Below are 230,686 nucleotides of genomic sequence, written 5' to 3' on the forward strand. Positions count from 1 at the left end.
GATGTTAACAAAGTATATACATACTACTTAATTATCAACTCAGTATTTAATACCATTATCTCGCTTGCAAATGGTGATGCTAAGGCCGAGCTATTTCATTTAGGACAATTTAGAAATTTTATTTTTAAAGCGCATCATAAATCAACATTTCTAAATTATTTGATTAACAGTGACTTTCTCTATCAAAAAGGAAATTTCAGATGTTGTGTAAGCAATATTAACGAAAATACAATTGAAAACCCTTGGGATATATATAATAAAATACCTAATCCTATTAGTACTCTTCTAAGAAAACCTCGTGTCTATGAAGGCGAGCTTTATCGTGCAAAATCTAAGCATAATCACGAGATAACTCTTCGTGCATTTGATTTGAATGAAGATCTTGAAAAGTTTCATGAATGGCATAATAAGAAGTATGTTTATGAATTTTGGGAAATGAATAAGTCGATAGAGGAACTAAGAGCTTATGTACAGGGCCTGAAAGATTCTCCATACCAACTTCCAATGATTGTGGATATCGATGGAGAACAAGCTGGATACTTCGAAGTTTATTGGAGCTTTGATGATAGGATTGCTCCTTATTGTGATGCTTCACTATATGATAGAGGAATCCACATTTTAATTGGAGAAGAGAAGTTCTTAGGTACTCGTGCCGTTTTTGATTCAATTTTTCATTTAACTAAATTCTTATTTGAAGATGATGAAAGAACTCAAAAGGTGTGGGGGGAGCCTCGTGTTGATAATAAGAAGGTCTTAACTTTAGCAAGGCTTCTTCCGGGATGGGAACATAGAGGAGTTTTTGATTTTCCACATAAAACATCAAATCTCTTAGAAGCTGATCGTACAAGGTTTTTGCGCGAGGTTCAATCATGATCAATACTCAGCTATTCTATGAATTACATAAAAACCTAATCATTAAGGCCATTGAAGAACTTCAGTTTGAAGAACTATTTAATGTTGAGTTTATTGATGATCGTTTTAATTTTAGGATAAATGATAGCATCTATTATAGCTTTCATGGCCGTATTGGTGCATGGGGAAACCTTCAAATTGATAAAAGTACTTTTCACAAAGTAAGTGGTGAAAAGGTTATCGTGGAATTTACTCTGGCAGATTTCTTCTACGAGACTCAATACCTTACAAAGATGAGTGATGAAACATTGGCACAATTTATCGAAGAAGGTAATCAGACTATTTATGGAGATATCCTTCATTATCACTCTCTAGAGAATCTTTCTCTTAATGAGATTGCACAGTTTAATTTTAATAAAATTGATCAAATTCTTTCAGGGCACCCAAAAATTATTATGAATAAGGGACGCCTCGGATGGGGAAGTGATGAACTCTTAAAATATGCACCAGAAACACGAAACAGCTACAAGCTACATTGGTGTGCAATAAAAAAAGAGTATCTTGAATTAGGCCTTGATCAAGAACAATTAAAACTAAATGATCTCTATAAAGACTCCCTGTCGATTAGCGAAGTTGAATTTGCTAAAGGGCTAGTTCATGAAACTGGCGCAAATAGTGATGATTTTGTTTTCATCCCTGTACATCCTTGGCAGTGGAGTAAATATATAAGTGTTCAATTTGCACACTTAATTTATCAAAATGCCCTTATACCACTTGGAATCATGGGAAGAGAATATACTCCACAGGTTTCTATTAGAACCTTATCTTCTAATTCTCGTGAGAGTAAATTTGACTTAAAAGTCGCAATTTCAATTTTAAATACATCTAGTGTAAGAGGAATTCCTCAAAAATATGTCTCAAAAGGACATCTTTTATCACAGAAGGTTGAGAGCATCATTAAGTCAGATAGCTTTCTTGTTGATAAGGTCGATATATTAAAAGAAGTTGCAGCAATGAGCTGTCCGCTACCTGAGTTTAACCGTATCGACGGTGGCTCATATCGCTATAAGGAATTACTTGGGTGTGTATGGCGAGAAAGTGTAGAGAATAAGATTGCTGATGATGAGCTCGCAATTCCTACAGCGGCACTATTATTCACTAAAGATGACCAATCTCTTGTTAGTGAATATATTAAATTATCGGGCCTAGGTACTAAAGAATGGTTAAAAGAATACTTTGAAGTTGTTGTCATTCCTCTTTATCACTTACAAGTAGAACATGGATTGGGCCTTGTTGCTCACGGACAAAATACGATACTGACTCTTAAAGGTGCAAGACCTAATAAACTTATTATCAAAGACTTTCATGGTGACTTTAGAATGGCATCTGATTCAAAGCATAGCGAAGCTGATTTTGGTGTTGAGCTTGATAAGTTACCACCAGAGTATTTGATTCACGATCTTATCACAGGACACTTTATCACAGTCTTACGCTACTTCTCGAGAGTTGTTGAAGAATGTCTAGGTTTTAAAGAAAAGGACTTTTATCACTTACTTGGTGAAGTTATAGCAAACTATCAAGTCGATTGTTCTCCTGTTGGTAAGGTTAATTTATTAAGAAATGAATTTGAAAAGGTATTGGTTAATACTGTTCGCTTTGTAGCTGGTTACAGCGAAACAGGGGAAAGGCTTAAACCAATGCTTGGAAGTAATATTAAAAATCCTCTTGTTAAAAATAGTTAGGGTTGAGTTGAGGTAGTTAAATGCAGAATATATATGACATTGTTGGAATCGGTTTAGGACCGTTTAATTTGAGTTTAGCAGCTCTTTTAAATCCTTTAAGTGAAATTAATAGTAAATTCTTAGATAACAAACCAGAATTTAGTTGGCATCCTGAGTTGATGTTTGGTGATGCGATGATGCAAACTTCTTTCTTAAAGGATCTTGTCACACCTGTTGATCCTAAAAGTATCTTTAGTTTTCTAAATTACTTAGTTGAAAATGGACAATTTTATCACTTCTTAAATACAGATCGTAAGGCGATTAACCGCTATGAGTTTCAAGACTATTGCAAGTGGGTTTCAAAACAACTTTGTGATGATATTGATTTCGACTCTAAGGTAATTGATATAAAGCACGATGGTGAAAAATTTGAGGTGATTAAGGAAGGTGGGAGTTACTTTACAAAAAATATTTGTGTCGCTTCTGGCCCAACTAAAAATATACCAGAATGTGCAAGGCCATTCCTGTCTGAGACTCTTTTTCACGCTAAGTCTAAGCAAATGAAGAAACTTGATCTTAAAGGTAAGAAAGTTGTTGTTATCGGTGGGGGACAGACGGGAGTCGAAACATTTAGAAATGCTCTAAATGGAATGTGGGGAAAAGTAGAAAAGGTTACCTTGTTAAGCGGAAGACATAATTTACAACCACTTGATGAAGCTCCATTTACAAATGAAATATTTACACCTGAATTTGTACTTAATTTTCACTCTCTATCTCAAGAGCAAAAAGATTCATATACTCAAAGCCAGTTATTAGCTAGTGATGGTAACACTCCTCAATACTTACAAGAAATGTATAATGAACTATATCTTGACCGATTCTATTTAAAGAAACTTCCTGATTATACAATTTCTCCAATGCGCTGGCTTAAGGCGATTGAGAAGCAAGGGGCATCATATAAATTAGTCGTTGATAATTTACTTAATCAAAACGAAGAATTTATCGACGCCGATATTGTTATCTTGGCGACAGGTTTTAAAAGTGTTCTACCTAGTTTTCTGGATGGAATTGCGGATAAGATTACAAAGGATTCTAAGGGGCGCATAATTGTAGGACAGGATTATAGCATCCAGACTACGATTGAAAACGGGAAGATCTATTCAATGAATTTTAGTCGCCATGGCCATGGTGTAGCAGATCCACAAACAAGTTTAATGTCTTGGCGCTCGGCCATGATTGCTAATGACCTCGTTGGCGAAACTAAATACAAAACTACAAATAATAGCGAAAGCTTTTTAAGCTTTTTTAACTAACGGAGAGACAATGAAGCTAGTAACGTTACTATTTTTCTCAATACTTTCAATTACTATATCTGCTGCCCCGGCAAATGAGTCAAAGGCAGAAGTAAAAAAAGCCGAATCTTTTAATACAAAGGAAGAGGTAATCGAAAACCCAACTTTAAAGACTTTGTCGGGCTCACTTAAGCGTTGGTCATTTTACTCAACTTTTGCTTACAAAGGTGGTGCAATTAATGACTTAACAAGTGCAGAAAGACCTAATATTAAGAATGCAGAAGGTAATCCTTCTTTGACAAATATATCTGGTGTCTTTGGTGCTAAATATCGCCTCACGAAATCAGATAATATTTCTCTTCAAGCTGGAATGTATATGGCAACTCCATTTCATTCAAACCACACGGCATCGACAGCTTCTATTCAAAAAGAATTTGATGACAACTCACAAGAGCTTGATATTGATAATCCTGTTCTTTCATACTTTAAAACATACACAATTGGTGAATTACAAAATGTTTCATTTCTAAAGTATCAGTATGTAACTCGTGGAACAGAAAAAGATTATGGTTATCATTCTGCTGCCGCTTTTTCACAAGCAATGGCGTACCGTATTTCTAAATTCGCTTATATTGCGGCAACTGCCACTTTGACTCAGTACTTCTTTGATAAGTCGACGACAAAGTATATGGGTTTTGATATCTCGCTTCTTCCATATCAAAGAGAAAGAGAGTATCAGATAAGTTTATCAACTGAAATGTACTTGAAGCGCAATATTTCTTTAAGACTTATTTCAGATATCTTCTCTCGCTATACACTAAGACGTGAGAGTAAACTTGAAAAGCGCGTTCTTCAACAAACTATTGCAGCTACATACTTCTTTAATCGCGATATCTCAATTGCACCTAATATTCGCTTCATTGCAGAAGATATTCGTGCCGATCGCACAAATGTTGGACTAACACTTAATGTGAATTTATAAAAAAAGGGGGATTGAATCCCCCTTGGTTTTTTTTATTTCTCTGAAATTTCAAAATCATCGTGGCCAGGAATTTCTTCCGGTAATGCTTCTTTTAGGTCTACTCCAAGGTGCACAATACGTTGTCCTGCCTCGCAGTTAGGTCTAACATTCTTTCCAATAACAACTCCAGAACGGTCAGCACAAATCACTTCTTTAACTTGTCCAAAGACATCGTAAACTTTTGCGATGACTTCGCCTTTTTGCACTCGATGAGTAAGTTTTGGAAGGACATCAACAATTCCACCTTTTGTTGAATAAATCCAGTAAGAATGGTCACAAATTGTTGCATCAGTAATCATATCTTTCACATCGCCTTCAATCATAGAGAAGTAGCGAAGTGTGTTCTTAATTCCATCGAGAGTCTCATCAATTAGAGCATGTTGGAAAGCATTTGGATTACCGATTTCAACAGTAATAGCATGAATTCCTTGTTCATTCGCCCATGCTCTTAGCGTTCCTTCTTCATCATATTTTTGAACAATAATTTGTGGGTTTTGCAAGAAGGCCAGGGTTCTTGTTTCTTCTTTTTCAAGATCGGCCCTTAAGTAAAGACTGTTCACACGGCCATGACTTGCTGTATGAAGATCGAGTAGGTAGTCAAACTTCGAAACAATTTTTTGAGTGAAGTAGTAAGCATAAACATTACTAGGGTTCCCAGTAAGTTTACCTGGCATAATACGATTTAAGTCAACATTATCAATAAAGCGACGCTGATTTGTAAGGTAACCAGGTACGTTACTAATAGGAACCATGATGAGAGTTCCTTTCAAGTTCTTCGGATCAATCTCTTCAATAACTTTAAAAATTGTTGAGATACCATTTAGTTCATTTCCGTGAACAGCTGCTGTAATCCCAACAACTGGCCCATCCTCAATTCCTTTCATAATAATGATCGGCACGCGCCAAGGTACTCCTAGTGCGTTATCTGAAAGGTGTATTTGTAAACGGTGTACTTCACCTTTTGCAAAAGAGTTTAAATCAATTTCTTCAGTGGTCTTAATGACTTGTATTCCACCCATTGTACTTCCTATGCTATGAGATCATGATCTCGTTAAAGAGAGAGTTATCATTATCTAAACTTCTAAAAAGTTTTGTTCTGAAAGTCCCTTTCTTACTTATAAGTTGTTCTGCCATCTTATCAATGGCCACAATTGTTAGAATTGTTTGTATGTAGGCCTCAATTAGATCGTCAGTACCAATTCCTAGTGAATTAAAATCTTTTTGATCCATTAGCATTAGTCTTGATGTGTCAGAGTCCCATAGGTTTTCACCTTTCTTTACTGATAAGTTTGTTCCTAGAACTTCCCAACTATTTTTTGGGTATGTTGCTTCAAGAGGTTTACTCGCTCGACGAGCATAAACTGCACATGGCATAAAGCCTTTAGGTGAAGAGTAGACCATAAGTCTTAGATCGGCGATATAAATATTTCCTTTCTTATTTGGAACCGTCCCAATATGGAAGAATTTCCCATACTCACTTGTTGAACTCCACTCATAGTGACCAATTAAACTTTGAACGATAAATTGGTCATATGGATAATCCATTTGCATGAAGGCATCTAGCTCATCTTGGTTTGTGATTGTAAATACACCTTGGCCAGCATTTGAATAAGGAATTTTAATAACTGCTTTTCCACCAAACTTTTGAACCCATAAAGGAATTTCTAATTTATTAACATCCTTAATTGTTTCAGGCATATTGATTTTTAAACCTGATTCTGCAATTTGTGAGTTATAGAGTTCGTAGGCTTTATTTGCGAGAAGCTTATTGCGTCCACCTGAAAGACAAACAAGAGTCGAGTTAAAGATGAAGGTCTTCGTTGTCGTTGGAATTCTATTCCATGGCTTTTGAGTTACATATCTAAAAGCCGCACGAATAGGAATTCTTTCTCCTGTTTCAAGAGTGATGTGAAGAACTCCGTTTTCAAAATCGGCCATTTGTTCTTCACCATTGAAGTGAGGAACGAGATAAACTTCTTCTCCTGTCAGGTCTGCAATAGTTGAAGCATATCCCGATGTTTCCATGTAGTTCTTATCATAGATAACAGCTAGTGCTCCGGGTGGGAGTTTCTTCTTTCTTTTCTTTAGTGCTGGTATGAATGAGTTTTCGATTAGAAATTTATAACCTCTGTGCTCATCTGCATCTGTTCTTGGTGGCATCGACTTCTGTCCTGAAGGGCAAGAGTTTGTTTCAAGAACTACCATGCGGCGATTACCAGCTTGAGTTGTTACATAAAATAAGTCAGAGCCACCCCAGAAGAAGTGCTTACTTTCATAAGATAGAATTTCTCTCAACGTGTCAGTACAAATTTGTGGATTTAAATGACTATATCTTTTGATAATTCTTTCGTGATCTAAATTAAAAAAGTGACTCACAAGAGGGTGTAGTTGTGAGTTCAAGGCCTTCGGATAAAAGTGATTCTCTTGTTCAAAATTATCAGGCTTAATAACTTCAATTCTTCTTTTCAAGTTCTCTCCAAATTGTATTTTCTAAAGCATAAGTTAATGGAAATATTATAATCTCAATCCCTAATTCTGTAGGGAATATTTTGTAATTTTTATTAAATTTTTAAGAGCTCTAAACAATATACTAGTATATGTTGACTACTCTAGTCAGAGACTTGTTAGTTCGGTTATCCCTAATCTTGAAATCTCTCACTTTTGGTTTATTGGAATTTATGTCATGTTGTTTTTAAACAAGATAAGGGGAAGGAATGAGACTTCGTAAAGAACTACAGGGTGTGAAGCGCCTTGTTGTAAAAGTTGGAAGTAACGTTATTACAAAAGACAGCGGAAAATTAGATACAAGGAAGGTTAGAAAAATAGTAGAGGATATATGTGAGCTAATTGATGAAGGGATCGAAATCGTCCTAGTAAGTTCTGGTGCAGTTAGTGTGGGGAAGTCTTTTCTTAAGGAGCACTTACCAAGAAGAGGTCAAATTGATCTTCAGCACTCTGCAAGTGCCGTGGGGCAACCAAAGCTTATCAATACATACTCAAGACTATTTGAAGAGAATCAAAAAATATGTTCACAAATTCTTCTAACCCATGATGACTTTAGAAATAGAAAGCGCAACCTACATGCAAAGCAAAGTATAAATGTACTTTTGAAAAATAATATTACGCCTATTCTTAACGAAAATGACACGATCTCTTTTACCGAAATTGCCTTAGGAGACAATGATCACCTTGCTGCGCAAACTGCTCAGATGATTAATGCCGATGCATTGCTTATGATCACTTCAACAAATGGCCTATATGATAAAGATCCTGCTTTTAGTGATGCAAAGAGAATCGCTATTGTTCCATTTGGAAGTGATGTTCTAGAGGACGTGGATTATCAAGGAAAGACTGCTGTAGGAAAAGGTGGAATGGAATCAAAAGTTCACGCCATCACAAAAATTACTCCTATAGGTATAAAGGCGATTATTAGTTCAATGGAAAATGAGCGCCTAATTTTAGATCCACTCACTAAAGACATAGGAACCTACTTTGCACCTAAAAATGCCTATGACCCGGAAGAGCGCAAAGCATGGCTGCTCTCAATGAAAAAACCAAATTGTTATATTGAAGTTGATCGAGGTGCATTTGAAGCTCTTAATGAGAATAAGTCACTCTTACCAAAAGGGATTATTGATGTTTTTGGCCAATTTTATAAAGGGGACTGTGTTGATATTCTTTGTGATGGAGAAGTTTTTGCTTCCGGGGTTTGTGAGTATGGCCACTGTGAAGTTGAACAAATTATGGGACGCCATAGTGATGAAATCGAAGAAGTTATTGGTTTTCGAACATCAATCGAGGTTGTCCATACAATAAACTTAATTTTAGAAAAGGAAATAATTGATGAAAAAATTAGCTAGTACAGTAAAGAAGGCTTCAAGAGAATTGCTACAATTGAGTAGTGAAACAAAAGAAATGATTTTTGATGATCTTATTAGGGCCCTTGATAAAAATCGTGATTTAATTCTACAAAAGAATCAACTTGATTTAGATGCTGCTTTTAAAAATGATCTTTCTAAAGCAATGGTTGATCGCCTAAAGCTCTCTAATGAAAGAATTGATGACATTATCTCTGGAGTTAAAACGATTAAGGAACAACCTGAAATCGTTGGTACTTTTTATAACGAATTTACTAATGATCTCGGTTTAAAGATAAAGCGTCAGAGGGTTCCACTAGGGGTGATCCTAATGATTTTTGAAAGTCGACCAAATGTTGTTGTTGATTGCGCTGCCTTGGCGCTTAAATCTTCAAATGCCATCATCTTAAAAGGTGGAAAAGAGGCCAAGCATTCAAATGAGGTTCTAGGACAGATCATTCAGGAGGCGATATCGAAATATGTTGATAAGAGTGTCGTTGAAGTTTTAGCATCAGATAATCGCGAAGTTTTAAATGATTTACTAAGTCTTAAAGAAGAGATTGATGTTGTTATACCACGTGGTGGACATGGCCTAATTAATCATGTTTTTGAAAATGCCAAAATGCCAGTCATTGCTCATTACCAGGGCCTTTGTCATATGTATATTGATAGCGAAGCTGATATTGAGAAGGCCGTGACTTTAGTAGAGAATGCAAAAACACAAAGAACCGGTGTATGTAATGCAATTGAAACACTACTAATTCATAAAGACATTCTTCCTAAAGTAAATGAAAAAATTGCGAAAAGACTTTTGGCAAAAGGATGTGAATTAAGAGTTGATGAAGAATTTGCAAAACAGACAAAAGGTTCATTCATTAAAGCAACTTCTGAAGACTGGGCGACAGAATATTTAGATAATATTTTATCAATCAAAACAGTTTCTTCTCTTGATGATGCTATTGAGCATATTGGAGAGTATGGAAGTAATCACTCAGAATGTATTATTTCAACTAATGAAGACAATTGTCTTAAGTTCTTAAAAAGCGTTGATGCAAGTTGTGTCATGGTTAATGCCTCAACTCGTTTTAACGACGGTGCTCAACTAGGCCTTGGTGCTGAACTTGGAATCTCAACAACGAAACTACATGCTTATGGGCCAATGGGTGTCGAACAAATGACGACTTCTCGCTATGTTGTCGTCGGTGATGGACAAGTCAGATCATAATTTAATAGAGCAAGGAGAGTAGTGATGAAGAAAATTGCAGTAATTGGTTGCGGAAATATGGCCAGCGCAGTTGTTCGTGCAATGTATAGAGGCCAAAAAGTAAAAAATGAATTTCTCACTTATACGCCAAGTCACACTCGAGCAGTTGAACTAGCTAAAGAAGTAGAGGGAAAGGCAATTGTTGATTTAGAAGAAGCTTGTGATGCAGACTATTTCTTGATTGGCTGTAAACCTCAACAATTTGAAGAATTAGCAAAGTCTCTAAAGAGTATGGACCTTTCAAAGAAAGTTATCATTTCTATCATGGCCGGAATCGATCAAGAAAAGATTTGTAGGCTCTTAAATACGACAAAGGTAATCAGATTGATGCCAAGTTTACCTATGGAATACTCTGAAGGAATCTGTCTTCTTAGTTCTTCGAAGAATGTGGAAGTAGATGAACTCGATTTTATTAAAATGCTTCTCTCTGATAGCTCTTTAATTTTAAAAATGAGTACCGAGGAACTCTTTGATCAGGTAACCATTGTTTCGGCATCTGGCCCGGCCTTTGTTTATTATTTTATGAATACTCTAGAAGACTCTTTGAAGGATTGGGGATTAGGATCAGTTGAATCCAGAGCAATCGTTAGCCAACTATTTCGAGGAAGTGCAAAGAGTGCATTGATTAATTGCGAGAGTGAACTAGATGAATTAATCGGGAAAGTAACGTCTAAAAGGGGCGTTACGATAGAGGCGATTGAAAGTTTTAAGGATAATGGTGTCGATGCATTTGTGAGGATGGGAATTGATAAAGCGATCCTTCGCTCGGCCCAACTACGTGAGTCTTAGGGATAACCTAATTAGTAAATTAATCAATTCTTAATGAATCTAGACAATGTTAAGGTAATTAAATGAACAATAAGAAATCTGAAAAATTAGTACAATTAGTAAGTTATAGTATCGTTGATAAGAAACAGTCCCGCAAAACTAAAGTACAAAAGAAGACTTCTATTTGTGAAGAGGGGCATGGTAAGGCGCTAAGAGAGACATCTTTCCTTCGTCGAAGCCTAATTGAAGATGAAGAGAATTGCCTCTCGATACTCTAATGAATAAGTTTTTAATTTAGTATTTTATTAATAAGCAAGAGCTCATCTTGTTCGCTAGCGCTTTGTATTCTTTAAGTGAACGGATAGCTGTGCCAAAAAAAGGATTGTTAAATGATTGTTTACAGTTTCCTCTTTTTTTTACTCCTCTTTGTTTTGATTGGAGTTTCTTCAAGTTTAAAAAGTAAGAAAAATAATTCTGACTATTTATTAGCAGGACATTCCACACCACCATGGCTTGCAGCTTTATCTGCTGTGGCAACAAATAATAGTGGATATATGTTTATTGGCCTTATTGGCTATACCTATACGAGTGGACTTCAGTCTTCTTGGGTAATGATTGGTTGGATTGTTGGTGATATGGTCATGAGTTTCTTTGTTCACAAGAAGCTAAGAGATGTTACTGAAAAAGAAAACCTATTAAGCTTTGGAGGTGTTCTTTCTCGTTGGCAACGTGGAACAAGTTTTAAGAAACTTAGATTATTAGTCGGTATCATTACTATCTTATTTTTAGGTGTTTATGCTGCTGCTCAATTCAAGGCAGGGTCTAAGGCCTTACACGTTCTCTTTGGATGGGATTATAGTACTGGTGCTATTATCGGTGCAGTCATTGTTTTTGCTTACTGTCTATCAGGTGGGATTCGCGCATCAATTTGGACAGATGCAGCTCAATCATTTGTCATGATTATTGCAATGGGGCTACTTTTCTTTGTTGGAATCAATGAAGTTGGTGGATTTAATTCATATGTGACAAAACTAGATTCTGTATCTCCTGGGTTTTTGAGTTTCACTCCAACTGGACTTAATGTACCAGGTGGAACGGGAATCGGTTTATTTATATTAGGTTGGGTATTTGCTGGTTTTGGTGTTATTGGACAACCACATATCATGATTAGATTTATGACAATTGATGATACTAAGAATATGGCAAAGACTAAATTGTATTACTATGCATGGTTTATTGCTTTTACAATTTTAACAATTGGTGTTGGTCTAACTGCAAGACTTCTCTTACCAAGCTCAGCAAATTTTGATGCTGAACTCGCACTACCTTTAATGAGTCAAAAACTTCTACCTGAATTACTGATTGGTGTTGTCCTTGCAGGTATTTTTGCTGCAACAATGTCGACTGCCGACTCTCAGGTACTTAGTTGTTCTGCAGCTTTTACGAGAGATATTTTACCTAAAAAATCAGATAATATTTATCTAACAAAGCTAGCAACAGCAGGTACGACAATTATTGCTCTTTGTGTTGCCCTTTTTGGAAGCAAGAATGTGTTTGAGTTGGTTCTTCTTTCTTGGTCAATACTAGCTGCTTGCTTTGGCCCACTCCTTTTTATCTATGCAATTGGTAAGAAGGTATCTGAAATAACTGCTATTTCTATGGTTATTGTTGGTGGAGTCGTGACAATCGTTTGGATGAATCTTGGTTACGGTGCGACTATCTATGAAGTTGCCCCAGGTATCATGGCAGGACTAATCACATACTTTGTTCTTTCAAACACACCATTAAATGAAATCGTTTCTAGTAATAAGGTTGTTGATAATCGAATGAAAAATTCAAAGCTTGTAAATGAAGCCAATAGCTAACTCCTTGGTCGATTATTTATACCCAATTACGGTTACCCTCCTATTTTTAGGAGGGTACTTTCTTTCTCTTTTTAATATTAAAAGAGTGCAAAAAAGAAAGCTCAAAAATATTCGCAAAAGAGATATTTCTGATGCAGTTGAAACAGATTCACCTGTTGACGATCAAGAAAAAGAATTAAAGTCTCATGGTGCTGAGGGCATAGAAGGTCGCTTCTCATTTATGATGAAAGCACTGCCAGTCTTATTTTTTATTTTATGGTCTCTATTTGTTTCAATCCCGTACTTAGGTGAAATTCCAACAGTCTACGTTTCAATTATCGCTGCCATTGTATCTGTGATTGCTGGTTTTTCTTTAAGGCCTTTTCTAGAAAATCTCTTTGCAGGTGTCATTATCTCTTTTTTTAAATCAATCAAGATAGGAGATACCGTTACGATCGATGGACATTATGGGCTGATCGAAGAAATTGGATTGACTTATTCAGTAATAAAAAAATGGAATTGGATTAGATTAGTAATTCCGAATTCAAAGTTACTCCAGAAAGAAATCCAGAATTTTACAATGAATGATCATTATGTTTGGACACACGTTGAATTTTTCGTTGCGCCAAATGTCGATTTGAAGTTGGTAAAGGAAATAGCTCACAAGGTTGCAAAAAGATCGGAATATTTCAGCGATGTTGAAGAGCCAACGATGTGGGTCATGAAATTAGATAAGGATGCTATTGAGTGTTGGTTAGCTGCTTGGGCCGATAATCCAAGTGATGCTTGGGAGTTAAGAAATGATATGCGCACACAGCTCTATATTGAGCTTCAAAGTGCAGGGATTGAGTTTCATAAACTCAATATTAAGAGTTAATAATTTAGAGGTTGATATGATTTTAAATATAATAAGTAACTTATTTGAACAGGTTTTAAAGATGATCATTTTCATTTTAGACCAATTTTTCCCCCTTTCTTCCGACTCCTAGGTACTTAGCGCGACTAGGTAGTTCGGTTTTTGCTAATTGATGATCGTCTTGTTAAGGTAAGGAGCAAAGCTAAATGAATCGAGGAATAAACTTGGAAAAACTAAAAGATATTAATTGGAATCATCTCTATTGTTTTTATGAAGTCGCCAAAGTTCAATCTTTAAAAAAAGGTGCCGAAATCATAGGTACTTCATCACCAACACTTAGTGAACAATTAAAGCGTCTTGAAAATAAATTCAATATGAAGCTATTTAATCGCAGCTCAAAGGGGCTATCTCTAACACCTGAAGGCCTACAATTATTCGAAAGAACAAAAGGCATTTTTGAAGAGGGGAGTAAGTTACTTGAACACTTCTCAGAAGATGTTGTTGGTGGTTATCCTGTTTCAATTGGTATTGAAGAGACTATTTCATATGATCTTGCTACTGAGTTTGCATCTCAATACTGGGATCTTTATACGAAATATGGAACAGTTAATACAATACGCCAGGCCGACCATGAAGTTCTTGTGGATAATATTTTACGAGGAAATATCGATTGGGGAATCTCTCTTCGAAAACCTAAGAGAAAAAGTCTAAATGTTGCTGAAATAGGTTCATTCGAAATTGTCTTCTGTTGCTCAACAGAACTTTATGACAAGTTTAAGGATGAAAAGGATCTACTTGTAAATATTCCATTTGCAGAGAGTAATTGGGATAAGAATCTAAATCGTGTTATTTACCAACACTTAAGAAAGAATGGTGTCATACCTAAAGAGAAGGTCTATAGCGATCATATCGACTTTGTTCATAAGTTGTGTTTGAGAGGACGTTGTGTGATGTTCTTGCCAAAGAATCCGCTTGAAGAATACCTCGGACTCAAAACATTTAATCTTGGAGAGCCTCTCAAAATGTCTCTCTATGCTATTTGGAAGAAATCAGATGAAGGCCTTATTTCTATTCGTAAGCTACAAGAACTCTTTCAGTCAAAATTATCTAATGTTCCTGACCGTTATGAAGATGTGGATTTACAGATTGAAGTGTCTGATGTTTCAGATGATTTATTGAATTAGGATAAAACTAATTTGTGTTTGATCATATTTTATTTCGTGAAAATTCCCTTAGAATTTTTATATGAAAAAAAATACTCTTTTAAATTCAATTAAGTTCTTCTCTATTTTTACACTCTTATTCACTTTGTTCTCATGTGTTTCTTCAGAGAAGGAGAATATTACACCTGCTGTTGCTGGAAGCAATACGATCTCTTATCAAGATGAAGATACAATTAAGCATGAGATGGAGCTCTATCAAAATGAACGTGTCCAAAAATGGATAAATTATTTTGCAGTAAAAGATCGTGCTCGTTTTGAACAATTTATTAAAAAGGGAATGTATTACAAAGAAGTTATTCAAACAGTACTTGAAGAAGAAGAGCTTCCATATCAATTATATTACCTACCTCTAATTGAAAGTGGCTATAACAAAACTGCACTGTCTCATGCAGGGGCCGTTGGGCCATGGCAATTTATTAAGGCCACGGGAAAGAGATATGGACTAGCTGTTAACCGAGTTGTTGATGAAAGAAGAGACCCTGTTCATAGTACAGAGGCCGCAACGAAGTATCTAAAAGATCTATATACCGTTTTTAATTCTTGGGAGCTTGCAATTGCAGCTTATAATTGTGGGGAGCTTCGAGTTTTACGTGCCATTATGAAGGGGAGAACACGTAACTTTTGGGAACTTGCAGATCGAAAACTACTTCCAAGAGAAACGAGAAATTATGTCCCTAAGTTTTTGGCAGCAGCCTACGTTGGTGAAAATCTTGCTCAATTTGGCTTTGACGAAGAGATGATTGCACAATCTCCGACTTACCCAGATTTAAAATTAGTGGAGGTTCCTGGGGGCGTGCACATTAAAGATGTTGCAAAACATTTTAATATTGATCGCAGTGAAATTGAAAAAATTAATCCCGCCCTTAAACATAAGCGTACACCTAATTGGATTAAGCAATATGCGATTTGGATGCCTCGTAAGGATTATGAGAATATAGAAGAAATTCAACAGAAATTGGCAAGTAGTCGTCAATGGGGAAAACTTAATTCCTTTCCAACTCACTATCGAGTTAAAAGAGGGGACTCATTAACAAAGATCTCTCGTCGTTACAAAATTTCACTTAACAGGCTCAAGCGAATTAATAATTTAAGAAGCAGCCGAATTTATCCAGGTCAAAAACTTGCCCTAAGAGCAAATGAGTATAAGAGTGTTGTTGGGAAGAGATTCTACTTTGTGAAAAAGAATGATTATCTAGGAAAGATTGCAAGTCGCTCGGGCCTAAGCGTGTCTTATTTAAGACGCTTAAATGGAATTCATGGCAATAATATCTACGTAGGGCAAAAGTTAGATATCACTAGAGGTGTAAGAGTATTTCGCTATCGTGTTAAAAAGGGTGATAACTTAACACGTATTGCCAAACTCTATAATACGACTACATACGAAATAAGAAAGAGAAACTCTCTTCGATCGAGTAATCTCTTTATTGGACAGATGTTAAGTATCTAAATAGATTGTCTTGTTAAAAAAAAACGAGACAATTTAAATTTAGTATTGCTAGTATTGAGCTAATGCAGAAATTTTTTAGATTCATATTTGCGGCAACCTTTCTTGTAAGCTTTCTTACAGCAAGCATCCATTTCCATGAAAATGAGCATGAGACTAGTAAGTTAGATCAAGCTTGCCATTTCTGTATTAAAGTTTCTCAATTCAAATATGATGCTAGTAATTCTGATTTCTCTGAAGAACTTGAAGCAAGTTTTCTTTTTCTCGTTACAGATCGTTATCAGACCCTAGTCGGTCACACATTACAATCTCTATTTATTCAAACAGCTCCTCGTGGGCCACCAACTCATTGTTAATTTAATTACATTCACTTTTTATTTTTTAAATTTAATTAATTAATTTTCAATGAGGTTTATTTTGAAAAACTTATTTTATATTTCTATTTTATTACTAGGCTCAAACACTTTTGCGCAATCTCTTTCTGACAATTCAAGAGGCAATGGGTTTAATCCTGCCATCGGTTTAAATGCTTTAACTATCTATAAAAACTCGTCTCGTGATAATGATCACGATGGATTTTCTCTACAAGAAGCAGAGCTTCAGTTTAGTGCAGATGTTGATGCATACTTTAGAGCTGAGGCTACTTTTGCTGTTCACAAGGAACATCATGAAGAGGGTGGCGAGGAAGAGCATGGTTATGCATTTGAGCCTGAAGAAGTATTTGCTGAAACAATTTCAATTCCTGATTTTACAGTAAAGTTAGGGAAGTTCTATGCCCAATTTGGTAAGTACAATATGGTACATACTCACGCTCAGCCATTCATTTACCGTGGTCTTGTTCAAGAGTATATGTTTGGAGAAGAAGGACTAAATGAAGTTGGTGTAAGTGTATCATATCTAGCGCCACTGCCATGGTATAGTGATTTAACTGTTCAGTTTCTTCAGCCAACAAATGAAGAATTATTTGTTGAAGATCCACACTCGATCACTACTGTCGCTAACCTAAAAAACCTTTGGGATTTATCTGAGTCACTAACTCTAGAGTGGGGTCTTTCAGGTCTTTATTTTGAAGAACAAGCTGAGAAATCAACTGTCCTAGGAACAGACTTAACATTAAAATGGCGTCCAGTTAAAAAAGGTAAGTATTCGTCATTTGTTTGGTCAACTGAGTTTATCCACAAAGATGTTCAGGGAACAAACGAAGTTAAAAATGGTGGTTATTCGACATTCTTACGTTATCAATTTGCACCACGCTGGTTTGCTCAAGCACAATATGAATTCCTAGGTGTTGCTAAGGATGAGTCAATTGCAGATCAAAATGCATATACTGCACTTTTAGCATTTGTTCCTACTGAATTCTCAGCTGTAAGAATGCAATACGATGAAATTCATGATGGTGAAGATCGTCCTGAAAAAAGAGTAAGTCTTCAGTTAAGCTTTAGTATCGGTGCCCACCCGGCACACCAGTACTAGGTCGCTAAAATGAAGTCAATTCTTATAGGGTTGTTACTTGTTCTAGGTATGAGCTCTTACGCTCAATTGAGAATTGTAACAACGACGACAAATTTAGCAGATATTGCAAAAAAAATTGGTGGAGAGAGTGTGAGTGTACACTCTCTTGCTAAAGGTACTCAAGATCCTCACTTCCTAGAAGCAAAACCTAGCTATACTTTTAAAGTTGCTAAGGCCGGTCTGTTAATTAGTATCGGTGCGGGCCTTGAAGTCGGTTGGCTCCCGCTTGTTGTTAGAGGAAGTCGCAATCCAAAAGTTCGTATCGGACAAGAAGGAAGACTTGAAGCATACGCTCTTGTGAAACTAACAGATGAGGTTAAGGGGAAGCTAACGCGTGCTCATGGTGATGTTCATCCGGAAGGAAATCCTCACTTTATGCTTTCACCGAGTAAGGCCCTAGAAGTTGCGAAGGGAGTTCGTGATCGTTTCATTAAGTTAGATGAAAGTAATAGGCAGGCTTACGAAAATAATTACATAGCATATGAAAAACGCACTAAAGAATTGATAAAAGATCTTAGCGCCAAGATTAAGAAAGGAACTAAGATTATAACGTTTCACCGTACGCTAACTTATTTTTTAGATGAATTTGGGATTCAAGTTCAAAATGTTCTTGAACCTAAGCCAGGAATTCCTCCAACTGCTTCACACATTATCAGTGTTATTGAACAGATGAAAAAAGAAGGAATTCGTCATATCTTAGTTGAAAATTACTTCGATGATAGTGTCGCTAAAAGAATTAGTAAGAGTATCAAAAATGTAAAAATCAATAATGTCGCAGTTGCTGTTGACGGTAGCTCACAAGTGAAAGATATTTTCTCTCTTTATGAGAGCCTCGCTCTAGCACTGGAGGATTAATGGAAGTTATTTCTTTTTTAGCTGCACCATTTGTCATGTGTTTAATTCTTGTAGGGATACACTGCTATCTAGGATTACATGTCTTAAGAAGAGGAGTTATCTTCGTTGATCTCTCCTTAGCACAAGTGGCAAGCCTAGGCTCAACGGTAGCTTTACTCCTTCATCTCGATCACCATAGTGGCCTTAATTACTTTGTTTCTTTAGGTTTCACTTTTGTGGCCGCAGCTTACTTTGCTTGGGCCAAGAAGTTTGAAAAGTATATCTCGCAAGAAGTGTTAATCGCTCTTGTTTATGCTTTCGCTTCTTCCGCTGTTATTCTCGTTGTTAACATGATGGCCCATGGTGCAGAACATATTAAAGAAATACTCATTGGTAAGATCCTCTGGGTAACTTGGGCAGATGTTATAAAGACAGGTGCTATTTATAGTATTGTTGCTACAATTCACTATATTTTTAGAAAACAAATTCTTAGGTCAACTTTAGATAAAGATAATAGTTCTGCATTTTGGGATTTTATTTTCTTTTCGTTGTTTGGTGTTGTAATTACCTCATCTGTTGGAATAGCTGGTATTCTACTTGTTTTCTCATTTCTTGTTGTCCCTGCATTGATCAGTACATTACTCTCTCAACGTATTCGATCACAGCTGTTTATCGGTTGGGGGATTGGCTTAATTTTGAGCTTACTTGGAATGGCCCTCAGTTACTTCTTTGATCTTCCTGCTGGAGCAATTATCGTGGTGGTCTTTACTATTGTTCCAATAGTGTTCCTACCATTTTTGATAAAATTTAAAATGAGTCGCACTTAATTTAGTGCGACTTTTTTATTTTCTCTCATTTATTTCCATTAAAAACGACTATCACGATTGTTTATGCAATATGTCCAAGTAATCTTTTGATTTGAAAAACTTAACCTATTTTAAATTCTCAAATCTCAATGTTTTGGCGATAACTTTTCTATTGTTAATTTAGTTCCCGGCAACTGATTGTCGGTCTTGGAAAAAATAGGGAAGAATATGAATACAGAGCAAACAGGTAAAGTTAAGTTTTTTAATGAAACAAAGGGTTTTGGGTTTATTAAACCAGATAGTGGGGAAGGGGACTTATTTGTTCATATCTCTGCTGTTGAAACTGGCAATAAGTTAAACAATAATGATAAAGTTACTTATATGCTTGGGGAAGGTAAACGTGGACCTTGTGCAACTCAAGTTAAAAAAGTTTAATTTTTGAAGAGGGACATTTATTGTCCCTCTACTGCCTTACATGACCAATCAAATGAATGAATATCATATTCTGGAATACGGACAAAGGCCCAAATATTTCCATCGATACCACCTACGACATGATCAAGTCTTATTCTGAAACTTCCAGTTGTGAAAGACTCAACTTTGGCATCATATTTTGGAATATAGTTAACTTTTTTACGGTATGAGAATTCCTTGTTTTGATTAGTATCTTCAACATAAACTTCAATTTCATGAAAGATTGGCCCTCTTCCGTATTGTGATTCATATATCATCGCATCAGTAACTTTTGATTGCCCATCATAATTCACACAATGATAGAGAGGTTGAGATTTTGATCCAAATTTTGCCAGTGTCACACTAGAAATTAGTATTAAGAAAATTAGCTTAAGACTATTCATAACAACTCCTTTTGTTATCTTTCTATTTTACTGCAAAGCTAAATTTAAGGGAATTTAACTTAGCTTAAATTAAACACAAGCCGAAATGAGCTGATAGAAGGAGTCTGTATGGAATTTTTAGAAATGGTACTGTTAATAATTGCCGGTTTTCTAGTATGGAAGAAGCCTCAAAATCAAAGGCAAGCAGAAAAGTTTCTTTATAGTGCTACATTCTTAATGTTCTTAATTTGGTTTGTTGCAACAAAATCGATGATTCTTCCGCCTGGTAACTACTAGAGGTGTCCATGACAAATAAATCAGAACGTTTCTATAATATCGTGGCCCTGGCATCAATGGCCCTGATTATTCTACCTGTTGGAATCGCATGTCTCATTCTAGGGTTTGGTTTAGGTGATAATCCTTGTATTCTCTGTTGGCAGGAAAGAGCAATCCTAATTTTTGTTACATTAACAACTCTCTTTATTATGCGCTATGGCCTTAGACCAAAATATCTCGGTTTATTAATTCTGTATTGTACGATTGGAATCTTCATGACCTTAAGGCATACAGGAGGTCATTTCTTAAGAGATCTTGGTCAGGGATTTTCTTTAGAAATATTTGGACTCCACACATATACGTGGGGTGTTGTTATATGCTGGTCAATTTTATTAATTCTCTCAATTATACTTATATTCTTTGGTAATAATTTAGTTGATAATGAAGACGGAGAAGTTCGCTATCTTAGTAAGTTTCAATCATTGGCATTTATCTCTTATTTCATTATTTTATTTTTTAATTCGGTACAAGCATTTACCCAAGTTGGTCCTCCACCATTTATTGGACATAGTGATCCCGTGAGATTTTCTTGGGTTCCTAAAAACTGGAATTGGTCGACTAAGAATTGGAGTGGCCTATTAAAACCATTTAGCTTAAGGGGAAACTACTCAATTGATAAACCTTACTTTAAGTATGATGAAAGACGAAAGATTGCAATGTTTCAAAGTGGTGATGAATTAATGAAGGTTAAGGAGGTTAGTCTTCCTAGTGAGATTAGGGGGGGGATTAGAGATATCGATTATAATAGTGAGTCAAAGCTTTTTGCCATCGTTACAGATCAATATTTTATTTATATCTTAGATGATAATTTAAAAAGTATTCTCTACTACGTACGAATAGATCCTCTTTATAGTATCGATATAAAAACTCTTGTTGGTATAAGCTTCATTGGCCCACGTCGTCTTATGGTTACAGGATATAATAAGTCATATGTCGTCATCCGTATTGATGAGGGAGCGAAAATTGTTGACCACTATGCAGGTTTTTTAGAGGGAACAAATGGAATTTCTGAGAAATATCGAGGACGTCTTTCAAGTGTTCGCTCGAAATACTCTTATATTCGCTGTTTAGCATATGATAAGAAAACTCAAGAACTCGTTATCGTTTCAATACCCAATGAAAAGAATAATAAAGTTATTGCAACTAGATTTTCTAGTGCAGATTTTCTTTTGAATAGTGAAAAAGAAATCTTCATTGATGATAATGATCTAGGCCCAGTTATCTCAAGCCTTAAGGTTATTGACTCAATTTTATATGGCCTAGATCCAAATAGTAGTGAAATACTTATTCTCGATAATGAGCTAGATGCATTCTCTGGCTCTATAAAATTACCTAAAGGTAATTATCATGGCCTTGCTGTTTTTGAGGGCAAACAATTTGTTCTCATTGAGCAAAAGCGTGCAACATTTTATACAAAGTAAGCTTTATTCTAGCGCTGCTAAAATATCATCATTCTTTGTACGATCTTTATATTCTTTGTGTATATCTTGATAAGTGATTTTACCATTTCTTATGACAAAAACTGCAGGGTGAGCAACCATGTGATGTGTCTGCCCTGAGTCTCCTTCAATATCAATCTTATAAGACTGCTTATATTTTTGAACAAGTTTGTCGTCGAGTTTGTTAACAATATTAAAGGCCAAGAGAAGACTCGCTTTAGGATCTGAGACAATGTCAAAAGTGTATTGATATTTCTTTTTCATTTTATGAGCAATCATCTTCTTATCCACACTAATGGCCACTAGCTTAGAGCTTTTATCAAGTTTTGGCATAACTTCTGTTTGAATACTTTGAAGTTGTTTCATGCAATATGGACACCAAGAACCGCGATAAAAAACAAGTACCGTTTTCTTGTCGCTATCATCTAGAATTATTTCCGTACCTTCAATATTTTTAATCTCTATATTAGGGGACTTGGTTCCGACACCTAGGCCAAGTTCTTGGGAAAAAGTAAGAATTGAAAATAAGCTGATTAATAAAACTTTCATAATTGACCCCTTTTGATTCTTTAGCATGGACTATATGTGTTAATTCTTATAATGTGACTTGGTGAAGCAGTCATTTTATCAACTTACATTCAATGAGTTACAGCAGTTACTAGAGCAAAATGGGCTCAATGTATCGGCCGCTAATCTACTTTATAATTGGTATTATAAAAGAAAAAATCATTACAGCAATTCAATCACTGATATTGCTAAGAGTACGTTGTCTTTTATTGATGCTAATTTTAACTTTATTTTACCTCGTCCTGTAAAAGTTCAGCAGGCAGACGATAAAACGGTAAAATTTCTTTTTGAATTATCAGATGGTTCTAAAGTAGAAAGTGTTTTAATTCCTTTTAATAAGAAGTATTCAATTTGCCTCTCTTCTCAAGTTGGTTGTGCCATGAAGTGTTCTTTTTGTTTCACTGGTACGCAAGGGCTAAAAAGAAATCTTTCAGCTAGTGAGATTATTGGTCAATTTCTAGCTGCCTGGCATTGGCTAAGAGATCATCGCCCAGGTGAAGAGAGAATTCTTAATATCGTTTTTATGGGACAAGGCGAGCCATTACATAATTTTGATGAAGTAAAGAAGGCCTGTGATATTTTTACTTCTCAGTATGGAACTTCGATTGGCCATCAAAAGATAACGATCTCGACAAGTGGCTATATCCCAGGACTAAAAAGATGGAAAGATGAGATACCTGGAGTTAATTTAGCACTTTCCCTACATTCACCATTTGATGAAATACGTGACGAGCTAATTCCAATTAATAGAAAGTATCCTCTTAAAGAAGTACTTGATTACATTGATGGTATACCTCTTCGTTATAAGCAATTTGTTACATATGAGTATTTGATAATTAAAGATTTAAACGATGGAAATGAAGATGCGAAGGCCTTAGGTGAGCTTCTTAGAGATCGACGTGCTTTAATAAATCTCATTCCTTTCAATGAATTCCCTGGCACAAAATATAAGAGGCCAGAGCTTCAAAGTGTTCAGGATTTCAAATTAATCCTGGAAGAATTCAAAATCCCGACGATGGTTCGTACCACTAAAGGTGATGACGTCCTTGCGGCCTGTGGCCAGCTAAATACTAAATGATCTAAAGTTAGAACAAGTTGATCTGGTAAATGATCTTTTAATCGATCCATTTGTTCGTTATTCTATACCCGTTAATAATCAAACAAAGGTTTAGTAATGGGACGTTTAGTCGATGGAAAATGGGTCAAGTCTTCGGTCATCACAAGTGACGAAAGTGGGGCATATGATCGCGTACCACGCTCGTTTAGAGACACAATAAGTAGCAATCACTCAAAGTATCAACCCGAAAGTGGGCGCTATCACTTATATGTTAGCTATGCTTGTCCTTGGGCCCATCGTACTCTTATCTATCGCAAGTTAAAATCACTTGAGTCTCATATTAGTGTAAGTGTCGTTTCTCCTGATATGTTAGAGATGGGATGGACTTTTGATAAGTCAATCGCTGGTGCAACAGGGGATGATCTATACGGCTTAAACTATCTTCAAGAAATTTACTTGAAAGCGGATCCTAAGGTAAGCACAACTGTGACAGTACCAATCCTATGGGACAAGAAAACACAAACGATTGTTAATAATGAGTCATCAGAAATTATTAGAATTTTTAATTCTGAGTTTAATGAACTTACTGGTAATCATGAAGATTTTTATCCTGAAGATTTAGCAGATAAAATTGATGAGTTAAATGAATTTATATATAGCAATATCAACAATGGTGTCTACCGTAGTGGCTTTGCAAAAACTCAAGAAGCTTATGAATCAGCTGTGACGAAGTTATTTACATCTCTTGATCGAGTCGAAGAAATACTTGAAGGCCAAAAATACTTACTAGGTGACAGGTTAACAGAAGCTGACCTTAGGTTAGTGCCAACTCTTTTACGCTTTGATTGTGTTTACGTAACTCATTTCAAGTGCAACCTAAAGAGAATCAAAGATTATAAGAATCTTTCTCGCTATGTGAGAGACCTTTATTCAATCGAAGGTATTAAAGAGACTACTAATATTGAACATATCAAAAGACACTACTTCTATAGCCACGATGATTTAAATCCATATCGTATTGTCGCTTTAGGGCCAAGTGAAATTTTTTAAGGATAATTAAATGAAACAAAAAGCTATTAAATATATTTTAAATCCTCCGCAAAAACATTGGGTAGGAAATGGATTTCATGTTCACACAATGTTTCACCCAGGTTTTGATATTTACTATTACACAACTCCATTTTTAATGATGGACTTTGCTGCTCCTAAAAAGTTTTCACCAACGCAAACAAAAAGAGGAGTGGGTGAGCACCCGCACCGCGGTTTTGAAACTGTAACTTTTGCCTTTGAAGGTGAAATTGAACATCGCGACTCTGCTGGTGGCGGCGGTATCATTGGCAGTGGAGATGTCCAGTGGATGACTGCTGCAAGTGGTGTTGTACATGAAGAATTTCATTCTCAAAAATTTGCAAGGGAAGGTGGACTATTTGAGATGGTTCAAATGTGGGTAAATCTTCCTAAGAAAGATAAGATGACAGCTCCACGCTATCAGGGGGTAAAGGGGGAGAAGTTCCCTGTAATCAATCCTAGTGAAGGTGTTGAGTTAAAATTAGTTTCAGGAAAATATGCGGATAAAGTAGGGCCTTGTCAGACCTTTACACCAATAAATCTTATTCAAACGAAAATGCAAAAAGATTCTAACTTCCTACTTTCATTAGATGATAAAACAAACTTACTTGTTCTTATTCGAAAAGGAAGTGTTGCAATAAATGGTAATCAAGTTAACGAACACCAATTAGTGATCTTTGAAAGAGATGGCCAAGAGGTTGAGTTATCAAGTAATGTAGGCGCAGAGCTATTGATCTTAAATGGTGAGCCTATTGATGAGCCTGTCTTTTCACATGGCCCTTTTGTCATGAATACAAGAGAAGAGATCATTCAAGCTTTTGAAGATTATCAATCAGGAAAAATGGGACATTTAAGCTAGTGGATTTATCAGTAGAAGAAGTTGGAAAAAAAATTGGTCGTCGTGAATTTATAACTCTGATGGCAGCACTTATGTCATTTGCAGCATTATCAATTGATGCGATGTTGCCGGCGCTTAATCTTATTGGTCAGAGTTTAGGAGTTCAAAACCCTAATGATAACCAGATGATTATTTCCTTCATTTTCTTGGGCATGGGTGTTGGTCAACTCTTTTTTGGTCCAATCTCTGATGCCATTGGAAGAAAGCCTGCAATGTATATTGGTATAGCGATCTTCTTTGTTGGTGGACTTATTTCTTTAAATGCTCATACTTTTACAATGATGTTAGTCGGACGCTTTACTCAGGGCTTAGGAGCGGCATCAGCTAAAATTATTTCAACAGCAATGGTTAGAGATCGCTTTAGCGGAAAGCTAATGGCCAAGACGATGTCGTTAATTATGATTATCTTTGTTCTTGTTCCGGCCCTTGCTCCAACTATTGGACAAGTTATTTTAAGTTTTGGTGGATGGCGTGATATCTTCCTTATTATGCTTGTTCTTGCAGTTCTGTGTCTAGCTTGGTTTACTGTGAGACAAGAAGAAACTTTACACGAAGAGTATCGACGCCCTCTTTCTTATAAGAAGATTAAAGATGCTGCCATTGAAACTTTAAGCCATCCTATAACAATTAGTTATACTCTTGCTTCTGGTCTAGTTTTTGGTGCTTTTATTGGTTATCTAAATACTTCTCAGCAGATTCTACAAATTAAATATGGACTAGGTGAGGACTTCCCATTGGCCTTTGGTGTACTGGCTTCATTTATCGGTCTTTCTTCATTTTTAAATTCTAGACTTGTGGAAGAGTTTGGAATGAAAAAATTATGTCGCCTAGCTCTAACGACAATTTCTTTTATCGCAATTACGTTTAATATTATTTTATTCTTTACTGGAGGACTTCCTCCATTTTTCCTTTTTTATGGCTTTTTACTATTAAGCCTTTTCAGCTTTGGTCTTCTTTTTGGAAATTTCATTGCTTTAGCATTGGAGCCAATGGGACATATTGCGGGAACTGCAAATTCGGTTGTTAGCTCCGTGCAGATTATCATTTCTGCGACAATAGGTGGGGTAATTGGTCAGATGTATAGTGGTGATGTAACGCCAATTGCATTAGGGTTTTTAATCTGCAGTACTCTTTCTTTATTTATCGTTCTAAAAGTAAAATAAATAGACGAATTAGCTGTTTTTTGTTTTCATTAATAGATGTTAAAAGCATTTATTCTTTGTATATTCATTAGCTTCAGCACAAGTGCTTTCGTTGCACCATCCGAGCATATTAGAAAATCTAAGTGGGATATTTCTCCTATTCAAATTCGCTTTATGTCGGCCTTCTTTGCTTTAGAGCTCATTACTTACTCAATCATCTCTCCATCTTTTGTAAAAACAGAATTTGAGGGAGGAGACTTTGATTATAATGAAGATGATCTATCTGTCCCAAAGTGGTTGTATGAGTTAGGTAATCATGGACCTGAGTTATTAACGGTTGGTATGTATGGTTACTACTTACTTGGTAGCGATGAGTATGCTCTAGAGAAAGCATTTGTTTTTACGGAGTCGTTGCTTATTTCTCAAGGAATAACTTTTGGTATCAAGTATACGGCCAATAAAGAAAGACCTGATAGTTCAAACTATCTTTCTTTTCCTAGTGGCCATACCACTCATGCTTTTGCTGTTGGAATGTGGATGAGTAGGGATATCTTTAATAGTGAAAGATTTTATCGAAATTACCTGGTTGCTTCACTTCCTCTTGTCTATGCTTCATATATTGGTTGGAGTCGTATTGATGCAAAGAAACACAGTTTTAAAGATGTCTCTATGGGGGCATTCATTGGCGGGCTTACAAGTTATTTAATGTATGACTTCCATTTTGATAATCGTGGCAATTATCGCTTTAATGAAAAGAGTAAGATTGTCGTAGCGCCAGCAATTGATATAATCAATGAACGCTATGCTCTAAGCTTTGGGATGATGTTATGAGATATTTCTTAATCTTTTTCCTGACAATTTCTACATTCGCTGAAAATAGATTGGATTACCTTTATCGTTTTCCTCAAAAGGGAGAGAGTGTTTTAACTTATTCACTCTATTGGTCTATTGACGAGATGGAGTTTGATAATCGTAGTGCAGGAGTTGAAGAGTTTTTTGAAGTTGACCGCTCTGTTCTTGTTGCCGGACTTGAGTATCGTTATGCTTTTTCAGATAACTTCTTGGCTGCTTTTAGTACTCATGCTGAAATTGCTGATTTTGAAACGCATCTTGAAAATGAGTTGGATGAAGAAACTCCTGAGCAGAGCCCTTTTGGAATTTACGATCCTGCCATAGAGCTTAGATATCGCTTTATCGACTTAAATGAGGTTTTCTTCGACTTGAGTACTAAAGTCGTATGGGGAGCAACAAACTCCGGGAAAACACCACTTAGTAAAACTGTTAGCCCCTTTGATGGACAAGATTACTATCAAGTAAGTGCCATTGCAGGAATTGATTTTAATACTTTCTATCTACTTAGTTATGTCGGGGCCATTTTTTACAATGGTGGATTAAATCAATTTGAATTTGGAAATGAGAGCTTAAAGGCCGAAGATAGTTATCAAGTTGCAATAGGATTTCAAGCACAAATTGATCTTTCAAAGCACTTGAAAGCAAGTCTTGGAATTTCATTTTTATCTGCTGATACTTTTTCGCTTTCAGGTCAGACTCAAAACGTTAATGTTGAGAAATCAACTCAACAAAACTATTTTCTTAAGTTTGATTATCTAAAATATGAGAATAGAATTGGAATATTAACTTTTAAAGTTAATCAGAGAATCGATCGCTATGATCTTCAAGTTGATAATAGTGACCTTTACGTTGCTGATAATTCTTATTTAGATTTTATCTTTCAAGTTGAGAAGTGGTTTTAAATGAAGTTATTTATTATCTTCCTATTTATATTGAGCTGTTCTGAATTTGTTGTCAGAAGGAAACCTAATACTTGTTTAACAAGTAAGGAGTATCCAGAAATTTACCAAGTTATGCGACAATGGGGATGGGATGTTTGGCTAAAGCAAGTCGATATTGAAAATGCTCCGACATTTCGTTATACAAATGATTCTAAATGGAAGGAAGTTGAGTGTCCAAAATAGTTGTTAAGTTTCTCTCATTATTACTTATTCTCTCCCTTGCTAGTTGTAGTTATCGTGAAGTTATTTTAAAAAAGGCTCCTGATTTCTTAAGCGAGAAGATTGATGACTATCTTTCTTTAGATGATGAACAAGAAAAAGAATTAAGAGTTAAAGTGACTAATGCCTTCTTTGAACATCATAAAGAAGTTCTCGAGTTAAAGGCAATTATTAAAAACTATGAAATTCAAAATGACTCATTAAAAGCAGCTATTGTGAAAGGTTATCCTCCGTATTCTCTTATCATGAAGAAAGTAAATATAATATCTGTGGAAGTATTGTCAGGACTTAGTTTTGAACAAAGACAGAAACTTGTAAAAAAGAGAGTCGAAGACCGTAAGGACTATGAGGAGAGTTATGAGCAAAGGGGTGTGAAACGCCTTGAGAATGTATTTGGGAAGCTCTCAGAAAATCAAATTAAACTCGTCAATGAATTTGCTCTTGAATATCAAAAAGATCGTGTTGAGAACCGAAGCTGGCATAATGAATTTATTTCGGCGCTAAATTTTAAAGACCAAAAAGCATATCAGGATTACCTTAAAAAGAATTTTCAAGACATTGTTCCATTAAAAGAAGTTTTAAAACAAAATAAGTCTTTCTTTAAGTTCTTTGATAAATTTTCAAAAACACTAAGCCAGGAGCAAATTGCACTTTTTAATAAAAAGAGAAAAGATTTATTAAATTGGATTGAGCTTTACTTAAAAATCTACCAGGCCCCTATAATTCGTAGCGCATCCTAGCAATTAGTGAATTATTTCCAAAATTGAGCTCTCCACCAACCTCTGCATCAAAGACATCGGAGCTTTCTGACATATCAACTTTTAACTTGAAAGCTTCAAAACCAAGTCCAATAGAGAATGATTTATAGAATTGATAGTCAACAAAGAGGCTTGTTGCAATTACACTTCCGGTATAATCTCCGATTTGTATGTAGAAGATATTAAATTCATTTGAAAGGGTCCATTTAGGGGTAATCTTAACTTCTGATTTGAGCTGAAGAGTAGGTAGTGGTGCTATAAAGTCACTTTCAGTCTTGGTTGTGCCTGTTTCACCAATGCCAAATTCAAGGGGCATAATATAGAAACCTATTCCGGTAGAAATATTAATGCGATCATCTAGGAAAAAGGCGTAAGAATAGGCGAGTCGAACGATGTCAAAATTTAAGATTGTTTCTACTGAAGTTCCTGCGCTAATGACTACTTCGTTATTATTCTTATCGAAGTATTTTATATCTTGATCAAGAATTCTTCTTCCACTCCTATGCTGACTATACCAGCCTGTCGTTAATGAGTGCCTCTTGTTCTGACTAAATCGCCATTCATAATTTAAGCGTATCGAAGATTGGGTGTCATCAAGTCCTAGTGTGTCTTCGGTACTCAATATGAGTGCACCTAAGGATTTCTTTCCAACCTGTATTGTCGTGTCATGATATGTGTATCCTAGACCTAGAGAGAAACGATGAGTACTCCACTCTGCGTATGATAAAAATGGGGCCAGTAGTAGAATGAGTATTAAGGGCTTAGTCATGAAAACTCCTAAACCCTATCTTCTCAGGATAGGAGTTTAGGAGAAAGTTAATTTTAATCTATTCTGTATAGTAGTTCGTTAATTTGTTTTTGATCCTCTTCTTTAGTCGGAGCATTTGCTAGAATTGACTTGGCCTCTTCTAATTGCTGTGCGGTCGCATTTGGATCTTTTAATGTCTTACGAGCATTCTCTTCTTTTTCAAGTCTAAGAAGTCTCTCTTCTTTGAAATCGATAATTTTCTTTCCTTCTGATAGAACTTCATCATAAGAGATCCCACCAGTCGGTCTTTGTGAAGGTGTTTGTGGTAAGAAAATATAATCTGTTCTTTTAAGCTTTAGTCTTTTACTTTGATAAACCATTGCCTTAGCAAACGATTCAAATGCTTTTCTTGGTACATAATGCTCAGTATCTCTCTTTAAGATATAACGTAGCTGAGATAGAGTTGATGCATTTGTTCCATCTTTTGGTGCTTTCGAGCTCATTGGTAAATATGTTTGGTAATCAAGGATATTACTAATTGCAAATTCATGTGCTCCCTTAATCCCAATTGTTCTCATTGTATCATTTGATGTTGTTGTACAATTATAGAAAGGAGTAATTTCAAGTCCTACTTCTGTACGCACTCGGTGTAGTTGCTCTTCAAATATATCTCTAACTTTAAGCATATCTTCTTTTGAGCGTGCGTATCCAATAAGAGTATAAGTTGGCCTATAGTTAACTTGACCTTGAATTAAGTGGCCATAGTAACTTACTAGATCAGTATTACTTGCTAGAACTTCTTTTTCACCTTTAAAGTAAAAGTTAAATGTTTCACCTTTTATCGATAGGTCATTTTGAACTTCTCCCATACCAATAGCAAAATGTCCTGCTGCCGCACCTGGTTCATCTCCTTGGCGTCCGCTTAGAGTTACGATAAAGACATGATCACCTGGAGTTGCTTCGTAATTATCACGATATCTGATTGTGCCTCTAAAAGGCACCTTAGATTGTGAGTTCTTATTCTTTGGCATCTCATTCAAAATATACTTTAGAGGATTCTTATTAAATTTTTCACTTGCTGGATATGGGTTCTCTCCAACAGTAAAAAGATCCGCTGGAATAATTGCATTGATAATGAAGGTATCATCTTGCATATGTCCTTGAGTGTGAACTTTCTTATTTTCAAAGTAGTGGCGTGAGATATAATCAAACTCACTTCCGTAAATCTTTTTTGAACGTCCAAACTCAACACGTTGATCATCGATATAATAGTTGCCATCTTTTGCTCTTGTAAGAACACCGATACGATCTTCAAGATCAGCGACAACTCTTGGCATTTTATCAATTACTAACTTGTCTCCTGAAATTTCACCGTCAAATTCAAAGACATAATCTGGAGAGTTCTTAAGAACTTTATCCATATACCTGTCATAGCGCTTATCGAGCTCTAGTGAGAGGTCTTGGTTTTGGCCGTCTACTTTTACAATTGCTCTGGCCTTGCCATCTTTATCATAAATCTTCCCACGTAGATTTTGCGCATACGTGTTTGTATTTAAGAATAGAATGGTAAGAAGTCCCAAGCAGTAGACGTTTTTCATTTCTCTCTCCTAATTTAGTTAGTCTTTATATTTAATGCAATGATAGTGCCAATTAGGTTATGTGATTTGAGGAGTTTAGGGGAGGATAGTGTTTAGAACTTAAACAATAGGCCCTAGAAGAGGGCCTATTATTTAAACACTTATTAAAGTTGATTATTGATGTAGTTACGGATTTCTGACATAGACATCATATCATCAACGTCCATACAGAATTCACCACGAGCATCAGCTACGCGGATTTCGTCAGCAACTTGCTCAGCAGTAACTTTATCATTTGAAGATCTTCTATCATTTAGATCTTCTGTAAACTCAGCTAGAGTTGATCCTGTCACTTTTGGTGAAAGTTGTGCATCTTGGATTAATTCAATTTGTCCTCTAAAGTTTCTCTTACTGTCATCAATAACACCAGTTGCAGCTAGTGTACTAGATGATCCGTGGTAAACAGCATGAGTTGAAGATGAAAGTCCATCCTCAATAATATCAAGAGCGATTAGATCGATAATGATATTTCCTGAATCTTCTAGAAGCGCAGTTCCTGCAGCGATTGTTGTTGAAGCGAGCTCAACACCACCATAGATCACGGCCACACCAGTTGTACTTAGGGCCGCACCAGTTGCAAGGGCCTTGTCTGTTGGAGCATTATTTCTTTCTTTGTATAGCTCAAGGCAAGATGCTTGCGTTGAAGCTGCTACTGAACATAGTAGTCCAAGGGCAATTAACGATTTTTTCATTGTTTTCTCCTTTATAGTTGTTCACCAATATATTTTTGTATTTGATCTACTGTCATAAGATTTTCACTATCGAGACAGAATTCCATTCTTTCATTTGCTAGTTGAATTTCATTTGCAACTTCATTAACTGAAACTCTCTTATCTAGAGGACGTGTATCATTGATCATTCCTGTCATTTCGATAATGTCGCCACTAATAAGCTTTGGAGCAAGCTCAGAAGCTTGGATAAGCTTAATTTGCTTTCTATAATCTCTGTCTTTAATGATTCCCATGGCCGCAGATGTACTTGAGGCACCATAAAAAAGTGTATCAACAGTTGAAGAAGCTGCGCCTTTGATTGACTTTGAAATTGTAAGGTCACTAAGAGCACTATCGGGATGAAGAATACCCACGGCACTTGTCGTTGATAGACCTAGAGCAATCTCTCCACCAGCAACTGTGACTCCTGAAATCGTAGAAGAAATCCCAACGACGGCCCCTAATTGTTGATAGTCAGGCGCACGATGATTTTCTTGATAAATTTCAAGGCATGATGCTCTTGTACTAAATCCCATTAAAATAGAAATTAGACATGTTAAAAGCATAATCTTTCTCATTGAATTCTCCTATTTCTACCACCTCGAATCGAGTAGGTAGAATCTCTTTTGATGATCTAATATTTTCTTATTAACTAATAAACCTTTGTAAGGGCGAGTGATGACCCTCTCTCTTCTTTTTGTGTCGTGATCTCGCTTCCATCTTGTGATGGACTTTAGAGATTTCTCTTTATTAATCTCTTTGATCTTAGAAAAGCTACCTGTCCCGTAAAACTCTTCTAGTCCTTTAATCACATCTTGTTCACATTTAGAGTTATTGCATATTTCATAAAGTGCATCTGGTGCTTTAGTAATGCCATGAAGCTCGTCAAATGAAATGGCCTTCGTTTCTTGAATTTGAGATGCATAATACTTGAAAGCTTCTAAATCAAGAGTTGCGATTTCATTAAGTTTTCTAAACTCATTAAGGCTAAGTTTTTTCTGTAGTTTCTTTACTTGAGCTGTGTCGATATCGTATTGCAGATATGTCTCATCTTTTAACTCAAGAATATTAGCGACTTTATCTTTAAGCTCTCTTAGAGAGTGAATCTTAATAATAGGGTATGGGTTAATTAAGGCCCTTTGCAAATAATCTGGAAGAGCGAGAGGAATACGTCCTTTAAAGCCCATCTTCTTATGATATGGATAACCAACTTGCTTTAGAAAATTAACAAGTGCTCCAGCACAATTATTAGAGAAGAAAGTGTAGTCTCCTAATTCACTACTTTCAGGTAGTTCATATTTAACAGGAAAAACTTCTTCGACAGTTGTCTTAAATGTTGAAGTCAGATTATTTGGAACGGGTGTTAGGGCAAATACCGAACCTGTACCTGAGCGTAGCGGAAGGATTCCATAATTACCTTGGCCATACTTTTCAGTTGAAAACTTATTCAATTCATCAAGGGTATTTTGAAGTACCGACTTTTGAGTTTCTACTCTGTGCTTAGTAACTTGTTCCCACTGAGTTTTAAGTTCTCTAATGATATTACTTCTAATTTCTTCATTAGAAATTATGATGTAGCGATCAAGGTCACGTCTTTGCTTGTTATTGTATTCATCCATAAACATACGAAGACTTTTCACTTGAGGAAAGACAGGATAGCCACCAAAAATTCCCTTAAAGTAATTAAGCTTTAAAGTGTCGACGTTTGCAACGAAGCTTAGAACAACGTCATCTGCCTCTGTTCCTACATTGTCGACAAAACGTAGCATTGTGTGGCCAAAGCCACTTTCAATATTAGACCAAGAGCTTGAGGCAATAACGAGCTCAAGTCCTACGATATTTCCATTTTCATAGCGATCAAATAGTCTTTTGAAGAAGCGAGAATTCTCGTTTAGAAGGTCTTGGTAATTTGCTCCCCAATTGATTTGATTGGCCCTCTTTTCGAGTTCTTTCTGCTTACGACGCTCCTCCATACGTTCACGCTGCCTTCTTTCAAAAGGCGATTCGTCTCGTCTGGCCTGAGTTGTCAGTGAGCTAAGAAGTGCCATGAGCACTACTGAAAGTAGAGTAATCTTCTTCATATTTTCTCCATTTAATCTGCTTCAATATAAATTGATTACAGAGGTTTCACAGAGAAATTGAAAAAAAGACGAGCGTGTAAAAACAGTGAACAGTGTCTATATAACTGAATTTACTGTATCGAGATCGAGACCTTGCTCTTTAAATTGTTCTTTGAGATAGAGCTTCTTGGCCTGTAATCCACCTTTTTCAATAAGGCCAAAAATCTCACCCTTAAGCTCAACAAAAGCAAAATCACACGAATTTGATTCTGTTATTGTTAATTTCTTAGGCTTGCTACCGCCAAAAGCTGCACCCATTAAAGAAGAGGCAACAGATAGAGATTCTTGTTGGTTGGCATCGACGATGGCCTGGGCCTTCGTTATGTCATTTACTGAAATTTCTTGGCTTTGAATACCGTGTTTATTTAAGGTAAAGCCGTAAGGGCAGTGAAGACATGAAGTCTTACAGCAAGAGCCGCGATTTTTTAAGAACTGAGAGGTTTTCACCTCTCGTCCTTGTTCATTTGTATATGTTAGTTTTGCTTTATCCATTATAAACTTTCGAAACGCTCATCAAATTCAATATTGTGGTAAACCTTTAGAACGTCTTCATCACTTTCAAGGCCATCCACCATCTTCATTATAGTTAAATACGTTTCATCATCAACTTCTTTGAATGTTTGTGGAATTTGTTCAAGAGTCGCTTCTTCTGGAGTAATTCCCATCTCTTCTAATTTCTTAGAGATAGAGCCGAATACTTCCATTGGCCCAGTGATTGAAAAGTAGCCATCTTCCACTTCAATATCTTCCGCTCCAGCATCTATCATCTCAAGAGTGAATTCATCTTCATCAAGGTCTGCAACTGGAACTTCAAAAAGCGCCTTTCTAGAAAATACATATTGTAGAGTACCTGTTGTTCCAATTGAGCCGCCGGCCTTCTTGAAGTGAACTCTTACGTTAGCAATTGTACGAGTAGGGTTATTTGTTGAAGCTTCTACAAATACCGCAACACCATTTGGCCCATAACCCTCATAGTTGATTTCTTCATATCCATCATCTTCTCCGCCAAGACCTTTCTTGATGGCACGATCAATATTATCTTTTGGAACGTTATTTGCCTTACACTTATCAAGAGCAATTTTAAGGATAAAGTTTGAGCCTGGGTCGTCGCCACCTGATTTTACTGCTTTTGTTACTTCAAATAATAGCTTTGTGTAAATCTGACTTTTTGCCTTATCAAGAGCGCCTTTCTTCTTGACGATATTGGCCCATTTTCTTCCCATAGAATCCTCGTTTAATAATAAAGTATTGTTAATAGTAGCTAGTGAGGAACTATTTGTCGAGAATTCTACTTCTTAGCAAGGTATTGCTCTGCGCGCCAAATACCAATAAAGCTTAATCCTGAACTCATGGAACTAACGTGTGGGCCTTCAAGTAGAATTGTTGTCGGCGTTGATTTTACATCAAGAGTTTTTACTGCGTAAGGTGAAGAGATAAAGCGAAACTCGTATGGAGATTGACCGATAAATCTTCTGATTGTTGATTCATTTTCAAATGAGTTGATGGCATAGATCTGATCTGGCGAGAGCTTGCCCTCCAAAACAGATTGATGAAGTCGTTTCATTTCCACTTTACAAGGAGCGCACCATGTCGCCCAAAAGATAGCAAGGCTTCTATCTCTTAAATCCTTACTAGGGAAATCGACTTTTTGATTTGTGCGAAGGTCAACATACTCTTGTGGAGTAAGAGTGCTTCCTTCTTTTTTAAAGTTATTGAGTACAGCAGGTGCCTGCTTGTAAATAATAAACCCAATAAGAAGGATGGAGATGAAATTTGTGGCAATATTCCACTTCTTTTTCATGGCAGTAATTGTACCATGTAAAGGAAGGGGAGTTATTAATAAAATCCTAATATTTTTGACGTCTGTAAGCGCCCAAAACTACAGTATTCATCGACTAAGAAATGGACGCTACTTGAGTAATGTAGTATTTTATAGACATGAATAATGAAGAACTTGAAAAGAAAATAATCGCATTAGAAGAAAAGTTTTGTCACCAAGATCATTTACTTGGCCAACTAAACGAAGTTGTCACGAAACAAGAATTTATCATTGATGAACTTGTCACACATATTAGGAACCTCCTTGCTAATCAAGGAGAGGATTCTGCAGAGCAATTGACACTTGATAATCTTAGGGATTTCAAGCCACCACATTATTAGGTAACTATGATTAAGTTAGAAACTGCATATAAAGGACTACGTGAGTTTAAAAATCTCACAGGTCGTCCACAACAAACTCCTGGTGCACACTTTAGTCGTGTCACACCAGAAAAATCTCCAGCTCCTAAAGAGCTTTGCTGGTCTGGGGATCTTGCTAGGGCCATGGGAATAACTGAAGAACATAAGTCATCTTGGCTTTCTCTGCTAAGTGGCAACCAAGAATCATATAATCCAGCTCCAATTGCAACTCGCTATGGTGGTCATCAATTTGGTCACTGGGCCGGCCAGCTAGGTGATGGCCGTGCCATGACTTTAGGTCTTTATGAAGGACTTGAAGTACAACTAAAAGGAGCAGGTCTGACTCCTTATTCAAGAGGTGCCGATGGTAAGGCAGTTCTTCGCTCATCTTTAAGAGAGTATATTTGTTCGGAGGCCATGTATAATTTGGGTGTTCCAACAACCAGAGCACTATGTCTTGTTGAAACAGGTGAACAAGTCTTACGTGATATGTTCTATGATGGAAATGCTGCTTATGAAAAAGGTGCTATTTGCACAAGAGTTGCTCCTAGCTTTCTTCGCTTTGGGCACTATCAGATCCATGCGGCCAATCACGAATTAGAAGAGTTGACTGAGCTCGTAAACTTTACGATTGATAATTACTTTCCAGGCATGAGCATTGCCCAAATGTTTAAAGAAGTTGTGCGCAGAAGTGCATTTCTTATGAGTGAGTGGATGCGTGTGGGCTTCGTCCACGGTGTCATGAATACTGATAACCTTTCAATGTTAGGACTAACAATTGATTACGGGCCGTATGGTTGGCTTGATCGCTTCGATCCAAATTGGACGCCAAATACGACGGACTTTAGAGAAAGACGCTACCGTTTTATTAATCAAGTAAGTATTGCATATTGGAACCTTGCTCAGCTTAAAGAGGCCCTGCAAGCAGTTTGCCTTGAAAGTTTAGATGAAGCTCTAGATCAATACCCTGAGTATTTTCACAGCTTCTATCAGGAGAGTGTGGCAAAGAAACTAGGACTTAAAACTTGTTCTCGAGAATTTATCGATGAGCTCTTTGATTTAAAATATGAGCTACAGGCCGATATGACTCTTTTCTACCGTACTCTTATGAGTGTGATGGAAGGCAAGGATATTTCTTGGCAAGATGCTTTCTATAAAAGCTTAAGTGATGCAGATCTTACACGAATTAATACTTGGGTCACTAAATGGCAAAGAGAGCAGAAACTTCAAAGAATTGATCCAATGATTGCATTTGGAATTATGAATGAAGTGAATCCTGCTTTTATTCCGCGTAACTATATTGTGCAGATGGTTTTAGATGATTTAGAAAAAGGGGATGAGACATCTCTTAGAAATCTTGAAAAGGCCATTGCTAATCCATATGAGTTAAATGAATTCACAAGACCTTTTCTTGTTAAGGCACCTGATTGGTCCACATCAAGGCCAGGTTGCTCGACATTAAGTTGTTCGAGCTAGTGGGTAACCTTCTTAGTTACAAAACTGAGAAGGTGCACGCATCCAAGTTGGTTCACACTGAGTTAGCCATTCTCCACTATCGTAGTGAGCATAACCAAACCACCACATCACATGATCACCATTTCCTAGTGGAACTTCATCTGGATATACTTCTGGGCTTTGGCCATTAACAGAATAGCACCAACCGTGAGCATTCATTTGTGTATCACTTAAGACTTCCATGGCATCAAGTCCTGTTGGCGTATCAAAGATCGAGTTCATTGCTCTTTGAGTTCCTTTATAAGCAATACCAAAATTATTGAGAAGATCAATCGTAGCACTTCCTACAGTTGAACCTTTTTTAAGCTGCATCTCAGTCTTAAAAAGAGCTCCTCTTTTACAAGGGCCAACAAATTCAAAAGTTGCGGCAAAGCTAAAAGTTGAAATAAGTGCTAAAAGTGCAAATTTGTACATAATCTCTCCTAAGTATAAGGCTTTCTAACACCCTAGGTTTTCATTGCCATGGCACTGTGCGCAAGCATATGATTTTTTACATGACTGATTATGTATGGGGTAGTGAAGAAACCCAATATTTCTTCCAATTGAATCCAGAGGCCATTCTAGACGCTATTGATGCTGTCGGTTTTAAGACAACAGGGCGCTGCCTACCACTAAATAGTATTGAAAACCGCGTTTATGAGATTGAGGTGGATCGCCCAGAAGCAGAGATTAAGTCTCCAAGTGATAATTTCATTGTGGCCAAGTTCTACCGTCCTGGACGCTGGACGAAAGATCAGATCATTGATGAGCATGACTTCATAAAGGATCTAGATGATGCGGAGATTCCTGTAATTGCTCCACTTAAAATTGACGGCACAACTATCTTTGAAATGCCGAACCACAAAATTTTCTATTGTCTCTATGAAAAGAGAGGGGGACGAAACCCTGAAGAGATGAATATCGAGCAGCTTGAAATTATGGGCCGCTCACTTGCTCGTATTCACAGTGTTGGTGCCTTAAAAAGTGCTGACCACAGAATTAAGCTTACTCCTAAGACGTATGGAGTCGCTAACTTAAAGTTCTTAGCTTCGACAAATTATATTCCAACTGATATTCGCGAGCACTTCATTACAATTTGCGAACAAATCATTGCTGAATCAAAACCACTTTTTGAAAATGTAAGTTATCAAAGAGTTCACGGAGACTTTCATAAGGGTAATATCATCTTAAGAGGTGATGACTCATTCTTTGTTGATTTTGACGATATGGTAATGGGCCCAGTGGTTCAAGATGTTTGGCCTATTTGCCCTGGGGATGACCAACAGTCTGTCATTGATCGCAATATCTTTCTAGAAGCCTACGATAGCATTCGCTCATTTCCATACGAGCAACTAAAGCTCATTCCTTCTCTTCGTGCATTAAGGCTAATTCACTTTAGTGCCTGGATAGCAAAGCGCTGGGATGACCCTTCATTTAAGTATACTTTTGGCTATTTTGAATCGCCAAATTACTGGTATGGGCAGATGAATGATTTAAGGGCCTTACTATCTAAGATAATAGAAGTTAAGAATCCTTACCAGTACTAGACGTATCTTAAAAGTTGCGAGAAAATTTACCTCTGACATAAAAAATTAATAAGTAATTTAGCGAGGTAATGAATATGGATATTCGTTTAAAGACTTTCGAAGAATATGAAGCTGCCTATGAGCAGGCCAAAAATAATCCAACAGAATACTGGGGATCTATTGCAGAAAATTTTAAATTTTCTAAGAAGTGGGATGAAGTAACTCTAGGTAATTTTAAAGACGGAGATATCCGTTGGTTCCATGGAGCAAAATTAAATATCACAGAAAATTGTCTTGATCGCCATCTTGCAACGAAGGGTGATAAGAAAGCGATGGTCTTTGTGGCCAACGATCCAAATGAGGCCAATCAAGAATTTACATATAAAGAACTTCACGCTCAAGTTTGTAAAACTGCAAATATGCTAGAAGGGCTTGGCGTAAAAAAAGGGGATCGCGTTTGTATTTATATGTCGATGGTTCCAGAGCTTATGTTTACTGTTCTTGCCTGTGCAAGAATTGGTGCCATCCACTCAGTTGTCTTCGGTGGATTTTCTGCACAAGCACTTGCTGGAAGAGTTGAAGATGCTCAGTGTAGTGTTCTTGTCACTAACGATGGGGGACTTCGCGGAACGAAAGTGACAGAGCTTAAGCCTATTGTTGATGAGGCCCTAGAAGATAGTGCATGTAAGAGTGTAAAAACTGTCATCGTTCATAAGCGCGCTGGAAATGAAGTGGCCATGAAAGAGGGACGCGATATTTGGTGGCATGATGTTTTTGATAAAGCATCAGACAAACACGAGGCACCTCAGCATGATGCCGAAGATCCATTATTCATTCTTTATACTTCTGGTTCAACAGGAACACCTAAGGGAGTTCTTCATACTCAAGCTGGGTATATGGTTTGGGCAGCATATACTTTTGCAAACGTTTTTCAGGTAGAAGAAAATGATATGTACTGGTGTACTGCCGATATTGGTTGGATCACTGGTCACACTTATATTACTTATGGGCCACTTCTAAACGGCGCCACAACAATGATGTTTGAAGGTGTTCCAACATATCCAGATGCGGGACGTTTTTGGGACATTGTTGAAAAGAATAAGGTAACACATTTCTATACAGCACCAACTGCGGTTCGTGCCCTTATGGCCGCGGGAGATGATGTACCTGCTAAGTATGATCTTTCAACTCTTAAGGTTCTAGGTTCAGTTGGTGAGCCAATTAATGCGGAAGCTTGGCATTGGTATAATGAATTTATTGGAAAGAAGAAATGCCCAATTGTTGATACTTGGTGGCAGACTGAAACTGGTGGGATTTTAATCTCTCCACTTGCAGGGCTTACGAAAACAAAACCATGTAAGGCAACTCTTCCTCTTCCGGGAATCGTTCCAGTGTTAGTTGATGATAATGGGCATGAAATTGGTGAAACAATGGCCGAAGGAAAGCTTTGTATTAAGTATCCGTGGCCAGGAATGCTACGTACGGTTTACAAGAATCATGAGCGTTTTATGAATGCTTATCTCAGAACGTACAAAGGCTATTACTTTTCAGGTGATGGCGCAAAACGTGATGTTGAAGGATATTTTAGAATCACTGGACGTGTTGACGATGTTATCAATGTTTCAGGACACCGCTTTGGAACGGCCGAAATTGAAAATGCTATTGGTAAGAATCATGCCATCGCTGAAAGTGCTGTTGTCGGTTTTCCACATGACGTTAAAGGTGAGGGGATCTACGCATACGTTGTAACTAATCTTACTGACGAGGCCGAGGTAACAAAGCTTATTAACGCAACTGTTGTAAAAGAAATCGGCGCTGTTGCTCGCCCAGATAAAATTCAAATTGTTCCAGGACTTCCAAAAACTCGCTCTGGAAAAATTATGCGTCGAATACTTAGAAAGATTGCGGCCCATGACTTCAATAACTTTGGCGATACTTCAACACTTCTTGATCCATCAGTGGTTGAAGAAATTAAAAATGGTGTGAAGTAGCACTTAATTTAAGTTAAGTTTTCAATTCTTATATTATGTATGTCTCTCTTATGTGCTAGAAAAGTATAATGAGAGAGACAACTATCAAAAGAGATGACATTCAGTTAATGAAGGAGATCTTAAAGAACCATCATACCTTAAAAAAAGGTAGGATTTGGTTTGACCTTCTTTCTAATGCTCTAATTGGATGGAGTGCTTTCTTTTATACTTGTTTTCACTTTAATATCTTCACATTCATTCTTGCTATCTTCTTTATCTATCGTGGAACGATCTTAGTTCATGAAGTAAGTCATATTGCAAAGAAGGTAAAAGGCTATCGTACAGCCTTTAATATCCTGTTTGGATGGCCTAATGCTTATCCTGTCTATCTTGGAGATGCCCATCTGTTTCACCATGGTAAGAAAACATATGGCACTGAAAGAGACCCTGAATATAAGTATATTTCTGAGTTTCGATTCCTAACCTTAACAAGGCCGTTCTTAGCTTCAGTTGCTTTACCAATCATTCAAGTCATCCGTTTTGGAATTCTCCCTCTGACATATATCTTTTTAAATTCAGAACAAAAGAAATGGGTCTATCAGAATATTTCAACTCTTGCATTTTCGATGGACTATAAAAGGCCAATAAGAAATGAAAAAAAAGATATTGCTCGCATGGTAAGAAATGATCTTATGTGTGTACTTTATAAAGTTGCAATTGGACTATTGATTTTCCTGGAAGTTCTTCCTTTGCAGACGATATGGATTTGGTTTTCAATCGTTGTGATTTCTTCGACGCTGAATATGTATCGAGCACTCTTTAATCATCTCTATACGAACGAGAGTCTTGTTGCGATGACATGGGAGGAGCATTTACTTGATACAGTGACAATTGAGTCTGGATTAAGTTCATTTTTCATCTTTGTTAATGGACTTAATTATCATGCTATTCACCACCTCTTTCCAGAGCTGCCGTATACGAATTTAGCAGCTGCCCATAAAGAGTTAATGGAGAAACTTCCTGCGGATCATATTTATAAAAGTAATACTTATTCTAGTATTTTCCATGTTTTAGTGACTTCTCTCTCAATACAAAGATTTGACAAAGAAATGATTAGGCCATAATTAGGCCAGCGTGTATACTGTTAGAATGAAACGATTTGTAATTCTACTAATTTTAATTTCTTCACTCGTAAGCTGCTCTAAACCTACTCCTGAACAAACAGTTGAAACTGTTATTAGAGAAACTTTTTCAGCGAATTTTGAAGAAACTTTTAATTATTATGATCCTGGTTTTGGTAGTCAGCAGCAGATCGCAGACTATCGCGGTTTTGTAAATGATGTCGTTGCTTGGGAAAAGAATATCAAGAAGACAAAGAAAGAGGTTCTTTCTGCTATTCAAGGTTTACTGTCTTTCAAAGTGGTTGATGTCAAAGTTGAAGGAAATCGAGCGACAGTAAGAACTGTCATTATTGTTCCAGAGTTTGATAATAAATTTGATATGCAAATTGCCTTATTGAAATTAACTAGGCCACCACTTGTTTCCAATCGTGCGGAAACAAATGCAATTATTTTGAAAAATATCAATGAAGGCCAATATGAGCTTAAGCCAGTTGAAGTTATTTTCAGCTTAATGAAGAAAGATAAGTGGCGCGTAAATGGCGTAACAAATGTTAGAGGACTATGGCGCTTTGAAAATTAAGCAAATACTTCTATTTAGCTGGATCTTCTTTCTTGGAAGTATCGCAAGTGCATCTTCAACTCAAATTGATGTTGAGGATAGTGCAAAAATATTCTTAGACTTTAATCATGAGACTAGCTCTTCTATCGAAAATCGAACAAGGGCGCCAGAGCTCAAGTCTTTGGAAGACTTTCCTGATGATTATTCTCATTTAAAAAATGATGAAAGTGATTTAGTTATTTCTGTCTTTGGTCACTTTTCATTACCTTATATCAATCTCGATTCAAAATTCTATCAAGGAATTCATTCTGGACTCAGTCCACCATTGTCTTAGATCAATTTATAACTTTTTATTTTTTATTTTTTTGATTTAAATCCAATGGAGGATGTATGGAAAACACATCAGTAGATACTTCTGTCGAAGTAAAGAAATACGATTATGAAGGTAAGGTTAAACAACACTATAATAATGATGAAGAGCAGGGAAGTGTCTGGGGATTCTATTTCTGTGTTGGCCTTTTTCTAGCAATCTTTTTTGCGGTAATCATTGTTCAAATGTATTCCCTATAATTACAATTACTTAAGGGGGCGTTGCCCCCTTGTTTAAAATCTAATCACCATAATATTTCTTACTTACTTCATATGATTTGAATTTGATTTCTGTTAGATTCAAAAAAAAATTATGAGGTTCACAATGAAAATTACTTTAGTAACATTACTTGCGCTAGTTTCACTTAATTCTTTTGCCGCAAAATTAGAAGGCAATTATGAGAGCTCTAGTGGCTGTGCCGTTAGTATTGAATGTGAAGATGGATACTGTCATGCAACTGTTGAAAAAGGAGATAAGTCTCTTGTGCTTGAAGGCGAGCTAGAAACAGATAAGTCAGATGAGTTTAGACTCTATCGTCAGTATACAGGGATTGAGACTCGTTGGTTTCATGATGACGAATTCACAGGCTTTAATGATCTTGTTTTAGAGAAACAAAAGAATGGTAAATTCATGGTTGATTCTCTTGATTCAAAATATAATCTCTTTCCCCATTTCCCAAAGAAAGAGAGAAATATCATCGTTTGTAAAAATCTTGTAAGAGTTCAATAAAAAAGGGCCAGAATCTGGCCCTTCTTTTTTCTAAAATATTACTTCAGTCTCAACTGGATCTGTAATTACAATATCCCCATCATGATCACCGTCATGATTGTCACCATCTGTATGATCATTAGGCTCAGTTGGTTCTACTGTCGGTTCAGTTGGCTCAGCAGGCTCAACAACTTCATATACTGGAGTTCTCTTAATATACTCCGGTCTAAAACCTTGATTTACAGCAATTTGTACTAATTCTTCATATTTTGACTCAGCAATTTCTCTGTCACGAGTCAAAATGAAGAGCGTATTTCTATTTCTATCAGCTACGATAGCTTCAGTATATTCTTCATCGAGGTGGATGATTTGGTAGTCGCCAGCGCCAACACCAAAGTATCCAAGTAGAGGAACAAAGCTAACCTTAAGTTTTGCATTTGAAATCTTATCCACTACTTTTGCATAAGCTTTATCAACTTTTTCTTCACCATTAACTAGCTGACATGAGTTTTTAACTCTAATGCGGTTGTGCTTAAGCTTATACTCTGCTTTTGTTCCCTGACATCTTAGGTTAAAGAAGGCGTCATATGCACCTTGTTGGTACCAAGTACCAAGGTAGCGAGATAGGTCAACATACTCAACTGTTTGGAAGTTGTTTGCAGGAAGCTCTTCAGAAGGTAGTAATACTTCATTGATTTCATGAACAATGATATTTCTATCGTGTTTCTTTAATGTTCCAAGACGTAGTGTACTTGAGTTTAGGATAAACTCTTCACTGTCTTGATCCACAAGAATAACTCTTCCGTGGAATGTCTTAACTTCTTTCTTTTGTCTAAGATCGCTTTTTTCGTGGCGGCCATATCCAATGTGATAAAGTAAAAGCTTTCTTAGCTCAAGTGGATTTGCTAGAAGGTACTCAACTGTTTCAGGTGGTAACTTAGCAAATGCTGCATCATTCGGTGCAAAGATAGTGATCGGGTGATCGATTGTTACGATATCATCAAGGCCTGCAATTTTGGCCGCGCTTAAGAAATTTCTAAAACGTTTTGTGTGCTTCATTGCACCGACTGTCTCTGTTGTTGATAATTTTACTTCTTCTCCGCTTTTTCTTTCTGCAAGAGCAGTATTAAAGAAAAATGGTAGTGTTGCCAAAAAGATTAATACTTTTTTCATGAATCCTCCCATAAGTTATGGATGGAAATGTAGCTTTTTATTAACAATTTAGAAGTTTAAGTTTGGTTAAGAAAGGTTATGAGTGAGTTAAGAAAAAAGGGCCAATGACTTGGCCCCTATGAAACTTATACGTTTGCTTTGATAAGTTGTACTTTGAAAATAAGAGTTGAGTGTGGAGGAATCTTTGCTCCTGCACCGTGCTCACCATAAGCAAGCTCAGATGGGATTGTTAGTTCCCAAGAGTCTCCCTCTTTCATCAGTTGAAGAGCTTCTGTCCAACCCTTAATTACACCACCAACAGGGAATTGAATTGTTTGTCCTCTTTGGTATGAAGAATCAAAAACAGTTCCATCAATTAGTTTACCTTCGTAGTGAACTTCTACAGTAGACTCTGCAGATGGAGTTGCTCCTGAACCTGCTTCTAGAACTTTATATTGTAGACCTGAAGCTGTTGTTGATACACCTTCGGCTGCTTTATTAGTTTCAAGGTATGCACGACCTTCTTCAGCTAGCTTGTTCGCTGCTTCAGCAAGTTGTCTTGCCATGTGCTCTTGGAACTCAGTCATTGTTTTTTGAGTTTCTTCTGGTGATAGTTGGCTTGCTTCACCTTTCATTGCAGATGCTACAGCATTTGCGAAAATTTCAGCATTGATTTCCATTCCTTGTGCAACAAAATCAGATCCAATTTGGCGACCGATAATGTAGCTTACTTTTTCCATATGAGTTTCCATTAAATACCCTTTGTTTGGTTAAAATCTACTAATAGTGGGCACCTTAGCATTTAATGGAGAACATGTCGAAAAATAGGAGGTATTTAGCGCAATGTTCCGTTTTTCTCGCCACCTGGGTACCAACATTCTGGACGCTCTAGGTCTAAGATTCCGTTAATCATCGTATCAAAACGACATTGGGCACTAGGATAAAATGACGGGGCAGTATTTAGCTCAGTCGCTACATTTGAAGAGTATGTCGAAAAACTTACTTCATCACCATTGCTTTTAAAGAAGGCCTGATCTGCTTCCATAGCAGTTAGAAGTCTTAGACAAGTAAAGTACTCATGCTTATCTTGTTTTGAGCATAGATCTTTGTAGATTGATTTCTCTTTTACTTCACGTAATTCTGGAAGGTATTTAAAGACGATCGCCAAGCAGTCTTTTGTTGCAAAGTAATCAGATTGACCTTCCATTGAAGAGTGATAGCCCATATTCATTGGATCATCTTTCTTTGGAGCTCCACCGATACCGTGTCCGATTTCATGGCATGCTGTTAATGCAAGTCCATCTGGAGTCATTCCTGCTAGACGGCCAAAACCACCCATTAAGTAAATACGGTGTTCAATTTGATCTTCTTGATTTGTGGCCTGAACATATGAGGCATGGATCATATCAATATCCCACCAATACGAATCAGGTAAACCTGCAATTGGTAAGTTAATTTGTAAAACTTCATTTTGTGACGGGGCAAGTTCACTATAAGCTTGGTAAAGAGCAGTTTTTACTTGCTCATACTCATCCTTGCTAACGGCCGCAAAGACTGATTTTGTTAATGTAAATAAACACGCTAGAAGGATTAATTGTTTCATGACAAGGTTCTACCTAGATTTCGAATTTTGAACAAGATATCGGGTAATTTTTCATTAAGTAGGAGAGTTTATGTATCACGAAGTACTTGATTTTTGGTTTGATGAGCTTACTGAAGAGCAAAAGTGGATGAAAGATGCTCGAATTGATCGCGAGATTGAAGAGCGCTTTGGCAGACTTCATACAAAGGCAGCAAAAGGAGAGTTATTTGAATGGAGGGAGGAGCATCTGGGTCGTTTGGCCGAAATTATTATCCTCGATCAATTTTCTCGTAATATCTATCGTGGTGATGCACGCTCTTTTGCAAGTGATGATATGGCCTTGGTTTTAGCTCAGGAGGCCATTTTGCAAAAAACAGATGAAGGTTTTACGACTAGAAAGAAACACTTTCTCTACATGCCCTATATGCACAGTGAATCTCTTACCATTCAAAAAGAGGGATTAAGACTATTTGAAAAATTAGATAACGACATGGCCCTTCAATATATGCATCAGCATATGGCCATCATTGAGCGCTTTGGCCGCTATCCACATCGCAATGGAGTTCTTGGTCGAGAGTCAACACCAGAAGAGATTGAATTTTTGAAAATGCCAAATTCTAGTTTCTAAGTTATGATTAAAGAATGAAAGATGCAAAATTAGTATGGTCTGATGAGGCCGGTGATTTAAGAAAAAAAAATAGTAAAAATAATTCTAATGAAGAAGTTAACGAGTCTGAACTTGTTCTTAAAATTAGAAGGCTTACTTCTGGAAAAGGAAGAGCAATCGTTGAAATAAGTGATCTTCCAGCAAATAAGAAGTGGTGTCAGAAACTTGCTAAAGATTTAAAGAAGTCTCTAGGGGTTGGTGGCGCTTTTAAGAACGACTATATTGAAGTTCACGGTGAAAAGCTTGATCAAGTTAAGGCGCACTTCGATAAAAATAATTTAAAGTGGAAACAGATTGGAGGCTAGACTCCAATATCTGAGCATGTTAGTATTTTACTCATGATGCGAATTCTACTTTCACTATTCACAGTCTTTATGATTTTTGTGAGCTTCACTCATGAGGCCCATGAAATTAAATTGTCTGTAAATAATATGGAGAGTACCAAAGTCGAAAAATCTAAATTGGACCATCCAGATCATTGCGACGATCACGACAGCGGTTCTGATCACTGTCATATTCATTGTACAGGTCTTCACTTCTTGGCCAATCTCGAACATACTGTCGAAATTAAATTACCTCTAATTGAAATTAATATCACACAAACACCAAGATTGGATTTCTTCAAATCCCCATACCTCGACCCGGCAAAGAAGCCACCTTCTTTATCGTAACATTACAAATTTAAAGTTTTAACATTCTTATTTTTAAAGGATTAATGCGATGAATACTAGTCGAAGTAGCATCGTGATTCTCGCTTTGTGCATGGGCATAAATACCTATGGACAGAGTTGTCGTATCACAGATGCCAATGAATTTTTGAAGCAAATTAAATCGAATCATCAAGTGAATCTCTTGGCAAAGGTCAATGAGGAGATGCTTGATGGTGAAATCAATTCGGCCAATCAGGTTTATAACCCTGAGGTTGAAACAGAAATTGTCACGCCTGGAAAAAATGAGATTTCCTCGATGATTAAAGTCACTCAAACTTTTGAGTTAGGGGGCAAGAGGGGATCGCGTAAGACGTGGGCCCAGAGAATGAAAGAGCTTGGTAGCCTTGAATTTAAAGGGGAGAAAGAAAAGGTCGTTTTAGAAAATATTCTAAATATGTATCGCCTTAGACAAGTTCAAGAACTTATACCTGTCTATCAAGAGTCATACGATTCTCTAAAGAAAGTTCTTGATAAAAAGAGCAAGATTAGGAAAGCGCTTTCGCCAAGCCAAGAGGTTGAGTATGAAACACTTTCTTTTGCCATGGATGATTACTATATCAGGCTATCTGAATTACATGCTGAAAAGTCTAAACTCCAAGTTCATCTGAAATTGAATGCGGGAAAGAATTGTGTCGTCACAAAAAGTGCTCTTCCTGAGTTGTTCCAATTTAAGAAGATAAACCTTAAGTCATTAGAGTTAAAAGATAGCACTGACTATAAGAAAGGACTCGCACAACTTGCTGTTGCAAAAGCTGAGTACGATGTCGCCAAGTCTAATGCTTATAGTGATCTCAGAATTGGCCCGATGTATGAATACTCCAAAGTTGATGATGAGAAAGAGCATGCCTTTGGTCTAAGCCTTACTTTTGACTTACCAGTATTTAATACAAATGATGGAGCAAAGGCCAAGGGGATGGCCGCAGTTAAAAAGGGTGAGTACCAAGTTCGCTACGATGAGCTTGATCTTCAAATCGATCTTAGGAATTGGATTCAAAAATATCAACGTTACAAATCAGTTTACAAGAAAATGATTTCTCAGGCGGTCTTAGAAAAGAAGCATAAGAGAATAGAAAAGCTCTTTGATCGCGGTGTGATTTCAACATCGCTAATTATTGAGGCCCACAGGCAAATGGTGGACTTTTCCATTAGGCGAAACGACTACGAAATGGGAGCAGTCGAAGCTTTATGGAATATCTATTTACTAAGAGGAACAATCCTAGAGGAACAAATATGAAAAAAATATTCTTAATAATATTACTGATCGGTTTAGTTGGTTGTGAATCTCATCATGACGAACACAAGCATGACGAACACAAGCATGAGGAACATTCTGACCACGACGATCATGATAAGCACGATGACCATGAAGAACACGGCGATCATGAAGAACATGGCGACCACGACGATCATCATGGACACGGGGAAGAGAAAACTGGTGAAGGCAAGGCCATCACGAAAGTTGATGAAAGGCACGGTTTTCAGTTGTCTAATGAAGCGCAGAAGAGACTTGCTATTAAAACAACTACGTACACAAAGGGATTTGTAAATATCCCAGATAGTGCCTACGTTGTGGTTGGTAAAGAGCGTGCGCTTTATCGTAAAAGAGCTGGCTTCTTTAAGTTAATAGACGAGCATGAGCTGACTGGAGCATTCACTAAAGGGGATGAAATTGTTGTTAGCGGAATTGGTCTTCTTCGCGTTTCAGATATCTTCTCAACAGATGAGTCTGAATATGGCCACGCACATTAAGGACGGGAGCAAGAATCATGATGAATAAAATAATTGAATTCAGTGTTCATAACCGTCTCTTTGTTTTTATTGCCACAGCAATTCTCATCATTGGCGGTATTTACTCTTTTGATAAATTATCAATTGATGCTGTTCCAGATATCACAAATACCCAGGTGCAGGTTAATACTCCTGTTGAAGGGCTAACTCCTGAAGAAATTGAAAGAATGGTAACGTTTCCAATTGAGTCAGCTTTAACGGGAATGCCTGGTGTTGAGCAAACCCGCTCAGTTTCTAAATACGGAATCTCTCAGGTTACTGTTATCTTTAGTGATGATGTGGATATATATCGCGCCAGACAACTTACTTCTGAAAAACTTGTTAATATCGATCTTCCTATAGGAATGAAGCCAGAGATGGGGCCAATCAGTACGGGCCTTGGAGAGATCTTTCACTACTCCTTAAGTTTTAAGGGAGAAGTAAAAACTGAAGAAGAGGAGATGCTGAAGCTTATGGAGCTTCGCTCAATCCAAGATTGGTTGATCAAGCCAAGACTTCTAACTGTTAAAGGTGTGACAGAAGTTAATACAATTGGTGGTTATGAGAAGCAATATTTCATCCAACCAGATATTAATAAAATGGCCCGTTTTGGAATTCACTTTGATGATATTGAAAACGCCATTGAGAGTACGAACCAGAATGTTGGGGGAGGCTATATTCCTCAAACAGGAGAGCAGCTACTTGTTCGCGGAGTTGGCCTATTAAAGAATATTTCGGACATTGAAAATATTGTCATTAAGCGACTTGGTTCTCTTGATATCATTCGCGTAAAAGATGTTGCAAAAGTTAAATTTGATAAGGAAATACGAACTGGAGCGGCGACTCATAACGGTAGAGAAGTTGTCATTGGAACGGCCTTCATGCTTCTTGGGGAAAACTCGCGTGCAGTCTCAACTAGGCTTGAAGAGCGTATTAACGAGATTAAAAAGGATCTTCCTTCATGGGTAAATCTCGAAATCGTTTATAATCGTTCGAATATGGTTAATGCTACCTTAAGTACAGTTGAGCATAACTTAATTGTAGGTGCCGGACTTGTGATGGCCTTTCTCATGCTTCTTGTGGGAAATATTAGGGCCGCAATTATTGTTGCTGCTACCATTCCAATATCTCTTTTAATTACTTTCATTCTAATGCGCTGGCAAAATGTTTCAGGAAATTTAATGAGTCTTGGTGCTCTAGATTTTGGGATCATTGTTGACGGTGCCGTTATTGTTATTGAAAATTGTGTCCACCGCTTACAAAAGAGAACAAAGGAAATTGGGCGCGCCTTAACACGCGCTGAAATCAAAGATCTTGTTGTCGAAAGTGCAATAGAAATTCGTTCTGCCGCAGGCTTCGGTGAGATCATTGTCATTACTGTTTTCATCCCTCTATTTGCCCTAACTGGAGTTGAAGGGAAGATGTTTGGTCCAATGGCGACAACTTTCATTATGGCCCTTGGTTCGGCCCTCGTTCTATCTTTTACTTTAGTACCAGCATTGGCCGCAACATTCTTAAATTCAAATACTAAAGATCGTGAACCTAAGATCATGCTTCTTGCCAAGCAAGCTTTTGCTCCAATTTTAGAATTGGCCCTTAAGTTTAAAAAGACTGTCCTTGGCCTTGGCGTATCTGCCATTGCTCTGGGGGGAGTTCTTTTTATGGGCCTAGGATCTGAGTTTATTCCTCAATTAGATGAGGGGGACTTTGCGGTTCAGTTTATTCGCCCAGCAAACATCAACATTGAAAATTCCATCCATCTTCAAAGATTAAGTGAAGATGTCATCAAAGAATTTCCACAAGTCAAAACAGTTTTTGGGAGAACTGGAGCAGGTGAGATTAGTACTGACCCTATGGGGGTTAATATTTCGGATTCATATGTCATGCTTAAGCCAGTTGATGAATGGCCAAAAAGTGATCTTATTCAAAATAAGAATGATCTAATGGAGGAAGTGAAGAAGGCCCTCGCCTTAAATATACCAGCTCAAGTGGCAATGTTCTCTCAACCAGTAGAACTACGTTTTAACGAGTTACTTGAAGGAACAAGGGCATCTGTTTCAGCGAAAGTTTACGGGGAAGATTTAAAAGTCATAGAAGAGATTGCCAATAAGGTTTCTGAAGCCATTGCAAAAACACCTGGAGCAGGTGAGGTTGAAGTTGAATCAAAGGGGCTTTCTCCAATGATTCAATACACGCCAAAGCTTGAGGAGCTTGCAAAGTTAGGTGTTAGTAGCAAACCTGTTCTTGATGTTATCTCAACGGCCATTGGTGGCAGCAAGGTTGGTGATATTTATGATGGTGTTAAGAAGTATCCAATCATGACTCGCTTATCTGCTAATGAGAGATCTGATGTGGAAACAATTTCAAATCTTCCGGTGGGGATTTCTGAAGGGTACACTGTTAAAATAAAAGATGTCGCAGATATTGAACTTTCTGAGACATACTCATCGATTAATCGTGAGAATTCAACTCGAAGATTGGCCATTTTAATTAATCCACAAACTCGTGATATTGAAAACTTTGTTAAGGTAGCAAAAGAGATTGTTGAGAAAGAAGTAACTCTTCCTGAAGGTTATTATATCGAATGGGGTGGAAGTTTTAAGAATCTTATTTCTGCTAAAGAAAGACTAAGTATTCTGGTTCCATTGGCCCTGCTTCTCATTTTAGTGATGCTCTATGCGGCTTTTAAAAACTACGCCCAAGTCTTATTGATTTTTCTATGCGCACCAATGGCCCTCATCGGTGGAGTTCTATCACTAAAGATTTTAGGATTACCATTTAGTATTTCTGCTGGTGTTGGATTTATCGCTCTGTGCGGGATTAGTATTCTAAATGGTGTTGTTCTTGTGACTTACTTTAATCGACTCTTAGCAGATGGAAAATCACCTGATGACGTTGTGAGGGAGGGGACAATGGTTAGACTTCGTCCAGTTCTTATGACGGCCTTAACGGATATCTTTGGTTTCCTACCGATGATTTTTTCAACTGGGCTAGGGGCAGAGGTTCAAAAACCGCTAGCGACAGTAGTCGTTGGAGGGATTATTTCAGCAACTCTTCTGACTCTTGTCGTTTTACCTTCATTATATCGGTTATTTATTGAGCAAATGAAGACAGAATAAGCTCTAAGGTCTTGAAATTTAAGAATATTCTTAAGTTTCAAGACCACTTCTCCTTGTTTAAAATAGGCGTCTAAATCTAAGACATCCATTGGTAAATTTTCAAATTACTCGATAGATTTGCTGGATGTGCTATTTTATTGCCAATCTTTTAAGAAGGTAGCAGGGAGCCTGAATTGAATAAATTTATTATTGCCACAGCAATCACTTTATTAAGCACTCAAGCATTTGCATCATTATCTGTTAATGATGGATTATCAAGTTGTCGCTTTTCAAATAATGAGGCCGCAATAAATTATGCCCGTGCCTTAGACGGCTCTACTAAGGCGGCAGCTCTTTTAAAGAGAGGAGATCTTGGTCAGGTTGAATCATGTTCGACGGCCATGACAGAAGCTCTTGCAAAGGGTGTAAGTTATAATGAATTAGCTAAGACTGTTAACACAAATTTCAATCACCTTGAAAATGGAATGGAAATTACGATCGAGCTTCGTGGTAAGGACTTCTATGAAGTTAAGGGAGATGCTCTTACTGGAACAAAGTCGACAATTGAAGGTGACTTCGACATGGTTATTAGTGTTGAAGGCTCACGTAATGAAATCTCGCAAGGAGTTCCTACTAAGCAAATACTTAATAAAATGAAATTAAACGTTGTCTCTAAAAAAGCAGTTCAAATTATCTTTGAAGAGCATGAAATTGATATTGTGGTACCAGCAGTGGTTAAGAAGACTTTATTTGGTAAGCTAAAACAAATCTCAATTAGTGCAGAGAACTTAGAAAGAGCAATCGCTCCAGCTCTTACGGCCCAAGGCCTTGATTTAGCAGAGGGCTTCAAATTGAATACGGAAAAAGGGTCTTTCACAATGGACTACTCTGTTTCAGCAATGGATTGTGGAGTCAATCAGCTCGATGAATTCGAGTGTGGCTCATCTTTTATCTTTCAATTATCAGCACAATTTTAATTGGCATAACTAGGGCGAGGCCATGTCGATGGCCTTGCTATCTTACTGATATCTTTAGATCTCTGACATAAATATTTAATAATTGATATAATTACTCCGTTAAGCGTATGGGAGATAATTATGAGGAATTCAGTTATTAAGTTCTTGGTACTTGTTGGCCTTTTGGCGACAGTGTCCCAATCTCATGCAAAAATGATTGTGGAGAAAGAAGAATATTCTGGAGAAGCAATCGTTGAAGACTTCGCTTTAAAGAATTTTTACCGAAGGTTTGTGAATATCACAGATAGTTACAATCAGAGGCGCAAGGATCCAGAGTCTTATGCGCAATCCTTTAAAAATATCAAAGAACAGCATAAGTACTTTCGCTGGTTAAAGAAGAACAAAATTGGTGAACTTCCACCAGCAACTATTAGTAATGGTATAGCTACCATTAGGGTTGGAAATTATAAATTACAATATTCGATTCAAACCCTAGTTAAAAACCAGTTCCTCTTAAATGAGCGTCCTATCGACCTTCAGAAGCTCGACTTTAATAAGGCGTTTAATGAGTTAACGGATAAAGTTAAGGCCACTCGTAGGTTTACTGTCCTTGATTTATTAATTCCGACGGCCCATGCTGATGCCATGAGTGGACTTGAAAATACTCTCTTAGCAACCATGCTCTATGTGAATTCTGACTTCGCAGAAAGAGAGTGGTGTATTTCTTGTGATGATGAAAATGCAGAGGTGACTAAAAAGAATCTTGAGAGACTTCTAACAAGAGTCGATCAAATGCTTAATTCTTGTGAAAACGAAACAGCTAAGATTGAAGATATTTATTCAAACCTTTCATTCTTTGCAGGGGACGATGATCAAGGTGGTTTCCGTTCTCAATCAGCATCAACTTTAAAGAATCACTTTCCTGCTATTGAAGGAGAGCTTAAGGATGTTTCTTGCGAGAAGCTCGTTTACAATGTGTACAAAGATGAAATTAATCCAGCGGATAGAAATCTCTTTGTTGAATACTACCGCTTAACACCAGAAAGACAGGCCCGAAATCAAAAAGCGGTGGCCAATTATAAAAGAATTGTTAAATCAAAATGCGATCGTATCGCAGCTCTTAATGTCTGTATGATCAGTAATTATTATGGAGCTGAGGATATTTACAATGATTCACGCTCTCCAGGACAAAAGGAATACGATCGCCGTCGTAAGCCTTCGAAAGAGTATCAGATTCGCGGTATTACTCAATAGGCAGCTTAGGAATTATGTGATAAAAAGACGACTATGGAACAATTACAAGAAACATTAGAAGAAATATTAGAAAGAGTAGAATTTAAGAAAATGGATCAATTTGAAGAACTTCTTCATAAATGTATCCACGTCTCTAATGACTCATCAAAAAGTACATATGCAATCTATGAAAATATGGTTTTCAAATTAGATGCATTCTTTAAAGGCTTTGTTAATTTTCAAAACGAATTCGGTAAGGATAAGAAATACATTGCTGCAGTTCATGCACTAAGTGCCATCTGCTATGGCCTAGGAATTGATCTTGAAGACGAAGAGCTTTTCATCATTTACCATCTAAAAGACCAAGGTAAATTCAGAAAAAGAGAAAAAGATCTTCACGCTGAGCTTAAAAATCTTTGGGCCGGCTATCCTTACAAAGAATTTGCTATGGCCGATGTGGACTTCTCTCACTCATTAAAAAACTTAATGCGTGCAAAATTCATCGACTACCGTCGCGGAAACCTTCATATCAATCAATCTTTGATTATACGTTTTAAAGATCGCTATTAAGCACCCGCAAAATTGGCCGCCCTAAGGCGGGCTATTGTTTGCGGTGCTAGGCCCCCAACTCTTTAGCTAGAGATTAGCGTCGAGAGCGAGGGTCCAAGCCCGAGCGGTTCGTCTCAAGGCCACCCGCAAAATTGGCCGCCCAAAGGCGGGCTATTGTTTGCGGTGCTAGGCCCCCAACTCTTCAGCTAGAGATTAGTGTCGAGAGCGAGGGTTCAAGCCCGAGCGGTTCGTCTCAAGGCCAATGGGAAAGTTAACGCATAAAAAGAACGACATTTTCACGAAGTGAAAATCAGCTAATAACTCTCAAAAATTATCATAAATTTAAATATATAGAAGATAATTCTATTTTAATCCTAAAGCGATTAAATCTATTGAATTTATACCTGTATAATGTCGATAAGCATTCATGATTTATTTAAGATTGAGTAACGCCGAGTCAATGAGTAAGCACCAGGAAACGAATGTAAAATTTACTCTCAATAGGGAGATTTGAATGAATAAATTAATAATAGTCAGTTTAGTTGCTTGTTTATGTTCTAGCGTCTATGGACGTGATCTTTTATATGGAACTTTTGAGCAGCGATTCTCTGGTGATCTCAAAAAAAGAGTTGATAAAAATATATCCGAATTTAAGACAGAAGCCGATAAGATAGAGAAGAAATATGAGATATATATTTCTAGCTGCGTGAGTAGTCTGAAAAAAAATCAAAACCTTAAAGAGTTTACAGACTGCGAAAGGAGGCAGCGTTATTTATTTAAGAAAAAGTTTGGAGAGAGTCCTGGTTACATCATTTCTAAAATTGATTTGAATATTGAGAATATCTATGTCGCTGATATATTTAAGAGCGCTAAAGGAAAAGAGTCTATTGGGAAACTAGGAATTAAATTTGAGAAAGAACCTGGTTCAAGAAATGGAGTTCAAGTTAAGATTTATGTAAAGCTAAAGAACGAACATTACTCTGATTTTGTGTTTACGTATGGAGTAGTGGAGAAGTTTGAAAATGGACGTGTAAAACTTTTATCAAATCAAGATATGTGGATAAATGTTGATGATGTGAAAGAAGTATTTAAATTTAAAGACGATGTTTTTAAACTTACAAGAGAAGAGTTGAAAAAGAAGTACACGTTTGCTGGAAAAAGTTTAGGTTGCGAAGGTAAGAAGTTTGCATGCGTTGATAGTTGCGGCGTTAGCAAGGTGAAGGACGATCATGTGATCATGTATCTTGAGAGTGATGATGACCTATTAGATGAGGACAAGGTACTGATTATTGAGTTGTTAAATTCAAATGGTGAGTTTGCTTGTTATGTAAATTTACTTCTTTAAGTAAAATGGCGGAAACTCCGTTTACTGCCTTTTGATAGACTGGAACCGAATGCTAAAAAATGAAAATTTACTCTCAGCAGGGAGATTTGAATGAATAAATTAATAATAGTCAGTTTAGTTGCTTGTTTATGCTCTAGCGTCTATGGACGTGATCTTTTGTATGGAACTTTTGAGCAAGAGTATTCTGGCAGCATTAAAGCGCAAATTGATAAAAATATAACCGAATTTAAGACAAAAGCCGATAAGATAGAGACGCAATATGAAAAATATATTTCTGATTGTAAAAGTAGTTTTAGAATTACTCGTAATTATAAAGTATATGCAAATTGTAAGATGAAGCAAGGTTATTTGTTTGAGAAGAATTTTGGAGGCAGTCCTGCTTACATCATTTCTAAAATTGATTTGAATATTGAGAATATCTATGTCGCTGATATATTTAAGAGCGCTAAAGGAAAAGAGTCTATTGGGAAACTAGGAATTAAGTTTGAGAAAGAACCTGGTGCAAGAGATGGAGTTCAAGTTAAGATTTATGTAAAGCTAAAGAACGAACATTACTCTGATTTTGTGTTTACGTATGGAGTAGTGGAGAAGTTTGAAAATGGACGTGTAAAACTTTTATCAAATCAAGATATGTGGATAAATGTTGATGATGTGAAAGAAGTATTTAAATTTAAAGACGATGTTTTTAAACTTACAAGAGAAGAGTTGAAAAAGAAGTACACGTTTGCTGGAAAAAGTTTAGGTTGCGAAGGTAAGAAGTTTGCATGCGTTGATAGTTGCGGCGTTAGCAAGGTGAAGGACGATCATGTGATCATGTATCTTGAGAGTGATGATGACCTATTAGATGAGGACAAGGTACTGATTAATGAGTTGTTAAATTCAAATGGTGAGTTTGCTTGTTATGTAAATTTACTTCTTTAAGTAAAATGGCGGAAACTCCGTTTACTGCCTTTAAACTTTGTGATTTTTTTATGCAAGGAAAGCGCAAAATTACTTCAATACAAATTCTTATCGGTAATGATCAGAATTATAAATCGTTATTAAGGGCCTCAAGGAAAATCTTCCCAAAGCGCTGAAGCTTCTTAGGTCCAACCCCATAGATGCTTTCGAGATCGTCGAGAGTTTGTGGGCGTTGGGCGGCCATCTCCATAAGAGTCTTGTCTGGAAAAATCTTAAAGGCCTGTGTGCGTTTTTGTTTGGCAAGCTTTGATCGTAGAACTTTTAAATTCTCATACATTGCTTTATCAGTTCCATCATTTGGCCTATATGTGGCGACAGCTTTCTTTCTTGTGGTGGCCTTCTTGCGAACTGCTTTCTTCTTTGTTGCTTTTGTTTTTGTCGCAGTCGACTTCGAAGCAGGTGCACCTTTTTTAAAGTCTGCACGAATCATGACTTCCTTGCGATCTTCGATAACATCGATGGCCGATTGAGTAAGTTTAATTTCTGAGCTTCCATCCATAATCATCTTAAGATGGCCTTGGGCAATTAGTTGGCGACAAAGAGAATAGAGAAACCCTTCGTCTTCCTTACTTGCATAACCAAAGCTTGTGATATGGTGGTGGCCATTTTTTTGAATGACACCAGAGATATTTCCTTTGAGAACATCGACGATATAGTGGACGTTGTAGCGCTGGTCAGTTTCATAAACACAAGTGAGAACGGCCTTGGCTATTTCAGTTGCATTAATAAGCTTCTGCTTAGTCTGTTCACTTAAGCAGATATCACAATTTCCACATGGCCCTTGATAGGGGTCATTAAAGTAATTAAGAAGAACTTCGCGGCGACAAGTTGTGGCCTCGCAAAAACCAAGAATGGCATCAAGCTTTTCTTCATTTACTCGGCGACGAGCTGCTGCGCCAACGCCTTTATTAGCAATTCTTTTTAAAAGAACAAGATCTCTTAGTCCATAGAACATAAGAACTTGAGAAGGGAGTCCATCTCGTCCTGCTCGTCCCGTTTCTTGATAGTAGGACTCAAGACACTTTGGCATATCCATATGGGCAACAAAGCGTACGTCGGCCTTATCAATTCCCATTCCAAATGCAATGGTTGCCACAACGATGACATTCTTTTGAGTGATAAATTTCTCTTGAACTTTTTCGCGGTAATTGGCACTCATTCCCGCATGGTAGGCATAGGCCTTAAAGCCCGCTTTAACTAATTTGTCGGCACATTCTTCAACACCCTTGCGTGAAAGGCAGTAGACGATTCCTGATTGGCCATCAAGATTATCTTGAACAAATTGCGTGAGACGATAGAAGTCTTTTTCTTTCGTTGTCTTCTTTTGAACTTCGTATGTAATATTTGGTCGATCAAAAGAGCTGATAAAGAGATTTGAGCCATGGAGGTTTAGACAGCGAATGATCTCACCACGTGTTGCTTCACCGGCCGTAGCGGTAAGAGCAATGCGAGGGATGTCGGGAAATTTCTTTGTGATCATGCCAAGCTGCATATACTCAGGTCTAAAATCATGGCCCCATTGAGAAACACAGTGTGCCTCATCAATGGCAAAGAGAGAAATCTCAATGCGCTCCAAAATTCTCTGAAAGTATTCATTCATCATACGCTCTGGCGAGACATAGAGGATCTTAATATTTCCGTTGAGAAGATTTCCCACAATATCATCCTGTTCACTATGAGAAATTGAAGAATTTAAGTAGGCTGCTTCGACGCCTTTTTCAATAAGGGCGTCAACTTGGTCTTTCATAAGAGCGATTAGGGGAGAGATAACAATGGCCGTCCCAAAGCGGGCAAGTGCTGGAATTTGATAGCACAAGGACTTCCCACCACCTGTTGGCATGAGGACCAGTGCGTTATTTCCTGCAATGACACTTTCCACAATCTTTTCTTGATTGCCGCGAAAGGCATTATAACCAAATATTTTTTGAAGTATCTCGATTCCTTGACTCACTTATCTAGTTTAACTGATGAAAGAGGGCCAGCAAAGCATTAATAAAGGCTTTGTTAAATCTTTGTAAAAAAGCGAAATGAACTTCGCTATTTTTGCTGTGATGCCCTAAAATAAGATGATTGGAGTTGTTATGAATAAATTTTTACTAGTTCTATTAATTAGTCTCTCAACATTTGCTGCGCCAAAAGTTCTCTTCCTCGGAGACTCTCTTACTGCCGGTTATGGAGTTGATCCAGAGAAGGCCTACCCAAATCTTGTGAAAGATATCTTAAAAAAAGAAGGTATTGAAATTGAAGTGATGAATGCAAGTATTAGCGGTTCTACTTCAGCTTCTGCTGTTTCTCGCCTTAAGTGGTCTTTAAGAGGAAAGCCTGATGTTATGCTACTTGCTCTTGGGGCAAATGATGGACTTCGTGGAATTAAACTTGTGAGTACAAAAGAGAATTTAAAAAATGCTATCAAGCTTGCAAAGAGTAAGGGAGTAAAAGTTATTTTGGCCGGAATGCAGATTCCACCAAATTATGGGCCTGAATACACAAAAGAATTTCAAAAAATGTTTCCTGATTTAAAAAAAGAAGAGGGAGTTACACTACTGCCATTCTTACTTAAGGATGTAGCAGGACAGCGTCAGTATAATATTGACGATGGCATCCACCCAAATGAGGAAGGACACAAGATTATTGCAAAGACGGTCGCACCGTTTATAAGGAAAGCTTTATAATGACTGAATTAGTATTATCACTTAAAGAAGTGAGAAAGGATTTTTCTCAAGGAGAAGAAATCCTCAATGTTTTAAAAGGTGTTGAGCTTGGAGTTAGCGAAGGGGAGACCATCGCAATTCTTGGAAAATCTGGTAGTGGAAAATCAACTCTCTTATCACTCTTATGTGGAATTGATGATGCCACCAGTGGTGATATTTCATATCGCAATAATTCACTCAAAGATCTAAATAGCGAAGAGATCACAGATCTTAGAGCAAAGCATATTGGTGTGGTCTTTCAACAATTTCATTTATTAGAACATCTAAATGCATATGAAAATGTCCTCTTACCGCTCGAAGTAAATGGTAATGGCCATCAGAAAGATCGTGTGGATTACTTTCTTGAAAAAGTAGGGATGAGTCACCGAAAGACGCATTTTCCAAATCAGCTAAGTGGTGGAGAGAAGCAGCGAATTGCCATTGCTCGCGCTCTCGTTACTCACCCAGGTGTTCTTCTGGCAGATGAGCCAAGTGGAAGTCTTGATGAGAATACTGGTGATGAAGTCATGAATCTAATCTTTGATATTGTTCGCGATGAAAAGATGAGTCTTGTTCTTGTCACTCACGATAAGGATTTAGCAAAGAGGTGTGAGAAGATTTATCACTTAGAAAATGGAGTGCTAAGTCTTGAAGCTTAAAATGGTTATGCGAGAGCTTAGAAGCTCTCCAATGTTCTTTATTATTTTTATTCTAAATCTCTCTATTGGAATGGTTGGACTATCAACTATTGAAGTTTTTAAGTCTTCATTTGATAGTGCTCTAACAGCGAAATCAAAATCACTTCTAGGCTCTGATATATCGGTTAGTTCACGAATTGCCATTACTAAGGATACTTTAGAAATCGCAAAGTCTAATCTCGATTATAGTGAAATGACTCGCAATCGCTCTTTGTATTCGATGCTCTTTAACGGTGAAAAAAGTCGACTCGTCAATATAAGAGGACTTGGTCAAGGGTTTCCTTTCTATGGTGATATCCGATCAAAGAGTGGCAAGAGCTTTCGCGATTTAAAAGAGAATGAAGTCTTTATTTATCCTGAACTTGTTGGTCAACTTGGACTTGATGTAGGCAAGGAAATAAAGATTGGATCACAAATGTTTAAAGTGGCAGGAATCGTCGAAGAAGATGGCTCTGCAGGCTTTTCGATGGGACAACTAGCACCAAGACTTTATTTGAAAAATGAAGTTCTCGATTCAACTGATCTTATCAAGCCTGGAAGTACAATTTGGACAGGTCTTCATTTTAAGATGGCCAAAGAACTAAGTGACAAAGAACTTGTTAAAACCGAGAAAAATCTAAAGTCTAAAATAATCGATTCTTCAATTCGTATTCGCTCTCCTCAATCTAACTCTGAAAGAGTGGGGCGCTCAATGGATTATCTAAGTGATTTCTTAGGTCTTGTTTCATTATGTGGACTATTTCTTGCGGGGCTTGGACTCATTTATCTTTTTAGAGGATTTCTTTTAAAGCGAAGAAAGGATCTAGCAATTCTTGGCTTCATTGGGATGAAGAAGAAGGATATCTTTAAGATCTACACGCTTAAACTTTTCTTTTTAGGTTTATTTGGATCACTTCTTGGAATTGCTATTGGTTCGGCCTTCAGTCCAGTTATTCAAACCATGGTCAGTAAGAATCTTGGCATTAATATTGAGTTACAATTTAGTCTAGCGACTTTCTTTGTCACGATGGCCGTTGGGGTTGCTTCAACTATTGTATTAGCTCCGGCCTTAATTATTCCTTATTTAAGAGTTGATCAAAAAGCGCTCTTTGATCACGATACAAGCTTATCTAATAATATTTCCGATTACCTGCTATTTATCCCAATTGTACTTTTCTATTGGGTGATGGCCATTTACTTGTCTGAGAGCTTAATTATTGGAAGTGCTTTTATTGTAGTCTTCTTAATTATTATCGGAGTTTTCTTTCCTGTAGGAAGTCTTGTGCTTTCATGGCTTGGAAAACTTAATCCTAAACTAAGTCTATCTTCTAATATGGCCTTTAAGTATGTGACTCGACATAAGATTTCGACTCTCTTTATCTTCTTATGTCTGTTCATTTCAACAAGTCTCATGACGCTAATTCCTTCGGTGAAAAATATTATCGGCGCGGAACTTTCGATGCCTGCAGAGGAGCGTCCTGTTTATTTCCTCTTTGATATTCAGCCTGAGCAAGTTGAAGAGTTGAAGACTTTTGTCACAGATAAAAAGCTAGATCTTCTAAATATTAGTCCGATGGTACGTGGACGTCTGGTAAAAATTAACGGTGAAGGTTACGATCCTGAAAAACTTGGGGATTTAACACGAGAGGAGCAAAGGGAGCAGCGAAGTCGTAACCGAAGTGCAAACTTAAGCTACCGCGATCATCTTGTAAGGGGTGAGGAGATTGTCGAAGGACGTTTGCCTAAGCGTTTTGATTTTGAAACAGATGAGGTTGCAGAAGTATCTCTTGAGCAGCGCTATGCGAGTCGACTAGGTATTAATCTTGGAGATGAGCTAGAGTATAATATTCTTGGAATGCCTATTCTTGCTAAAGTTGTAGGCTTTCGCTCGATTCGCTGGACGAGCTTCTTACCAAATTTCTTTATTTCATTTGGCCCAGGTATTCTAGAAGATGCACCAAAGACTTTTATTGCGGCCATTGGCAAAGGTGAGGGGGATGTTAATGATCAGCTTCAATCTGACTTTGCGGCCAAGTTTCAAAACGTGTCTTTAATTGATATTCAAAGCTCTCTTAAAAGAGTGGCAACAATTATGGAGAGTATCACAAAGATTCTTGTTACGATGAGCTTCATCGTCTTTCTTGTGGGGCTGCTTGTGATTTATTCTCTGATAGCTCATCAGTTAGAGTCTCGAAGAGATGATATCTCTCTTATTAATATTATTGGGATTCGTTTTAGCGAGATTAGAAAATCAATTATGAAGGAGATGGCGCTTATGTCAGTAAGTGCTGTTGTGGTAGGAATTACGTTAGGTCAACTTGTTACTTTTGCTGTTGCTAAATTTCAATTTGATTTAAATTATATTTTTAGTTCTACTGAAATTATTGGCTTTGCCATTTTAATTATTGTTCTTTCAATTCTAATTTCTTTTTCTTCATTTAATCGATTCATTCGAAAATAAAAAAGGGCCACATAATGTGGCCCCATATAAGTATTGAATCTACCAGTTATATCTTTCGGCACAGAAATAACGGTAATTGTATTCGTAGTCATTTAATTCATCACGTAAATCTGCACAAAGGTCATATCCAGTTGAACAAGAATACGTGTAGAAAGTTCTTTCGACTGTATCACTCCAGCTATCAACAAGTTCATAGTTACAAGTATCGTAAGCACTGTAGCGATGGCGGTAACCATTGTAGATAAAGTATGGATAGTCGTAATCCCAGTAGTAACCATCAACATATGAAACACTTACTCTTAACCAGCGATTATTATAAACGTAAATAGGTCTAATCGTTCTGTGGTAGTCTCGTGCAGATGTCCATCGACGGTCGTGTCTTACATAGTCACGGTTTGGAGTGTGACGGTAGCGGCGGTAAGCACGTGTCGGATCAGGTCTTGTTGTGCGACGGTCGTCGTATCTTCTGTCGTCATAACGTCTGTCATCATAACGTCTGTCATCATAACGTCTGTCATTGCGACGATCATCATATCTTCTGTCACGCTGTCTATTTTGACGTGAGTCTCTATCATATCTAGCATCACGTGAGCGACGATTTCTTAATTCGTCATCGTTGTTATTTCTTCTTCCTCTACCTGGGGCCGCAAAAGTCGTTGCTGTCAGGGCCGTAAGCACTAATAGTAGAACCAATTTTTTCATAAATCTCCCTCTGAGTTTTAATTGAATTTGGCCAGTTCTAACGTGGGGGATGACTTTTTTGAAATTAAAATTTTGTTTAGCTAAAGAAATTTACTTTCTTACATCTTTTATTACGGGATTTAGTAGACTTAGAGAACTTTCTTACAGGAATTCACCTTGTAATAAGGTAAAAGTGACAAAAAGGCCTCAAGAAGAGGCCTTTAGTATTTATAGCAATTATGATTTTGATGCTAAGTAATCATCGTAACTAACGTACTTATCTTCAATAACTTTTCCAGTTGTGTGGTCAAGGTCGATAATACGGTTTGCTACTGTTTGAATGAACTCATGGTCATGTGAAGTAAAGATTAGGTTACCTTTAAATCTTTCGAAACCTTCGTTCACTGATGTAATACTTTCTAGGTCTAGGTGGTCTGTTGGACCGTCAACTAGAAGTACGTTTGCACCTGAAAGCATAAGCTTTGACATCATACAACGAACTTTCTCTCCCCCTGAAAGAACATTTGTCTTCTTAAGAGCTTCCTCTCCTGAGAAAAGCATCTTACCAAGGAAGCCACGAATAAATGTTTCGTCTTTGTTTTCAGAGTATTGTCTTAGCCAGTTTACAAGGTCGTTCTTACCATCCATGAAATAGCTTGAGTTATCTTTTGGAAAATATGAATTCGTGATTGTTACACCCCATTCTACAGTTCCAGCATCTGGCTCCATTTCTCCCATAAGGATTTTCATAAGAGTTGATTTTGCAACGTCATTTTCACCAAGAAGAACGATCTTATCGTCTTTGTTAAGCATGAAAGTAACATTATCAAGTAGCTTAACACCATCAATCGTTTTAGAGATTCCTTCTACTCGTAGAATTTCTTTTCCTGCTTCACGCTTAGGATCGAATTGTACGAATGGGTATTTTCTCGTTGATTGTGGAAGGTCTGTCAGCTCAAGCTTTTCAAGTTGCTTTTGTCTTGAAGTCGCCTGAGAAGACTTTGAAGCGTTGGCAGAGAATCTTTGGATGAAGGCCTTAAGTTCTTTGGCCTTATCTTCAGCTTTCTTATTTTGGTCTGCACGAAGTCTCTGAGCAAGTTCTGAAGATTTTCTCCAGAAGTCGTAGTTACCAGCGTAAGTAGTGATCTTACCAAAGTCGATATCTGCAATATGTGTACAAACCTTGTTTAGGAAGTGACGGTCGTGGGAAACAACAATTACAGTCTTTTCATAGTTAAGAAGAAAGTTTTCTAGCCACTGAATCGCTTTGATATCAAGGTTGTTTGTCGGCTCATCCAGAAGAAGAATATCTGGAGATCCAAAAAGTGCTTGAGCAAGAAGAACCTTAACTTTCTCTGGCCCTGTAAGCTCTTTCATATATTTGTAGTGGTATTCAGTTCCAATTCCAAGACCAGAAAGAAGAATACCTGCTTCAGACTCGGCTTCGTAACCATTCATTTCAGCGAACTCACTTTCAAGCTCTGCTGCTTTCATTCCATCTTCATCACTGAAATCTTCTTTCATATAGATTGCGTCTTTCTCTTTCATAATTGAGAAAAGTTTTTCGTTACCCATAAGAACTGCTTGAAGAACTTGTTCTTCTTCGTACGCAAAGTGATCCTGCTTTAGAATTGAAAGGCGCTCACCTGGAGTGATATTGATTGAACCAGTATTTGGCTCAACTTCACCAGAAAGAACCTTGATGAATGTAGACTTACCAGCACCGTTGGCACCAATTAAACCGTAGCAGTTACCCGGAGTAAATTTGATATTAACGTCTTCAAATAGCTTCTTGCCACCAAAGCTTAAGCTGACATTGGATGTGGAAATCATAAATCGTCCTTATTTAAATTTTAGATGTATTAACGGCCCATAGCTTAATCTATTTAATGCGATTAGTCCACGGATTTACGGGAGTGTTAAAGGAATATTATTTTTACTTTATTGCTTTCAACTTTACTGGAGCCGGATCGCTCAGATCAGTATGATACTGATATTACAAGGGGTCAGAAAGGAGTTAATGATGAAATTCTGGGCCACGCTCGTGGTGATAATCTTCTTTTTATTTAAGGCCACTCTTGTTTATGCTGGCCACCCTCATTTTCGAACAACTTATAAATTAAATGTGTCACAACAAGGACATCCTGCGGCACTATTAGAGTTGCCTCGGCGCTATTATCAAAAAGAGAAATGGCCACTCATCGTAAATGTTCATGGCTACACAAGCTCAATTTTTATGCAGTATATGTTTACTCGTCTTTCATTCTACAAGGACGTTCTTGGCTTCATGATTCTCACTCCAGAAGGGCGTAAGGATATTGAAGGTGAGCATTATTGGAACGGTGGAAATTTTTGTTGTGACTTTTATAAATCCGGTGTCGATGACACTCTCTATATAAAAAACCTTATCGACTATATAGCAAACGATCCTCGATTCAATCGAGTTGATATGAGTCGAATCTATTTCTTTGGACATTCTAATGGTGGATTCTTTTCTTATAAGATGGCCTGTACTTATCCTAATTATGTTACAGCAGTTGGAGTTTTGGGTGCAACTCTTGATCTTAGAGATGAAAATGGTGAGGTCATCATTGAACAGGATCCATGCCCTAATGTAAAGGCCGTGCCAATATTTCATATCCACGGCACAAAAGATAAAACCATTCCTTTTGTGGGGAAGGACTATTACCCTGAACATCCTTTTGGGCATATCGGGGCCCAGGAGGCCGTTGATAAGTGGATCTATCACAATCGATGTAATAACCAATCTGATGAAAGTCGCACTAATGCAACATGGTTTGTTCGTGGTAAGGAGACGACAATTAAAACATACGGTGACTGTGAAGATGATGCAGTAATTAAGTTTGCTGTGGTGAAGAAGGGACAGCATAAGGAGTTTTTAAGACTCTATTTTTATCGAAAAATGCTTAAGTTTTTTCTGAAATTTAGCAATGTAGAAGCACAATGAAATGATTCATTATTAAGCTGCAATTTAAGTATTCTTGTCTTCATTTGCCTTTTGAAACATCTATAATAAAAGCAAATGTGCAGCAAGGTGGTCTCTATGAGCAAAGAATATCAAATCATTTATATCAGCGAAAAAACAGGCGATTTTAAGCCTGAGCAGGACTTGGATAAGATTGTCTCTTCGTCATTTCGAAATAATAATGCAAGAGATGTGACAGGTGTACTGATGTATAATAGTGGCTTCTTTTTTCAGGTTATTGAAGGAAAGAAAGATGATGTGATTTATACATATAATAAAATTATTTTGGATCCACGCCATCAAAATGTGAATTTATTGACTGATCGTGAGATCGAAAATAGAAGCTTTGAAAATTGGCCATTGGCCCTTGTTAAACTAAATGACATGGACTTAGATGTTATTGATCATGTGATTGCTTGGAATGATTTAATCAATGATTCCCGTCGAAATGAGCCAATATCTCAGGAGAAAGTGGATCGCTTGATCGAAGCATTGCGCTACAAAATTGATATGGATACAATCTCGTCAAAAGCTGCTTAGACTTTTCTCCAACTTGCTTGCGTGATAGTATTCTATCATGTCAAATCAAGTTGTCGTTGCCATTGTTGGAGGAGGCCCCGCAGGCCTCTTCTGTGCTTATGAATTATTGAATTCTAAAATTGAGGGAATTGAGGTTCACCTGTATGAACAGACTGGTGGTGTCGGGAAGAAGTTCTTAGTCGCTGGAAATAGTGGTCTCAATCTCACTCATAGTGAGAAGCAAGAAGAGTTTGCTAAAAAATACTTTAAGGATGAAGCACGCTTTCGTTCTTTATTAAAAGACTTCAACGCTAATGATTTAATCGAATGGGCAAATACTCTTGGTACTGAGACATTTATTGGTACTAGTGGCAGAGTATTTCCAAAGAAAATGAAGGCCGCAGATATCTTACATCAATGGATGAATTCACTAAAGTCTCATGAAAATTTTCATCTTCATTTAAAACATAGTCTTACTAATATAACAGCTGATGGTGATTTAATCTTTAAGCACGATCATAGCAATAAGACGCAAAAAGCTGATTACTATATTTTGGCCATGGGTGGAGGAAGCTGGACTAAGACAGGTAGTGACGGTGTTTGGATGGAGTATATTGAAGCTCTCGGTGTGAAGACTGCACCACTAAAGGCCATGAATTGTGGTTTTGAAATCAATTGGTCTAAACACTTTCAAGATAAAGTTGATCGTGGCTTCGTTAAAAATATAGTTGTTTCTAATGAATCCCAGAACGCCAGAGGTGAGATCATGTTGACTCCTTACGGTGTTGAGGGGGGAGCTGTCTACGCTATTTCCAACGGACTTAGAGATGAATTAGAGAAATCAGTATCGACGAAACTCCACATCGACTTCAAACCAGACTTAAAGAGGCAAGATGTTATTGAGAAATTGTCTCGTAGAAATAAGGACTCATTAACTAATCGTCTAAGAAAGAACTTAAATTTCGATAAGATTGCAACTTCATTACTTTATGAAGTTCTTGATCGCTCAAAAGCACAGGAAGATGTTAATTACTTGGCAGCGATGGTTAAGGATTGTGAGATAGAAGTATTAAGGGCCAGACCAATGGATGAGGCCATTTCTACTTCTGGTGGTGTTTGTTTTGAATCATTGAATGATGACTTGTCAGCAATTAAAAATAATCAATATTACTTTGTAGGAGAGATGCTAGACTTTGAAGCACCAACTGGTGGCTATCTCTTACAGGGATGTTTTTCTAGTGCATATCGAGTTGTGAAATCGATAAAGGAAAAAGAAGGTATCAATGTTTAAACTACATGAAGTTTTAAAAAAAGATTTAATAGAAATTACTGATATGAAACTTTCAAAGCTTATGCTTTTACCTGATCAAGAAAATCCTTGGGCAGTCTTAGTTCCAAAAAGAGAAGAGATTCGTGAAATTCATGAACTCTCGTGGGATGATCAGGTGACGCTTCTTGAGGAAATCAATGAAGTAAGTCGCTTTCTAAGCGATAACTATCACCCTAAAAAGTTAAATATTGGGGCCCTTGGAAATATGGTCTCTCAGCTTCACGTCCATATAATCTGTCGTTATGAAAATGATCGTTCTTGGCCTGGAGCAATATGGGGAACGAAGGCAACTAAAGAAACCCATAATATCAGTGACTTAGAAAGTACATTTCGAGCACATTTTGAAGCGTCGCGTCTGTCAAAGTGACAAGGATCAGCAAAATAAATTTTTTTTCCTTTTTTCTTAGGAATTATGCAAACAGTAGGGTAAAATCGTATCTAACGAATAATTTTATTACGAGGTTAATTAAATGAGTACAGGTAAAGTTAAATTCTACAATTCAGCGAAAGGTTTTGGATTTATCACAAAAGATGACGGTGGAGATCTTTTCTTCCACATTTCATCAGTTCAAGGTGGAGAGCCAAATGACGGTGATAGCGTAGAATACGAATTAGGTGAAGGTCCTAAAGGTCCATGTGCCGTAAATGTAAAAGTAGTTCAAGGTTAATTTTTAATTATATAAATTGAGTACTTAAAAAAGAAGGCCCACATTTTGTGGGCCTTTCTTATTGTTATTGATTTAATTTTATTCCGTTATCTGAGATTGTAATTTTCTTGTCTTTATAGAGCATTCCAATTGTTTTCTTAAACGTCTTCTTACTCATATTTAGAAAGTTCTTAATGTCTTCCGGAGAACTTTTATCATTTAAGAAGCTAGAGCCACCATTTCTTTCTAGAAAGTCGATAATAATGTCTTTTGAGTCGACAAGGTTTTTAATCCCTTGCTCTTGTAGAGCAACATCGACAAGCCCATCTTCACGTAGCTTTTTAACGAATGCTTTAAAGTATTTTCCGCAAGAGACACGTTGAAAGATTTCATTTTTATAGATCATTCCAATGAATTTCTTATTTACGATAACTCTGAAACCTAAATCACTTTCTTGAGCGATAAAAATATCTACTTCATCTCCAACATTAATATCGAAGTCTGAAGACTCAATATACTTTCCAAGTTTTGTCGTCCCAAAGATTCGACCAGTACCTTCTTCTTTACAAATTCGAACAATATGAGATTCGTATTTTCTAACTTTTATTTTTTGCTCATTACCTGGAACAAGTAGGTCTTTAGAAGTTCCCAAGTCAAAGAATGCACCAAATTCTTGGATTTCAATTGCATCTAATAGGGCATACTCACCAACAACTGCAAGAGGAAGCTCTGTTGTTGCAACAAGTTCTCCTTGAGTATCTGGGTAAATAAAGGCCTTAACTTTTGAGCCCACTTCTATTTTTAGAGGCGCAAAGTTTTCTGGAAGAAATACCTGCTGGATATTTTCCTCGTCTACTAGCGTATATCCATTATGAAGTTTTTTTAGAACTTTTAGTGTATTGTTTTTTCCTATATGGAGCATCAGATTTTGCCTTTTTCTTGATTGGTGCTTTTGCTACTGGTTTGGCCTGTGACTTATAAGCTTGTGCCTTGGCTTCTCTTTCTTCACGTGTTCCGCGATTCTTAATGATTAGGCCATTAAGAAATTTTCTAAGAAGTTGATCACCACATTCTTTATAATTTGGATGGTCATCTTTTCTAAAAATTGCAGATAATTCAGATTTTGTAAGTTCAAAATCAACTAGCTTTAAGATTTCGATAATTTCAAAATCCTTAAGAGATAATGCGATTCTAAGCTTTTTTAAAATATCATTATTCGTCATTATTTCTTACCTAGGTGATCGAATAATTCATTTAGGCCACGACGGCGACGAGCTTTCTTTTTTTCAATAATTAGCTCTTGTGCCTCTTCTTTTTCAACCTTTGCTTTAGTCTCTTTCTTGTACTTCTTCTGCTCTTCAAAATTATCTTTAGCAATCGATACCTTAACAGTTCTTCCGTCTAGAGTTGTCCCATCAAGGCCCTTGATCGCATCTTGTGCGCTTTGCTCTTTTTGCATCTTGATAAATGCAATACCTTTGCTCTTTTGAGTTCCCGGAATTGTTAGTAGGTTCACGTCTTGAACACGGCCAAAGCGTGAAAAGATACCTTTTAATTGCTCAGCAGTGATCTTGTAGTTGAGATTACCGATATAAACAGTTTTCATTTCTTACCTTAATTTTATAGTGTTAATGGGGGCAACTTAGCACTAAATGCTTAAGAAATGGGAAAAAATGCTAGAATCAGGTAATTTATTTGCGCTATTTTAGAAGGAATCCCAGATATATTGGGCCACTTCTCCTAAATGGTGCTCTTTTTTGTGTCCTAAGCAAAAGGTGACTGGGACTTTACTCTCAAGATGCTTCAAGTGTACTAGTCGCCCGGCCTTTAGATCTTTCTCAATTAGTGGATAGGGAAGTCTTCCCCAACCAAAGCCATTTAGAATAATCTCTTTTTTCGACGGCGTATCTGTAACCCTCCACTTTAGAGAGTCCTCAATCACGCCAATATTTGTTGTGTCATCTGGAATTGTACTTCGTTGAATTATTTGTGGAAATTGTGCCAGGCCTTTAAAGTTTTGTTGGTTTTTAGGTAGATCAAGAAAAGGATGATCCTTTGCAACCACAAGATACATATCCACTTTACCAATAATTTTATAGTCAAAATTCTTGATACTTGAGAGGTCTTCAAAAATTGCTAAATCGACTCTATCGTTCAATAGCATTTTTTCTCCACTTAGGATTTCACGCTCAAGAATAATTTCTGTGGATGGGTAACGGGCCATGGCCTTCTTGATAATTGGATATAGTTTTTCAAGGCCATAAATTCCAGACACTGAAATGGATAATCTGGTTTCAACATTTGATGAAATTTGCTGAGTCTTGTGAATCAATTCATCATATTGCTTTGTAAGCTTTGAGGCCTCGATTAGAAATTCCTGACCTTTTGTTGTTATCTGTGGCCTATAAGATGAGCGATCGACGAGTTCGAAGCCTACTTGTTCCTCAAGATTGTTAATTGAGTAAATTACCGCAGACTTTGCCTTAGCTAGCTCTGAGGCTGCTTTAGTAAAGCTTCCGGCCTTTTCTAACGCCTGTAGGCATTTAATTTGTTCAATTGTTATCCAAATCATGGACTAATTATAGCACAAGATGTCCTTAATAATGATCTTTATTTTCTTCTATACTTTGTTAAGATATTTTAAAAATTATATCATAATTCAAATGGAGGAATATTATGAATAAACTTATGGTTATGGCCCTTGCGGTATTTACTGTATTTGCAACTTATGCTGAAAAAATTGATACTTCAAAATCTACTGTTTTCTGGCAAGGTACTAAAGTAACTGGTCGTCACTTCGGTACAGTTAAAATTAAATCAGGTGATGTTAAGCTTGAAAAAGGTCAACTAGTATCAGGAAAAGTTGTTGTAGATATGAACTCTTTTACTGCGACAGACCTTCAAGGTGAGTGGTTAGATAAGTTAAATGGTCACCTTAAAAATGAAGACTTCTTTCATGTTTCAAAGTACCCAACAGCTACTCTAGATATTAAAAAAGTTGAAGGTTTTACAGTAACTGCTGACCTTACAATTTTAGGAAAGACAAAAGAAGTTAAGTTTCTAGCGGCACAAAATGGTAAGAATTTTGTTGGTTCACTAGAGTTTAATCGTACAGACTTTGGTCTTAAGTATGGTTCTGCTTCTTTCTTCAAAAGCCTTGGTGACAAAGCGATTGATGATAAAGTTAGTTTAGCATTTGATGTTGTTGTAAAATAATTAAACTTTCTTAGACTCCAATAAAAAAGGCCGCTTTAAGCGGCCTTTTGTTTTTTTATGTTAATTTCTTATCTAAGTATCTTTGTGTAACAACTGCTCCAATAATATCACCCTCGACATTTACGGCCGTCCTAAAAGTATCAAGTGGTCTCTCGATTACTAAAAGAATACCAATTGCTTCAAGTGGAATTCCCGCGGCCAGAAGAACCATCTGCATCCCTGACATCGAGCCTGAAGGCATACCTGGTGCTCCTACTGAAGAGAGCATTGCCATAAAGAAGATAGAGAACATGGCAACACCTGAAAGCTCGATTCCATAAAGGTTAGCCAAAAAGATAGCTGCAATCCCTTCAAATAGTGCCGTCCCATCCATATTCATTGTTGCACCAAGTGGAAAGACAAAACCACTAACACCTTTAGAAACGCCTAGTTCTTCTTCACAAGTTTGCATTGTTACAGGAAGTGTTGCTGAACTTGAGGCAGTCGAAAGGGCAAGTAGTAGAGGCCTTGCCGTTTTCTTAAATAGTTTGATTGGGTTTAGTCCTCCAAAGAACCATGCAATTGATGGAAGAACGAGAAGCCCGTGTACCATTGTTGCCCCAAATACTAAGAGGGCAAAAGAGAGAAGCTCGGAGAAAATATCTCCCGATACCTTAACCTTAAAATCAAAAACGATAGCAAAAATACCAATTGGACTCAGATTAATAATCCAGTGGAGTACCCGATTAATGACTATATTGAGATCCTTAACGATTTGATAAAGGGGACTCGAGGTGTGATGAACTATTAGTAACGATAGGCCTAGAAGAAGAGCTGCCGTAACAATTCCAAGAATATTATTATTTGCAAGGGCATGGAATGGATTTACAAGTGCAGTTGTAAAAACGTTCTTAATGACAAGTGGTATTGAGTTAGAACCCTCTGCAATGAACTTAGCAGGCTTTTGCTGTTGGATTGAATCCTTAGTCTTAATTGTTACTCCAGAGTCTTTCCATGGATGAATGAAGAAGACTGCTGTTAGACCAATAAAGATTGCGATGATTGTTGTTGAGATATAGTAAGTGATCGTCACCATTCCCATGGACTTAAGTTTTGTGATTTCACCTATGCTGATTATCCCACCAATTAGTGAGAAGAAAATCATCGGAGCAATCATCATCTTAAGTGAACTGATGAAGACATCCTTAATCATAACGATTATTTGATAAATATCGGGAGGGTTTTTTGACGTTGCCCAAAGTGGATCACCAAAAATTGATCCTAAAATATATCCAAGTACACCTGCGACGAGTACCCAGAAGCTTAAGTTTTTGACTACTTTACTCATTTATTATCCTTTCTGAAAGTACATGAAGGTTTATTTTAATCCTTATTTATAATTTAAAAAAGGTTTATAATGATCGTTATGAAAGAAAGATGCCCGTGGTTAAAATTATCAAATAAACAATATGTCGATTATCATGATAAAGAGTGGGGAAGACCTGTTCACGATGATCGAACTCTCTTCGAATTCCTTATTCTAGAAGGTGCACAGGCGGGCCTTAGTTGGGAAACTGTATTAACTAAAAGAGAGCATTATCGTAAGGTTTTCCATAATTTTGATGTGAAGAAAGTTTCAAAAATCACACCGGCAAAGATTGAAAAACTCTTACTCGATCCGGGGATTATTAGAAATCGCCTAAAAGTTGAGTCAACAGTTTCAAATGCTAAGTACTTTATCGAAGTTCAAAAGGAGTTTGGAAGCTTTGATAAGTATATTTGGTCTTTTACAAATGGAAAGACTATCTATAATAGCTTTTCTGGCCTTAAAGATTATCCCTCAAAAACAGAGTTAAGTGACGCCATATCAAAAGATTTAAAAAAGAGGGGATTTCGCTTTGTTGGAAGCACTATCATATATGCTTTCTTACAGGCATGTGGAATTGTCCAAGACCATAGTCAAAATTGTTACTTGCACGGAAAGAAACTTAAAAAACTTGTTAAATGAGACTAGTAGAGATTTCCTCTAATATATCCCTGTCCCATGAGATCATTAAGTCCAATGATATTGACCATAGCTCTTTGAAGCTTTGGCCCTAGCTTAGAATTTCGAAGACTTTCAACTAAGAGAGCTGCCTTTTCCTTAGTAAGACCGTTAACACGCATTTTATGTAAAATATTATAAATCTTCTTTGCAAGCTTTAAGTTTTCAAGCTGCTTTAGCTTTCTTTTCTCACTTTGTGAGAGGCGATTCTGTTGCCCACTATGGGAGTCGTTGTATACATAATTCTCTCTTTCAAATTGACGTCTTTTAGCTTCATCAATCCAAATAAGAGAATTTGTATAATCAAAAGCTAAAGCGATTGATTCCCATAAATCAAAATCATCAACATTCATAATCTCTGAAATTGCCTTTGTTGAAAACATAAGAGAAGAGTGAATTTGTACCTTGCCATACTTCTTCTTTTTATCGAAATCAATTCTCATTCCATTATCAAGGTATCGTTCAAAGAGAAATTGCGCCTCATTATTTAGTTCACGGCCTGTGGCAATTTCATCAGAATATGAGTAACTAAGCTCCAAACTAAAGCTAGAGATAGCATCTTCATTTGTAGGAACGATCGCTTTTACTTCAAAGCTTCTATTTTCTTTTCCTGAAAATCCTTTATGATCAGTAATTTTCTTATGTTCGATAATGTCGTAATGGTAAGCATCGCCATTATTAAATGTCGTTGTATACTTGCCATCTTCTTTTATATAGCGAGCACCTGATTTCCAAAGAAGAAGATTTAAACCCCAATTGAACTCGCTATTTTTGATATCGCCTTCTTTTTGAATATAGAGATCAACGCTTTGATTTCTTTTTTCTTCAAGGTCTTGTAGCTTAGAAAAATCTTGAGCTAGAAAGCTTAGGTAAGCATCAAGTCCTTCTTTTGTACTAAGATCCACCTTGTAAACAAGTTCGTTGATCTTACTTTCTTTATTCTTGTAGTTAAAAACGATAGGAGAGTAACCTGCTGATCCATTGATACCGATAGATATAGGGAGATCAATTACTTCATCTAAGAAAACACTTAGTCCCAAACCTAGGCCTTTTGATCTCTCATTTAAGTTTTTAATTGTGATGAGCGCTATATCCTGCGCAGCTTTTTCGATGGTAATATCTAAGGCCTTCATTACTTTAAATTTAGCTTTTGGGCCGAAGCGATCAAGAACAGGAATGACTACATCAAGGAATTCTAACCAGATTAAATTCATGCGTGAAGCAAAGCCAGTCATGAGTATAGTATTAACTTGTTCTCCATCTTTGAGTTGATTAAGTTTCGCTCTTGTCATTGGAAGTTCGTTAACCTTCATATGATTAAGAGTTATTGCTTGTTCGTATGAATCAACCGTCGTCACTTTTGAAAACTTACGCTCTTCAATTGGAGCGCCCTGTAAAACGGGAACAAGCGTTTTAAATAGAAAGTTCGCACCGATATATGCCATCTGCTCCAGAACTGGTGCATTAAGTGTGACAGAGTCCACAACTAGGAATTGACCATTAATTGCAGGATAGATATTTCTTTGAACCTTGGGCCCATGCCATCCTTTTTGATAGATTGTTCCAAAATATTGAAGTTTTAGTTGTCCTTCAAGCCACTCTTCATTCTCTTGAAGCTCCTTAAGATTCTTCCAATTCTTATTAACTAGCTTCTCAATATCTTTTAAAACAGCATGGTTTTCATCTAACACAAAATCAAATGCCCAGGTACTAGAGCTAGTACCTAGAGCAATGATTATTGATAATATCAGAGTAAAAACAATCTTCAATTTACTTCCTAGTTCTCGTTATCAGTAGGTGAGAATACTAATTTGTAGTAGTCAATTGGCCAGGCCCTAAGATCTTTTTGACCTTCTACCTTGTATGTTACAGCACCACCGTTTAGGTCACCAGTTACTGGAGTAAATGTTACTGGGCCGTCTTGTTTTTTATCAAATAATTTGTACATTAACTTACCGGAAATCCATCCAATAAGCGCCCCTAGAGTAACATCTGAGAACCAATGAGCATTCTTATACACGCGAGCAAAACTTGTTAGTGCTGCTAATGAATAAGCTGCTATTGGAACGATTTTAGTGTCTTTAAATTCTGTGGCGAAAACTGTCATAACTGACCAAGCACCTGCAGAGTGACCTGAAGAGAAAGACGTATTATTTCGACCAAAGTTCACTCCATCAAAGTGATATGGGCCTTTCCCCTCACGAGGTCTTGCACGTGAACTCAATGACTTAAGTAGTTGAGTGGCCAATTGCCCAATTAACACTGCGCCAACACTTCTTACTGCTGCACGTTTAAATTGATCGTTTTTAAAAACAAGACCAATGGCCATTGATGCTCCAACTAGTGGCACAAGTCCGGCCGCTTCACCATAATTATTTGTGAAGTCAGTAATTGTCGTCAGAGTGTCGTTCTTATTATCCTGTACGAAATCCATTAGCGGGCGATCAAATGTCATCATAACACCTACAACACCAAGTGTTTTAAGCATAAGTGACTTCTCTGAATCAGAGAACTCGATTGGCATAAAGATTGAGCGATCACGCCCTTTTTTATTTTTTAGAAGCTCTTTTAAATCTGCATCGCTAAGAAGTGATTTTTTTATCTCACTACTATCTTGTATCGCTTGATTAAGCTCGCTTTCGCTTACCGCTGCTACTGCAATTCCTGCTTTCTTTAGGTCCTTTAGAACATTTCTAACTTCACGATCTTTAACATTACTACTTTCACTAAGAAGAAAAGCAACTTGTGCCATTCTCTCTTTCGCATCAATTAGCTTAGTTTGATGACTATTGTATAATTCAAATAGCTCTAGAAGGGCCTGTGCCTTTATACGACTGTCTTCATTTGAAGAAAGCTCTTGCATGAGTAGAGCTGCTTGATACTCATAGATATCTTTATCTTTTGTTTTCTTATTAAGCCAAATTTCATATTTAAAGTCTGATAGAGTTTTCTCTAAGCGCTTTGTTTTTGAATTACTAAGTTTACTTTGGATATCTGTTAGCATCATTGAATTTGGAAAGCTTCTCAAAAAGTCTTCTTGAACCATAATGGCTTCATTAACGATATCATTTGCACTTCCATCTTCTTTAACAAAATTACCAACAGGCATATTTTTAATATCAGTAGGTAGGTTCTGATTATAGAGGTCAGCAAGTTGGTAATGAATTGTCTCAGAGCTAGGATGATTTTTAACTAGCTTCTTTAATGAAAGAGAAAAGTTCGCATAGTCATTTAAATAATTCCCTTCATATAGCTCGTTTAATAACTTGATATCAACACCTTGATCTAAGGCCAGCTTTTGATCTTTTACGAGTGCCAGTTGATAACTTCTGGCCGCTTTACAGTGTTTTGCAGAGTCAGATAAATCTTGAGCGTCATTTAAAGCTGTTTGAAAATCTACTTCCTCGATCTTGATGTCTTTTTGAAGACGATCACAAACTTCGAGATTCTTTGCTTTTACACCCACAGTACCTAGTAAGGCCAAGGCAGTAATAAGTTGAGGTAATCGATTAAAATTCATATTTAATCTCCTTATAAGTTATAAGCAGGGTCATATTCCCCGATAATAAAGTAGAATGGTTTTGTTATATCTCCATCTTTACTTAGAAGTGGTATCGTTAGTCCTGCTTCAAATGTTTCTGAAACAAAGCCAGCATCCATTTTTGCCCTTAGGCCTAGTCCACCAACAAGTCTAAAGTCATCCATTGCTAATGAGCTATCTCCTGGAGTGAATGCATCAAGAAATAGAACTCCACTAAAGACATCTTTATAAATAGGCATACTATATGTAAGGTTGGCCGAGATCATTGAATTAGATCCTAGCTGCCCATCCTTACTAATTGACCCGTATTCAAATCCACGTATTGTTCCATTTCCTCCACCTTGAAGACGCTCGTAAAATGGAGTTTGTTCGGAGGCATAACCAAGAGTGATTCTTCCCGAAATACGGTGAGCTCCTCCATCTTGATTGCGGTAGAGTTCACGGGATGTCTGAGCATTTACAATACTTTTAAAAAACAAATCTTGCTTATTAAATGAAGGCAGTAGGTGAATAGAAATAGTACCGTTTGTTTTTAATCCCTTATCATTTGCATCTTCAAATCGATATGCAAATGAGCCGATAAGACCACTAACAACGTCTTTAGTATCAGATAGATCAATGTCAGAAGCATATTGTTGTGACAAACTATTAACAGAAATATACTCAAGCCTAGTACCTAGGCCAACTTTAATATTCTTTGTTAACTGTTTCTCAAAGAGAATACGAATAGCTGATTTATTTTCGTTATAATGAAAGCTTCTTTCAGTGTCGTGATTGGCCGCAATATTTAAACTAATATTTGAACCGAAAAGATGTTGGTCATTATAAACCAGCCCAATACGATTGATCTCTTTTGAAATCATTGTCGTTAGGGCCAATGAACTTCCCGTCCCAAATAGGTTTCCATCACTTAATGAAACACCAAAGCCTGCACCTCCATAAACGGATCCAAGAGAGAATTGGATAGTTTGAGTACTCTCTTCCTGTACCTGAATTATGATCTTACCCGCACTCTTAGTCATCGGGGTATAGTCAATTTTAACATCTCTAAAGAAACCACTTTTATATAGAGCGAGTATTGATTCATTGATTTTGTTCGTATTGACGATTTCTCCATTATAAATTGAGATCAGCTCGTAAATCGTTTCTGGCGTTGTTTTTGTATTACCGATAATTTCCATCTTTATAATTTTTTGGACAACACCTTCTTCTATATTTAAGGATGCGCTTCTTTTATTTTGATCATAATTCATTGTGATATGAGCAAATACATATCCTTTTTCACCATAGACTTCTCTTAGCTTTTGAATAGCTTCTCTCTGTTTTTTTATAGAAAAAACTGATGGTAATTTAATATTTAAAGTTTTTAAAATTTCTTCGTTAGAAAATACTTCATTACCACTAATCGATAATTGATCTAATTTTAGTTGATCATTTTCTTTAATAGTAAAAAGTAGATTTGCCTTTGTTTTTTCGATTTTAAATGATGGTGTAACTTCAATATTGATGAAGCCTTGCTCCATGTAATGTCTTTTGACTCTTTCGACGTCTTCAAGAAATGTGCTTTCAATGAATAGGTTTTTAGAAAAGAGGTGAGACTCTTTCGAAGAAATCAACTCTCTTAATTGTCTTGAGGTAAAAGTATTATTACCGTCGAAGTTGATATCGTTAATTTTAATTTGTTCTGAGTTAAGATAAATATCGAAGAAGATACTAATTTCATCTTCCTTATCAAGCTTTAACTTCTTAGCAACTTTAGTAAGTGCATGGCCTTTTGACTTATAGAACTCACTAATTGTATTTAAATCTTCAAGCATTTGTTTTGACTTGAAGAAAGCTCCACGACGAAGTGAAAGCTTTGATCTAAGATCACTTTCAATATCATTTTCTAGGTTTTGATTATCAAATACTCTAATAATAACTCTTTTTATGAGTCTCTTTTTTTGCATTTCAAATTTTATCGAAACGCTAGCTTCGTTAAGAGGAAGAACTTCTAGCTCTACATTTTCATAGAGATCATCATTTTCTTCTTTTAGTTTTTCCAAATCATTGGTGATTTTTTCGATATCAAGATTTTCGCCTTCACGAGACTCAATATCATTTATACCAAAGATTAGTTTCTCTGCGACATCTTCACCTAGATCATTGTGAATTAATAACTGTTCAATTTTGAGTTGAAGTTCAGTCGTCGTATCCTGGCCAAAGCTCGTAGGAGTACATAAAAGGTAAGTACCTAGCATCAGGATAAGAAATTTCTTCAAAATATTGAATTTGCTCATATGAAGAAATTATCATTATTTAGTCACTGGAATTAGTGTTTTGAAAAAACGTAAAGGGCCGTAAATAAAATGGACAAGATTTTTTATTGAATGGATACCTGATATTAACGGCCATAAGGACATAATATCAGGTACTTAATAATCTATTTCTCGCTTAGAAAGGCTTCTTCTTCTGGTATATCTTGAGTCACTAAAAACCTCGATAAATATGAGAAGATCGCCGGTGTTAGAAATAATGTAATGACTGTCGAGATAGCAAGACCCCAGCCCATTGTAAGCATCATCTCTGATAACATTGAATCGTATCCCGCAAAACCGTAGGCCGTAGGAAGTACCCCAATAACAGTTGTTAGTGTTGTCAGGATAATTGCTCTAAGTCTTGTTGAAGAGATTTCACCAATCTGCTTGTAAAGATCCTTCTTATCTGTCGTAAACTTAGTATCATTGATTAACTTATCAATGAGGACTATTGAATCATTGACTACAACCCCAACCATTCCTAGTGCACCGATGACTGCAAAGAATCCAAAAATTTCCATACTGTGTGCCATAAGAATATAAATAACTCCGGATACCCCAATTGGAATAATCGTCATAATTATTAGTGGGGCCGAGAGTGATTTAAACTGTATCGTTAAGATCATATAAATTAAAGCAATGACAAGAAAACCTGCCATCATAAAGTCTCCTGTAGACTCCCTCGTTTCCTCAATTTCACCAACAAAGTTAATAATTGAAGATGGATACTTTTTAAGAATTTCTGGAAAAACTTCATTCTCATAGTAATCGGCTACTTCTAAAGGAGTAACACCAGAGCTTTCTTCAATATCAGAGTAGACCATTGTCGTTCTTTTAAAGTCGACACGCTCAATATTAGAAGGTTTTACAACTTCTTCAATTGTTATAAAACGTGAGATAGGAACATAGCCACCCGTACCGTTATCAATTCTTAGTTGCTTTAATCTTTCGATATCAACTTTGTAATTCTTAGCGACAGTAAGTCTTACTTCAACCTCTTCATCAGTACTTTTAAGAGTATAAAGAACTGTTCCTTGGACAAATGTACGTAGGGAAGTGGTAACGTCACTTGGAGTAAGGCCAAATCTTAAAATTTCATTTTGATTAATTTTAAAGTTATACTCTTTAGTATTAATAGGTCTTTCAATCTCAACGTTTTTAAGAGTTTTATTGGCCTTTTGATTTTCTGCAAGTATATTTGCAATCTCAGCTCTAATCTTGTCATCATTTTCTTGAATTTGAATTTCAATCGTTGAACCAGAACCACTTCCCCAGCGAGATTTAAAGAAGCGCACTTCTTCAATATTTGGAGTGTCTTTCATTCTTTCTTTTAAAATATCAATGATTTGATTTGCCGAAAGTTCTCTTTCATCTGCAGGTAAAATTTCAACATTGATATTTGCACGATTGTAATTAACGGCACCACCACGTCTTGATTGACCTACATTTGAACGGAAACCAACAATACTTAATTCCTTAGTCGAGGCAAGTAGAATATCTTCAATTGGTTTAAGATACTCATTCATTTCATCTTTTGAAGTTCCTTTTTTAGTGTAAACACTTAAACTCAATTCCTTACTTTCTTCTCTTGGAAACATCACAAATTTAAGTTTTGTTTTGAAAAGATATCCCGAAAGGGCAGTGGATGCGATGAAGATCACAACAATTAGGGCGCGATAATTTAAGGCCTTCTCTAAGGTATTTGCATAAATTGCTTCATATTTTCTAAACCAACTTACTTCATGTTTCTTCTTAGGTTTTCTCTGGAAAACGTGTGCTGGAAGTACTGTGAAGGATTCAAGTAATGAGGCAACGAGCATCATCGTAATAATAAAGGGAAGAACGTAGACGAATTTTCCAAACCATCCACCAAAGAATAAGAGAGGCAGGAAGGCCACACAAGTTGTCGCAATTGCACTTGTGATAGGCATTAGAAGACTCGCAGCATTTGCTGTTACCTTATCCATTAACTCTTTTAAAGTCCCTTTGTGATCTTCTGTAATTCGGCCTATATTCTCAGCTACAATAATGGCATCATCTACGACAATTCCCATTACAATGATGATCGCAGCAAGAGTCATATTATTGATTGTGTAATCAAAAATGAGCATACAAATAAGGGTGAAGCATAGTGTGAATGGGATCCCCATACTGACCCATATTCCTGATTTAAAATCGAGAAATAAAAAGAGAACGAGAACAATAAGAGCAAAACCAAGTAGTCCGTTACTGGCGACAATGGCAAGTCTATTTTTTACATCGTATGACTCATCATCAAGTGTTACGATTTTCAAATCATCGAGCTGTCCTTTCTTGTATTTTTCAATGAAGGCAACGGTCGCTTTATTTGCTTCAAGAATATCAACATTGTGACTCTTCTTTAAGTTGAGCATGATTCCTTCATGGCCATTAATTTTATAGATGCTATTAGTTTTTTCAAAAGATTTTCTAAAAGTTGCTATTTGATCAAGAGTAACACCTTCACCATCGTAGTTACCTGTAACAAGAAGGTCTTTAAAATCACTTTCATCAATAAGTTCATTAATTGAAGTTACTTTAGATTGCTGTGTATCTTCTAAAACTCCGATAGGAGCACGAATATGACTTTCTCTTAAGCTTGAAACAACTTTGTGGATTGATATTTTATTTTCCTTTATCTTAGTAGGACTAAGTAGGATATGATTTTCTGGATCAAGATAACCACTGCGATCAACACCTGATACTGAAGGTAGTGTCTTTACTTGAGTTTCAAAATTTCTAACTAATTGTTGAAGGCGATCACGGTCTTTAACTGATAGGTCTCTTTTACCCTCAAGATAGAATCCAATATCAATATATGCTTTTTCAGAAGATTTAAATTGATGAAAAGTTGGGAGTTCGGCTTCATTAGGAAGATCTGCACGAAGTGCCGCATCTTGTATGTCGAGGTAAACTTCTCTCGGGTTCGGGTAGTTCTCAAGCATCACAACTGTAACAGAACTTGAACCTGTTGAAGAAACTGAGCGCACTTCTTCGATACCTGCAACGTTCTTTAACTCTTCTTCAATGGGCTTTGTAATAAAAAATTCCACATCCTCTGCACTTGCCCCTGGAAAAACAGTCATGATTCGAACATAAGGTGATTCAAAGTCTGGCATTTCTTCCTTTGGAATTTTAGTCCACGCAAAGATTGCGATGACAAAGACACTGAAGAATAAAACGTTAGAGATTAGAAGATTATCGATAAAGTATTGTATAAATTTTTTCATATTCTAATTTTAAGTAGCCAAAATCACGAGGTCAAACTCTTTCAGTCGGCCATAGTTCCTTGTGTTAAGATTAGGATGTAACAATTTAGTTTTGCGCTACGAATACTTATACGAAGGAAGTAGAAGAAAGTTTCACGGAGGTAAAATGAAGTTTGTTCTCTTAACTATATTGATTGCGTTAAGTACCTGTATTCATGCAGCTAAAGAAACTGCGGTATTTGGCGGAGGCTGCTTCTGGTGTATGGAAGCTCCATTTGAAAAACTTAAAGGTGTAAGCTCTGTTGTCTCTGGCTATATGGGAGGAACAAAAGAGAGTCCAAGTTATCAGGAAGTTTCAAGTGGTAGTAGTGGACATGTTGAGGTTGTACAAGTGACATACGACAACTCACTTGTCAGTTATGAAGATCTCCTTGAAATTTATTGGCAAAATATTGATCCGACTGATAGTGGAGGTCAATTCGCTGACCGTGGTAGTCAGTACCGCACTGTGATTTTTGTCACCAATGAGAAACAAAAGCAAATAGCTCTAAATTCGAAAAATAATCTTGAAGCCTGTAAGAAGTATGACAAACCAATTGTGACTGCTATTGAGATGGCACATAAATTTTTTCCAGCAGAAGATTATCATCAAGATTATTATAAAAAGAATCCGATAAGCTATAATACCTATAAAGAATTATCTGGACGTGGTGGCTATATTCGCGATGTCGCTTCAAGACCTTTAAAGTGTGAAAAGAAAGAAATAAAACAAGCAAAAGAAAATAAGGATAAAGTTATGTACAAGAAACCTGATCTAAAAGAATTAAAAGAAAAACTAACGCCTCTTGAATTTGAAGTGACTCAAAATGATGCTACAGAGAGACCTTTTGCTAATAAGTACTGGGACAATAAAGAAGAGGGGATTTACGTTGATGTTGCAACAGGTGAGCCCCTTTTTAGCTCTCTTGATAAGTATGACTCTGGTTCGGGATGGCCTGCATTCACAAAGCCTATTGATCAAAAAGTGGTAAGTATGAAAGAAGATACTAAGCTATTTATGACAAGAACTGAGGTGCGCTCATCAAGTGGAGACTCTCATCTTGGTCACGTCTTTGATGATGGCCCAGGCCCAGATGGAAAGCGCTATTGCATAAATTCTGCGGCCATGCGCTTTATCCCAAAGGCCGATCTAGAAAAAGAAGGCTATGGCCAGTACCTTTCATTATTTAAGTAATTGAAATTACATTCTAATTTAAGCTGATTTCTTTAAAGATTAGGCCCAAGTCACCGATAAGACGACGAGGGCCTATGAGAAGATTATTTACCTATTTAATTGTATTCAATATCACGTTTAATTCATTTGCATCATGTGGTGGTGTTCTTAAGTCATTTCTTGGAATGAGAAAGAGTTCTTTCTACGATACTCCTGAATATGCACTTAAACAGAAGATCAATAAGCTTGAGATCTTAAATAATCGTTTAAGAAACTCAAGTGAACATCAAGAGCCTGCTACAACTTTGGCCATTTGGAAAAAGATTGAAAGGCTTGATAATAATATTTTTACAAAACATTACTCTGTTAACGTAAGAGACTGGGAAGTCTTTTTTCGCGACTTTGAGATGAATTTCATTTCATTTCAAAGGCTTTCAGATATTAATAAAAAGTTTGAGTCGACAGAGATTACAAAAGCAAAGTTAAAAAGCTACATCGCCTCAAAGGGTTATGCGAGTGAGTTTCAAGATTTTATTCTTTCTAAGTTTGAAAATTCACCTAATGCTGAAATATTCAAAATTCAATTAGATAAAGAGATTCAAAGTAATCTGCTTCATATTGGTAATCACTACTACGAGTATAGACTTGTGAGAGAACACCTAAGGGATTTAAACGGGAGTGATCTTTGTAATAGTGAATGTGAGGCCCAGCTAAAAACACTTCTTGCTAATCTAGGGGTAGAGAGTGAAAAGGAACAGCGAAGTTTACCTGTATTCTTTAAAGGGGTGGAAAGACCAGATCTTGAAGAGCTTAATAAGGTTGTTCACGAAAACCCTGTTGCCTTATTAACAAAGCTTAAGAAGGAGAGAAACGCTGAGGTTGTAAACTGGCTTATCTCTTTAATGCTGCAACCAGAAATCATTGATTCGATTATGGGGCTGGTTTATAAATCAAAAAGAATAGGAAAGTATCGTGCTGTTCGTATCTTTCAAGCTTTCTATAATGCACAAGCAAGAACGATTCATTTTCCAAAAATCAATAGTATTGTTAAGAGTTTTAAGAATGATGTGGAAAAGAGTTATTCTCATTTAAAGAATGTAAATACATCTGTTCCAAAAGATGAAATTCTTGTTACTTTTGCAAGAATGGTTGATGCACTTGCTGTTAAGAAGTGGAAGATATTAAAAGAACATGCCAAAACAGCAGACCCAAAATTTTATGAGCGTATGATGGCCGCGGAAGAGAAGGCAATTGCTCGTGGTGATATCAGTATTACCCATAAAAGAAGCCTAATTGGTCAACTTATTCAATTTGTTCCAGCTTCAACTCCTATTTATCTCTATCAGAGGTCAAAATTAGAAGAGAGAGCAACTGTTACTGAAGTTGATGAGAACGGTGAAGAAATAGATTCAAAGTCTGAAGAATCTAGTCCAGAAGTTACAATTGAGCACGGTGATGAGATGGACCTTGCACTTGAGGAAGTTGCTGAAGTTATGGCCGAAGTACAAGAGACGCAACGAAATCCTTCTTCAATTGAAGGTAGTTGGATTGAAAGATTCTTTAGTCGCATTGAATCCTTCTTTAGAGCAGAAGGTTAGTCATGAAATTGTTAATACTCATACTCTTGCCATTTATCTCCTTGGCAGTAGAAAAAGATTTTCAAATCATGAAAATCTATAAGAAAGGTCAGTTTAGAGAAGTCAAAATCTATAAGGGGAAGAACAACTCTCTCATGAATAAAGAATGTCTAAGTTCTAAAGTTTGTCAAAATGCTAAAACTACACCAAAGAAGGGCACAGGGCTTACTGGCCATCCAGGTTCTAAGGCCTGCAAAGAATTTAGAAATAGTCAGTATAAAATTTTAAAAGATAAGGATAATAATCAGTACGGCTTTTGCCTTTTTTCTGATGGAAGCTTAAAGAGTGCATGGAGCTTAATCCATGATTAGAAAATTTATTATTCTACTTCTTACTCTTCCTGTTCTTGCTTTTGAAATTACTGAAGACATGCGCTGGAAAGAGTATGAGCATGCAGCTTATCAATATCTTCCACCAATGGGGAGTGAGAAAGTTGTTAAACAAATTGATGTGAAGACGAATCCAATCGTTCGTGATCAGGATGGATTTGGAACATGTTATTTATTTGCCATGACTTCTCTAATGGATCAATCATGCCTGAAAAGTGGCAATTGTACTAAAGACGATCAAATTTCTGTTTTAGATGTTCTAGGTAAGACACAGTTAAAATCAGGAACTCAAAGTGAGTTTCTAGGGCTTAATGGTGGTAATCTAACACAGGTTATTGATGCTTTAACAAAAGGTGAGAAGGTTAGCTTAAAATTTGCCAAAGAAGAATGTGCTCCTTATCAACAAATTGAAAATTACAACAACCCAGATAATGACTTTCGTATTGTGGACTATCCTCAGCTTCTCGCTATTAATGAGATCTACCATCAGGTCAAAGATAACTCTTTAAAGGATGGTGTTTGTAATAAGTGTACTGAAGACTTTTTTAAAGACTTCTTTCCTTTTAGTTCTGAGATGTTAGATAGCCTCTCTCGTGCGGCAACAAAGATTACTTCAATTAATGCCTTCGAGGAATTTTTAAATGAAGTTTTAATCCCTCAAAAATGCAAAGAGGATAAGACTCAGATTAAGCTTCCTCCTATGGGATTTAAGCAAGAGCGAATCACAGAAGTTGATAAGTTTAGAGAAAAAATGATCGATCTTTTTGAAAAGGATAAATCCGCTGCAATTTCTAGCTGTACTTGGACTCGTTATTGTGATGACCCTTCAGTTAAGTATATGGAGATGTGTCCAAAAGAGCAGAGGCAGCGCTACTGTGGAGGACATGCTTACTTATTAAGTGGTTTTCGCCAGATTTGTGACAATGGTAAGAATTGTCGAAATCAGTACCGTGTCCACAATAGCTGGGGAAAGAACTTTGATGTCTTCAATGATAGCGGATGGGTAAATGAAGACTCCCTATTTAAGGCCTATAAAGACTTAGGTAATCAACTTGTTACTTATACTGAAGATTAATTAGTAGCATCTAGTCTTACTTTACATGTCGAACTCTTTGTTTGAACGTCATTAATTTTAAGATTTGGGTACTTTCTTAATTTCTTTAAAGCTCTTCTTTCCATATTATAAAATGAGCTCTCTATGACTAATTCGTCACAGCCCTGTGTCCATTTTTTTGTAACTTTAAAAAACTTATTTACTTCTTGAACAATACGCGTATCGACAATATAGTCTTCAGTTTTGGTCACGCCACAGTCATAGCACTCATCCATCATCGTTTTGTAGTTGAGTTTTGCAACAATATCCGGAAACATATAAGAAAGTGTGTCTTTTGCATGCTCTCTAATATTATCAATATTGTCGCTCAGGGAGCTTCCATTACAAGTGTATGTTAGGTAATCTTTAAACGTATCCTTCATTGAAGTAATTGTTGATTCTGCTAACTGGACACAATCTTCATATTCTCTACAATCTTCTGTCATGTACTCATCAAAGTGTGCTACTTCTTCATCAATATGCTGGCAGACAATGTCTTGCCTTTTATCAAATGCAAGTAGGTCATAGAGGCCCGTCATTTTTGTATTGTCGTAGTAAGTGAGGTCTTGGATAAGATCACCAAGATTTATCTTCTTCTGTCTATCTAGTTCATTAAGAAGTTCTTTCTCTGCACTTGAGATACCATTGTCTGATTTATTTTTGGCAGCAACGAGTTGCCCTAATTCGTTAATAAGGGGGTAGTTCTCTTTAACTTTGTCTGGATTATTCTTTATGTACTGGATAGCGGCCGTTAGCTTTTGTTCGTCGCTAACATTCTTTATGCTGATATTCATTTCTGTAGCGTGTCGCTTATTAAGGATCCAAAAATTATCATATGATGAGTCTTTGTATAGTTTATCAAAATTTTCGATACTTTCATTTTCAAGGTATTTTGTCAGGGTCTCTCTTACTAGAAAGTCTTTGTAACGAGAACCTTCTACGATTTGAATAACACGTGATGGCGTTTCTTGGGCAAGCTTATCCATACATTCATTTTGACATTCGCCCAGCTCGTATTGAGTGCCATCTGGTGCATAGTAGAGCTTTGCCTGTGTAGAAAGTGTACAAAGTGTAAATAAAAAGAACAGATGCTTTTTCATAAGTGCCCATAATTGTTTAGTTCAAATTATATCTACCTATTTAAAAGCAATTGGAATGCCAAAAAGGGCCCCGCTAGGAGAGGCCCTGTTTTTTCTATCTAAGGATATGGTTTTGAATAATTGTTTTGATTTTTTGAGTTGATTCTTTTGAGTCGTAAGCAGGTCTTGTGCTCATTTGATCATCTAGTTCAAATAGTCTTGCCCATAGAGGAGCACCTGTTTTCTTAAAATCAATCTTCACTGAATCTTCAGAGTAAAGCTCTTTGTTCCATACATTAACGACGTCACGCCAGAAATACTTATGAGTCTTCCACCATTCAATCGCCGGTTGACAACGGCTATCATCAACTTTCTGGTAAGTATTGTAGCTCTTCTCCATTGCAAGTTTAAGCTCCATTCCATTTTCAAGCATATTAACTTTGATATTATCTTGGTCGTGAACGTGGCCATATGAAGTCTGTTCATGGCGATTTGTTCTTCTTAAAACGTTATAGTCTGATCTGATTGAGAATTCACGTCTTGGTAGAGGAGCATTAGCTGTACATTCCCAATATGAGTTTGTATCTGTGTGAATCCATGGTGCAGAACATTCATATCTTGGAGAGTCATCTACTTGATAGACTCTTTGTACCCAATTTCCTTGTGGGTTTTTTACGGCCTTGTTATTCCAATTACTAAAGCCTCTGTAATCGAGAGCATTCGCTGCTTCCCAGTCCCATTGCTGTCTCCAGTGCTTAACGATGGCATGTGGAGTAACTAGAATATGTTGAATATTAACCATGTCTTCATTTTCTGAATCGACAAAGATCCACTCAAGGGCCCCTGAGGCATAGCGATCGTAGAAGTCATAATCATTGCTATAGGCGAAAGTTTCAGACGATTGAAACTTAATGGCATAGCATCCTGTCATTTTTTTAATTTCTTGGATGTCTTTATTCTTATCAATTGTTAGTCCTGCAAGTGCTGGAAGTGCAAGAGCAAGAAGCACTAGAAATTTCATATTTTCTCCCTCGTAATTGGTTACATGTGGTATAGAGGTTGATTATTGAAACTTGTGTATGATTTGTCAAACTTATTTGAGCTAAATAATAAGGATTACTTTTCCGTGATGCGCAGCCAATGGACGAAGTAGTTGGTTTTATTATAGGATAAGACGTTTTATTATCAGTTCATAACAAATAACACGGGATGTAAAATGTCTAATGGATCAAAAATCATTTACACAATTACTGACGAAGCGCCAGCGCTAGCGACTCAGTCACTTCTTCCAATCGTAAAAGCTTTTACGAAGCATGCAGGTATCAATGTTGAAACTCGCGATATCTCTCTTGCAGGAAGAATTCTTGCTCACTTTCCAGAATTTCTTTCTGAAGAGCAAAAGCAATCAGATGATCTAGCTTACCTAGGTGAGTTAGCAAAACAAGCAGAAGCTAATATCATTAAGCTTCCAAATATTTCTGCATCAATTCCTCAGCTTTCAGCTGCAATTAAAGAACTTCAAGACCACGGTTTTAAAATTCCTAATTACCCAGATGCACCATCGACTGATGAAGAAAAAGACATTGCTTCTCGTTATGCGAAAGTTCTTGGTTCAGCAGTAAACCCAGTTCTTCGTGAGGGGAACTCTGACCGTCGTGTTGCTGGGCCGGTTAAAGAATATGCAAAAGCTAATCCACACAGAATGGGAGCTTGGTCAAAAGACTCTAAGTCACACGTTGCACACATGGATGCAAATGACTTTTATGGTTCTGAAAAATCAGCAATCATGCCTAAAGCAACTGATGTAAAAATCACTCTTAAGCAAAATGATGGATCTGAAGTAGTTCTAAAAGAAAAAGTATCTCTTCTTCAAGACGAAATCATCGATGCAGGTGTAATGAGTGCAAAAGCACTTAGAGAATTCTTCGCTAAGAATATTCAAGATGCGAAAGAAAAAGATATTCTTTTTTCTGTTCACCTAAAAGCAACAATGATGAAGGTAAGTGATCCTATTATGTTTGGTCACTGTGTTGAAGTTTACTTCAAAGACGTATTTGAAAAATATGCAGCTGAGTTCAAAGAGCTTGGTGTAAATTCTGCTAACGGACTTGGCTCTGTTTATTCTAAGCTTTCTGGCCTTCCTGCTGAAAAGAAAGCTGAGATCGAAGGTGCACTTGATCTAGCAATCGAGAATGGGCCACGTCTAGCAATGGTTGATTCTGATAAAGGAATCACAAACCTACACGTTCCATCTGATGTTATTATCGATGCTTCAATGCCTGCAGCAATTAGAACTTCTGGGCAAATGTGGAATAAAGATAATAAGCAAGAAGATACTAAATTCTGTATTCCAGATAGAAGTTACGCTCAAATGTACCAAGAAGTAATTTCGTTCTGTAAAGAGAACGGAGCATTTGATCCTAAGACAATGGGAACAGTTCCAAACGTTGGTCTTATGGCAAAGAAAGCTGAAGAATATGGTTCACACGATAAGACATTTAAAATCCCTGCGGCCGGTGTTGTAGAGGTTACTGATTCAGAAGGTAACACAGTATTTACTCACGAGGTTTCAGAGGGTGATATCTGGAGAATGTGTCAAACTAAAGACGTTGCAGTACGTGACTGGGTTAAGCTTGGTGTAACTCGTGCTCGTCTTACTAATACTCCGGCAGTATTCTGGCTTGATGAAAACCGTGGCCACGACGCTAACCTAATTAAGAAAGTAAATGAGTACTTAAAAGATCACGATACAGCGGGACTTGAAATTAAAATCCTAGATCCTGTTAAAGCAATCCGTTACTCAATGGAGAGAATCATTAAAGGTGAAGATACTATTTCTGTGACAGGTAACGTTCTTCGTGACTACCTAACAGATCTTTTCCCAATTCTTGAACTTGGAACTTCTGCAAAGATGCTTTCAATTGTACCTCTTCTTGCAGGTGGTGGATTATTTGAAACTGGTGCCGGTGGATCAGCTCCTAAGCACGTACAACAATTTACTGGTGAAAATCACTTAAGATGGGACTCTCTAGGAGAGTTCTTAGCACTAGGTGTTTCTCTTGAAGATCTTGCAATTAAAACAGGTAATGCAAAGGCAACTGTTCTTGCAAAAACTCTAGATGAAGCAAATACTGCATTTCTAAAGAATGATAAGTCTCCATCAAGAAAAGTAGGTGAGCTTGATAATAGAGGTTCTCACTACTTCTTAGCTCAGTACTGGGCAAAAGCACTTGCTGATCAAAATGAAGATGCTGAGCTTAAAGAAATCTTTACTCCTGTTGCTTCAAACCTTGTTGAAAATGAAGCAAAGATTGTTGAAGAGTTAAATAGCGCACAAGGTGGAGCCGTTGATATGGGTGGTTACTATCATCCAAATTTAGAGCTTGTTGCAAAGGCAATGAGACCATCAGCTACTTTCAATTCAGTAATTGATTCACTTTAATTCATACAGTGATAAATAAAAAGGCCCTCTAAAAAGAGGGCCTTCTTTCATACGGCACGCATTGTATCTTTCGATTCAATATTTCTCAGCCAATTCCTTGCGTCGTTAATCGCACCGTACTCAAAGACTGCTACATCAACACTTTCTAAATGATCACTTACAACTGAGGCAGAGTTTCTAATCAACTCATTACTTGTGCAAATTCCAACCTTCTCAATGTGCTGTCGATTATCTTTAAGAAACTCAAAGTGTCTTAGGAGAGATCTTAAGTCATCCCAACCTGGAAATTGTTCTGAGTTTAGAATAATTCCTGAAATTACTTTTGTTTCTTTATAAACTTGATTAAGTAAGTTTTGAATCTTTTCAAAATCATTGACTCGCAATGGATGGTAAGAAGTTAGCGTAAGAATGTTGTCATTCTTATCGAAGTGAAATTCGATATCGGACTCTACTTCACGCATAAGCCAGTCTTTGGCCTCATCGAGTTCATTGATTTTATATGACTTAAAATCAATTGGAATGATTGGCGCAAATAATTTTACGGCCCCTGTTATTAGTGCACTATCTGTAACTACTGCACACCTTTTCATAACATTAAAATATTTTAGGCCCATGGCCGTATCTTCAAATACTGCCCCTGGAGTGTATCCTTCGTATGTTTCATTTAAGTAGAAGAGTACACCAACTTTTTCTTCTTTTTTTAGGGCCTCATCTAAAATCGGTTCAAGCACATTAATATAGTCGTCTTTTGTAATACGTCCTGATCCCTCGATACCGACGATACCCTTTTGTAATCCTTTCATTACTTTCAACATATATTCTCCTTTCCGGTGAAGTGTTTACTTAGATAGTGACTACTTCATCGGAAAGGGGATTGATGTTTTGACTTAAGATTTTATTTATTTTGCAAGAATTTGATCGGCCAAATCTTTAGTTAAATAGCCGTCTGGAATGATATCTTCTGATACTTGAAATCTTTGGATTGCTGCCGTCGTTTGTTTTCCTGGAATCCCATCAACTGGCCCAGCATCGAGCCCTAACTCGTTTAATTTTGCTTGAATTTTCTTTGCCATTTCAAATGACATAAATGACTCTTCATCTAAATTAAACTTACTAAAATAATCACCACGTTTTGCAATAAGATCAGAAAGAATTCCAATCCCTAGAGCGTACTTTTCTGAATTATTCCATTTAAAGATAGTAAAGAAGTTAGGGTAAACAATAAATGCTGGCCCATTTGCTCCTTGTGGAAGGTAGATTGCAGTTTTCCCACTTGTGTAAGGCAGTTGAGTTCCACCTCTTAATGTGATTCCGCGATCTATCCAATACTGCAGATCTTCTTTATATTTTAATCCACTATGAAAGTAGTCAAAGTCGCTTGGTAGATCAATTTCATGTCCCCAGCTTTCATCACCATTCCAGCCAACTTTTGATAGGAAGTTTGCTGATGAACCTAAGAAGTCACGTTGGTTTTCCCACATATTTATTTGACCATCTTTATCGTAGTCGATGGCATAAGCTAGCATTGTTGAAGGCATGAATTGAGTCGAGCCCATCGCTCCTGCCCATGATCCCTGCATACGTTCACTAGGGTATGAGTAAATTCCCTTTTGCAGCATTGTAAGAGCATTAACTAATTCTCTCTTGAAAAATGCTGAGCGGCGGCCATCATATGAAAGAGTCGCAAGAGAGCGGATAATATCGAGCTTGCCTGTAATCGAAGAAAAGTTTGTTTCAAGGGCCCAGAATGATAAGAGGAAGCGATCTTGAAAATTAAAATCGTTATCAATATCGATAAAAATATCTTCAAGCTCGGCCTGATATCTTTGGCCTTTCTCGATTCTTGTCTCACTAATAACGATATCTAAGTATCGGCCAACACTCATGACAAACTCAGGTTGTCTGCGATCATATTTGATAACATCTTCATTAAAAGTAACACCATCAAAGGCATCATCTAGTAAGGCATACGAAAAGCCATGCTCTTGATTAAGTTCAATCTTAAGCTCATTAAGCCAATCATTGAACTCAGTTGTAGGAGTAGTGGAAGTGGCAAAAATATTAATTGCCATAAGCGTTATTGTGATTAGTTTCTTCATTGGATGAAGGTACACGTTGGGGTTCTCTATTTGAAGACGCAGGTAGTCTATTGTCAGTTTTTTTATGAATTAGCATTCTAAGTATCTAAAATCTTATTCTAGTTAAGTGTCTAAACTTTAGAACTCATAGAAACATTTTCAATTTAATCTAGAGTAAAGCTCATAAGTGCTACCTTATTTGTAATTCAATCGGACAAAAACACAGACACCCTAGGGAGACGAAAGATGAAAAAACTTATGTTGGCCACTGCACTTATCTGCTCATTTTCTTCATTTGCAAATGAACTTGACCTTAACCTAGAGGCACAAGCGATTCAAAATGTAGAAGAAAGATATGATGAGTCGGGACTATATTACGACGTAAGATTAAGTGTTCCTATTATACCAAGTGATATTACTGGGGCGGTAGGGTATCGCACTGAGAATGAGTTAATTGAAGTTGAAGCCTATGCTGGTGTACGTGCTATCCGTTATATCTCTGCTCATGATAAATCGTTACATATTCCTTATGGGGCAAGAGTTCGCGTTGCTTTAGATAATTCTCGAAGTCTTTACTTAGAGTATCAAAGAGAGGAAGTCGCTGACTTTGGTAATGATGATGGCCTTCTTGAAAAAGAAAATATGTTTTCACTTATTAAGTATAATTCTGATAAGACAATGTACTTTGGTTGTGGTGTAGCAAAAAGTGTTCACCATGCTTGGAGTAATGAGAGTCATAGTCCGGAAGACTCGACTTATGTTGAGTGTAATTTTGGTCGAAAGTTTTAAGCGAAGTACGCGTAACCGTAAGCCGCAAACTCGCTACGCTCGTTTTAGCTTCCTTGAGTCACATTCATCTGTGCTTTAAAACTGCCCTTTGGGGCACTTTTAAAGCACGATGTGGCGCGGCCGGGAGGACTCGGCTTCTCTGCGTCGGCATCCATGCCTCCTTGTTCGGCCCGACTCGGTCGCTTCCGCTCGCATCCAGCTCGCTCTTCGCTATCGCGCGCTCCCTCGCTTCTCGTCCTCCTCATTCAAAAGAGAACTTTCTTAGATTAAAAGTATTATGATTGAAATAGGGAACTAGGTGGCGCGGCCGGGAGGACTCGAACCCCCGACATTCAGATCCGAAGTCTGACGTTCTATCCAACTGAACTACGGCCGCATTCGCTCTATTGTATTCGCTATCTTTAGGCCAGTAAAGCTTAAGCTTTGTTATAGGCCATCTCTGTTAGAAATTGCATTGGAATCACGGCCAGGGTTTCTTCATGGCACGCTTCAAGTATAATTGGACAGGCCTTTCCTGCTTTGTATGCGCTAAGCCATCTTCCTGCACATAAGCACCAGCGATCACCTGGTTTTAGACCTGCAAATTGAAATTGCGGCATAGGAGTTGATAGATCATTTCCATCGGCTTTTGAGAACTCAAGAAACTCTTCTGTAACGATACAGCAAACAGTGTGCATTCCTCGATCATCAATATCTGTACGACAAAAACCGTCACGCCAAAATCCAGTCATTGGTGTACACCCACACATCTGTAGGGGAGTACCTAATACATTTAAATGGCCGTTGCTTTCACTTGTCACAGATATTCCTTGGTTTTTTAATAATCACTATATTCGCCGTCAACATCAATGTAATTATATGAGATGGCACTTAGTTCATCAATACTTTCTAAAACCTGGTCATCATTTGTAAAGTTACTTTCAATATAGGCCAAGTAATCTTTCACATTGCTGGCCGAGGAGCTCGGTTGCTCAAGGCTTAGGGTGATAACTACAGCAAGACAGATCGTAATGCTTGCTAGAGCTGCACATAACCACTGGGCCCTCTTCTTTTGCTTAGCTTTCAAATGAGATGTAAATTTTGTCTTGAACGCAGCATTCATCTCCTTTGGTGGATTAATTGCAGCTTTTGTTCTTAAATTTGTTTTCATATTCATTTCTTTATTTGAATCTTTCATAAAGACTCCAATTGTGTTTCAAGTATCTCTTTAAGTTTTAGTTTTGCTCTGTTTATTAAATTCTTAACGGCCTGTCTCGACTTTCCTAAAATCTCTGCAATCTCATCTCCAGTGTACTCATCCATCCACAGGGTAATGGCCTCTCTTTGTGTTGGAGGTAAGTTTGAAATTGCTTCAATTATTATTTCTGAATTGGCCTCTTCAATAAGCTTTTCAAGAGTCGATACTTGCTCATCTTCTATACCAATAATCACATTATCATCGGCAACATTTAATTCTTTTATTTTCTTTAAATAGTCATAACTCTTATTTCTTGCAATCGTCCAAAGCCATGTCGATACTTGATATTCTTTTCGATACATCTTTCTCTTGTCATATAAAGTGAAGAAAGCATCGTGAACAATCTCTTGGGCCTTTTGCTCATCGAGTAGGATATAATAAACATATTGATAAAGCTTTGTACTAAGCCTTTGGTAGAGGACCTCAAAAGCTTGGTGGTCATCATTTTTTGCAACAACTTCCATTAGGTCAGATGAGCCTAGTTTTGATTGCGAATTTGACCAGATAAAGTTCTTCATTATACGCATACCTATTATACGAATATTGCTTACAAAGGTTTCGCACTTTCAATAAAGTGCTATAATATTCACTAGTTACAGGACAGTGAAACCTTTTCCATTGCCACCAGTATAACAGTTAACTGGATAAAAAGGAGAAAATGATGAAAACTCTTACTATATTAGCTTTAACTTTTTTATTAGCTTTTTCTACACTCGCAGATGGTGAAAAGAAAAGAGATCGAAAGCATAAGAAAGATAGAAGTGCACGTTATGAAAAGATGACTGAAATGGATGGTGATTTTTCTAAACTTTCTAAAGGGGATCTTAAGAAATTAGAAAGTGAATTTGCTAAGTTTCAAGATGAACAACATAAGAAGAAAGTGGCATTTGAGAAAAAAGTATTTTCAAAAAGAGAGAAGTTTTTAAAAGATAATGAAGCATTAATGCTAAAGCACTTAGATGAAATCTATGCTCTAAAGAAGAAGTTACAATTTGGTAAAAAAGAAGAAAATAAAAATATTAGAAAACAAATTAAAGAAAAGAGTAAAGAATTTAGAAAGTCGATGAAGCAACTACGACACAAAGACCAGCGCGATAGTATTAGAAGTATGAAAAAAGAATTCTTTGAAGAAATGAAAGTCGAAAGAAAAAAGTTTAAAGAGAAAATTAAATCTTATAGTAAGAAATCGTAATAAAGAAAGGGCCAATAGATGGCCCTTTTTTAATTCTTATATATTTCTTTTACGAGTTGATTAATAAAGCGCATACGATATTCTTCGTAGCTAGTATTAAGACCATCAGATGAGATATTTACAAGGGTATTATAAATATCACCAGGAAGGCCACAAGGGAATGTCATCATTAAGGCCTTATTCATCTTCTCTGATGGATAAATATTTAAGGCCATCCCGTGCATTGAAACAAAACGCTTAAGTTGGATGCCCATTGAAGCTACTTTCTTCTCACCATGCCAAAGTCCTAGGAGAGGGCGATCAAAGTCGAGATCATGAATCGTGTTATCACTCGTATTTATAGCGTTTACCGTACTTTTAAAGAGCTTGTTAATAAGCTCAATTGTTCTAAGCTTTTGTTGACCAATATGAACAATAGGGTAGACAATCACTTGTCCCGGATGATGGAAAGTTAGTCCTCCACCGCGCTTAATTTCCACAACAGGAACATCGATCTTTCCGACAAGGGCCTGATCAAAATCAACAAGTCCATGCTCTTCAATTTGATCTCTTTGAAGTCCTCTTCCCATTGTAAAGACTTCTGGGTGAGAGGTAATGATATAAACCATTTGCTCTGGATTATTGTAGATATATTCATTGGCCTTTTCTTGGAAAGCTAGCGCTTCTAGATAGTCCCAATTATCTTTGTGAAAAATATATATTTGGTTCTTCGACTCAAGTGAGTAATCTTTGATACCAAGATCATTAATTAAATTGTTAAACGTCATGACCTTTTGCCCTTAGGTGATCAAGGTAATCCGCTGCCTTGTAACTACTTCGAACCATCGGTCCTGAAGCAACAAATTCAAAGCCCATTTCATAGGCAATCTCTTTGTAGCGATCAAACTCCTGTGGCCTATAGTATCGATCAACGCTTAAGTGTCTCATCGTTGGGCGCATGTACTGACCAAACGTTACGATATCACAACCAACTTCTCTAAGGTCTTTGAGTGTCTCAAGAATTTCTTCATGAGTTTCACCAAGTCCTAGCATTAAGGAAGTCTTTGTCGAGATATGTGGATAATTTTCCTTATAGAACTTTAAGCAGTTTAAAGTCTTTTCATAGCCGGCGCGACGATCTCGCACATCGTGAGTTAGCCTTCTAACAGTTTCAACGTTTTGTGCGATAACAAAAGGGTTACTCTTAGCAAGAGTGTGCATATGTTCTTCGACTGCATTGAAGTCTGGAATTAGAACTTCAACAAGTGTCTCTGGATAGTCTTTATTGATTCTTTTAACGACGTTTGCAAAGTGGCCAGCTCCAAAGTCTGGAAGATCGTCACGATCAACACTTGTCACAACAAGGTACTTTAGTGACATTGTTTCAACCATCTTTGCAGCATTTTCGATTTCATTGAAGTCGACAATACCTTTTGGGTTTCCTGTATCAACATGACAGAACTTACAGGCACGAGTACAAGTACCACCTAGAATCATCATTGTTGCAGTCTTTGCAGACCAACACTCAGACATATTTGGGCAACTTGCTTCTTCACAAACTGTGAAGAGTTGCTTTTCTCTTAATTCTTTTCTGACTTCTTTGAAGTTGTCACCAGTTGGGATCTTATTTCTCAACCACTCTGGCTTTCTTTCAAGGTTACGCGCTTCTTGTTTCTTTCCAACATTAAGACGTGCTTTCTTTTCTTGAATTTTCTTACGAGATTCTTCGTAATCCATTTGATTTACTTGGTTATCAGTCATTTATATAATCCTCAAAATATGTCCATGCTTATAGCAATTTTAAGCTCGTAAGTTAAGACATATGATGAGGACCTACGTATTTTCTATACCTTAGCAGTATCAGTCTCAACTTTTGAGCTCTTTAAACTAAGTAATGCAGCAGGTAAGATCACTAAGTCGGCCAATAGGGCAAGAGTTAGGATCACCGAGCAGTACACTCCAAACTTTTGATTTGGAACAAAATCACCTAAGTAGAAAAGTCCGAAGGCAATCGTTAACATTGTTGTTGTAAGCGCTAGTGCTTTACCTGTTTGGTGCATTGTTGATGCTAACGCATCATGGCCGTTCATTCCTTGAAGTATTTTTAACTTATAATTCGAAATGAAGTGGATGGTATCATCGACTGCAATACCTAAACACACGGCAAAGACGATAACGTTACCAATATTTAATTCATCACCTGCAAAGTACATAATTCCAGCGGCCACTGATAGTGGAAAGACATTTGGAATTAATGAAAGCATCGCTAATTTTAAATCCTTAAAGACAAATAATATAATTAAGAAAATGATAGGGAGTGAAATACTCATGGATGTTAAAAGAGTATTCACAACAAGGTCATTAACTCGATTGTAGATAGGAGATTGACCGGCTTCATAGATTGTAATGCCAATTTCATCAGCTTTCTTTAAGATTTTATCTGTTTTTGCAATAGCGGCCGTTGAATCGTTTACATCCCACATAACAAGGACTCGAAAGCGGCGATTATCAAGAGATAGCTGGTTTTTTAAATCAAGTCCTTGCGGTAGTCCTAAAGTGTATAAGAATAATTGGTCTGCTACTGCACGACGTGTATCTGGAATTGCATAAAATTCTTCATTGTCACCATGAAGAGTTTTATTCATCTGTTTTACAATATCGAGGATTGAACTAACACGAATAATTTTTTCGTCTTTAAGCATCCACTGAACTAGTTCTTCTGACTTCTTTAAAAATGCAGGGTCTTTAACACCTTCTGCCTTCTCTGAGTCAAAAACAAGTTCAATCATTCTTGAGCCACCAAATTCTTTACGAACCATGTTAAAGGCCTGCTTAACTGGCGTATGCTCATCAAAGTATTCGATAGGATCAGCGTTAATATAGTTTTGCATCCCAAAGTAAATTGAAGCGATTGTGATAATAGGAGTTAGGATATTGATTACAACCTTATGTTTTTCTGCAAACATGAAGATTCCATCAAAGGCATGGAATTTATCGTCTCGATCTCCAACTTTAAAGTGAACCTTCGTTAACAAGGCTCCCAGGAAGAAGTAAGTGTAGAACCACGCAATACAAGTTCCGATTCCTGATAGGATACCAAGATTGTAGATTGGTTTAATATCTGTTGAAGTTAGTGAGAAGAATCCAATAGCTGTCGTTAGAGTTGTGAGCAGTGTTGGAATAAAGTTCTTCTTTAAAGCTGCAACGGCAGCATCATGTTCATTCATTCTATCGAAAATATAGAAGTGTCTATAGGTAATTAAGATATGAATCGAATCAGCTAATCCAATTGCGATTAGGATTGCTGGCAGGGCCGCAATAATACTTGATAGTTCAATACCAAGATGTCCTTCAATTCCAAATGTCGTTATAATGGCAAGACCAACTAATGAGAATGGGAGTACTATTCCTAAGAGGTTTCTAAAGAATAAGAAAAGGATTAGAGAGAGAACTCCAACTACTATTGGAAAGACAACCATCATATCTCGATCAGATGCTCTTTGGAGTGACTCGTTGATAAAAGAGATTCCACCGAGATAGAATTTCACACCTTCTGTCTTATTGTACTTCTCAAGCAATGCTTCTGTATCAACAACAACCTGATCATAAGGAGGAGTACCTTCAAATGTATCAAGAAAGGCCCTAATATACGTAAAGCGTCCCGATTTAGAAATAATTGAGTTTACAAGCATGCGATCATTAGTTGCGTGCTCTTTTTTTAAATTTAAATTTTCTGGAGTTAGCTCAACTTCTTCATCTAAAAATGGTGTAATAAAAATATCATCATCTTCTGATTCTATTGAGTTGTGATTTGTTAAACTTTCAACACGAACAATATGCTTAATTTGCCAAAGATCACTTGTGATGTCTTGAATCGTCTTAATTGTATTTTCATCAAAAAGACCATCTTCCTTATAGACCATGATATCGATTGTATCCGAACTACCAAAAATCCCTTCATGCTCCTTAAGATCAATTAGACGTTGATCGTGCTCCATTAGCCAACCCTTTACAGAGTAGTTTGCGTGAATTTTCGGAAGGCCACTACTAATGGCAATGAAGAATAAGAATGAGATTAGAAGACAAGTTTTAGTATGATCGACAATATACTTTGAGACTCTTTCTGCTAGTGAGTGAACACGTTTCATATAATCAATTTCCTTTGAAGTTTGCTTAATTACTATATTAAGTTTTATGAAGAAAAGCTAAGAATTTTGGGGGGAGATTATAAGAAATACTTGATTGATGTAGACGCTCTAGCAAAATACTGTCGATACTCTCTACGTGTTCGAGAGTGAACATTGTGTGCTAGAGCGTTAGCGTAAAACTAGTTTTTAGTGGATTCCGATGAAATCCATTCCTAGCTTTTCAATGGCATTCTCTTTCAAGAATGGCATCTTCGTATTGATATTAAATTTAGCACCTTTAAGGTTGCAGTTAATGAAGATCGTTCCCGTTAAATCAACATTAGAAAAGTCACAATCTTTAAGGCTACAATTTTTAAAAGTAACTCCTCGTAGATTTGCCCATCTCATGCTTGTTGCCGCAAGATCACATTCTTCAAATGTACTATCTTCTAAATTTGTACATTCCAAGCTTACATCTTTTAAGTTAATTCTCTTAAAACGATTCTTTGCAAGGTTTGACCATGTGAAGTCAACACCCTCGTAATTTGAATTATTGTGCTTGGCGTATTTGATATTACATTTTCTTAGATCACTTTCGTTAAGATCCGAGTGACGGATGCTAATCTTATCTAGCATCGAGTTATCAAACGAACTCTTCTCAAGCTTAGAGGCACTGATTAATCGTAAGTTATCAACATTCCTAAGATTGATACGATTTTCATTTTGTTTTTTGATTGCTGTAAACATCGTGTTTTGCGTCGTCATTTCCATCCTCTTTGTAAAACTAGGAAGATAGTAGCGATTTTATTTAGCTATATTAAGTCAATTGTTTGTAAATTCGGAATTTCCGAACTATTGTATTTGCATGAACTGGAATCATCTCTATTGTTTTTATGAAGCTGCAAAGCATAAATCCGTAAAGAAAGCCGCTTTGAAAATGGGCCTTGCTTCGTCGACTGTGAGTGAGCAGATTAAAAAGCTTGAGCAAAATTATGGCGTCCAACTATTCGAAAGAAAAGTTAGAGAGATTGTTTTAACTAAAAAAGGTGAGGAAGTTTTCTCACACGCCAAAGGTGTTTTTTCAAATGGGATGCGTCTTGTTGATAACTTAACGCCACATGATGATGGTGGTTATGATGTGACTTTTTCCATTGAATCTCATTTGGAGTCTCCAAATATTGCAACGGTTTTAGCGGATTATTATTCAGCCTATAGTGATTTTGGCCATACAATCACTAAACGTTCTAAGAACTTCTCACAAACTATGTACTACCTTGAAAATGATACTGTTGATGTGGCCATTAGTGATAAGAAGTTATCAAACGAATTATACGAGAATTTCCTCGTTGCTCAAAACTACCTTAAATTCTATGCAAATGAGACGGTAGCCAAGAAATATGACCATCTTCCATTTGAAAAGTTAGTAAAAAAACTACCAATAGGTTTTCTTTCTTCAGATGAGAAAATGATTGTTAGTGCTAAACAAATTCTTAAGGATCAAAAAGTTTATCTAAAAGAAGCCTTCTTTAGTGAGCACCTCCATTATCTTTTAACACTTGCCCAACGAGGGGAAATCATCCTTGCTGCAATTGGCAATGAATCAATATACCAAGAACTCTATTGTCTTGGACCAGAGCATGACATTCATCTTCCAACATTTGCCATTATTAAAAAGCAAAATGAAAATTTACTATTCGCAAGAAAATTAAAAGATTTATTAATGGTTGAGGCCGATGCCGCTCACTTAAATCTGCATTAATTTCTATTTGCCGAGCTGTTTAAAACTCGTTAGCATCTATCGATGAATAAAATTTCGCTTATTAAATCCATTGCAATGACAATATTGATCGCCCTTTCTCTACAATCAAGGGCCGAGGATATTGGTTTTCTTAAAGATGGAAAAATCAAAGATATTATCGTTAGGGAAATTGCTAACCTAAACTTATCAACAACAGTAAAGCTTCTTGATTGGAAGAAGATAAAGGGTGTAGGTGTCGGCCTTAAGTATGGCTACGAAATGACGCCATCGTACTTAAAAGGAAAGTTTGCTCGTGTTGATGAGTGGAGTTTCAATCGTCATGTAAATCCTGGCTCATATATTGATGCTGTTACGCCAATTAATTTAACATTTTCAAAGAATGATCGTGTAACTTTCATTCGCCATTTCGAAGACCAAAAGAAAGCGATTTTAGCAGTTCCTTATTCTATCAATAAACTACCATATAACGCAGAAAGTACTCTAAAACGATTGGCCATTGGTGACTTCGTTAGTATTCCTGCTCAGATGACATTAAACTTCGGCATGAGCGCATCATATGGTTATGGTGATATTGTGGATGCTAGTGCATTTGCCAATGTTATTACTAGTGGTAATTACAATATCAATATTTACCGCATGGATGAGAGTAAGGTTCGCCTTAAAATCGTAACGAGAACTTCGACTGAAGCCAAAACAGGTGCTCAAGTAAAGAGTGATTTCTTTGTCGCGCTAGTTGAAAAAGTAAATGCTCCTGACTTTGTTTCTAAAAATTTCCAACTGAAATTAGTCGAATACAATTTAGGGCGTGGAATAGGTGAACAGTACGTTTTAGACTACATTTTTGATCTAAGCCTGCCACATGCTAGAGAAGCATTTGATCGTATTATCAAACCTAAGTATAAGCTTGATACAGATAAGATGATTGGACAGTATACTGGACGAAAGTATATTGAGGAAAAGTTAATCTCTGACTTTAGCCTAGCAAATGAAATTGCAACATTTGGTACAGGTGTAAAATTACTTTTTCAAGGATTCAATGAGTATAAGTTCAAGCGTCGTGGTTTTAAGCTTGGTATCTTTATTAGTGAAGTTGATTATGACTGGACTTATTATAAGAATAATATTTCTATTATAAATGGCCCTGATGCAGGAGAGTATTTCTTTCCAAACAAAGTCTACAAGTACAGTGAAGAGTTTAATATCCTTATTCATAAAAGAAAGGATAGGATCGAGGAGTCTTACTTCTCTTTCATTCCAAAAGATAGGGCGACTGAAACTTCTGTTGATTTCGGAACTAACTACATTAGAAAGGATCGATATTTCACAAGTGGAGAGTGGCGATCAACGAAGAAAAAGATCAAGGCCTTGGTTCCTAAATTTATCTTTTTAAAAATGGACTTCAAGGAATTAGATTCAATCAAGACTAATATTACAACCGAAGTTAAGTATCGTCTTGTACTTAGAAAAGAGATTTTTGACTATATTAAAGATGTACCTCTTGATCGAATAATTGATGAAGTTAACAAGATCAAAAAAGATCGTGGCTACCGAGTTGTTTCAAGAAATGGAAAAGGTGACCATATCATAAGTAAGATTTTCTTCTGGCAAAGGGCGCATACTCGTCACGTTGCTAGGAGAATTCAAAAAATTCTTAACTCAGATGTCGAAAATATCTATATTAAATTGGAAAAGGTGATCGATAACATCGACAAGAATAATTTTCGTAAGTATTTTTATCGTGTTGTGCAAAGTCTTGTTCCTGTTGATGATCTGCCAAACTTAATGTTTTTTAAGTTGGATATCTTAGGTAACCGTACTCAGCCTGTACATTTTAAGTATGGAGAGCATGAGTTTCCTAAAATATATTATGAGATTTTAGATATTAACCGCGACTTTCACGACTCAAAAAGAGACTTTCAAATTATTACGGAGTAGGTTGTGAGTGATTACAAAAAATTTATAGGTGAGTACAAAGATTCTCCAGTTGAGATTTTTGAGAAATGGTTTAAAGAAGCTGTTGCTACAGAAGAGAATGGACCTGCATTTACACTTTCAACTGTCGATAGTGACGGGCTTCCAAATGCTAGAACTCTCTTATTAAAAGAAGTCTTAGATTTTAAACCATTATTTTTCACAAATTATGACTCTGTTAAGGCCAGCGAGATAGAGAATAATCCAAAAGTCGCTATGACTTTCTATTGGCATCGTCTTGGAAAACAAGTCAGAATTAGAGGTTCAATCTCTAAGTGTGATTCGCAAATTTCGAAGAAGTATTTTCATTCCCGTGCTCTCGAGAGCCAAGTGGCCAGCTTCATTTCTAAACAGTCTTCTTCAATTGAAGACAGAAGTAAATTAGAGCAAGAATATAATGCTGGTCTAGATCGCTATAAGGATGAAGTTCCTTATCCTGAAAACTGGGGTGGGTACCTAGTTGATATCCAGGAAATTACTTTCTTTATTTACGGAGAGTTCCGTTTAAATGATCGTTTTCAATTTATTAAAAAAGGTAATGAGTGGCATTCTCTAAGACTTTATCCATAATTATATTAACAATTTTCTTGTTGGTCCCTAATGGGAATGCATCAGAGCTATATGCTGGAGGTGGAGCATCCTTAAGTGGTGTTATCTCTGAATCTGATTACTATAACGGCGCTACCGCAATTTTTCCATCTGCCAATGTAGGAGTGAAATTTGGTGCTTTGGCCATTGAAGGTTTTTTTAGAAAGGGGACGCTTTCTAATGATCATCAAGGCTTTAAGATCGATTTGGACACAAACCAATTTGGTTTTATGTTACGTCTATCTCCTGAAGAATGGCTTGATATGAACTTGGGAGGACATTGGACAATGGTGGAGGGAAGCTCTTCTGTTTATAATGGGCAAGTACTGACAGGTTTAGTTAATCGTACGTATAGCTCAGTTATTTTAGGAATGGGATTTAATATACCGCTTTCAAATCAATTGCGTGTACGTACTGATATGAACTTCTATTCTGGAAAAGAAATTTTCTCTCTTTTTCAATTTGATATTTCTGTTGTTTATAGCTTTCTTACTTTTTAGATTGGCTGCTTGCTGGCAATCTTCCACTTTCTCTAGTGATAAACTTTGCAAGTTCTGGTGTTACAAGCCCACCCTTATCTAAGGCCGTTGCGAGTTTGTCATTACCAGTTTTAAGTGAACCAATATATTGTTTGGCTTGTTGATTTGCAGCAACTAGGGTTTGCATATTATCAAGTGCTGCTTGATATTCTGTTTTGATTTCTTGAATCGTTTCTTTATGGCGAGCGACCTCTTGCTTTAGATTCGCAATCTCTACCGCCTGACTAATGTGAGCATTTAGATTTTTTTCAAATTGGATTGCATCTTGATCTTTAAATTCACGACCAGCTTTGATTGTGAAAGCGATTAGAACAAGTAAGTTAGCAAAAATAATTCTTTTCATAAATATCTCCATTATTCCATGTACCTATCGACATAATAAAAAAAATCATTAATATTTTTCGAAAACATCCGAAATAATAAGTACTTATACTTTGGGGAAAGAGAATGTTTTTGATTGATGTAAATTTATTTGAAGATGAGTTCTACCTTCTGCCTGTTGAACAGAGGAAAGGTGACCAATATAAAATTGAGTGCCACTCAATTGAGTCGGCAAAATTACTACAAGAAACTCTAGGCCAGATTAAGCATCTGCATCCAACTAAGGATAAATCTCGCTTCAGACTTTTGAGGAGAGAAAATCAATTTGGCTTTGAAGTGAAAGTTTTAAGTTATATTGAAGAAGAAAAAAAGGCCTCATAAGAGGCCTTTCATTTAATTAAATAATTAAAGATTTGAGTTTACGAAATCCCAATTAACAAGGTTCCAGAATGCGTTGATGTAATCTGGACGAGCATTTCTGTAATCAACATAGTAAGCATGTTCCCATACGTCGATTGTCATTAGTGCTGTGTGACCATCTGTCATTGGAGTTTCAGCATCGTCAGTATTAACGATTTCTAGTTCTCCACCCTTGTTCTTTACTAGCCAAGTCCAACCTGAAGCAAAGTTAGTTGCAGCTGCATTTGAGAATTCTTCTTTGAATTTATCAAATGAACCCCATTTTGCGTTGATAGCGTCAGCTACTGCACCAGTTGCCGCACCACCTGCGTTTGGAGCAAGACAGTTCCAGTAAAAAGTGTGGTTCCATACTTGAGCAGCATTGTTAAATAATCCACCACTTGATTTCATGATGATCTCTTCTAGAGTCATGTTTTCAAATTCAGTTCCTGGAATAGCTGCGTTAAGCTTAGTTACGTAAGCATTGTGGTGCTTTCCGTAGTGGTACTCAATTGTTTCAGCTGAGATATGAGGTGCTAGAGCGTCTTTTGCCCATGGTAGTTCTGGAAGTTTATGTTCCATTCTTTTCTCCTTAATTCTAGATTCTTAAAATGTTTTTTGAACAGCTCCATTCTAATGCGTTTGTTCTTTAAGTGCAAAACGCAATAAGTTATAGAAATTATTTTTGCCCTTTGGAAATTCTCCTCAAATTTTACTCAAGAATTTACCTTAGATGTCGATTTTAAGATAATGCATTTGCCTGGCCGTCTACCTACATTATTTTTTTCAATCTTAACGAGTTTTCTTGTTTGTTCTAGCGTTGCGGCAAGTAGTTGGGCAGAACGTGGTGGAGTAATTCGCTCGGCTACTAATAAGTATAGTGGAAATTGGAGAAAGCTTTCTTCCACTCAAGAAGGCAGTATCGAGCAGCTTATAGAAATTGTCTCAACTTCAAAGCTAGGAATTCAGCTCATTGACAAGGCCCGTTTAAGAGCTGCCAAGGATCGTAAGCGCCTAGAAGAGGTAATTGATAGTGGAGATGTATCGGTAACCGACACAACCCTTGTTCGAAAATTTAATCCAAGCTCTCCTGAGAGCGTGCGTTTTGAAACAAGATCAACTGTTTATATTGATAAGTCACATTCAACTAAAAATGCCGTTTTAGACCTTATCCATGAGCTCACTCACTATATTTATAAAAAACCTTTTAACCCTTATTTAAGTGAATTCTCAGTTTCTTCCTTTCTTAGCGATACTATTCAAGGCAAAGGCGGGGAAGTGGATGCTTTTATGGTCGAGTGTCGTGTTGGACGTGAAATCTATGGCCTTAAGGCAATTTCTCCACAGTGCCTAAATATTTTAGATGGAGAGGAGTTTTCAAGGGATCTTGCCATAAAGGAATTTTATAAATTAGGCGTTCATTATGATCAATTTAAGCATGAGGCAAGTAAACTAGGCATCTCTGATGAGATTATCCAGTTTAGTTCTCGTGAGGATTCAAGCCTAATATCTTCGGCTTGGTCAAAGCCATACCCAGTAGCAGTTATTGAGGAGTATGGGACCATTATGACTAAGGTCTGTCAAAATGATCTCAAGCGTATGACCTACCTTAGGGAGAGCCAAACCCGTTCAATAGCGAGTGCTAATAAGAAAGTTGGCCAAGTAGAGTCGAAATTTAATGCTCGTTGTCGTTCATATTTAGACTAAATTTTATTGACGACTGAACTCAATAATGTCTCTATGCACCAATGATCACTTACAAAAAACTCTCTTTTTTCCTCGGCTTTAATTGACTACAAAGCTAAGCATTGGTAATTTATAACCTAAGAATTTCATAATTTTATACATCTATAAAAAGGATTGCTGGCAATGCAAGATAGTGTTGTTTTATTAAAACTTGATGACTTCCTTAACTGGGGAAGAAAGAACTCTCTATGGCCAATGACGTTTGGTCTTGCTTGTTGTGCTATTGAAATGATGGCAACTGGTGGATCTAAGTATGACTTAGAAAGATTTGGTTGTGGTGCTTTCATGGCGACACCAAGACGTGCGGACTTAATGATTGTTGCGGGTACTGTAACACTTAAAATGGCCCCAAGAATTAAGACTCTTTACGAACAAATGGCCGAGCCGAAATATGTTATTTCGATGGGCTCATGTGCTAACAAAGGTGGGCCTTACTGGCAACACGGTTATCACGTTCTTAAAGGTGTTGATGAGATCGTTCCTGTTGACGTTTACGTTCCAGGTTGTCCTCCAAGACCTGAAGCCTTAATTGAAGGTTTAATGACACTTCAAAAGAAAGTTGCCAACGAAAGACTTCTTAAAGATAAGTGGGTGAAGCATGCTTAATGAATTAGTAACTTTTATTAATGATAAAGTGAGTGGTGCAAATGCTTCTTTAATTGAAAATGAAGCAGGTGATAAGCCAATCTTAATTGATGCTTCAAAGATTAAAGATGTTTGTTATGCACTAAGAGATAGCTCAGAATATCAATTCAACGTTCTTCAAGTTGTATCTGGTGTTGATTACGAAAATGAAATCGAAGTAAACTATATGCTAGCTTCGTTTATCACGAACTCTGATGATGTAATACTTAAAGTAAAACTTCCAAAAGCAAACAAAGATGATGTTCCAAAGATTGATTCTGTTTGTGATGTTTGGAAGTCAGCTAACTTCTTAGAGAGAGAAGTTTACGATATGAATGGTGTTGAATTTGTTGGACACCCAGATCATAGAAGAATTCTTTGTCCTGAAGATTGGGAAGGTTTCCCACTTCGTAAAGACTACGAAGTTCAAAAAGCTTGGCAAGGTTTCGAAGTAAATCCTGAACATAAAATGAATATTGCAGATCATGAGTTCTTTGCTAAGGCAAGAATTGATGCTGCTGAACCAAAGAAAATCTCTGGTTCATGGGATGGAAAGATTTCTACTGATTTAGAGGCAGCTCTAAATAAGAAGATGGAAGAAGCTAAATAATTAATTTTAAGGATATTTTTAATGGAAGATAATACATTAAAACAAGAACAAGAAGCCTTACATACTGATCTACTGACAGTAAATATGGGGCCTCAGCACCCTGCCACTCACGGGGTTTTACGTGTTGAGATTAAAACAGATTCTGAAATCGTTGTTGAAGCGACTCCATACCTAGGTTACCTACACCGTTGTATGGAAAAGCACAGCGAGAACTTAGACTATCGTGGGATTATTCCTTTCACTGACCGTATGGACTATCTTGGTGCTATGGGAATGGAATGGGGTTATGTTCACGGTGTAGAAAAAATGCTTGGAACTGAAGTTCCTGAAAGAGCAGAGTATATCAGAATCATCGTTGCGGAACTTCAAAGAATCGCATCTCACTTAATGTACTTTGGTACTTACGCAATCGACCTTGGGGCCTTCACTCCATTCTTATACGCTTTCCAAGATAGAGAGCAAATCCTAAGAATCTTTGAAGAGCTTTCAGGTGCCAGACTACTATACAATTACATTTGGATTGGTGGTGTTTGGAATGATATTAATGACGATCAACTTCGTCGTATCGATCAATTCTGTACAACGATGGAAGAAAGCATGAAGAAGTACCACGATCTAGTTGGTATGAACGCAATCTTCCGTAACAGAACTGCTAATGTTGGTATTGTAACTCCTGAGATGGCTTATGAGTACGGTGCAACTGGTGCTGTTCTTCGTGGTTCAGGTGTTGAGTGGGATCTTCGTAAGAAGAAGCCATATGGTTACTACGATAAGTTTGATTTTGATGTTGTTACTGGTAAAGGTGAAATGGGAACTGTTGGTGACTGTTGGGATCGTTACTATGTACGTGTATTCGAAATCTTTGAATCAATCAAAATCCTTCGTCAAGCTCTTGATGGAATTGAAGCTGGACCTGTTATGGGTAAAGTTCCAAAAATCATTAAGCTTCCAAAAGGTGAGATTTATACAAAAACTGAGTGTCCACGTGGAGAACTTGGTTACCACATCGTTTCAGATGGTGGAAAAACTCCTTACAGAGTTAAAGTTAAGTCTTCATGTTTTACTCACACTTCAATGCTACCTGAACTTGGTAAAGGTCAGATGATTGCAGACTTCGTTGCTACAATCGGAAGTATTGATATTGTTCTAGGAGAGGTTGACCGATGAGCACTGATACAACTTACCACGCAGGTGAGCAACTAACGTTAGGAAAATGGTTTAAGAATATCTGGACTGGTATTACTACTGTAACGAAAGGTCTTGGTATTACTTTTAAATATGTGTACGGTGTAAAGCCTGTAACAATTGAATACCCAGAAGTAAGAGAAGAGCTTCCAGCAAACTCTCGTTCACGTCTATTCAACGACGTTGAAAACTGTATTTCTTGTTACCAGTGTGCAACTGCTTGTCCAGTTGACTGTATTTACATTACAGCAGTTCGACGTGAAAAAGATGCTCCAGTACTTAAGACAAGTGGTGGAACACCAATTAAGTTAGATCTTCTTCAATATACAATCGATACAGCTCTTTGCTGTTACTGTGGTCTTTGTACTACTGTTTGTCCTACTGAGTGTCTAACTCACACGACAGACTATGAATTCTCTCAATATACTCTTGATGAGATGAAGTACGACTATCTAGCACCAGATATCAAAAAATGGCGTGAACGCATTGTAAAATAGAAATAATAAAAGGCTCCTAACGGAGCCTTTTTTATTTCCATGCGCAGACGCTTGAAATGATTATTCTCAATAAATTCAAATAGCTTCAGCTACTTGATGTTTCCTCAGCGCAAAAATCTTCTTCATATAACCGAAAGACGCATGTCCAGGACGGACGGTATGTCGTCACTTCAATAGACACTGTTTAAGATATTTACAATCTAACTACTTAATATTCCGTTAAATTCTTGGCACACAAAGTGCAACTATATATGTATCTGGAGGGAATAATGAAAATGATTCTTAAAGTTACAATTGCACTATTTATCACTTTAAATGCTTTTTCATACCAGCAAATTTTTGCAACTTCAGGTGATCTAAAGATTAGAAGTCAGTACTATGGTGATCAAGATATTAGATCGATTAGAGTCTATGGTGATACAGTAAGTGCTTATTCTAAAGATCCAAACGGAAATGATTATAATGATGTTCTTTTCAAAGTTACGAAGGAATATGCACCGTACAAGGAATTCTTTTTTGATATTCTAGAAAAAGGTGACTTTGTTATTCTTCCAAATGAAACAGGTAAAATCGAAGATCTAAAATTAATCTACAAGGGTAAAAAGTATAGCTTTATTGAAGCGGCACTTTTTCTTAATAAGAAGGATATGTGTGGGTTAGGAATGGAGTGTCCAACAAGTAATGCGGCCATAAATGATGGAAGAAGAACTACTGCTCCAGGAACACAAGGTCCACTTAGAAGAGCTGATGCTAGAAAAGTTGATTACATGACAAGAGTAAATATCTTCTAATAAAAGACTTTATTAGGAAACTTCTTTAGATAATTTATTGATATGGGCAAGCATCATTTCACGAGTCTTGTCCATGAGCTCTCCAATATCATCCATTGTTAAACCCTGTGTCGAAATAGGCTCAAGTGCTTCAATGATAACCTTTCCAGGTTTGAGTTTTCTAAGATCAAATGACTTATCATATTCAGAAAATACAACAGGGTAAATTGGAAGTTGGCCTTGGATAGCAACAACGAATGGGCCTTTTTTAAATGGCAGTAATCCTCGTCCTTTTGAGCGAGTTCCTTCTGGCATAATCCAGACATTACAATTGTCTTCTTTAATTGTTCGAGCAACTTCGGCCATGGCCTTCCAGGCCTTAGTTCTATTTGTTCGATTAATCAGAATATTTCCAGCAAGGTAGTACATTTGACCAAAAATAGGGATCCAGACAAGAGACTGCTTCCCAAGAGAGACTGTTCTTTTTGGCAGGGCCGGCCCTACAAAGAAAATATCGAGATTTGATTGGTGATTAGAAATGATAACAGAATTTCTAATATCCTTGTGACTCTTCTTAACTCTTGCTTCAATTTTTATATTTAAAAAAAGGTGAGTTAGCCACGAGTAGTACTTAGCAATCATGTATGTGTTGCCACGATTTGCAGGACGAAACATGCATATTGGAATCCAAATTAGTGTTCCAATAACTAAGAATAATCCAGCAATGAATAGACGAAAATACATTAAAAGCATTTTTACTTTATAGCATAGGATTTATAGGTGTCAGACTATAAAATTCAAGTGTTTTTAACGCTATTTAAGAGTAACTGTTAAAATAGTGTAATTAAAATTACTGAGCCAATTGCCATTAAGATTCCAAGACCTTTTGGCACAGTAAGAGAGATATTCTCTACGAATACATCCCATAGAACACTTGTCACCATCTGTGCAGCGATTAGTCCGACAGTTGTTTTTACGGCACCAACTTCATAAATACCAAGCGGAAGACCCACAACAAATAAGAAGCCGAAGAACCCAGGAATGACATACCACCACTTAAATTGGAAGTCCTTTAAGCGAACGAATTCAGGAAAGAACTCTGGGTTATATTTAACAAAGAAGAAGAAACCAATACAAACAACTAGAGTAACAAAGTTACCAAGAAGGGCCATCCATGTAAGACCGATATCATTTGTCATTAATCGGTTTATGGCACCTTGAAGGATTCCGATACAACCAATAAATAGGGGAACAATTATGGCCAGGTTATTTGTCATTTATTTTTTCCTTTATTTCTTTAAAAGAGTTAGTCCTTTAAGGTAGTCGCCTTCAATAAAGCCTTTAAGTGACGGACAGTCACCAGTAAGTTTTAGTGATCCAGTGATACTAATCTTGCGGGTACCAATGTACTCTTTAATTTTATTTTCAAATTTCTTGCGTGTAATTGAATGTGTATTTAAAAAGATATGCGCTTTTCCACCTTTATTTAGAATCATATCAAATAGAGGAATCATATCTTTATATGCATCAATAGCTTTCGAAACTTTCTTTCCATCACTTGATGCACTTGGTGGATCGCAAATAATTAAATCAAACTTACGACCTTCTGCCTTAAACTTTTCTAGTGCCTTGATTGTTGGCATACAAAGTGATTCATGATTTTCACTCATTTCATTAAGAACAAGATTCTCTTGTAGCCAATCAAGATACTTTTGAGAAAGATCCACACTTGTTACATCTGTTGCCCCCTGTTTCAGTCCAAACAGAGAATAAGCTCCAGTGTAGCTATATAGATTTAAAACACTCTTTCCTTCAAAGTCTTCTTTCACGCGGTCCCTAATTGCCGCCATATCTGTGTAGATTCCAATATCATAGAATTGGTTAAGCTTAATTTGATACTTAACTCCATATTCTTCAACGATAAAGTTATCTTCTTTTAGTTGCTTATTTGTCGCGCAATAAAATTCTTTCTTACGCTTTAGATTTCTTTTTTGAACCCAAAGAGTATCTTTAGGAAAAAAGTCTTTAACTATTTTTAGAACGTCATTTTCAAAGTGGTTCCAGAAGTTTGCATAAAATTGAATCAGAATTCTATCTTTTAAGCGAATAATAAAAAGACCTGGCAGATAATCAGACTCGCCAAAAGCAAGGTAGTAGTTTTCACGAGTATCAATATTCCCACGTGCTTCAAAACTTGCTTGCATGCGCTCTCTAAGTTCAAAGTAGAACTCTTTTGGGCCAATGTGAGATGAACCTTCACCAATACGCCAGATTCGTGCTAGCACACTATCGTGAGTCGGATCATTTAGCATAACAACAAACTTCGCATCGTCGTTCTTAACTTCATCAAGCTTTGCCGTAATAAAAGGAGAGCCCTTAGGAAACTTAAGAGAGTACTTATCTTTAGTAATCCAAGGATGACCTTTGAAGAGATATTTGATACTGGCAGGGTGTAGTTCTACCCTAGGTGTACGAATGCGTGGACGACCTGCGGTTTTCTTGTTCATTGTTACTTTTCTTTTTCTAACTTAATACGATATTGAAGGTTGTTCTCTAGTAAGAGAAGAAGTTTATTTGTTATCTCAAAAGGGTTTGAGAGTTCGAGAACACCAAATTCTTGTAAACGAAACTTTGTTTCAAGGTCCATGTCACGATATGGATCAAAATTTTGGCAAAAGAGTTTTAACTCTTCTAATAGTTCATCATTGAGATAGAAATCAGGGTGATTAATATCCTCTGATTGCTTATCAAAAGCGTGGTTTTCATTTCGAATGTGAAATAACTCTTCTTTATTTTCCATGGAGTATTGTTATTTCAGATACATAGCGTTACGTCAAGATAGGAGGTCTATTTTGGCAATAATATCTTTTTTATCAATCACTCTCTTAGCATTACTTATTCCTGCTGAAACCTTAATTGAAAGGTTTAACTCATTGAAATTTCGAATTCGATCTGAATATCAAAGAGGCAAGGACTTGTTAATAGAAGTATCCCAGCTCAATTTGATGGGGGACTTAACGCAACTTTCAAATTACAAGTTTTACGACTCATTAATTTGTGAAATTGCTCAGATTGCAAAAGAATTTGGCGCTGCAACAAGTCGAACTCTTGCAAAAATGCGCCACGCTCTCTCCAATGATCTTCAAATTGAGAAGAAGGCCGCAGGCACAATTAATGAAACACTCTTTCAATTTCTTATGGCAATGGGACTTACATTTGCCCTAAATATCTTTGCAACAAATATCCTTGACCTCGCAACCGACTATACCTTCCTCGTTTTGGCCCTAATCTATAATCTTGTAGGTGTTCTTAGTTTCATCATGCTTATTAAGAAACTAAAGCGAAAATTTCTGGCCCCTATTAGTAAGATTCTAAATTCATATCTCATATTTAAGCTTATGTACGATGTTGGAACTCCCATCAATCAACTCATTCATCGTTCATCAATCAACTCAATTGTAGATTTAGATCAGGCCCTGGCCAAGGATCTCTTTCGAAGGCTCGCTGCACTAATTGAAGTAAAGAAACACCAAGGTGTGGATATTTGTGAAGACCTTGAATCCATTGAGATTAATCTTTGGGATGATTACCGAAGTGAAAATGAAGTTTTTTTACAACGATTAAAAATCTTCAAATTTATATGGCTTGTGGTCTTCTTCTTTGTGCCTTATGTCGCAAACTTTTTTCGTCTAATAAGTCACCTAAATCTTTAAGTTTGCAGGCACTCTGTAATTGATATTCTATCGTTTTATAGGTACTTTATTTGAGTAATTTTAAAACAAATGGAGTCAATCGATGGCCTATCAAAATGATAAGCAAATTATTTATTCAATGAACCGTGTTGGAAAAGTTTATAAGCAAAAGCACGTTTTAAAAGACATCTCTCTTTCGTATTTTTATGGAGCAAAGATTGGTGTTCTTGGTCTTAACGGTGCTGGTAAGTCGACACTTCTTAAGATTATGGCAGGTCTTGATCAAGACCATCTAGGTGAAACACACTTAGCTAAAAATTATTCGGTTGGTTACCTTGAGCAGGAACCAAAACTTGATCCTGAATTAACAGTTAGAGAAGTTGTTCAGCAAGGTTGCCAAGAGACAGTTGATCTTCTTGCTCAATTTGATGAAATCTCTGCAAAATTTGCAGAGCCAATGTCTGATGACGAAATGAATAATCTTCTTGATAAACAAGCTAAGCTTCAAGATAAACTTGATGCTGCAGATGCTTGGACTCTTGATAGTCAACTAGACCTTGCAATGGAAGCACTAAATTGTCCTCCATCTGAAGCAAAGTGTGGAAACCTATCTGGTGGGGAAAAGAGAAGGGTTGCACTATGCCGTCTTCTACTTCAAAAACCTGATATTCTTCTTCTAGATGAGCCGACAAACCACCTTGATGCTGAAACAGTATGGTGGCTTGAAAGACACCTACAACAATATAAAGGAACAGTAATTGCTGTAACACACGATCGTTACTTCCTAGACAATGTTGCTGGTTGGATTCTAGAGCTTGACCGTGGACAAGGGATTCCATTCGAAGGAAACTACACGGGTTGGCTAGAGACAAAAGCAAAGCGTCTAGCTCAAGAAGAAAAGACTGAGTCGAAAAGACAAAAAGCAATGAAAGAAGAGCTTGAGTGGATTCGCTCAAACCCTAAAGCACGTCAGGCGAAGTCAAAAGCTCGTATTAAGGATTACGAAGAAAGAGCAAAAATCTCTAGTGAAAAGAGAAATGAAACAAATGACCTTTTCATTCCTGCAGGTCCTCGTCTAGGAAATAAAGTTATCGAAGCTCACGGCGTTTCAAAAGCATTCGACGACAGACTTCTATATGAAAATCTTGAGTTCTCACTTCCTCCTGGTGGAATCGTTGGGATTATCGGTCCAAACGGTGCTGGTAAAACAACTCTATTCAAAATGATTACTGGTCAAGAGAAGCCAACTTCTGGAACTTTCGATGTAGGTGATACTGTTAAGCTTGCTTACGTTGACCAGGGACGTGATTTAGATCCTGAAAAAACAATCTACGATGTTGTTGCTGATGGAACTGAGTTTATCAATGTTGGTGGCCAAGAAGTTAACTCTCGTGCCTATATTGCAAAATTCAACTTCTCTGGAGAAGACCAGAAGAAGAAAGTTTCTGAGCTTTCAGGTGGTGAGAGAAATCGCGTACACCTTGCAAAAGTTTTAAAAGAAGGTGGAAATGTTCTTCTACTGGATGAGCCAACAAACGATCTTGATGTAAATACTCTACAAGCTCTTGAAAAAGCACTTGTTGATTATGCTGGTTGTGCTGTTATCATTTCCCACGACCGTTTCTTCTTAGACCGTTTAGCAACACATATCCTTGCATTCGAAGGCGAGGGGAAAGTTGTATGGTTTGAAGGAAACTTTAACGAGTACGAAGAAGATAAGAGAAGACGTCTAGGAGATGCAGCAATGAATCCTAAGCGCTACACTTATAAGAAACTTACTAGAGATTAGAAAAGAGACTATAAGCTTGAGAAGTGTATATAAATTTGGTGGCAGTTCGATAAAAAGCGCTGCTGCCATTAAGCAGATTGCAGATTTAATTTTAGCGTGTCCAAATGATGCTCTTGTTGTTTTATCTGCGACGTATAATTCAACTAATGAGCTGGAGTCAATTTACTTTAGTGAAGACTCTAATTTATTAGTTGAAGACTTTTTCACAAAGCATAGAGTGATCATTGAAGAGTTAAACCTTCAAGTTGATCTCTCCAATTTTAAAGAAGAGTTGCTAAGCTATCTTACACTTCCCAAGTCTAGTTCGACTCTCGATTCTATCTACAGTATTGGAGAGCGTATCTCTACATCAATCCTTGCTAGTTATATCCAACAACAAGGAAGAGAACTTTTTCACGCAGATGCCCGTGACTATATTCTCACGAATCGCAATTTTAATGAGGCCAAGGTTCTCTTTAAGAATACAAAGGCAAATTGCAAAGATTTAAATAAGCACTCGCTAATTATCACACAAGGCTTTATCGCACGAACAACCGATGGCCAAACTTCAACTCTAGGCCGAGAGGGCTCAGATTATTCCGCAGCTATCTTTGCTTGGGCATTAGATGATGTACAAGAGCTTGTGATTTGGAAGGACGTTAAAGGTGTTTACGGCCATGATCCAAAGGTTCTTTCAAATGCACCTTTAATTCACAACCTAAGCTACCGACAGACAAAACTATTGACTAATAAAGGTGCTAAAATTCTTTTTCATCGAACGATGAACCCTTTAATCGAAGCAAATCTACCCCTTATTGTTAAAAGTGTATTCTACCCGAATGAAGCTGGAAGCTGTATTAGTGATGCTAAGGAAGATCATTTCTGTGCTATTTCAACAGAAAGAGATGAAGCCTCACGCAATTTTATTACGGTATTTGGCCTTCCTCTTGAAAATGCAAAGTTGTTGGAAAGGTCATTTGAAGTCGATGAAAATAACGATGATTACTTTACGCTAGAAGTTGATGGCCAAGATCTTCGTGAGTGGATAGACCTCTTTGGTGATCAGTTATTTTCTTAGCCTTTGAATAAAGTGTTGAGTAAATCGGACGATCTGCTTCACTACCGTGAACTTCTATAATTTCTTTTACTTCTTTATTTTCAACAAAGATCACGTTATCAACACTTTGACAGATCAGTCGTAAGATTTGATCGAAATCAATTCCGTTTTTACTCTCTGAGAAGATTGAAAATAATGTAGTAAGTCTGAGTAGTGTATCCTTTGCACTGTTAGCATGAATTGTACTCATCATACCTTTGTGCCCAGTATTCATTGCTAATAAAAATGGGATTACCTCACTTGATCTAATCTCTCCAAGAAGAATTCTCTTTGGAGACATCCTTAAAGCATAACTACAATAGTCTTTTAGACTCTTTCCCTCACTAGGATGTGATAAGAGGTGAGTTGAATTGGAAATATCTCCGTCAATCTCTGCAACATCTTCAATAATAACGTGATGTTCATTTTCAAAGCATAGCGCCTTACAAACTCTTAAAAAGCTAGTCTTTCCACTTGCCGTAGAGCCCGCAATAACAATATTCTTATAATCACTAACCAACTTTTCCACGATCTCATGTGTTTCTTTGTCTTTTGAAAAATCGGATATTTTGAAATTCTCTTTTGCATGAACTCTCAAAAATGCTTTTGCTTGTGCTTTAGGGGAAAGACATGGATGTGTGATACTCACTCGCAAGTCAATCTCATTGCCGTCAACTAATCGAGTATTCTTAAATGATGCAAATGGATTATTGAAGTTCCAATCAATTCCTAGTTTTTGAGTTAGAAAAGCTAAGCTTAAGACAAAGTCTTCATTACTTAGAAATTCAACCTTTAAATTAAGATGATCCTTCTTTTGTACTTCGATATCACTAGGAGAGTGAATGATAAACTCATTGGCATCATACATTTTTAGAAGATCATCAATGTAACTTTGATGATAGACCTTGTTAAACCAGTCTTTGATTTCGTTTAGATTATCTAAGTCACTTTCTTGAAGATTATTTCTTTCGAGTGTTTCTAGAATAATTTCTTTAAAGTTCAGATGAATTGTTTTCTTTGCTTTCTCACTAAGTAGCATTTTAAATTCATTGAAAAAATACTGATTGATTTGTGACATTTTATTTCCTATTTAAGTTTCGCAATTGCAATGATTCTTTTATATGTTTTAAACTTTGTTGAAGATGAAAAGAGCTTTCCTAGAATAGGTACTTGGCCAAGGATAGGAAGTCTTCTTCCTGCGTTATCATCAGTTGTTAAGTCAATTTCAAACATTTGAATTGGAATTCCCTTTTCAATGAGAAAACTTGATTCTTGTGCACTCCCATTGATATACGTATCCCCATTCATTTGTCCCATTGGCCTAGTAAGTTTTGTTGCGTATTTCACTTTATAGCGATTATTTATTTTCTCTAAAAGTATCTCAATCTTAAGCCCTGCAAATCTCCACTGTGTATTATTTCCGTTGTTATTAGTCGTTGTCGTAAAGGGGATATCAGACCCCATTTGCACTGTTGTTTTATTACTTGTACGAAGTAGAATTTTTTGTGTCGCAAGTGTTGAGACATTATAATCTGTATCTCTAAGTACAATACTTTGACTCTTTGCAAGTGCTGAAGCTCCTTCGTCAAGAAGGTCTGCAAGGCCTACGTCAACTTGATCTAGTCCGAAATTTATTTCTTTTCCGTCCATTCTTTCAATTTGGATGATTCTCATTTCTAGTTTATGGTTCAAAATATTCTCAAACCTTTGAGATAGAAAAAACTTAACCATAAGTTTATTTTGAAGTGGTTTAAGAAATTTTACATCTTTCAATATCTCTTCGTTGGTGAAACAGTGAATATCGATCTTGTTCTTTTGGCAGCGTATATCGTCATAGTAGTTTTGAAAAAAGTGGTGATGAATCTCTGCAATGATTTTCTTTGCTACTTGATCTTTTAGTTCACCTTTGAAGATAATACTTTTATTTTTACTTAACAGCGGTCGTAGGACTAGGTACTGATCAAGTGTTGTAATATCTTGGGTAATAATTAATTTATCTCCCTTGATTTCACCATTGATGTCGAAATGACGTAGATTATTTAGAGCTTCGAGCACCTTAAATTGACCAGACTTTGAAAGTACATAGAATTCGAAGGTCTTCTTGTTGCCAGAGTTTAACCATAGTGTGACAATTGAGTGACCTTGCATTTTACCTTTAATAATGAGTTTTGATTGGGCCTGTAACGACTTGCTCGATAAAACTTCTTTATTAGATATACTGTAGTTAAAAACATTGTTTAATGAGATTTCAGTTACTTGGCCTATGCCTAGGGTAATTTGCTTCAGGCCTGTAGCGTAAATATTGAAATTTACGACTGATACTAGGCCAATGACTTTGACAAAAGGCAAGAAACTTAGTAAAAACCTATACTCGAAAACTGTTTTTAATTTAGATTTAAATATATTGAGGAGATTTATCATGGTATCAAGAACTCGTATTACAAGAAACAAGCGTAATGCTAAAAAAACAAAAATGGGTGCTAAAAGAAAAGCGCATAACAGAAACAAGGGAACTACTCCTAAGTTTAAAATTCATCTAGATTAATATTTAATTATTTTTCAGATATAGAAAGAGGGCCAAGACGTTGGCCCTTTTTTATTGTCCAAAGGTATTCTGAAGAACTCTTTTGTCTTGTCTAACAATAAATGGTTCAGCTTCCTCGCCTTTAAAACATACGTGAAGTAGGGCACTCTTATAGATGTCTTCACATGGATTCTTCTTTTTAATAAATCGGAAGTCTTCTTTTTTCACTCCATTTTTTGCCATTAACTCGTTTAAAACTTCAAACATGTGGTTCTTTTCAGAGTCATATGTATAAACAATTACTTCACGTGCTTGAATACTTGTAACTAGTAGGATTGTAATAAGGCTAAATTTCAATTTCATAAGCTCCTCCTTTGGATTTAGGTAGATCAGTAACTGGATAGGAATCTAGCTCTAAAGTCTTGTATGGAGCAATTCTATTCAAATCTGAAATAGAAATTTTTACGAGATAGATAGGTATCTCTTCATCGTTGAGCTTTTTTACGATCTTTGCCTTATTAGTGATGTGTGTTGCGCCTGCATATAGGGACACGTATTCTTCACTACCTACAAGATTAGTCATTTCATTGATTTTAAGTTTTAGAAGTCTTTCATCTTTAGCTACTGAAATATGCTTTTCTGGAACTTCCTGTACCGATGGCATTGAAAGAATGTATGTAAATATATTAGTTAGAACTAGCGCAACCCAGAATCTTAGATAAAGCGCCTTTTTCATCTTCTCTTCTTTTTCTTTGTTAAAAAGCAGAGGTGAGGAAGTTGGCTCATTATTTGATTGAGTTCCAGGTTTTGATGAAGTTTTGGATTTCTCGTTGTTTAGAATTTTCAATTTTTATCTCCAGGTTAATCATAAGAATTAATGTACTTACAAAAATTGAAGTCCATAATAGTCCTTCAATTGTTGAATACCCTTTGGTGCCATGTGCTTTGACGAAAGAGTGAAATCGTCTAAAAGTCTTCCCTCTTCTAGTTTGAATTTTAGGGTAATCACGAAAGAATGATTTTCTGATAGGTTGCTCCCAGTATAGTGAAAGGGCATAAAAGCCTTCCATTTCTTTTCAAAGACTGCAGATGTATCGAGTCTTCTCCTGATCTTCCAGAGCTTGCTTCCTAGCGGATCTGTTCTTAGAAGAGCTAAAATATTTGTTGCCTCACATTCATCTATCGTTAAGAGTTTGAAGCGTAGAAAGTATCGAAGAGCGCTTTGCATATACTGCAAGCCTTTTGCTCCATATTTCATGAATGGCTTAAGCCATGCAGCTAAAGGGAAGAACTGTGCATAAAAGATACTCTTAAGCCCTACGTTTATATAAGAAATTCTTTTATAAAATGACTTATATTCAACAATGACTTTTTTTGAGCAGATATATGACTTATTGTAATATTTTATAATTTGTAGCTCTTCATAAGAACGGGCCATATTAGAGAATATGATGGCAATAAAGGCCATAAAAAATAATATAGCGACTAAGGAAGTACTTCCTCTTTCATTTAAGTCCATTTGAAAATCCTAAGCTATGCTTCTCTCTTCGATACTTCAGGTATTTTCCATTTTTATTTTTTACAAACTTAATCCGTGTTTTTGAATCAAGCCACCTCTCAAGAGAGAGGAGACTTTTACAAGAGAATGTTTTTACTGATTTTTTATCATCATGTGATTTTATTAATGAATGTACATACGCTTGAAAAACAATACTATTTTTGCAACGATACTTTTCACTAACTGCACTGCTCACAAGAAAGACAAAAACAATTAGAGTAACGCTAAGAGCGTAAGATAGTATTTTCATGATTGTTTATTAATTTACTTTGATACTCTTTGTGATTTTATCGGATGCGTCTTCAAGTCTTTTTTGAACTCTAGTTCCTAGTGTTTTAACAGCAGTAATACAAATAATTCCAACTAGGCTTGTGATGATCATATATTCCATTACGCCTTGGCCTTTATTATTCTTTAAAATCTTCTTCATAATTTTTCTCCCTGTTAAACCTAGTTCATAAGATTTTTGGGTTTATAAAATAGAAAAAGTACAGAGTCTTTAAGTTGAGTTAGAATGTCGGGATATATTTCACATATGAAATAAAGGATTATTTTTCCTAGTATTTTCAGCAAGTTGCTAATAATTGTGGAGAGATTAAAATATCCTTATGAACGATAAAAGTAACTTCTACGTATTTGAGAAAAAAGAAATCTTATTGGTTGTCATCTTTGTCATCCTGGTTGCCATTACTTCATTCTTCTTTGGCCTAAAGATTGGATCTAATTATGCTTTTGAAAAAGCTGGCCTTAGCAATAAGGAAGAGAAGGCGATTGTTGAGCCATTAGATGAAAAACAGAAGATTGAGCTAACATCTCCAGAAGAGGAGAAGGTTAAAGAAATAGTTCAAGATAAAGAGACCAAGAAAGTTTCTAAAGAAGAATTAAATAAGAGAATTGAAGAATCTTTAAAGCAGAAGATGGTTAATGAGTTTTCAAGTGAAAATAAAGATTTCAATGATGTTGGTGTGCAAGATACGCAAGCACAAGAGGTTGTAGAAGAGAAGGTTGTAGAGCCTGTTCAGCAACCAGCAGTTGAAAGTGAGACTATTCAAGAGTCTGCACCTAAAACAGATGAATATACTGGAAAATACACAATTGTAGTTGGTTCATTTGAGTCAATTGATGACGCAAAGGAATTTGCAGAAGGTTTTCGAGTTCTTGGTTTTAGCCCAATTGTTAATGAAAAAGAAGTACCTGGTAAGGGAAATCGTTTTCGCGTAAGCCTTGGGGCATTTGAGAGAAGTATTGAAGCGAAGCAATATGTTAAGAAGCATCCTTCTCTTTTTGCAGGGCGTGATTATTTCTTTACAAAATTCGACTAACTCATCATTTAGAACATTTACATTTTTTATGATACGATGCCCTTATACAAATTAAGGGCATTTTTTTATGAATATTTACACACTAATTATGGCCGGTGGGAAGGGAACACGCCTTTGGCCTGAATCAACAGAATCAAAACCAAAACAGTATCTTTCACTGGTTGGAAATGAAACTTTACTTGCACAGACGCTTGAGCGTTTTGAGGAAAGTGTAGATTTGAAAAATCGCTTTATTATCACAACGCGTGATCAAGCTGAGCTAGCTATCTCTTGCTCAAAAAATCAAATTTTAGAAGAACATATAATCTATGAACCTGCGGGCCGAAATACTGCCCCTTGTATTCTCTTATCTCTTGCGGCCATTGAGGCAGCTGGGGCAAAAGATGAAGACATTATTGCAGTTATGCCTTCTGATCATGTGATCTTAAATAAGAGTGGCTTTAAATCCAGCTTTGATAAGGCCGTTAAACTATCAAGTGATACGCAAACAATTACAACAATCGGAATACCACCACATTTTCCGCACACTGGTTATGGCTATATTAAAACAAGTGAAGCTGTAGGTGATGGCTTTAAGGTTGATGAATTTGTTGAAAAACCAAATTTTGAAAAGGCTAAAGAGTATTTATCGACTGGAAAGTATGTTTGGAATGCTGGAATGTTTATGGCACCACTTGGTGTTTTTAAAGAAGAGTTCGCGGCCCACTCTGCTGAAATGTTTTCTTTCTATGAAGAATTAAAGGCATCTCTTGACGAGGAGGCCAAGCTTGAAGAAGTATATAATAAGATTCCAAAAGATTCGATTGACTATGCCATTATGGAAAAATCAAGCCGAATCAGTTTAGTAAAAGCTGAGTTTGATTGGAATGACCTTGGATCATGGGAAGCACTTGAACAAGTAGTTGACCGTGTCGAAGGAAACACTATAATTGATAGTAACGGAACTTTCTTAAAGGATGCGACAGGAAATATTATTTATGCTCCTAATAAGCATGTTTCTTTAATTAATGTTCAAGACTTAGTTGTGGTTTCAAATGATAGGGCCGTAATGATTGTGCCAAAAGATGATTCACAACGAGTAAAAGAAATTGTTCAACACTTAAAAGATAACAAACGCAAAGAATTATTATAGGAGAATTCATGGAAGTTGTTAAAAAAGTAGGCGAGTACACAATTGTTAAAAAAAGATCAGGACGTTTTGCTGTTAAAGCTGCAAATGGAAAGTTCGTAAACAAAGAAGAAAAAGTTAAAATTCTTCTAGATGCTGGTCTTATTACAGCTCCAGCTGTTAAGGTTGAAGAGCCTGCTGTAGAAGAAACTCAAGAAGAAGCAGTACAAGAATAGTATAAATAAAAAAGGCTCCTTATCGGAGCCTTTTTTTATAAGTAATTTGGTCTTTGATCATACTCAATCGGATCCTCAATTCCTGCCTTCTGAAAGCCTCTAAGCCTTAGAGCGCATGAATCACAAACACCGCAAGCTTTATCTCCTCGAGCATAACAAGAATAAGAAAACTTAAGTGGTGCACCTAGGTCGACCGCTTTTTGCACAATCTCATTCTTTGCCATATCAATTACAGGAGTGATGATCTCAATATCACCATCTTTAGTTCCTTGCTTGATTAGCTCGTTATATGCAGCGTAGTAGCTTGGGCGACAGTCAGGGTAACCTGATGAATCTTCGTTAACTGCACCAATATAAATATTCTTAGCACCAACAACTTCAGACCAAGAAACGGCCATCGCGATGATGTGAGTATTTCTAAAAGGTACATAGCTATCAGGGATTTCTTCTGAATCACCTTTATATTGTTTTACATCAATTCCATCATCAGTTAGCGAGCTTCCACCAATCTGCTTTAGAAATGAGACATCAATTACTTTACGTAGAGATTTATCGACTCCGTAAAAGTCAGCGATTTTTTGGAAACAATCCAATTCACGTTCTTCTGTTTTTTGTCCGTAGTTAAGGTGAAGAAACGCAAGGTTTTCATGTTTCTCATTTGCAATTGCAGCACAAACTAACGAATCCATACCACCACTAACTAATACAACTGCAAGTTTATCACTTTTCAAAATATAACTCCTAATCTACTGACTTATAGTCCTTCGGCCGTTTCGTTAATAAATGCCAGAATTTCGTCAGTAACTTTTTTTGCCTTTGCTTTTTTCTCAGCTAGGCTTCCTTCTTTTTCTTGAATCATAATATAGAACTTAATTTTTGGCTCAGTTCCTGAAGGACGAAGGTAGAGGCGGTTTCCATTTTTGAAGTGGTAACCAATTACGTTACTTACTGGATAATCCAGTTTCGACTCTTCATTAGACTCAAGGTTTTTCACAATACCTGTTTGATAATCTTCTATAGCTTGAATCTCTTGTCCGCACAAGCTTGTAGGAGCTAAGTCTCTAAAATGACTCATGATTCGTGTAATTTTTTCGGCCCCTTCTTTACCCTGATAAACAAGATTTAGGAGAGTTTCCTCACTAAAGCCAAATTCTTCGTAAATTTTATCGAGGGCCTGAATAAGGTTTAGCCCCTGTTTTTTGAAGTATAGAGTTACTTCAGACATAAAAGTAATTGAAGCAACACCATCTTTGTCGCGAACAAAATTATGCGGAAGATATCCAAAAGACTCTTCTGTTCCAAATAGGAAGTTTGCCGATGGATCTTCTTTTTCTATTTTATTCATTAGTCCACAAATCCACTTAAATCCTGTTAGTGTCGAGTAAGATTTTACTCCGTACTTATCAGCGATTAATTCTTGGAGTGGAGTTGTTACAACTGTTTTCACAAAATATGGGTTTGCTGGCATTGTGCCATTTTCTTTAAGATTGTGAAGCATGTAGTACAGCATTAGGATTCCGATTTGGTTTCCGTTGATATACTGAATCTCTCCTTCATGCTCAAAAGCAACTCCAAGTCTATCTGTGTCTGGATCAGAGCCAAATGCAATATCTGCACCAGTTTCTTTCATAAGATCGACTGCCATCTTCATTGCCGAAGCATTTTCTGGGTTAGGTGAGCTTACTGTTGGAAAAGCTGAGTCTGGTTGTGCTTGCTCTTTAACAACTTCAACATTAGTAAAGCCAAGCTGTGCCAGAGCTGTCGTACAAGGAATTAATCCTGTTCCGTGAATAGGTGTGTAAACGATCTTTAAATCGTTACCGAATTCTTTACACATTTCAGGGTTAACTGTTTTTGATAGGATGTCGTTATAGAAGCTTTGTTCTACATCTTCGCCTACCCAGTTAATAAAACCTTCTTTTTCTGCTTGGTCAAAGTCGATGAATTTAACTGCATCATATGAAGTAATATCATAGTAGCGATTGATAATATTTTTATCGTTTGGAGGAGTAACTTGCGCTCCATCATTCCAATAAACTTTGTAACCATTGTATTCTGGAGGGTTGTGAGAAGCTGTTACCATAACTCCTGCTTGACACTTATGGTACCTAACAGAGTATGAAAGCATTGGAACAGGATTTAGTCTTTTATAGATATAAGACTTAATTCCATTGGCCGCCATAACGCTACAAACTTCTTTGGCAAATTCAAAAGAGAATTTACGTGAGTCATAGCTTACAGCAATTGATGGATTTGTGATCCCAGTTTTAGAGCTGTGATCTAGTACTTCACCAGCAAGGGCCTGCGTTGCACGGCGAACTGTATATTTATTAATACGATTATTTCCGGCACCAAGAATTGAGCGAAGCCCACCTGTTCCGAATTCGATATCTTTATAAAATCTTTCTTCGATCTCTTTCATATCATCAGCGTCAATTAGCTTTTGAATCTCTTGACGTGATTCCTCATCAAAGTATGAGTTATTTGCCCATTGAGCTGCTTTTTCAAGGCTCGTTGTCATTTCAGTATTCTCCTGTGAAATTTATATTTGAGTATCTTGTGCTATATTCTCAAATCTAGTAGACTTAGGCAAAATATAATCAATGAAATATTGTGTTGTGTGTTAATAAAATCAAGGAGTTAACATGGCAAATAAAGAAATGAAACATAAAGAAAATGTTGCTGGAAAGTGGTATTGCACAGATCCAGATGATGATAACGGCGAAGGATGCATTGCATGTAACGTATGTTACACAGGTGCTCCAGACTTTTTTGCTGAAGATGAAGATGGAAATGCATACGTTGTTAAGCAACCATCAACACCTGAAGAAGAAGAGCTATGCCAAGAGCAAATGGATGCTTGTCCAGTTGCTTCAATTGGTAATGATGGCTAATTAATTTAATTAGAATTTCATATCAAAAGAAATATAGGCAGAGGTGCGGTTGTAATCGATACCTCTGTCTTGCGTTGAGTGATTTAACTCCATAGTCACAGTAGCATTCTCAAATACCCCAAATGACCTTTTTGCACTGAAGTCAACTTCACCTTGAGCATTGATAACAGTTCCAGTTTTAATTATCGTTTTTCCTTGGAATCTGAAATCATTTGCAATCGTTGCCGTCTGATTAGTGTCGTAACTCATATCAGTTTCAATATCAAAATTTCTAAACTCTGGAGAGGCAACAGTTACTCCTGCTAGAAAGTAACCGTCAGCTTTGGCCAAGGCCCTTGCTGTCGACTTCCCTTGATGTTTTAAGTCTAGGTTGATTTGTTGGCTATCTGATGAGATATCGGCATTGCCATCAATTGTAATATCATCACTGTAGCGATTAGAAAGATTAAGGTTTAATTGCTGCTTGTTAGGCTTGATATTAATTTCACCGTTTAGTGTTGTGTCTTCAGTTAGCTTACTGTTGAGGTTAACGTTTATTCTTTGCTTTTGGTCATTAATCTCGACCTTGCTTGTAAGTTTAGTTTCTTCTCCAAGCTTACTCTCTGTCTCCATCTCAATTAATGTTAATGAAGTAGGAACATAATAACTCTGCTCGAGGAGCAGTGCTTTATTAATCTTAACTTTTCCAATGAAGGTATCGTATTCTTGATCCTTAACTAGACTCATTTCAGAATCATAATTTGTCTCAAGAGTTACACCTTCAGGAATATTTCTTTCAACATCTGTAGGCTTTGTTGGATCAACAAAAGTGTCATGTGGGTAGTAGATTTGAAAGTATGGTTCTTGATCTTTTATAAAGACTACTTTGATAAAAATATCTTCGCCAACTTCGTCTTGAGATCGAAACCAAGTTATTCTAGTTAGTGTTCCTGAACGAGGAGCAATTGATAGGGAAGAGAATTCACTAAGAGCAATATCTGAAGTAAAAACTAGTTCGAAGTCATCAAAATCTCTTGTGTTATAGCGCTCTTTTCCGCTGTCAAAATCACTTTTAAGACAGCTAATTTCTCCAACCTTATCAACAGTTTCGATATAAGTTGCGATGGCCTTAAGTTTTAGTGCTTTTTGTTTGACCTTAATACTCGGTTCTGGAGAATTTTCATTGGCCTTGGCCACGATATCTGAAATATTAGAAGCGAGCTCGGCGATATCTCTACACTCGATACACAACTCTGACGCCCCACTGTTATGCCTCGGAATATCGTCAGAAACAGCATCTTCATGCCTAACCGGAATATATTTAGGTGACTTTGATTTTGAAATTCTTACGATATCTTTGACAAGATCCTTGGCCTTGATTTGCTTGCCATTAACTTCTATCTCTTCCTTAAAAAAACTAGGCTCTATGGCCAAAGCATTGACTACGACAGAGAAAGTGAGAATAGAGATAGCAAATCTATATAAAAACACAAATTCTTATCGGTGGCAGTTTAGAAAAAGTTTACGAAAATGGTAAATTATTTTAAGTGTCTTAAAATTTCAGTACTTGCGCACCTTTGCCGACAGGAATAAAATAAGGTAGATCACATTTACAAAGGAAGTTTCATGAATCCAACAAATCTACAGCTCGTAGGGACGATTCTATTTGCATGTGCAATTTTGCACACATTCTTAGTTTCTAAAATTCAACATTTAGCTCACAAGTATCCAGAAGGATCAATGATGGAGAATCTTCTTCACTTCTTAGGTGAAGTAGAAGCGGTATTCGGAATGTGGGCAGCTGCATTTATTGTGTACTATAGTGCTACGCAAGGATTTGCAGTTTATGATAGCGCACACCAAGTTGTTGGTGGAGCACTTAAATATCTTGAAAAAGATGTTAACTACACAGAGGCCGCATTCGTATTCGTTATTATGTGTATGGCGGGGACGAGACCAATTATTATGCTTGCAGAAAAAATCATCGGGATGATTGCAAAACTTATCCCAATGCCTGGTAAAATGGCATTCTACGTTTCAGCTCTTATTATCGGGCCGATTCTAGGATCTTTCATTACTGAACCTGCTGCAATGACAGTTACAGCTCTTATCCTTTTAGACTACTTCTTCTCAGACGAGAAAATGAGTTTAAAATTTAAGTATGCAACGATTGGTCTACTTTTTGTAAACGTTTCAATTGGTGGAACACTTTCTCACTTTGCTGCACCTCCTGTTCTAATGGTTGCTTCAAAATGGCACTGGGGATTTGTTCACATGATTACAAACTTTGGTTACAAAGCAACAATTTCGATCATTATTGGAACTCTTATAATTGCTTTCATGTTTAAAGATGAACTACAAGGCAAACTTGAAATTAAACAAAAGCATGAGAATTGGATGGCACCAACTTGGTGGATGACTTTAATTCATATCATCTTCATGGGATTAGTTGTTTTCTCTGCTCACCATATGGTTTTCTTCCTAGGTTTATTCCTATTCTTCCTAGGTTTCACAACTGTTACAAAAGAGTACCAAGACGAAATAAAGTTAAAAGAATCACTTCTTGTAGGTTTCTTCTTAGCTGGTCTTGTTACACTTGGTGGACAACAAGGTTGGTGGCTACAACCAATTCTATCTAAACTTGGTGACTTTGTTCTTTTCGTAGGTGCAACTTCACTTACTGCTATTACTGATAACGCTGCTCTTACATATCTAGGAACACTTGTTGATCTAACTGATTCTGCAAAGTATAACCTAGTTGCAGGTGCTGTTGCCGGTGGTGGTTTAACTGTTATTGCTAACGCTCCAAACCCAGCAGGTTTTGGTATCCTTAAAGGTACTTTTGGAAAAGATGGGATTAACCCAGGTAAGCTTCTTCTTGGAGCACTTTTCCCAACAATCCTTGCAATGGTTATGTTTCAAATTCTTCCAAATTTAGCGAAGTAGAAATACAAAGGGCCTCATCTGAGGCCCTTTTTTATAGATCAACTACCCAGTTAAATGGGTCTTCAATTGTTTTTTCTTGGATACCTAGAAGTGTTTCACGAAGCTCTTTTGACACTGGTCCAAACTCTTCTTGAATATTATAAAATTCACCAGACTCTTCATGTAAAGAGCAGATTGGGGTGATGATTGCGGCCGTTCCGCAAGAGAAGCACTCAGTACATTTCTTAGACTTAATATCTTCAATTAATTCATCAATGCTAATCTTTCTCTCGACAACTTTGTAACCCTTGTGACGTGCAATATCGATGAGTGAACGACGAGTAATTCCATCTAGGATTGTCTCAGTCAATTCTGGAGTGTGAATTTCACCATCAATTACAGCAAAGAAATTCATTCCACTTAATTCTTCAATCGATTTACGATCAGTTGCTGATAACCATAGTGTTTGGTGTAGTCCAAGTTTTAAAGTTCTTACACCTGCGTTAAGAGCACCGGCGTAGTTACCACCAGTCTTGGCCGTTCCCATTCCTCCCTGGCACGCACGAATCATATTTCTTTCGATTAAAAGCTTATAGCTTCCTCCTGAAAAGTAAGACTCAACAGGTGAGGCGATTACCATGAAAAGAAATTCTTCACTTGGCTTAATTCCTAGATTGTTTTCTGTGGCAATCATGAATGGCCTAATATAAAGAGATTCACCACCACGTTTCGGAATATAGTTTTCACCCATCTTTGTGACTGTATTTACAGCTGCAGTAAAGATATCTTTTGGTACTTCTGGCATGGCCATACGTCTTGCTGAGTGATTAAAGCGTTTGAAGTTTTCTAGTGGCCTAAAAAGGTTTGGGCCATTGCCTTTAAAGTTATAGGCCTTCATTCCTTCAAAAATTTCTTGTCCATAGTGAAGAACTTTACAAGTTGGATCGAGTTCTAATTTACCATAAGGCTTGATCTCAAGCTCTCCCCATTCTCCACGTTTATACTCACAAGTCGCCATAATCGGTAGTAGGACCTTTCCAAATCCCACGTGATCAGGCATTGAAAAATTCTCAATTGCTTTCTTTGCGCTATCTAAAATAATCATTCGAATTCCTTACTCTTATTTGCAGTGGTAACCAAGTCCGTAAACTTTCCAAGTGTTTCCTTCATTTACAGATTCTTTGATCCAGATAGTGTCTCCACCCTCATCAGCAACTAAGTTGACGGCATGGTTAACAGCAAGATCCTTGATACCATTTTCATTTTCGCCAACAACATTTGTAAAAGGCTTACAGCTTTTATGACGTGGCTTTTGATATGTTACTTTTACTTTCTCTCCAGCTGGAGTTAGTTTTGTTTTTGAAACAGCACAACTAGATAGAATTAATATCATAATAATATTTTTCATTATTCCTCCATGATTTTTAGTTATACTAGCAAAATTGCAACGATGTTGCTTAGGTTTGTGCGTCAATTTTATCTTTTGACGAGTTTGGTGAATTAGAATATTATTTTTCTACTTTAAGACACTTGTAGGACTATAGCTCAGTTGGTTAGAGCGCTACCTTGACATGGTAGAGGTCTGCAGTTCGAATCTGCATAGTCCTACCATCTTTGATACTTTCAATTACATTGCTTGATGATTTAGTTTGCTGATACCGATATCAACTCAGCGCCAAAACATGCCTTTGGGCATCTTTTGATCGCAGGTTGTAAAGTTCGAATCTGCATAGTCCTACCATCTTTTTCTCAATCTATTTATTGATTCGCTTCTCTTAAAGGCCTTCTCTTTGGTTTAGACTCTGTTTTTTCAACTGTATCCTGATTGCTCTTTGATGCGTTAACGAATGTCATTGTAAATGTTGATCCAATACCATCAATATTATTAAAGGCCTTAATATTTCCTCCGTAGAATTTCATATATTTTTTTACAACTGGAAGGCCAAAACCTGATCCTTCTTCGCCATGAGTTCCTTCGCGGTGAGTTTCATTAGTGAATGAGAAGAGGCTTTTTATCATTGACTCTGGGATTCCTATTCCTTGATCTGTTATATCCACACGGATCACTGAGTTTTGATGAGTTACCCTGACAACAACTTCAGATCCTTCTGGTGAAAACTTTGATGCATTAGTTAGAAGGTTACTAAAGACGCTGTGGCATAGTGACGAAGGCTCTGCCATGGCCTGGATACTGTGGTCATCAAATTCAACACGGATATGTTGACTCTTTTTTTCTAATCTTTTTCGGATAAGCTGAATTGAATTTTCAATAGATTCTTTTAATGGAACAGGCTCTAACTTTATATTTGATTTGCCTGACTCAATGGATTGTATTTTTCGAATATGTTGAATCAGTTCTGCCATATTTTCGATAACTCCGCTGACACGTCCTAGGTTTTGCAAGATTCCGTCTTTGTCTTTCATGGCAAGTAGGGAAGAGTCGCTTAGTAGTGAAAGGAGAGTTGTTGAGTTCGATAGATCGTGAAATAAAACGGAGAGTAAATGTTGTTTTTCTTCGAGCCTTCGCGAAAGGTCGCGACCTTCAACTTCAAGCTGTTTAATCTTAATGGCCTGATGAGTAATAACCATAATAGAACAGAGAATTAATATCATCAGCAGACTTACGAGATAGATCACTTTCTTTCCTTAAAAAACGTTTTTCTTAAAACTTCGTATTTTATGAAACCAATTAATTTTGTAGGATTTTAGCTAGCTTTATTCTCATAACCAAGTTTGAGAAGGTAAATTTAACTTAAATTAAGAATGTTTTTTCACATTTCACTAGGCCTTCCTTTAAACAGAAACGTGACTGATGATTGGATTTCAAGTAGACTTGCTGGAATGAAAGACTATCTTAATAAAAAGTTAACATCGCTGGTAATGACGCAGTTTGTTCACTACTGGTACTACTATATTGGGGCATTCATTTGTCTCTATCTAACTCACAAGATTCAAAGTGAACTTCCTTTTATTGCAAAAGATTTAGCAGAGAAAATTTCAAAAGGAATTTCTATTCCAGTGGGACATCTCTTCTTATTGGCCTTAGGAATTATTGTTTTTAGAACTTCTTCACGACTTCTCTTTTTCTATCCGGCCCGTGTCTTACAAAAGATTTTACGCTTTGATCTCATGAAGAAATTAGAAAAAGTGAGTCCTTCTCGTTATAAAGAATACCCGAAAGGTCAAATCTTTCAAATTATTGGTGGAGATCTTGAGCACGTAAGAGCATTAATTGGTTTCGCTCTTTTACAAATTGCTAATATCATCATTGCTCTTTCGATCCTTGTTCCAAAGCTATTAAGTTTCAATAAAGAGCTGTTTATTGCGCTACTACCGATGCTTGTGGCGTTTGTTCTCTTCAGTGCAATTGTTTCAACGAACCGTAAATTCTATCGCCAAACACAAGACCTTCAGGGTGATGTTCAAAATATCATTATTGAAACTTACGCAGGTAAAAAGACAATTAAAAACTTCCATGCGGAAAAAGCATTTATTGATCTCTTTGCTAAGAAGTCAATGGAAGAGCTTGAGAATTTTTATGAGGCAGGCAAGCGTGTTGGCATTTCTATTCCACTTATGCCAACTGGAGTTGGTCTTTCATTAATTTGGGGTGCCTATATCATTTTTACGCAACAGCTTGGTGCATCTTCACTGATTTTATTCTCTGGTTTTGTTTATCTATTTTTAGAACCAATTATGTTCCTCGCTTGGATTGGAGTTGTCTTCACTCGCTCTGCTGGAGCGTGGGCAAGAGTAAGAGAGCTTGTTGCTGTACTTGATAAAGAGAGTGAACTTGAGACAATGCTTAAAAGAGAATTTTCTTTTAAAGAAAAAGAAGAGTCTTTTGAATTACAGCTTCCATTTTGGGACAACGATATCAATTTAAAAATTTGGAAAAATACAAAGAATGCAATTGTCGGAAAAACTGGATGTGGAAAGTCTGAGTTACTCGTTAAAATTTCTGAGGTTTTAAAGATCCAAGAAAGAAGTACGAGTTATGTTGCTCAAGATCCGTATCTTTATAATGGAACAATTCTAGAAAACTTATCCCTGGGTAGAGACTTCAATGAAGAACAACTAGCGAAAGCTTATGATCTACTGAAGATATTTGGACTCGATTACTTAGCTTCAGATCGCAAGAGTTTGTTTAACCTTGTTGTTGGAGAAAACGGAAAGAGATTATCTGGTGGACAAATCAAGCGAGTCTCTTTGATTAAGTCATTACTTTTTGAAAGTGAGTTTATTATTTGGGATGACCCTTTCTCATCAGTTGATGTCGTGCTTGAAAGAGAAATTTTGAATCAGCTCAATGCTATGAATATTTTTGAAGGTCGCACGCTCATTATGTCGACACACAGGTACACGACAGCGGTTCAATGTGATCACTTAAGTTTAATCTGTGAAAGTGAAGGCTTAAGAGAAGAGTCAAGTGTTATCGATTTTACACAAAAACAAGAAGGAGGAATTTATGAGCACTTTAGAAAACAACTCATCTAAATTCCTAGTATATAAAGGAAGTGGTAAGTATTTATTAAGCATGGTTGTATGTCTTATTATCTCAAGTGCTCTTGGTGCAGCACTACCACAATTAATCGCAAAACTTACTGCAAATTATGAAGTCGAAGAGGTTTATCGTCAGACTCTTGGAATTATGACATTTATCTTTTTGGCAACGGCCTTAAACCGTGCTGTTTATAACCTGATTATTAATCGTTATGTTGTAGGCCTTGTTCAATTCGTCCGCACTCATTGCTATGGTAAGTGGCTTTCAAGTGTGGAGCTTCAAACATCGAAAGAAAACCGCAATGATCGCTACCCTCAAGGAGAGGTCTTAGCGCGTATTATGAGCGATACGGAAAGCTTAAGGGAGCTTGTTACTTCTGGAACTTTTGGAATTGTCATTGATATCTTCTTCGTTGTTGCTTCTCTGATCAGTTTTGTAAGCTTAAATGCAATTGCCGGAGTGTATCTTGCAGTAATCCAATTTGGAGCCTGCTTTATTTTAATTTGGTGCTCTAAGTATATGCGTGCAGTTTTCTTAAGCGTGAGAAATTCACGTGCAAAACTTTACCGCGTTGTTGCGGATCTTATTGGCGGTGTTCGTGAGAATTACTACAACCCTGCAGATCAGTATACATCGAAGAAGTCCTTATTTGTCTTTGATGAATTTCTTAAGAAGATCCTATCTTCAAACGTTTGGGACGCATCGTACTACTCATTTGCCGAGTCTCTTTTTCCAGTCTTCTTAGCTTGTGCAATCTTTATCATTCCAAATAGTGGTATTACTCAAGTCGCATTGATCTTTGCTCTAATTGATTTAATTCAGCGCTCGATTAATCCTATTAAAGATGTCTCTTCAAAAGTTGCAAATATTCAAAGAGCAGCAACAGGAGTAGGGCGTATAAATGAATTTCTTGTTGATTTAGACAAGGAAAAGTCTTCAGATATCAATACAAAAAGACGCCAGTATGATGTTGAAAAGATGCATATTGAAATCCAAAAATTTACGTATCCTGCTAAAGGTGAGAATTCAACACCCTTTACTTTAGAAGATATCTCTTTTGATTGTCGCCAAGGTGATCTTATTGGGATTGTCGGATTATCTGGAAGTGGAAAATCGACTCTCTTAAATATCATGGCCGCTAATATTATTCCTGATGAAGGGAAGGTATTTGTTGAAAATCATAGCGGAGTTAAGAAAGAGTATAATTTTGATTATATTGATGACTTCAATGAGTATCGTGAATTGATTGGGATTGTTTCGCAAGATTCGCATATCTTTTCAGAAACAGTTGAATTTAATATTACGATGGGGCAAGCAGGTTTTGGAAGTTTTGATGCTTTCTGGAGTGAAGTTTGTGAACAGATTTCTTATCTATCGAGATGGGGAATAAAGCCTGATACAGTCCTTGATCAAAATGAGATCTCACTTGGTCAAAAGCAGCTTATATCGGCGATTCGCTCTTGTTACTTAAAGAAGCCTATTGTTCTATTCGACGAAATTTCTTCTTCATTAGATAGTGATCTTGAAGAAGCTCTACGTAAAATGATTCTCTTTGTTCAAAAGCAGGCCGTTACAATTATCGTGGCCCATCGAGTTGAAACAATACTTGATGCCCAACAGATTCTTGTTATGGAAGGTGGAAAAATTATTGCAAAAGGTGTGCATGAAGAATTGAAAAATAGTTCGCCGCAATATGATCTCTTTGTGAAGCAATTATCGAATTGACAAAAAAATGACGTGAACACTAATGCATTATTTCTCTTTTTTACATATAATTAGTTTAAATTGATGTAAGGAGATCATTATGTTTAAAAAATCCAAGCTAGCACTTGGCCTAGTTGCTATTTCTGCAATTGGACTAGTTGCATGTACGAGCGAAGTAAATTCAAAACCAAATTTCTTATTTAAAAAGGCACCAAATGCCACTGCAGTGATTAAGTTCAATGGCAAAGAAGTTAGTCATGATGAGCTTTTTAAAGGCTCTGAAGCAGAGTTATATGAAGCCCAATTAAAAGTATATGAACTAAAACTAGGTAAAGTTAAGGCCTATCTTTTAGAGAATTTTAAAAATGAAGACCCTGCAAGAAGTTCAATGACAATGGAGCAATTCATTGATGTTGTTATTGCTAAGGACGTAAAAGTATCTGATAAAGAAATTAACGAGTTTGCAAAAGAAAGAAATATTCCTGATGTAAATCCTCAGTTAAAAGCTAGAATTGTAGACTTCTTAAGAAACTCGAAAAAGCGTGAAGCTATCGAAGCATACTTAACTAAGAAAACGAAGAATAGCCCAGTTGAAATTTACTTAGAAAGACCTAAAAGACCACGTTTTGAAATTCCTGTGACAGGAAAAGAGCCAATGTTTGGTGGAAAGGATGCGGCCGTAGTTATTACTGAATATTCGGATTTCCAGTGTCCTTACTGTGCTAAGGGTGTTGAGATCATGAATCAGATCAAGAAGACTTACGGTAATAAGGTTAAAATTGTATTCAAGAACTTCCCATTAAGCTTTCATAAAGATGCGGCCAAAGCTGCTGAAGCGGCACTATGTGCAAATGAGCAAGCTGGTGATAAATTTTGGAAACTACACGATTCAATGTTTGCAGATCAGTCAGGACTTTCTGTTGATGGACTTAAGTCTAAAGCAAAGACAGTTGGTTTAGATCAAAAGAAATTTGATGAGTGTCTTGATTCTGGACGTATGAAAGCAGAAGTTGATGCTACAGTTAAAGAAGGGATTGACGTTGGTGTACAATCAACTCCAACTTTTTATGTGAACGGTATGCTAATTAATGGTGCACAACCATTTGAAGTATTTAAAGAGCTTATTGATTCAGAATTAGGTAAATAATTCGCATAATACATTATAGAAATAGTCGGAAAGACAGATAATTAAGAGGCCGGGGCATTTATTCCCGGCCTTTTTATATTGTGCATAATTGATAGAATAGAGGGGGTATATAATATCTTATTGCATCTAAATCGGAAAAAATATGGACGTTAGAGATTATTCAAAGAGACTTTCACAACACCGCGAGAACTTTCAGCAGACAATTGATGAGCAGAGAAAGAGTTATAAACGTGAAGTAGGTGAGTTAAAAGACACTCAAGAATATCGCTTAAATAAACAGCGTCAAGCCTATGATAACTCACTTAATAAAGTTGAAGAAAGGCAAGATCGATTCAGAGAAACGGCCACGGAAGATACAAAAAGAAAAATTGAAGAACAACAAAAAAATTATCTAAGTAAGTTAGATGGAAATAAGCGTGAGTTCGAACGCGATCGTAAGGATATTAAGGATCAATTCGATACACGTTTTAAAAATATTCGCGAAGCCTATGAGTCAAAAACATTGGCCGAAAATTCGAATATGGATCATCGTCTCTCATCACAACAAAGAAGATTCGATTCAACTATGGGCAAGATGAATGACCACTTCAATGAGACAATTGATAAGGTTTACCGTGACGCTCGTGATACGGCACACGATCATGAGTTAGAAACAAAACAAGATCGCCGTCAGTTGATATCAAATTATGAAAATGAAATCAGGGATCAATTAAAAGAAAGTGGTGAGAAACGCGCACGTCTTTATGAAAGATTTAATGATGATGTTGATAGCTTAAGAAAGAATCATAAGGGTCGAGAAGAGTCTCTTAAAGACTATCAAGAGCAGCGCATTTCAGATATGACTGCTCAAAAAGATAAGCAACTTGCTGAAAACCAAAAAAGTTTCAAGAGTTCTATTGAAGAAATCAATGATCGAAACTCAAGAAAAAGACAGGTGGAGCAAAGAGATTCTTCGCAAAATGCAAAGGATCTTGAGAATCGTCATGCGAAGGAATTATATCGAGCAAGACGAGAGATGAATCAGAAGTTATCTGGTGGAAGTCGTGAAGATGTCTTCAACGATAAGTTAGAGCAAACGGAAAGGGGATATGAGACACGTATTAAAAATATTCGTGATCAAATTGATACGGATCGCTTTAATGCTGATATCCAAGAAAGACGTCGCTCACAATCAACAAAAGAAGCACTTCGTTCTCAAAAACAAAAATCATCTGAGTATATTGCTGATCTTGAAAAAGATATGGCCAAGTTTAAGAGTGATACTCTAAGTGATATTAATATTGAGCTTAATAAAGATGTTGAAGAGCTACAAGGTAACTTCAAGCGCCAAGTAAAAGAAAAAGAGCTAGAAGCTTATAATGATAAAGAGCAATCAAAGAAAATTCTTGAAAGACAAAGAGCACAGTTTGGCGAGACAGTTCAAAAAATGAGTGATCGAAATACGGAAGCTGTTTCTCAGATGCAGGCAGACTTTGCGGATGAATCAAAGAAATTTATTCAAGATACTCATATGAAGCATTCTCAAGAGATGCAAGAAGCAAAAGAACACTTTATTGAAAGTAAGGATAAGCTTGCTAAGTCACTAACACAGAAGATCGAACAATTAGAAGAAACAAACGATAAGTTAATCTCTTCTTATGAATCAAAGTTAAACAGACTTAAGAAAGCAAATGCAAAAGAGATTGAAAGAATTCGATTAACTCAAAGTCTAGAGTCTAATCAACTAAAAGAAGAAACGAGAAATGCAATAGCATTGAAAGATCGTGAAAATCACAGTAACCTAGCTAACTTGAGAGGTGAGTTCGATAAGAGGCTATCTCAGGTTAAACAAAGAGCAGACATTCAAGTTAAAAGAATGGTAGAGTATTATGAAGATATGATTGCTCGAGAAAGAGATGAGTCACAGAGAAAGTATGTTTCCAAAGTTACTGAACTTGAGAATCAATACAATACTCTTTATGAGAACTCAAAACTTGAAAGATCAAATCTAATTAATCAGTATGAAAACCGTATGGAAGAAATTCGTGCGGCAAATGCTGAAGCTTTAGAAGAGAGATCGAGTGAAATTCGTGGCGGTATGTTTACGGATCAACAAGAGTCTCGTAAAGCTTAATTATTAAAAAAAGAAAAAGCTTATAAAAATTCAGGGAGAGATAATGGGAATGGGCAAAGTCCGTCGTGCTAAAATTGTTGCGACATTAGGGCCGTCATCAAATACTGTAGAAATGATTGAGAAATTAATCATTGCAGGAGTAAATGTAACAAGAGTAAATATGAGTCACGGTACTCATGAAGCTCATGCCCAGCTTATTTCAAATATTCGTCAGGCTTCAAAAAATATTGGAAGAGAAGTAGCTGTTCTTATTGACCTTCAAGGTCCAAAGATTCGTACAGATAAACTACCTAATGGATTACAACTTAAAAACGGTGAAACATGGGTTATTGGACCATCTTCTAAACAAGCGGACTATCCTGAATATAAAGACTGCTATATCCCTACTATCTATGAAAAACTTGTTGATGATTGTCACGATGGTGCAAGAATTTTATTTGATGATGGAAAGCTAATTGCGAAAGCGATAACACGAGATCGTGATGTTTATAAAATTGAAGTTATCGTTGGGGGAGAGCTAAAGTCTAATAAAGGGATTAATCTTCCTGATTGTGAAGTATCTGCTCCTGCATTTACTGACAAAGATGAAGCAGACTTAATGTTTGCTCTAAAACATAATATTGATTATATCGCTCTATCTTTTGTACGTAAGAAAGAAGATATTATGACGGTAAAGGCCTTACTTCATAAATTAAAAGTTAGAGTGCCAATTATTTCTAAGATCGAAAAACCTCAAGCATTAGATAATATTGAAGAAATCCTAGATGTTACTGATGTTATTATGGTAGCTCGTGGAGATATGGGTGTTGAAGTTGGAAACCATTTAGTTCCTTCAATCCAAAAAGAGCTCATTCAAAAATGTAATGACCGCATGATTCCTGTTATTACTGCAACACAGATGCTTGAGAGTATGACTGATGCTCCAACTCCGACAAGAGCAGAGGCAAGTGATGTTGCAAACGCTATCTGGGATGGAACTGATGCTGTAATGCTATCTGGAGAATCTGCATCGGGGATGTATCCTGTTGAAGCCGTGCAGATGATGAATGATATTATTTTTGAAGCGGAGAAGACTCCTAAAGAGCGTCCGCTGTTAAGAAATATTGACTTGTCTTCAGTGAACTCATCTGTAATGGTTGCCGCTTCAATGATTGCAGAAAAAGTTGAAGCTAAGAGAATTCTGGCCGTAACAGAAGGTGGAAATTCTTGTCGTAAGGTTTCGATGTTTAGGCCGCAAACTCCTGTTGCTGGTGTAACTCATAATCTTCGTACAGCAAGACGCATTTGCTTATACTGGGGAGTTTACCCATATCTTGTTGATGAAGAGGTACAAGATACTGGCTCATACGTTAAGTATGTTGTTAACCAGGCAAAGGAGAGAATGGGTCTTTATAATGGTGACAAAGTTGTTGTGACGCTAGGTGATGGGAAGATCTTCTCGAAAGGATATTCTAACTCTGTTAAGGTTGAGATTATCAAAGAAGCTCCTCACGAAGATGCTAATAAAGATACTTTTGAAGTTGCAGAAGATAAAAAAAAAAGAATCCTGCTAGATCATAATATCTGCTCTACTTGTCAGAATTGTGTTTCAATTTGCCCTCATGAGATTTGGGTTGCAGATAAGAAGACAAAACTGACAAAGCTTAATAAGGATCAAATTGGACACTGTACGCTTGATTACGAATGTATTCGAGTCTGTCCAACTGGTGCAATTGAGATTATCGACAAGTCATGATCAAAAAAGACGACATTCAAAATATTTTAAGAACTCTAGATCTTGAAGTTTGGGGTGTCGTCACTGAATCTAAACCTAAATCATTAGAACGTTTCAAAGCTTGGATTAAAGATGGACTTCATGGCGCTCTTGGCTACCTCGCCGATGAACGCGCTATCAAAAGAGAAGATCTCAAAAATTATTATCCTGATATTAAGTCAACACTAGTTATCGCTTTTGATTATTCTCACATAGCTCGTAGTGCAAAGAAGTTTTATGAGAGTGGTGAGAGCAACGGGCTTAAAATAGCTAATTATGTAGTAGGCTTCAAGGGGCGCGATTATCACTATGAAGTGAGAGATAAGCTTCAAGCAATCGGAGAAGAACTGCAGAAGCTAGATCCTGAGCTAGATTTTAAGTTCTCTCTTGATACCCAACCAATTCTAGAGCGCGACTTTGCCTATCAGTCAGGGCTAGGTTGGTACGGAAAGAATTCCATGCTAATCAATCGCCACATTGGAAGCTACTTTATCATTGGCTCACTTCTTTTAAATAAGGAATTAGAAGCACCTAGTGAGAAGTTTGAAACAGATCACTGTGGCCAGTGCACGCGTTGTGGTGATGCATGCCCAACGGGTGCAATTGATATCGATAAAAGAACGATTATTGCTGATAAGTGTATTTCAACTTTCACTATTGAACATTTTAAAGAAGTCTTTCCTCCAAGTGGGATCGAAAATGCAAATGGTGAAATCTTCGGTTGTGATATTTGTCAGGATGTATGTCCATGGAATAGGCGACTGGAAAGAAAGCTTGAAGCCGACTCAACTGCCTTCAAAGAAAATGGGAAACAATTCATCGACTTCTTTTTAATGAGACCCCTAGAAGATATCTTCTGCGATCTGGAAGAAATGAGTAATCGTGAATACCGTCGTATCTTCAAAGGTACTCCACTTGAACGTACTGGAAGAGTGGGAATGCTTAAGAACCTAAGGCTTTATTTGAAGCTAAAGTAGCCCAATCCTCTTTGCATGCTTCTTGATAAAACTTCCGGCCATATCTGGAAGATGGTGGCCAAGCTTACCTGGCTTCTCCATTGTCACAGTATTGCCAAGGTTCTCTAAAATCTTTGCAAAGTTTTCCATTCCTTCTTTTCCAACAACCACATCATCTTCCCCTGAGATCAGATGCACTTTGTGTCCTGTTAGAGTTAGGTGAAACTTTTGATCTTTGATCCAAGGAAACATAATTTCTGGTGCTAAGTGTTTTGAGACAAGTTCCGCTCGTGCTTTAACTGTCGCTTGGTAAAATGGCGTATCAAAAACGTGTGTGACACCTTCTGGTGGAACACCAAAGCCAACGCCACAGTGGTGTACGTCAAAGCCTTCAAAGTAGTTATTTTGAACTGCAAGAATTGAAGTCAGGGCACCTAGAGAGTGACCTCCAACGAGAAGTTTATTTTGTTGAGAAGGGTAAGCTTCTTTTAATTTATTTAGTGCATGGATAAATAACATCGGCGCGTCATTTTTAAAGTCCTCAAAAGATGCCACGTCATGAAATGAGCCCGTAAAATGACCTGGTTGGTCAAAGATTACTGTTGGGATTCCTTCATCACAAAGCTTTTGTGCCCATGAGAAAATACTGATCTTGTGAGATGTGTAACCATGAGTAAAAATGGCGTATCCCGTATCTTTTAGCTTCTCACTAGGAGGTCTAAAGAGTAGGGCATTAACCGTTGTTGATCCTTGAGTTAAAATAATTTTATCGATGCTTAAAAACTTTTCATTCATAGCAAACATAATAATTAAAGATATCTCAAATTAAAATTAAAAAACTTTTTAATTTTCTATTGACGAAAGAAACATAAACCATTAATTTAATGGAACCAAATCATTTATGCCCTGATAGCTCAGTTGGTAGAGCAAAGGACTGAAAATCCTTGTGTCCGTGGTTCGAATCCGCGTCGGGGCACCATAAAAAAGCTACTTCTTTGAGGTAGCTTTTTTTTTGCCTTCTTTCCACCTTATCGTACTAAAGTAAGTTCATGCAAAAAGTTTTTACTATTTTTGAGAGCAAGATGCGTTCCAGGTGCTTTTCCTTTACGCAAGGTCAACGAAAAAGCACCTGGAGCAATTACTGAACAAGGTTTCTAAATGTATACTTTAACTGTGGTTAAAGTATTTTTTTTAAAAGGGATTTATGAAGTTATGGATAATCAAAATAAATGGAGAATAGAGTTCGCTAAAGAAATAGTTTCTGAAGTGTCGAATGAAGAAGATCTTGAAGCTATCTTTATCGGAGGTTCAGTCTCTCGTGGGGTTGCTGATAAATATTCAGATTTAGAAATCTGTTTTGTTTGGAAGAATAAGATAAGTGATGAAAAGAGGAAGTCTCTTATTTCTCAAATGAATGGAGAGAACTTTACAGAGTTTAAGGCTTGGAAAGATCAAGATGTTGTTGAAGACAATATTTATATTAACGGATTTCAAGTTGATGTTTGGCATAACACAGTTGAAGGAAATCAAAGAGATATTGATGATGTCCTAAAAAACTTGAGTACAAATCTATCGAAGCTTAATTTCTTATATACAATACAACACAGTATTCCACTTCTTGATAGTCCAACACTTGAAGCTTGGAAGACTTCTATTACCAATTACCCTGAGGAGTTAGGCCTAAAGTTAACAAAAGAGCACCTTTCTGTTTTTGGGAGTGGTAATTATCATATTCATATTGAGAGAAAGGATTGGGCGATTTTTTATGGACTGATTTCTGGTTATCAAAAACGAATATTCCTCGCTCTTCTAGGAATTAATAAGATGTACTATCCAACCTATAAAAGAATGGATAAGGCCTTTAGTGAGATGGAGGCTATTCCTGAAAGGATAAATGAAGCATTTGAGAAGATGTATCAAAGTTCTCCTTATGAAGCGTGGGAAGAGCTGAGCCGTTTAATGAAGGAAACTGCCCTCCTTGGAGAAAAGGTCTATGGGGAGATTAACGCTTCGCAAATCATCGAAAGAATTAGTTCAAAGAGAGATGTTCAAGAGAAGAAGCCTAATTTAAGTTAGTTATACGGCAATTTCGAGTATCGCAGTTCGATAATCGCCCACGTCGGGGCACCATAAAAAAGCTACTTCTTTGAAGTAGCTTTTTTTTTGCCTATTTTTCACCTTATCGTACTAAAATAAGTTCATGCAAAAAGTTTTTACCGTTTTTGAAGAGCACGGCCTGGGCCTGGAAAGGGATAACAAAGTTCGTCTTGTAGATCATAATAATAAATGGCGTGATGTCTTCAAGTTTGAATCTAATCGAATCGTTGAATCATTAAATATTAATTCGTTAAAATTGCACCACTGCGGAAGCACTGCAATTCCAAATATTGTCGCAAAACCAATACTTGATATCGTTGGTGAGATTTCTTGTTTAGAAGAGTTAGATAAAAAGAAAGATTTACTTGAGAAGCTCGGTTACGAATATAAAGGTGAATATGGGATCGAAGGTAGGAGATATTCTGTTCTCTATAACTTCGAAAAGACAAAAGGCTTTTGTCATCTTCACATCTTTGAATCAGGTAGTAAGGAACTTAAAGACCATATTATTTTTAAAGATTATCTTATTTCCAATCCAAGTGCAGCATTGAGATATGAAGAGCTTAAAAAATCTTTGGATATACCAAGAAGTGAATACTCAAATGCAAAAACAGAGATTATCTCAGAGCTATTAGAAGAGGCATATAAAGAAAGGAGTTCACTTTATGAGGACAAAAGAATTATATAACCCATTGGTGGGTTTTCTTATTGGCGAGTGGGATAATATTAGCTTTGAAATTTCAAATGGAAAAGAAGTCAAAAGAGAAGTTTATCCTGAAACGATGGTTGGTAAGAGTGAGCATGTCATTACTATCACGGCGCATGGGTTTAGAGACGGAAAAGATTTAACTAAGGATATGTGCCTAGAAGTTAAAGGTGAAAAAGTTATCATGTCACAAGGGCCTTTCAGAGCAGAGGGGATTGTTAAGGGGAATGTATATTATCTAGAGGGGAAGCATGAGGAGATGATTTTTAAGTTTAGGCTTTATACTATGGGAGATAAGTATGTTTTTCATAGGGAAACATGGAAAAATGGAAATATTCAACAAATGGATATGTCTTATCTTGTAAGAAAGAAGTAGTATGAAATTTTATGAAGCACAAGACTATCAAGATAAAGTGAATGAAATTTTTAAGGACTTAGAGTCTGAGCTATCTCAACATCTTGTTAATGTTCGAATCATTCATATTGGAGCATCATCAATCCCTGGTGCTGTCTCAAAAGGAGACTTAGATGTTTTTGTTGGCGTGGATAAGAAAGACTTCGAATCAAGTTTAGTAACAATTAAGAACCTTGGCTACGTTGAGAAAGAGGGCACTTTAAGAACTCCTCAGCTTTGCATGCTGATTACAGAAAAATATAATCATGATGTAGCAATCCAGTTAGTGGAGAATGGAAGTGAATTTGAAGACTTTTTGAAATTTAAAAAATTATTGTCTACCAAACCTTCTCTCGTTGAAGAGTATAATGAGCTCAAACGAAGTTCTTCTCATCTTAATGAAGATGAATATAGAAGCAAAAAATCGAAATGGGTTGAAAGTCTATTGAAAAGCCTCATGATGGAATAAAAAGAATCAAAGGCCCTATTTATAGAATATGCATTCCAGGTGCTCTTCCTTTACGTACGGCAAGTGAAAAGTACCTGGAACAAAAGATTAGGCCAATGTTATTTTAATCTTCTTCATTCGGCCTTCACCAATTGAGACTGTTTTAACTTCTTTATGCTTATCAAGGTGTTGATGAACAAGTCTGCGATCTGATGCGTTTAATGCTTTTAGTGTTACTGGCTCGCGAGAGTCTAGAACTTTAGCTGTCTCACGCTCAACCATCTTAATAAGACTGTCTTCCTGACTCTTTACACCCTTACACTTGAAATTTAGTCTAACTTCTCTAGGAACTTCAACACTGTTGTAAAGGTGAAGTCTTGTCAGGTGCTCAAGAGCTTGGAGTAGTTCATTATTATCTCTTGTTAACATTTTCTCATCTGCTCCAGAAAAGAAGATCTTAATATCCTTTCCATTAAATGAGAACTTTGCAAATAGCTTCAAGTTTGCCTTTTTAATAAGATTAATTAGAAATGGCATCACGATTTTTTTATACGTTGGCCTAAGGCTATAAGTGAACTTTGTAAGCCTCTTTCCAAATAAGAAGAACTTCTTGCGTCCCTGTGTCGATTCATCAAGGCTTAGTTGTGAATCATACTTTATCTTAAAGAATGCAAGAGCGGCTGCCTTCGCACTTTCTTGAGAGTCTGCTTGAATCGTAAACGTTGGTGTATTTGGTTTCTTTTCTATTTTCTTAATCGGTTTTGTAACTGGCCTAACAGCTACTTCAGTTGTCTTCTTATCTCTTTCTGAAGTTTTCTTCTTAGCATTATTTTGGGCCTTCTTGCGCTGAGGTTTCTTGCGCTGATCTTTTTGCTCTTGTGTTAATGGTTTGCCAGTTGTTCTATCGACAACTTTAAAAGTTTTGCGGTCAATGAATGGCTTTTTTGAAAGATTTTTCGATATATCTTCTGGGCCAACGTCTAACTTTGGAATTTTATCACCAATAAAATCTTGGATAGGGTCTAGGTATTCACAGTCATCAAATGAACAAAAGCTTATTGCTTCTCCTTCGCAGCCTGCACGACCTGTTCGACCAATTCGGTGAACATAATTTGCGGCATCTTGTGGAAGATCGTAATTGATAACAAGATTAACATCTTTTATGTCGAGACCTCTTGCTGCAACATCTGTACAAACAAGGATTGTCGTCTCTTTCGATTTAAAGTCTTTGATAAGCTTTGTTCTCTTAACTTGAGAAAGGCCACCTGAAATTGCCTTTGCTTTGAAATCCATTGCGATCAGCCATTCAGCAACTAAGTGTGTTTGAAATTTAGTATTACAGAAGACTAGGGCGTATGCATCTTCGTGATTTCGTATGAGGTTGACAAGAAGTCCCATCTTCTCATTTTCATTAATCATCGCTAGCTTATGATCGATGTGATCAACAACCATATTGTCTTCATTTAGCTTGATCTCAATTGGAGTTGAGTTGAACTTGTAGGCCGTATTTAGAACTGCCATATTAGTCGTGGCCGATACCATGATTAATTGTCTATCATCTGGCATTTGGCCAAGTGTGTATTCAATATCTCTTTGGAAGCCCATGTCAAATAATCGATCAGCTTCATCAAATACGATTCCGTAAGTGCGATCAATGAGGACGGCCTTTTGCTTAAGTAGGTCTACTAAACGTCCTGGGGTTGCAATAATGATATGAGCACCCTTCTTTATTTGCTCTTTTTGCTTTTCGAGGCTTTCACCACCAATAACGCAAACTGTTTTAATTCCAGAGTCACTACCTAGATCTTTAAAGACCTTTGCAGTTTGTTGCGCTAGCTCTCTTGTCGGAGAAAGGACAACGTAATGAACCTCATCAACTTCCACGAGGTCATCATGAATGATATGTTCGATGATCGGGATTGCAAATGACGCAGTCTTTCCAGAGCCTGTTTCAGCAAGAGCAAGTATGTCTTTACCTTCTAAAATTGGATCTATTGTTAGTTCTTGGATGGCGCTTGCTGTTGTGAATCCACATTTTTTGATGGATTCAAGGAGGCCTGCGCTTAAATTAAAGTCTTCAAATGGTATATTATTTGTCATAGCAATCAATATACGTTAAACGACGCACTAATCTAAGTAATTTCTTAAATTTAATTGTATTTACTGCGTTTAAGTGCTTGTTTTTGTCTTTTTTAGTTCACTTAGTACAATAGAATGCCATTGCTTAAACAGGACTTCTTGTTTTACAGGGTACTTCTTATCACTAAGATACATGCTTTCAATTCTGTTGGTTTCAAAATATGAGAATTTATTTTCTTTGGGATTCCAGGCCACAAGAGTTCTACTTTTCGAGAAGTATCCTATGCTAATAGGCCATACAGTAAAGGTTTTTATTTTATTCTGTTTTTTTAGAGAGTAATTAATTCTAATAATTTCTCCATTTTTTATTGCTTCTCTAAACTCAGAGAGATCTTCGTTCATAAGCTCTTTTGAAGGTGGTGGCCCGACTCTAAGATAGTTATAATTGGATTCTTTTGTCATTGATTTAGGAAGAACTTCAGAGACCTTGGAGAGAACTGTTTTGCATGGAGAAACTAGTGATATGTCACCAAAAGTTTTTACCCAGTGAAGTCCTAGCATTAAGACTTCAATTTCATCTTGAGTGAACATAAGTGGAGGCAGAAAATAACCTGGTTTTAGGATATAACCAACACCTGCTTCACCTTCAATTCTGGCCCCTTGTTGTTTTAGGGTTTCAATATCTCTATATAAAGTTCTTATGCTGATATCTAATTCATCAGCAAGTCTTGATCCAGTTACGGGATATTGGTTTTGCCTTAAGACTTGCATCAAAGTTAATAATCGTTCAGTTCTTGTCATGAAAAGTCTCCTGCCATTTTTTGACAGTAGCATGTGATAAAGTAGAAAAAAAGGAGATATGTATGATTTCGCCAAATTTGATAATACTTTACGTCGATGACCCTCTTAAAAGTAGTGAGTTTTATCGAGTATTATTAGGCCAGGAACCTGTTGGATTTCCAAGTTACCAATGTTTTGAACTTGAGAATGGCCTGAATTTAGGTCTCTGGTCAACAAAGGCAAAGAACTTTGTATCAGGGGGAGAAGGGCATAGAACAGAACTAGCTTTCCAAGTAGAATCAGAAGATAAAGTGAGGGAGCTTTATGAGCAATGGAAATCCAATGACGTTAAAATCGAGCAAGAGCTTGAGGTAGCAGTTTTCGGTTTAACATTTGTGGCCGTTGACCCTGATGGTCATCGAATTAGAGTCAATTTATCAGATAGTTAAATACTTGTTTATAGGCTAGGGATGCAATAATTAATATCGTCTGGGCTACCATTAAAAGCCGAAGTTTACCGACTTCGGTTTTCCCCTTTTTATACTGTCGTATTTCAAACTTTATAACACCTATTCGTTATTTAAAATTTGTATTCTCCTGAGTCTTTGTTTTATAACTATAATTACTTATGAAAAAAATTCTCTTTTTAGGACTTGGACATTTAGGACAGCACTTTCTTTCCCAAAATAAAATACACGAAGTTATTGGGACAAGAAGAAAGTCAGATGAATTAGAAACTAACCTCATCGAATTCTCTTTAGGTGAGAGCTGGAAAGCTTCAAAGGACTTTGATGTTATTATCATTTCATTTCCACCTGTCGAAGAATACTCTCTTAAACTTCAAAAACTATTAGATGATTTAGGGCCTTTAAATAAAGTTATTTTTATTAGTTCGACTTCGGTTTTCGGCACAGGCCAGATAAATGAAGATAGTATGAAAGTTGGTCATACAAGAAATGCTAAAGAGCTTATTGAGTGCGAAAAATTGATATCACAGTTGGATGATTATGTAATTGTCAGGCCAGGTGGCCTTATTGATAGTAAACGCCATCCAAAATTCTTTTCTCAGAAAATGACAAAGCTATCAAAGTCACAAACTAATGTTAATCTAGTTCACACAAGTGATGTTGCTGCATTTTTACACTACGCAATTGGTCACAATATTAGTAATGAAGATTTTAATCTGGTTTGCGATGATCATCCTACTAAAGAGGAATTCTATCGTAGCTTTAATTCGACGATATCTTTTGATTCAGAAAATTCAGAACTTCGAATAATTGATAATTCTAAGAGTAAAAATACTGGTTTTACTTATCAGTATAGTAATCTTTTTTGGTCTAAACTATAATAATTAAAATTTTTTAGATATAGTGAGGCCACAATGAATATTAGAACGCCTAGTCTGTCAGACGTAGATAAGTTATTTCAAATCGAATTAGAAAACTATGGTGAGCAAGAGGCGACTGAGAAAGAAACTTTTCAGGCCCTAGTTGAATTTCCAGAAGACTATATCGGCTATGAGCTTAAGGTACTAGTAGATGCAGAGGTAATCGGATTTTATTGTACCGTGGAAGAGGACGGAAATATCGAGCTAGTTGATATTGCAGTCTCAAAAGATTTTCAAGGAAGGGGTCATGGCTCAACGTTACTTGAAGAATGTTTAAAAAATCATGCTCAAATGCCTTTATCTTTGACTGTTAGAGAAGATAATTATTCGGCAATTGCTTTATATAAGAAATTTGGTTTTAAACAAACTGAAATCGAGAAAGATTACTACGATGATTGTAATGGCCTGCGATTTGAGAAAACAGATTTATAAATAGGAATAATATGAGTAAGAAAGTAAAAATTTTTGTAGCTGAACAATATGATCCATATTTTAATCTCGCCACAGAGAATTGGATTTTTAACGATATGGACACGGATTCTCATGTTCTCTTTCTTTGGCAAAATGATGAGACTGTAGTTATCGGTAAGCACCAAAATCCGTGGACAGAGTGTATTACAAGTAAGATGGAAGAAGACGGGGTGAAACTTGCTAGACGCCAAAGTGGCGGCGGGGCCGTATTCCATGATTTGGGAAATACTAATTTCACTTTCATGTCATCTAAAGAATCATACGATAAAGACGCCAATAATAAGATCATTACAAATGCTTTAAAAACGTTTGGGGTTGAAGCCTTTGCTAATGGAAGAAATGATATTGAAGTTAAAGTTGCACAAGAAGAAGGATCAAGAAAAATTTCTGGTTCGGCCTTTAAAGTAAAAAGAGATCGAAGCTTTCATCATGGAACACTTCTAATTAATGCTGATCTTAGTAAACTTGCTAACTACTTAAACCCTAATAAGAAGAAATTAGAGTCAAAGGGGATCAAGTCTGCTCGTGCACGTGTGATCAATCTTGCTGAGCTTAATTCTGAAATCAATCATGAGAGTCTCTCAAGTGCGATTATTGAAGAGTTTTGTCGTTTCTACGATGCTCAGGGCCAAGTAGAGGTTTTAAACTATGACTTCCTTAAGTCTGTTCCTAAAGTTAATGAATACTATGAGGAATTAAAGGATTGGAATTGGCTTTACGGGAAAACGCCGAAGTTTAATCATCAATTTGATGAACGCTTTGACTGGGGTGGTGTTGAAGTTCATATAAATTCAAATAAAGGAATAATGGAAGAGGTGACAATCTTTAGTGACTGCTTACACCCACCTTTAATTGAGTCTTTTGCTGAAAAACTAAAAGGCATTGCTTATGATGTTAATGCTGTTCAAGATACCTTGAATAAACTTAAAGAGGACTTTCAAGATCATCATAGTGAAGTGGATGATTTTTCTAACTGGCTTGTCACAAATATCAGATAAATTAGAATGGAGTATTAATAATTGAAAGACATATATATTTTAAAAGATAATTTAAAGACATGCTTTAGGGTAAGTGGAGCAGAATCTGGGAAACCTGTCCTTTATATAAATGGTGCAGGGATGAGTGGTAGTTTAAATTTCTATCAAGAAGACCTTATAAATAATAATATCAAGCTTTATTCGATTGATAGGCCTGGCTTTGGTCAGTCGGACTTCAATGAAGATAAGTCTTTTTCTAGTATCACTGAATCAGTAGAATTGTTATTAAGAGAGCTTAAGTTAGATCAGATTGACGCTATCGCATTCTCTCAAGGTGCGCCTTTTTTGTACCATATGTGCTTGCATGGGATTGTTAAAAAGGCCGTCATAGTTTCTGGTCAAGATGATCTACATTATAAAAGTACTTATGAGTTACTTGATGAGAATACAAAAGGTTTTGTTAACTCTGTAAGTAGTGGCCAATTAACATGCGATGAATTTCAAAAAACTTTCAATCTGGATGGTTTTATAGAGTTCGTTATTGGAACATCTTCTGAAGTCGATAAGAAGGTCTATACGCAAGATTCATATAAGAAGATGTATCGTGAATGTCTTCAAGAAGGGATTGGAAGCTCATTTAAATCCTACTTTCAAGACTTATCTATGTGCTTATCTCCTTGGGGCTTCAATCTTGAAGAAGTTACAACAGACGTATTTCATCTATATGGGAAACATGATTATAGCCCAGTTCATTCACCAGATTTTGGAGAGACTCTTACTCAAAGAAATTCTAATTTTACAGCTGAAGTAATTGATAGTGTTGGTGGAGCCTTGATTTGGACTCATGGCAGTTATATCTTGAAAAGGTTATGCTACAATTAGGCCATGAAATATCTCATTACGTTAGCGACACTTATTCTTAGTCTAAGTTGCCAATCGAATTCTGAAGAATACTACGATCAGTACATAAAAAAGTGCAATGGTAATAGTTGCTGTGAAAGCTCTATACGAAATGCCAAGGCCTCTGAATCTATCATTCTTGAAGATGGAAAAAGTTGTCCTGATGGATATCGTGTTGAGATGCAAAAGTGTATTGGTAGCAAACGTTGGTGTGTCGAAAAAAAATGAAGAATAAAAAGGGCCAACTTAATTGGCCCTATATATTCTTAGTAAGCAAGAATTAGTGATTCAACAGGATCAATACATGACTCGAGAATAGTCATATAAAGATATTCTTGTTTGTCATTATCGTATTCAGCAAGAGTTTCATTATTGAGTCCGTACATAGTACATGAGATATTTACAAATGCTCTGCCTTGTTTAACGAGTTGGAAATTTTCAAATTTAAGTGATGAGTTTAAATGACGATAATCTTTAGTTTTTCCATCGAGTGCTTTTAGAAGATCTGCATCAAATGAATCAGCTGAATCTTTCCAAGTATAGGCCTCGTATGAAATTGTACACTGATCTCCGCTACAGTTCATCCCTTGCGTATACCAATTTATATCGCCACCACAGTATGTATCCATACAAATATTATCCATGTATTCATTGATATCTTTTGATTCTGATTTAGATAGAAAATCAGACTGAGCTGATACAGCTGTTGATAGTGAAATTAAAACTAGAAAAGATAAAAGACCTTTCATTTATTACTCCCTGCGAAATTTTGTTTTTTGTTTAAATAACCAAAGTGACATGATGTGCAAAGGTACTAGATAATATTTACTTACAAGGGCCTAGAGGGTTTTGATTGTAAAGTATTGAAATTTAACAATCTAAATGTGTACGTTTTAAAATTTTATGATATATTCTGCGTCCTTATGAATCATTATGAGTATAAAGAATATTCGCAAATCTCTGATGAGGTCTTCGAAATCGTTTCCCAGACGAATTCTCAGATCTTTAGTACGCCGTATTGTGTCGACAGAATGTACTCAAAAACAAAAGACTGCACTAAGTTTCTTGCTCAATTTTACTTTGATGGAAGTCAGCCAATCGCCTTTAAAGTTGGCTATGATTGTGGTGATTATTTCTACAGCTGGGTAGGTGGTGTTGTGCCATTTTATCGTGGTCAAAAATTAGCGACAAAGTTGATGGAGAGGCAACATGAGTGGGCCAAAGAACAAGGCTTCACAAAGGTTCGTACTCACACTGATGCTCGCTATCCTGAAATGATTGAACTCAATGAAAAATTTGGTTTTAAGTTAATTGATACTAGAATCAAAGAAAATCATATCGAACAGCTAATTCTAGAAAAAAACTTATAGTCATACTTAGAATTTACAAAAATCTAACATTCAAATCCCAGACTAAGGATATTATTTTTTAAATTTATTTTTAAAAAAGGATATCAATGAAATTTATATCAATCTTAAGTGCACTTATACTTACTCTTTCATCTTTTGCAGAAACTTCTCTTCAAGATCGACTTAACGAAAGAAAAGAGAAGGCCAATAAAAAGCGCTCTGTTGAAGTAACTAAGGTTATGGATGAAGCCCTTAAACATCTTAAAGATTCTGGAATTGTCGAAGAGAGTGTGAAAAAAGGCACTAAAGTTCCGAGTTTTAAAATTGGTGGGAAAGATATTAGTGAATATTATAAGGATGGAAATATCATTGTAAGCTTCTACCGTGGAAGTTGGTGTCCATACTGCATGATTCAACTCAAAGAGTATCAAAAGTATTATGAAGAAATTCAAAATAAAGGTGCAAAACTTATTGTTCTAGCACCAGATACCAAGAAGGAAATTGCTAAAACTAAAAGAAATCATAAATTAAATTTTCCAATTTATTCGGATGTCGATAATAAGATTGCAAAAAAATTTGGATTAGCTTTTAAACTCGAAGAAAGTTTGAAGGCCGTTTATTCAAAGTTCGGGATCGATATTGAGAAAAATCAAGGTAATGATAAATTTGAGCTACCTTTGCCTGGTACTTATATCATTAATAAGGAAGGACAGATCATTTATGCTTTTGCAGATGCTGATTATACGAAAAGGGCCGATCCCAAAGATTTATTACAATATTTAAAATAGAACTTACTCTTAATAGAATGGGTCTTTGATATAAGTTTCTAAGACTCTTTTCTTTCTAAGTTTTGTTGCATCACTATCTGGTAAATACTCTAGTAGACTAAGAATATTTGTAATTCCTGTAAGCGTTTTTGTGACACCATTCATAACTCTATCTCTGCCAGTAGAGACACCATACCTTTGACGATAAAAGAAATAGCGATCTTTTAAGAGTTGCGACTGACCAAGTTCAGTGGCTGATGTTGTTAGGTTGAATTTAAAGACAGCATTAAATTTTGTTAGCTTTTGAAGTTTCAAATCTTTTTGATCTATATTCTTTAGTGATTTTCTTAGCACTTTAGCAATATAGGCCCTCAAGAATCTCGAACCAACTGAAATTTTAGTTCGCTTCTCCTCATATTGTGCGTTCTTATCCAGATAGAATGTGACTTGAAAATGTCCTTGGGCCTCAATTTCAACGAGTTCTTCTGGGTACGTTAAGTTTTGTTCAATTTTTGAAAATATTTGATTTGCTTTTGCTATTCCAATATTCGAGTTCGTTGAAATCTTGGCATCGTCTATGTTTAGGTGTTTTGGATTAATGGAGAAGTCTGAAAGCTTTAATCCCTTTGCTCTATAGTTTTTTGAGAAATTCTTTTGTATAGAGCTCTTTTTTTGTTTTAAGGATTTTACTTTCATTTTGATTGGTTCTCTTTGTGTAATTTTTTTGATTTGATCATTCTTTGAATATGAAAAGAGCAAGAGAGTATGAAGTAAGAAAGAGATGATTAAGCTTAATTTAAATTTTTTCATTACATCTATTGTATTTTTCAAATGAAAATTCTGTGGTTAGTACCTTGTCAATTTTGTGTGAATTTTAATTATTTGGTGACCACTTATTTTTCTTGTATAATTTAAAAAGTAATAAAAGAAAGGATACTTATGCATTTGGATTTTGAGCCGAGCGCGCCGGCGCTTACTGATATAGATTTTAGTAAATTTTTAGAAGTTGATATGAGAATAGGGGAGATTCTTGAGATTGAAGATTTTCCAGAAGCAAGAAAGCCTAGCTATAAACTCAAAATTGATTTTGGCCCAGGTGTAGGTGTTAAAAAATCAAGTGCTCAAATTACTGTCCACTATAAGAAGGAAGAGCTGATTGGAAAGAAGGTCTTGGCCGTTGTTAATTTTCCTCCAAGGCAAATTGGAAAGTTCATGTCGGAAGTTCTCGTTATGGGATTCTCTGATTCAAATAACGATATTGTCCTATTTAAGCTGGATAAAGATGTGCCAAATGGAGCACGTCTACATTAGTCCAAGGGAGAGTTTAAATGAGTAATTTACATAAAGGTTCATGCTTATGTGGCACCATTGAATTTGAAGCGGAAGGGGCTTTTGATAATTTCTTTCTATGCCATTGTAAGTACTGTCAAAAAGATACGGGATCTGCACATGCTGCAAATCTTTTTGCAGGTAATATGAAGTTTAACTGGCTTAGTGGGGAAGATAATATTCAATCTTATCAATTACCTGAAACGAGACACTCTAAATCTTTTTGTAAGACTTGTGGTTCGGCCGTTCCAGGAGTTTTTAGCGAAGGGAAGCTCATTGTTATTCCTGCTGGTTGTTTAGATACTCCATTCAATAAAAAGCCAACCGCACATATTTTCATGAAGAGTAAGGCTGACTGGGATAATAGTTTAGAGAATATTGATAAGTTAGAGGGACTTCCTAGCTAAATCTTTTTATTTCTTGCAATCTTTGCCATAACGTTTCATGAGTTCATATAATTAAGTCCTACTAACAAAAGGGATGATATATGCGATGCGCATTTTTGCTGATGATTTGCTTAATGAATTTTTCGTATGCTTCTAATACTAGAAGTAAAAGTATTGATGGCCTGTTATGTGCGGTTGAGTCAGCAACTTACTATAAAAGGATCCTCGAATCTCAAAATATAGAAGTGGATAAATATAGACATTGTAGTGTCTCTTGTATTGTTGGTATCGAATGTGGTGTTAGCTCTTCTGCTGTCATTGGTGTTGCAAAAGAGATTTATGATCTCTTTGGTGGTGGCCATGCTGAATGGGCAGATCTTTTGGCCAATATACATGGGCTTCATTTAAGTCAACGAGCTGATATTCAAAATTTTGAAGATTGCTCTGCCTCTTGTAAACGCATTTACTAAAAGGATAAGAAAGGTGGGTAGGAAATTAATTTCTCTAAAGTGTGAGTGTGGCTCAGTTGAAGGTGAGTTAACAATAAATAAAAGCTTAAATAATCATGTCGTTTGCTGTTGTGATGACTGCCAGACGTATGCACAGTATTTAGGTCGAAAAGATCTTCTTGATAAGTTTAATGGTACGGAACTTTTTCAAACTGCGCCTCGCTATATAAAAATCACGAAAGGCCAAGAACATCTTTCGTGTTTAAGGTTATCTCCAAAAGGCCTCTACCGCTGGTATGCAGGATGTTGTAATTTTCCAATTGTTAATACTCTAGGTGCAAAAATTCCATTTAATGGACTTGTTTGTGCATTTGTTACAGGCGATAAGTCAGCGTTAGGGGATATCCAGTCTTATAATATGATGAAGTTTTCTTCTTTCAAATCTAGTGAGTGGCCAAAAAATGGCTTCGAAAAATTTTCAAAACTTGCGGGACTTTTTATTTTAAAACTTCTTTCTTTGGGCACAATTCTTAGATTATCAAAGCCTAATTCTTTCTTTGATCTTGATTCTGGTCTGCCAAAAGTAGAACCACAGATACTATCAAAAGAAGAAAGAGATTATACAAGAAGTAAAATTCTACACATTGGTAAGTAATGAAGCTGAAACAAAAGTTAATGTTACTTATTTTGATATTAAGTTTTCAAAAAACTTACGCCAATGAATGTGGCAGCTTTCTTTCTGATTTTACGGCACCTATTTGTACGGATGCTAAGTACATCTTTTGGACCGGGACAGGGATTACGCTCGGACTTCGTTTGCTAAAAGAATATAAAGGAATTGATGAAATTCAAGAACGTGCTGCCCAGAAAAACCACCTTAAAGATCTTGGTCAATTTGGTGGAGATATTGGTTATGGTGTTCTGAATGGTGCCTATATTATTGGACAATATTTTTGGGGCGGAAGGCTTGGTAAAGAGCGTGCTTCACATATGTTACAAGCGACTGCCTACACAGTTGGAACAACAGTTGCTTTAAAGACTGCCGTTCATGAAACAAGACCTGGATATCCCGACGAAAATGACTCGTTTCCTTCTGGTCATGCTTCTGCTTCATTTGCATTTGCTTCTGTTGTAACTGCACAACATGGCTGGGGATGGGGTTCTGTAGCACACTTGGCCGCTATTTTTATCTCTTTTAGTCGCTTAAATGATAGTTGGCACTATCTACATGATGTTACTGCTGGAATGACTATAGGCTTAAGTTATGGATGGGGAATTTATTTTAATCATGTGGAGTATAATAAGCCTTACTGGTTAACTGTGCTTCCTACAGTGAAGCTCGATGGCCTTGCATTTAGTTTTTCACAAAGTTTTTAAAAATAAAAAAGGGCACTTAATAAGTGCCCTTGTTTTTTATCTATGTAAATTTATTCTAGAAGTCAGTAATTCTTGAAACTAAATCTGGAGCGTCGATAAAAGGATTTCTATTTCCTTGAATGTCTTCAATTCTATCATTTCTTACACGCTCATCTTCATCAACAGGATCTAGCTCATGCCATTGGCGAAGAGTTTCTTCCATTTCCGTGCTGATTTTACGGTCGTAACGAATAGAAAAGTAGAACATTGCTCTTGCAACATTACCTTTGTGGTAAGTTGGTGGCTCGTATGTATTTCCATCAAATTTAGATGCTGGACAGTAGTCTAGTCTTGAGTTCTTTGCGTCTACTTTTCCGAAGTTATAATTACCACGCGTACTATTTGCTCTGTTTTGAGAAGGGTATAGGTGGTGAAGATCACCTACTTGATATTTTGCCAGAGCACCACGATCAAATTTAGATTGTGGCCAAGTGTGCTCACAATTTACTACCTCGTGGTTAGGGATTGTACCCTTAGCGATTTTTCCAATTCTTGGAGTTGAGTTTGTATATACTTCGTCACAGTATACATCGCGAATATATAAGCTATTTGCATTGTCTCTTTCTAGGTGAAGATTTCCAAAAAGGTGCTTTCTTGCAACTTTATAAGAGTTCTTCGTGTGACCTTTTGTCGTAAGTCTTTCAAGTTCATAGCGAATACCATCAGAAGATCCTGAGCTTGCTAGGATTTCTTTGGCCTTTTCGAGGTTGCTTGATGAGTATGCGCATAAGCAAAGTGCGGATACAATTAAAAGTTTAAACATTCAATTCTCCAAGTGTTCATTATTGTGTGTGTATAAATGTTATAAGGTAGTAGTATTAAGTTGTCTAATATTTAAAATTAGTCATATCTAATAGCATTTTGTTTTTATGTAATATCCAGTGGTTTGCGAAGCGTCATGAAAAACTCTTATTCCAGCAATCGAATCTATTCATTTTTTTTATTAAATTGAATTAACTAAAGTCTTCTTACTCAAAATGATTTGGGTTGGATTAAGGAGAGTATTATGAAAAAGTTAATTTTAGGTCTTGCAGTGGTTCTGAGTTTTTCTAAAGCTGTTTACGCAGAGGTTGTTGTTATTCCACAAAGTTCGATAAATTTATATGTTGGTTCTTTCTCTAATATGGAAGCTGAATTGAAGGATAAGATTTTTGAAGCGGCGATTGAAAAGTGTGGAGACTTAGAAAATGCACGTATTGGAAAAACTGAAATTCAATTAACATTAGGTAATGTTTTCACATTTCCAGTTCAGTCAAAAGCTTTAGAGGGCTTAATTGAGGGCTCATACCCACAAGTAAGTGCTGTTACGAATATCTCTTGTCGTAGGTAAAGTTTGGTTAAAAATAATGGCGTATATCAGGTCATAATCTTAAGTTAAGTTCGCAGTAAACATAGACGATTTGTTTACTGTGAAACTTGGCCTGTCAAAAATCTCATTAACAATTCTTATCTTAGGAATCTCTTTCCTCGCTCTTTTGTATTACCAAAGAGAAGGTATCTTACAAGAAAAACATCGCGAAGAATTTAATAGCGGTGCCCAAGAGATAATTTCAAGTATACAGGCCAATCGTGTCATACGTGGAGAGGCCCTCGTCGGTATCTCACATTTCTTTGCTTCTTCTTTGAATGTAAATAAGTGGGAATTTAATAATTTTACAAAGTCGACTTTGAATAAATTAAATATAAAGGCCATTTGTTATAGCGGAGAAAACGGAACTACTTATGAAACTTTAAGGTCTAAGGGAAAGACTTGTGGCAAGTTTGGCAAGAATAATAAGGTGATTTTTGATACTGCAACATCCGATATTATCTTACAAGAATTTGTAAGCTCTGTTGATGGAACTAAGGGGAGGGCCTATATGATCTTTTCGTTCTCCTCTTTATTACCTTCAAATGTCAATCGAGGAGAGTTGTCAGATTATCGAGTGAATCTAGATGTCGGTTATGGTGAAGGTGATAAGAATTACAATTTTTATCGTCAAGAGGAGCCATTTGCTACAGATGGTAATACAAATTATTACTTAACTGTATCTAGTCCAAAAACTTTTTCAACACTTACGGTTTCATTTGATTACATTATTAACCTTGTTCTCTTTTTATTTATCATTATCCTAACTGTTTACATTATTGAAACAGGAAGAAAGCGAGAGTATCTGATTTCAAAAAAAGTAAAGAGACAGGAAGAAGCAATAAAGAAGCAGTATGAAGAATTAGGAAGACAAAAGAAGTTGGCAAGCCAAAATGAAAGGTTGGCCTCGATTGGAATTCTTGCTGCAGGAATTGGGCATGAAATAAATAATCCATTAACAATTATCATAGGACATTTAAAGTCTTTGAAAAAAAGAATTACTAATAGTCATAAAGAAGAAATTATTGAAAAGATTGAAAAGTCAGAGTCAGCTGCACTTCGAATAGAAAAAATTGTATCAGGTTTAAGAAAGTTTTCACGGCAGACTCAAGATGATGAGCCAACAGATTTTAGTGTGCAAAATGTTTTTAAAGATACTGTCTCAATGCTTAAAGATTTCTATGATAAAGATAATGTACATCTAAATCTCTATATGCATGTGAGTGATGAAGCATTGATAAAAGGTGAGAGAGGAAAGTTTCAACAAGTTTTAATCAATTTAATTTCAAATGCTCGAGATGCAGTTGAAGGGAAGGAAAATGGAAAGATCAATGTCATTGTAAAAGAAAATAATGATCGAATTATTTTTAAAGTCGAAGATAATGGCCATGGAATTAGTGAAGAAGAACGTGAGAGAGTATTTGATCTGTTTTATACCACCAAGGATGTTGGTAAAGGTACAGGAATGGGACTTTCCATTGCTCATGGATTTATTAAAGATGATTTTAACGGAAAGATTGCATTGAAAAGTGTTGTTGGTATTGGAACAGTATTTAAAGTTTCACTCCCGATACATTATGGAAGAGAAGAACTACCATCACAGGAGAATAAAGTGGTTAGTTTAAGTGATTTTAAGATGAAGTTTCGTGCAATTGTAGTTGATGATGAAGAAGGTATTAGAGATCTACTTCAGGAGATTCTACAGGATGCAGGAATTACTGTATCGCTAGCAGAAAATGGTAAGGTTGCTTATGAAATGTACCTCCAAAGGCCAGAGGACTATGACCTAATTATAACTGATATGAAAATGCCTGTTATGAGTGGCCCAAAATTAATTAAAAGTATCAGAAACAATAAACAATTAAAGCAGCCGAGAATTTTAATTTCAACAGGCTGTGTGAGTATAAATTTTGAAGGCGAAGATCGCGAAGTTGCTGAAATGGTTGACGGATTTTTGTATAAACCGTTCTCCGAAGAAGATATAGTTCAAGAAATCACAAAGGCCATGAATGTTGTTGTTGAAAAGAAGATCGCTTAGCAATTAAGAATGTAATAGTAAATTGTTTGGTTTTTGTTAAGTATGTCAAGTTTTGAATAAGTAATTGCCGGGCCCTTTCGCCCGTCGTAGAAGTGCATTAGAATAGAATGGTAGCAACGTTTAGGCGTTGATTCAGTTTAAGAAAATTAGGAGTGTAAGATGAAGCGTTTATTTATTCTTGCTATTTTCTTAACTTCGCCACTTTCTTTTGCAGCTAATGAGAGAAAAATTAACAGCTCTGAAACTTACAATGCGCCAAAGAGTAAAGTGAATGAATTAAGCAATTATGCAAATGGAAAAAAGAGAAGTCATCAAAGAAAGAACTACAAGAGAAGTTATGATGACATCCAGGATTACCGCGAGGTACTCCAATCAGAAACAAGAGAACGTTAAAAAAAAGGCTACATAAAGTAGCCTTTTTTATTATAGTAGTGATAGTTCAAAGCTTACGACATCGCATCTCTCGTCAATTACCGTCTCAAGCTTATATGCACCTGAGTAAGTATTGAAGTAAGCCGAATAAAGATCTAGTCCTTCTTCGTTTAGTCCGTCAAAAGAGATATTAGTTTGATATTCGTTATAAACTTCGTCGTAAGAAACTGCTAGCTCTTGAGCTAGGATATCCATTGACTGAAGTTCAGCTTCTAAGCGACATGAAGCGTATGTGCTTGATAATGCAATAATAGAAACAAGTACTAGTTGAATAAATGATTTCATAAGGGCTCCTCATATTGATTTAAAGAGCTTATATGAATTTTGTTTTGATAGGTCAATTAGCATTGAGTATATATGAAAAAATTAATCTAATCTTGTTATAAATTACGGATTCCCCATAATATCTTTTACCTGAGATTGGATATTCTTAAATTGCTTGGAGTTAAAATCAATATTTTGGGCAGCACTATCTACTGTTAGCTCTGTGTTTGTATTTGTCGTTTGCTGTGAGGCAAGCTTTCTTCCTAATTCACTTAGTTGATTCCATTCTTGATCTGGCATTGCTACCAGTTTTGACTTTGCTTGCTCGGCTTCATCTTTACCAATGATTCCTCTGGCAACCATTTGGTCAATCATTGAAACTGTTGCATTGCGATCTATTTGCTGAGCATAGACAAATGTCGATAGTTTAAGTGATAAAATAAGTATCAATGGCCTTAAATAATTCATATTTGTCTCTCTCTATTCATATACCAAATTCATGCAGAGATTATAAATGAGAAACAGATTTGACCAAAAACTAACGAAATTTTAGTACTTTATATAGATAAGTCTTGGTAAAGTAGACCAATATTTGACAACTAATTTTGGAGGTTAAAATGAAGTTTCTCCACACAATGGTTAGAGTAACTAGCCTAGACGAAAGTATGGACTTCTATTGTAATAAACTTGGACTTAAAGAGGTTCACCGTATCGAGAGTGAAGCGGGTCGATTTTCACTTGTCTATTTAAGTGCACCTGAAGATGAAGAAAAAGCATTAAAGGAGCAAGCTCCACTAATCGAGCTTACTTATAATTGGCCTGATGAAAATGGTAATACTGAAAAGTTACCTACGAGTAGTCGAAATTGGGGCCATTTAGCGTTTCGTGTTGATGACATTTATGAAACTTGTCAGAAACTAATGGATCAAGGGGTGACAATTAATCGTCCACCTAGAGATGGATATATGGCATTCTTAAAATCGCCAGATGATATCTCAATAGAGTTACTTCAAAAAGGTGAGCCATTGGCCCCATCTGCACCATGGAAAGATATGGAGAATATCGGATCTTGGTAAAATTCATATTAATGGACGCTGCTGTGTTTCTAACCTAGAATAGAAATATGGCAGCAGACATTGGTAATGATACCCGAAATATAAAATACTACTTTTCTTTTATCGCTCTTGGCGTCCTAACTGGAATTGCTTCGTCTGTCTTTTTACACCTTTTAAAAATCGTTACATCTTTAAGGTTTCGTTATAGCTACCTTATTTATTTTCTTCCAATTGCAATGGTTGCTGTAAATTTCTGTTATAAGAAATTTTCTCCAATAAGTGAGAAGGGAAATAATCTTATTATTGATGAAATTCACAATCCAAAAAGGGATATTCCCCTTATCATGATTCCCCTGATTTTATTTTCGACGCTACTCTCTCATCTATTTGGTGCAAGTGTTGGCCGAGAGGGAAGTGCTGTACAGATGGGGGGAGCAATTGGCAATTATCTGGCTAAATTATTCAATCATTCAAAAAGAAAGAGGGCGGTTCTTCTTATGGCCGGATGTGGGGCCGGGTTTGGCTCTGCTATTGGTGCTCCCTTTGCTGGAGCAATCTTTGGCATTGAGGCCATTTACTTAAATGCAAGAATAAAGTTATCGACTTTTCTTGAGTGCTTAATTGCTTCTTATATTGGCTTTTACACAACACATCTATTATATGCGCCACACTCAAATTATATTCGATTCACATATTTAGGTTTTTCATGGAATTTAATCTTCTATGCACTTATTGCTGGAGCTGCCTTTGGTCTAGTTGCAAGGATATTTGTTTTAACTGTTGAGAAATCAAAATTGAAAATTAAAACTTTGGGAAAACCTTTGCTAATTACATTTACGGGAAGTGTTGTTTTATTACTTTTCTACTTTGTAATTAATGACTTCTACAAGCAACGCTACACTGGACTAGGTATCGAAGTTATTCAGCAGGCATTAATAGAAGTTGTTTCAATAAAAGATTTTATTTTAAAATTCATACTCACGGCAATTTCTCTTGTTTCAGGAATTAAAGGAGGAGAGTTTACACCTCTTGTTTATATTGGAACGACAATGGGCTCTTGGATGTCATCGATTGTTGCGATCAATCCAAACTTTCTCGCTGCTCTTGGTTTCTGTGTTGTTTTTGGAAGTGCTTCAAATACACCTCTTGCTTGTATCGCTATGGGAGCTGAGATCTTTGGTTATGAATTATTGCCATATCTCTTTGTTGCGATGGCCGTAGGACAATTTGTCTCGGGTAAGAAGACAATTTACACATCTCAAATCGTTAAGAAGTTTAGATAGTTGACCAAAATACTTTCTAATTAAATCTGGCAAGTTAAATTTTTTTCTTCACAGACTGTTTTTTTAATTTCTATAATAACTTGTTTATATTTATTTATGTGCTTTCAGGGAGGAAAGAGATGAGAAAATCAACGCTATTGATTGCTCTTTTTGCTGCAATCTTTTCAATTCAATCTTATTCATGTGATATTCATGGAAAAACAGGAATCATGCCAGAGAACGATCTATACCGTGGTGTTGACGCACTAACAGGTAATGGAATGACTGAAGAGTTATTCAATATCATCATTGATCGTGCAAACGAAGTTTACGCTCCAGTTGTTGAAACTGAAGGTGCAACTTTAAAGTTTCACCGTAAATGGGAAGATGGAACAGTAAATGCTTACGCTAACCAAGGTGGCGGAGTATGGAATGTTCACATGTTTGGTGGTCTTGCTCGTCACGAGCTAGTATCTCCAGATGGATTTGCTCTTGTAGTATGTCACGAACTAGGTCACCACCTAGCTGGTGCTCCAAAAATCAAAAGATTTTGGGTTTCTTCATGGGCATCAAACGAAGGTCAGTCTGATTACTGGGCTTCACTTAAGTGTTTCAGAAGAATCTTCCAAGATGATGACAATGCTCGTATCGTATCAAAAATGGATATCGATCCAGAAGTTGAGTCAAAGTGTAATGCTGTTTGGTCTGATTCAAATGAAAATGCTCTATGTAAGAGAATGGCACAAGCTTCAAAAGGTCTAGCGACTCTTCTGAACTCTGGTCGTTCAGTATCTTTCACAACACCAGATATGTCTGTTGTTAGAAAAACTGATGACAAGCACCCAGCTGGTCAGTGTCGTCTAGATACTTACTTCCAAGGTGCTCTTTGTGACAAAGACCTAAATGATGACGTATCTAAAACAGATGCTCTTGCTGGTACTTGTAACAGAGTAGATAACTACGAAACAGGTATTAGACCACTATGTTGGTATAAGCCAAAAAATATGTAATTAAATTTTAAATTATATATAAAAAGAAAGGCAGGTTTTAAACCTGCCTTTTTTATTTCTATTGATTGATGACTTCTTGGATCGCTTCAATTTTACCATCAATTTGATAATGGTTATCAAGGCCTAGAAGCCTTAAGACAAGAGGGAAGATGTGAATATTCTCTTTTGAGTCTGCAATGTAATTCTTTTTAAAATCTGGCCCTTGAGCGTAGAAAATTCCATGCATCTGCTGATTTGTAAACTGATCCCAGCCATGTGAGCCCGCCGGTGTATCAAAGTCTGTTGCGGCAATCCACCAACCAGCATTAGCAATACAGGCAAATGTTCCAATACGAACATTATTTTTGAAATTGTATCGTGATGGAATTGAATCTTTATCATAGCACTTAAAGTTCTTTGCTTTTGCGTTTATTTGTTTAAGTGTTGCTTGAATATCTAAGACGATCTTTTGTTCTGTTTCTTTTTTATAGAATTGAACAATTGGTCCCTCTCCAAAAATTCGATAATCATCTTTTAACAGAGCTAGCGTTTCATCTTTTAAGATAATTTCCTTCTTGTTCTGATCAATATCTTCCATTCCATGATCTGAAACAATTATGATATTTAGATTTGGAACAAGTTTTGTTGCTGCTGTGATTAATTTCTCAAGAGAGGTGTCTACATTCTCAATGGCCTCTTTTACTTCTTTTGATTTTGTTCCGTAATGGTGGCCGGCAGAGTCCACATCTGGGAAGTAGAGAGTCATGAAGTATGGCCTTTCTTTAGTCGGTAGTTTCAGCCATTCTAGGATCTGTTTGATGCGATTTTCATGTGGCATTTTATGAATATAGTCATACCAATATGAAGGCCTTATTCCTGAAATATCAGCTTCAGATCCTGGCCAAAATAGAGTAGCAGTCTTTAGTCCTTGCTCTTCTGCAGCTGTCCAAATCGTAGGTGAAAGATAGAAGTTCTTATTTCTTACCGCTTTTCGATCTTTTAGAGAGTAGTTTAACTTTAGATCTGGAGCATAGAAATGATTTGCCACAATTCCATGATTCATCGGATAGCTACCTGTGGCAATCGAGAGATGATTTGGAAATGTTTTCGTCGGATAAGAAGGAATGAGACTTTTTAATTGGGTTCCTTCATTTGAAAATTTTGTTAAAAACTTTGGTTTATAGTTCTTTGTATAATCGTATCGATAACCATCAAGAGAAATAAGAAGTACAGGGTTAATATTTTGTAATTCTTCTTCAGAGGCCACATTCTGGCTTGATCTCTCAATATGATAACTATTCTTGTAAGTGGAGTCGTTCTTCGTACATGAGCTATACGAGAATAAGCTTATTATTGCTAACGGAGCTAGTAACTTCTTCATTGGTTAATCCCTTGTAAATCAATATTTACTTAGATTGTAAGGGATTAACCGTATTCTTGTATATTAGGAATTAATAACAGTTATAATCGTCATAATCGATGTCAGAGAACCTGAACTTCAATGTACGAATATGGTCTAGAGGGATATCGTATTCTTGACGAAATAATCCATCTATATCCTTTGTGAAAATAATTCCATCTACTACTCTGTATTCAACCGCTTCAATTGTCATAAATTCTATCTCCTTCTTCATGAAGAAATTTTAAGACAAGTGATTAAAGGTGAACAAGTAAAGATTTTCTTAAGAAATGCTCTAGAGCCCCGTTTCTTAAGGTTATCTTAAGGTTCGTTAACGCTTAAAAAGAGGGTGAGTTCCTACACCCGTGTATTCACTAGTGATGTAGATACATGCAACAATAAAAGATGTTACGATTATTGTTGATAGTAGGAGTGTAACATTTTCTGACATTCCTTTCTCTTCTAAATAATTAACTAGCTTGGCCTGTCCCCAGATACCAAAAACGATGGTTACAATAAATAGAATACCTGTTGAAACAAGTGTCAGGAGGATATTTGAAATTTCAGTATAGTCACTATCAGGAGCGACATTTGCTGTCGTGTTCTTTGTGATTTTTCCACTTGGAAGGATGAGAGGCCCTCCGGATGTCTGAGCATCCAGAGAGACTTCACGTTTTACTGATTCTGTTGGAAGGTAAAAGCGAGAAAAAGCCGGCTTATCATTTGATTGATAGGCTTCGATCGTAAAGTTGATGATAACTTCTTCACCAACAACAAGTCCGCCGTCAAAGTTTTTACTCCAGTTGATACCAAAGTCAAAACGATTGATCTTAAAGCTTCCTTCAAAGTAGATCCCTTCTTTATTAGTCCAAGGATCAGTACGCTTACCAAGATATTTTAAGCTAACAGGAACAGTCTTCGTTTTTTCTTTTACTGTTATCGCTAGCTTTGCATCGGCCTTGTTGTCTTTTAAAACAATGGCCTGAGCACTTTTAAATTTGATAATTGGAAAACTCTCAGCATTGAAGAATTCATTTTTCTTTAAGTGCTGATCTCTTTTCTTATCAAAAGTATTGATACTCTTAACGATGATCTCACCTTGAAGATCAGAGATCGTATTATCGTCTTTCTTAAAGTAAATTGTGTAATCGTCAAATTGACCTTCAACATCAGTCAAGGCCATGTACTTAACACTGAACTTTAATTTTGAATGTTCTTTATTAACAATATAAGAAGATCCAAGAGTATTAAGGGAAATTAGTAGGGCAAAAAAAAGGTGCCCAATAAGGCACCCTTTGTAATTATTTAACAAATTTTTCATTATAGTCTTCTACGCCGAGGTTGATAACTTTCATTGCTGTTTCAGCATTGTATGTTTCTGTAATTTCTACTTTAGCTTCACCATCTTTTACAGGGATTTCCTTGTAAGTTAGGAAGTAGTGCTTAAGTTCTGCAAGTACAGCTGCAGGAACTTGATCGATATCAGTGATGTGACCAAACATTGCATCGTCTTTTAATACAGCGATGATTTTATCATCAATTTCACCACCATCTAGCATTCTAAAACCACCAACAGGAATACAGTTAACTAGGATATCACCTTGAACAATATTCTTTTCCGCAAGTACACAAATATCGATTGGATCATGATCTCCAACAATTCCTGTGCGTCCTGTTTCTGCTTCAGCAAAGCTTGCTGATTTTGAGTCAGAGTAAGTGCGTGGGATTAATCCATATAATTGTGGAATAATATTTGAGAACTTCTGTGGACGATCTACCATTAGGTATCCACTTTCTTTATGAACTTCATATTTCACGCGGTCATTAGGAGTAATTTCGATATAAGCATTAAGAACTTTCTTATCTTCATTGTCCCAAGTCTTGATACCATGCCATGGATTTGGCCTAAACATTTTTCCATATTTCTCTAAGAAATCATTTAGCTCTGAGTTAGTCATTATTAATCCTTTTTGTGAATATTTTGGCATTAACTTAGCACAAAGAGGATAGTCTAGGAAGTTTTATCAGGCCCAATAAAAAGGGATTCGTCGCTACTTCGAAAAGAAGCGAATGATCTCTGCAAATGCACTTTTTGGTCCATTTACTGTATTCTTTAGATTGTTTTTATTGAGCTCACTTATAGCATGAGCGCTATGGGTAGTAGCGTTAAGAATACCAATCTTCGCCTCAATATCATCGAGGATTTTCTTTAGAAATGCTTCTTCTTTTGGGTCGAGCTCATCAGAGCGAAAGACAATATTTGCTAGGTGATGGAGTTGGCTTAAGTGAGCAGGGTAGTTTACTTTATGAATGAATTCATCTGGGCGATGTCTTTGAATCAGGTCTTCTTTTAGCTGAAGTCTATCTTTATCTTCAAGCTTGGCATTGTTGATAAAGTCTTGAATTAGAGTTTTTTCTTGTTCTGAAACAATATTATCGAGATGAGTCAGAGAAACTAGTGTTCTCCACATATTTAGGAAACTATCGTACTTCTTATCATCACTTAAACTATTCATTGAAATATCTTAGCACAAATGAAAAATCAGCTATTTAGGCATGACACTCTTTGCCTAGTGAACGCGAGACTATAAAGAAGGTATAATTTTTAGGACGGGCGGTAGTGTAAATTTATGAAAGTCGAAGATTACTCTAAGAAAATTACTCAAATGAATCAGGAGCAGCGAAAGCAGCTCAATCATATTCGTGAAGGCTATCAGTCCAATCTTCAAAATATTCAAGATAAGAATTCTCATAAAATCGATAATATTAAGCATGAGCACGCTAAGAAGCAGCAGGCCCTTATTGAGGATAATCAGCAAAAACTTGATGAAGCTGCAAAGAAGGCCAAGCTTGCTATGGCCAAGTCAAAAGAGTTCTTTCGCGAAAGAAATGAGCAAATTAGAGAAGACTTTCATAAGACTTCCACTGATCAAAAGTCTAAATTCGACGAAAAGCTTGCTACCTTAAAACAAGCTTATGCAGATACTATTGAACAAAGAGATACTACATACGAAAGTAGTTTAGAGTCACAAAATAAAAGATCACAAGAGCGAATTGCACTTAATCAAGACCGTTTCCAAGATACGATTAAGCAATTAAATGAGCACACGAGTGAATCAAATCAAAAGCTTAATGCTGACTTCGCTGCCCGTGAAAAAGCACAAGTAAGAAGAAATCGTGACCAATTAAATGAGCTTAAGTCACAATTTTCTCTAGAGAATCGTGACCTTAAAAATGCCGCTGACAAAAATCTTAGAAAAGTTGTCGATGAAGGCAAGAGACGTGAAGACTTCTTAGTTGCTTCTAAGAAAAATGCATTGGAAGAAGCAAACCAATCTTATCTTCGTCAAATTAATGAAAAGCAAGCAGGTGTTGATCAAATTGCTCGCGATCTTCATATGAAAACGCAAAAGTCTCTACAAGACCAAAGACTCAGTCACGAAAAAGAGGTCTCTGAGTTAATCAGAGATCAGGTTAGTAAAAGAGAAGATATCAAAGGTGATCATGATCTCGATATTGCTCGTTTCAAAAATTCTCAGTCGATGAGCCAAATGGAGCAAAAAGGTGTTGAAGATAAATTTCAACAAAAGATAGATCGCTTAAAAGAGCTTAACTCTCAAGTCATTAAAGATTTTGAGGATAAGTTAGTTGAAAAAGATAATGCAGTAACAAAAAGAGTTAAGGATCAGTCTCGTGAGCAACAGGCCCGTATGGCCGATTTCCAAAGTGAGACCAGAGCGAATGCTGATGAGATACAAGCTCGCTCTCAAAGACAGCATGAAATTAAAAAGGCCCAATATAATAGAAATATTTCTTATGAAAAAAAGGTTGCTGAAGACAATATTGTTCAAAAGGAAAATCAATTTCGTGAGTTGATGGATGGCCAGAGAAATCACTTTAGAAATAATCTTATTCGTACAGAAGAGAAGAATCTCGAAACAGTTAAGTCTTTGCAAGATTCATTTAGAGAAGAAAAAGAAGAGATCAATGCTCGAAATCACGAGATGTATGCAGATACACTAAAATCTCATCGCCAAGAAATGGATAAGAAAATCTCTGATATTCAGGCATCATATGAAAGTAAATTTCAAGTTCAAGAAGAGCACTTAAAGAAGTCAATTGCTGATGCTGAAGAAAAGCTATATATGCTGAGAACAACTTCAAAGAGAAAGCAACAGTCTGAAAGTGAATTCTTTCAAGAACAGTCTCGTATGCAAAGAAGCGAAATGAAGGAAAATTTGGATCATATTAAGGATCAGTATGAGAAACAATTCCAAGCGCTTCGTGACGACTTTAACACTCGCCTTAAAATGGTAAAAAGAGAAAATGAAGTAAAAACATCTCGTATGACCCATAATCATAATCTTGAAAAACAGAAGATGACAGCAGATCACAATACAGACATGAGAAGAAAACTTAATCTTGCTCAGAAAAAGCTAGAGAGACAAATGAGCGACTCGCAAAGACTTAGAGATCAACTTGTTTCAAGTTACGAAGAGAAGATTAAGAACCTTAAAAAACAATATGAATTAAAACAAATTGAAGAGTATAAGCAAGTTTAATGAAAGTAGTTATTCAACGAGTCTCTAGTTCTAATGTAAAAGTAAATAATAAAGTCGTGGCCCAGATATCTAAGGGCCTTCACTTACTAGTCTGTATTGAACATGACGACAACCGACAAACAATCCAAAAGGCCTGTGAGAAGATCCTTGCTTTAAGAATATTTGCAGACGAGCAAGGAAGAATGAATCGTTCTGTTGTGGATATTGAAGGAAGTATTCTTGCGGTTTCACAATTCACTCTTTCTTGGAATGGTAAGAAAGGTAATCGACCTAGCTTTGATGGAAGCGCCAAGCCTGAAGTTGCAAATAAATTATTTGATGAGTTTGTTGAGATACTAAAAAGCACTGTCCCTGTAGAGAAGGGAGTCTTTGGAGAAAGCATGGCCGTCGAAATACATAACGACGGGCCAGTAACTTTTCATATTGAATTTTAATTAAGCAGTAACTTTAGATTTAGATCCTTCTTTTTCTCTTTTCTCCATTCTAACTGCTGTTTTCCAAATTCCAGCAAAGATGAAGGCAAAGATCACAAAGAAAGTCATAACGTGAAGAACTTCAATCGTCAAAGAAGATGCAATATATGCTGTATCTCTAACTGGCTCTAGCATTTCACCTTTAGGAACAATAGACGTCTCGTAAACTTTAGTGTTTTCCATGGGGTCTCCGTTTAAGTAGTCGATATTGCGTCAATATTAAACAATTTAAGAAAATTGTCCAGTATTAACTTACTACAAATATGAAATAGAAAACATGTTCTTTATCAGTTTTTTGTTTAGTTTCGAAATAAGTATAAATTTCATAGCACTTATGCAAGTATGGACAATCCATTTTTTGTATTTTAAATACAATTTATTTTTATTTTCATCATATGGAGGGGATATGAGATTTTTTACATTTGCCTTATTACTAGGGCTATTAGTTGGTTGTAAGACTGAATTTAAAGGTACTCTAGCAGTTGACTCTGCTGTAGAGCTTAAGTCTAAAGATGATAGTATTTCACTTACTCAAGGTGAGTACAAAGCTAAGCTGAAGTTTATCGGTAAGAGAAAGCTTAAGATTCAAGTTGCTGGTGAAAAGCTAACTGTTAAATTCGATGAGAAGTTTAAGCTTCCAAGTAATGGAGAGTTTACACTTGATAAGGCCGACACAACTCTAAATTATGATCTTCATGGAACGATCACAACTGATATCGAGCGTGGACCAATTCGCCACCGTGATGAATTCTGTGAAATTACTATTCCTGAAGTTGTTTGTAGCAGTAGAAGAAGACAGTGTACGACAGTATATCGTCGCTACCCAGGTCGTCGTTTTGTTGAGTACCGTGATGACATTATTTCTAAAGTATTTAGAATTGATGTTGCAGATGCTGGTCAAACTTACTCGACTTTTGATGCAACTTCTAGAGACTACGACCGTGTTTACCTTTATCAAGGACGTTGTGGTTTTTAATTAAATCAAAATTAACTAAATGAAAAGGCCCTCTGTGTGAGGGCCTTTTTTATGCTATACCTTTGTTGATATCGTCGATTTGCTCATTAAGTGTCCAAAAGTCATAAAGAACGCCAAAGAGGAAGAAGCCACCCGTTAGAAGATAGAGTATCCCCATAAGAATCTTTCCTTGATAAAACTTATGAAATCCAAAGACACCTAGAAATGTTAGAAGAATCCAAGCGATATTATAATCAAGGACGCCCTCATAATAGCGATTATCACATTCTTCATCCATAGAAGGAATTAGAAAGATATCTACTAGCCAGCCAAGCCCTAAAAGGCCTAGTGTTAGCATCCAGATCGTTCCTGAGATAGGCTTACCATAGTAGAAGCGATGAGCTCCCATAAATCCAAAAAGCCACAATAGATATCCCATGACTTTACTGTGAGAGTTATTAGGGAGAATTCCTTGTTGTTGATTCATTATTTATACTCCTTTAGACCCCATGGAGGTGCTTTGCGCTCACTTAAAAGAAGCTCAAAGGCATCTTCTATTTTTTCAAAAATTTCCTTGGCCTCAAAGAAATCCTCTAGCTCTTCCATTTGCTCTTCTTCATCAAGAGACAGGGGGATACCAGTGATAAAGTAGTTAAGCTCTTGACCTTCATACTTAGCATTTATCGTTAATGTATGAAATTTCATTTCATTATTTTGGTACTTCGTAAGCTTTGTACCAGATAGAAATAAATGGTATTTATCATTTGTGTCTGGGCCGATTTCAGTAGTGAAAAAATACTCAATATCGTTAAATTCGCAAGAGAACTTCATATTTTGCTCGTTGGTTTATTAGATTTAAATTTAAGTTACACTAATATTATACTAGACTTGGAGATATATGTGAAAGTTGATTATTTAATGAACTCAAATGGAGATAACGTGAGCGAAGAAAATAAGTCGAAAGACAGGAAAGAGCCTCGTCGCATTCTAGTTTCAAGTGATAAAAAAACTCTTAACCTTGCTGATAAAGATATCTTAATTGTGGCCTCAAAACTTAAGAAATATATTAAGGATAAGCATGGCCTAAATACTTCTGCAAATGTCATGGAAATTTTGTCTGATATCATTAGAGTAAAATGCGATTCTGCGGCCGAGCGTGCAAAGCAAAGCGGAAGAAAGACACTTCAAGAAAAAGATTTTTAAGTAATGTCCAAATTAGATGAAATAGCCAATAGTGTAGAGCTTTATTCTTCTGAGACCAAGTCGACAGTTACATTGTTTGGAGGAAGTTTTCATCCATTTCATCAAGGGCATCTTGAGTGTCTAAATCAATGTAGTGAGTTTGAAGACAATATTATCATTGTCTTAGACTACAGCCCTTGGAAGTCCAATGAACAAGAGGATCCGTATGGAGAGTATCTAAAGATCAAAGATGCCACAGGAGCTAGATTTCCTATCTATACGGGCTTTTGGGCCCAGAAGCTTAGAAGACCCACATATGAGTGGCTGCAAGAGGTTAAATACCCAAATATTAATTGGTTGATGGGTGATGATACATTTGGCTCATTTTTAAAATGGTATGAAGTTGAAAAAGTATGTCAGCTGCTTTCAAAAATCTATGTTGTGCCTCGTGATGAGAAAATGGATGAGTATAGGGAAGTCGAAGCTAAGATAAAAGTGTTTAATTCAAAGCTTGAGGTGATCTATCTTAAGCCTCATGAGTATCAAGAGCTAAGTTCGACAGCGATTCGGAATAAGTAGTCTTTATGCAGTTCGTGTCGACTTCGGCTCCTGCCTCTCGTCGACATACCGTCCATCCTGGACATAAAAAAAGGCTCCGTAAGGAGCCTTCTTTTATTTCTATTACTTAACTTTCCAGTAGTACTCAATAACTAGCTGAGAGTTGAATTCAAATGGTACATCTGATTCAAGAGGAGCAGCAACCATAGTTGCTTTCTTCTTATCTGTACCTTCAACATTGTAACAAGCTGGAACTGCTGCGAAACGTGGAGTTTCTTGAGTTTGCTTGTAAAGTTGGTTGTTATAACCTTTCTCAGTTAGAGAGATAACATCACCTTGGCCAACGATGAAAGATGAACGGTCAACTTTCTTTCCGTTAACTAGGATTTGTCCGTGAGAAACCATTTGAGAAGCTGCCATCATTGATGGTGCAAATCCAAGTCTGAAAACTACGTTGTTCAGTCTTGACTCAAGGTTAGATAGAAGTACTTCCATCCATGGCTTACCAGCAGTGTTCTTCTTAGCTTGCTTAACGTAAGTAACAAGTTGCTTTTCTCTTAGACCGTAGTGGAATACTAGTTTTTGTTTTTCTTTTAGACGAACGGCGTAGTCAGAAATTTTCTTTCTTTTGTTACCGTGTACACCTGGTCCGTATGGACGACGTGCTAATGCACCAGCTTTACCAAGACCTGGAAGTTCAACACCTAGTGCTCTTTGGATTTTAAAGCGTGATCTCGCTGTAGTACTCTTTGCCATTGTTGGCTCCTTTTGAATAAAAAAGACTTTAGGGACAAGGAAAAGTTACATCACATCTCAAAGGCTAACGCCTTAGGCCCATCAATCTTACTTAATATTTTCGGATGTAACTGAAGCTTTATAGCGAACAATGGCCACTATTGTCAATGGGAAAGGATGTAAATATTAGATATTATATAAGTTTCAGAGTTCAGACTTAAAGATATCAAGCACTTGTATAGTTTTACTTCCAGGTTTTCCATTTCCGATCGTTGTATCGTCAACTTTTACAATTGGAACAAGGTATTTTGTTGATGATGTAAGAAAGCATTCGTCAGCTTCTTTTAGCTCACTTCCCGTGAAGTTTACCTCTTCAAATGGGATGCCTTGTTCGCCAAGAATACGAATAACATTTTCTCTGGTAATACCTTTAAGAAGTCCAGCTGCAATAGGGGGCGTTTTAAAAATACCATCTTTTACTATCCAGATATTACTCGTTGTACATTCTGTGACATTGCCATCTTGGTTAAGCATGATGGCATCAAAGTAGCCTGCTTCTTTGGCCTCGTTATATGCAAGGATATTATTAAGATAGTTTCCAGATTTGATATTTGGGTCCATCGACTTGACTGGATTTCTAAGAGTTGAAGCGATAATTACCTCAACACCATCTTCATACCAAGTGCTAGGATTTTCAGGAAGCTCTTTACCGATGATAATGACATTTTGATTACTGGCCGCTTGCGGGTCAAGAGTAATTTCTCCCTCTCCTCGTGTGACAATTAATCGTATATAGCACCTGTCATGACCAGCTTCGTGCAGCTTCTTTGCAACGTCTACAATGCGCTTTTCATACTCAGTAAAGTTGAGTTGAAGATGCATGTGCATCTTTAAAGCAGAGTTTTGTAAGCGTTCAAGGTGCTCTTTTAGAAAACCAATTTTACCATTTCTAACTTCCGTTACTTCGTAGACAGAGTCGCCGTAGAGGAAGCCGCGATCAAGTACAGATATTTTTGCATCTTCTTCTCGCTCTAGAATTTGGCCATTGATACTTATTACTTTCATGGGAGAATTGCTTTGTATCCTTCTGGGATGATATTCCAGGCGTCATTCTCGAAGCGAATTTCTTTTGTTTCCTTACCCATTAGATAAATTTTCTGGCCACATTGTAGCCACTCGAGGATTCCACCAAATAAATTTGTAAACTTTGTATTAGGATTAGTTTTAGAGAGCTCGAGTATTGCCTTCGTTGAACGAGTTCCAATTGTAGAGTAGACGACAACTTCTTTGCCTTGAAGTTGAGGATAGACTTCATGAAGCTTCGATAAAGGAATTGCGCGTTCAATGTGAGAAACTTCAAATTGATAAATATCTCGTGCATCTACAATTACGAGGCGATTATCTTTTAAACGTAAGCGTCTTTTTAGGTAGTCACAGTCGATATTTTCAACGCTTGGGTACTTCTTAGAAAGGGCGGTTGCCATACTGCCAATAACTTTTCTCTGATCCTTGATTCCATCAGTTCCGATACAAGAAGTTAGCAGAAGTATTGAGAGAACAATATATTTCATAATTTGATCCAAACCTTTGTCATTTAAACAACTTAACTATTTTGATTATCATGCCAAATCTTTAATTATTTGACCATGAATAAAACTTAACCCATAATTTTACTATGCAGAAATTATTTAAAATCTTCATTTTTCTTTACCTTACAATCACTAGTGCTTACGGTGCGTCTCTGAGTCTGGATGACAAAACTGAGCCAATCTTCTACTTGAGAAATTCTACAGGTGAGAACTTAAATGAGCTTTTTTATAATTTGGGTGGGGATGGTTCCACTCCTGAAGCCGCAATTACTCTTTATGTTCCCCTAAGCCTTGGGACGGGAACTCAAGATTTTGCTTATTATACTGCAGACTCTGGGGGGCTAAGCCCAAACTTGGCAGATGAAACATCTGAGTTAGGTGGTCTCTACTTACAAGATGTTGACTCACTTGCTTACACTAATGAAGAGCTTTACGTTGCATTAAAAGATAACGACAATTCAAATCCTGCTTTTCGTATTGTTACTCAAATACCAAGCTCTCAAGTTGAAGCTCCTTTTGTAAGTTTTGCAGATATCTGTTCAACGAGTGAGCTAAATTGTGCTGGTATTACAGACTCTATCGCTTCTATTAAAGACAGTGTTGAATTAGTGTTATTCTTTATGCCTAATGATACTGATTACAGCTCAAATGAAGAAGTAGAGATTCCGGATGCTGTTGGTAGAGCAATCTACTTTAAGCTTGTTATTAGTGCAGCAGCTACTGATATTAGAACTCGTGCAACACTTAACATTATTGGTACATATGCAGGGGATCAGACTGCTGTTATTGAGTACACCGGTGATCATGGTGGTAATGGTGCCTATATTTCTCGAATGGCCCTTTACGTGCAAAGTGGCGGTGGAGTTGTAACGAGAAATATTAATGATATTAGAATTGTTGAAGATCAATCAAATGAAGGTAATGTAAAGGTAACTAACCTTACTAATAATACTACCTACAGTTCGGCAATTTCATATCTTGATCATTTTGGCTATATTGGTCCAGGGAGTGTGAGTAATGCTGATTTGGCCACGCAAACTGGAAATTATCAACCGAAGCCAATTGAAAAGCTTTTGTCGCAAAATCAGTGCTATCTCGTGACTGCAGGCTTTCAAAGAGATCATTATGTCTTAAATTACTTTCGTGTCATTCGCGATGAGTACTTGATAAAGACGACGCTAGGGGCAGCATTTGTTGATTTTTACTATAGCAGTGCGCCATTTTTTGTTGAAACGATCTTAAATAACAAGGCCTTGGCCTCGATGGTTAAGAGATATAGTTTCTCAATGTATTTTGTTTTACAAAATATCCTGTTTATAATAGGATGCATGACTATAATTACGTTGTTAACGTTTAGAAGAGAATTAACATATGCCGTACAAAGTTTTAATCGTCGATGACGAACCAGATATTCTAGAACTATTGGCCGAAGAGCTTGAGTTTGAAGGTTATGAGACAGAGTGCGCCAACTCTGGAAATAGCGCTGTAAAGCTTATCAATAGTGGAAAAACATTTGATGCCATTATTTCTGACTATAAAATGCCAGATGGTAATGGAAAGGTTGTCCTTGATTGCACAAATAGCAATGATAGCCAAAAAGAAAAAGTTTTCTACTTTGTTTCAGGTCAAGCTGATATTTCTTTGAAAGAAGCTATGAAGGAAGGGGTGACTCGTTTCTTTTATAAGCCTTTTGATTTAGATGAATTACTAACAAGCTTAAAAAGAGATTTACAATAAAAAAAGGGACCATTTGCGGTCCCTTTTTTATTTGGCTAGTTTAGAATTGTCGAATGCGTACCACGTACATATCGATTTTTTCCGATGTGATCTTCTTTGCTTTCTTCAAGCAGTAGATCCCAAAAACCATCCATCTCATTATATTTGGCCAGTAGCTCATAAGTACGGCCAAGCCCCTGTCTCGAAAAGGCACTTCGTTGAAATTCTACATTTGTACGAAGTGACTCAAATTCATTCTTTAACTGATTTACTGTCTCTTGTGAAAGATCGCTGAACTCTTCTTGCATTAGCTCTAGAATTCTTCCTGCAAGTCTCTTTGGACCAAAGTATGACGAAATGAATTTCACAAAAACGCTGGCATTAATCTTTCTAAGAATAGGATTTGCTTTGTCATAAAAAGCTGCAAGGAAACACTCATCAATTTGCTGATGTCTTACTTCATCAAGCATATGATAGTAGTGGCATTGCCAAAAGTTCCAGTCCACTTCACCGGCCTTAAGGGCCTTATTGTATTTCTTAGAAATATCTAATGTTCTCTCTTCAAAGAATAGGGCAATCCAAATCCACCATAGAAAGATATTTGGAAATGTCGTAACAACCTTCATGATAAAGTTTTGAACTGGGCCAAGTTTAAAAATACGAAGAGGACTCTCTTTCGAATAGTTTTCTGGCTCTGCCTTCATGAGCATTCTAAGAAAGATTTCACCGTGCTTATCTTCTTCTTCCATAAAGTGATCAATGGCCTCAGTCATTTGAGGATTAAGCTTATAGATTCTTTTACAGCTTTTAAGTGCCGGATTTAGAAGAACATTTTCAAACCAAATAAATTGCTCACAAATAGAGAGTCCAATTAATTGATTGAATCTAAGTTTTTGTGCTTCAGTAAGCAGATCATAACTAGGTAAGTAAGAGATAGTGACCATTTCTTCTGGTGTCCACTTGAGATTCTTATCGATTGGTTTAGACCAATCAAGTGCATCAACAGTGAAAGCACGCTCTACAGATTGCTTATTAAGTTTTTCTAATTTGCTAATAAGTCTTGTTTCCATCTTAGCTCCAATTATGAAAGTACTTGTCTCAGTTCTTCGTTATGATTTTTTTCTAAGTAATTAATTAGATCTTGAGTTGTTTGACACTGTAAAAAAATTGTTACAGGTAGTTCTTCAAAATCTTCCTTAAGACGCCCAATAAATGACATGGCATCATAAGAATCAAGCCCAAGAGTGATAAAGCTAGTCTCTAAAGTCAGTGTGATCTCTTTTTCATCACTAACTTCAGCAATTGCTTCATTCAAATATTTTAAAATTTGCTCTTTCATCTATTTATCCCAATTTCTCTTTAATTAAGAAATTAAACTTAAATTTATTTTTTATGTAGCGAGATACTATAAGATTAAATCGATAATTTTTCTCGATTTTTGTAATTTCTCCGGCCATGTATCTTTTTTGGGCATTTTGGCGTTTTACTTTCCCACTAGTTGTCTTTTTAAGAGTTAGCTCTGGCACTATTGAAATATTGTCTTCTGTGAGTGCTAATTTTGATTTTAGAGCATTTGCCACGTCTTCTTTGACTTTGTTACGGGCCTCTTTTGACTTCTCATTTAGCTCAATGATGAGGTGAGGTTTCTCGCTCTTATCTGTTTGAATTGAAAAAGCAACCATACGCCCAAGCTTTACCGCAGGTACCTTTGCGGCCATAAACTCGATGTCATTTGCAAAGATATTAACACCATTGCAGATTAAGAGATCTTTACTTCGTCCTGTTACGTAGAGCCTACCTTCTTCATCTAAGAAGCCTAGGTCTCCTGTGTTTAGCCATCCATCTTCGAGATGAGTTTCTCTACCATAATAGTTAGTCGATACTGATGGCCCTTTTATATAGATTTCACCAACACCTTGGTGTTGATTTCTAATCTCAAGCTGAGTCGGTGCTAGAACTTTTCCACAAGAAATAAACTCTTCATCTTTAATCGTGACTGTCTCAAACTGTGTACCAACCTCATGAAAAGTTACTGCAAGAGTCGCTTCTGCTAGTCCATAAACTGGCATAATGGCATTAGTATTGAAGCCATATTTTTCAAAACGATTGCTAAAGGCCTTTAAAACATTGGCCTTAATTGGCTCAGCTCCACATTGAGCAAAGCGTATATGAGAAAGATCAAGACCTTCTAACTTCTTTTCTGGGATTTTAGTTGCACAAACATAATATGCTGAATTTGGGATACAAAGTGCACTACACTTTGTTTCTGAAACAAGGTGAAGCCATTTATGAGGCGCAATAACATAGTCTTGAGTACGAATAATATGACATTCAAGATTCTTTAAAAGAGCAGTGAGCAGACTTCCTATCAGCCCCATATCATGGTGAAGAGGTAGCCATGTACAAATAGAGTCAGAATCACTCAATTTGATCCCTTGATTAATTTGATCATTATTTGCAAGTAGATTGCTATGGCTTATCACAACTCCTTTTGGTGCAGAAGTTGATCCTGAAGAAAATTGAATAAAACAAGTTTCACTGCTTTCAGGATTTGCAAATTGTGTTGCCATCTCAGCGTCATTAAATTTTGCTATATTGGTAAAGCCCTCTGGAGAGTTCTTTGCTGCGATATACTTTGTTTGTGCCGCAGATGCGAATTGGAATAGTAATTCTTGGTAATCATCTTTTAACATTAAGGCACTTGATGCCATTGGTACAGGTACGTTACCTGATAGGATGATACCAAAGAAGTAAGTCACAAAGTTTTCTTCATTTTCAAATGAAAGAATTATATTTTTTTTAGTAATATCATTTGCCTTAATTTTAGAAGCAATGACACGGGCCTTCTCCATAAGCTCATTTATAGAAAGTGAGCTAGCAAGCTTAAAGTTCTTGTAAAAGAAGAGAACCTTCTTTTCTTGATCTTTATTTGAAAGTAGCTTGTCGATGAGATTACGCATTCAGCTGACCTTCTAGGTATGAGATGATCTCAAGTGTTTTATTGAAGATATGTGGCATGAACTCATATTCATTTACACTGTGGCCTACATAGTAGAATAGAACTCGGTTAAGTAGATATTCATTTGCACAAGATAACATATTTTCTAGTTTTTCTTGCTTAGATAGTTCAAGCCCATCTTTTGAGAAGTAATAATCTATATCATTCGCAATTTCACCACTTGGTGTTGTAAAGCTCATGAATTCCACAAGGTCTCTATATGGAGAGTTGTAGCGAGATAGTTCCCAGTCATAGAAGCATGGGCGACCATTTTTAAAACAAATATTTCTTGGATTAAAGTCGTTGTGAGTAAGTGTCTTTGGACCTTCGTTGATGATCTTTGACCATTGTTCAAAAGTACTTAGAACTTCTTCTAACTTTTCCTCTGTCTTTGCACTGATGTAGTTTTGTGCACGAATATAAGTGATAATTGATTTCGTTAAGTCTTTATCAATATTTACTTTTCCAAGGTTAAGAGACGACTCAGAAACTTCTTGTGAATTTGCAAAGTTCTGATGAATCTTAGATATAGCATCAAAAATTAATTCACGAGTTGAGCTTATCCATAATTCTAAACATCCTTGAGTGTTCATTAACTCAATTTGAGAAAAGTTTAAATTTTCTAAAAGAAGAAGGTATGCTTCTTTCTGAGCATTTATATATGTTCCATGAAGCTCTGGCATATAGCGAGAGAAGTCCTTTGAAACCATACGGTATGCCTCAATTTCTCTAATATGACATTTCGTAAATTCATTATTGTGAATTGTTTTAATGAATTTTCTTCTGATATCACTATCCGCAAAACCTGCAATGGCCGCAAAACCTGCAATTACGTCAGTATCAAGGGGTTTTGACTTCAGAATTATTTTATCTTCTTTGTTGATCTCTAGTGATGTAAAACCAAGAGATTTGTTTACCACTCTTGAAGTAGCTTCAGTGATAATTCCATTTTCAATATTAATCTTGTGGTCGTGTTCAATTGACTCACTTTCTTTCACTAAAGTTGACTGATCAGTGAAGTTTTCATTGATAAATTCTTTTGTGATATCTTTCGTTTTAAGCTGATCTTTCGGATTATTTCTACCAAGCTTGTCGTGTGCATAAGCAAACTGTCCACCACAGATGGCCGACATTGTTGAAAGCTCAAGAGATAGCGCCGCTCCAGCTATAATTTTTGCAAACCTTTCGACCTTTCCTGCTCCTGCACAACCGATCGACTTTAAGCAGTCTTTATAGTGACCAAGTCCTGTTCCACCTCCAACAGTTCCAATAACTAGTGAAGGTAGAGTTAAGCTTACGTATAAACCTTTTTCGTGTTTTTCAAAATTTAGAACAGCTGTTGATGACTCATGAATACAAGCAAGGTCTTGTCCTGTTGAAGCAAAAATGGCCGCAACAGCGTTGGCAACGTTTACGTTATATCCTGTCATTCCTTCAAGGCGAGTAATAGGTAGTGATCTTAAGTAGAGATTGATGAGATCAGTACTTGATGTTTTCAGAATACGCTTTAATACTTTTTCTGGTACTACACATTCTGCAGTTACATATGTTCCACGAGTCTGCATTGCAGAACCAACAGAAACTTTCTTATCACTTGAACCATTTCCTTCTAAGAAGAATTCAACGAGTTTAATTTTTGAAGTTAAAAGCTCTTCTTTGATCCAAAGACATGATTGCCACGTACAAACAGTTGTCATGTTTTGTCCGGAAGCGTCGGCACACTCATAGATAAATTTCGCGTGAACATTGCGACCGATAAGAACTGGCTTGATCTTTTTTAGATCTGCAAAGTTTGAATACTTTTTAGTAATACTTTTAATCGTATCGAAGTTATCTTCTAGCCATGAGATAAATTCATCAGCATGGTCAATATCATCAAATGTGAAAACAGGAGCACGGTACATACGCTTTCTTAAAACCTTGGCCTTGAAGCCACCACTTAAAGAAACAGCAAGTGCACCACGAGTGATCGAAGAAACTAGAGCGCCCTCTGAGGTTGCAATTGGAATATATAAATCTTCCTTTTCACCTTTCTCATTAATTTTTAATGGCCCACAAATTCCCATTGGAATTGAAATACTTCCAGCATAAGACTCGATATTACCTTTGAGGTTTAATCCATCTAGGTCTGTTATTTGAATTGAGTCGAGATTTTCCCCACACTGGGCCTCTAAAATCGCAATACGATTTAGCCTTGCCGCTTCAGAGTAGTCAAAACGAGATGGGGCCGAAAGCTTCTGCTTTACGACTTTTGCTTCCTGCTCAGAAGCTGAATTTGTGCTAATTTCATTGATCTTCATAGTTCAAATATAGCTTATAAAGATGAACGAGAACGTTTGATTGAAAATTGTACTATGGCCGTCTACACAGTAGACGGCAGTTTTGCATCAGTAAAATCAATGAGTTAGAGGGCGAAAAGTTGATAGTAGCGAGTTTTCTGCGAAATATCTTTCGCAAATAGTGAGGGAAGGTTCCCGTCTCGCATCAAGCATAGATAAGCTTGCTCATAATGAGATCTTACTTGGGGGATAATTTCCTTAAGTAGGTAAATGAAGCTTAGCCCCATGTAACGATGATCTGGATGGACTCCCATAGTCTTAATTAAGAGCCTCTTTATTTTTGTTGCTGTGGGATCCACAAAATTTAGGATGATCCCAATAATTGAATTGTCTGCTTTTGAAATTAGAGCACGTGAGGTATGAGGACAAATAAGGCCAGCCGCTTGTTGGCCATACTTAAGTTTGAATGTTTCAAATGAAATTGGTGAGTAGGCGATATTCTCTCCAAAAACTTGATCAGCACTTTGGTAAAATCGTTCAAGGTTATCAAGCCAAAATTGTCCATCAATTACTTTTAGGTCATAATTTTCAGTCATTGGTGAATCATCAATTTCATCAAATTGCTCAGACCATTTTAAGAGCTTATCAAAATCATTAATTTCATAAGTTACATAACTCTCAAAGATCTCACCATGAGACTTCAATAATTCGTACAACTCTTTGTCGTAAGGGGGCTCCATTAAGTGATGAGGTAGATCTTCATTCTGTTTTAAGCGGTAGCTATTATATGTAGAAAGATTTAATGGCCCAACCATCTTTTCGCTTCCATACTTTTGACGATAATCTTTGGCGGCCTCAATAAAGCTTTGTGATAGCTTCCCATTACAAAAACCAAAGTACGCTTGCTTATCAATAAGAAAGAAAATTGCTGAAGCATCGCCATCAACAAATTGTTCAATACTTGAGATTGCTTCGTTATCTTTAAAAAGAAGGAACTCTTGTTTTTGCTCTTGGGTAAGTCGGTCTAAATTAATTTGCATAAACACCTACAATAAGAGCGATATAAAGTAGGAGAGCGAAGAGTCCGAATGACTTTTCATTCTTCTTACGTCCTTCAAGACTTGGTTTTTTTAAATATTTAAAAAGTGTCGATTGAGCAGCTGCAAAACCTGCGATACCCATTGCTGCTAAAATTGATCGTAGATTCGGCATTAGTGGGATGAGATAAAGAAAACATCCAAGAGTTATCATATTCATTAATGTGATAATGAGAACGCTTCCACCTGTGCCATAAATCTTTGTATATGAATCAAGTGTTTCAGTCTCTTCTTCAGGGCCACGAGTCTTTCTTGTAAATTCATATGAGAAACCTGATGCAAAAGACATGGCAAGAATAAGATAAACATAGAATTCAAATGTAGGAACCTGCCATTTTGCCGACATAATCCAAATAATAATAAGAGGAGAAACGAGCATGTGGCTAATTGAATAAAGCGTTAAGCGCTTTTCTAGCCATGTACCAATAAAGAACTCCTTGGCCATAAGTATGGACCACAGATAAACAGCGCCGTAGCAAATAAGCGTTAAATAATTATTTGAAATTAAAGCAGAATAAATTAATCCAATAATAGTAAAAACTGCAGCAATAATATCTAGGTGCCAAAGTTTAATGAGGCCTCTTTGGAGCGCACGCTCTGGGTGATTAATACAGTCAACTTTGAAATCTTTATGTTCATCAAATACTCTTAAGACAAAGTAGTGTCCGACTACAGCAACTGCCCCTAGGATATCTAATGGTGTAAAATCTAATGCTTTATCTTGTAAGAATAGAGCAAGGCGACTCATGACAAAGAAAGTTATTAGACCGGAGATGACATTGGCCATTGGGAAGCGCTCGTTTGACCAAGCTAAATATCTCTTAATAAATGAATCTTCTATTGTAATATGACTTATATCTTTGCTCATACATCCTCATCTGAATTTATTTTCTTTGTACCATTATATAATGAAAACAACTATAATTGTGACATGGCAAAATATTTTACTGACAAATTAAATTACTCACTAGCAAATGAAGATATTGCGATGGAGTCAAAAGTTTGTGAAAAACTTTCTCCTAAAAAAATTGGCTCTATTTGTGGTGCAGGACCAAGAGGGTTATACCTTATTACAAATACTGACTCAAAGTTAGACCTCTTTGATGTATCGGGCCTTCAGATTGAATGGGCAAGAGCGTATGAGAAGGCGATTCTTGCACTTGAAGAAGTGGATTATTTAAGAGCATACCATGATGATTCCGCGATTTTAAAAACAGTTGGTGCTAATGTTGGACTTAATGATTATTTTGAGGCCAATGAAATTGCGGCACTTGCCGGATCATGGGAAAAAACATTTATTACCTTTTCAAAGCTTTGTCGTAAAATTTTAGGACATCGTATTATTGAGGCCCTTAGAAATTGTAAAACAATTCAAGAGCAATTAAATATAATGGATACAGTAAGCTTTAAGGTTAAGTGGACAGTTGTTTTATCAATTGTAGGAAACAAGGCCTTAATGAACTCTCTCTTGTATCGAGGTGACTTCATTAGAAAGAATATCCCAGAAAGTTATGTGAAATTTTATCGAAACCGATTTGCTCGTTTATTTAAAAACAATCTGATTAAAGATAACTTTTTCTTAAGCCTGTGCTTTTTTGGTGAAGTTACTTTGACAAATACACCCCTTCGTTGTCGAAATTATTCTAAGCTTAAAGAGTGCATAGAGACAACGCAAGTTAATTATCATATTGGTGATGTGGTTGCGGAGCTTGAAAGTGGTAAGTATCAATTTGATTACTTTTCTTACTCAGATGTTCCTAGTTACTTTGATGATAAACTAGGTAAGGATTTTATTAAGAAGGCAAGGCCATCAATTGCTATTGGTGGAGTTATTTGTGTCCGTTATTATCTACGTGTCCATACGCCGGAACTAGAAGGCTTTGAAGATATCACAGCTGAATTTAAAGATCTTATAAAGAAAGAAAAGGTCGGAGTTTACGACATAAGATTTTATAAAAGAGTTTCATAAAGAAAAGGCCTCTAATGAGGCCTTTGTTATTCTTTGTTATTCTTGGTTTTCTTGTAATAAGTTGATTAGACCTTTTTCACAGTCCATTTCAATCTCTTGTCCATTTTCTACAATTTTTGTAATTCCTGGAACTCCGACGATTGTAGGAATCTTAAGTTCTCTAGCAATAACTGCTGAGTGAGAAAGTGTCGATCCCTTTTCTACAAGTAGTCCTTTGATTGACGGAAATAATGGTGCCCATCCTGGATCAGTTCTTACTGTACATAGAATCTTGTCATTAACATCAATTCCATCATCCGGCTTAAAGAGTAGGGCAACCTCTCCTGTGATGTGACCTGGGTAACATCCTATACCTTTTAATGCACCATCATGATCAAGATTTGTATTGCCTTCATAGATAAATTTATTTCCTGCGTGAACGAAGCCAAATGTCTTAAAGTGATGACCAGGTTCCTCATCTTCATATGAATCGTACTCAGACTTTCTTAAGCTTATTAGTTCTTTTAGATTTGTCTGAACAATACGCCCATCTTTTAGTTCTTCAATTTCACTAAGAGTTAAAAAGAAAATATCATCTGGTGTACTGATTAGATTGAAGTTTGCTAATTGATTTCCCATTTCACGGTAAATTTGACGTGAGATACCAAAAGATTTTGTTCTAAGAAGTCTTGTGTTTTCACGATAACGAATGGCCTTTCTAAGTTTTGCCAGATCTTTATAAAAACGTTTTCTTCCAAAAATTGAAAGCTTTTTCTTAACTATTGGCTCAATTTTTTCTTCTTCAGACTCTCTAAGTTCAAGCTCATTTGCAATGAAGCTTTCATAACTTAGGCTTTCTTTAATCACGTAATTTTTTAGAATATTGATGAGAAAGTCTGGGCTTTCTCTCAGTGATAAGCTTTCAAGCTTAAGCTCACCAATTGTGCGATCACCATAGTTTTCGATATAATCTTGGCATAAATCAAAAATGGCCTTATTGTTGATGTAGAAGAAGTCCATAACTTTTGAATTTTCTAGTTTTAGGAATTGATCCTTAAGATTTTGATCGCATTTCTTAATTTCATCACTTATTTTTAAAAGTTCTTTAGTCGGTTGAGTACTGGCAATATCATGTTCTCCTGATAATAAATTTCCAAGAGTGATATCTGCATTTTCAACACCAAGCTTATCCATCCAGCGATACATCTTTCCATTCATCATCATAACGTAGAAGTCATTTATAAGTGGAGCGTGCCATTTACTCGTGATTTTCTGATCGAGCTCTTCAGTTAGATCATAGAGTTGAGTAAGATTAAGTCTATTGAGTTTGGTGAAATCAATGTCATTATAAACTTTATAAAAATCAGACATAAAGTCGGCAACAACTTTATCTATTTTTGAGAAATACCAAAGAAGACTACCAAAGGTTTTTATCAGACCTGGTAACATTCTTAATCTCTCACATAAAGGTAGGTCTTTATCTTCAATAAAGTCGACAGGGTCTGTAATCCCCATCATTTTCTCCATATCTCCTTTAGATTGTTTAAAGGACGGAAGCAAAAGGAGCCCCTTATACCAAGATTGAATATTGTAGAATACTCGACCTTCAATAAGAGCGATCATATTCTTATGTCTTTTTTCGTGCTTTTTTAACTCTTCTTCACTTAGCCCAGTTAAGCCTAGTAGTTGATGATAGACCTTGTAGTACATCTTTGAGGCATAAGAGAAAGTTAGGGGCGTTGTAACTCCATTGAATGACTCTTGGATATTTGAGTTATCAAAAACATTGGCGAAGTCTTCACGCTTATCCATTGGAAGAGATGTGATATCTCGTGTCTGGACAATATAGATATTTCCATTTTGAAAACAAAATTCTATATCTTGAGGCTTCTTCTTTAATGCAAGAATATTTAGGGCAAGCTTATTTAACTCAATGATTTCTGCGTGAGTTAAGACACTTGAATTGATATCATTTCCTGTAACTTCAACTTTCTTTGTTGTTTTGTTTTCGTAGTCAGCAATTATCTTAAAGTCTTTTTCTCTAATTTCATCTCTAATGATACCAAGGTCATTGATTGTGTATTCATCAGTATTGCATTCACCACTTACAACACCTTCTCCTTGACCGTAGTTTGCTGAAATAAGCATCTCGTCTCTGTATCCATTAATTGGATTGGCCGTAAAGAGAACACCTGACTTCTCAGGATCAATCATTTCTTGAATGATGACGGCCATTTTAGGTGTCGATTGATGGATTTGATTTTTAAAGCGATATGTAAGGGCCGTTAGAGAGAAGTTGCTTTTAAAACAATTTCTAATGGCATCTTCTATTTTATCTTTTCCTTGAACATAGAGAAAAGACTCTAATTGTCCAGCGAAAGAGAAGTGACTACCATCCTCATCAGCAGCTGAGCTTCTAATAGCATAGTGAATATTAGGATTAATTCTCTCCATAACTTCATCAATAATGGAAATTTCACACTTATCAATTTCAGCATGAATTTTTGCGATTAGTTCTTTTAAATCATCAATAAATTGAAGTTGTGTGTAGCTTACAATGAGTTGCTTTAATACCTCATTTTGGTCAACTAATGTTTGAAAGTAATCACTAGTGATACAAAACCAATCTGGTGTATTAACACGACACTTTTCAAGCTTAGCAAGGTTATAGGCCTTACCACCAACTTGTGTTTTTGTTGTAAGAAGAGAATCAAATTTACTTAATAGATACATTTACTACCTAACATTACAAATTATATTATTTTCATTTAATATTATCATATGAAAAAAATTGAAGATATAAGGCAAGAACTGGGTTACGAAGGTATACCGATAAATGGATGTCACTACCTGGATTCTCACTTTCGAAATAATTTAGAAAAGCGATGCTTGATCTATCAAAATAAAGATCAGAACTATGGCGAGTTTATGTCTCAGGTTGGGGCATGGATAAAGACATTATCTGATGCTGGAATAAAGAAAGGGGATCGAGTTATCGTACTCATTCCATTGCGACTGGAGCTTTATCAGATAATGGTGGCATTGTTCTATATGGGATCAGTTGTCGTCTCAATTGATTCTACTATGCCAAAGGATAAACTTAAGCAGGCCATTGAAGATGCAAATGCTCAAGGGATCATCTCAGTTAAAGAGCTTTTAAAATGGACGCCTTTAATTCCTGCTCTGTGGAAAATGAAGCGCTTTACGTTTGATCAAAATTGTCTTTTTACTAAAACTTTAACAAGTATTAGAGCGCAAGATAATCTTAATTTCTCGCAAACACCAATTGAGCAAGATGCTCAGACACTTATTTCTTTTACAACTGGCTCCACTGGAAGACCTAAGGCCGCAAATCGAAGTCTTGATATCTTTTTATCACAAAAGATTGTCTCAGAATATTTTTGGCTACATAAAGAAGATGAAGTTGATATGCCATTTTTCCCAACTCTTGTTCTACAAAACTTGGGCCTTGGAATCACCACAATTTTCCCAGATATCGACTATCGTAAATTAGCTGAGTTTGATGCATCAAGGGTTATTGCGCAAATGAACCAATATGGTGTCACACGATTTAGTGCTAATCCAATGATTATCAAAAGACTTGCTGATTACCTTGCATCAAATGATATCAAAATTCCATCGTTAAGAAGTATTATCATTGGTGGTGCTGAAATATCGACAAAGCATGCAAGTTTTGTGAAGGAACAATTCGATAGGGCCTGTTCGTTGGTTGAGATTCATATTATCTATGGCTCTACTGAAGTTGAGCCCATTAGTTTTGTTCCAATTGAAGAGTATATTTCAAATAAGAAAGTTGGACTTAAGTTGGGGCATATCATTGAAGTTTTAGATACTAAGATTGATAAGGTCGCTAATGGTTTTGATTTTCAGGAAGGAGTCGTTTGGGGAGAAATCTGTCTAAGTGGACCTCATGTTATTAAAGAGTATATTGATAATCATCCTGCCAATAAAACGACTAAGAGATGGGATGAACAGGGAAGACTTTGGCACCTCACTGGTGATGTCGGATATGTGAGTGGGGGACAGATTTATCTTCTTGGGCGGCTCAAAGATTGTTTAAAGGTTAATGGCAAGCTCGTTCCAACATTTCACTATGAGAATGAATTGGCCCGTATTGATGGTGTTCAAAGAGCAGCTCTCGTTCAAGTCAATGATACGATATTGTGTCTCGTTGAGGGTGAAGTTAAGATAAAAGAACATATTAGTGAAATCTTAAATGATTGGAATCTTGGTGAAGCGCTTGTTGAATTTGGCCGAGTTCCTGTTGATTCAAGGCATTTTTCTCGAGTTGACCGAAATGCCATAAGAGAAAGTATCCAGCACAAGTAGATTGTGCTGGATTGATATCTAAACTCTTATACTAGTTATCGTAATTTCGACAAAGAATTGAGATCTTCTTTGTCAGTTCTTTAGGTAGTGTTGAAAATAGGCTTGATCCGCTATTTACTTCGTGTCCATAACATCTTTGCCAGTGAGGAGTATAAAGTTGTCCTTTATCTCTTAAAAGGTACTCTTCCATATAATTTTGAAGATGCTTATCTAAGAGCTCTTTCGAATCAGATCTTTCTAAAACTTTTCTCTGATAAAGAGTATCTGCGATTTCAAATGGTGTAACAAAACTTGCTTGACCTTTGTATAGTTCATTTGATTCATCAAAGTTGTAGGCAGCACGTATAAAAGTATGAAACTTAATTCCTGGATAAGTCTGTTTGATACCATTATAGAAAGAGTTATCGTGTTCTCCGTTATCACCAACTAGGATAACTGTATCAGGTCTATTCTCAGCGATTAGCTCTTGAAGTCTTTGCGCTTTAAATACCTTGCTCGATACTTTAAAAGGTCTAATTTCCAAGCTTCCCTCTGGGAAGTTTCCGTTTTTAAGGAGTTCATTGTGCGACCATGCCATCACTTCCTCTGGCGCATTTGTTAGATAAAAAACATCTGCATCAAGGCGATTCTTTATGATGTGATAAAGGTCGGCCATGCCAAGGAAAATATTATTTGTGCGGTAGGCGTTTGAAACGGCATCGACTTTTGATCTGATATGGCCAACTTTAATTGTGTCGTCGATATCTGAAATTAGAATCGTCTTCCCACTATCTTTAGTAAAAGCTAGTGTTGCCGAAGCTAAGAGGTTTAACATTAATACTAGGATTACTGATTTCATCTTTCTTGTTTTCATGAAGAAATCATATTGAATGAATTCACTAATTTCACCATGTATCGCGTTAGTATGAACATTATACAGAGATTTCGTTAAAGTTTTCCATCCAAGTACTGAATTGTTGGCATTTTTGGACTTCTTTGGCCTTTAATAAGTAGAGATTCTTATGAGATCTGAATGTGAGAATACTACCATTCACTTTTAGCTCTTTTAGCTTTTCAATCTCTTTATAGTGCTCAATATTTCGATAATCACAAGTGCTGATTGTTTCGGCTTCAATTTTTTCTTTTTGAGTCACTTCTTCGTGTAGTTCATTTAAGAGATTTAATTGTTCTTGGGAGAGTTCGTGCTTAATCTGTGCTAATCTTTCTAGATAATCTTTTGATTCGTTAAGACTTCTGGCCGCAAGATGGCCCAGTCCTTTCTTTGAAAAGTTATTAAACTCTTCAATTTTCACTTGAGAGCGAAAGAGGTAGTCATTGGCCTTAGGTCCAACTGCATGAACCGTATTTGAAAGCCAGTAGACTCCGATTAATATAAAGATAAAGTATCTTAGTTTCATATGTATTTTATAGAGCAAGAAAAGTGCCAAGAAATAGGGCAGTTTTATACGAGCTTTCAGTAACTTGGAGTGTTTACTATATGGACAGTGTCTAAAAATATCGTTATTTAAGGTACTTACTGTTTAAAACATGGTATAAGGCAAATTATGTACTATTTTGATCACGCTGCCTCAACTAAGCTCTATCCTGAAGTTATTGAAGTTTTATCGCAAAGCTTCGAACTGGACTATCCAAATCCTGCTGCTAAGCATTTAGCAGGAAAGGAATGTGCTAAGAAAATTGAGGATGCTAGAAGTAATATCTTAAAACTTATTCAGGCCAAAAACTATGGCCTAATCTTCACTTCTTCTGCAACTGAAGCAAATAATCAGGTGATTCGCTCGATTGAGGAGGGGATTATTTTTTTAAGTGGAGATCATCCTTCTGTCACTAAAGTCATTGATAATGGACAAGGTTATAAAAGCATTGATGAAATTGTCGATGGCGTAACAAGTGAAACACAACTTGTATGTATCAGCCTTGTTAACTCACAATCTGGACAATACTTTGAAGTTGAAAAAATAGCGCAAGCTGTGAAGGCCAAGAATAGAAAGTGTCTCGTTCATGTGGATGCGACACAAGGCTTTGGTAAAGTTCCTTTCACACTCAAAGACTCTGAAATTGATTATGTCACTTTTGGTGCTCATAAAATGGGAGGTCCAAGAGGAATTGGCGGTCTTATTTTTAAAGAAAGTAAGGTTCAATTTCTTAAACGCTACCTAAGAGGTGGTGCACATGAAAAAGGCCTAAGAGCATCGACACCTCCTACTTCTCTTGTTGTAGCTCTTGAGAGAGCATGTGAATTGGCCTTTAAGGATTTAGAGAGTTCATTTGAAAAAGCAGAAGTTCTTAAAGAAGTAATTAAAAAAGGGCTAAGTGCTCTACATAAAAATATAAGTTATCCATTTGAGGATCGAAATACTTCACCATTTATTTTATGTGTTCTCTTTGAGGGAATTGCTAGTGATATCATCATGAGACACCTTGAAACCAAGGGAATCATGATCTCTTCATCTACAGCTTGTTCATCAAAGATTAAGGGATTAAACCCTCTCTTTGCAGGACTTGGGATTGAAGAGAAGTTTCATAAAAATATTCTTAGGATATCGATTGGTAAGTCAACAATACAAGAAGAGGTGGAAGGCCTTTTAAAAGGTTTTGGCGAAGTTATTGAAGAAATTGGTTTTTTAATTAAATAGGAATAATAAAGATGTATAAAAGTTTAATTTTAACAGTTGATGAATTATGGCTTAAGGGTAAGAACAGAAAGAGCTACTATAAGAAACTTCAGACAAATCTAAGTCGAATATTTAGTAAGTATCATCACACATCTTGGAAGCTAAAAAATAATCAACAGCGACTAGTGGCCGAAAGTGAAGAAGAGTTTAGTGAAGAGCTAATCCATAGATTAACTTCTGTTGCTGGCCTAAGCTCTGTTACTCCGATGCGAGCGTGTCCATTAGATCTTGATTATGTTTGTGATCTTGCCGTAAAAGAATTAAGTCAATTATCAAATATTAAGACTTTTAAAGTTCAAACAAAAAGAGCTCTTAAACAATTTCCAAAAAATAGTGATGAAATTAACCGCTATATTGCAACTGCAATCTTAAAAAATACGGAACTTAAAGTTGATGTAAAAAATCCTGATCTCATGGTTGATGTAAAAGTCATGAATGAAGAGATCTATCTATCTTGGGAAAAAATTCCATGTATTGGTGGTCTACCTGTTGGGACAAGCGGACATGCTATTACTCTTTTATCTGGTGGGATTGATTCACCTGTTGCTAGTTATTTAATGGCAAGAAGAGGCGTGAGACAATCTTTTGCTTTCTTTTATGCCTATCCATATGTTGGAGAGGAAGTAAAAGAGAAGATTTTAGAGCTTGGAAAAATTCTTTCTAAGTTTCAGGATAGCTTTAAATTATATGTTCTTCCTTATGGAGATATTCAAAACTATATTGCAAAAAATTGTAAGGAAGATTACAGAACATTATTTTTTAGAAAATATATGATGGATACTTCTGCGTATCTTGCAAGAAGAGCAAAGGCGAGTGCCCTAATTATGGGAGATGCCCTTTCACAAGTTTCAAGTCAGACTCTTCAGAATATGAGTGTACTTGATCGTTCTTGTCCGATGCTTGTGATGAGGCCACTTATTGGGATGAATAAGCTGGACATCATTACAGAGGCCAAAAAGATTGATACATTTGAAACATCTATTATTCCACATGATGACGCTTGTTCAATGTTTGCACCGAAACATCCAGTAATTAAGGCAGAAATAAAGTACTTTATGGAGTTTTGCGAAGAGCATGATTTATCAGAGTTAATTAAAGAATGCGTTAATAATGCTGAAGTATATCAGTATGATATTCAAGGTAACTTTGAAAAAAAATGAGCGGAATGAGATTTTATTGTGCATTGCAAGTAATTTCTTCCTGAATAATTAATCTTTGATTAATACTGAAGAGGCTTTAAAATATAATTTAGGAACTACCTAATATTATTAGAATTGGAGCTTCAATGCACAAGAAATTTCGAAAGTCGTTGGGACTATTTTTAGGTCTCATTCTTTTATCAACGCCATTTGTTTTAAGAGCGGAAAATGGTTTATTTAGTATTAATAAAGATCAAGTTTTAGGGAACTTATTAATCGATGTTCTCGAAAAACTTCATTATAAAAAATTAAAAGTTAATGATGATCTTTCTAAAAATGCTTTCAAAGAATTTGTTCAAAAAGTCGATTACTCAAAGCAATTTCTATATGATTCGGATGTTAAAGAACTTAAGAAGTATGAGTCTTTAATGGATGATGAGATGAGATCAGGAAACTACAAGCTTGTTCTTGATGCCATGAAAATTAAAAAGCAAAGAATTGAAGAAGCAGATGCTTTAAGAAAGAAAATGTTTAAAGGTAAGTTTAACTTTCATGGAAATGAAGTTGTTGAGCTAGACCCCGAAAAGAGACATTTTGCAAAAGATAAGAGTGAGTTTGAAAAGAACTGGCGCCTTACTTACAAGCAATCAGTAATGGCCCGTTATATCTCGATTAAAGAAGACCAAGAAGACCTCAAGAATCCTAAGAAGAATGCTAAAAAGACTGCTAAGAATAAAAAGAATGGAAAGAAGAAGCTTGAGTCTGAAAAAATTCTAACTGAAAAAGAAATCGTAGCTAAGGCCCACGAAGCTATCGACAAGAAATATCGCCTTTATTTCGAAAGACTTTTAAAAGACACAAGAGATGACTATATGGAGCTTTTCTATAACTCTGTTGGTGCTGTATTTGATCCGCACACAGCGTACCTTGCTCCAAAGAGAAAAGAAGATTTTGATATCGATATGTCAGGGCAACTTGAAGGTATCGGTGCTGTCTTATCTGAAGATGAAGGTTATATCAAAGTTGTTGAAATCGTTCCAGGTGGAGCTGCATGGAGACAAAAGGAACTTGAAGTTGATGATTTAATTCTTGCTGTAAGTGAAGGTGACTCAGAGAAGGAGCCGGTTGATCTTGTTGGGATGAGAGTTGATGATGCCGTTAGATACATTCGTGGTAAGAAAGGAACAGTTGTTAAGCTTCATGTTAAGAAGGCCGATGGCTCACGTAAGTCAATTGGTATCACAAGAGATGTTGTTAAGATGGGGGCCTCTTTTGCTAAGTCTTCAGTTCTTGAACTTAAAGGTGTGAAAGGTAAGTTTGGATATATTAATGTTCCGAAATTCTACCGTGAATTTAATGGAACAATTAATTGTACTGATGATGTAAGAGCTGAACTAAAAAGATTAAAGAAACAAAAAGTTAATGGTGTCATCCTTGACCTTAGAAATAACGGTGGTGGGGCCCTGACTGATGCACAACTTATGTCAGGTCTATTTATTAAGGAAGGGCCAATTGTTCAAACTAGAAACTATATGAATCAAGTTGAAACTCTTGCAGATGAAGATCCAAGTATTGAATATGGTGGCCCACTAATTGTTATGGTTAACCGTTATTCAGCTTCTGCATCAGAGATTCTAGCGGCAGCAATGCAAGACTATAAGAGAGCTGTAATTGTTGGTGGTGCAGTTACTCACGGTAAAGGGACTGTTCAGGTTGTCTATAGCCTTGATCAAGGTCTAAATAAAATGATTGGTGAAGAGTTTGGAGCATTAAAACTTACGATCCAAAAATTCTACAGAATAAATGGAGTATCAACACAGTATAAAGGTGTAACACCTGATATTGTAATTCCAGATCCAATGTCATATGCTGAAAACCGTGAAAAGGATTTAACTTACTCACTTAAGTGGGATGAAATTAAGCCAAAGAAATATCAGAAGTGGGCAGGTATGTCTTATGATATGAAAAAGCTTATTAGTGAATCTCAAAAACGTGTTCAAAAAGATGAGCGCATGCAAAAGATTGAAGAGAGCGTTGCTTACCTTAAGAAGAGACGTAAAGAGACTGAGCTTAAGCTTAATATTGACTCTTGGATGAAAGAAGAAGAGGCAAATAAGAAGAAGCTAGAAAGTCTAAAACTAGATCTAGAAAATAAAGATTTAGTTGTTACTCACTTCGAAGAATCACTAAAGTCACATGAGACTGTAAAAGAAGGTGATGAAAAGCAGTGGAAAGAAGACTTTAAACAACGTAAGGAAGAATGGGTATCATCTCTACGTAAGGATGCAGGGCTTGAGGAAGCAATCTATATTATGCGTGATATGATTGCTCAAGAAGCAAAGAAATAATAAGGATAAGAAATGGATTTTAATAAATTAATTGATAATTCAGATATTGATCATGTGATGGCAGTTCTTGAGGAAATGGATGATGAGCAATTATCAGTTGAGCTACTTAGAAAATTTAATGATAGCACTAAGGCCTTAGGAGAGTTGTTAATGAATCACGATCCTAGTTTAGATCATGCACATTGGAAGACTCAATGTGATGATGCAAAAAAGCTGGTTGATAAAGTCGTAAAAGAGATTCTTTCACATCAAAAATAATTTTTTAAGGTAAAAAAGAGTAAAAGTTTTAGATTTTTTTTATATTTAAAATTAACAAAGGCCAAGTCATAAGTACTTGGCCTTTTACTTTTTATTTGCTGAAATTTCTTCCTCTTAATAAAAAGGGAAAAATGGCGAATAATAAATACCATGTAAGTCTTTTCTTACTATCCTCACATCAAGTTAGTCTAATTCGCGTTAGACGGATTGGCCCTGGCCCCCACCAGGGCCTTTTCTATTCTTGAGGTAGCGTTCTAGATTACTACTTTGTCAGCATCAGTTTTCTCATGAAGTCACTTGCGCTTCGCACTTCCTTAGCAGCATCTTCCTCACTAATATAATTACCTTCAAGAAGATTAAGGATTGCCTGATCAAAACTCTGGCAAGGGATGTCTGCTGAATTTGTTCCACCATTTTCAATAATTGGAATGATGCGATCAAGAGGCTCATCTCCACGAATACATTCTTTAACACCTGGGCCAGTGACCATAATTTCTTGGGCAACTCGTACACCATTAGCAGATTTTTTTGAACGTATCATTCGTTGTGAGATTGTGGCATAAAGGGAGTCGGCCAAACGTTTTCGTGCATCGGCCTGTTCTTCACCTGGAAACATTGAAATGATTCGACTAATTGTCGATATCGCATCTGTCGTATGAATCGTTGCTAGTACCAAATGACCAGTTTCAGATGCCTTTAGAGCAATTTCAATTGATTTTTGATCTCTAAGCTCTCCAAGTAAGATAATATCTGGGTCCTGTCTTAGAGCATATTTTAGAGCATCTTCAAAATTATCGGTATCCACTCCAATTTCTCTTTGGGTGACGCGCGATTTTTTTTGTTCATGGATATATTCAATTGGATCTTCGATTGTAATAATATGTTTTGCACGACGCTCATTAATATAGTTGATCATACTTGCAAGAGTCGTCGACTTACCAGAGCCTGTCGCTCCTGTAACAAGAATTAGTCCACGTTTAGCTCGGATAATTTGTTTTAGTGAATCACTTAAGCCTAAGGCCTTATAGCTTGGAATTTCTTTTTTAATGACACGAAAAACAAGGCCATTCTTATTGTTGAATTTAAAGTAATTAAATCTTAGACGACACTTATCTTCAAAGTCAAAAGAGCCATCGAGATCCTTGATTGCCTCGAGCTCTTGCTGTTCCTTATCTCCAACGAGTAGGCGAAGGATATCGTAGATGCTTTCTTGGGTTAGTAATTTGTTTGATTTAACGGCGACCATGTCACCACTTATTCTAAAGCAAGGGGTTTCGTCTGCCCTTATATGTATGTCACTCGCATTGTTGTCAATAGCGACATTGATTAGTGACTTGAAATGAGAGTACTCAAATGTCATTAACTACGTCCTTCATCGTATAGCTTCTATAAATCATAGATAGATAGAGACTTGTCGGAAGACCGCGCAAAAAAGTTTAGTATTATGTAATATTAATATCTTACTTCGCGTATTTCTTTCGCATTTCCCATAGAAGATTACTAATATAAGGCCTTCTCGACTCCTTAGTTGTAAGCATTAGAAGCTTTGTGATCTTAAGGTTCTTTGGGTCTGAGTAGAGTAGAATCAGCATCTCTCGAATGAAATTTGTCGAAAGGGTAATGTAATTATCTGTTCCAACCCCAAGCTTAACGCCTTTCTTTTCCCACCATGAAAATGGATGGTCTTTAAAGTCTGGGAAAACTCCTGTGAGCTTAAGGTTTGATGATGGAAGCGCAACAAGTGAAACACTCTTTTGAATAATACGGTTTAGAATATCGTGTTGATAGTGTTCAACTTCACGTGCATTATGAAATTTAGTCTTTAATAGTAAAGTCACTTCATCTGCTTCAAGTGGCTCACCTTTAAAGAGTTTCTTTTTTACTCCAATAGAATAAGATTCCCACTCCATCTCTTCGAGCTCATGTCCTTCTGTTGATTTCTTATCAATCGGTTGATGTTTTGCATTTGCTTCAACTATTCTTTGAAAGAGACGGTGGTAGTAATAGTTAGGATTAATTCCAAGGCTTAGCCCATGTTCAAGTGTATCAATATGCCAAATATTCATAGCATTATCGACAGATTGAATTCCTTTTTTTAAAGTCAACCAAGTCTCTCCATGGTGAGAGCGAATCTTTAATCCACGGTACTGAAGCTTACGTAGTCCACTTTTAAGCTCTTTAAAGTGCGCCTTACGATAAAGGGCCTTCTCATCTCCAACTGTGTCAACTTCTACTAGGTTCTCTTTTAAGTACGGATACTTTTCCAAGATATCTAGTAGGGCATCCACTTGATGCTCAAAGTGTTCTTTCTTAGTCTCAAAGTTAATGTCATCAAAGAAGTTCAATTCTTTTCTAAAAGACGGAGATAGAATAAATTTGAAACTTGGTACTTCTTTTTGAAATTTCTTGAAACCTTCATAAAGTCCTAGAACAACATCTTCTTCAGTAACTTCTCCGATACCAGGGATTTGTTCTGCATCCATATTTGAAGCACGAGATAATGTAAACTTTAGACGAATACTTCCGACGTTATAATTTTCGTACAATTCTTTTGCCATATGATAGGCAGCATCTTGATGGGCCTTTTTAGATGTAAGGATAAGCTTTGCTAAAAAGAGTATTCGAAGGTAAGTTGCAAATTGTTCGCCTTCTTTAAGTCGAATAAGGTTATCGACATCTTCTATACTATTAATTGGGAGAGCATCATCTCCATAAACTTCTGCAATTCTCTTTTCGTAAACTTTTTTATTCTTACCACTTAGAAGTTTCTTTAAACGTGGATAGATAAATTCTGCATTTAAAGATCCTGTTAGGTGGATATGTTCTTCGTAGTATGGAATTGGAAATTTTTGAAAAAAGTTAAAAACTGCATCTGATACAGGGTGATTGAGAAGAGTTTCAATATCAACTTCATCAATTTGAAAAGATGAGAGTAGCTTCATAAATTCAAGAACTGGCTTCTCTAATAATTGATTGTCGCGAATACTAGGTGAGTGCACAAGTAGCTCTAGGGTATCATTTAAAGAGATACCATTTGTTTCGCTTACAATCTTAATTAGCTCACATTCAATATTATTGATAATTTGTTCTTTTCTCTTTTGCATCTTTTACTTCTCTCTATATCAATTACTTATTTTTATTATAAATATTTTGAATCTTATTAAAGTTTTCATTTAAACGATCATCAATGATCTTTGATTTTAATTCTGCCTGCCACTTATCTGGATGATAGGTTTGCACTAATTTCTTATATTTCTTTTTTCGGTCACTTTCTTCTTTTAGTGAACTAAATTCATCACTTAATTTATTTTCATCAATTGGAAAAAGTGCAAAAATCTCATCATATGAAGAGTTCATCTTCTTTGTCAGCGAAGTAAATAAAGAGTCTTTCTTAATTGGTAAGGATATTTCTTCGCTTCTTATAAAGCCTTCAAGAATTGCTACTCTATCACTTTTTATTGTGGATAAAGCTATAAGTAGCTTAAGTGTTAGTTTATTAAAGCGCTTGTGTTCAATTCTTTCTATGTTTTGAAAGAAAAATGCCGTTGTTGCAGCTGACAGAAAGGATTCTTTTGAAAGACTTGATTTGTTTAGCTTTGCTACTTTCAATAGCTCTTCCTTACAAAAGAAACTTTTTATAAAAGAATTTATTAGAGGAGATAGCTCTTCTTTATCAAATTTAAAATCTTTGCGTAATAGATTTAATATCTCTTCACCTTCTTTAAAATCTCCCCACTGAAGAGACGACTGAAGGCCTATAAAGAAATTTAAATCTTCATCACTTGCAAACATTTTCTTTTCTTCAAAATAAGAGAGAAAGGTTCTTTGAGATCCTTTCGTTGTTTTGGTCCCCGTTGCTTGAGTTGAGTTTGAATTACCTGTAGCAGACATTCTTTCAATCTTTCTTCGAACCATCTCATCAAACTCTTCTTTTGAATGAGACTTGTTTGATTTCTTATGAGGATTAAAGATTCCATCAAAGAACTCTTTAAACAGAGGCGCAAGCATGTAGGCCAAAACGATGGCAATAAATGCTAGTGTGATATTTGAAATTATTTTTGGTAACATATTTTAGTCTTTTTAATAATTATTTTAACGCTTTAAGGCATAATATGGAATGGGCAATAGATACACGACTAGTTAACTTAAATAAACCATGGAAGATTTCAGGGGCCGAGGTTTTGGCCAAAGAGATTATCTACGTGACTCTTAAAAATGGTGAATACAAGGGAGTTGGGGAAATTAGCTATGGTTCAAAAGAGAATATCTGCGTCGAAGATTTAAAACAAGAACTTGAGCGTTTTGCATCAGATTATGAAAATGCAGGTATTGTTCAATATAATGAGTTAACACAATATCTAGACCAATATGATTTTTATATTCCTCGTCTAAGACTAGGGGTGGAAACAGCTTTCTTAGATTATCTTGTGAAGGCCACAGAACTTAGTCCATGGAAAATTTTAGGTACTAATACAGTTAAAAGCGTAGACTCATTAGACTCATTTCCAGTTTTTGAAACAATAGATGAAGGAAGAAAGCTGCTTGATGATGCCGATACTAATGGGGTTATCAAATTAAAGATTACACATGAAACATTTCCTGTTCAGGTACAACTTATAAATGAATCAAAGCGTGTATTCGTTTTAGATGCTAACGAGTCATATGGGAGTAATCTCGAATTATTACTTGAGCATTTAGCTATGATAGAAGATGAGAATGTACTTTTTATCGAACAACCGCTTTATCGAAATGAGTTCGACCTTTATAAAGAATTAAAAGAAAAGTCACCAATCGATGTTTTTCTTGATGAAGGCATTGAAGATCATCGATTTCTTGATCCTTTTAAAGACCTTTGTCATGGCGTTGTTCTTAAAACTTCAAAGGCAAATGGCCTGATGAAGACTTTCTCACAACTTCAACAAGCAAAGAAGCTAGGACTTAAGACAATGCTTGGCTGCATGGTTGAATCAACAGTGGGAATTGCGTCACTTTTCAATATTGCTTATGGTTTTGATTATTTTGATTTTGATGGTTTTACAAAATTGAAAGACGATTCAGGGCCTCATGTTATTTGGGAAAAAGGAAAAGTGATTTTGTCTAATATGAATTAAATTCCCCCCCTCGAAAAATTGTGGTGTTCATTTAAAATAGTAAGATATGTAAATTGGTAAAATTACAGAAAAACCTGTATTGAAGCTTTTTGGGAGCCCAATGAAAAAAATCAATATCTTATTACCTTTATTTATTCTTGTATCATGTGCAAACGTTCAGCCAACATATGTTAGTGAAACACCGGCACAAAATCCAAAAGTAATTGTAAAGGAAGTCGTAAAGTATAAATCTAAAGATGTAGGTAGTGTAAAGGCTTACACCATCAACAATATGGATAAACTTGAACTTCACTATCACCAGAAACATTTCGATTTTTGGGTTAAGTATTTTACAGAAAAAGAAAGAGATTTATTTCTTAGATATGTTAATAATGGTGCACGCTATCGTAATGTAATCGAAAAGATTATGCGCTCACACGGTATACCGGAAGATTTATTTTTTGTAGGCTTAATCGAGTCTGGTTACAATACTTTTATCAAATCAAAGGCCGCTGCAGTAGGTCCTTGGCAGTTCATTAAGGCAACAGGTATTAGATATAAGTTAAGAGTTGATAGCTACGTTGATGAGAGAACTCATATCATTAAATCAACTGAAGCAGCTGCTCAGTATTTTAAAGATCTTTATAATATCTTTGGTTCATGGGAGCTTGCTCTTGTTGCCTATAATAAAGGTGAGTACGGTATCATTAGAGCGATTAGAAAAGGTAAGACACGTGATTATATGAAACTTGTTTCACGTAAGTTAATTCCTACAGAAACAATCTATTACGTGCCAAAGGTCGCTGCGGTACGTGAGATCTATAATAATCCAGGTAAATACGGAATGAAGATTACAGAATCAAAAGATAGTCCTTTTGAGAAAGTAAAACAACTCAACGTAAAAGGTTCGTTTGATCTGTACAAATTAGCACGCGCTCAGGGTGTTGATTTAAAAACACTTAAAGTTTTAAATCCAGATTTAAAAAGAAAGTGGGTAAAGGTACAAAGAAGACATACTCAAAGCATCTTCCTACCTTCAAGTGAGTTTACTGATTATGATTCATTAGCAGAGTATGAAACACGTAAGTATATCAATATTGCTTCCAACTCTTCTGATAAAAAATCTTCTGGATTTTATAAAGTAAGACGTGGAGATAACCTTTCAATTATTGCAAATCGTCTAGGTGTTAGAGTAACTGATCTAAAGCGAATTAATGGAATTAGAGGTTCTAAGATTCTTGTTGGACAAAGACTTAAGTATCAGACTAAAGGCGATATCGTTACTCATAAAGTTGCTAGAGGTGATAACTTAATTGATATTGCACGTAAGTACGGTGTAACAGTTTCAAATATTAAGACATTGAATAATCTTAAAGGAAACAGAATCTTCATTGGACAGAGACTAAAGGTTTCTACAACAAGAGTTCCATCAAGTGTTGCATATAAGAAATACCGCGTACGTCGTGGTGATAACTTAACTGCCATTGCACGTAAGTTTAATACATCGATTGGAACAATCAAGAAAGTAAATGATATTTCAGGTTCTGCTTTATATGCAGGACAAGTGATAAAAGTTCCAAGTGAGGGATAGGCAAATAGTGGCCTTTCCCTTATACTAATCAAATGAAAATTGGATTTGATGCAAAGAGAGCATTTCATAACTTCAGAGGTCTAGGGAATTACTCTAGAGACCTCATTGCAAGTTTAAGTCGCTATCACTCACAGAACTCATATTATCTTTTTACACCAGAATTTGATGACCCAAGGGCCATTCACTGGCTAGATCAATATGATAATTTGAATGTAGTTAAACCTTCTGACTTTTGGTCTAAAAAATTTCCAGCAGCATGGCGTTCTTTTAAAGTTGCAGATGAAGCAAAGAGGCTAGAGATTGATATTTTTCATGGTTTATCTCATGAACTACCTCACGGTATTGAGAAGACGGGAATCAAGTCAGTTGTAACAATTCACGATCTCTTATTCTTACGTTTTCCTGAAAACTTCAAATGGATCGATCGACAAGTCTATCTTAGAAAAATAAAGTACGCGACAGAAGTTGCAGATGTTGTTTTAGCAATATGTGAGCAAACGAAGAGTGATTTAATTCATTATCTTGGCTGTGAACCAAATAAGATCAAGGTTGTATATCAAACTTGTAATCCTCGTTTCTATTCTCCAATTCCTATTGAGAAACAGGTTTCTACAGTTGAACGCTATGGTGTGAACGAGAAGTTTATTCTTTATGTTGGTGCAATTGAGCCTAATAAGAACGTTCTAACTCTTGTTAAGGCCTATGCAGATATTAAGAAGTCGATTAATCATAAGCTTGTTATTATCGGAAATGGTGGAAGTTTCAAGAAAGAGGTTGAAAGTTATATTCACTCTAAAGGACTTGAAGATCGTATCATGATTCTTTCAAATGTGACTAATGATGACCTTCCAGCTTTTTACCAACGAAGTGATTTATTTGTTTTTCCATCATTCTTTGAAGGATTTGGTATTCCAATTATTGAGGCGTTATTTTCGAAGACACCTGTGATTACTTCTAAGGGATCCGTATTTCCTGAAGCGGGTGGCCCTAATACGATTTATATTGATCCAAGTAATAAACACGAAATGAGTGAGCAAATTGTCAACGTACTTACGAATCCTGATCTTGCCTTTGAGATGGTAGAAGCGGGCCGTAACTTCGTTGAAAAATTTCATCGTCGTAAGACGGCCCAGAATTTAATTGATTTGTATTCGAGTATGTAATTACTTTTCAGTGATTAGTGAGAGGTTAGTTAGGCTGTATTTCTTTAACACATCTAAAATACGCACTAGCCTCGAGTACTGAACTTCTTGATCAACTCTTAGATCAATTGGTTTATTCTTATCTTGAATAGATGCTAACTCAGTATCTAATTCATCAATAGTGTATTTCTTACCAGCAATTGCAACTTCTTCTTTTGATAATTCAATTGTTAAAACTTTAGAATCTGCAGAAGCCTTTTCACCAGACTCTGTCTTTGGAAGATTTAAAAGTAGCGCAAGCTCAGACTTCTTAAATACAGTTGAAGTCATGAAGAAGATCAAAAGTAAAAAGACAACATCAATCAATGGAGTGATGTCAGCATTTGCTTCTTGTCTTGTTCTTTTTGTGCGTGAACTCATAGAACTTTTTCCATGATTTCTTTTTCTAGTTTTGTCTCTAGTTTATCAACTGAACCAAGTAGGTAGTTGTGACCAACAAAGTGTGGAATCGCTACGATCATTCCACCAACTGTCGTGATCAGTGCCATTGAAATCCCTTGTGCAAATGAAGCCGGATTTGAAAGACCTGTTTCTGACATTACGTGGAAGGCCGTAAGAACACCAACTACTGTACCAAGAAGACCTAGAAGAGGTGAGATCGTTGCAATAATTTTTACAGTGTTTAGACCCTTTTCAACATTCATGATGTGGCCAGCAAGGTACTGCTTTGCAATTTCAATAGTTGATGAGGTGTCCATGTGCTCACCATTATCTTTTATCCTCTTTTGAATATCGCTTGAAGTTTGAGAAGTCATTTTCATTTCAACTGAAAGAAAATAAGCTTTTGATAACATGATTGCCCATCCTACTACATTGATAAATAGTAGAATATACATAATTAAGCCACCCTGTTGGATGTATTCATATAAGCGCATTGCGTCTCCTTTATTATAAAACATTTTAATTTTATTATAAAAATGGGGCCATGAGAACACTAAAATATTTTGATCAGATATGCTCAAATCAAACAATTTATTACTTTTAGAGAAATTTACAAAAATCTAACATAGCTCAGATAATTAATTGTGCTGGCCTGATATTATATATTCATAGAGGAACACAGGAAAAAATTGGAGGTCCTATGAACTATGAATTAAGCTTTCACAACGTTGATCACTCACCAGCTTTTGAGGATTACGTAGCTAAAAAGTTGAAAGGAATTTCAAACGACTTTAGAAATGTGGGTCATATTCAGTTCGTGGCCGATAAGAAAGGTCCAGAATATGTATTCTCGGCCAATGTGAACGGTCACAAACATCAGTTCCACAAAAAAGCCAAAGGAGATAATGTTTATCAAGCAGCTGCTGGTGTCTTAGTTGCTTTTAAAAGCTGGTATCGCGATCAGAAGATTGCTAGCTAATTAAAATAAGATACCAAAACAGTCGGCTTACGGCTCTCAATTCTAACTAGACAAGTGCCCAAAGTTTTTTACTTACACGTATAAACTTTGGGCATTTTTTTCCGATAAATTTTAAGTAGTAGACCCTTTCATGGTGGAAAGGGCCGAAAATTTAAAGGGTAGTCTTCAGGGATGAGAGTAGGGACTAATGTCACATCACAGCTGGCGCAAAGAATGCTAGGTGAAGTGAACGATCACCAGACGAGTGAGGTTCGCAAACTAGCAGGTGCAAAGCGCATATATCAGGCCGCAATTGATCCGGCCGGCGCAGCTATATCCCTAAAGATGTCAGCACAGAATCGCTCTAATCTTCAGGCCCAACGAAACTCAAACGATAGTTTTTCAATGCTCGAGGTTGCTGATGCAACAATGGGGAGTATGCAAGATATTGCAATTCGCTTAAAAGAGCTCTCTATCCAAATGGCAACTGATACTTATAACGATAGTGATCGCGCCAATACAAACCGTGAATTCAAGCAGCTTGCACGTGAAATAATACGTATTCAAGAAAATGCTGAATATAATGGCACAAAACTTTTAAATGGTGGCCGTGATCTTGAAATGCAAATTGGTATTCGTAACTCAGAGAAGAATGATCGTATCAAGTACAATATCAGTGATGTAATGACTTCAAATCGTAAGCTTCTTAATCAAAACGTTCTGACAAAAGAAGGGGCGAGGTCTGCAATGGGAGCTGCAGATGCTTTAATTGATAAGATCTCACATTCTAGGGCCAAGGTTGGTTCAACGATGAAAAGAGTAGAAAGTACTAGTGCTAATCTTCAGCATAATTATGAAAACTCTGAAGCGGCTAGATCAAAAATAGAAGATACAGATATTGCAAAAGCGACGGCAGCAAAGGCCCTCGATTCGATTAAGATGGAGTCTGCAACAGCATTCCTAGCGCAAGCTAATACTGCGCCAGGAGCAATTGCAAAGCTTCTTGGTTAGTTTACTCCAAGAGCTTTTTTAACTTTTCCAAGAGTGATTGTTTCACCTAGCTTAATTAACTCACCATTCTCATTGATCACAAAGTAAGCAGGAACACCAACCATTCCCTGAGACTCTAGCCATTTTCCGATGGCCTCATCTTTACGAGTCCAGTCTCCAAGAAGTAGATCGATCTTATTTTCAGCAACCATATCTTTGAATGAGTCAGTATTGATAACAAGCTTTTCATTTACCTTACAAGTGATACACCAGCGAGCAGTGAAATCAATAAATGTAAGCTTCTTCTCATCAATGCGCTTATTCATTTCTTCTTGTGTCCATTTAGTCCAGTTAAGGCCTTCTCTTTTTTTGTCTTCGATAAGAGAGTTACCGTTACCACCAGTATTAAGTGGAGTTGTTATTGCAGAATAGCCTAAGTAGAAGACTGGAAGAACAATGATTAAGGTTGCTAGAGCTTTCTTTGTCATATTCTTTCTCATATAGAAAAGGAAGAATGTGAAGACAAGGGCCGAATTGATATACATCATCGCAACAGGTGAACCCACGAGTGCTGAGTAGACATCAAGTAACCAGACAACTGTTAGAATTAAAGTTAATCCTAAAAGTTTCTTCACGTGATCCATCCACATACCTGGCTTAGGAAGGAAGCGAATTAGTGCAGGGAAAATTCCTGTTAGAATAAAAGGTGCACTTAAACCAAGTCCAATTGCTAGAAAGATCATGACAATATTTGTACTTGATTCTGAAAATGCAAAAGTAAGAGCTGTTCCAAGAAATGGAGCCGAGCATGGAGTTGAAAGTACTGTCGCTAAAACACCACTAATAAAGTCACCGTAGAAGGTATTTCTAACTTCAACATTTCCAAGTTTTGTTCCACCAGGAGTTTTAAATTCAAAGAGACCAAAGAGGTTTAGCGCCATCGTGAAGATGACAAAGACCATGATCGCTACAAACATTGGTGATTGAAGCTGAAAACCCCAACCAATTTGTTCACCAGATGCTTTAAGGCCAACAATAGTAAAGGCAAGTGCCGCAAATGTAGCAAGGACACCTAGTGAGTAGAACATATTATGTTTTAATACTTTTGAACGACTCTCATTCGAATGCTTAATTAGCCCAAATAGCTTAAGAGAGATAACAGGTAGAACACATGGCATGATATTTAGAATTAATCCACCAATAAAGGCCATAAAAAGAAAGTAAGGTAGGGAAGAAGAGCCTTCCTCATTGCTTACAATATTCTTATCTTGAACAAGCCTATTATTATCAACTTTTGTTAGTCTCGCGTAGAATGTTTTAAATGACTCTTCATTTGTTCCAAATGAATTAATGTCAAAATCAACTCGATATGTTTCACCGATAACTGGGTCATTAAAAACAAACTTAAATGCAAGTGGTTCAACAAAACGCCCATCTGTCGGAAGAGGGTATTCTGGCTCTAAGTATTCTCCATCCCAATCTAGCTGGTAGAGTCCGTAGTGATTTCCTTTTGTGTCTTTATAGAGTGCTTCTCTTTTAAAACTGATTGGACTCGTTGTATAAGGTGTCAGGACATTTTGTCCCGCCGTAAGCTTTTGGTTTTCACCAGTAATATTATAGACAAGAGCAAGTCCGCCTTCATACTTTGTTAATTGAAGATTTAGGTATGTTGGAGTTTCTCTAAGAGTAGGAAGGTTATTAAATCTTTTTTCAATTTCAGAATTTGCTACTTGGATTTGATTATCTTTAGATTTGAAAACACCACCATCAAAGTCACCCTTAATTATCTTTTCCTGTGGAATACAAATGTCATGACAAATTAAGTATTTTAAATGAACTTCAAAATTCTTCGCATTATCAAATGAATTTCCTAGGTAGTAGAAATACGAGTAATCATCTTTGTGACCGAATGTCTGAATATCACCCTTCTCAATAAACTTATGTGGTATTGGCCATTCCACTAGATCCAGTACAATTTTATCGCCATCTTGTTTAAACTCAACTTCTGTCGCTAAACCTGAATCCCCTGGGTTTTGCCAGTACGTATGCCAACCATCTTTATTTCTCAAGTTAATGGCCAAGTACTTATTGTTGTTCTTAGCAAACGTTGTTACCTGGGCCTTCACTAGGTCTGAGTAATCTTTTTTATCGGCGTAGGCAAAGAGGGTGATGGCCAGGGCCAGTAGGATTTTGTACATTATTTTTTCCTTAAAATATCTTAATTAATTTCATACCTTAGCGGTATTATACGCTAAAGCATGACGCTAAATCTAGGAATTGACAAAGATTTGACGATAAAAGCTTCTCTCTTAACATTGTGAATGAATATTAACATTCTACCTTGTAACTCCTTAAAAATACGTAGTCGCAAATTTTGCTAAATATTTTAGTCCATTATCCGAAAAGAAGAGCGAAGAGGTACTAATAACGAGGAAAAAAAAGTGAAAACCGTTAATTCTTTATTCTTTGGACTTGCATTGATGTCGCTAACATCGTGTAGCTATGTGGAGCATTTTGAAAAACGCGCCCAGGCCATTAACGAGTTAGAGGACAAGATTCTAGTTTTATCAAAAGAAAATCAAGAGATGAACAATAAGCTTATGCAAGCTAATTACAAAATCAAAACTCTTGAAAGTAAGAATTATTATCTCGAAACACAATTAAAAGATAAAGCTCCTAAAAAGGAGAGTTATACAAAGAGAACAATTGCAAGTGTCGCACGCGTCGATAGTAACGACCTCGTTAAGTACGATGTGTATAAGTGGGATGCAAAAGAGATGGTCTCAATTGCACAAAAAGAATTTGATTCTAAGAATTACGAAAAGAGTGCGCAGTTTTTTAATGCATACACAAAGAACTTTCCAAACTCAAAAGAGCTTGATGCTGACTTCTTATTTCAAGCAGGTGTAGCAAGTTATGAGTCAGGAAAACACTATGATTGGAGTGAGAAATATTTCACTTATCTTACTAAGAAGTATCCAACATCAAAATACTACCTAGGTGCAAAATTATGGCTAGGTATGAGTTATTTAAAACAAAATCGTAAAGACGAATTCTTTGCAGTCGTTGAAGAATTTAGAAAGAAATATAGAAACACTCCTGAATGGAATATCCTAAGTGGGCACTATGAGAAAATCGTACAGAAATATAAAAAGAACTAGTCTGCTAATCTTAGCATTCATCTCGACTTTTTTTACAGTTGCTCTTGGTGCCGAAACGGCAAAATCTCCAAGGGCCGTTGTTGCAAGAGTGCAGGGGAATGTTTTTGTAACTAGTAATCAACAAACAAAGAAGTTAGATGCAGGAAGCTACATCTATGACTTTGACGATATTTTTACTGAAGTAGGCGCTGAACTTGTTTTTAGAGATTACTTTGATCACGAGTATCATGTTTCAGGTTCAAGTTATGTCTCAATGCTTAATAAAATAGTTGAGCTTAAGTCTGGATATATCTGGGTAAAGTCTATTGAAAATACTGATGATAAGTTTCAACTTCAAACTGTTAATGCGACAATTTCGTACGATAGTGGAGAGTATATTGCTTCTTATGATCCAGAAAATGGAAAGACTCAAATTTTAAGTATTACAGGTACTCATACAATTAATAATAATGTTTATGAGTTTATGAAAGAACAGGTTGGCCCTGGCCGCTTTTCTTTTGTGAAAGAAGATTATGAAAATGGTGCTCCAAGAGTTCCGACACCTATTTCTTCTAGCGCTTATGAAGCTGTGACTTCTTTATTTCCTGCAGTTAAACCGATGAATGAACGCACTCTTGTTGCTAGAGCACCAAGGCATAAAGACAATAAGATTTCGCAAGAGCTATATACAAAGACTCCTAAAAGATCGACAGCTTCTGTTACTCTTAGAGAAGATATGAGGGTTTCTAATAAGCCTGGTGAAATTGTTGTAAGACAATCTCAAACAGTTAAGTCTCGTCGAGAGATTGCTTCTGTTGGAGTAGAAGGTGGGGCAAGAGCAACTCGACTTGAGCAATTCTATGAAGAAAAACTTAAGGAAATGGCAAAAGAGTCACCTAAGAAGAAAGCTTTTAAGAAGTTTAAGCCAGACTACACAACTAAATCTGATGTAGAAGTTAATGTATACGGGCCAAATACTAGGGTTCCTGCTTCTGAAGAAAAGGCTCCTACTCAAATGAAAAAAGAGCGTGAGTATGAGAGGGAAGCTCCACAAGAAGGAGTACGTCCAGAGCGTAAGTTTAGGCCAGAGAAGCCTCAGTCTTTAAGAAATCCTGCATCTGTACCTTCACCTGTTGATGAAGAATTTAAAAATGATGTATTTGAGACATCTTTGAGAAAAGAGTATTTAGGTCAACAAAAGCATAGCGATGCTGTAAACAGTCTAATTAATGATCTTGAGAGTTATAGTCAGGATTACAAAGAAGCCTACTAAGAAAAATTCCCGGTATTATAAAAAAATGATCTCAGTTAAAATATAAGCAACTATTTGCTTATATTTTAACTATTTAGATGGGATCAGTCTTATGTCTATTGCACAAATTCCTCAGGCCCTTACTTATGATGATGTCTTAATTAAACCAGGATATTCAGAAGTATTGCCTGGAGATGTTTCTTTAAAAACAAAGTTTTCTCGTAATATTGCTTTAAATATTCCAATCGTTTCGGCGGCCATGGACACTGTAACAGAGTCTAAGACTGCAATTGTTATGGCCCAACAGGGTGGTATTGGTGTTATTCACAAGAATATGTCTCCTGAAGATCAAGCGTGGGAAGTTGAGAAGGTAAAGAAGTTCGAGTCAGGCGTTGTTCTAAATCCAATTACAGTTAATCCTGAAATGCATTTAGAAGAAGTCATAAGGCTGACGAGTAAAAATAAGATTACAGGGGTTTTAGTTGTTGATTCTGAAAACTATCTCGTAGGAATTCTTACTAGTCGTGATATTCGTTTCGAACATAATCTGAATCAAAAAGTTAAAGATATCATGACTCCAAAAGATAAGCTTGTTGCAGCTCTGGAGGGGATTGATCTCGATGAGGCCCAGAAAATTCTTCATAAGAATAGAATTGAGAAGCTTCCAATTATTTGTAAGGATGGAAAGCTTAAAGGTCTAATTACAATCAAAGATATTTTAAAGCGTATCAACTTTCCTAACTCGAACAAGGATGCATTAGGACGTCTTAGAGTTGCCGCTGCTATTGGCGTAGGTGATAAAGAGGTTGAGCGTGCAAAGCATCTTATTGCTGCTGGTGTTGATTGTATCATTATTGATACAGCACATGGTCACTCAAAAGGTGTCATCGGTATGGTTAAAACAGTAAGAGGGCTTATTTCTAAAGATCAAAGTGTTGATATTATCGCAGGAAATATTGCAACACCTGAAGCATGTCTCGCTCTAATCGATGCTGGTGTTGATGGTGTAAAAGTAGGAATAGGTCCAGGATCAATTTGTACAACTCGTGTTGTTGCAGGAATTGGAGTTCCTCAACTTTCTGCAGTTATGGATTGTGCTGATGTTTGTTTTAAGGCAGGGATCCCATTTATTGCAGACGGTGGAATTAAATACTCTGGTGATATCGTTAAAGCACTTGCTGCAGGGGCCAGTTGTGTCATGCTTGGTTCAATGTTTGCAGGGTGTGATGAAACACCTGGAGAGATGGTTTTATATCAAGGTCGTACTTATAAAGTTTACCGTGGTATGGGCTCACTTGGAGCAATGAAGCTTGGTTCAAAAGATCGCTACGGACAAGGTGATGTAGATGATCAAAAATTAGTTCCAGAAGGTATTGAAGGGCAAGTTCCATATAGAGGAAGCCTTGCTTCAAATATCTACCAATTAAATGGTGGTATTAGAAGTGGTATGGGCTATATCGGTGCTTCAACAATTGTAGAAATGCAAGAGAAGGCCCAATTCGTAAAGATTACGGCAGCTTCACTTAAAGAGAGTCATCCACATGACATCATGATTACGAAAGAAGCACCAAATTATCAAATTGAAAAATAAAAAATAGGAATAATAAAATATGAGTGCAAGACAAATATGGATCGTGGACTTTGGTTCACAGTACACACAATTAATTACAAGAAAATCACGTGAGCTCGGTTACTCAAGTGAGATCATCACAGTAAAGAAGGCCCGCGAACTTTTTAGCGAAGGAAAGAAGCCAAATGCTCTTGTTCTTTCTGGTGGACCTCAATCAGTATTTGAAGATGAAACAAATTATGACTTTGTTTTTGAAAATGAGAAACTTCCTATCCTAGGTGTGTGCTACGGAATGCAGCTAATGGGGAAGTACTTTGGTGGTGTTGTTGAGAAGGGAACAATCGGTGAATACGGTCATGCTAAGATTCATTTAATTAATGGATTCAAAATGGATGGAGTTCCTGAAGAAGTAAACGTTTGGATGTCTCACTCTGATCATATATCAAAACTTCCTGAAAATTTTAATCTTGTCATGGAATCAGGAAACGGTCTTGTTTCTGCAATTGAGCATACAACACGTCCAATGATGGGATTACAATTTCACCCTGAAGTTGAACATAGTGAACATGGAAAGGATATTTTAAATCATTTCTTTAAAGATATCGCAAAACTTGAAAAAGATTGGGATGCGACTGAAATGCTTGAAGAGGCCAAAGAGCTTGTGCGTGGAATTGAAAAATCAAAAGTTCTATGTGCTTTCTCTGGTGGAGTTGACTCACTTGTTGCTGCTCAACTTTCTCACGAAGTAATTGGAGATAATCTGTACTGTTTCTTCGTTGACCACGGACTTCTACGTCCACAAGATTACCAGCATATTGAAACATTAAAAGAGAAAACTCAGCTTAATATTGAAGTGATCGACGTTAAGGCAGAGTTTATGGCAAACTTAGAAGGTAAGTCTGATCCTGAAGATAAGCGTAAGGCCATTGGAAAAACTTTCATTGATATCTTTGAAATGAAAGTAAAAGAATACCAAGAAAATCACGGCATTAATTTTGAATACCTTCTACAAGGTACTTTATATCCAGATGTCATTGAATCAATCTCTCCCCATGAAGAAGATGGTAAGTCAGTAACGATTAAGTCTCACCACAATGTTGGAGGACTTCCTGAGAGAATGAATTTAAAACTTCTTGAGCCTCTTCGTTACCTATTTAAAGACGAAGTGAGAAAGATGGGAGAAGAGCTTGGTCTTGAACATAGTTGGGTTCACCGTCATCCATTCCCTGGGCCAGGAATCGGAATTCGCGTTCTTGGTGAATTAACTGAAACTCGTATTGCTCAGGTACAACAAAGTGACCAAATCCTTTTTGAAGAATTACATAAGCACAATCTCTATGAATCAACTTGGCAGGCACTGACTGTTTTACTTCCTGTAAAAACAGTTGGAGTAAAAGGTGATGGCCGTGCCTACGAAGAAGTTATTTGTCTTCGCATGGTTAACTCAAGTGATGGGATGACTGCGACGTGGACAGATATGCCACACGCTTTCTTATCTCGTGTTTCAAATCGCATCACTAATGAGGTTAAGGGTATCACTCGTGTGGTTTATGACATCACGTCTAAACCTCCTGGCACTATTGAATGGGAATAGCCGCGGTCATCTTGGCAAAGCCAAGATTTGACGCGGCTATAGCGCCCCACCATTTGGAATGAATCAATACTTCAACAGGCCGACGTTTATGTCGGCCTTGTTGCCTCAGGCGCAATGGGAAGGTCTACGAATAAGTTATGGTACGCGCCACCTTTTCGAGATTTAAATGGTTTAGATTATTATTTCTTTCGAACTCATCATCAATCTATTTCAAAATCAAGATTCTTTAAGAATAACTAATTTCAAACGGATTAAGGTATTAGCATATTTAATATGGGATTGAAATTTGAGCTTCAACATAGATATTTAGAGCAGAAAAACTAGATAACTATGTTGAATCTCGTAAAGGTGGCGCGTACCTTACTGAGTACAAACAAGCTTATAAACAGTTGCCCCATTTACGCTTGCTAGCTCAAAACGATTATTTTGATCAAAGGTTGCTGTTGAAACAATTCCTTTCGTGTAATCAGGACCAAATGTAATCTTAGCGACAAATTGTTCCTTATCGTACTTTGTGAAAACGAAGTAGGCTTCGTCGATATCCGCGTGAATTTTTGCATCAGTATACTCAAATGCATTTTCTAGTTTGATTTCTTTAAGTTGAGACTGTCCTCTGTCGTCCAAATATCTTTTTGAACCGATACAATCCATTGACAGGGCAGAAGATGCCAAAAGTAATGCTAACGTGATTTTTGCGATCTTTTTCATTTGAACTCCTTACCCCTAAGTTAATTAATAGGAAATTCTAGTGAAGAAATGCTATCAACGCAAAATATTGTGCTCAATAGTTAGAAAGTGTTAGATTTTTGTCGACTTAAGTTACTGAATTAACTTTAAAAGGTCCTTACTGAATGCATTAGACATGAGGGCCGAGAATAAGAAGATAAAGAATGTTGCAAAGACTTGTTTGATGAATTTCTTTTCCATATCGAAATCTTACTGGATTTTAATATTTGAAAATACTTTTTTAATAATTGCCTAGGTAGTGTTCAGCTTTATTTTTATTACTGTGCAAAAAGGTTAAGCTGATCAAGGCGTGATTCATGCTTAGAGAAAATTGTCTCAACAGAGTGCTCATGAACTTCGCGTTTTTCAAAGCCATTGTCATAAGTTTGAATAACGAAGAAAGACATACGTGGAAATTTTGCTTTTAGCTCTTTCATCGCATCTGTAATGAGATCGATATTTCCAGCATCATCATCACTCATTCCAAAGCGGTGATAATCTGAGTATCCGTATTTTTGAATAGCAAGTTCAACTGATTCGATAATGGCCTTGTACTTAAGTTCAGGCACATTATAATCCTCATCACGTCCACCAAGTCGTACACGAGTTTCTGGATTTGAAACAGCATAGACAGTGTGAAAGTTTGGCATATTTGGTAGGTGACCTTCGTTATAGATAACTTCGATCCCTTGCTTAATTGTATCTTCTCTGTGACCACGAGCTGTAATAATTGAAACTGGTCTTTGATTATAAGTTGCATGATAGAAGTGATTCCAGCTCGGAGCTTTCCAAGTTGAATCACTTCTTTCAAGTGCATCCTGGATATCTGTGATAAGTGATTGCTTTCTTCCGGTTAGTCGTTGAGTAAGCGAAAGATCTGAATCGCGGAAATTTCTAAAAGTTCCCGTCTCATCATCGAAATCCATGTGATAATTTGCGTAAGGTCCTTCTTTTCCAATGATCTTATTATGAGCAGCAAATTCGTGAGAAGAAAGAAGCTTCTCTTCGCCTGTCTCATTGTGAAAGATAATGATTGGAGTTGAAAGGAAAACGACATTGTCGTCGAAATCGAAGAAATAGAAAGACTTTCCACCAAGGTGGAAATTGCGATCGTTTTCGCGCGGAAGCTCAAAGTTAAACTCGAGCTGTTCCTTGTTTTTAGGTGATTTTTTCTTACGATTAAAAACCATGGTTTCTCTTTTCTATTTCTAACGAAAATACTTTTTATGGCGTATATTCGCAGAAGTTGTGGTCGTGTTCAAGAAAAGAGCTTAGTATCTGCAATATTTACAGATACTAAGTTATTGAAATCTAGTAACAATTAGAGTCGTTTAAAAGGTTGATCGTTGCAGAAATCTGCATTTTTAAGTCACTGCTATTAGATACGATCCAGTTATTTGATAGGGATGATAGGCTTTGTTCGATACCTGTGCAAATCATCCAGTCATCAGAGGCAATGCTAATTGCGCTTAATAAATTATCAGTATAATTTTGAATTACTTCTCGGCCGTCTTCATTTAATTCAAAATTAGACATTCTAATTTTAAAATTTAGGTCTCTTAGAAGAATTAGGCCAATGCTACTTAGATTTTTATAATTGGCGCTTCCAGTTATCTGCCCATAAGAGAGAGTATCAATCATAGGAATAATTGTTCTTAAAAGCTTATAGTCAGATCTTAGATTTTGTAGCTTTTCTTGGTCAGAAGAGTTTTCGTAAAGCATTTTTGAAAGTTTTAAATTAAGAGTAATCAGTGGAGCTAAATCAATCGTATTATATTTTTCTAGTGCAGAGTTTGCGACATTAAAATAGCCGAGCTCTTCTTGAATACTCTTTGAATTAAATGAACGAAGTTGTGTGTTTTCCACAATGTCAAAAGATTGCTTGGCCCACTTCATTTTGAATTTGCCATAACCTAAGATATCTTGTTTTACTAAGACTTTTGTTGAATAAACATAATTATCATCATTAATACCTTGTGCTCTTAGGAGTTCATGGAGAACCATAATATTTGCAAGGCGTGAGTTCTTAAAGATTGTATTCCAGTGAAGCTCTGGTATATCGTCACCAACGTATAGTGTGATCTTTCCTGGCTCACCAATAGCACTTACAGGATTTCCTAGGTTATCAATTAGGATTTCCTTTGATGTGCTAATCGTTTTAATATTTAAATGGGCCCTAAGAAAAATAGGTGTGATAAGAACGTCACTGATCGATTTAAATCCTTCTTGATAATAGTCAATAATACCGTTTCCAGTGCTAATAAAACGAAGCCTAATTGTATCACCGCCATTTCCTACACCTGATCCACCTTCTCGAAGAACGGGACGTTCAGCTGCTTGTATTGATAGTGTCAAAAAAGATAGTGCTAAAATTAAAAGTACTCTCATTGGTCAACCTTATGTGAAATAGCAAAGAAGTTAATTGCTAAGTGATATAATTGATTTCCTTCAAAGTCCTTTTCGATAAATTTTTGAGAAAATTCCTCTCTGAATTTTCTTAGTTCTTCCTTCGCCCTTGGAAGATTTTCTGCATTAATACCAAAAGTGAAGCCAGAAAATTCTCGCTCTTGCACATCTTGTTTTTCAACGGCCTCTTTTGCAAGTTCTGCAATATTCTTGTGGTATTCCTGCTTAGCAAGGTTTGGAATATCATTTGTTGTAAAGACTGTGCCATGGGCCTTGCGGTAGCTTCCATCTTTAAGAGTCAGCATCTGAAGCTTTGTCAGTAGCTCAACGCTTTTTCTAATTTCAGAAAGAGGGTAGTTATGTATTAATAATTTTTGAATCTTAATAGGTGTCAGCTCATCTTCAATTAAGCAAAATAATTCAAGAATGAAGAAGTTAAGTGGATTACGAATGAGCTCATAACTATCAACTTCATAGACTTCTAGTGTTTCATTATTTCTTTGAATTGAACTTAGATAAAATAGTCTTTCTTCTTCAGACTTTGCGGTCCCAAGTTTTACTAGCTTTTCAAAGTATTCAGCTTCATCTGCCTCAAGTTTTAAGTCCTTGGCAAGAGTCATGATATACTTACTTGGAAGATTGCGTTTTCCGTTTAGAACTTGGTGTAGCTGAGAATGAGAAGTGATTCCTAGCTTTTGGGCCCAAGATCTAATTGAGAAATTTGGGTTAAGCTCTTTCTTCTTAAGCCATGTGTCTCGCAGAAAGAGAGAAGCATTCACGTAGTTGTAAATCTCTACAGAATGCTTCATATTTAAATGTGGATTTGTTTCTTGAGTTTGCAATTTATTTAAGTTTTAGATCAAGTCCGTACTGTAGGTCCCAAGTACATTCAGTACCATGGTTCCCATTTGATTGTTTTGTCATATCCTGTGGAATAACGATTTGAACGTTCTTACCATTAAATGTCAGTGTTCCGATATTTAGGTTTTGCAGATATTCTTCTTTGTTGCGATAAAGATCATATCCTCCAAATCCATCTTCTTCACCAATGAATTTCATTCCCAAACCAGCGCACTTTTTCTTGTCTTGAGATGTGATGAAAAGAGTGATTCGTCCTGTACTCGATTTTGTAATGTCGGCATTGAATCTTATATTAAATGTCTTATTCTTCCATTCGTTTTCTAAGTTTAGACATAGTAAGTTGTCCCAGTTGCATTCAAGGGCCCTAAATGCATAATACCTAAGTTGAACTTTCTTTGTCCCTTTGTAAGATCCAGCGATTGTTTTTTCTTTCTTTGCAAATGCTGTGGATGATAAAAATAGTGTCGAAAGTAGAATTGTCATTAATATATTTTTCATATTTGATTCCTATTTATTTCTTTAAAGTAAGACCTAGGCCATGTTCAAAATTCCAAGTGCATGTATCTCCATTTCGTCCTTTTGAGTAGAGCTTAATGCCTCTTGCAATTGATAGTTCAATTTCCTTGCCTGAATATAGAACATTTCCAAGTTCTACGTTATTTAGGTATGCTTCTTGATCCTTATAAAGTCTATAACCACCGAAGCCATCAGATTCACCGATCACTTTCATAGAAATTCCTGCACATTTCTTTTTTCCTTCTGACTTGAGTGCTAAAGTGATTCTTTGAGTATTCGTTTCAAAAATCTTTGCTTCAAATTTGGCCTTTATTGATCTTGTATTTGTTACATTTCCTGCACAATTTGCAACTCTTGCTCCCTCAATGGCCAAAATTGGAATTGCTATAAATGGTACGGCCAGAGTTCCTGTTCCAACAATAACTGCACCAACACCTGTTCCAAGAAGATGATAAAACCAAAATTCATGATGTTTGTAGTTCGAACATCTGCTATATAAATTAATTCCAGTATAAGTTAGAGCAACTCGTTGGCTCCCTTTGTATTCGCCACTAATTCCATCATCTTTTGCGCCAAATAGTGCATATGAGTTAAAGCATAGTAGTGTAGTTAAAATTAATGACATTAATTGTTTTTTCATAAATATCTCCCAACATGAAGCTGTGACTAATAGTCACAGCTACCGTTTCTCATAATTCTATATGCGCTTAGAATATTTCTTCTCTTAGTCATGACATCATTTGTAAGTAGAACAAAAGTTAAGCTCTTTTTTGCACATTCATAATTTCTTGAGAATGTACTATCTTCGATTAAGTTAATTGCAAGTTCAGCTGCGCGATCAAGTACGGCCATTTCGATAGCATCGTTCTTTGATCTTTCACCTTCAGTGATTCCTCTAGAAAGAATGTCTTGTACATACTCTCTATGATTTCCATAACACCAAAGACATAGTTTTCTTGAAAGTCTGTCATGAAATTTATTAAGATCACCAATTGCATCTCTTAAGTGTCTTCTTAGAAAAAGCACCTTATGCTCTGGCGATTGATAAATTTCAGTACCTTCAATTGCACTTGCAAGTGTAGTGTAGAAGTAGAAGAAATTCTTTTTTGGAGTGCTATCAAGAACAAAGTGTGAAGCAGATAAAAGGATTTCTAATTCCTCTTCATAAGTCACACTTTCAAAGCCTGATACAATTGCGTTCTCTAAAATAAAACTCGTATCTTTACACCACTTACTAACTTCTGCGCTTGCTGTAAGTGCTAAAAATGTACAAATAAAAACTAATAACTTTCTCATTGAATACCTCCCATCAATTTTCCAATGGGGGAGTTCTATCGAGTAAAGCGTCAAAGTTGAACGCATTTGTACACAAACTGTATCAAAAATGTAAACAGCTCATTTGAATGTCAGTAAGATTTATGTAGTCAGGACTACCAGTTGGTTCCTTTCATATTGTGAATCACTTCAAAAACAGTCGTTCTTTCAATGATTCCAACTACTTTCTCGTTCTCTACAACAGGAAATGCATGGAAAGGATAGTGGAGAAAGAGTTCAACGATGAAGGTGAGGTTGGACTTTGAAGGAATGGTTACAACATTCTCGCTCATATAGTGTTCAACGAGTGAAGAACGGTGGTTGTAGTATTTCGCATCGAGGCTATATTTGAGGCAGTCTTTTTGTGAGAGGAATCCTACTATATTGTTAAGTTCATCGACGACAGGAAGTCCTGTAATATTATGCTTGATGAAATATTCTCCTGCTTCCTGCATATCCATTGTATTTTGTAAGGGTGCAAGGTCCTTGATGACACGATTAATGATATTGTAGCTGGAAGTGAAATGTTCATCTTTTTCTCTTTGTCTTGGCGCTTTATCTCTTTCGATAGGTGGAGTGTAGTTAACCATTATGCATCCCTTTTTTGTTTAAACCTATCTCAAATTGTATTGTTAAAAGTTGAAAAGATTTTGATTAAATGTAGAGAAATCATCATAATAATTAATAATGGAATTCATTCAAGACTATGGCATCGTAGGGCTTTTCTTTATAAGCTTTGCCGCCGCAACCATTCTCCCATTCAGCTCTGAAGCATTCTTATTTGGTGCTGTAAAAGCAGGACTTTCAAGAATTGATATTTTCTGGGCCGCAAGCCTAGGAAATTTTCTTGGAGGGGTAAGCTGCTTTTATCTTGGTCACTTGGGCAAGATAAGCTGGTGTGAAAGATACTTAAAAATTAGTAAAGAACAGATCGTACGTTGGCAAAATCTTATTCAGCGCTTTGGGCCGGCCCTTGCTTTTTTGACATGGCTTCCCATCGTTGGTGATCCCTTGGCCGTAGCACTCGGCTACTTTCGTTGTCGCCCTGCGTATGTTTTCTTATCGATGTATATCGGCAAAGCGTTGCGTTATGTCTTTGTAATTTGGTTAGCAAATAAGCTCTAAGAATATGACAAAACGCCTTGAAAATGGGATACTTAAATAGCACGACACACTGATTAAATAAGACATTTTGAGGACTCCATGGAACAAGATAGTAACGTCGAATCTAGCGAAACGAAATCACTAAAAGAAACTCACCCAGATAGCTTTGTACACCTTCACTTACATACACAGTATTCACTACTGGATGGAGCGATTCGTTTAAAGGATTTAATTCCACAGGCAAAGGAATTAGGTGTTCCGGCAATTGCACAAACTGACCATGGGAATATGTTTGGTGCTATTGATTTTTACACTCGCTGTAAAGCTGCAGGGATAAAACCAATACTAGGTTCAGAAATTTACTTCACACCTGGGTCACGCTTTGATCGTCGTGCGGCCAAGAAGTCTGCTAGTGTTAGTTCACAGGATGCTGAAGAGTCTTCAAGACAAATTCACCATTTGATTCTTCTTGCAAAGAATAATACTGGTTACCAAAACTTATGTAAGCTCCTTTCAAAAGCTTATCTTGAAGGTTTTTACTATAAGCCACGTGCAGACGTGGAACTTCTTCGCGAATATAGCGAAGGGTTGATTTGTACGACAGCATGTCTTAAAGGTGAGGTTGGTTATAACTTCTTTACTGGACAAGATGAGCGTGCCATTCGTGCAATTGAAAAATTAAGAGATATCTTTGGTCCTGATGACTTCTATCTTGAGATTCAAGAAAATGGAATTCCTGAGCAGAGAATTGTAAACGAGAAAGTTATCGACTTTGCAAAGAAGAACGATATCAAACTAGTTGCAACAAATGATTCGCACTATATGACACCTGAGGATGCGACAGCTCAAGAAGTCCTTCTTTGTATTCAAACAGGAAAGACATACGCTGACGAAAATAGAATGCGTATGACGTCGCAAGAATTTTATTACAAGTCACCTGAAGAGATGAGAGCTGCATTTCACTATGCTCCTGAAGCTTGTGATAACACTCTTGAAATTGCAGATAAGTGTAATGTTGAACTTTCGTGGACTGATGAAAAAGGAAATCAAATTTATCATCTTCCAGACTATGAAATTGATACAGATGAAACTCTTGAAGAATACTTTGATCGTGTAACAAAAGAAGGTCTTCAAGCACGTTTTGATGGACCGCAATTTAGAAATATTGTTAACCAACCGGATTGGGAAGAGCAGAAACCAAAGTATTACGAGCGTCTTCAATATGAGATGGATCTTATTAAGCAGATGGGATTCGTTGGATACTTCCTTATCGTTGCTGACTTCATTCAGTGGTCAAAAGATAATGGGATTCCGGTAGGTCCTGGACGTGGTTCTGGAGCTGGTTCTCTTGTTGCTTATGCTTTAACAATTACCAATATTAACCCTCTACCATACAACCTACTTTTTGAGCGTTTCATTAACCCTGAGCGTATCTCGATGCCAGACTTTGACGTCGACTTCTGCCAGGCGGGACGTCAGCGAGTTATTGAGTACGTAACGCAAAAGTACGGTGAAGATAAGGTAGGGCAGATTATCACTTTTGGTAAGCTTCAGGCCAAGGCCGTTGTAAAAGACGTTGCTCGTGTTTATGACTTAACATTTGCTGAAGCCAATATGATATCAAAACTGATTCCTGATGAAATTGGAATCACATTAGATAAAGCAATTGAAATGGAGCCAAAGCTTCAGGAGCTTATTGAAACTGATCCTAAGATTCGCCAAATCTTCACTATTTCAAAAAGGCTTGAAGGACTTTATCGCCACGCTGGTATTCACGCGGCCGGAGTAATCATTACCTCTGAACCGCTTGTAAACTATTGTCCACTTTTTAAAGGGGCAAAAGGTGAAAAGGTTGTTCAATTTGATAAGGACTTCTCTGAGCTAATTGGACTTGTAAAATTCGACTTCCTTGGACTTAAAACTCTAACGGTAATTGATTACGCTTCTGATTTTATTAAGCGTGACTACGATCCAAATTTTGATATTGAAGCAATCGATTACGAAGATAAGAAGGTATATGACCTGGTTTCTGAAGGGGATACAATTGGTGTTTTCCAGCTGGAATCTTCTGGGATGCAGGATCTTTGTCGTCGTATTTCACCGGATACCCTTGATGATATTACTGCCATTAACGCTCTTTATCGTCCAGGTCCTATGGGATCGGGAATGCACGATGAATTCGTTGAAATCAAGCACGGGCGCAAAGAAGAAAGTTATCCATTCGAATCTCTTAAGCCAATCCTAAACGATACATACGGAATCATTATCTACCAAGAGCAGGTTATGAACATCGCCCGTATTATTGCTGGATATTCTCTTGGTCAAGCGGATATGCTCCGTAAGGCGATGGGGAAAAAGAAAATTTCGGAGATGGAAAGACACAAGCAGATCTTCCTCGATGGTGCAAAAGAGAGAAATTACGATTTAAAAATTGCTGAGACTCTCTATGATCAGATGGCGAAATTTGCGGAATATGGTTTCAACAAGTCTCACGCCGTTGCCTATTCATATATTGCGTATCAAACAGCATACTTAAAAACTTATTATCCGCCAGAGTTCTATGCAGGACTCCTGAGTACGGAACTTTCAAATACAGATAAGATCACAACAATCATTAACGATGCAAGAAATCATGATATTCAAGTTCTTGCTCCTTGTGTGAATGAGTCGCTTTGGCTATTTAACGTTGTTGATGGAAACCTGCGCTTTGGTATGGGTGCCATTAAAGGTGTTGGTGAAGGTGGTGTTGAAGAGATGATCCGTGAAAGAACGGAGAATGGCCCATTCGTTGGCTTCATTGACTTCTGTGAAAGAGTAAATCTTAAGAATGTTAACAAGCGTGTTATTGAATCACTTATTCGCGTAGGTGCTTTTGATGGTTGTGAAACAAATCTTAATCGTCGAACAATGCTTGAGAATATGGAAATGGTTGTGGCCTACGCGCAAAAGCGCCAAAGAGAAAAAGAGATGGGACAAACGAATCTCTTTGATATGGCCGAGGCAACAGAAGATACTGGTGCTAATCAGCTTGATATTCAATTTGTTGCTGACTGGGATGACCGTGAAAAACTTTTATATGAAGCAGAGCTAATTGGGGTTTATGTTTCAGGTCACCCGCTAGATCGTTACCAAGGTGTTATTGAACAAATGGCCTCGATGCCAATTGGACAAATCCAAGATATCGATGGAACTTCAAAGAGAGATATGGTTCTTGCGGGGATGATCGTTGAGAGAAAAAATATCATGACGAAGAAAGGGGATCGCATGTGTTTTGCTACCCTAGAAGATTTGTCAGGTAAAATTGAATGTATCATTTTTCCAAAAACATTCGTTCAATACGAAGAGATCCTTGCTACTGATGACCCAATCATTATGACTGGACAGGTAAATTTGGCCGAGGAACCGCGAAAATTCTTCCCTTCAAAGATTCAAAAGCTCAAGGAGCAGGCGGAGGAAAGGGTATCTTCTGTTCGTTTGAATGTTCCAATGACATCTCTAAATGAGGGACGTCTAAACCGTCTTAAGCAGACGATTTTAGGTCACAGAGGAACAGTTCCACTACATATTATTTTTGAACATGATTCAGGTAGAGCAAGAATGCCACTTGGAAATGACTATCTGGTAAACCCAACACCACAAATGGCAGCAAAAATTAATGAGATTTTTGATGCTGATGCGGTGAAGTTTATTATTGATGGAAAAATCAGCGATGTAGGGTAAAATACTTAAAGATATTTTTTAATCTAGGGATGGATAATGAAGAAACTAATATTATTGCTATTATTAGCGACCAATACTCTTGCAGCATCAGTAAGTGCAAGGGGACAGTTCACCTCAAAACCTGGTGACTCTTTATCTTTTATTAAAGAGCAACTCTATGCCAACACGGTTCGCAACGTTCTTGATTCTGAGCTTGAAAAGCTAGGTCTTGATACAAAGACTTTTTGGCAAAATTACGAAACACAATTTGATGAATACTTTGCGCCAATTAAAGAAAATTACGATCGTGAAACTGGTGCAGTTGATGCTGAAGGCAACCCTGTAACTCTAACGGGGAGTGCTCTTGAAAGATACCAAAGGGGAATTCGTAGCAAGAGATTAAAGGCACGCGCTTCTTTTGGTGGATTTAACTCTATTATTTCTTCATACACAGTAAAGAAGATGTCGAAGTCTTTATCACGAGCAGATACACACTATTATAATATCGATGCAAAAGTTAATCGTAAGTTAGTTTCTGAAATTTACTATCGCTATATTGGACAAGGTAAAACACGTAACTTTACAAAACTTTATCTAAATATCAATTACAAGCTTAAGGATCTAACTTGGGAAGAAGTTGGTGTAAGTTCTCAGTCGAAATTTACAGATGTTGTCGAAGATCACTGGCTTAAAGAGTTAGGAGAGAGTGTTGGTGGTGTCTTTCTTGAAGGGATTGAAGTTGTTAATCCATCAACAAGACAAGAAATTTTCGAACACCTAAAGAAGCCTCTTGTTGTCCTTCGTTCAAATGAAGGAGAGATTCTTGGTACTCGTCAGGAAGAGCTTAGAAATTCACTTATGCTAACTCTTGATATCGCACTTGAAAAAGAGTTTAAAGACGAAAAGCAAAAGCAAATTAATATACAGACATTTGGTGGATTAGTTCTTACTGATTTAAGAGATGGTACGATTGTAAACTTCAAAGATTTTGAGGCCAAAGGACAACAGTATTCGACAGTTGATCCACACAAGCAGAGCTCTGATATTGCAAGCTTTGTTTATCAGCTGCCAATCTCAGAAATGAAGGGATTAAAGAGAACGATTAAGGAGAAAGTATCTGTAAAGAACTCTTTTGATATCGTATTAAGAAATACTCATAATATTAATGAGGCATTTGATTTTGCTGGAATGTTAAAAGAAGAAGGTGTTGTTTACTTCTTTGATCCACAAATTACTTCGACTCTTCAAAATGTAGTCAATATTAGTATCACTTTCTCTGGTGATAAAGATAAGGCAATGGATGTCTTGAAGAAGTTTTCTAATACAAAATTATCAGAGCAAGCTTCGATTAAAAGAGATGAAA

Annotated in this window: 236 protein-coding genes, 3 tRNA genes and 1 pseudogene (2 of these 240 running past the window's edge); 140 read left to right on the plus strand and 100 right to left on the minus strand. The window is 36.5% G+C overall.

Going from position 1 to position 230,686, the window contains the following annotated elements:
* The 4 genes in view from ABMA70_RS14085 to ABMA70_RS14100 are tightly spaced (at most 20 nt apart) and all read left to right on the plus strand, a layout consistent with a single transcriptional unit that may run on beyond the window.
* A protein-coding gene (locus ABMA70_RS14085) for a GNAT family N-acetyltransferase (protein WP_392992599.1) crosses the window boundary here: on the plus strand, positions 1–873 show its 3' portion. It extends 1,326 nt beyond the left edge of the window; only the last 873 of its 2,199 coding nucleotides appear in the window; its start codon lies off the left edge, out of view; its stop codon occupies positions 871–873.
* Positions 870–2,594, plus strand: coding sequence for an IucA/IucC family protein (locus ABMA70_RS14090; RefSeq protein WP_392992597.1), 1,725 nt, complete (start codon positions 870–872; stop codon positions 2,592–2,594). Before ABMA70_RS14085 ends, ABMA70_RS14090 begins: the two co-directional genes overlap by 4 nt.
* Before the next feature lie 20 nt (positions 2,595–2,614).
* Positions 2,615–3,886 (plus strand): lysine N(6)-hydroxylase/L-ornithine N(5)-oxygenase family protein, encoded by a 1,272-nt coding sequence (locus ABMA70_RS14095; protein ID WP_392992596.1) that lies wholly within the window; start codon positions 2,615–2,617, stop codon positions 3,884–3,886.
* 10 nt (positions 3,887–3,896) lie between these two features.
* Positions 3,897–4,847, plus strand: coding sequence for a hypothetical protein (locus ABMA70_RS14100; RefSeq protein ID WP_392992595.1), 951 nt, complete (start codon positions 3,897–3,899; stop codon positions 4,845–4,847).
* A gap of 32 nt (positions 4,848–4,879) precedes the next feature.
* Here the strand turns inward: ABMA70_RS14100 and ABMA70_RS14105 are convergent, their stop codons facing one another.
* Together ABMA70_RS14105 and ABMA70_RS14110 are read right to left on the minus strand one after the other, a co-directional pair.
* On the minus strand, positions 4,880–5,905 hold the full coding sequence (locus ABMA70_RS14105; RefSeq protein WP_103218138.1) for a succinylglutamate desuccinylase/aspartoacylase family protein: 1,026 nt from the start codon (positions 5,903–5,905) through the stop codon (positions 4,880–4,882).
* Positions 5,906–5,918: 13 nt separating this feature from the next.
* Positions 5,919–7,355, minus strand: a complete 1,437-nt coding sequence (locus tag ABMA70_RS14110) for a hypothetical protein (RefSeq protein WP_103218137.1) — start codon at positions 7,353–7,355, stop codon at positions 5,919–5,921.
* A 245-nt stretch (positions 7,356–7,600) separates the two neighbouring features.
* Between ABMA70_RS14110 and proB the strand changes: the two genes are divergently transcribed.
* The 13 genes from proB to ABMA70_RS14175 all read left to right on the plus strand — a co-directional run bounded on the left by proB (position 7,601) and on the right by ABMA70_RS14175 (position 19,729).
* Entirely contained in the window at positions 7,601–8,746 is a 1,146-nt protein-coding gene (gene proB / locus ABMA70_RS14115) for a glutamate 5-kinase (RefSeq protein ID WP_103218136.1), read from the plus strand.
* Positions 8,730–9,968 carry a glutamate-5-semialdehyde dehydrogenase gene (locus ABMA70_RS14120; RefSeq protein ID WP_392992592.1) on the plus strand — a complete coding sequence of 413 codons (1,239 nt, stop codon included), beginning with the start codon at positions 8,730–8,732 and terminating at the stop codon, positions 9,966–9,968. The genes proB and ABMA70_RS14120 overlap by 17 nt, the downstream gene beginning before the upstream one ends.
* A gap of 24 nt (positions 9,969–9,992) precedes the next feature.
* Complete coding sequence (locus ABMA70_RS14125; protein ID WP_392992590.1) at positions 9,993–10,796, plus strand: pyrroline-5-carboxylate reductase family protein; 804 nt, start codon at positions 9,993–9,995, stop codon at positions 10,794–10,796.
* A 62-nt stretch (positions 10,797–10,858) separates the two neighbouring features.
* Positions 10,859–11,053 carry a hypothetical protein gene (locus ABMA70_RS14130; RefSeq protein WP_103218133.1) on the plus strand — a complete coding sequence of 65 codons (195 nt, stop codon included), beginning with the start codon at positions 10,859–10,861 and terminating at the stop codon, positions 11,051–11,053.
* 111 nt (positions 11,054–11,164) lie between these two features.
* The gene (locus tag ABMA70_RS14135; protein ID WP_392992588.1) at positions 11,165–12,640 is read left to right on the plus strand and encodes a sodium/proline symporter; all 1,476 of its coding nucleotides are present in this window, start codon (positions 11,165–11,167) and stop codon (positions 12,638–12,640) included.
* A gap of 85 nt (positions 12,641–12,725) precedes the next feature.
* Entirely contained in the window at positions 12,726–13,496 is a 771-nt protein-coding gene (locus ABMA70_RS14140; RefSeq protein WP_158246879.1) for a mechanosensitive ion channel family protein, read from the plus strand.
* 185 nt (positions 13,497–13,681) lie between these two features.
* Positions 13,682–14,659, plus strand: coding sequence for a LysR family transcriptional regulator (locus ABMA70_RS14145; protein ID WP_392992586.1), 978 nt, complete (start codon positions 13,682–13,684; stop codon positions 14,657–14,659).
* A gap of 61 nt (positions 14,660–14,720) precedes the next feature.
* Positions 14,721–16,145, plus strand: coding sequence for a LysM peptidoglycan-binding domain-containing protein (locus tag ABMA70_RS14150; RefSeq protein ID WP_392992584.1), 1,425 nt, complete (start codon positions 14,721–14,723; stop codon positions 16,143–16,145).
* Positions 16,146–16,207: 62 nt separating this feature from the next.
* On the plus strand, positions 16,208–16,498 hold the full coding sequence (locus tag ABMA70_RS14155) for a hypothetical protein (RefSeq protein WP_392992583.1): 291 nt from the start codon (positions 16,208–16,210) through the stop codon (positions 16,496–16,498).
* Positions 16,499–16,559: 61 nt separating this feature from the next.
* Positions 16,560–17,615 (plus strand): hypothetical protein, encoded by a 1,056-nt coding sequence (locus ABMA70_RS14160; protein WP_103218127.1) that lies wholly within the window; start codon positions 16,560–16,562, stop codon positions 17,613–17,615.
* 9 nt (positions 17,616–17,624) lie between these two features.
* A complete protein-coding gene (locus ABMA70_RS14165) occupies positions 17,625–18,509 on the plus strand; it encodes a metal ABC transporter substrate-binding protein (protein ID WP_392992581.1) in 885 nt (294 codons plus the stop codon).
* A complete protein-coding gene (locus tag ABMA70_RS14170) occupies positions 18,509–19,315 on the plus strand; it encodes a metal ABC transporter permease (protein ID WP_103218125.1) in 807 nt (268 codons plus the stop codon). Before ABMA70_RS14165 ends, ABMA70_RS14170 begins: the two co-directional genes overlap by 1 nt.
* Positions 19,316–19,522: 207 nt before the next feature.
* On the plus strand, positions 19,523–19,729 hold the full coding sequence (locus ABMA70_RS14175) for a cold-shock protein (RefSeq protein ID WP_103218124.1): 207 nt from the start codon (positions 19,523–19,525) through the stop codon (positions 19,727–19,729).
* 17 nt (positions 19,730–19,746) lie between these two features.
* On the opposite strand, the gene ABMA70_RS14180 is transcribed toward ABMA70_RS14175, so the two are convergent.
* Positions 19,747–20,151, minus strand: a complete 405-nt coding sequence (locus tag ABMA70_RS14180; protein WP_392992579.1) for a hypothetical protein — start codon at positions 20,149–20,151, stop codon at positions 19,747–19,749.
* 108 nt (positions 20,152–20,259) lie between these two features.
* On the opposite strand from ABMA70_RS14180, the gene ABMA70_RS14185 reads away from it, so the two are divergent.
* Together ABMA70_RS14185 and ABMA70_RS14190 are read left to right on the plus strand one after the other, a co-directional pair.
* Positions 20,260–20,427: a hypothetical protein gene (locus ABMA70_RS14185; RefSeq protein WP_158246878.1), complete on the plus strand. Its 168-nt coding sequence runs from the start codon at positions 20,260–20,262 to the stop codon at positions 20,425–20,427.
* Positions 20,428–20,435: 8 nt separating this feature from the next.
* Positions 20,436–21,887, plus strand: a complete 1,452-nt coding sequence (locus ABMA70_RS14190) for a disulfide bond formation protein B (protein WP_392992577.1) — start codon at positions 20,436–20,438, stop codon at positions 21,885–21,887.
* A gap of 3 nt (positions 21,888–21,890) precedes the next feature.
* On the opposite strand, the gene ABMA70_RS14195 is transcribed toward ABMA70_RS14190, so the two are convergent.
* A complete protein-coding gene (locus ABMA70_RS14195; RefSeq protein ID WP_158246877.1) occupies positions 21,891–22,454 on the minus strand; it encodes a redoxin domain-containing protein in 564 nt (187 codons plus the stop codon).
* Between the two features lie 61 nt (positions 22,455–22,515).
* Here ABMA70_RS14195 and rlmN point away from each other — a divergent pair, with 61 nt between their 5' ends.
* The 8 genes from rlmN to ABMA70_RS14235 all read left to right on the plus strand — a co-directional run bounded on the left by rlmN (position 22,516) and on the right by ABMA70_RS14235 (position 29,389).
* Positions 22,516–23,550, plus strand: coding sequence for a 23S rRNA (adenine(2503)-C(2))-methyltransferase RlmN (gene rlmN / locus ABMA70_RS14200; protein ID WP_392992574.1), 1,035 nt, complete (start codon positions 22,516–22,518; stop codon positions 23,548–23,550).
* 96 nt (positions 23,551–23,646) lie between these two features.
* Positions 23,647–24,579, plus strand: a complete 933-nt coding sequence (locus ABMA70_RS14205) for a glutathione S-transferase family protein (RefSeq protein WP_392992572.1) — start codon at positions 23,647–23,649, stop codon at positions 24,577–24,579.
* A gap of 10 nt (positions 24,580–24,589) precedes the next feature.
* Positions 24,590–25,456, plus strand: a complete 867-nt coding sequence (locus ABMA70_RS14210; protein WP_103218118.1) for a pirin family protein — start codon at positions 24,590–24,592, stop codon at positions 25,454–25,456.
* Positions 25,456–26,658, plus strand: a complete 1,203-nt coding sequence (locus ABMA70_RS14215; protein ID WP_199177545.1) for a multidrug effflux MFS transporter — start codon at positions 25,456–25,458, stop codon at positions 26,656–26,658. The genes ABMA70_RS14210 and ABMA70_RS14215 overlap by 1 nt, the downstream gene beginning before the upstream one ends.
* A gap of 36 nt (positions 26,659–26,694) precedes the next feature.
* Complete coding sequence (locus tag ABMA70_RS14220) at positions 26,695–27,468, plus strand: phosphatase PAP2 family protein (RefSeq protein WP_103218117.1); 774 nt, start codon at positions 26,695–26,697, stop codon at positions 27,466–27,468.
* Positions 27,465–28,391, plus strand: a complete 927-nt coding sequence (locus ABMA70_RS14225) for a hypothetical protein (protein ID WP_392992569.1) — start codon at positions 27,465–27,467, stop codon at positions 28,389–28,391. The genes ABMA70_RS14220 and ABMA70_RS14225 overlap by 4 nt, the downstream gene beginning before the upstream one ends.
* Positions 28,392–28,613 (plus strand): hypothetical protein, encoded by a 222-nt coding sequence (locus ABMA70_RS14230; protein WP_103218115.1) that lies wholly within the window; start codon positions 28,392–28,394, stop codon positions 28,611–28,613.
* Positions 28,601–29,389: a hypothetical protein gene (locus ABMA70_RS14235; RefSeq protein ID WP_392992567.1), complete on the plus strand. Its 789-nt coding sequence runs from the start codon at positions 28,601–28,603 to the stop codon at positions 29,387–29,389. Before ABMA70_RS14230 ends, ABMA70_RS14235 begins: the two co-directional genes overlap by 13 nt.
* On the opposite strand, the gene ABMA70_RS14240 is transcribed toward ABMA70_RS14235, so the two are convergent.
* The 8 genes from ABMA70_RS14240 to ABMA70_RS14275 all read right to left on the minus strand — a co-directional run bounded on the left by ABMA70_RS14240 (position 29,367) and on the right by ABMA70_RS14275 (position 36,423).
* Complete coding sequence (locus tag ABMA70_RS14240) at positions 29,367–30,176, minus strand: hypothetical protein (RefSeq protein WP_392992565.1); 810 nt, start codon at positions 30,174–30,176, stop codon at positions 29,367–29,369. The genes ABMA70_RS14235 and ABMA70_RS14240 overlap by 23 nt on opposite strands.
* A gap of 53 nt (positions 30,177–30,229) precedes the next feature.
* Positions 30,230–31,753, minus strand: a complete 1,524-nt coding sequence (locus ABMA70_RS14245; protein ID WP_392992564.1) for a hypothetical protein — start codon at positions 31,751–31,753, stop codon at positions 30,230–30,232.
* 143 nt (positions 31,754–31,896) lie between these two features.
* Positions 31,897–32,484: a hypothetical protein gene (locus ABMA70_RS14250; protein ID WP_103218111.1), complete on the minus strand. Its 588-nt coding sequence runs from the start codon at positions 32,482–32,484 to the stop codon at positions 31,897–31,899.
* A gap of 11 nt (positions 32,485–32,495) precedes the next feature.
* A complete protein-coding gene (locus tag ABMA70_RS14255) occupies positions 32,496–33,080 on the minus strand; it encodes a hypothetical protein (RefSeq protein ID WP_103218110.1) in 585 nt (194 codons plus the stop codon).
* A 15-nt stretch (positions 33,081–33,095) separates the two neighbouring features.
* Positions 33,096–34,583, minus strand: a complete 1,488-nt coding sequence (locus tag ABMA70_RS14260) for a DUF4105 domain-containing protein (protein WP_392992561.1) — start codon at positions 34,581–34,583, stop codon at positions 33,096–33,098.
* Between the two features lie 96 nt (positions 34,584–34,679).
* A complete protein-coding gene (locus ABMA70_RS14265; RefSeq protein ID WP_103218108.1) occupies positions 34,680–35,114 on the minus strand; it encodes a DUF5522 domain-containing protein in 435 nt (144 codons plus the stop codon).
* A complete protein-coding gene (locus ABMA70_RS14270) occupies positions 35,114–35,845 on the minus strand; it encodes a YebC/PmpR family DNA-binding transcriptional regulator (RefSeq protein WP_103218107.1) in 732 nt (243 codons plus the stop codon). Before ABMA70_RS14270 ends, ABMA70_RS14265 begins: the two co-directional genes overlap by 1 nt.
* Before the next feature lie 65 nt (positions 35,846–35,910).
* Positions 35,911–36,423 (minus strand): TlpA disulfide reductase family protein, encoded by a 513-nt coding sequence (locus tag ABMA70_RS14275; RefSeq protein ID WP_103218106.1) that lies wholly within the window; start codon positions 36,421–36,423, stop codon positions 35,911–35,913.
* A 137-nt stretch (positions 36,424–36,560) separates the two neighbouring features.
* Here ABMA70_RS14275 and ABMA70_RS14280 point away from each other — a divergent pair, with 137 nt between their 5' ends.
* Entirely contained in the window at positions 36,561–36,782 is a 222-nt protein-coding gene (locus ABMA70_RS14280; RefSeq protein ID WP_103218105.1) for a SlyX family protein, read from the plus strand.
* Between the two features lie 6 nt (positions 36,783–36,788).
* The gene (locus ABMA70_RS14285; RefSeq protein WP_392992558.1) at positions 36,789–38,276 is read left to right on the plus strand and encodes a YdiU family protein; all 1,488 of its coding nucleotides are present in this window, start codon (positions 36,789–36,791) and stop codon (positions 38,274–38,276) included.
* 12 nt (positions 38,277–38,288) lie between these two features.
* Here the strand turns inward: ABMA70_RS14285 and ABMA70_RS14290 are convergent, their stop codons facing one another.
* On the minus strand, positions 38,289–38,729 hold the full coding sequence (locus tag ABMA70_RS14290; RefSeq protein ID WP_392992556.1) for a DUF4430 domain-containing protein: 441 nt from the start codon (positions 38,727–38,729) through the stop codon (positions 38,289–38,291).
* Positions 38,730–38,809: 80 nt separating this feature from the next.
* Between ABMA70_RS14290 and ABMA70_RS14295 the strand changes: the two genes are divergently transcribed.
* From ABMA70_RS14295 to ABMA70_RS14325, 7 genes are all read left to right on the plus strand, one after another.
* The gene (locus tag ABMA70_RS14295; protein WP_392992554.1) at positions 38,810–39,841 is read left to right on the plus strand and encodes a serine/threonine protein kinase; all 1,032 of its coding nucleotides are present in this window, start codon (positions 38,810–38,812) and stop codon (positions 39,839–39,841) included.
* 74 nt (positions 39,842–39,915) lie between these two features.
* The gene (acs, locus tag ABMA70_RS14300) at positions 39,916–41,811 is read left to right on the plus strand and encodes an acetate--CoA ligase (RefSeq protein WP_392992552.1); all 1,896 of its coding nucleotides are present in this window, start codon (positions 39,916–39,918) and stop codon (positions 41,809–41,811) included.
* Between the two features lie 68 nt (positions 41,812–41,879).
* Positions 41,880–42,914: a fatty acid desaturase family protein gene (locus tag ABMA70_RS14305; protein WP_392992551.1), complete on the plus strand. Its 1,035-nt coding sequence runs from the start codon at positions 41,880–41,882 to the stop codon at positions 42,912–42,914.
* Between the two features lie 25 nt (positions 42,915–42,939).
* Complete coding sequence (locus ABMA70_RS14310) at positions 42,940–43,491, plus strand: hypothetical protein (protein ID WP_392992550.1); 552 nt, start codon at positions 42,940–42,942, stop codon at positions 43,489–43,491.
* Positions 43,481–43,804, plus strand: a complete 324-nt coding sequence (locus ABMA70_RS14315; RefSeq protein ID WP_146037858.1) for a hypothetical protein — start codon at positions 43,481–43,483, stop codon at positions 43,802–43,804. Before ABMA70_RS14310 ends, ABMA70_RS14315 begins: the two co-directional genes overlap by 11 nt.
* A gap of 56 nt (positions 43,805–43,860) precedes the next feature.
* The gene (locus ABMA70_RS14320; protein ID WP_103218097.1) at positions 43,861–44,040 is read left to right on the plus strand and encodes a hypothetical protein; all 180 of its coding nucleotides are present in this window, start codon (positions 43,861–43,863) and stop codon (positions 44,038–44,040) included.
* A 124-nt stretch (positions 44,041–44,164) separates the two neighbouring features.
* Positions 44,165–44,569 carry a hypothetical protein gene (locus ABMA70_RS14325; RefSeq protein WP_103218096.1) on the plus strand — a complete coding sequence of 135 codons (405 nt, stop codon included), beginning with the start codon at positions 44,165–44,167 and terminating at the stop codon, positions 44,567–44,569.
* A 30-nt stretch (positions 44,570–44,599) separates the two neighbouring features.
* Here the strand turns inward: ABMA70_RS14325 and ABMA70_RS14330 are convergent, their stop codons facing one another.
* From ABMA70_RS14330 to ABMA70_RS14340, 3 genes are all read right to left on the minus strand, one after another.
* Entirely contained in the window at positions 44,600–45,721 is a 1,122-nt protein-coding gene (locus ABMA70_RS14330; protein WP_158246875.1) for a lipocalin family protein, read from the minus strand.
* A gap of 125 nt (positions 45,722–45,846) precedes the next feature.
* Entirely contained in the window at positions 45,847–46,452 is a 606-nt protein-coding gene (locus ABMA70_RS14335; protein ID WP_103218094.1) for an FKBP-type peptidyl-prolyl cis-trans isomerase, read from the minus strand.
* An 83-nt stretch (positions 46,453–46,535) separates the two neighbouring features.
* Complete coding sequence (locus ABMA70_RS14340; RefSeq protein ID WP_392992547.1) at positions 46,536–47,303, minus strand: hypothetical protein; 768 nt, start codon at positions 47,301–47,303, stop codon at positions 46,536–46,538.
* Positions 47,304–47,373: 70 nt separating this feature from the next.
* Between ABMA70_RS14340 and ABMA70_RS14345 the strand changes: the two genes are divergently transcribed.
* From ABMA70_RS14345 to ABMA70_RS14395, 11 genes are all read left to right on the plus strand, one after another.
* Complete coding sequence (locus ABMA70_RS14345; protein ID WP_103218092.1) at positions 47,374–47,910, plus strand: DUF924 family protein; 537 nt, start codon at positions 47,374–47,376, stop codon at positions 47,908–47,910.
* 14 nt (positions 47,911–47,924) lie between these two features.
* On the plus strand, positions 47,925–48,254 hold the full coding sequence (locus ABMA70_RS14350; protein WP_103218091.1) for a hypothetical protein: 330 nt from the start codon (positions 47,925–47,927) through the stop codon (positions 48,252–48,254).
* Positions 48,255–48,287: 33 nt separating this feature from the next.
* Positions 48,288–48,620: a hypothetical protein gene (locus tag ABMA70_RS14355; RefSeq protein ID WP_146037857.1), complete on the plus strand. Its 333-nt coding sequence runs from the start codon at positions 48,288–48,290 to the stop codon at positions 48,618–48,620.
* A gap of 49 nt (positions 48,621–48,669) precedes the next feature.
* On the plus strand, positions 48,670–49,893 hold the full coding sequence (locus ABMA70_RS14360) for a TolC family protein (protein WP_392992544.1): 1,224 nt from the start codon (positions 48,670–48,672) through the stop codon (positions 49,891–49,893).
* Entirely contained in the window at positions 49,890–50,408 is a 519-nt protein-coding gene (locus tag ABMA70_RS14365) for a hypothetical protein (protein WP_392992542.1), read from the plus strand. The genes ABMA70_RS14360 and ABMA70_RS14365 overlap by 4 nt, the downstream gene beginning before the upstream one ends.
* A gap of 17 nt (positions 50,409–50,425) precedes the next feature.
* Positions 50,426–53,545 carry an efflux RND transporter permease subunit gene (locus tag ABMA70_RS14370; RefSeq protein ID WP_392992540.1) on the plus strand — a complete coding sequence of 1,040 codons (3,120 nt, stop codon included), beginning with the start codon at positions 50,426–50,428 and terminating at the stop codon, positions 53,543–53,545.
* A 173-nt stretch (positions 53,546–53,718) separates the two neighbouring features.
* Positions 53,719–54,501, plus strand: coding sequence for a hypothetical protein (locus ABMA70_RS14375; protein ID WP_392992538.1), 783 nt, complete (start codon positions 53,719–53,721; stop codon positions 54,499–54,501).
* Positions 54,502–54,621: 120 nt separating this feature from the next.
* A complete protein-coding gene (locus ABMA70_RS14380) occupies positions 54,622–55,734 on the plus strand; it encodes a hypothetical protein (protein WP_392992536.1) in 1,113 nt (370 codons plus the stop codon).
* Positions 55,735–55,767: 33 nt separating this feature from the next.
* Complete coding sequence (locus ABMA70_RS14385; RefSeq protein WP_103218084.1) at positions 55,768–56,283, plus strand: hypothetical protein; 516 nt, start codon at positions 55,768–55,770, stop codon at positions 56,281–56,283.
* 493 nt (positions 56,284–56,776) lie between these two features.
* Positions 56,777–57,607, plus strand: a complete 831-nt coding sequence (locus ABMA70_RS14390; RefSeq protein WP_392992534.1) for a hypothetical protein — start codon at positions 56,777–56,779, stop codon at positions 57,605–57,607.
* 90 nt (positions 57,608–57,697) lie between these two features.
* Entirely contained in the window at positions 57,698–58,528 is an 831-nt protein-coding gene (locus ABMA70_RS14395; protein WP_392992532.1) for a hypothetical protein, read from the plus strand.
* 106 nt (positions 58,529–58,634) lie between these two features.
* Here the strand turns inward: ABMA70_RS14395 and recQ are convergent, their stop codons facing one another.
* The gene (gene recQ / locus ABMA70_RS14400; protein ID WP_392992531.1) at positions 58,635–60,518 is read right to left on the minus strand and encodes a DNA helicase RecQ; all 1,884 of its coding nucleotides are present in this window, start codon (positions 60,516–60,518) and stop codon (positions 58,635–58,637) included.
* 130 nt (positions 60,519–60,648) lie between these two features.
* Between recQ and ABMA70_RS14405 the strand changes: the two genes are divergently transcribed.
* Genes ABMA70_RS14405 through ABMA70_RS14415 form a run of 3 tightly spaced genes read left to right on the plus strand, consistent with a single transcriptional unit; the run spans position 60,649 to position 64,395 of the window.
* Positions 60,649–61,239, plus strand: a complete 591-nt coding sequence (locus tag ABMA70_RS14405) for an arylesterase (protein WP_392992529.1) — start codon at positions 60,649–60,651, stop codon at positions 61,237–61,239.
* Entirely contained in the window at positions 61,239–61,916 is a 678-nt protein-coding gene (locus ABMA70_RS14410; RefSeq protein ID WP_103218076.1) for an ABC transporter ATP-binding protein, read from the plus strand. Before ABMA70_RS14405 ends, ABMA70_RS14410 begins: the two co-directional genes overlap by 1 nt.
* The gene (locus tag ABMA70_RS14415) at positions 61,906–64,395 is read left to right on the plus strand and encodes an ABC transporter permease (protein ID WP_392992526.1); all 2,490 of its coding nucleotides are present in this window, start codon (positions 61,906–61,908) and stop codon (positions 64,393–64,395) included. The genes ABMA70_RS14410 and ABMA70_RS14415 overlap by 11 nt, the downstream gene beginning before the upstream one ends.
* Before the next feature lie 39 nt (positions 64,396–64,434).
* Here the strand turns inward: ABMA70_RS14415 and ABMA70_RS14420 are convergent, their stop codons facing one another.
* Both ABMA70_RS14420 and ABMA70_RS14425 read right to left on the minus strand, forming a co-directional pair.
* Positions 64,435–65,097: a hypothetical protein gene (locus tag ABMA70_RS14420; protein ID WP_103218074.1), complete on the minus strand. Its 663-nt coding sequence runs from the start codon at positions 65,095–65,097 to the stop codon at positions 64,435–64,437.
* A gap of 216 nt (positions 65,098–65,313) precedes the next feature.
* A complete protein-coding gene (locus ABMA70_RS14425) occupies positions 65,314–66,909 on the minus strand; it encodes an ABC-F family ATP-binding cassette domain-containing protein (RefSeq protein ID WP_103218072.1) in 1,596 nt (531 codons plus the stop codon).
* Positions 66,910–67,099: 190 nt separating this feature from the next.
* On the opposite strand from ABMA70_RS14425, the gene ABMA70_RS14430 reads away from it, so the two are divergent.
* The 5 genes from ABMA70_RS14430 to ABMA70_RS14450 all read left to right on the plus strand — a co-directional run bounded on the left by ABMA70_RS14430 (position 67,100) and on the right by ABMA70_RS14450 (position 70,579).
* Positions 67,100–68,044, plus strand: a complete 945-nt coding sequence (locus ABMA70_RS14430; protein ID WP_393022270.1) for an alpha/beta hydrolase family esterase — start codon at positions 67,100–67,102, stop codon at positions 68,042–68,044.
* Between the two features lie 96 nt (positions 68,045–68,140).
* Positions 68,141–68,602, plus strand: coding sequence for a BLUF domain-containing protein (locus ABMA70_RS14435; RefSeq protein ID WP_158246872.1), 462 nt, complete (start codon positions 68,141–68,143; stop codon positions 68,600–68,602).
* 37 nt (positions 68,603–68,639) lie between these two features.
* Positions 68,640–69,872, plus strand: coding sequence for a TIGR03862 family flavoprotein (locus ABMA70_RS14440; protein ID WP_392992522.1), 1,233 nt, complete (start codon positions 68,640–68,642; stop codon positions 69,870–69,872).
* Positions 69,865–70,278, plus strand: a complete 414-nt coding sequence (locus ABMA70_RS14445; protein WP_392992520.1) for an HIT domain-containing protein — start codon at positions 69,865–69,867, stop codon at positions 70,276–70,278. The genes ABMA70_RS14440 and ABMA70_RS14445 overlap by 8 nt, the downstream gene beginning before the upstream one ends.
* 103 nt (positions 70,279–70,381) lie before the next feature.
* Positions 70,382–70,579 (plus strand): cold-shock protein, encoded by a 198-nt coding sequence (locus ABMA70_RS14450; RefSeq protein WP_021267754.1) that lies wholly within the window; start codon positions 70,382–70,384, stop codon positions 70,577–70,579.
* Between the two features lie 64 nt (positions 70,580–70,643).
* On the opposite strand, the gene ABMA70_RS14455 is transcribed toward ABMA70_RS14450, so the two are convergent.
* From ABMA70_RS14455 to ABMA70_RS14470, 4 genes are all read right to left on the minus strand, one after another.
* Positions 70,644–71,480, minus strand: a complete 837-nt coding sequence (locus ABMA70_RS14455) for a S1 RNA-binding domain-containing protein (RefSeq protein WP_103218067.1) — start codon at positions 71,478–71,480, stop codon at positions 70,644–70,646.
* The gene (locus ABMA70_RS14460) at positions 71,428–71,781 is read right to left on the minus strand and encodes a DUF1456 family protein (protein WP_103218066.1); all 354 of its coding nucleotides are present in this window, start codon (positions 71,779–71,781) and stop codon (positions 71,428–71,430) included. The genes ABMA70_RS14455 and ABMA70_RS14460 overlap by 53 nt, the downstream gene beginning before the upstream one ends.
* Positions 71,781–72,164, minus strand: a complete 384-nt coding sequence (locus ABMA70_RS14465) for an RNA-binding protein (RefSeq protein WP_103218065.1) — start codon at positions 72,162–72,164, stop codon at positions 71,781–71,783. Before ABMA70_RS14465 ends, ABMA70_RS14460 begins: the two co-directional genes overlap by 1 nt.
* Before the next feature lie 99 nt (positions 72,165–72,263).
* Positions 72,264–73,130: a LysR family transcriptional regulator gene (locus ABMA70_RS14470; protein WP_103218064.1), complete on the minus strand. Its 867-nt coding sequence runs from the start codon at positions 73,128–73,130 to the stop codon at positions 72,264–72,266.
* Between the two features lie 104 nt (positions 73,131–73,234).
* Between ABMA70_RS14470 and ABMA70_RS14475 the strand changes: the two genes are divergently transcribed.
* Positions 73,235–73,774, plus strand: coding sequence for a YceI family protein (locus tag ABMA70_RS14475; protein ID WP_103218063.1), 540 nt, complete (start codon positions 73,235–73,237; stop codon positions 73,772–73,774).
* A gap of 55 nt (positions 73,775–73,829) precedes the next feature.
* Here the strand turns inward: ABMA70_RS14475 and ABMA70_RS14480 are convergent, their stop codons facing one another.
* Positions 73,830–75,101, minus strand: a complete 1,272-nt coding sequence (locus tag ABMA70_RS14480) for a dicarboxylate/amino acid:cation symporter (protein ID WP_103218062.1) — start codon at positions 75,099–75,101, stop codon at positions 73,830–73,832.
* A gap of 78 nt (positions 75,102–75,179) precedes the next feature.
* Between ABMA70_RS14480 and ABMA70_RS14485 the strand changes: the two genes are divergently transcribed.
* Positions 75,180–75,761 carry a DNA-3-methyladenine glycosylase I gene (locus tag ABMA70_RS14485; protein WP_103218080.1) on the plus strand — a complete coding sequence of 194 codons (582 nt, stop codon included), beginning with the start codon at positions 75,180–75,182 and terminating at the stop codon, positions 75,759–75,761.
* A 2-nt stretch (positions 75,762–75,763) separates the two neighbouring features.
* On the opposite strand, the gene ABMA70_RS14490 is transcribed toward ABMA70_RS14485, so the two are convergent.
* From ABMA70_RS14490 to ABMA70_RS14505, 4 genes are all read right to left on the minus strand, one after another.
* Positions 75,764–77,566: a hypothetical protein gene (locus ABMA70_RS14490; protein ID WP_392992516.1), complete on the minus strand. Its 1,803-nt coding sequence runs from the start codon at positions 77,564–77,566 to the stop codon at positions 75,764–75,766.
* Positions 77,567–77,574: 8 nt separating this feature from the next.
* Entirely contained in the window at positions 77,575–79,317 is a 1,743-nt protein-coding gene (locus ABMA70_RS14495; RefSeq protein ID WP_392992514.1) for a phosphatase PAP2 family protein, read from the minus strand.
* A gap of 11 nt (positions 79,318–79,328) precedes the next feature.
* A complete protein-coding gene (locus tag ABMA70_RS14500) occupies positions 79,329–81,617 on the minus strand; it encodes an outer membrane protein assembly factor (protein WP_392992512.1) in 2,289 nt (762 codons plus the stop codon).
* A gap of 143 nt (positions 81,618–81,760) precedes the next feature.
* Entirely contained in the window at positions 81,761–84,883 is a 3,123-nt protein-coding gene (locus ABMA70_RS14505) for an efflux RND transporter permease subunit (protein WP_103218058.1), read from the minus strand.
* A gap of 145 nt (positions 84,884–85,028) precedes the next feature.
* On the opposite strand from ABMA70_RS14505, the gene msrA reads away from it, so the two are divergent.
* The 4 genes from msrA (at position 85,029) to ABMA70_RS14525 (ending at position 89,116) form a co-directional block, all read left to right on the plus strand.
* Positions 85,029–86,096, plus strand: a complete 1,068-nt coding sequence (gene msrA / locus ABMA70_RS14510; RefSeq protein ID WP_392992510.1) for a peptide-methionine (S)-S-oxide reductase MsrA — start codon at positions 85,029–85,031, stop codon at positions 86,094–86,096.
* 74 nt (positions 86,097–86,170) lie between these two features.
* Entirely contained in the window at positions 86,171–87,673 is a 1,503-nt protein-coding gene (locus ABMA70_RS14515; RefSeq protein WP_392992508.1) for a hypothetical protein, read from the plus strand.
* Between the two features lie 2 nt (positions 87,674–87,675).
* On the plus strand, positions 87,676–88,023 hold the full coding sequence (locus tag ABMA70_RS14520) for a DUF333 domain-containing protein (RefSeq protein WP_146037856.1): 348 nt from the start codon (positions 87,676–87,678) through the stop codon (positions 88,021–88,023).
* Entirely contained in the window at positions 88,016–89,116 is a 1,101-nt protein-coding gene (locus ABMA70_RS14525; protein WP_392992506.1) for a hypothetical protein, read from the plus strand. The genes ABMA70_RS14520 and ABMA70_RS14525 overlap by 8 nt, the downstream gene beginning before the upstream one ends.
* Here ABMA70_RS14525 and ABMA70_RS14530 read toward each other — a convergent pair.
* Positions 89,113–90,234 (minus strand): hypothetical protein, encoded by a 1,122-nt coding sequence (locus tag ABMA70_RS14530; protein ID WP_392992504.1) that lies wholly within the window; start codon positions 90,232–90,234, stop codon positions 89,113–89,115. The two genes, ABMA70_RS14525 and ABMA70_RS14530, sit on opposite strands and share 4 nt — an antisense overlap.
* A gap of 94 nt (positions 90,235–90,328) precedes the next feature.
* A complete protein-coding gene (locus ABMA70_RS14535; RefSeq protein WP_103218052.1) occupies positions 90,329–91,234 on the minus strand; it encodes a DUF6607 family protein in 906 nt (301 codons plus the stop codon).
* A gap of 195 nt (positions 91,235–91,429) precedes the next feature.
* On the opposite strand from ABMA70_RS14535, the gene ABMA70_RS14540 reads away from it, so the two are divergent.
* Positions 91,430–93,655: an NADP-dependent isocitrate dehydrogenase gene (locus tag ABMA70_RS14540; RefSeq protein WP_103218051.1), complete on the plus strand. Its 2,226-nt coding sequence runs from the start codon at positions 91,430–91,432 to the stop codon at positions 93,653–93,655.
* A 47-nt stretch (positions 93,656–93,702) separates the two neighbouring features.
* On the opposite strand, the gene ABMA70_RS14545 is transcribed toward ABMA70_RS14540, so the two are convergent.
* Both ABMA70_RS14545 and ABMA70_RS14550 read right to left on the minus strand, forming a co-directional pair.
* Positions 93,703–94,470 (minus strand): STAS/SEC14 domain-containing protein, encoded by a 768-nt coding sequence (locus tag ABMA70_RS14545; RefSeq protein WP_103218050.1) that lies wholly within the window; start codon positions 94,468–94,470, stop codon positions 93,703–93,705.
* Positions 94,471–94,554: 84 nt separating this feature from the next.
* A complete protein-coding gene (locus ABMA70_RS14550) occupies positions 94,555–95,754 on the minus strand; it encodes a lytic murein transglycosylase (protein ID WP_392992502.1) in 1,200 nt (399 codons plus the stop codon).
* 225 nt (positions 95,755–95,979) lie between these two features.
* Between ABMA70_RS14550 and ABMA70_RS14555 the strand changes: the two genes are divergently transcribed.
* Positions 95,980–96,522, plus strand: coding sequence for a hypothetical protein (locus ABMA70_RS14555; protein WP_392992500.1), 543 nt, complete (start codon positions 95,980–95,982; stop codon positions 96,520–96,522).
* A 299-nt stretch (positions 96,523–96,821) separates the two neighbouring features.
* Here the strand turns inward: ABMA70_RS14555 and ABMA70_RS14560 are convergent.
* The 4 genes from ABMA70_RS14560 to ABMA70_RS14575 form a co-directional block, all read right to left on the minus strand.
* Positions 96,822–96,898: transfer RNA gene (locus ABMA70_RS14560), tRNA-Arg, on the minus strand.
* Positions 96,899–96,938: 40 nt separating this feature from the next.
* Positions 96,939–97,322 carry a DUF2237 family protein gene (locus tag ABMA70_RS14565; RefSeq protein WP_233189715.1) on the minus strand — a complete coding sequence of 128 codons (384 nt, stop codon included), beginning with the start codon at positions 97,320–97,322 and terminating at the stop codon, positions 96,939–96,941.
* A gap of 17 nt (positions 97,323–97,339) precedes the next feature.
* Complete coding sequence (locus tag ABMA70_RS14570; protein WP_392992498.1) at positions 97,340–97,699, minus strand: hypothetical protein; 360 nt, start codon at positions 97,697–97,699, stop codon at positions 97,340–97,342.
* The gene (locus tag ABMA70_RS14575; RefSeq protein ID WP_158246871.1) at positions 97,696–98,277 is read right to left on the minus strand and encodes an RNA polymerase sigma factor; all 582 of its coding nucleotides are present in this window, start codon (positions 98,275–98,277) and stop codon (positions 97,696–97,698) included. Before ABMA70_RS14575 ends, ABMA70_RS14570 begins: the two co-directional genes overlap by 4 nt.
* Before the next feature lie 143 nt (positions 98,278–98,420).
* Between ABMA70_RS14575 and ABMA70_RS14580 the strand changes: the two genes are divergently transcribed.
* Positions 98,421–98,951, plus strand: coding sequence for a hypothetical protein (locus ABMA70_RS14580; protein ID WP_103218045.1), 531 nt, complete (start codon positions 98,421–98,423; stop codon positions 98,949–98,951).
* 29 nt (positions 98,952–98,980) lie between these two features.
* Here ABMA70_RS14580 and ABMA70_RS14585 read toward each other — a convergent pair whose 3' ends face one another.
* The 4 genes from ABMA70_RS14585 to ABMA70_RS14600 form a co-directional block, all read right to left on the minus strand.
* The gene (locus tag ABMA70_RS14585; RefSeq protein ID WP_103218044.1) at positions 98,981–99,718 is read right to left on the minus strand and encodes a hypothetical protein; all 738 of its coding nucleotides are present in this window, start codon (positions 99,716–99,718) and stop codon (positions 98,981–98,983) included.
* Entirely contained in the window at positions 99,708–100,691 is a 984-nt protein-coding gene (gene lipA, locus ABMA70_RS14590; RefSeq protein ID WP_103218043.1) for a lipoyl synthase, read from the minus strand. Before lipA ends, ABMA70_RS14585 begins: the two co-directional genes overlap by 11 nt.
* Positions 100,692–100,774: 83 nt before the next feature.
* A complete protein-coding gene (locus ABMA70_RS14595; RefSeq protein ID WP_392992496.1) occupies positions 100,775–103,078 on the minus strand; it encodes an RND family transporter in 2,304 nt (767 codons plus the stop codon).
* A 186-nt stretch (positions 103,079–103,264) separates the two neighbouring features.
* Positions 103,265–103,822 (minus strand): pentapeptide repeat-containing protein, encoded by a 558-nt coding sequence (locus ABMA70_RS14600; protein WP_158246870.1) that lies wholly within the window; start codon positions 103,820–103,822, stop codon positions 103,265–103,267.
* Between the two features lie 100 nt (positions 103,823–103,922).
* On the opposite strand from ABMA70_RS14600, the gene ABMA70_RS14605 reads away from it, so the two are divergent.
* From ABMA70_RS14605 to ABMA70_RS14620, 4 genes are read left to right on the plus strand one after another with little or no spacing between them, the layout of a single operon-like run.
* Positions 103,923–104,816 carry a LysR family transcriptional regulator gene (locus ABMA70_RS14605; protein WP_392992495.1) on the plus strand — a complete coding sequence of 298 codons (894 nt, stop codon included), beginning with the start codon at positions 103,923–103,925 and terminating at the stop codon, positions 104,814–104,816.
* A gap of 42 nt (positions 104,817–104,858) precedes the next feature.
* Entirely contained in the window at positions 104,859–106,751 is a 1,893-nt protein-coding gene (locus tag ABMA70_RS14610) for a hypothetical protein (RefSeq protein ID WP_392992493.1), read from the plus strand.
* A gap of 3 nt (positions 106,752–106,754) precedes the next feature.
* Positions 106,755–107,357, plus strand: coding sequence for a pyridoxamine 5'-phosphate oxidase (pdxH, locus tag ABMA70_RS14615; protein ID WP_103218038.1), 603 nt, complete (start codon positions 106,755–106,757; stop codon positions 107,355–107,357).
* Positions 107,358–107,374: 17 nt separating this feature from the next.
* Complete coding sequence (locus ABMA70_RS14620) at positions 107,375–107,875, plus strand: hypothetical protein (protein ID WP_392992491.1); 501 nt, start codon at positions 107,375–107,377, stop codon at positions 107,873–107,875.
* On the opposite strand, the gene ABMA70_RS14625 is transcribed toward ABMA70_RS14620, so the two are convergent.
* Entirely contained in the window at positions 107,865–108,257 is a 393-nt protein-coding gene (locus ABMA70_RS14625) for a hypothetical protein (RefSeq protein ID WP_392992489.1), read from the minus strand. The two genes, ABMA70_RS14620 and ABMA70_RS14625, sit on opposite strands and share 11 nt — an antisense overlap.
* A gap of 104 nt (positions 108,258–108,361) precedes the next feature.
* Between ABMA70_RS14625 and ABMA70_RS14630 the strand changes: the two genes are divergently transcribed.
* Positions 108,362–108,616 (plus strand): hypothetical protein, encoded by a 255-nt coding sequence (locus tag ABMA70_RS14630; RefSeq protein WP_103218035.1) that lies wholly within the window; start codon positions 108,362–108,364, stop codon positions 108,614–108,616.
* Positions 108,617–108,640: 24 nt separating this feature from the next.
* Here ABMA70_RS14630 and ABMA70_RS14635 read toward each other — a convergent pair whose 3' ends face one another.
* On the minus strand, positions 108,641–109,216 hold the full coding sequence (locus ABMA70_RS14635; protein ID WP_103218034.1) for a superoxide dismutase: 576 nt from the start codon (positions 109,214–109,216) through the stop codon (positions 108,641–108,643).
* 168 nt (positions 109,217–109,384) lie between these two features.
* On the opposite strand from ABMA70_RS14635, the gene ABMA70_RS14640 reads away from it, so the two are divergent.
* From ABMA70_RS14640 to ABMA70_RS14665, 6 genes are all read left to right on the plus strand, one after another.
* Positions 109,385–110,341: a hypothetical protein gene (locus tag ABMA70_RS14640; RefSeq protein ID WP_146037853.1), complete on the plus strand. Its 957-nt coding sequence runs from the start codon at positions 109,385–109,387 to the stop codon at positions 110,339–110,341.
* Positions 110,342–110,503: 162 nt separating this feature from the next.
* Positions 110,504–110,986, plus strand: coding sequence for an NADH-quinone oxidoreductase subunit B (locus tag ABMA70_RS14645; RefSeq protein WP_103218032.1), 483 nt, complete (start codon positions 110,504–110,506; stop codon positions 110,984–110,986).
* Entirely contained in the window at positions 110,979–111,614 is a 636-nt protein-coding gene (locus ABMA70_RS14650; protein ID WP_103218031.1) for an NADH-quinone oxidoreductase subunit C, read from the plus strand. Before ABMA70_RS14645 ends, ABMA70_RS14650 begins: the two co-directional genes overlap by 8 nt.
* A gap of 21 nt (positions 111,615–111,635) precedes the next feature.
* The gene (locus ABMA70_RS14655; RefSeq protein WP_103218030.1) at positions 111,636–112,781 is read left to right on the plus strand and encodes an NADH-quinone oxidoreductase subunit D; all 1,146 of its coding nucleotides are present in this window, start codon (positions 111,636–111,638) and stop codon (positions 112,779–112,781) included.
* Positions 112,778–113,296 carry a 4Fe-4S binding protein gene (locus ABMA70_RS14660; RefSeq protein WP_103218029.1) on the plus strand — a complete coding sequence of 173 codons (519 nt, stop codon included), beginning with the start codon at positions 112,778–112,780 and terminating at the stop codon, positions 113,294–113,296. The genes ABMA70_RS14655 and ABMA70_RS14660 overlap by 4 nt, the downstream gene beginning before the upstream one ends.
* A gap of 269 nt (positions 113,297–113,565) precedes the next feature.
* Positions 113,566–114,087 carry a hypothetical protein gene (locus ABMA70_RS14665; RefSeq protein ID WP_103218028.1) on the plus strand — a complete coding sequence of 174 codons (522 nt, stop codon included), beginning with the start codon at positions 113,566–113,568 and terminating at the stop codon, positions 114,085–114,087.
* Between the two features lie 12 nt (positions 114,088–114,099).
* Here the strand turns inward: ABMA70_RS14665 and ABMA70_RS14670 are convergent, their stop codons facing one another.
* The 4 genes from ABMA70_RS14670 to ABMA70_RS14685 all read right to left on the minus strand — a co-directional run bounded on the left by ABMA70_RS14670 (position 114,100) and on the right by ABMA70_RS14685 (position 116,866).
* Entirely contained in the window at positions 114,100–114,819 is a 720-nt protein-coding gene (locus ABMA70_RS14670) for a 1-acylglycerol-3-phosphate O-acyltransferase (RefSeq protein ID WP_103218027.1), read from the minus strand.
* Between the two features lie 77 nt (positions 114,820–114,896).
* A complete protein-coding gene (locus ABMA70_RS14675) occupies positions 114,897–115,343 on the minus strand; it encodes a DMT family transporter (protein ID WP_103218026.1) in 447 nt (148 codons plus the stop codon).
* 12 nt (positions 115,344–115,355) lie between these two features.
* Positions 115,356–116,573, minus strand: a complete 1,218-nt coding sequence (locus ABMA70_RS14680; protein ID WP_103218025.1) for a class I SAM-dependent rRNA methyltransferase — start codon at positions 116,571–116,573, stop codon at positions 115,356–115,358.
* A 2-nt stretch (positions 116,574–116,575) separates the two neighbouring features.
* On the minus strand, positions 116,576–116,866 hold the full coding sequence (locus ABMA70_RS14685) for a hypothetical protein (RefSeq protein ID WP_103218024.1): 291 nt from the start codon (positions 116,864–116,866) through the stop codon (positions 116,576–116,578).
* A gap of 52 nt (positions 116,867–116,918) precedes the next feature.
* On the opposite strand from ABMA70_RS14685, the gene ABMA70_RS14690 reads away from it, so the two are divergent.
* The 3 genes from ABMA70_RS14690 to ABMA70_RS14700 all read left to right on the plus strand — a co-directional run bounded on the left by ABMA70_RS14690 (position 116,919) and on the right by ABMA70_RS14700 (position 120,604).
* On the plus strand, positions 116,919–117,779 hold the full coding sequence (locus tag ABMA70_RS14690; protein ID WP_392992484.1) for a hypothetical protein: 861 nt from the start codon (positions 116,919–116,921) through the stop codon (positions 117,777–117,779).
* An 82-nt stretch (positions 117,780–117,861) separates the two neighbouring features.
* Positions 117,862–119,547, plus strand: coding sequence for an energy-dependent translational throttle protein EttA (ettA, locus tag ABMA70_RS14695; protein ID WP_103218022.1), 1,686 nt, complete (start codon positions 117,862–117,864; stop codon positions 119,545–119,547).
* A gap of 16 nt (positions 119,548–119,563) precedes the next feature.
* Positions 119,564–120,604 carry an aspartate kinase gene (locus tag ABMA70_RS14700; RefSeq protein ID WP_158246869.1) on the plus strand — a complete coding sequence of 347 codons (1,041 nt, stop codon included), beginning with the start codon at positions 119,564–119,566 and terminating at the stop codon, positions 120,602–120,604.
* Here ABMA70_RS14700 and ABMA70_RS14705 read toward each other — a convergent pair.
* The 6 genes from ABMA70_RS14705 to ABMA70_RS14730 all read right to left on the minus strand — a co-directional run bounded on the left by ABMA70_RS14705 (position 120,534) and on the right by ABMA70_RS14730 (position 125,134).
* Positions 120,534–121,700, minus strand: coding sequence for an ATPase, T2SS/T4P/T4SS family (locus ABMA70_RS14705; RefSeq protein WP_392992481.1), 1,167 nt, complete (start codon positions 121,698–121,700; stop codon positions 120,534–120,536). The genes ABMA70_RS14700 and ABMA70_RS14705 overlap by 71 nt on opposite strands.
* Positions 121,701–121,708: 8 nt before the next feature.
* Positions 121,709–122,971 (minus strand): hypothetical protein, encoded by a 1,263-nt coding sequence (locus tag ABMA70_RS14710; protein ID WP_392992479.1) that lies wholly within the window; start codon positions 122,969–122,971, stop codon positions 121,709–121,711.
* Positions 122,972–123,218: 247 nt separating this feature from the next.
* Entirely contained in the window at positions 123,219–123,509 is a 291-nt protein-coding gene (locus tag ABMA70_RS14715) for a hypothetical protein (RefSeq protein WP_103218018.1), read from the minus strand.
* A complete protein-coding gene (locus ABMA70_RS14720) occupies positions 123,493–123,993 on the minus strand; it encodes a hypothetical protein (protein ID WP_103218017.1) in 501 nt (166 codons plus the stop codon). The genes ABMA70_RS14715 and ABMA70_RS14720 overlap by 17 nt, the downstream gene beginning before the upstream one ends.
* Before the next feature lie 36 nt (positions 123,994–124,029).
* Positions 124,030–124,665, minus strand: coding sequence for a hypothetical protein (locus ABMA70_RS14725; protein ID WP_103218016.1), 636 nt, complete (start codon positions 124,663–124,665; stop codon positions 124,030–124,032).
* A 298-nt stretch (positions 124,666–124,963) separates the two neighbouring features.
* Positions 124,964–125,134 carry a Flp family type IVb pilin gene (locus ABMA70_RS14730; protein WP_021268293.1) on the minus strand — a complete coding sequence of 57 codons (171 nt, stop codon included), beginning with the start codon at positions 125,132–125,134 and terminating at the stop codon, positions 124,964–124,966.
* Positions 125,135–125,312: 178 nt separating this feature from the next.
* On the opposite strand from ABMA70_RS14730, the gene ABMA70_RS14735 reads away from it, so the two are divergent.
* From ABMA70_RS14735 to ABMA70_RS14745, 3 genes are all read left to right on the plus strand, one after another.
* Positions 125,313–126,026: an SPOR domain-containing protein gene (locus ABMA70_RS14735; RefSeq protein WP_392992477.1), complete on the plus strand. Its 714-nt coding sequence runs from the start codon at positions 125,313–125,315 to the stop codon at positions 126,024–126,026.
* A gap of 67 nt (positions 126,027–126,093) precedes the next feature.
* Entirely contained in the window at positions 126,094–127,158 is a 1,065-nt protein-coding gene (locus tag ABMA70_RS14740; protein WP_103218013.1) for a mannose-1-phosphate guanylyltransferase, read from the plus strand.
* A gap of 8 nt (positions 127,159–127,166) precedes the next feature.
* Positions 127,167–127,370: a hypothetical protein gene (locus tag ABMA70_RS14745; RefSeq protein ID WP_103218012.1), complete on the plus strand. Its 204-nt coding sequence runs from the start codon at positions 127,167–127,169 to the stop codon at positions 127,368–127,370.
* 35 nt (positions 127,371–127,405) lie between these two features.
* On the opposite strand, the gene queC is transcribed toward ABMA70_RS14745, so the two are convergent.
* The gene (queC, locus tag ABMA70_RS14750) at positions 127,406–128,101 is read right to left on the minus strand and encodes a 7-cyano-7-deazaguanine synthase QueC (RefSeq protein ID WP_103218011.1); all 696 of its coding nucleotides are present in this window, start codon (positions 128,099–128,101) and stop codon (positions 127,406–127,408) included.
* A gap of 23 nt (positions 128,102–128,124) precedes the next feature.
* Positions 128,125–129,891, minus strand: a complete 1,767-nt coding sequence (locus ABMA70_RS14755; protein WP_392992474.1) for a phospho-sugar mutase — start codon at positions 129,889–129,891, stop codon at positions 128,125–128,127.
* A gap of 124 nt (positions 129,892–130,015) precedes the next feature.
* On the opposite strand from ABMA70_RS14755, the gene ABMA70_RS14760 reads away from it, so the two are divergent.
* Entirely contained in the window at positions 130,016–130,264 is a 249-nt protein-coding gene (locus tag ABMA70_RS14760; protein ID WP_103218009.1) for a ferredoxin, read from the plus strand.
* A gap of 9 nt (positions 130,265–130,273) precedes the next feature.
* Here ABMA70_RS14760 and ABMA70_RS14765 read toward each other — a convergent pair whose 3' ends face one another.
* On the minus strand, positions 130,274–131,734 hold the full coding sequence (locus ABMA70_RS14765; RefSeq protein ID WP_392992472.1) for a hypothetical protein: 1,461 nt from the start codon (positions 131,732–131,734) through the stop codon (positions 130,274–130,276).
* 135 nt (positions 131,735–131,869) lie between these two features.
* Here ABMA70_RS14765 and ABMA70_RS14770 point away from each other — a divergent pair, with 135 nt between their 5' ends.
* Positions 131,870–133,189 carry a putative Na+/H+ antiporter gene (locus tag ABMA70_RS14770; RefSeq protein ID WP_103218007.1) on the plus strand — a complete coding sequence of 440 codons (1,320 nt, stop codon included), beginning with the start codon at positions 131,870–131,872 and terminating at the stop codon, positions 133,187–133,189.
* Between the two features lie 31 nt (positions 133,190–133,220).
* On the opposite strand, the gene ABMA70_RS14775 is transcribed toward ABMA70_RS14770, so the two are convergent.
* Complete coding sequence (locus ABMA70_RS14775; RefSeq protein ID WP_103218006.1) at positions 133,221–134,273, minus strand: branched-chain amino acid aminotransferase; 1,053 nt, start codon at positions 134,271–134,273, stop codon at positions 133,221–133,223.
* Positions 134,274–134,288: 15 nt separating this feature from the next.
* Positions 134,289–134,576 (minus strand): hypothetical protein, encoded by a 288-nt coding sequence (locus tag ABMA70_RS14780; protein WP_103218005.1) that lies wholly within the window; start codon positions 134,574–134,576, stop codon positions 134,289–134,291.
* A gap of 126 nt (positions 134,577–134,702) precedes the next feature.
* On the opposite strand from ABMA70_RS14780, the gene ABMA70_RS14785 reads away from it, so the two are divergent.
* Positions 134,703–134,779, plus strand: a tRNA-Val gene (locus ABMA70_RS14785).
* Between the two features lie 147 nt (positions 134,780–134,926).
* On the opposite strand, the gene ABMA70_RS14790 is transcribed toward ABMA70_RS14785, so the two are convergent.
* Complete coding sequence (locus tag ABMA70_RS14790) at positions 134,927–135,805, minus strand: sensor histidine kinase KdpD (RefSeq protein WP_146037850.1); 879 nt, start codon at positions 135,803–135,805, stop codon at positions 134,927–134,929.
* Between the two features lie 126 nt (positions 135,806–135,931).
* Here ABMA70_RS14790 and ABMA70_RS14795 point away from each other — a divergent pair, with 126 nt between their 5' ends.
* The 7 genes and pseudogenes from ABMA70_RS14795 (at position 135,932) to queG (ending at position 145,366) form a co-directional block, all read left to right on the plus strand.
* The gene (locus tag ABMA70_RS14795; RefSeq protein WP_393022274.1) at positions 135,932–137,665 is read left to right on the plus strand and encodes an ABC transporter transmembrane domain-containing protein; all 1,734 of its coding nucleotides are present in this window, start codon (positions 135,932–135,934) and stop codon (positions 137,663–137,665) included.
* A gap of 40 nt (positions 137,666–137,705) precedes the next feature.
* Positions 137,706–138,422 (plus strand): annotated as a pseudogene (locus ABMA70_RS14800) (ABC transporter transmembrane domain-containing protein); the annotation flags it as partial.
* 228 nt (positions 138,423–138,650) lie between these two features.
* On the plus strand, positions 138,651–139,397 hold the full coding sequence (locus ABMA70_RS14805; RefSeq protein WP_370446912.1) for an ATP-binding cassette domain-containing protein: 747 nt from the start codon (positions 138,651–138,653) through the stop codon (positions 139,395–139,397).
* Between the two features lie 79 nt (positions 139,398–139,476).
* A complete protein-coding gene (locus tag ABMA70_RS14810; protein ID WP_103218001.1) occupies positions 139,477–140,523 on the plus strand; it encodes a thioredoxin domain-containing protein in 1,047 nt (348 codons plus the stop codon).
* A gap of 142 nt (positions 140,524–140,665) precedes the next feature.
* Entirely contained in the window at positions 140,666–142,636 is a 1,971-nt protein-coding gene (locus tag ABMA70_RS14815) for a hypothetical protein (protein WP_392992466.1), read from the plus strand.
* 43 nt (positions 142,637–142,679) lie between these two features.
* Positions 142,680–144,371: a pyruvate kinase gene (gene pyk, locus ABMA70_RS14820; RefSeq protein ID WP_103217999.1), complete on the plus strand. Its 1,692-nt coding sequence runs from the start codon at positions 142,680–142,682 to the stop codon at positions 144,369–144,371.
* The gene (gene queG, locus ABMA70_RS14825; protein ID WP_392992465.1) at positions 144,368–145,366 is read left to right on the plus strand and encodes a tRNA epoxyqueuosine(34) reductase QueG; all 999 of its coding nucleotides are present in this window, start codon (positions 144,368–144,370) and stop codon (positions 145,364–145,366) included. Before pyk ends, queG begins: the two co-directional genes overlap by 4 nt.
* Here queG and ABMA70_RS14830 read toward each other — a convergent pair.
* Complete coding sequence (locus tag ABMA70_RS14830; RefSeq protein WP_392992464.1) at positions 145,358–146,140, minus strand: alpha/beta hydrolase; 783 nt, start codon at positions 146,138–146,140, stop codon at positions 145,358–145,360. The two genes, queG and ABMA70_RS14830, sit on opposite strands and share 9 nt — an antisense overlap.
* Positions 146,141–146,248: 108 nt before the next feature.
* Here ABMA70_RS14830 and ABMA70_RS14835 point away from each other — a divergent pair.
* The 5 genes from ABMA70_RS14835 to ABMA70_RS14855 all read left to right on the plus strand — a co-directional run bounded on the left by ABMA70_RS14835 (position 146,249) and on the right by ABMA70_RS14855 (position 149,011).
* Positions 146,249–146,324 (plus strand) — tRNA-Phe (locus tag ABMA70_RS14835).
* Positions 146,325–146,518: 194 nt separating this feature from the next.
* Positions 146,519–147,421 carry a hypothetical protein gene (locus ABMA70_RS14840; protein ID WP_392992462.1) on the plus strand — a complete coding sequence of 301 codons (903 nt, stop codon included), beginning with the start codon at positions 146,519–146,521 and terminating at the stop codon, positions 147,419–147,421.
* A gap of 124 nt (positions 147,422–147,545) precedes the next feature.
* The gene (locus ABMA70_RS14845) at positions 147,546–148,130 is read left to right on the plus strand and encodes a GrpB family protein (protein ID WP_392992460.1); all 585 of its coding nucleotides are present in this window, start codon (positions 147,546–147,548) and stop codon (positions 148,128–148,130) included.
* Positions 148,108–148,524: a hypothetical protein gene (locus tag ABMA70_RS14850; RefSeq protein WP_392992458.1), complete on the plus strand. Its 417-nt coding sequence runs from the start codon at positions 148,108–148,110 to the stop codon at positions 148,522–148,524. The genes ABMA70_RS14845 and ABMA70_RS14850 overlap by 23 nt, the downstream gene beginning before the upstream one ends.
* Before the next feature lies 1 nt (position 148,525).
* Positions 148,526–149,011 (plus strand): GrpB family protein, encoded by a 486-nt coding sequence (locus ABMA70_RS14855; protein WP_103219094.1) that lies wholly within the window; start codon positions 148,526–148,528, stop codon positions 149,009–149,011.
* Between the two features lie 87 nt (positions 149,012–149,098).
* Here the strand turns inward: ABMA70_RS14855 and ABMA70_RS14860 are convergent, their stop codons facing one another.
* Positions 149,099–151,090, minus strand: a complete 1,992-nt coding sequence (locus ABMA70_RS14860) for a DEAD/DEAH box helicase (RefSeq protein WP_392992456.1) — start codon at positions 151,088–151,090, stop codon at positions 149,099–149,101.
* Positions 151,091–151,159: 69 nt separating this feature from the next.
* Positions 151,160–151,870, minus strand: coding sequence for a helix-turn-helix transcriptional regulator (locus ABMA70_RS14865; protein ID WP_392992455.1), 711 nt, complete (start codon positions 151,868–151,870; stop codon positions 151,160–151,162).
* Between the two features lie 62 nt (positions 151,871–151,932).
* Between ABMA70_RS14865 and ABMA70_RS14870 the strand changes: the two genes are divergently transcribed.
* The 6 genes from ABMA70_RS14870 (at position 151,933) to ABMA70_RS14895 (ending at position 155,812) form a co-directional block, all read left to right on the plus strand.
* A complete protein-coding gene (locus tag ABMA70_RS14870) occupies positions 151,933–152,298 on the plus strand; it encodes a VOC family protein (protein WP_392992453.1) in 366 nt (121 codons plus the stop codon).
* 179 nt (positions 152,299–152,477) lie between these two features.
* Positions 152,478–153,197, plus strand: a complete 720-nt coding sequence (locus ABMA70_RS14875) for a hypothetical protein (RefSeq protein WP_392992451.1) — start codon at positions 152,478–152,480, stop codon at positions 153,195–153,197.
* A gap of 33 nt (positions 153,198–153,230) precedes the next feature.
* Positions 153,231–153,668 (plus strand): N-acetyltransferase, encoded by a 438-nt coding sequence (locus ABMA70_RS14880; protein WP_103219097.1) that lies wholly within the window; start codon positions 153,231–153,233, stop codon positions 153,666–153,668.
* A gap of 11 nt (positions 153,669–153,679) precedes the next feature.
* Positions 153,680–154,705 carry a lipoate--protein ligase gene (locus tag ABMA70_RS14885; RefSeq protein WP_392992449.1) on the plus strand — a complete coding sequence of 342 codons (1,026 nt, stop codon included), beginning with the start codon at positions 153,680–153,682 and terminating at the stop codon, positions 154,703–154,705.
* Positions 154,706–154,726: 21 nt separating this feature from the next.
* The gene (locus tag ABMA70_RS14890; protein WP_392992447.1) at positions 154,727–155,566 is read left to right on the plus strand and encodes an alpha/beta fold hydrolase; all 840 of its coding nucleotides are present in this window, start codon (positions 154,727–154,729) and stop codon (positions 155,564–155,566) included.
* A 3-nt stretch (positions 155,567–155,569) separates the two neighbouring features.
* Positions 155,570–155,812: a hypothetical protein gene (locus ABMA70_RS14895; protein ID WP_392992445.1), complete on the plus strand. Its 243-nt coding sequence runs from the start codon at positions 155,570–155,572 to the stop codon at positions 155,810–155,812.
* 38 nt (positions 155,813–155,850) lie between these two features.
* Here the strand turns inward: ABMA70_RS14895 and ABMA70_RS14900 are convergent, their stop codons facing one another.
* Complete coding sequence (locus tag ABMA70_RS14900) at positions 155,851–156,333, minus strand: hypothetical protein (protein WP_392992443.1); 483 nt, start codon at positions 156,331–156,333, stop codon at positions 155,851–155,853.
* Between the two features lie 174 nt (positions 156,334–156,507).
* Between ABMA70_RS14900 and ABMA70_RS14905 the strand changes: the two genes are divergently transcribed.
* Positions 156,508–156,954 carry an N-acetyltransferase gene (locus ABMA70_RS14905; RefSeq protein ID WP_103219102.1) on the plus strand — a complete coding sequence of 149 codons (447 nt, stop codon included), beginning with the start codon at positions 156,508–156,510 and terminating at the stop codon, positions 156,952–156,954.
* 86 nt (positions 156,955–157,040) lie between these two features.
* Entirely contained in the window at positions 157,041–157,721 is a 681-nt protein-coding gene (locus ABMA70_RS14910) for a peroxiredoxin-like family protein (protein WP_103219103.1), read from the plus strand.
* A 9-nt stretch (positions 157,722–157,730) separates the two neighbouring features.
* On the opposite strand, the gene ABMA70_RS14915 is transcribed toward ABMA70_RS14910, so the two are convergent.
* On the minus strand, positions 157,731–158,510 hold the full coding sequence (locus tag ABMA70_RS14915) for a hypothetical protein (RefSeq protein WP_392992440.1): 780 nt from the start codon (positions 158,508–158,510) through the stop codon (positions 157,731–157,733).
* 129 nt (positions 158,511–158,639) lie between these two features.
* On the opposite strand from ABMA70_RS14915, the gene ABMA70_RS14920 reads away from it, so the two are divergent.
* The 5 genes from ABMA70_RS14920 (at position 158,640) to ABMA70_RS14940 (ending at position 161,241) form a co-directional block, all read left to right on the plus strand.
* Positions 158,640–159,011, plus strand: a complete 372-nt coding sequence (locus ABMA70_RS14920; RefSeq protein ID WP_392992438.1) for a tRNA-binding protein — start codon at positions 158,640–158,642, stop codon at positions 159,009–159,011.
* Positions 159,012–159,028: 17 nt separating this feature from the next.
* Complete coding sequence (locus ABMA70_RS14925; RefSeq protein WP_392992436.1) at positions 159,029–159,436, plus strand: GFA family protein; 408 nt, start codon at positions 159,029–159,031, stop codon at positions 159,434–159,436.
* Positions 159,437–159,549: 113 nt separating this feature from the next.
* Complete coding sequence (locus ABMA70_RS14930) at positions 159,550–159,885, plus strand: hypothetical protein (protein WP_392992434.1); 336 nt, start codon at positions 159,550–159,552, stop codon at positions 159,883–159,885.
* A 13-nt stretch (positions 159,886–159,898) separates the two neighbouring features.
* A complete protein-coding gene (locus ABMA70_RS14935) occupies positions 159,899–160,519 on the plus strand; it encodes a DUF6151 family protein (protein ID WP_392992432.1) in 621 nt (206 codons plus the stop codon).
* A complete protein-coding gene (locus ABMA70_RS14940; protein WP_392992430.1) occupies positions 160,519–161,241 on the plus strand; it encodes a phosphatase PAP2 family protein in 723 nt (240 codons plus the stop codon). The genes ABMA70_RS14935 and ABMA70_RS14940 overlap by 1 nt, the downstream gene beginning before the upstream one ends.
* Positions 161,242–161,296: 55 nt before the next feature.
* On the opposite strand, the gene ABMA70_RS14945 is transcribed toward ABMA70_RS14940, so the two are convergent.
* Complete coding sequence (locus ABMA70_RS14945) at positions 161,297–162,043, minus strand: endonuclease I family protein (protein ID WP_392992428.1); 747 nt, start codon at positions 162,041–162,043, stop codon at positions 161,297–161,299.
* 243 nt (positions 162,044–162,286) lie between these two features.
* Between ABMA70_RS14945 and ABMA70_RS14950 the strand changes: the two genes are divergently transcribed.
* The 3 genes from ABMA70_RS14950 to ABMA70_RS14960 all read left to right on the plus strand — a co-directional run bounded on the left by ABMA70_RS14950 (position 162,287) and on the right by ABMA70_RS14960 (position 165,059).
* Positions 162,287–162,610 carry a hypothetical protein gene (locus ABMA70_RS14950; protein WP_392992426.1) on the plus strand — a complete coding sequence of 108 codons (324 nt, stop codon included), beginning with the start codon at positions 162,287–162,289 and terminating at the stop codon, positions 162,608–162,610.
* 79 nt (positions 162,611–162,689) lie between these two features.
* Positions 162,690–164,666: an ATP-binding protein gene (locus tag ABMA70_RS14955; RefSeq protein ID WP_392992424.1), complete on the plus strand. Its 1,977-nt coding sequence runs from the start codon at positions 162,690–162,692 to the stop codon at positions 164,664–164,666.
* Between the two features lie 159 nt (positions 164,667–164,825).
* Positions 164,826–165,059 (plus strand): hypothetical protein, encoded by a 234-nt coding sequence (locus ABMA70_RS14960; protein ID WP_103219114.1) that lies wholly within the window; start codon positions 164,826–164,828, stop codon positions 165,057–165,059.
* 30 nt (positions 165,060–165,089) lie between these two features.
* Here ABMA70_RS14960 and ABMA70_RS14965 read toward each other — a convergent pair whose 3' ends face one another.
* Entirely contained in the window at positions 165,090–165,383 is a 294-nt protein-coding gene (locus tag ABMA70_RS14965; protein WP_392992422.1) for a hypothetical protein, read from the minus strand.
* A gap of 102 nt (positions 165,384–165,485) precedes the next feature.
* Positions 165,486–165,830, minus strand: coding sequence for a hypothetical protein (locus ABMA70_RS14970; protein WP_103219116.1), 345 nt, complete (start codon positions 165,828–165,830; stop codon positions 165,486–165,488).
* Positions 165,831–165,979: 149 nt separating this feature from the next.
* Between ABMA70_RS14970 and ABMA70_RS14975 the strand changes: the two genes are divergently transcribed.
* The 3 genes from ABMA70_RS14975 (at position 165,980) to ABMA70_RS14985 (ending at position 168,689) form a co-directional block, all read left to right on the plus strand.
* Positions 165,980–166,438 carry a VOC family protein gene (locus tag ABMA70_RS14975; RefSeq protein WP_103219117.1) on the plus strand — a complete coding sequence of 153 codons (459 nt, stop codon included), beginning with the start codon at positions 165,980–165,982 and terminating at the stop codon, positions 166,436–166,438.
* A gap of 47 nt (positions 166,439–166,485) precedes the next feature.
* Positions 166,486–167,700, plus strand: a complete 1,215-nt coding sequence (locus ABMA70_RS14980) for a chloride channel protein (protein WP_392992420.1) — start codon at positions 166,486–166,488, stop codon at positions 167,698–167,700.
* 119 nt (positions 167,701–167,819) lie between these two features.
* Entirely contained in the window at positions 167,820–168,689 is an 870-nt protein-coding gene (locus ABMA70_RS14985; protein WP_103219119.1) for a hypothetical protein, read from the plus strand.
* A gap of 58 nt (positions 168,690–168,747) precedes the next feature.
* Here the strand turns inward: ABMA70_RS14985 and ABMA70_RS14990 are convergent, their stop codons facing one another.
* The 5 genes from ABMA70_RS14990 to ABMA70_RS15010 all read right to left on the minus strand — a co-directional run bounded on the left by ABMA70_RS14990 (position 168,748) and on the right by ABMA70_RS15010 (position 172,583).
* On the minus strand, positions 168,748–170,049 hold the full coding sequence (locus ABMA70_RS14990; RefSeq protein ID WP_392992418.1) for an ectonucleotide pyrophosphatase/phosphodiesterase: 1,302 nt from the start codon (positions 170,047–170,049) through the stop codon (positions 168,748–168,750).
* Between the two features lie 70 nt (positions 170,050–170,119).
* Positions 170,120–170,302 (minus strand): hypothetical protein, encoded by a 183-nt coding sequence (locus ABMA70_RS14995; RefSeq protein WP_146037917.1) that lies wholly within the window; start codon positions 170,300–170,302, stop codon positions 170,120–170,122.
* A gap of 96 nt (positions 170,303–170,398) precedes the next feature.
* Positions 170,399–171,388: a YceI family protein gene (locus ABMA70_RS15000; protein WP_392992417.1), complete on the minus strand. Its 990-nt coding sequence runs from the start codon at positions 171,386–171,388 to the stop codon at positions 170,399–170,401.
* The gene (locus ABMA70_RS15005; RefSeq protein ID WP_392992415.1) at positions 171,369–172,025 is read right to left on the minus strand and encodes an inorganic pyrophosphatase; all 657 of its coding nucleotides are present in this window, start codon (positions 172,023–172,025) and stop codon (positions 171,369–171,371) included. The genes ABMA70_RS15000 and ABMA70_RS15005 overlap by 20 nt, the downstream gene beginning before the upstream one ends.
* Before the next feature lie 93 nt (positions 172,026–172,118).
* Positions 172,119–172,583 (minus strand): hypothetical protein, encoded by a 465-nt coding sequence (locus ABMA70_RS15010; protein ID WP_392992413.1) that lies wholly within the window; start codon positions 172,581–172,583, stop codon positions 172,119–172,121.
* A 114-nt stretch (positions 172,584–172,697) separates the two neighbouring features.
* Here ABMA70_RS15010 and ABMA70_RS15015 point away from each other — a divergent pair, with 114 nt between their 5' ends.
* Entirely contained in the window at positions 172,698–174,629 is a 1,932-nt protein-coding gene (locus tag ABMA70_RS15015; RefSeq protein ID WP_392992412.1) for a hypothetical protein, read from the plus strand.
* Positions 174,629–175,063, plus strand: a complete 435-nt coding sequence (gene dtd / locus ABMA70_RS15020) for a D-aminoacyl-tRNA deacylase (protein WP_392992410.1) — start codon at positions 174,629–174,631, stop codon at positions 175,061–175,063. The genes ABMA70_RS15015 and dtd overlap by 1 nt, the downstream gene beginning before the upstream one ends.
* Here the strand turns inward: dtd and ABMA70_RS15025 are convergent, their stop codons facing one another.
* Positions 175,064–175,285 (minus strand): hypothetical protein, encoded by a 222-nt coding sequence (locus tag ABMA70_RS15025; protein ID WP_103219125.1) that lies wholly within the window; start codon positions 175,283–175,285, stop codon positions 175,064–175,066.
* A gap of 223 nt (positions 175,286–175,508) precedes the next feature.
* On the opposite strand from ABMA70_RS15025, the gene ABMA70_RS15030 reads away from it, so the two are divergent.
* The gene (locus ABMA70_RS15030) at positions 175,509–176,078 is read left to right on the plus strand and encodes a hypothetical protein (protein WP_392992408.1); all 570 of its coding nucleotides are present in this window, start codon (positions 175,509–175,511) and stop codon (positions 176,076–176,078) included.
* Positions 176,079–176,127: 49 nt separating this feature from the next.
* Here ABMA70_RS15030 and ABMA70_RS15035 read toward each other — a convergent pair whose 3' ends face one another.
* Both ABMA70_RS15035 and ABMA70_RS15040 read right to left on the minus strand, forming a co-directional pair.
* Complete coding sequence (locus ABMA70_RS15035) at positions 176,128–176,544, minus strand: TM2 domain-containing protein (protein ID WP_103219127.1); 417 nt, start codon at positions 176,542–176,544, stop codon at positions 176,128–176,130.
* On the minus strand, positions 176,544–176,888 hold the full coding sequence (locus ABMA70_RS15040) for a hypothetical protein (RefSeq protein WP_103219128.1): 345 nt from the start codon (positions 176,886–176,888) through the stop codon (positions 176,544–176,546). The genes ABMA70_RS15035 and ABMA70_RS15040 overlap by 1 nt, the downstream gene beginning before the upstream one ends.
* 69 nt (positions 176,889–176,957) lie before the next feature.
* Here ABMA70_RS15040 and ABMA70_RS15045 point away from each other — a divergent pair, with 69 nt between their 5' ends.
* Both ABMA70_RS15045 and ABMA70_RS15050 read left to right on the plus strand, forming a co-directional pair.
* Complete coding sequence (locus tag ABMA70_RS15045) at positions 176,958–177,260, plus strand: hypothetical protein (protein WP_103219129.1); 303 nt, start codon at positions 176,958–176,960, stop codon at positions 177,258–177,260.
* Positions 177,261–177,263: 3 nt separating this feature from the next.
* On the plus strand, positions 177,264–177,818 hold the full coding sequence (locus tag ABMA70_RS15050) for an adenylyltransferase/cytidyltransferase family protein (RefSeq protein WP_392992406.1): 555 nt from the start codon (positions 177,264–177,266) through the stop codon (positions 177,816–177,818).
* 102 nt (positions 177,819–177,920) lie between these two features.
* Here ABMA70_RS15050 and rpsD read toward each other — a convergent pair whose 3' ends face one another.
* The 3 genes from rpsD to ABMA70_RS15065 form a co-directional block, all read right to left on the minus strand.
* Positions 177,921–178,553 (minus strand): 30S ribosomal protein S4, encoded by a 633-nt coding sequence (gene rpsD / locus ABMA70_RS15055; RefSeq protein WP_103219131.1) that lies wholly within the window; start codon positions 178,551–178,553, stop codon positions 177,921–177,923.
* Positions 178,554–178,736: 183 nt separating this feature from the next.
* Positions 178,737–179,597 carry an aminotransferase class IV gene (locus ABMA70_RS15060; protein WP_103219132.1) on the minus strand — a complete coding sequence of 287 codons (861 nt, stop codon included), beginning with the start codon at positions 179,595–179,597 and terminating at the stop codon, positions 178,737–178,739.
* Positions 179,594–180,103 (minus strand): rhodanese-like domain-containing protein, encoded by a 510-nt coding sequence (locus tag ABMA70_RS15065; RefSeq protein WP_103219133.1) that lies wholly within the window; start codon positions 180,101–180,103, stop codon positions 179,594–179,596. The genes ABMA70_RS15060 and ABMA70_RS15065 overlap by 4 nt, the downstream gene beginning before the upstream one ends.
* Positions 180,104–180,207: 104 nt before the next feature.
* Between ABMA70_RS15065 and ABMA70_RS15070 the strand changes: the two genes are divergently transcribed.
* Positions 180,208–181,521, plus strand: coding sequence for a CFI-box-CTERM domain-containing protein (locus ABMA70_RS15070; protein ID WP_392992404.1), 1,314 nt, complete (start codon positions 180,208–180,210; stop codon positions 181,519–181,521).
* On the plus strand, positions 181,493–181,858 hold the full coding sequence (locus ABMA70_RS15075; RefSeq protein ID WP_392992403.1) for a response regulator: 366 nt from the start codon (positions 181,493–181,495) through the stop codon (positions 181,856–181,858). Before ABMA70_RS15070 ends, ABMA70_RS15075 begins: the two co-directional genes overlap by 29 nt.
* A 35-nt stretch (positions 181,859–181,893) precedes the next feature.
* On the opposite strand, the gene ABMA70_RS15080 is transcribed toward ABMA70_RS15075, so the two are convergent.
* The 6 genes from ABMA70_RS15080 to ABMA70_RS15105 all read right to left on the minus strand — a co-directional run bounded on the left by ABMA70_RS15080 (position 181,894) and on the right by ABMA70_RS15105 (position 189,079).
* On the minus strand, positions 181,894–182,907 hold the full coding sequence (locus tag ABMA70_RS15080) for a diiron oxygenase (protein ID WP_392992401.1): 1,014 nt from the start codon (positions 182,905–182,907) through the stop codon (positions 181,894–181,896).
* An 11-nt stretch (positions 182,908–182,918) separates the two neighbouring features.
* Positions 182,919–183,176, minus strand: a complete 258-nt coding sequence (locus tag ABMA70_RS15085) for an acyl carrier protein (RefSeq protein WP_103219138.1) — start codon at positions 183,174–183,176, stop codon at positions 182,919–182,921.
* Between the two features lie 4 nt (positions 183,177–183,180).
* A complete protein-coding gene (locus ABMA70_RS15090; protein ID WP_103219139.1) occupies positions 183,181–184,797 on the minus strand; it encodes an AMP-binding protein in 1,617 nt (538 codons plus the stop codon).
* On the minus strand, positions 184,790–187,135 hold the full coding sequence (locus ABMA70_RS15095; RefSeq protein ID WP_392992398.1) for a phosphotransferase: 2,346 nt from the start codon (positions 187,133–187,135) through the stop codon (positions 184,790–184,792). The genes ABMA70_RS15090 and ABMA70_RS15095 overlap by 8 nt, the downstream gene beginning before the upstream one ends.
* Before the next feature lie 104 nt (positions 187,136–187,239).
* The gene (locus ABMA70_RS15100; protein WP_392992396.1) at positions 187,240–188,154 is read right to left on the minus strand and encodes a hypothetical protein; all 915 of its coding nucleotides are present in this window, start codon (positions 188,152–188,154) and stop codon (positions 187,240–187,242) included.
* A complete protein-coding gene (locus tag ABMA70_RS15105) occupies positions 188,144–189,079 on the minus strand; it encodes a hypothetical protein (protein ID WP_103219142.1) in 936 nt (311 codons plus the stop codon). Before ABMA70_RS15105 ends, ABMA70_RS15100 begins: the two co-directional genes overlap by 11 nt.
* A gap of 63 nt (positions 189,080–189,142) precedes the next feature.
* On the opposite strand from ABMA70_RS15105, the gene ABMA70_RS15110 reads away from it, so the two are divergent.
* Entirely contained in the window at positions 189,143–190,180 is a 1,038-nt protein-coding gene (locus ABMA70_RS15110) for a DUF3419 family protein (protein ID WP_392992394.1), read from the plus strand.
* Positions 190,181–190,216: 36 nt separating this feature from the next.
* Here ABMA70_RS15110 and ABMA70_RS15115 read toward each other — a convergent pair whose 3' ends face one another.
* Positions 190,217–192,892, minus strand: coding sequence for a PEP/pyruvate-binding domain-containing protein (locus ABMA70_RS15115; protein WP_392992392.1), 2,676 nt, complete (start codon positions 192,890–192,892; stop codon positions 190,217–190,219).
* A 48-nt stretch (positions 192,893–192,940) separates the two neighbouring features.
* Here ABMA70_RS15115 and ABMA70_RS15120 point away from each other — a divergent pair, with 48 nt between their 5' ends.
* Positions 192,941–194,509, plus strand: a complete 1,569-nt coding sequence (locus tag ABMA70_RS15120) for an AMP-binding protein (protein WP_392992391.1) — start codon at positions 192,941–192,943, stop codon at positions 194,507–194,509.
* A gap of 31 nt (positions 194,510–194,540) precedes the next feature.
* On the opposite strand, the gene ABMA70_RS15125 is transcribed toward ABMA70_RS15120, so the two are convergent.
* Positions 194,541–195,362 carry a phosphatase domain-containing protein gene (locus ABMA70_RS15125; RefSeq protein ID WP_103219146.1) on the minus strand — a complete coding sequence of 274 codons (822 nt, stop codon included), beginning with the start codon at positions 195,360–195,362 and terminating at the stop codon, positions 194,541–194,543.
* 58 nt (positions 195,363–195,420) lie between these two features.
* Complete coding sequence (locus ABMA70_RS15130) at positions 195,421–195,906, minus strand: hypothetical protein (protein WP_392992389.1); 486 nt, start codon at positions 195,904–195,906, stop codon at positions 195,421–195,423.
* A gap of 147 nt (positions 195,907–196,053) precedes the next feature.
* On the opposite strand from ABMA70_RS15130, the gene ABMA70_RS15135 reads away from it, so the two are divergent.
* The 4 genes from ABMA70_RS15135 to ABMA70_RS15150 all read left to right on the plus strand — a co-directional run bounded on the left by ABMA70_RS15135 (position 196,054) and on the right by ABMA70_RS15150 (position 200,929).
* Positions 196,054–197,145, plus strand: coding sequence for a cysteine desulfurase family protein (locus ABMA70_RS15135; RefSeq protein WP_392992387.1), 1,092 nt, complete (start codon positions 196,054–196,056; stop codon positions 197,143–197,145).
* 11 nt (positions 197,146–197,156) lie between these two features.
* Positions 197,157–198,344 carry a tRNA uracil 4-sulfurtransferase ThiI gene (thiI, locus tag ABMA70_RS15140; protein WP_103219149.1) on the plus strand — a complete coding sequence of 396 codons (1,188 nt, stop codon included), beginning with the start codon at positions 197,157–197,159 and terminating at the stop codon, positions 198,342–198,344.
* 125 nt (positions 198,345–198,469) lie between these two features.
* Positions 198,470–200,671 (plus strand): carboxy terminal-processing peptidase, encoded by a 2,202-nt coding sequence (locus tag ABMA70_RS15145; RefSeq protein WP_103219150.1) that lies wholly within the window; start codon positions 198,470–198,472, stop codon positions 200,669–200,671.
* A 12-nt stretch (positions 200,672–200,683) separates the two neighbouring features.
* A complete protein-coding gene (locus ABMA70_RS15150; RefSeq protein ID WP_103219151.1) occupies positions 200,684–200,929 on the plus strand; it encodes a hypothetical protein in 246 nt (81 codons plus the stop codon).
* 262 nt (positions 200,930–201,191) lie between these two features.
* Here ABMA70_RS15150 and ABMA70_RS15155 read toward each other — a convergent pair whose 3' ends face one another.
* The 3 genes from ABMA70_RS15155 to ABMA70_RS15165 all read right to left on the minus strand — a co-directional run bounded on the left by ABMA70_RS15155 (position 201,192) and on the right by ABMA70_RS15165 (position 204,997).
* Positions 201,192–202,289, minus strand: a complete 1,098-nt coding sequence (locus ABMA70_RS15155) for a type IV pilus twitching motility protein PilT (protein ID WP_103219152.1) — start codon at positions 202,287–202,289, stop codon at positions 201,192–201,194.
* Positions 202,290–202,389: 100 nt separating this feature from the next.
* A complete protein-coding gene (locus tag ABMA70_RS15160) occupies positions 202,390–204,033 on the minus strand; it encodes a hypothetical protein (protein WP_392992384.1) in 1,644 nt (547 codons plus the stop codon).
* Positions 204,034–204,055: 22 nt separating this feature from the next.
* On the minus strand, positions 204,056–204,997 hold the full coding sequence (locus ABMA70_RS15165) for a hypothetical protein (protein WP_392992383.1): 942 nt from the start codon (positions 204,995–204,997) through the stop codon (positions 204,056–204,058).
* A gap of 44 nt (positions 204,998–205,041) precedes the next feature.
* Here ABMA70_RS15165 and ABMA70_RS15170 point away from each other — a divergent pair, with 44 nt between their 5' ends.
* The 3 genes from ABMA70_RS15170 (at position 205,042) to ABMA70_RS15180 (ending at position 208,773) form a co-directional block, all read left to right on the plus strand.
* Positions 205,042–206,040 carry an enolase C-terminal domain-like protein gene (locus ABMA70_RS15170; RefSeq protein WP_103219155.1) on the plus strand — a complete coding sequence of 333 codons (999 nt, stop codon included), beginning with the start codon at positions 205,042–205,044 and terminating at the stop codon, positions 206,038–206,040.
* A gap of 100 nt (positions 206,041–206,140) precedes the next feature.
* On the plus strand, positions 206,141–207,610 hold the full coding sequence (locus tag ABMA70_RS15175; RefSeq protein WP_103219156.1) for a LysM peptidoglycan-binding domain-containing protein: 1,470 nt from the start codon (positions 206,141–206,143) through the stop codon (positions 207,608–207,610).
* A 32-nt stretch (positions 207,611–207,642) separates the two neighbouring features.
* On the plus strand, positions 207,643–208,773 hold the full coding sequence (locus ABMA70_RS15180) for a glycosyltransferase family 4 protein (RefSeq protein ID WP_392992380.1): 1,131 nt from the start codon (positions 207,643–207,645) through the stop codon (positions 208,771–208,773).
* Here the strand turns inward: ABMA70_RS15180 and ABMA70_RS15185 are convergent, their stop codons facing one another.
* Together ABMA70_RS15185 and ABMA70_RS15190 are read right to left on the minus strand one after the other, a co-directional pair.
* Positions 208,774–209,172: a biopolymer transporter ExbD gene (locus tag ABMA70_RS15185; protein WP_103219158.1), complete on the minus strand. Its 399-nt coding sequence runs from the start codon at positions 209,170–209,172 to the stop codon at positions 208,774–208,776.
* Positions 209,169–209,687, minus strand: a complete 519-nt coding sequence (locus ABMA70_RS15190; protein WP_103219159.1) for a MotA/TolQ/ExbB proton channel family protein — start codon at positions 209,685–209,687, stop codon at positions 209,169–209,171. Before ABMA70_RS15190 ends, ABMA70_RS15185 begins: the two co-directional genes overlap by 4 nt.
* A 206-nt stretch (positions 209,688–209,893) precedes the next feature.
* Here ABMA70_RS15190 and ABMA70_RS15195 point away from each other — a divergent pair, with 206 nt between their 5' ends.
* Positions 209,894–210,172, plus strand: a complete 279-nt coding sequence (locus ABMA70_RS15195) for an HPF/RaiA family ribosome-associated protein (RefSeq protein WP_103219160.1) — start codon at positions 209,894–209,896, stop codon at positions 210,170–210,172.
* A 171-nt stretch (positions 210,173–210,343) separates the two neighbouring features.
* Complete coding sequence (locus ABMA70_RS15200) at positions 210,344–211,162, plus strand: flagellin (RefSeq protein WP_392992378.1); 819 nt, start codon at positions 210,344–210,346, stop codon at positions 211,160–211,162.
* Here the strand turns inward: ABMA70_RS15200 and ABMA70_RS15205 are convergent.
* A complete protein-coding gene (locus ABMA70_RS15205) occupies positions 211,159–213,339 on the minus strand; it encodes a cytochrome c biogenesis protein CcdA (protein ID WP_392992376.1) in 2,181 nt (726 codons plus the stop codon). The two genes, ABMA70_RS15200 and ABMA70_RS15205, sit on opposite strands and share 4 nt — an antisense overlap.
* 243 nt (positions 213,340–213,582) lie before the next feature.
* Between ABMA70_RS15205 and ABMA70_RS15210 the strand changes: the two genes are divergently transcribed.
* From ABMA70_RS15210 to guaA, 4 genes are all read left to right on the plus strand, one after another.
* Positions 213,583–214,302 (plus strand): tol-pal system YbgF family protein, encoded by a 720-nt coding sequence (locus ABMA70_RS15210; protein WP_103219163.1) that lies wholly within the window; start codon positions 213,583–213,585, stop codon positions 214,300–214,302.
* Positions 214,268–215,554: a hypothetical protein gene (locus ABMA70_RS15215; RefSeq protein WP_103219164.1), complete on the plus strand. Its 1,287-nt coding sequence runs from the start codon at positions 214,268–214,270 to the stop codon at positions 215,552–215,554. The genes ABMA70_RS15210 and ABMA70_RS15215 overlap by 35 nt, the downstream gene beginning before the upstream one ends.
* A gap of 91 nt (positions 215,555–215,645) precedes the next feature.
* Positions 215,646–217,124 carry an IMP dehydrogenase gene (gene guaB / locus ABMA70_RS15220; RefSeq protein ID WP_103219165.1) on the plus strand — a complete coding sequence of 493 codons (1,479 nt, stop codon included), beginning with the start codon at positions 215,646–215,648 and terminating at the stop codon, positions 217,122–217,124.
* 19 nt (positions 217,125–217,143) lie between these two features.
* A complete protein-coding gene (guaA, locus tag ABMA70_RS15225) occupies positions 217,144–218,697 on the plus strand; it encodes a glutamine-hydrolyzing GMP synthase (protein ID WP_103219166.1) in 1,554 nt (517 codons plus the stop codon).
* A 360-nt stretch (positions 218,698–219,057) separates the two neighbouring features.
* On the opposite strand, the gene ABMA70_RS15230 is transcribed toward guaA, so the two are convergent.
* The 8 genes from ABMA70_RS15230 to ABMA70_RS15265 all read right to left on the minus strand — a co-directional run bounded on the left by ABMA70_RS15230 (position 219,058) and on the right by ABMA70_RS15265 (position 225,110).
* Complete coding sequence (locus ABMA70_RS15230; RefSeq protein WP_103219168.1) at positions 219,058–219,405, minus strand: hypothetical protein; 348 nt, start codon at positions 219,403–219,405, stop codon at positions 219,058–219,060.
* A 296-nt stretch (positions 219,406–219,701) separates the two neighbouring features.
* Positions 219,702–220,613, minus strand: coding sequence for a hypothetical protein (locus ABMA70_RS15235; RefSeq protein ID WP_103219169.1), 912 nt, complete (start codon positions 220,611–220,613; stop codon positions 219,702–219,704).
* 121 nt (positions 220,614–220,734) lie between these two features.
* Positions 220,735–221,811, minus strand: coding sequence for a hypothetical protein (locus ABMA70_RS15240; RefSeq protein ID WP_392992374.1), 1,077 nt, complete (start codon positions 221,809–221,811; stop codon positions 220,735–220,737).
* Complete coding sequence (locus tag ABMA70_RS15245) at positions 221,808–222,638, minus strand: TIGR02147 family protein (protein ID WP_392992373.1); 831 nt, start codon at positions 222,636–222,638, stop codon at positions 221,808–221,810. Before ABMA70_RS15245 ends, ABMA70_RS15240 begins: the two co-directional genes overlap by 4 nt.
* Positions 222,639–222,672: 34 nt before the next feature.
* Positions 222,673–223,188 (minus strand): hypothetical protein, encoded by a 516-nt coding sequence (locus tag ABMA70_RS15250; protein WP_392992371.1) that lies wholly within the window; start codon positions 223,186–223,188, stop codon positions 222,673–222,675.
* 13 nt (positions 223,189–223,201) lie between these two features.
* Positions 223,202–223,846 carry a hypothetical protein gene (locus ABMA70_RS15255; protein ID WP_392992370.1) on the minus strand — a complete coding sequence of 215 codons (645 nt, stop codon included), beginning with the start codon at positions 223,844–223,846 and terminating at the stop codon, positions 223,202–223,204.
* Between the two features lie 26 nt (positions 223,847–223,872).
* Complete coding sequence (locus ABMA70_RS15260; RefSeq protein ID WP_392992369.1) at positions 223,873–224,502, minus strand: hypothetical protein; 630 nt, start codon at positions 224,500–224,502, stop codon at positions 223,873–223,875.
* A gap of 134 nt (positions 224,503–224,636) precedes the next feature.
* Entirely contained in the window at positions 224,637–225,110 is a 474-nt protein-coding gene (locus ABMA70_RS15265) for a CBS domain-containing protein (protein ID WP_392992367.1), read from the minus strand.
* 97 nt (positions 225,111–225,207) lie between these two features.
* Between ABMA70_RS15265 and ABMA70_RS15270 the strand changes: the two genes are divergently transcribed.
* The 3 genes from ABMA70_RS15270 to ABMA70_RS15280 all read left to right on the plus strand — a co-directional run.
* On the plus strand, positions 225,208–225,645 hold the full coding sequence (locus ABMA70_RS15270; RefSeq protein ID WP_392992365.1) for a YqaA family protein: 438 nt from the start codon (positions 225,208–225,210) through the stop codon (positions 225,643–225,645).
* Between the two features lie 78 nt (positions 225,646–225,723).
* A complete protein-coding gene (gene dnaE, locus ABMA70_RS15275; protein WP_103219177.1) occupies positions 225,724–229,344 on the plus strand; it encodes a DNA polymerase III subunit alpha in 3,621 nt (1,206 codons plus the stop codon).
* A 36-nt stretch (positions 229,345–229,380) separates the two neighbouring features.
* A protein-coding gene (locus ABMA70_RS15280) for a hypothetical protein (protein WP_392992363.1) crosses the window boundary here: on the plus strand, positions 229,381–230,686 show its 5' portion. Its footprint extends 92 nt past the window's final position; the window shows 1,306 of its 1,398 coding nt (coding positions 1–1,306); its start codon is at positions 229,381–229,383; the stop codon falls past the right edge of the window.

Source organism: Halobacteriovorax sp. XZX-3 (genome assembly GCF_043196495.1).
Classification (GTDB): Bacteria; Bdellovibrionota; Bacteriovoracia; order Bacteriovoracales; family Bacteriovoracaceae; genus Halobacteriovorax_A.

Bases quoted from the DNA above. Each gene is read 5' to 3' on its own strand.
- ABMA70_RS14350 (WP_103218091.1), top strand. From the start codon at position 47,925: ATGAAAGATGCAAAATTAGTATGGTCTGATGAGGCCGGTGATTTAAGA.
- ABMA70_RS14555 (WP_392992500.1), top strand. From the start codon at position 95,980: ATGAAAAAACTTATGTTGGCCACTGCACTTATCTGCTCATTTTCTTCA.
- ABMA70_RS14925 (WP_392992436.1), top strand. From the start codon at position 159,029: ATGAGTAATTTACATAAAGGTTCATGCTTATGTGGCACCATTGAATTT.
- ABMA70_RS15030 (WP_392992408.1), top strand. From the start codon at position 175,509: ATGAGATTTTTTACATTTGCCTTATTACTAGGGCTATTAGTTGGTTGT.
- ABMA70_RS14725 (WP_103218016.1), bottom strand. From the start codon at position 124,665: ATGGACTTAAATGAAAGAGGAAGTACTTCCTTAGTCGCTATATTATTT.
- ABMA70_RS14730 (WP_021268293.1), bottom strand. From the start codon at position 125,134: ATGAAGAAGATTTTAAAGAATAATAAAGGCCAAGGCGTAATGGAATAT.
- ABMA70_RS15145 (WP_103219150.1), top strand. From the start codon at position 198,470: ATGCACAAGAAATTTCGAAAGTCGTTGGGACTATTTTTAGGTCTCATT.
- ABMA70_RS15265 (WP_392992367.1), bottom strand. From the start codon at position 225,110: ATGGTTAACTACACTCCACCTATCGAAAGAGATAAAGCGCCAAGACAA.
- ABMA70_RS14580 (WP_103218045.1), top strand. From the start codon at position 98,421: ATGAAAACTCTTACTATATTAGCTTTAACTTTTTTATTAGCTTTTTCT.
- ABMA70_RS14845 (WP_392992460.1), top strand. From the start codon at position 147,546: ATGCAAAAAGTTTTTACCGTTTTTGAAGAGCACGGCCTGGGCCTGGAA.
- ABMA70_RS14230 (WP_103218115.1), top strand. From the start codon at position 28,392: ATGAAGTTATTTATTATCTTCCTATTTATATTGAGCTGTTCTGAATTT.
- ABMA70_RS14475 (WP_103218063.1), top strand. From the start codon at position 73,235: ATGAATAAACTTATGGTTATGGCCCTTGCGGTATTTACTGTATTTGCA.
- ABMA70_RS14900 (WP_392992443.1), bottom strand. From the start codon at position 156,333: ATGAAAGGTCTTTTATCTTTTCTAGTTTTAATTTCACTATCAACAGCT.
- ABMA70_RS15215 (WP_103219164.1), top strand. From the start codon at position 214,268: ATGAGAAAATCGTACAGAAATATAAAAAGAACTAGTCTGCTAATCTTA.
- ABMA70_RS14995 (WP_146037917.1), bottom strand. From the start codon at position 170,302: ATGAAGAAGGAGATAGAATTTATGACAATTGAAGCGGTTGAATACAGA.
- ABMA70_RS14460 (WP_103218066.1), bottom strand. From the start codon at position 71,781: ATGACGAATAATGATATTTTAAAAAAGCTTAGAATCGCATTATCTCTT.
- dtd (WP_392992410.1), top strand. From the start codon at position 174,629: ATGAAAGTAGTTATTCAACGAGTCTCTAGTTCTAATGTAAAAGTAAAT.
- ABMA70_RS14480 (WP_103218062.1), bottom strand. From the start codon at position 75,101: ATGAGTAAAGTAGTCAAAAACTTAAGCTTCTGGGTACTCGTCGCAGGT.
- ABMA70_RS14495 (WP_392992514.1), bottom strand. From the start codon at position 79,317: ATGAATTTTAATCGATTACCTCAACTTATTACTGCCTTGGCCTTACTA.
- ABMA70_RS14740 (WP_103218013.1), top strand. From the start codon at position 126,094: ATGAATATTTACACACTAATTATGGCCGGTGGGAAGGGAACACGCCTT.
- ABMA70_RS15130 (WP_392992389.1), bottom strand. From the start codon at position 195,906: ATGAAACTAAGATACTTTATCTTTATATTAATCGGAGTCTACTGGCTT.
- ABMA70_RS14965 (WP_392992422.1), bottom strand. From the start codon at position 165,383: ATGAAATCATTTATTCAACTAGTACTTGTTTCTATTATTGCATTATCA.
- ABMA70_RS14365 (WP_392992542.1), top strand. From the start codon at position 49,890: ATGAAAAAAATATTCTTAATAATATTACTGATCGGTTTAGTTGGTTGT.
- ABMA70_RS14100 (WP_392992595.1), top strand. From the start codon at position 3,897: ATGAAGCTAGTAACGTTACTATTTTTCTCAATACTTTCAATTACTATA.
- ABMA70_RS14895 (WP_392992445.1), top strand. From the start codon at position 155,570: ATGAAATATCTCATTACGTTAGCGACACTTATTCTTAGTCTAAGTTGC.
- ABMA70_RS14260 (WP_392992561.1), bottom strand. From the start codon at position 34,583: ATGAAGAAGATTACTCTACTTTCAGTAGTGCTCATGGCACTTCTTAGC.
- ABMA70_RS14440 (WP_392992522.1), top strand. From the start codon at position 68,640: ATGTCAAATCAAGTTGTCGTTGCCATTGTTGGAGGAGGCCCCGCAGGC.
- ABMA70_RS14455 (WP_103218067.1), bottom strand. From the start codon at position 71,480: ATGCTCCATATAGGAAAAAACAATACACTAAAAGTTCTAAAAAAACTT.
- ABMA70_RS15070 (WP_392992404.1), top strand. From the start codon at position 180,208: ATGCAGAAATTATTTAAAATCTTCATTTTTCTTTACCTTACAATCACT.
- ABMA70_RS15075 (WP_392992403.1), top strand. From the start codon at position 181,493: ATGCCGTACAAAGTTTTAATCGTCGATGACGAACCAGATATTCTAGAA.
- ABMA70_RS14870 (WP_392992453.1), top strand. From the start codon at position 151,933: ATGATTTCGCCAAATTTGATAATACTTTACGTCGATGACCCTCTTAAA.
- ABMA70_RS14600 (WP_158246870.1), bottom strand. From the start codon at position 103,822: ATGACGACGCAAAACACGATGTTTACAGCAATCAAAAAACAAAATGAA.
- ABMA70_RS14635 (WP_103218034.1), bottom strand. From the start codon at position 109,216: ATGGAACATAAACTTCCAGAACTACCATGGGCAAAAGACGCTCTAGCA.
- ABMA70_RS14980 (WP_392992420.1), top strand. From the start codon at position 166,486: ATGGCAGCAGACATTGGTAATGATACCCGAAATATAAAATACTACTTT.
- ABMA70_RS14780 (WP_103218005.1), bottom strand. From the start codon at position 134,576: ATGAAAAATATTATTATGATATTAATTCTATCTAGTTGTGCTGTTTCA.
- ABMA70_RS14505 (WP_103218058.1), bottom strand. From the start codon at position 84,883: ATGAAAAAATTTATACAATACTTTATCGATAATCTTCTAATCTCTAAC.
- ABMA70_RS14975 (WP_103219117.1), top strand. From the start codon at position 165,980: ATGAAGTTTCTCCACACAATGGTTAGAGTAACTAGCCTAGACGAAAGT.
- ABMA70_RS14250 (WP_103218111.1), bottom strand. From the start codon at position 32,484: ATGAAAAAATCGTTAATTGCCCTTGGACTACTATGTTCAGTAGCAGCT.
- ABMA70_RS15135 (WP_392992387.1), top strand. From the start codon at position 196,054: ATGTACTATTTTGATCACGCTGCCTCAACTAAGCTCTATCCTGAAGTT.
- ABMA70_RS14535 (WP_103218052.1), bottom strand. From the start codon at position 91,234: ATGAAATTTCTAGTGCTTCTTGCTCTTGCACTTCCAGCACTTGCAGGA.
- ABMA70_RS14325 (WP_103218096.1), top strand. From the start codon at position 44,165: ATGAAAATTACTTTAGTAACATTACTTGCGCTAGTTTCACTTAATTCT.
- ABMA70_RS14625 (WP_392992489.1), bottom strand. From the start codon at position 108,257: ATGAAAAGAATTATTTTTGCTAACTTACTTGTTCTAATCGCTTTCACA.
- ABMA70_RS15105 (WP_103219142.1), bottom strand. From the start codon at position 189,079: ATGAGCAAAGATATAAGTCATATTACAATAGAAGATTCATTTATTAAG.
- ABMA70_RS14670 (WP_103218027.1), bottom strand. From the start codon at position 114,819: ATGCTTTTAATGTATTTTCGTCTATTCATTGCTGGATTATTCTTAGTT.
- ABMA70_RS14195 (WP_158246877.1), bottom strand. From the start codon at position 22,454: ATGAAAGTTTTATTAATCAGCTTATTTTCAATTCTTACTTTTTCCCAA.
- ABMA70_RS14610 (WP_392992493.1), top strand. From the start codon at position 104,859: ATGAATAAAATTTCGCTTATTAAATCCATTGCAATGACAATATTGATC.
- ABMA70_RS14330 (WP_158246875.1), bottom strand. From the start codon at position 45,721: ATGAAAAAAGTATTAATCTTTTTGGCAACACTACCATTTTTCTTTAAT.
- ABMA70_RS14760 (WP_103218009.1), top strand. From the start codon at position 130,016: ATGGCAAATAAAGAAATGAAACATAAAGAAAATGTTGCTGGAAAGTGG.
- ABMA70_RS14425 (WP_103218072.1), bottom strand. From the start codon at position 66,909: ATGATTTCCACATCCAATGTCAGCTTAAGCTTTGGTGGCAAGAAGCTA.
- ABMA70_RS14990 (WP_392992418.1), bottom strand. From the start codon at position 170,049: ATGAAGAAGTTACTAGCTCCGTTAGCAATAATAAGCTTATTCTCGTAT.
- ABMA70_RS14285 (WP_392992558.1), top strand. From the start codon at position 36,789: ATGATTAAGTTAGAAACTGCATATAAAGGACTACGTGAGTTTAAAAAT.
- ABMA70_RS14830 (WP_392992464.1), bottom strand. From the start codon at position 146,140: ATGAATGAAAAGTTTTTAAGCATCGATAAAATTATTTTAACTCAAGGA.
- ABMA70_RS15240 (WP_392992374.1), bottom strand. From the start codon at position 221,811: ATGAGAGTACTTTTAATTTTAGCACTATCTTTTTTGACACTATCAATA.
- ABMA70_RS14385 (WP_103218084.1), top strand. From the start codon at position 55,768: ATGGAACAATTACAAGAAACATTAGAAGAAATATTAGAAAGAGTAGAA.
- ABMA70_RS14735 (WP_392992477.1), top strand. From the start codon at position 125,313: ATGAACGATAAAAGTAACTTCTACGTATTTGAGAAAAAAGAAATCTTA.
- ABMA70_RS14715 (WP_103218018.1), bottom strand. From the start codon at position 123,509: ATGAAATTGAAATTTAGCCTTATTACAATCCTACTAGTTACAAGTATT.
- ABMA70_RS15245 (WP_392992373.1), bottom strand. From the start codon at position 222,638: ATGAAGCATTCTGTAGAGATTTACAACTACGTGAATGCTTCTCTCTTT.
- ABMA70_RS14295 (WP_392992554.1), top strand. From the start codon at position 38,810: ATGACTGATTATGTATGGGGTAGTGAAGAAACCCAATATTTCTTCCAA.
- ABMA70_RS14290 (WP_392992556.1), bottom strand. From the start codon at position 38,729: ATGTACAAATTTGCACTTTTAGCACTTATTTCAACTTTTAGCTTTGCC.
- ABMA70_RS14655 (WP_103218030.1), top strand. From the start codon at position 111,636: ATGGAAGATAATACATTAAAACAAGAACAAGAAGCCTTACATACTGAT.
- ABMA70_RS15100 (WP_392992396.1), bottom strand. From the start codon at position 188,154: ATGCAAATTAATTTAGACCGACTTACCCAAGAGCAAAAACAAGAGTTC.
- ABMA70_RS14180 (WP_392992579.1), bottom strand. From the start codon at position 20,151: ATGAATAGTCTTAAGCTAATTTTCTTAATACTAATTTCTAGTGTGACA.
- ABMA70_RS14270 (WP_103218107.1), bottom strand. From the start codon at position 35,845: ATGGGAAGAAAATGGGCCAATATCGTCAAGAAGAAAGGCGCTCTTGAT.
- ABMA70_RS15250 (WP_392992371.1), bottom strand. From the start codon at position 223,188: ATGAAAAATATATTAATGACAATTCTACTTTCGACACTATTTTTATCA.
- ABMA70_RS14405 (WP_392992529.1), top strand. From the start codon at position 60,649: ATGAATAAATTTTTACTAGTTCTATTAATTAGTCTCTCAACATTTGCT.
- ABMA70_RS15205 (WP_392992376.1), bottom strand. From the start codon at position 213,339: ATGTACAAAATCCTACTGGCCCTGGCCATCACCCTCTTTGCCTACGCC.
- ABMA70_RS15025 (WP_103219125.1), bottom strand. From the start codon at position 175,285: ATGGAAAACACTAAAGTTTACGAGACGTCTATTGTTCCTAAAGGTGAA.
- ABMA70_RS14985 (WP_103219119.1), top strand. From the start codon at position 167,820: ATGAGAAAATCAACGCTATTGATTGCTCTTTTTGCTGCAATCTTTTCA.
- ABMA70_RS14650 (WP_103218031.1), top strand. From the start codon at position 110,979: ATGCTTAATGAATTAGTAACTTTTATTAATGATAAAGTGAGTGGTGCA.
- ABMA70_RS14665 (WP_103218028.1), top strand. From the start codon at position 113,566: ATGAAAATGATTCTTAAAGTTACAATTGCACTATTTATCACTTTAAAT.
- ABMA70_RS14255 (WP_103218110.1), bottom strand. From the start codon at position 33,080: ATGAGAAAGATTATGCTTTTAACATGTCTAATTTCTATTTTAATGGGA.
- ABMA70_RS14775 (WP_103218006.1), bottom strand. From the start codon at position 134,273: ATGATTATTTTAGATAGCGCAAAGAAAGCAATTGAGAATTTTTCAATG.
- ABMA70_RS14265 (WP_103218108.1), bottom strand. From the start codon at position 35,114: ATGGATAAAGCAAAACTAACATATACAAATGAACAAGGACGAGAGGTG.
- ABMA70_RS14630 (WP_103218035.1), top strand. From the start codon at position 108,362: ATGTTTTTGATTGATGTAAATTTATTTGAAGATGAGTTCTACCTTCTG.
- ABMA70_RS14640 (WP_146037853.1), top strand. From the start codon at position 109,385: ATGCATTTGCCTGGCCGTCTACCTACATTATTTTTTTCAATCTTAACG.
- ABMA70_RS14380 (WP_392992536.1), top strand. From the start codon at position 54,622: ATGAGGAATTCAGTTATTAAGTTCTTGGTACTTGTTGGCCTTTTGGCG.
- ABMA70_RS15060 (WP_103219132.1), bottom strand. From the start codon at position 179,597: ATGAAAGTAATAAGTATCAATGGCCAAATTCTAGAGCGAGAAGAAGAT.
- ABMA70_RS15035 (WP_103219127.1), bottom strand. From the start codon at position 176,544: ATGAATCAACAACAAGGAATTCTCCCTAATAACTCTCACAGTAAAGTC.
- ABMA70_RS15180 (WP_392992380.1), top strand. From the start codon at position 207,643: ATGAAAATTGGATTTGATGCAAAGAGAGCATTTCATAACTTCAGAGGT.
- ABMA70_RS14145 (WP_392992586.1), top strand. From the start codon at position 13,682: ATGAATCGAGGAATAAACTTGGAAAAACTAAAAGATATTAATTGGAAT.
- ABMA70_RS14090 (WP_392992597.1), top strand. From the start codon at position 870: ATGATCAATACTCAGCTATTCTATGAATTACATAAAAACCTAATCATT.
- ABMA70_RS15260 (WP_392992369.1), bottom strand. From the start codon at position 224,502: ATGAGAAAGTTATTAGTTTTTATTTGTACATTTTTAGCACTTACAGCA.
- ABMA70_RS15015 (WP_392992412.1), top strand. From the start codon at position 172,698: ATGAAAGTCGAAGATTACTCTAAGAAAATTACTCAAATGAATCAGGAG.
- ABMA70_RS14850 (WP_392992458.1), top strand. From the start codon at position 148,108: ATGAGGACAAAAGAATTATATAACCCATTGGTGGGTTTTCTTATTGGC.
- ABMA70_RS14795 (WP_393022274.1), top strand. From the start codon at position 135,932: ATGTTTTTTCACATTTCACTAGGCCTTCCTTTAAACAGAAACGTGACT.
- guaB (WP_103219165.1), top strand. From the start codon at position 215,646: ATGTCTATTGCACAAATTCCTCAGGCCCTTACTTATGATGATGTCTTA.
- ABMA70_RS15040 (WP_103219128.1), bottom strand. From the start codon at position 176,888: ATGAAGTTCTCTTGCGAATTTAACGATATTGAGTATTTTTTCACTACT.
- ABMA70_RS14340 (WP_392992547.1), bottom strand. From the start codon at position 47,303: ATGAAACAATTAATCCTTCTAGCGTGTTTATTTACATTAACAAAATCA.
- ABMA70_RS15235 (WP_103219169.1), bottom strand. From the start codon at position 220,613: ATGGTTTTTAATCGTAAGAAAAAATCACCTAAAAACAAGGAACAGCTC.
- pyk (WP_103217999.1), top strand. From the start codon at position 142,680: ATGGGAATGGGCAAAGTCCGTCGTGCTAAAATTGTTGCGACATTAGGG.
- ABMA70_RS15085 (WP_103219138.1), bottom strand. From the start codon at position 183,176: ATGAAAGAGCAAATTTTAAAATATTTGAATGAAGCAATTGCTGAAGTT.
- ABMA70_RS14125 (WP_392992590.1), top strand. From the start codon at position 9,993: ATGAAGAAAATTGCAGTAATTGGTTGCGGAAATATGGCCAGCGCAGTT.
- ABMA70_RS14915 (WP_392992440.1), bottom strand. From the start codon at position 158,510: ATGAAAAAATTTAAATTAAGCTTAATCATCTCTTTCTTACTTCATACT.
- ABMA70_RS15190 (WP_103219159.1), bottom strand. From the start codon at position 209,687: ATGCGCTTATATGAATACATCCAACAGGGTGGCTTAATTATGTATATT.
- ABMA70_RS14685 (WP_103218024.1), bottom strand. From the start codon at position 116,866: ATGGAAAATAAAGAAGAGTTATTTCACATTCGAAATGAAAACCACGCT.
- ABMA70_RS15230 (WP_103219168.1), bottom strand. From the start codon at position 219,405: ATGAAAAAGATCGCAAAAATCACGTTAGCATTACTTTTGGCATCTTCT.
- ABMA70_RS14310 (WP_392992550.1), top strand. From the start codon at position 42,940: ATGAAACGATTTGTAATTCTACTAATTTTAATTTCTTCACTCGTAAGC.
- lipA (WP_103218043.1), bottom strand. From the start codon at position 100,691: ATGACTGATAACCAAGTAAATCAAATGGATTACGAAGAATCTCGTAAG.
- ABMA70_RS15195 (WP_103219160.1), top strand. From the start codon at position 209,894: ATGAACTATGAATTAAGCTTTCACAACGTTGATCACTCACCAGCTTTT.
- ABMA70_RS14275 (WP_103218106.1), bottom strand. From the start codon at position 36,423: ATGAAAAAGAAGTGGAATATTGCCACAAATTTCATCTCCATCCTTCTT.
- ABMA70_RS14920 (WP_392992438.1), top strand. From the start codon at position 158,640: ATGCATTTGGATTTTGAGCCGAGCGCGCCGGCGCTTACTGATATAGAT.
- ABMA70_RS15170 (WP_103219155.1), top strand. From the start codon at position 205,042: ATGGAATGGGCAATAGATACACGACTAGTTAACTTAAATAAACCATGG.
- rpsD (WP_103219131.1), bottom strand. From the start codon at position 178,553: ATGGCAAAGAGTACTACAGCGAGATCACGCTTTAAAATCCAAAGAGCA.
- ABMA70_RS14755 (WP_392992474.1), bottom strand. From the start codon at position 129,891: ATGACAACGAGCCTTGAAAAAGCAGCTCAATGGGCAAATAACTCATAC.
- ABMA70_RS14545 (WP_103218050.1), bottom strand. From the start codon at position 94,470: ATGTTGAAAGTAATGAAAGGATTACAAAAGGGTATCGTCGGTATCGAG.
- ABMA70_RS14520 (WP_146037856.1), top strand. From the start codon at position 87,676: ATGAAATTGTTAATACTCATACTCTTGCCATTTATCTCCTTGGCAGTA.
- guaA (WP_103219166.1), top strand. From the start codon at position 217,144: ATGAGTGCAAGACAAATATGGATCGTGGACTTTGGTTCACAGTACACA.
- ABMA70_RS14970 (WP_103219116.1), bottom strand. From the start codon at position 165,830: ATGAATTATTTAAGGCCATTGATACTTATTTTATCACTTAAACTATCG.
- ABMA70_RS15150 (WP_103219151.1), top strand. From the start codon at position 200,684: ATGGATTTTAATAAATTAATTGATAATTCAGATATTGATCATGTGATG.
- ABMA70_RS14860 (WP_392992456.1), bottom strand. From the start codon at position 151,090: ATGACAAATAATATACCATTTGAAGACTTTAATTTAAGCGCAGGCCTC.
- ABMA70_RS14240 (WP_392992565.1), bottom strand. From the start codon at position 30,176: ATGACTAAGCCCTTAATACTCATTCTACTACTGGCCCCATTTTTATCA.
- ABMA70_RS14550 (WP_392992502.1), bottom strand. From the start codon at position 95,754: ATGAAGAAACTAATCACAATAACGCTTATGGCAATTAATATTTTTGCC.
- ABMA70_RS14120 (WP_392992592.1), top strand. From the start codon at position 8,730: ATGAAAAAATTAGCTAGTACAGTAAAGAAGGCTTCAAGAGAATTGCTA.
- ABMA70_RS14150 (WP_392992584.1), top strand. From the start codon at position 14,721: ATGAAAAAAAATACTCTTTTAAATTCAATTAAGTTCTTCTCTATTTTT.
- ABMA70_RS15110 (WP_392992394.1), top strand. From the start codon at position 189,143: ATGGCAAAATATTTTACTGACAAATTAAATTACTCACTAGCAAATGAA.
- ABMA70_RS15185 (WP_103219158.1), bottom strand. From the start codon at position 209,172: ATGAGTTCACGCACAAAAAGAACAAGACAAGAAGCAAATGCTGACATC.
- ABMA70_RS14530 (WP_392992504.1), bottom strand. From the start codon at position 90,234: ATGAAAAAGCATCTGTTCTTTTTATTTACACTTTGTACACTTTCTACA.
- ABMA70_RS14525 (WP_392992506.1), top strand. From the start codon at position 88,016: ATGATTAGAAAATTTATTATTCTACTTCTTACTCTTCCTGTTCTTGCT.
- ABMA70_RS14745 (WP_103218012.1), top strand. From the start codon at position 127,167: ATGGAAGTTGTTAAAAAAGTAGGCGAGTACACAATTGTTAAAAAAAGA.
- ettA (WP_103218022.1), top strand. From the start codon at position 117,862: ATGGCCTATCAAAATGATAAGCAAATTATTTATTCAATGAACCGTGTT.
- ABMA70_RS14305 (WP_392992551.1), top strand. From the start codon at position 41,880: ATGAGAGAGACAACTATCAAAAGAGATGACATTCAGTTAATGAAGGAG.
- ABMA70_RS15010 (WP_392992413.1), bottom strand. From the start codon at position 172,583: ATGAATAGTTTAAGTGATGATAAGAAGTACGATAGTTTCCTAAATATG.
- ABMA70_RS14345 (WP_103218092.1), top strand. From the start codon at position 47,374: ATGTATCACGAAGTACTTGATTTTTGGTTTGATGAGCTTACTGAAGAG.
- ABMA70_RS14880 (WP_103219097.1), top strand. From the start codon at position 153,231: ATGAATATTAGAACGCCTAGTCTGTCAGACGTAGATAAGTTATTTCAA.
- ABMA70_RS14185 (WP_158246878.1), top strand. From the start codon at position 20,260: ATGGAATTTTTAGAAATGGTACTGTTAATAATTGCCGGTTTTCTAGTA.
- ABMA70_RS15050 (WP_392992406.1), top strand. From the start codon at position 177,264: ATGTCCAAATTAGATGAAATAGCCAATAGTGTAGAGCTTTATTCTTCT.
- ABMA70_RS14355 (WP_146037857.1), top strand. From the start codon at position 48,288: ATGATGCGAATTCTACTTTCACTATTCACAGTCTTTATGATTTTTGTG.
- ABMA70_RS14470 (WP_103218064.1), bottom strand. From the start codon at position 73,130: ATGATTTGGATAACAATTGAACAAATTAAATGCCTACAGGCGTTAGAA.
- ABMA70_RS14420 (WP_103218074.1), bottom strand. From the start codon at position 65,097: ATGAAAAAATTGGTTCTACTATTAGTGCTTACGGCCCTGACAGCAACG.
- ABMA70_RS15000 (WP_392992417.1), bottom strand. From the start codon at position 171,388: ATGAAAAATTTGTTAAATAATTACAAAGGGTGCCTTATTGGGCACCTT.
- ABMA70_RS15080 (WP_392992401.1), bottom strand. From the start codon at position 182,907: ATGGAAACAAGACTTATTAGCAAATTAGAAAAACTTAATAAGCAATCT.
- ABMA70_RS14940 (WP_392992430.1), top strand. From the start codon at position 160,519: ATGAAGCTGAAACAAAAGTTAATGTTACTTATTTTGATATTAAGTTTT.
- ABMA70_RS14875 (WP_392992451.1), top strand. From the start codon at position 152,478: ATGAAAAAAATTCTCTTTTTAGGACTTGGACATTTAGGACAGCACTTT.
- thiI (WP_103219149.1), top strand. From the start codon at position 197,157: ATGTATAAAAGTTTAATTTTAACAGTTGATGAATTATGGCTTAAGGGT.
- ABMA70_RS14885 (WP_392992449.1), top strand. From the start codon at position 153,680: ATGAGTAAGAAAGTAAAAATTTTTGTAGCTGAACAATATGATCCATAT.
- ABMA70_RS14945 (WP_392992428.1), bottom strand. From the start codon at position 162,043: ATGTTTAAACTTTTAATTGTATCCGCACTTTGCTTATGCGCATACTCA.
- ABMA70_RS14245 (WP_392992564.1), bottom strand. From the start codon at position 31,753: ATGAAAAACGTCTACTGCTTGGGACTTCTTACCATTCTATTCTTAAAT.
- ABMA70_RS14175 (WP_103218124.1), top strand. From the start codon at position 19,523: ATGAATACAGAGCAAACAGGTAAAGTTAAGTTTTTTAATGAAACAAAG.
- ABMA70_RS14445 (WP_392992520.1), top strand. From the start codon at position 69,865: ATGTTTAAACTACATGAAGTTTTAAAAAAAGATTTAATAGAAATTACT.
- ABMA70_RS15155 (WP_103219152.1), bottom strand. From the start codon at position 202,289: ATGACATTTGAGTACTCTCATTTCAAGTCACTAATCAATGTCGCTATT.
- ABMA70_RS14095 (WP_392992596.1), top strand. From the start codon at position 2,615: ATGCAGAATATATATGACATTGTTGGAATCGGTTTAGGACCGTTTAAT.
- ABMA70_RS14905 (WP_103219102.1), top strand. From the start codon at position 156,508: ATGAATCATTATGAGTATAAAGAATATTCGCAAATCTCTGATGAGGTC.
- msrA (WP_392992510.1), top strand. From the start codon at position 85,029: ATGAAGTTTGTTCTCTTAACTATATTGATTGCGTTAAGTACCTGTATT.
- ABMA70_RS15090 (WP_103219139.1), bottom strand. From the start codon at position 184,797: ATGCGTAATCTCATCGACAAGCTACTTTCAAATAAAGATCAAGAAAAG.
- ABMA70_RS14515 (WP_392992508.1), top strand. From the start codon at position 86,171: ATGAGAAGATTATTTACCTATTTAATTGTATTCAATATCACGTTTAAT.
- ABMA70_RS14705 (WP_392992481.1), bottom strand. From the start codon at position 121,700: ATGTCACAAATCAATCAGTATTTTTTCAATGAATTTAAAATGCTACTT.
- ABMA70_RS14675 (WP_103218026.1), bottom strand. From the start codon at position 115,343: ATGACAAATAACCTGGCCATAATTGTTCCCCTATTTATTGGTTGTATC.
- ABMA70_RS14910 (WP_103219103.1), top strand. From the start codon at position 157,041: ATGAAATTTATATCAATCTTAAGTGCACTTATACTTACTCTTTCATCT.
- ABMA70_RS14855 (WP_103219094.1), top strand. From the start codon at position 148,526: ATGAAATTTTATGAAGCACAAGACTATCAAGATAAAGTGAATGAAATT.
- ABMA70_RS14370 (WP_392992540.1), top strand. From the start codon at position 50,426: ATGATGAATAAAATAATTGAATTCAGTGTTCATAACCGTCTCTTTGTT.
- ABMA70_RS14485 (WP_103218080.1), top strand. From the start codon at position 75,180: ATGAAAGAAAGATGCCCGTGGTTAAAATTATCAAATAAACAATATGTC.
- ABMA70_RS14540 (WP_103218051.1), top strand. From the start codon at position 91,430: ATGTCTAATGGATCAAAAATCATTTACACAATTACTGACGAAGCGCCA.
- ABMA70_RS15160 (WP_392992384.1), bottom strand. From the start codon at position 204,033: ATGCAAAAGAGAAAAGAACAAATTATCAATAATATTGAATGTGAGCTA.
- ABMA70_RS14130 (WP_103218133.1), top strand. From the start codon at position 10,859: ATGAACAATAAGAAATCTGAAAAATTAGTACAATTAGTAAGTTATAGT.
- ABMA70_RS15005 (WP_392992415.1), bottom strand. From the start codon at position 172,025: ATGACTAACTCAGAGCTAAATGATTTCTTAGAGAAATATGGAAAAATG.
- ABMA70_RS14430 (WP_393022270.1), top strand. From the start codon at position 67,100: ATGAAATTCTGGGCCACGCTCGTGGTGATAATCTTCTTTTTATTTAAG.
- ABMA70_RS14395 (WP_392992532.1), top strand. From the start codon at position 57,698: ATGAATAAATTAATAATAGTCAGTTTAGTTGCTTGTTTATGCTCTAGC.
- ABMA70_RS15175 (WP_103219156.1), top strand. From the start codon at position 206,141: ATGAAAAAAATCAATATCTTATTACCTTTATTTATTCTTGTATCATGT.
- ABMA70_RS14605 (WP_392992495.1), top strand. From the start codon at position 103,923: ATGAACTGGAATCATCTCTATTGTTTTTATGAAGCTGCAAAGCATAAA.
- ABMA70_RS14645 (WP_103218032.1), top strand. From the start codon at position 110,504: ATGCAAGATAGTGTTGTTTTATTAAAACTTGATGACTTCCTTAACTGG.
- ABMA70_RS14805 (WP_370446912.1), top strand. From the start codon at position 138,651: ATGCATATTGAAATCCAAAAATTTACGTATCCTGCTAAAGGTGAGAAT.
- ABMA70_RS14410 (WP_103218076.1), top strand. From the start codon at position 61,239: ATGACTGAATTAGTATTATCACTTAAAGAAGTGAGAAAGGATTTTTCT.
- ABMA70_RS15255 (WP_392992370.1), bottom strand. From the start codon at position 223,846: ATGAAAAAACAATTAATGTCATTAATTTTAACTACACTACTATGCTTT.
- ABMA70_RS14595 (WP_392992496.1), bottom strand. From the start codon at position 103,078: ATGAAACGTGTTCACTCACTAGCAGAAAGAGTCTCAAAGTATATTGTC.
- ABMA70_RS15120 (WP_392992391.1), top strand. From the start codon at position 192,941: ATGAAAAAAATTGAAGATATAAGGCAAGAACTGGGTTACGAAGGTATA.
- ABMA70_RS14170 (WP_103218125.1), top strand. From the start codon at position 18,509: ATGGAAGTTATTTCTTTTTTAGCTGCACCATTTGTCATGTGTTTAATT.
- ABMA70_RS14135 (WP_392992588.1), top strand. From the start codon at position 11,165: ATGATTGTTTACAGTTTCCTCTTTTTTTTACTCCTCTTTGTTTTGATT.
- ABMA70_RS14105 (WP_103218138.1), bottom strand. From the start codon at position 5,905: ATGGGTGGAATACAAGTCATTAAGACCACTGAAGAAATTGATTTAAAC.
- ABMA70_RS14280 (WP_103218105.1), top strand. From the start codon at position 36,561: ATGAATAATGAAGAACTTGAAAAGAAAATAATCGCATTAGAAGAAAAG.
- queG (WP_392992465.1), top strand. From the start codon at position 144,368: ATGATCAAAAAAGACGACATTCAAAATATTTTAAGAACTCTAGATCTT.
- ABMA70_RS14950 (WP_392992426.1), top strand. From the start codon at position 162,287: ATGAAAAAGTTAATTTTAGGTCTTGCAGTGGTTCTGAGTTTTTCTAAA.
- ABMA70_RS15270 (WP_392992365.1), top strand. From the start codon at position 225,208: ATGGAATTCATTCAAGACTATGGCATCGTAGGGCTTTTCTTTATAAGC.
- ABMA70_RS14155 (WP_392992583.1), top strand. From the start codon at position 16,208: ATGCAGAAATTTTTTAGATTCATATTTGCGGCAACCTTTCTTGTAAGC.
- ABMA70_RS15200 (WP_392992378.1), top strand. From the start codon at position 210,344: ATGAGAGTAGGGACTAATGTCACATCACAGCTGGCGCAAAGAATGCTA.
- ABMA70_RS14465 (WP_103218065.1), bottom strand. From the start codon at position 72,164: ATGAAAACTGTTTATATCGGTAATCTCAACTACAAGATCACTGCTGAG.
- ABMA70_RS14220 (WP_103218117.1), top strand. From the start codon at position 26,695: ATGTTAAAAGCATTTATTCTTTGTATATTCATTAGCTTCAGCACAAGT.
- ABMA70_RS14570 (WP_392992498.1), bottom strand. From the start codon at position 97,699: ATGAAAGATTCAAATAAAGAAATGAATATGAAAACAAATTTAAGAACA.
- ABMA70_RS15115 (WP_392992392.1), bottom strand. From the start codon at position 192,892: ATGTATCTATTAAGTAAATTTGATTCTCTTCTTACAACAAAAACACAA.
- ABMA70_RS14450 (WP_021267754.1), top strand. From the start codon at position 70,382: ATGAGTACAGGTAAAGTTAAATTCTACAATTCAGCGAAAGGTTTTGGA.
- ABMA70_RS14190 (WP_392992577.1), top strand. From the start codon at position 20,436: ATGACAAATAAATCAGAACGTTTCTATAATATCGTGGCCCTGGCATCA.
- ABMA70_RS14205 (WP_392992572.1), top strand. From the start codon at position 23,647: ATGGGACGTTTAGTCGATGGAAAATGGGTCAAGTCTTCGGTCATCACA.
- ABMA70_RS14360 (WP_392992544.1), top strand. From the start codon at position 48,670: ATGAATACTAGTCGAAGTAGCATCGTGATTCTCGCTTTGTGCATGGGC.
- ABMA70_RS14225 (WP_392992569.1), top strand. From the start codon at position 27,465: ATGAGATATTTCTTAATCTTTTTCCTGACAATTTCTACATTCGCTGAA.
- ABMA70_RS14165 (WP_392992581.1), top strand. From the start codon at position 17,625: ATGAAGTCAATTCTTATAGGGTTGTTACTTGTTCTAGGTATGAGCTCT.
- ABMA70_RS14815 (WP_392992466.1), top strand. From the start codon at position 140,666: ATGGACGTTAGAGATTATTCAAAGAGACTTTCACAACACCGCGAGAAC.
- ABMA70_RS15165 (WP_392992383.1), bottom strand. From the start codon at position 204,997: ATGTTACCAAAAATAATTTCAAATATCACACTAGCATTTATTGCCATC.
- ABMA70_RS15095 (WP_392992398.1), bottom strand. From the start codon at position 187,135: ATGAAGATCAATGAAATTAGCACAAATTCAGCTTCTGAGCAGGAAGCA.
- ABMA70_RS14335 (WP_103218094.1), bottom strand. From the start codon at position 46,452: ATGGAAACTCATATGGAAAAAGTAAGCTACATTATCGGTCGCCAAATT.
- acs (WP_392992552.1), top strand. From the start codon at position 39,916: ATGGATATTCGTTTAAAGACTTTCGAAGAATATGAAGCTGCCTATGAG.
- ABMA70_RS14660 (WP_103218029.1), top strand. From the start codon at position 112,778: ATGAGCACTGATACAACTTACCACGCAGGTGAGCAACTAACGTTAGGA.
- ABMA70_RS14770 (WP_103218007.1), top strand. From the start codon at position 131,870: ATGAATCCAACAAATCTACAGCTCGTAGGGACGATTCTATTTGCATGT.
- ABMA70_RS14435 (WP_158246872.1), top strand. From the start codon at position 68,141: ATGAGCAAAGAATATCAAATCATTTATATCAGCGAAAAAACAGGCGAT.
- ABMA70_RS14680 (WP_103218025.1), bottom strand. From the start codon at position 116,573: ATGAACAAGAAAACCGCAGGTCGTCCACGCATTCGTACACCTAGGGTA.
- ABMA70_RS14320 (WP_103218097.1), top strand. From the start codon at position 43,861: ATGGAAAACACATCAGTAGATACTTCTGTCGAAGTAAAGAAATACGAT.
- ABMA70_RS14865 (WP_392992455.1), bottom strand. From the start codon at position 151,870: ATGACAAGAACTGAACGATTATTAACTTTGATGCAAGTCTTAAGGCAA.
- ABMA70_RS14575 (WP_158246871.1), bottom strand. From the start codon at position 98,277: ATGAAGAACTTTATCTGGTCAAATTCGCAATCAAAACTAGGCTCATCT.
- proB (WP_103218136.1), top strand. From the start codon at position 7,601: ATGAGACTTCGTAAAGAACTACAGGGTGTGAAGCGCCTTGTTGTAAAA.
- dnaE (WP_103219177.1), top strand. From the start codon at position 225,724: ATGGAACAAGATAGTAACGTCGAATCTAGCGAAACGAAATCACTAAAA.
- ABMA70_RS15065 (WP_103219133.1), bottom strand. From the start codon at position 180,103: ATGAAATATATTGTTCTCTCAATACTTCTGCTAACTTCTTGTATCGGA.
- ABMA70_RS14930 (WP_392992434.1), top strand. From the start codon at position 159,550: ATGAATTTTTCGTATGCTTCTAATACTAGAAGTAAAAGTATTGATGGC.
- ABMA70_RS14810 (WP_103218001.1), top strand. From the start codon at position 139,477: ATGTTTAAAAAATCCAAGCTAGCACTTGGCCTAGTTGCTATTTCTGCA.
- ABMA70_RS14960 (WP_103219114.1), top strand. From the start codon at position 164,826: ATGAAGCGTTTATTTATTCTTGCTATTTTCTTAACTTCGCCACTTTCT.
- ABMA70_RS14390 (WP_392992534.1), top strand. From the start codon at position 56,777: ATGAATAAATTAATAATAGTCAGTTTAGTTGCTTGTTTATGTTCTAGC.
- ABMA70_RS15125 (WP_103219146.1), bottom strand. From the start codon at position 195,362: ATGAAAACAAGAAAGATGAAATCAGTAATCCTAGTATTAATGTTAAAC.
- ABMA70_RS14500 (WP_392992512.1), bottom strand. From the start codon at position 81,617: ATGAGCAAATTCAATATTTTGAAGAAATTTCTTATCCTGATGCTAGGT.
- ABMA70_RS14210 (WP_103218118.1), top strand. From the start codon at position 24,590: ATGAAACAAAAAGCTATTAAATATATTTTAAATCCTCCGCAAAAACAT.
- ABMA70_RS14585 (WP_103218044.1), bottom strand. From the start codon at position 99,718: ATGACGTTTAACAATTTAATTAATGATCTTGGTATCAAAGATTACTCA.